The organism is Halioglobus sp. HI00S01, assembly GCF_001635445.1.
Taxonomy (GTDB): Bacteria; Pseudomonadota; Gammaproteobacteria; order Pseudomonadales; family Halieaceae; genus Halioglobus; species Halioglobus japonicus.
In genome coordinates, this window is record NZ_LWEE01000215.1 from 1 (window position 1) to 230686 (window position 230686).

217 protein-coding genes, 1 tRNA gene, 1 other RNA gene and 2 pseudogenes (1 of these 221 cut by a window edge) are annotated in these 230686 nt (G+C 58.9%); 108 read left to right on the forward strand and 113 right to left on the reverse strand.

Features of this window, described 5'->3' with window-relative positions:
- Positions 1-189: pseudogene (locus tag A3709_RS24600) on the forward strand (hypothetical protein); the annotation flags it as partial.
- 286 nt (positions 190-475) lie between these two features.
- On the opposite strand, the gene gyrB reads toward A3709_RS24600, so the two are convergent.
- Together gyrB and recF are read right to left on the reverse strand one after the other, a co-directional pair.
- The gene (gene gyrB / locus A3709_RS15900) at positions 476-2890 is read right to left on the reverse strand and encodes a DNA topoisomerase (ATP-hydrolyzing) subunit B (RefSeq protein WP_066056641.1); all 2415 of its coding nucleotides are present in this window, start codon (positions 2888-2890) and stop codon (positions 476-478) included.
- A gap of 36 nt (positions 2891-2926) precedes the next feature.
- Positions 2927-4030, reverse strand: a complete 1104-nt coding sequence (gene recF / locus A3709_RS15905) for a DNA replication/repair protein RecF (protein ID WP_066056645.1) — start codon at positions 4028-4030, stop codon at positions 2927-2929.
- Positions 4031-4277: 247 nt separating this feature from the next.
- Between recF and A3709_RS15910 the strand changes: the two genes are divergently transcribed.
- Positions 4278-5150, forward strand: a complete 873-nt coding sequence (locus A3709_RS15910) for an endonuclease/exonuclease/phosphatase family protein (protein ID WP_082850156.1) — start codon at positions 4278-4280, stop codon at positions 5148-5150.
- Positions 5147-6967 (forward strand): phosphatidylserine/phosphatidylglycerophosphate/cardiolipin synthase family protein, encoded by a 1821-nt coding sequence (locus A3709_RS15915; RefSeq protein ID WP_066056651.1) that lies wholly within the window; start codon positions 5147-5149, stop codon positions 6965-6967. Before A3709_RS15910 ends, A3709_RS15915 begins: the two co-directional genes overlap by 4 nt.
- Positions 6968-6999: 32 nt before the next feature.
- On the opposite strand, the gene dnaN is transcribed toward A3709_RS15915, so the two are convergent.
- Both dnaN and dnaA read right to left on the reverse strand, forming a co-directional pair.
- Positions 7000-8103 (reverse strand): DNA polymerase III subunit beta, encoded by a 1104-nt coding sequence (gene dnaN, locus A3709_RS15920; RefSeq protein ID WP_066056654.1) that lies wholly within the window; start codon positions 8101-8103, stop codon positions 7000-7002.
- An 81-nt stretch (positions 8104-8184) separates the two neighbouring features.
- Positions 8185-9774, reverse strand: a complete 1590-nt coding sequence (gene dnaA, locus A3709_RS15925) for a chromosomal replication initiator protein DnaA (RefSeq protein ID WP_066056657.1) — start codon at positions 9772-9774, stop codon at positions 8185-8187.
- A gap of 455 nt (positions 9775-10229) precedes the next feature.
- On the opposite strand from dnaA, the gene rpmH reads away from it, so the two are divergent.
- From rpmH to mnmE, 5 genes are read left to right on the forward strand one after another with little or no spacing between them, the layout of a single operon-like run.
- Positions 10230-10364 carry a 50S ribosomal protein L34 gene (gene rpmH, locus A3709_RS22740; RefSeq protein ID WP_082850157.1) on the forward strand — a complete coding sequence of 45 codons (135 nt, stop codon included), beginning with the start codon at positions 10230-10232 and terminating at the stop codon, positions 10362-10364.
- Positions 10365-10378: 14 nt separating this feature from the next.
- Positions 10379-10762 (forward strand): ribonuclease P protein component, encoded by a 384-nt coding sequence (gene rnpA, locus A3709_RS15930; protein WP_066056659.1) that lies wholly within the window; start codon positions 10379-10381, stop codon positions 10760-10762.
- Complete coding sequence (gene yidD, locus A3709_RS22745; RefSeq protein WP_082850158.1) at positions 10762-11010, forward strand: membrane protein insertion efficiency factor YidD; 249 nt, start codon at positions 10762-10764, stop codon at positions 11008-11010. The genes rnpA and yidD overlap by 1 nt, the downstream gene beginning before the upstream one ends.
- A gap of 13 nt (positions 11011-11023) precedes the next feature.
- A complete protein-coding gene (gene yidC, locus A3709_RS15940; RefSeq protein ID WP_066056665.1) occupies positions 11024-12721 on the forward strand; it encodes a membrane protein insertase YidC in 1698 nt (565 codons plus the stop codon).
- A gap of 43 nt (positions 12722-12764) precedes the next feature.
- Complete coding sequence (gene mnmE, locus A3709_RS15945; protein WP_066056668.1) at positions 12765-14147, forward strand: tRNA uridine-5-carboxymethylaminomethyl(34) synthesis GTPase MnmE; 1383 nt, start codon at positions 12765-12767, stop codon at positions 14145-14147.
- Positions 14148-14564: 417 nt separating this feature from the next.
- On the opposite strand, the gene A3709_RS15950 is transcribed toward mnmE, so the two are convergent.
- The gene (locus tag A3709_RS15950; protein WP_066056670.1) at positions 14565-15155 is read right to left on the reverse strand and encodes a DUF924 family protein; all 591 of its coding nucleotides are present in this window, start codon (positions 15153-15155) and stop codon (positions 14565-14567) included.
- A 3-nt stretch (positions 15156-15158) separates the two neighbouring features.
- On the reverse strand, positions 15159-15875 hold the full coding sequence (locus tag A3709_RS15955; RefSeq protein WP_066056673.1) for a TetR/AcrR family transcriptional regulator: 717 nt from the start codon (positions 15873-15875) through the stop codon (positions 15159-15161).
- A 119-nt stretch (positions 15876-15994) separates the two neighbouring features.
- Here A3709_RS15955 and A3709_RS15960 point away from each other — a divergent pair, with 119 nt between their 5' ends.
- Positions 15995-16174, forward strand: coding sequence for a hypothetical protein (locus tag A3709_RS15960; RefSeq protein WP_066056677.1), 180 nt, complete (start codon positions 15995-15997; stop codon positions 16172-16174).
- A 225-nt stretch (positions 16175-16399) separates the two neighbouring features.
- Here the strand turns inward: A3709_RS15960 and A3709_RS15965 are convergent, their stop codons facing one another.
- The 4 genes from A3709_RS15965 to A3709_RS15980 all read right to left on the reverse strand — a co-directional run bounded on the left by A3709_RS15965 (position 16400) and on the right by A3709_RS15980 (position 21233).
- The gene (locus A3709_RS15965; RefSeq protein ID WP_066056680.1) at positions 16400-18199 is read right to left on the reverse strand and encodes a M2 family metallopeptidase; all 1800 of its coding nucleotides are present in this window, start codon (positions 18197-18199) and stop codon (positions 16400-16402) included.
- Between the two features lie 215 nt (positions 18200-18414).
- Complete coding sequence (locus tag A3709_RS15970) at positions 18415-18777, reverse strand: hypothetical protein (RefSeq protein WP_066056683.1); 363 nt, start codon at positions 18775-18777, stop codon at positions 18415-18417.
- A gap of 128 nt (positions 18778-18905) precedes the next feature.
- Entirely contained in the window at positions 18906-19145 is a 240-nt protein-coding gene (locus A3709_RS15975) for a hypothetical protein (RefSeq protein ID WP_156507811.1), read from the reverse strand.
- A 93-nt stretch (positions 19146-19238) separates the two neighbouring features.
- Positions 19239-21233, reverse strand: coding sequence for a sodium-translocating pyrophosphatase (locus A3709_RS15980; protein ID WP_066056686.1), 1995 nt, complete (start codon positions 21231-21233; stop codon positions 19239-19241).
- 147 nt (positions 21234-21380) lie between these two features.
- Here A3709_RS15980 and A3709_RS15985 point away from each other — a divergent pair, with 147 nt between their 5' ends.
- From A3709_RS15985 to A3709_RS16055, 15 genes are all read left to right on the forward strand, one after another.
- Positions 21381-22439 (forward strand): alpha/beta hydrolase, encoded by a 1059-nt coding sequence (locus tag A3709_RS15985; protein ID WP_066056689.1) that lies wholly within the window; start codon positions 21381-21383, stop codon positions 22437-22439.
- Between the two features lie 11 nt (positions 22440-22450).
- Positions 22451-23284: an alpha/beta hydrolase gene (locus tag A3709_RS15990; protein WP_066056692.1), complete on the forward strand. Its 834-nt coding sequence runs from the start codon at positions 22451-22453 to the stop codon at positions 23282-23284.
- A gap of 111 nt (positions 23285-23395) precedes the next feature.
- Positions 23396-25300 (forward strand): tRNA uridine-5-carboxymethylaminomethyl(34) synthesis enzyme MnmG, encoded by a 1905-nt coding sequence (mnmG, locus tag A3709_RS15995; protein ID WP_066056695.1) that lies wholly within the window; start codon positions 23396-23398, stop codon positions 25298-25300.
- Positions 25301-25306: 6 nt separating this feature from the next.
- Positions 25307-25936 (forward strand): 16S rRNA (guanine(527)-N(7))-methyltransferase RsmG, encoded by a 630-nt coding sequence (rsmG, locus tag A3709_RS16000; protein WP_066056698.1) that lies wholly within the window; start codon positions 25307-25309, stop codon positions 25934-25936.
- 42 nt (positions 25937-25978) lie between these two features.
- Entirely contained in the window at positions 25979-26791 is an 813-nt protein-coding gene (locus A3709_RS16005; RefSeq protein ID WP_066056701.1) for a ParA family protein, read from the forward strand.
- A gap of 10 nt (positions 26792-26801) precedes the next feature.
- Positions 26802-27695, forward strand: coding sequence for a ParB/RepB/Spo0J family partition protein (locus A3709_RS16010; RefSeq protein WP_066056704.1), 894 nt, complete (start codon positions 26802-26804; stop codon positions 27693-27695).
- Between the two features lie 447 nt (positions 27696-28142).
- Positions 28143-28526 (forward strand): ATP synthase subunit I, encoded by a 384-nt coding sequence (locus A3709_RS16015; RefSeq protein ID WP_066056707.1) that lies wholly within the window; start codon positions 28143-28145, stop codon positions 28524-28526.
- Positions 28527-28555: 29 nt separating this feature from the next.
- Positions 28556-29440 carry a F0F1 ATP synthase subunit A gene (atpB, locus tag A3709_RS16020; RefSeq protein ID WP_066056709.1) on the forward strand — a complete coding sequence of 295 codons (885 nt, stop codon included), beginning with the start codon at positions 28556-28558 and terminating at the stop codon, positions 29438-29440.
- 50 nt (positions 29441-29490) lie between these two features.
- The gene (gene atpE / locus A3709_RS16025; RefSeq protein ID WP_066056712.1) at positions 29491-29730 is read left to right on the forward strand and encodes a F0F1 ATP synthase subunit C; all 240 of its coding nucleotides are present in this window, start codon (positions 29491-29493) and stop codon (positions 29728-29730) included.
- A 54-nt stretch (positions 29731-29784) separates the two neighbouring features.
- Positions 29785-30255 (forward strand): F0F1 ATP synthase subunit B, encoded by a 471-nt coding sequence (locus A3709_RS16030; protein WP_066056715.1) that lies wholly within the window; start codon positions 29785-29787, stop codon positions 30253-30255.
- Between the two features lie 13 nt (positions 30256-30268).
- Positions 30269-30805, forward strand: coding sequence for a F0F1 ATP synthase subunit delta (locus tag A3709_RS16035; RefSeq protein ID WP_066056719.1), 537 nt, complete (start codon positions 30269-30271; stop codon positions 30803-30805).
- A 38-nt stretch (positions 30806-30843) separates the two neighbouring features.
- Entirely contained in the window at positions 30844-32388 is a 1545-nt protein-coding gene (atpA, locus tag A3709_RS16040) for a F0F1 ATP synthase subunit alpha (RefSeq protein WP_066056722.1), read from the forward strand.
- A 17-nt stretch (positions 32389-32405) separates the two neighbouring features.
- Positions 32406-33269: a F0F1 ATP synthase subunit gamma gene (atpG, locus tag A3709_RS16045; RefSeq protein WP_066056725.1), complete on the forward strand. Its 864-nt coding sequence runs from the start codon at positions 32406-32408 to the stop codon at positions 33267-33269.
- Between the two features lie 96 nt (positions 33270-33365).
- Entirely contained in the window at positions 33366-34763 is a 1398-nt protein-coding gene (gene atpD / locus A3709_RS16050) for a F0F1 ATP synthase subunit beta (protein ID WP_066056728.1), read from the forward strand.
- 28 nt (positions 34764-34791) lie between these two features.
- Positions 34792-35220 (forward strand): F0F1 ATP synthase subunit epsilon, encoded by a 429-nt coding sequence (locus A3709_RS16055; protein WP_066056733.1) that lies wholly within the window; start codon positions 34792-34794, stop codon positions 35218-35220.
- 102 nt (positions 35221-35322) lie between these two features.
- Here the strand turns inward: A3709_RS16055 and A3709_RS16060 are convergent, their stop codons facing one another.
- The 4 genes from A3709_RS16060 to A3709_RS16075 all read right to left on the reverse strand — a co-directional run bounded on the left by A3709_RS16060 (position 35323) and on the right by A3709_RS16075 (position 39168).
- Entirely contained in the window at positions 35323-35619 is a 297-nt protein-coding gene (locus A3709_RS16060) for a hypothetical protein (protein ID WP_066056736.1), read from the reverse strand.
- 751 nt (positions 35620-36370) lie between these two features.
- Positions 36371-37462 (reverse strand): agmatine deiminase, encoded by a 1092-nt coding sequence (gene aguA, locus A3709_RS16065; RefSeq protein ID WP_066056738.1) that lies wholly within the window; start codon positions 37460-37462, stop codon positions 36371-36373.
- Complete coding sequence (aguB, locus tag A3709_RS16070) at positions 37459-38337, reverse strand: N-carbamoylputrescine amidase (RefSeq protein WP_066056741.1); 879 nt, start codon at positions 38335-38337, stop codon at positions 37459-37461. The genes aguA and aguB overlap by 4 nt, the downstream gene beginning before the upstream one ends.
- A 90-nt stretch (positions 38338-38427) precedes the next feature.
- On the reverse strand, positions 38428-39168 hold the full coding sequence (locus tag A3709_RS16075) for a TrmB family transcriptional regulator (RefSeq protein ID WP_066056806.1): 741 nt from the start codon (positions 39166-39168) through the stop codon (positions 38428-38430).
- A gap of 132 nt (positions 39169-39300) precedes the next feature.
- On the opposite strand from A3709_RS16075, the gene glmU reads away from it, so the two are divergent.
- Together glmU and glmS are read left to right on the forward strand one after the other, a co-directional pair.
- Positions 39301-40671, forward strand: a complete 1371-nt coding sequence (gene glmU, locus A3709_RS16080; RefSeq protein ID WP_066056809.1) for a bifunctional UDP-N-acetylglucosamine diphosphorylase/glucosamine-1-phosphate N-acetyltransferase GlmU — start codon at positions 39301-39303, stop codon at positions 40669-40671.
- A gap of 1 nt (position 40672) precedes the next feature.
- A complete protein-coding gene (glmS, locus tag A3709_RS16085; RefSeq protein WP_066056812.1) occupies positions 40673-42502 on the forward strand; it encodes a glutamine--fructose-6-phosphate transaminase (isomerizing) in 1830 nt (609 codons plus the stop codon).
- 50 nt (positions 42503-42552) lie between these two features.
- Here glmS and A3709_RS16090 read toward each other — a convergent pair whose 3' ends face one another.
- The 4 genes from A3709_RS16090 to A3709_RS16105 form a co-directional block, all read right to left on the reverse strand.
- Positions 42553-44469 (reverse strand): hypothetical protein, encoded by a 1917-nt coding sequence (locus A3709_RS16090; RefSeq protein ID WP_066056814.1) that lies wholly within the window; start codon positions 44467-44469, stop codon positions 42553-42555.
- A 202-nt stretch (positions 44470-44671) separates the two neighbouring features.
- Positions 44672-45031, reverse strand: coding sequence for a hypothetical protein (locus A3709_RS16095; RefSeq protein ID WP_066056817.1), 360 nt, complete (start codon positions 45029-45031; stop codon positions 44672-44674).
- A gap of 57 nt (positions 45032-45088) precedes the next feature.
- Positions 45089-46249, reverse strand: a complete 1161-nt coding sequence (locus A3709_RS16100) for an SPOR domain-containing protein (RefSeq protein WP_066056819.1) — start codon at positions 46247-46249, stop codon at positions 45089-45091.
- Between the two features lie 65 nt (positions 46250-46314).
- Positions 46315-47166, reverse strand: a complete 852-nt coding sequence (locus A3709_RS16105; protein ID WP_066057435.1) for an SIS domain-containing protein — start codon at positions 47164-47166, stop codon at positions 46315-46317.
- A 97-nt stretch (positions 47167-47263) separates the two neighbouring features.
- Here A3709_RS16105 and uvrD point away from each other — a divergent pair, with 97 nt between their 5' ends.
- Together uvrD and A3709_RS16115 are read left to right on the forward strand one after the other, a co-directional pair.
- Positions 47264-49417, forward strand: a complete 2154-nt coding sequence (uvrD, locus tag A3709_RS16110) for a DNA helicase II (protein WP_066056822.1) — start codon at positions 47264-47266, stop codon at positions 49415-49417.
- 53 nt (positions 49418-49470) lie between these two features.
- Complete coding sequence (locus A3709_RS16115) at positions 49471-50631, forward strand: TRAP transporter substrate-binding protein (protein WP_066056826.1); 1161 nt, start codon at positions 49471-49473, stop codon at positions 50629-50631.
- Here A3709_RS16115 and A3709_RS16120 read toward each other — a convergent pair.
- From A3709_RS16120 to A3709_RS16130, 3 genes are read right to left on the reverse strand one after another with little or no spacing between them, the layout of a single operon-like run.
- On the reverse strand, positions 50628-51023 hold the full coding sequence (locus A3709_RS16120; protein ID WP_066056828.1) for an acyl-CoA thioesterase: 396 nt from the start codon (positions 51021-51023) through the stop codon (positions 50628-50630). The two genes, A3709_RS16115 and A3709_RS16120, sit on opposite strands and share 4 nt — an antisense overlap.
- A 25-nt stretch (positions 51024-51048) precedes the next feature.
- Positions 51049-52410: a TRAP transporter large permease subunit gene (locus A3709_RS16125; RefSeq protein ID WP_066056831.1), complete on the reverse strand. Its 1362-nt coding sequence runs from the start codon at positions 52408-52410 to the stop codon at positions 51049-51051.
- A 1-nt stretch (position 52411) separates the two neighbouring features.
- Positions 52412-52918, reverse strand: coding sequence for a TRAP transporter small permease subunit (locus A3709_RS16130; protein WP_066056834.1), 507 nt, complete (start codon positions 52916-52918; stop codon positions 52412-52414).
- Between the two features lie 112 nt (positions 52919-53030).
- Between A3709_RS16130 and yaaA the strand changes: the two genes are divergently transcribed.
- On the forward strand, positions 53031-53813 hold the full coding sequence (gene yaaA / locus A3709_RS16135; RefSeq protein ID WP_066056837.1) for a peroxide stress protein YaaA: 783 nt from the start codon (positions 53031-53033) through the stop codon (positions 53811-53813).
- A 2-nt stretch (positions 53814-53815) separates the two neighbouring features.
- On the forward strand, positions 53816-54412 hold the full coding sequence (locus tag A3709_RS16140; protein WP_066056840.1) for a DUF938 domain-containing protein: 597 nt from the start codon (positions 53816-53818) through the stop codon (positions 54410-54412).
- A gap of 23 nt (positions 54413-54435) precedes the next feature.
- Here the strand turns inward: A3709_RS16140 and A3709_RS16145 are convergent, their stop codons facing one another.
- From A3709_RS16145 to A3709_RS16155, 3 genes are all read right to left on the reverse strand, one after another.
- Positions 54436-55584 carry a GNAT family N-acetyltransferase gene (locus tag A3709_RS16145; protein WP_066056842.1) on the reverse strand — a complete coding sequence of 383 codons (1149 nt, stop codon included), beginning with the start codon at positions 55582-55584 and terminating at the stop codon, positions 54436-54438.
- Between the two features lie 11 nt (positions 55585-55595).
- Positions 55596-56453, reverse strand: coding sequence for a 4-hydroxybenzoate octaprenyltransferase (ubiA, locus tag A3709_RS16150; RefSeq protein ID WP_066056845.1), 858 nt, complete (start codon positions 56451-56453; stop codon positions 55596-55598).
- Positions 56454-56483: 30 nt separating this feature from the next.
- Positions 56484-57116 (reverse strand): chorismate lyase, encoded by a 633-nt coding sequence (locus A3709_RS16155; RefSeq protein WP_066056848.1) that lies wholly within the window; start codon positions 57114-57116, stop codon positions 56484-56486.
- A gap of 146 nt (positions 57117-57262) precedes the next feature.
- Between A3709_RS16155 and A3709_RS16160 the strand changes: the two genes are divergently transcribed.
- Both A3709_RS16160 and A3709_RS16165 read left to right on the forward strand, forming a co-directional pair.
- Positions 57263-58633: an FAD-dependent oxidoreductase gene (locus tag A3709_RS16160; RefSeq protein WP_066056851.1), complete on the forward strand. Its 1371-nt coding sequence runs from the start codon at positions 57263-57265 to the stop codon at positions 58631-58633.
- Positions 58634-58637: 4 nt separating this feature from the next.
- Positions 58638-59195 carry a DUF1415 domain-containing protein gene (locus A3709_RS16165; RefSeq protein ID WP_066056854.1) on the forward strand — a complete coding sequence of 186 codons (558 nt, stop codon included), beginning with the start codon at positions 58638-58640 and terminating at the stop codon, positions 59193-59195.
- A gap of 268 nt (positions 59196-59463) precedes the next feature.
- On the opposite strand, the gene recG is transcribed toward A3709_RS16165, so the two are convergent.
- The 7 genes from recG to A3709_RS16200 form a co-directional block, all read right to left on the reverse strand.
- On the reverse strand, positions 59464-61530 hold the full coding sequence (gene recG / locus A3709_RS16170; RefSeq protein WP_066056857.1) for an ATP-dependent DNA helicase RecG: 2067 nt from the start codon (positions 61528-61530) through the stop codon (positions 59464-59466).
- On the reverse strand, positions 61527-62429 hold the full coding sequence (locus A3709_RS16175; RefSeq protein ID WP_066056860.1) for a hydrogen peroxide-inducible genes activator: 903 nt from the start codon (positions 62427-62429) through the stop codon (positions 61527-61529). Before A3709_RS16175 ends, recG begins: the two co-directional genes overlap by 4 nt.
- A 3-nt stretch (positions 62430-62432) precedes the next feature.
- Complete coding sequence (locus A3709_RS16180; protein ID WP_066056863.1) at positions 62433-62816, reverse strand: RidA family protein; 384 nt, start codon at positions 62814-62816, stop codon at positions 62433-62435.
- Positions 62817-62846: 30 nt separating this feature from the next.
- The gene (gene spoT / locus A3709_RS16185) at positions 62847-64967 is read right to left on the reverse strand and encodes a bifunctional GTP diphosphokinase/guanosine-3',5'-bis pyrophosphate 3'-pyrophosphohydrolase (RefSeq protein ID WP_066056867.1); all 2121 of its coding nucleotides are present in this window, start codon (positions 64965-64967) and stop codon (positions 62847-62849) included.
- A 36-nt stretch (positions 64968-65003) separates the two neighbouring features.
- The gene (gene rpoZ, locus A3709_RS16190; RefSeq protein WP_066056870.1) at positions 65004-65270 is read right to left on the reverse strand and encodes a DNA-directed RNA polymerase subunit omega; all 267 of its coding nucleotides are present in this window, start codon (positions 65268-65270) and stop codon (positions 65004-65006) included.
- A gap of 89 nt (positions 65271-65359) precedes the next feature.
- Positions 65360-65977, reverse strand: a complete 618-nt coding sequence (gene gmk, locus A3709_RS16195) for a guanylate kinase (RefSeq protein WP_066056873.1) — start codon at positions 65975-65977, stop codon at positions 65360-65362.
- 23 nt (positions 65978-66000) lie between these two features.
- Positions 66001-66870 carry a YicC/YloC family endoribonuclease gene (locus tag A3709_RS16200; RefSeq protein ID WP_308428335.1) on the reverse strand — a complete coding sequence of 290 codons (870 nt, stop codon included), beginning with the start codon at positions 66868-66870 and terminating at the stop codon, positions 66001-66003.
- A gap of 128 nt (positions 66871-66998) precedes the next feature.
- Between A3709_RS16200 and rph the strand changes: the two genes are divergently transcribed.
- On the forward strand, positions 66999-67718 hold the full coding sequence (gene rph, locus A3709_RS16205; protein ID WP_066056876.1) for a ribonuclease PH: 720 nt from the start codon (positions 66999-67001) through the stop codon (positions 67716-67718).
- A 391-nt stretch (positions 67719-68109) separates the two neighbouring features.
- On the opposite strand, the gene A3709_RS16210 is transcribed toward rph, so the two are convergent.
- Positions 68110-68874, reverse strand: a complete 765-nt coding sequence (locus A3709_RS16210; protein WP_066056879.1) for an exodeoxyribonuclease III — start codon at positions 68872-68874, stop codon at positions 68110-68112.
- Between the two features lie 271 nt (positions 68875-69145).
- Here A3709_RS16210 and pyrE point away from each other — a divergent pair, with 271 nt between their 5' ends.
- Together pyrE and A3709_RS16220 are read left to right on the forward strand one after the other, a co-directional pair.
- On the forward strand, positions 69146-69787 hold the full coding sequence (gene pyrE, locus A3709_RS16215) for an orotate phosphoribosyltransferase (protein WP_066056881.1): 642 nt from the start codon (positions 69146-69148) through the stop codon (positions 69785-69787).
- Between the two features lie 2 nt (positions 69788-69789).
- The gene (locus A3709_RS16220) at positions 69790-70491 is read left to right on the forward strand and encodes a hypothetical protein (RefSeq protein WP_231871215.1); all 702 of its coding nucleotides are present in this window, start codon (positions 69790-69792) and stop codon (positions 70489-70491) included.
- A 22-nt stretch (positions 70492-70513) separates the two neighbouring features.
- Here the strand turns inward: A3709_RS16220 and slmA are convergent, their stop codons facing one another.
- The 4 genes from slmA to coaBC all read right to left on the reverse strand — a co-directional run bounded on the left by slmA (position 70514) and on the right by coaBC (position 76017).
- A complete protein-coding gene (slmA, locus tag A3709_RS16225; protein WP_066056884.1) occupies positions 70514-71152 on the reverse strand; it encodes a nucleoid occlusion factor SlmA in 639 nt (212 codons plus the stop codon).
- Between the two features lie 116 nt (positions 71153-71268).
- Positions 71269-72171 (reverse strand): acetylglutamate kinase, encoded by a 903-nt coding sequence (argB, locus tag A3709_RS16230; RefSeq protein ID WP_066056887.1) that lies wholly within the window; start codon positions 72169-72171, stop codon positions 71269-71271.
- A 37-nt stretch (positions 72172-72208) separates the two neighbouring features.
- Positions 72209-74647 carry a phosphomannomutase/phosphoglucomutase gene (locus A3709_RS16235; RefSeq protein ID WP_231871216.1) on the reverse strand — a complete coding sequence of 813 codons (2439 nt, stop codon included), beginning with the start codon at positions 74645-74647 and terminating at the stop codon, positions 72209-72211.
- A gap of 173 nt (positions 74648-74820) precedes the next feature.
- On the reverse strand, positions 74821-76017 hold the full coding sequence (gene coaBC / locus A3709_RS16240) for a bifunctional phosphopantothenoylcysteine decarboxylase/phosphopantothenate--cysteine ligase CoaBC (RefSeq protein WP_066056893.1): 1197 nt from the start codon (positions 76015-76017) through the stop codon (positions 74821-74823).
- Positions 76018-76116: 99 nt separating this feature from the next.
- Here coaBC and radC point away from each other — a divergent pair, with 99 nt between their 5' ends.
- From radC to A3709_RS16265, 5 genes are all read left to right on the forward strand, one after another.
- Entirely contained in the window at positions 76117-76791 is a 675-nt protein-coding gene (gene radC, locus A3709_RS16245) for a DNA repair protein RadC (RefSeq protein ID WP_066056896.1), read from the forward strand.
- Between the two features lie 190 nt (positions 76792-76981).
- Positions 76982-77218, forward strand: coding sequence for a 50S ribosomal protein L28 (gene rpmB, locus A3709_RS16250; RefSeq protein WP_066056899.1), 237 nt, complete (start codon positions 76982-76984; stop codon positions 77216-77218).
- A 12-nt stretch (positions 77219-77230) separates the two neighbouring features.
- Positions 77231-77386 (forward strand): 50S ribosomal protein L33, encoded by a 156-nt coding sequence (rpmG, locus tag A3709_RS16255; RefSeq protein WP_066056902.1) that lies wholly within the window; start codon positions 77231-77233, stop codon positions 77384-77386.
- A 79-nt stretch (positions 77387-77465) separates the two neighbouring features.
- Entirely contained in the window at positions 77466-78278 is an 813-nt protein-coding gene (gene mutM / locus A3709_RS16260) for a bifunctional DNA-formamidopyrimidine glycosylase/DNA-(apurinic or apyrimidinic site) lyase (protein ID WP_066056905.1), read from the forward strand.
- A 56-nt stretch (positions 78279-78334) separates the two neighbouring features.
- The gene (locus tag A3709_RS16265; RefSeq protein ID WP_066056908.1) at positions 78335-78691 is read left to right on the forward strand and encodes a hypothetical protein; all 357 of its coding nucleotides are present in this window, start codon (positions 78335-78337) and stop codon (positions 78689-78691) included.
- Positions 78692-78723: 32 nt separating this feature from the next.
- Here A3709_RS16265 and coaD read toward each other — a convergent pair whose 3' ends face one another.
- Both coaD and rsmD read right to left on the reverse strand, forming a co-directional pair.
- A complete protein-coding gene (gene coaD, locus A3709_RS16270; protein ID WP_066056911.1) occupies positions 78724-79209 on the reverse strand; it encodes a pantetheine-phosphate adenylyltransferase in 486 nt (161 codons plus the stop codon).
- Positions 79210-79244: 35 nt separating this feature from the next.
- Entirely contained in the window at positions 79245-79832 is a 588-nt protein-coding gene (gene rsmD / locus A3709_RS16275; protein ID WP_066056914.1) for a 16S rRNA (guanine(966)-N(2))-methyltransferase RsmD, read from the reverse strand.
- Between the two features lie 81 nt (positions 79833-79913).
- Between rsmD and ftsY the strand changes: the two genes are divergently transcribed.
- The 6 genes from ftsY to trmB all read left to right on the forward strand — a co-directional run bounded on the left by ftsY (position 79914) and on the right by trmB (position 85014).
- On the forward strand, positions 79914-81266 hold the full coding sequence (gene ftsY, locus A3709_RS16280; protein ID WP_066056917.1) for a signal recognition particle-docking protein FtsY: 1353 nt from the start codon (positions 79914-79916) through the stop codon (positions 81264-81266).
- On the forward strand, positions 81263-81928 hold the full coding sequence (gene ftsE / locus A3709_RS16285; protein WP_066056920.1) for a cell division ATP-binding protein FtsE: 666 nt from the start codon (positions 81263-81265) through the stop codon (positions 81926-81928). Before ftsY ends, ftsE begins: the two co-directional genes overlap by 4 nt.
- Positions 81925-82881 carry a permease-like cell division protein FtsX gene (gene ftsX, locus A3709_RS16290; protein ID WP_066056923.1) on the forward strand — a complete coding sequence of 319 codons (957 nt, stop codon included), beginning with the start codon at positions 81925-81927 and terminating at the stop codon, positions 82879-82881. The genes ftsE and ftsX overlap by 4 nt, the downstream gene beginning before the upstream one ends.
- Before the next feature lie 135 nt (positions 82882-83016).
- The gene (gene rpoH, locus A3709_RS16295; RefSeq protein ID WP_066056925.1) at positions 83017-83877 is read left to right on the forward strand and encodes an RNA polymerase sigma factor RpoH; all 861 of its coding nucleotides are present in this window, start codon (positions 83017-83019) and stop codon (positions 83875-83877) included.
- A gap of 74 nt (positions 83878-83951) precedes the next feature.
- On the forward strand, positions 83952-84329 hold the full coding sequence (locus A3709_RS16300; RefSeq protein WP_066056928.1) for a DUF423 domain-containing protein: 378 nt from the start codon (positions 83952-83954) through the stop codon (positions 84327-84329).
- A gap of 1 nt (position 84330) precedes the next feature.
- Complete coding sequence (gene trmB, locus A3709_RS16305) at positions 84331-85014, forward strand: tRNA (guanosine(46)-N7)-methyltransferase TrmB (protein WP_066056931.1); 684 nt, start codon at positions 84331-84333, stop codon at positions 85012-85014.
- Here trmB and hemW read toward each other — a convergent pair.
- Genes hemW through A3709_RS16345 form a run of 8 tightly spaced genes read right to left on the reverse strand, consistent with a single transcriptional unit; the run spans position 85009 to position 91102 of the window.
- Positions 85009-86139, reverse strand: coding sequence for a radical SAM family heme chaperone HemW (hemW, locus tag A3709_RS16310; RefSeq protein WP_066056934.1), 1131 nt, complete (start codon positions 86137-86139; stop codon positions 85009-85011). The genes trmB and hemW overlap by 6 nt on opposite strands.
- Before the next feature lie 12 nt (positions 86140-86151).
- Positions 86152-86739: an RdgB/HAM1 family non-canonical purine NTP pyrophosphatase gene (gene rdgB / locus A3709_RS16315; protein WP_066056937.1), complete on the reverse strand. Its 588-nt coding sequence runs from the start codon at positions 86737-86739 to the stop codon at positions 86152-86154.
- A 7-nt stretch (positions 86740-86746) separates the two neighbouring features.
- Complete coding sequence (locus A3709_RS16320) at positions 86747-87181, reverse strand: DUF4426 domain-containing protein (protein ID WP_066056940.1); 435 nt, start codon at positions 87179-87181, stop codon at positions 86747-86749.
- Between the two features lie 7 nt (positions 87182-87188).
- On the reverse strand, positions 87189-87779 hold the full coding sequence (gene metW, locus A3709_RS16325) for a methionine biosynthesis protein MetW (RefSeq protein WP_066056943.1): 591 nt from the start codon (positions 87777-87779) through the stop codon (positions 87189-87191).
- On the reverse strand, positions 87779-88927 hold the full coding sequence (locus A3709_RS16330; protein ID WP_066056945.1) for a homoserine O-acetyltransferase: 1149 nt from the start codon (positions 88925-88927) through the stop codon (positions 87779-87781). The genes metW and A3709_RS16330 overlap by 1 nt, the downstream gene beginning before the upstream one ends.
- A gap of 12 nt (positions 88928-88939) precedes the next feature.
- Positions 88940-89527, reverse strand: coding sequence for a YggT family protein (locus A3709_RS16335; RefSeq protein WP_066056948.1), 588 nt, complete (start codon positions 89525-89527; stop codon positions 88940-88942).
- 3 nt (positions 89528-89530) lie between these two features.
- Positions 89531-90352: a pyrroline-5-carboxylate reductase gene (gene proC / locus A3709_RS16340; RefSeq protein ID WP_066056951.1), complete on the reverse strand. Its 822-nt coding sequence runs from the start codon at positions 90350-90352 to the stop codon at positions 89531-89533.
- A gap of 57 nt (positions 90353-90409) precedes the next feature.
- Positions 90410-91102: a YggS family pyridoxal phosphate-dependent enzyme gene (locus A3709_RS16345; protein ID WP_066056953.1), complete on the reverse strand. Its 693-nt coding sequence runs from the start codon at positions 91100-91102 to the stop codon at positions 90410-90412.
- Positions 91103-91154: 52 nt separating this feature from the next.
- On the opposite strand from A3709_RS16345, the gene A3709_RS16350 reads away from it, so the two are divergent.
- Both A3709_RS16350 and A3709_RS16355 read left to right on the forward strand, forming a co-directional pair.
- The gene (locus A3709_RS16350; protein WP_066057443.1) at positions 91155-92189 is read left to right on the forward strand and encodes a type IV pilus twitching motility protein PilT; all 1035 of its coding nucleotides are present in this window, start codon (positions 91155-91157) and stop codon (positions 92187-92189) included.
- A 45-nt stretch (positions 92190-92234) separates the two neighbouring features.
- Positions 92235-93380: a PilT/PilU family type 4a pilus ATPase gene (locus A3709_RS16355; RefSeq protein WP_066056956.1), complete on the forward strand. Its 1146-nt coding sequence runs from the start codon at positions 92235-92237 to the stop codon at positions 93378-93380.
- On the opposite strand, the gene ruvX is transcribed toward A3709_RS16355, so the two are convergent.
- The 4 genes from ruvX to gshB are packed head-to-tail and all read right to left on the reverse strand — an operon-like array spanning position 93381 to position 96274.
- On the reverse strand, positions 93381-93782 hold the full coding sequence (ruvX, locus tag A3709_RS16360; RefSeq protein WP_082850161.1) for a Holliday junction resolvase RuvX: 402 nt from the start codon (positions 93780-93782) through the stop codon (positions 93381-93383).
- A gap of 20 nt (positions 93783-93802) precedes the next feature.
- A complete protein-coding gene (locus tag A3709_RS16365) occupies positions 93803-94393 on the reverse strand; it encodes a YqgE/AlgH family protein (protein WP_066056962.1) in 591 nt (196 codons plus the stop codon).
- A 29-nt stretch (positions 94394-94422) separates the two neighbouring features.
- Entirely contained in the window at positions 94423-95307 is an 885-nt protein-coding gene (locus A3709_RS16370) for an energy transducer TonB (RefSeq protein WP_066056965.1), read from the reverse strand.
- Between the two features lie 10 nt (positions 95308-95317).
- Positions 95318-96274 carry a glutathione synthase gene (gshB, locus tag A3709_RS16375; RefSeq protein ID WP_066056968.1) on the reverse strand — a complete coding sequence of 319 codons (957 nt, stop codon included), beginning with the start codon at positions 96272-96274 and terminating at the stop codon, positions 95318-95320.
- 127 nt (positions 96275-96401) lie between these two features.
- On the opposite strand from gshB, the gene A3709_RS16380 reads away from it, so the two are divergent.
- Positions 96402-97646: an alpha/beta hydrolase gene (locus tag A3709_RS16380; RefSeq protein ID WP_066056971.1), complete on the forward strand. Its 1245-nt coding sequence runs from the start codon at positions 96402-96404 to the stop codon at positions 97644-97646.
- A 125-nt stretch (positions 97647-97771) separates the two neighbouring features.
- Positions 97772-98953 (forward strand): carbohydrate porin, encoded by a 1182-nt coding sequence (locus A3709_RS16385; RefSeq protein ID WP_197484255.1) that lies wholly within the window; start codon positions 97772-97774, stop codon positions 98951-98953.
- Here A3709_RS16385 and A3709_RS16390 read toward each other — a convergent pair.
- The 6 genes from A3709_RS16390 to A3709_RS16415 form a co-directional block, all read right to left on the reverse strand.
- Entirely contained in the window at positions 98859-99848 is a 990-nt protein-coding gene (locus tag A3709_RS16390) for a sugar kinase (protein ID WP_066056977.1), read from the reverse strand. The genes A3709_RS16385 and A3709_RS16390 overlap by 95 nt on opposite strands.
- A gap of 14 nt (positions 99849-99862) precedes the next feature.
- The gene (locus A3709_RS16395; protein ID WP_066056980.1) at positions 99863-100594 is read right to left on the reverse strand and encodes a 16S rRNA (uracil(1498)-N(3))-methyltransferase; all 732 of its coding nucleotides are present in this window, start codon (positions 100592-100594) and stop codon (positions 99863-99865) included.
- 98 nt (positions 100595-100692) lie between these two features.
- Positions 100693-101526 (reverse strand): methylenetetrahydrofolate reductase [NAD(P)H], encoded by an 834-nt coding sequence (gene metF, locus A3709_RS16400; protein ID WP_066056983.1) that lies wholly within the window; start codon positions 101524-101526, stop codon positions 100693-100695.
- Between the two features lie 27 nt (positions 101527-101553).
- The gene (gene ahcY, locus A3709_RS16405; protein ID WP_066056986.1) at positions 101554-102945 is read right to left on the reverse strand and encodes an adenosylhomocysteinase; all 1392 of its coding nucleotides are present in this window, start codon (positions 102943-102945) and stop codon (positions 101554-101556) included.
- A 66-nt stretch (positions 102946-103011) separates the two neighbouring features.
- The gene (gene metK / locus A3709_RS16410) at positions 103012-104172 is read right to left on the reverse strand and encodes a methionine adenosyltransferase (protein WP_066056988.1); all 1161 of its coding nucleotides are present in this window, start codon (positions 104170-104172) and stop codon (positions 103012-103014) included.
- Between the two features lie 25 nt (positions 104173-104197).
- On the reverse strand, positions 104198-105190 hold the full coding sequence (locus tag A3709_RS16415; protein WP_066056991.1) for a metalloregulator ArsR/SmtB family transcription factor: 993 nt from the start codon (positions 105188-105190) through the stop codon (positions 104198-104200).
- Positions 105191-105385: 195 nt separating this feature from the next.
- Between A3709_RS16415 and tkt the strand changes: the two genes are divergently transcribed.
- The 5 genes from tkt to A3709_RS16440 are packed head-to-tail and all read left to right on the forward strand — an operon-like array spanning position 105386 to position 111650.
- Positions 105386-107389: a transketolase gene (gene tkt, locus A3709_RS16420; RefSeq protein WP_066056994.1), complete on the forward strand. Its 2004-nt coding sequence runs from the start codon at positions 105386-105388 to the stop codon at positions 107387-107389.
- A gap of 18 nt (positions 107390-107407) precedes the next feature.
- The gene (gap, locus tag A3709_RS16425; RefSeq protein ID WP_066056997.1) at positions 107408-108418 is read left to right on the forward strand and encodes a type I glyceraldehyde-3-phosphate dehydrogenase; all 1011 of its coding nucleotides are present in this window, start codon (positions 107408-107410) and stop codon (positions 108416-108418) included.
- Between the two features lie 12 nt (positions 108419-108430).
- Positions 108431-109600 (forward strand): phosphoglycerate kinase, encoded by a 1170-nt coding sequence (locus tag A3709_RS16430; RefSeq protein ID WP_369795156.1) that lies wholly within the window; start codon positions 108431-108433, stop codon positions 109598-109600.
- 42 nt (positions 109601-109642) lie between these two features.
- Positions 109643-110707, forward strand: coding sequence for a class II fructose-bisphosphate aldolase (gene fba, locus A3709_RS16435; RefSeq protein ID WP_066057000.1), 1065 nt, complete (start codon positions 109643-109645; stop codon positions 110705-110707).
- 16 nt (positions 110708-110723) lie between these two features.
- A complete protein-coding gene (locus A3709_RS16440) occupies positions 110724-111650 on the forward strand; it encodes an alpha/beta hydrolase (protein ID WP_066057003.1) in 927 nt (308 codons plus the stop codon).
- Here A3709_RS16440 and A3709_RS16445 read toward each other — a convergent pair.
- From A3709_RS16445 to A3709_RS16455, 3 genes are all read right to left on the reverse strand, one after another.
- The gene (locus A3709_RS16445) at positions 111636-113879 is read right to left on the reverse strand and encodes a tetratricopeptide repeat protein (RefSeq protein WP_066057006.1); all 2244 of its coding nucleotides are present in this window, start codon (positions 113877-113879) and stop codon (positions 111636-111638) included. The two genes, A3709_RS16440 and A3709_RS16445, sit on opposite strands and share 15 nt — an antisense overlap.
- A gap of 79 nt (positions 113880-113958) precedes the next feature.
- Positions 113959-115032 carry an MJ1255/VC2487 family glycosyltransferase gene (locus A3709_RS16450; protein WP_066057009.1) on the reverse strand — a complete coding sequence of 358 codons (1074 nt, stop codon included), beginning with the start codon at positions 115030-115032 and terminating at the stop codon, positions 113959-113961.
- A gap of 1 nt (position 115033) precedes the next feature.
- Entirely contained in the window at positions 115034-115564 is a 531-nt protein-coding gene (locus tag A3709_RS16455) for a phosphatase PAP2 family protein (RefSeq protein WP_066057012.1), read from the reverse strand.
- A 156-nt stretch (positions 115565-115720) separates the two neighbouring features.
- Here A3709_RS16455 and A3709_RS16460 point away from each other — a divergent pair, with 156 nt between their 5' ends.
- The gene (locus tag A3709_RS16460) at positions 115721-116425 is read left to right on the forward strand and encodes a gamma-glutamyl-gamma-aminobutyrate hydrolase family protein (RefSeq protein ID WP_066057015.1); all 705 of its coding nucleotides are present in this window, start codon (positions 115721-115723) and stop codon (positions 116423-116425) included.
- A 2-nt stretch (positions 116426-116427) separates the two neighbouring features.
- Here the strand turns inward: A3709_RS16460 and A3709_RS16465 are convergent, their stop codons facing one another.
- The 6 genes from A3709_RS16465 to A3709_RS16485 all read right to left on the reverse strand — a co-directional run bounded on the left by A3709_RS16465 (position 116428) and on the right by A3709_RS16485 (position 121871).
- The gene (locus tag A3709_RS16465; RefSeq protein ID WP_066057018.1) at positions 116428-116802 is read right to left on the reverse strand and encodes an STAS domain-containing protein; all 375 of its coding nucleotides are present in this window, start codon (positions 116800-116802) and stop codon (positions 116428-116430) included.
- A complete protein-coding gene (locus tag A3709_RS16470; protein ID WP_066057021.1) occupies positions 116793-119132 on the reverse strand; it encodes a SpoIIE family protein phosphatase in 2340 nt (779 codons plus the stop codon). Before A3709_RS16470 ends, A3709_RS16465 begins: the two co-directional genes overlap by 10 nt.
- Positions 119133-119135: 3 nt before the next feature.
- Positions 119136-119585 (reverse strand): VOC family protein, encoded by a 450-nt coding sequence (locus tag A3709_RS16475; RefSeq protein WP_066057024.1) that lies wholly within the window; start codon positions 119583-119585, stop codon positions 119136-119138.
- Positions 119582-119926 (reverse strand): hypothetical protein, encoded by a 345-nt coding sequence (locus A3709_RS16480; protein ID WP_066057027.1) that lies wholly within the window; start codon positions 119924-119926, stop codon positions 119582-119584. Before A3709_RS16480 ends, A3709_RS16475 begins: the two co-directional genes overlap by 4 nt.
- A gap of 67 nt (positions 119927-119993) precedes the next feature.
- Positions 119994-120272, reverse strand: coding sequence for a hypothetical protein (locus A3709_RS23415; protein ID WP_156507812.1), 279 nt, complete (start codon positions 120270-120272; stop codon positions 119994-119996).
- A gap of 111 nt (positions 120273-120383) precedes the next feature.
- The gene (locus tag A3709_RS16485; RefSeq protein WP_066057030.1) at positions 120384-121871 is read right to left on the reverse strand and encodes an FAD-dependent oxidoreductase; all 1488 of its coding nucleotides are present in this window, start codon (positions 121869-121871) and stop codon (positions 120384-120386) included.
- Positions 121872-122033: 162 nt separating this feature from the next.
- Between A3709_RS16485 and rdgC the strand changes: the two genes are divergently transcribed.
- Genes rdgC through selD form a run of 3 tightly spaced genes read left to right on the forward strand, consistent with a single transcriptional unit; the run spans position 122034 to position 126233 of the window.
- Positions 122034-122939, forward strand: coding sequence for a recombination-associated protein RdgC (gene rdgC, locus A3709_RS16490; protein WP_066057449.1), 906 nt, complete (start codon positions 122034-122036; stop codon positions 122937-122939).
- Positions 122940-122942: 3 nt separating this feature from the next.
- Entirely contained in the window at positions 122943-124037 is a 1095-nt protein-coding gene (mnmH, locus tag A3709_RS16495; protein ID WP_066057032.1) for a tRNA 2-selenouridine(34) synthase MnmH, read from the forward strand.
- Complete coding sequence (gene selD / locus A3709_RS16500) at positions 124038-126233, forward strand: selenide, water dikinase SelD (RefSeq protein ID WP_066057035.1); 2196 nt, start codon at positions 124038-124040, stop codon at positions 126231-126233.
- On the opposite strand, the gene A3709_RS16505 is transcribed toward selD, so the two are convergent.
- The 4 genes from A3709_RS16505 to A3709_RS16520 form a co-directional block, all read right to left on the reverse strand.
- Positions 126230-127297, reverse strand: a complete 1068-nt coding sequence (locus A3709_RS16505) for an efflux RND transporter periplasmic adaptor subunit (RefSeq protein WP_066057038.1) — start codon at positions 127295-127297, stop codon at positions 126230-126232. The genes selD and A3709_RS16505 overlap by 4 nt on opposite strands.
- Positions 127298-127312: 15 nt before the next feature.
- Positions 127313-130417, reverse strand: a complete 3105-nt coding sequence (locus A3709_RS16510) for an efflux RND transporter permease subunit (RefSeq protein ID WP_066057041.1) — start codon at positions 130415-130417, stop codon at positions 127313-127315.
- Between the two features lie 117 nt (positions 130418-130534).
- Positions 130535-131020 (reverse strand): GNAT family N-acetyltransferase, encoded by a 486-nt coding sequence (locus A3709_RS16515; protein ID WP_066057044.1) that lies wholly within the window; start codon positions 131018-131020, stop codon positions 130535-130537.
- Positions 131021-131602 (reverse strand): DUF2238 domain-containing protein, encoded by a 582-nt coding sequence (locus A3709_RS16520; protein ID WP_066057047.1) that lies wholly within the window; start codon positions 131600-131602, stop codon positions 131021-131023.
- A 182-nt stretch (positions 131603-131784) separates the two neighbouring features.
- Here A3709_RS16520 and A3709_RS16525 point away from each other — a divergent pair, with 182 nt between their 5' ends.
- A complete protein-coding gene (locus A3709_RS16525; RefSeq protein ID WP_066057049.1) occupies positions 131785-132270 on the forward strand; it encodes a hypothetical protein in 486 nt (161 codons plus the stop codon).
- A 39-nt stretch (positions 132271-132309) separates the two neighbouring features.
- Here A3709_RS16525 and A3709_RS16530 read toward each other — a convergent pair whose 3' ends face one another.
- Positions 132310-133605: a M20 family metallopeptidase gene (locus A3709_RS16530; RefSeq protein WP_066057051.1), complete on the reverse strand. Its 1296-nt coding sequence runs from the start codon at positions 133603-133605 to the stop codon at positions 132310-132312.
- Between the two features lie 176 nt (positions 133606-133781).
- On the opposite strand from A3709_RS16530, the gene A3709_RS16535 reads away from it, so the two are divergent.
- The 4 genes from A3709_RS16535 to A3709_RS16555 all read left to right on the forward strand — a co-directional run bounded on the left by A3709_RS16535 (position 133782) and on the right by A3709_RS16555 (position 137474).
- Complete coding sequence (locus A3709_RS16535; RefSeq protein WP_066057053.1) at positions 133782-134642, forward strand: alpha/beta fold hydrolase; 861 nt, start codon at positions 133782-133784, stop codon at positions 134640-134642.
- Positions 134643-135026: 384 nt separating this feature from the next.
- Positions 135027-136112 (forward strand): midcut-by-XrtH protein, encoded by a 1086-nt coding sequence (locus tag A3709_RS16545; RefSeq protein ID WP_197484256.1) that lies wholly within the window; start codon positions 135027-135029, stop codon positions 136110-136112.
- Positions 136113-136486: 374 nt separating this feature from the next.
- Entirely contained in the window at positions 136487-136879 is a 393-nt protein-coding gene (locus tag A3709_RS16550; RefSeq protein ID WP_066057059.1) for an MAPEG family protein, read from the forward strand.
- 187 nt (positions 136880-137066) lie between these two features.
- Positions 137067-137474, forward strand: coding sequence for a GFA family protein (locus A3709_RS16555; protein ID WP_066057062.1), 408 nt, complete (start codon positions 137067-137069; stop codon positions 137472-137474).
- A gap of 61 nt (positions 137475-137535) precedes the next feature.
- Here A3709_RS16555 and A3709_RS16560 read toward each other — a convergent pair.
- The 3 genes from A3709_RS16560 to mutY form a co-directional block, all read right to left on the reverse strand.
- Positions 137536-137611: transfer RNA gene (locus A3709_RS16560), tRNA-Phe, on the reverse strand.
- A gap of 78 nt (positions 137612-137689) precedes the next feature.
- Positions 137690-137962: an oxidative damage protection protein gene (locus A3709_RS16565; RefSeq protein ID WP_066057065.1), complete on the reverse strand. Its 273-nt coding sequence runs from the start codon at positions 137960-137962 to the stop codon at positions 137690-137692.
- Positions 137963-137965: 3 nt separating this feature from the next.
- Positions 137966-139018 carry an A/G-specific adenine glycosylase gene (gene mutY / locus A3709_RS16570; protein ID WP_066057068.1) on the reverse strand — a complete coding sequence of 351 codons (1053 nt, stop codon included), beginning with the start codon at positions 139016-139018 and terminating at the stop codon, positions 137966-137968.
- A 118-nt stretch (positions 139019-139136) separates the two neighbouring features.
- Between mutY and hisB the strand changes: the two genes are divergently transcribed.
- Genes hisB through hisF form a run of 3 tightly spaced genes read left to right on the forward strand, consistent with a single transcriptional unit; the run spans position 139137 to position 141173 of the window.
- The gene (gene hisB, locus A3709_RS16575) at positions 139137-139730 is read left to right on the forward strand and encodes an imidazoleglycerol-phosphate dehydratase HisB (RefSeq protein WP_066057070.1); all 594 of its coding nucleotides are present in this window, start codon (positions 139137-139139) and stop codon (positions 139728-139730) included.
- A 9-nt stretch (positions 139731-139739) separates the two neighbouring features.
- Positions 139740-140390 carry an imidazole glycerol phosphate synthase subunit HisH gene (hisH, locus tag A3709_RS16580; RefSeq protein WP_066057073.1) on the forward strand — a complete coding sequence of 217 codons (651 nt, stop codon included), beginning with the start codon at positions 139740-139742 and terminating at the stop codon, positions 140388-140390.
- Positions 140391-140399: 9 nt separating this feature from the next.
- Positions 140400-141173 (forward strand): imidazole glycerol phosphate synthase subunit HisF, encoded by a 774-nt coding sequence (gene hisF, locus A3709_RS16585; RefSeq protein ID WP_066057076.1) that lies wholly within the window; start codon positions 140400-140402, stop codon positions 141171-141173.
- A 72-nt stretch (positions 141174-141245) separates the two neighbouring features.
- Here hisF and A3709_RS24605 read toward each other — a convergent pair.
- The 4 genes and pseudogenes from A3709_RS24605 to gpmI form a co-directional block, all read right to left on the reverse strand.
- A pseudogene (locus tag A3709_RS24605) lies at positions 141246-142013 on the reverse strand (divergent polysaccharide deacetylase family protein); the annotation flags it as partial.
- Positions 142003-143319 carry a S41 family peptidase gene (locus A3709_RS16595; protein WP_066057452.1) on the reverse strand — a complete coding sequence of 439 codons (1317 nt, stop codon included), beginning with the start codon at positions 143317-143319 and terminating at the stop codon, positions 142003-142005. The gene A3709_RS16595 and the pseudogene A3709_RS24605, both read right to left, overlap by 11 nt.
- A 60-nt stretch (positions 143320-143379) precedes the next feature.
- Positions 143380-144429, reverse strand: a complete 1050-nt coding sequence (locus tag A3709_RS16600; RefSeq protein ID WP_082850163.1) for a murein hydrolase activator EnvC — start codon at positions 144427-144429, stop codon at positions 143380-143382.
- Positions 144430-144536: 107 nt separating this feature from the next.
- Positions 144537-146096, reverse strand: a complete 1560-nt coding sequence (gene gpmI / locus A3709_RS16605; protein ID WP_066057084.1) for a 2,3-bisphosphoglycerate-independent phosphoglycerate mutase — start codon at positions 146094-146096, stop codon at positions 144537-144539.
- A gap of 208 nt (positions 146097-146304) precedes the next feature.
- Between gpmI and A3709_RS16610 the strand changes: the two genes are divergently transcribed.
- Genes A3709_RS16610 through secB form a run of 3 tightly spaced genes read left to right on the forward strand, consistent with a single transcriptional unit; the run spans position 146305 to position 147498 of the window.
- Positions 146305-146724 carry a rhodanese-like domain-containing protein gene (locus A3709_RS16610; protein WP_066057086.1) on the forward strand — a complete coding sequence of 140 codons (420 nt, stop codon included), beginning with the start codon at positions 146305-146307 and terminating at the stop codon, positions 146722-146724.
- Between the two features lie 5 nt (positions 146725-146729).
- The gene (gene grxC, locus A3709_RS16615) at positions 146730-146993 is read left to right on the forward strand and encodes a glutaredoxin 3 (protein WP_066057089.1); all 264 of its coding nucleotides are present in this window, start codon (positions 146730-146732) and stop codon (positions 146991-146993) included.
- Positions 146994-147030: 37 nt separating this feature from the next.
- The gene (gene secB / locus A3709_RS16620) at positions 147031-147498 is read left to right on the forward strand and encodes a protein-export chaperone SecB (RefSeq protein WP_066057092.1); all 468 of its coding nucleotides are present in this window, start codon (positions 147031-147033) and stop codon (positions 147496-147498) included.
- 56 nt (positions 147499-147554) lie between these two features.
- On the opposite strand, the gene trmL is transcribed toward secB, so the two are convergent.
- From trmL to A3709_RS16660, 8 genes are all read right to left on the reverse strand, one after another.
- A complete protein-coding gene (gene trmL / locus A3709_RS16625) occupies positions 147555-148019 on the reverse strand; it encodes a tRNA (uridine(34)/cytosine(34)/5-carboxymethylaminomethyluridine(34)-2'-O)-methyltransferase TrmL (RefSeq protein WP_066057095.1) in 465 nt (154 codons plus the stop codon).
- 32 nt (positions 148020-148051) lie between these two features.
- Positions 148052-149458, reverse strand: coding sequence for a nitrogen regulation protein NR(I) (gene ntrC / locus A3709_RS16630; RefSeq protein WP_066057098.1), 1407 nt, complete (start codon positions 149456-149458; stop codon positions 148052-148054).
- Complete coding sequence (glnL, locus tag A3709_RS16635) at positions 149451-150512, reverse strand: nitrogen regulation protein NR(II) (RefSeq protein ID WP_066057102.1); 1062 nt, start codon at positions 150510-150512, stop codon at positions 149451-149453. Before glnL ends, ntrC begins: the two co-directional genes overlap by 8 nt.
- Positions 150513-150794: 282 nt before the next feature.
- Positions 150795-151322 carry a DUF4124 domain-containing protein gene (locus A3709_RS16640; protein ID WP_156507814.1) on the reverse strand — a complete coding sequence of 176 codons (528 nt, stop codon included), beginning with the start codon at positions 151320-151322 and terminating at the stop codon, positions 150795-150797.
- A gap of 95 nt (positions 151323-151417) precedes the next feature.
- Positions 151418-152824 (reverse strand): glutamate--ammonia ligase, encoded by a 1407-nt coding sequence (gene glnA, locus A3709_RS16645; protein WP_066057109.1) that lies wholly within the window; start codon positions 152822-152824, stop codon positions 151418-151420.
- A gap of 278 nt (positions 152825-153102) precedes the next feature.
- Positions 153103-154119 (reverse strand): glutamine synthetase beta-grasp domain-containing protein, encoded by a 1017-nt coding sequence (locus A3709_RS16650; RefSeq protein WP_066057112.1) that lies wholly within the window; start codon positions 154117-154119, stop codon positions 153103-153105.
- A gap of 226 nt (positions 154120-154345) precedes the next feature.
- Positions 154346-155188 (reverse strand): PP2C family serine/threonine-protein phosphatase, encoded by an 843-nt coding sequence (locus A3709_RS16655; RefSeq protein ID WP_197484257.1) that lies wholly within the window; start codon positions 155186-155188, stop codon positions 154346-154348.
- A 4-nt stretch (positions 155189-155192) separates the two neighbouring features.
- Positions 155193-156140 carry a serine/threonine-protein kinase gene (locus A3709_RS16660; protein WP_066057115.1) on the reverse strand — a complete coding sequence of 316 codons (948 nt, stop codon included), beginning with the start codon at positions 156138-156140 and terminating at the stop codon, positions 155193-155195.
- Positions 156141-156389: 249 nt separating this feature from the next.
- Here A3709_RS16660 and thiI point away from each other — a divergent pair, with 249 nt between their 5' ends.
- The 3 genes from thiI (at position 156390) to dtd (ending at position 160225) form a co-directional block, all read left to right on the forward strand.
- The gene (thiI, locus tag A3709_RS16665; protein WP_066057117.1) at positions 156390-157838 is read left to right on the forward strand and encodes a tRNA uracil 4-sulfurtransferase ThiI; all 1449 of its coding nucleotides are present in this window, start codon (positions 156390-156392) and stop codon (positions 157836-157838) included.
- A gap of 132 nt (positions 157839-157970) precedes the next feature.
- Complete coding sequence (gene typA, locus A3709_RS16670) at positions 157971-159782, forward strand: translational GTPase TypA (RefSeq protein WP_066057120.1); 1812 nt, start codon at positions 157971-157973, stop codon at positions 159780-159782.
- Between the two features lie 5 nt (positions 159783-159787).
- Positions 159788-160225, forward strand: a complete 438-nt coding sequence (gene dtd / locus A3709_RS16675) for a D-aminoacyl-tRNA deacylase (protein ID WP_066057123.1) — start codon at positions 159788-159790, stop codon at positions 160223-160225.
- On the opposite strand, the gene A3709_RS16680 is transcribed toward dtd, so the two are convergent.
- Positions 160203-160676 carry a GNAT family N-acetyltransferase gene (locus A3709_RS16680; RefSeq protein ID WP_066057125.1) on the reverse strand — a complete coding sequence of 158 codons (474 nt, stop codon included), beginning with the start codon at positions 160674-160676 and terminating at the stop codon, positions 160203-160205. The genes dtd and A3709_RS16680 overlap by 23 nt on opposite strands.
- Before the next feature lie 140 nt (positions 160677-160816).
- On the opposite strand from A3709_RS16680, the gene A3709_RS16685 reads away from it, so the two are divergent.
- On the forward strand, positions 160817-161614 hold the full coding sequence (locus tag A3709_RS16685; RefSeq protein WP_066057128.1) for a cyclic nucleotide-binding domain-containing protein: 798 nt from the start codon (positions 160817-160819) through the stop codon (positions 161612-161614).
- Positions 161615-161660: 46 nt separating this feature from the next.
- Complete coding sequence (parC, locus tag A3709_RS16690) at positions 161661-163913, forward strand: DNA topoisomerase IV subunit A (RefSeq protein ID WP_066057131.1); 2253 nt, start codon at positions 161661-161663, stop codon at positions 163911-163913.
- Between the two features lie 423 nt (positions 163914-164336).
- Here the strand turns inward: parC and A3709_RS16695 are convergent, their stop codons facing one another.
- Complete coding sequence (locus tag A3709_RS16695; RefSeq protein ID WP_082850165.1) at positions 164337-165587, reverse strand: hypothetical protein; 1251 nt, start codon at positions 165585-165587, stop codon at positions 164337-164339.
- A 135-nt stretch (positions 165588-165722) separates the two neighbouring features.
- Here A3709_RS16695 and serB point away from each other — a divergent pair, with 135 nt between their 5' ends.
- The 3 genes from serB (at position 165723) to epmA (ending at position 170442) form a co-directional block, all read left to right on the forward strand.
- Positions 165723-166940: a phosphoserine phosphatase SerB gene (gene serB / locus A3709_RS16700; RefSeq protein ID WP_066057134.1), complete on the forward strand. Its 1218-nt coding sequence runs from the start codon at positions 165723-165725 to the stop codon at positions 166938-166940.
- Positions 166941-168908: 1968 nt separating this feature from the next.
- The gene (efp, locus tag A3709_RS16710) at positions 168909-169481 is read left to right on the forward strand and encodes an elongation factor P (protein WP_066057139.1); all 573 of its coding nucleotides are present in this window, start codon (positions 168909-168911) and stop codon (positions 169479-169481) included.
- 7 nt (positions 169482-169488) lie between these two features.
- Positions 169489-170442, forward strand: a complete 954-nt coding sequence (gene epmA / locus A3709_RS16715) for an EF-P lysine aminoacylase EpmA (RefSeq protein ID WP_156507815.1) — start codon at positions 169489-169491, stop codon at positions 170440-170442.
- A 4-nt stretch (positions 170443-170446) separates the two neighbouring features.
- Here epmA and A3709_RS16720 read toward each other — a convergent pair whose 3' ends face one another.
- A complete protein-coding gene (locus tag A3709_RS16720) occupies positions 170447-170896 on the reverse strand; it encodes a thioesterase family protein (RefSeq protein WP_066057142.1) in 450 nt (149 codons plus the stop codon).
- The gene (gene nhaC / locus A3709_RS16725; RefSeq protein WP_082850167.1) at positions 170889-172346 is read right to left on the reverse strand and encodes a Na+/H+ antiporter NhaC; all 1458 of its coding nucleotides are present in this window, start codon (positions 172344-172346) and stop codon (positions 170889-170891) included. Before nhaC ends, A3709_RS16720 begins: the two co-directional genes overlap by 8 nt.
- A 173-nt stretch (positions 172347-172519) precedes the next feature.
- On the opposite strand from nhaC, the gene A3709_RS16730 reads away from it, so the two are divergent.
- From A3709_RS16730 to A3709_RS16755, 6 genes are all read left to right on the forward strand, one after another.
- A complete protein-coding gene (locus tag A3709_RS16730; RefSeq protein WP_082850168.1) occupies positions 172520-173686 on the forward strand; it encodes a PQQ-dependent sugar dehydrogenase in 1167 nt (388 codons plus the stop codon).
- Positions 173687-173694: 8 nt separating this feature from the next.
- Positions 173695-175335, forward strand: a complete 1641-nt coding sequence (locus A3709_RS16735; protein ID WP_066057148.1) for a VRR-NUC domain-containing protein — start codon at positions 173695-173697, stop codon at positions 175333-175335.
- The gene (locus tag A3709_RS16740) at positions 175328-177601 is read left to right on the forward strand and encodes an ATP-dependent DNA helicase (protein WP_066057151.1); all 2274 of its coding nucleotides are present in this window, start codon (positions 175328-175330) and stop codon (positions 177599-177601) included. The genes A3709_RS16735 and A3709_RS16740 overlap by 8 nt, the downstream gene beginning before the upstream one ends.
- Before the next feature lie 334 nt (positions 177602-177935).
- Positions 177936-179078, forward strand: coding sequence for a Re/Si-specific NAD(P)(+) transhydrogenase subunit alpha (locus A3709_RS16745; RefSeq protein WP_066057154.1), 1143 nt, complete (start codon positions 177936-177938; stop codon positions 179076-179078).
- Positions 179079-179080: 2 nt separating this feature from the next.
- The gene (locus tag A3709_RS16750; RefSeq protein WP_066057156.1) at positions 179081-179371 is read left to right on the forward strand and encodes an NAD(P) transhydrogenase subunit alpha; all 291 of its coding nucleotides are present in this window, start codon (positions 179081-179083) and stop codon (positions 179369-179371) included.
- A 6-nt stretch (positions 179372-179377) separates the two neighbouring features.
- Complete coding sequence (locus A3709_RS16755; protein WP_066057159.1) at positions 179378-180730, forward strand: NAD(P)(+) transhydrogenase (Re/Si-specific) subunit beta; 1353 nt, start codon at positions 179378-179380, stop codon at positions 180728-180730.
- A gap of 582 nt (positions 180731-181312) precedes the next feature.
- On the opposite strand, the gene A3709_RS16760 is transcribed toward A3709_RS16755, so the two are convergent.
- The 15 genes from A3709_RS16760 to A3709_RS16830 all read right to left on the reverse strand — a co-directional run bounded on the left by A3709_RS16760 (position 181313) and on the right by A3709_RS16830 (position 196569).
- A complete protein-coding gene (locus A3709_RS16760) occupies positions 181313-183073 on the reverse strand; it encodes an ABC transporter transmembrane domain-containing protein (RefSeq protein ID WP_066057162.1) in 1761 nt (586 codons plus the stop codon).
- Entirely contained in the window at positions 183070-184716 is a 1647-nt protein-coding gene (locus A3709_RS16765) for a mechanosensitive ion channel family protein (protein WP_231871217.1), read from the reverse strand. Before A3709_RS16765 ends, A3709_RS16760 begins: the two co-directional genes overlap by 4 nt.
- 59 nt (positions 184717-184775) lie before the next feature.
- On the reverse strand, positions 184776-185528 hold the full coding sequence (gene tatC / locus A3709_RS16770) for a twin-arginine translocase subunit TatC (RefSeq protein WP_066057165.1): 753 nt from the start codon (positions 185526-185528) through the stop codon (positions 184776-184778).
- Positions 185525-185830 carry a Sec-independent protein translocase protein TatB gene (gene tatB / locus A3709_RS16775; protein WP_066057168.1) on the reverse strand — a complete coding sequence of 102 codons (306 nt, stop codon included), beginning with the start codon at positions 185828-185830 and terminating at the stop codon, positions 185525-185527. Before tatB ends, tatC begins: the two co-directional genes overlap by 4 nt.
- A gap of 6 nt (positions 185831-185836) precedes the next feature.
- Positions 185837-186037, reverse strand: coding sequence for a twin-arginine translocase TatA/TatE family subunit (gene tatA / locus A3709_RS16780; RefSeq protein ID WP_066057171.1), 201 nt, complete (start codon positions 186035-186037; stop codon positions 185837-185839).
- A gap of 22 nt (positions 186038-186059) precedes the next feature.
- The gene (locus tag A3709_RS16785) at positions 186060-186398 is read right to left on the reverse strand and encodes a phosphoribosyl-ATP diphosphatase (RefSeq protein ID WP_066057174.1); all 339 of its coding nucleotides are present in this window, start codon (positions 186396-186398) and stop codon (positions 186060-186062) included.
- Positions 186399-186535: 137 nt separating this feature from the next.
- Complete coding sequence (gene ubiB / locus A3709_RS16790; protein ID WP_066057177.1) at positions 186536-188179, reverse strand: ubiquinone biosynthesis regulatory protein kinase UbiB; 1644 nt, start codon at positions 188177-188179, stop codon at positions 186536-186538.
- A 1-nt stretch (position 188180) separates the two neighbouring features.
- The gene (locus A3709_RS16795) at positions 188181-188831 is read right to left on the reverse strand and encodes an SCP2 domain-containing protein (RefSeq protein WP_066057181.1); all 651 of its coding nucleotides are present in this window, start codon (positions 188829-188831) and stop codon (positions 188181-188183) included.
- A 1-nt stretch (position 188832) separates the two neighbouring features.
- Positions 188833-189582, reverse strand: a complete 750-nt coding sequence (gene ubiE / locus A3709_RS16800; protein ID WP_066057184.1) for a bifunctional demethylmenaquinone methyltransferase/2-methoxy-6-polyprenyl-1,4-benzoquinol methylase UbiE — start codon at positions 189580-189582, stop codon at positions 188833-188835.
- A gap of 57 nt (positions 189583-189639) precedes the next feature.
- Entirely contained in the window at positions 189640-190029 is a 390-nt protein-coding gene (locus tag A3709_RS16805) for a gamma-butyrobetaine hydroxylase-like domain-containing protein (RefSeq protein ID WP_066057186.1), read from the reverse strand.
- A gap of 2 nt (positions 190030-190031) precedes the next feature.
- Positions 190032-191354: an ATP-dependent protease ATPase subunit HslU gene (hslU, locus tag A3709_RS16810; protein ID WP_066057189.1), complete on the reverse strand. Its 1323-nt coding sequence runs from the start codon at positions 191352-191354 to the stop codon at positions 190032-190034.
- Positions 191355-191357: 3 nt separating this feature from the next.
- Entirely contained in the window at positions 191358-191915 is a 558-nt protein-coding gene (gene hslV / locus A3709_RS16815) for an ATP-dependent protease subunit HslV (protein WP_066057192.1), read from the reverse strand.
- A 93-nt stretch (positions 191916-192008) separates the two neighbouring features.
- Positions 192009-192590 (reverse strand): SPOR domain-containing protein, encoded by a 582-nt coding sequence (locus tag A3709_RS16820; RefSeq protein WP_066057195.1) that lies wholly within the window; start codon positions 192588-192590, stop codon positions 192009-192011.
- Between the two features lie 3 nt (positions 192591-192593).
- A complete protein-coding gene (gene argS, locus A3709_RS16825; protein WP_066057198.1) occupies positions 192594-194279 on the reverse strand; it encodes an arginine--tRNA ligase in 1686 nt (561 codons plus the stop codon).
- Between the two features lie 100 nt (positions 194280-194379).
- Entirely contained in the window at positions 194380-196569 is a 2190-nt protein-coding gene (locus A3709_RS16830) for a primosomal protein N' (RefSeq protein ID WP_066057202.1), read from the reverse strand.
- A gap of 205 nt (positions 196570-196774) precedes the next feature.
- On the opposite strand from A3709_RS16830, the gene rpmE reads away from it, so the two are divergent.
- The 3 genes from rpmE (at position 196775) to A3709_RS16845 (ending at position 199158) form a co-directional block, all read left to right on the forward strand.
- The gene (gene rpmE / locus A3709_RS16835) at positions 196775-196993 is read left to right on the forward strand and encodes a 50S ribosomal protein L31 (RefSeq protein WP_066057205.1); all 219 of its coding nucleotides are present in this window, start codon (positions 196775-196777) and stop codon (positions 196991-196993) included.
- 10 nt (positions 196994-197003) lie between these two features.
- Positions 197004-197837, forward strand: coding sequence for a thermonuclease family protein (locus A3709_RS16840; protein WP_197484258.1), 834 nt, complete (start codon positions 197004-197006; stop codon positions 197835-197837).
- Positions 197838-197907: 70 nt separating this feature from the next.
- Positions 197908-199158, forward strand: a complete 1251-nt coding sequence (locus A3709_RS16845) for a malic enzyme-like NAD(P)-binding protein (protein WP_066057208.1) — start codon at positions 197908-197910, stop codon at positions 199156-199158.
- Between the two features lie 13 nt (positions 199159-199171).
- On the opposite strand, the gene A3709_RS16850 is transcribed toward A3709_RS16845, so the two are convergent.
- Positions 199172-201682: a penicillin-binding protein 1A gene (locus A3709_RS16850; RefSeq protein WP_066057210.1), complete on the reverse strand. Its 2511-nt coding sequence runs from the start codon at positions 201680-201682 to the stop codon at positions 199172-199174.
- A 175-nt stretch (positions 201683-201857) separates the two neighbouring features.
- On the opposite strand from A3709_RS16850, the gene A3709_RS16855 reads away from it, so the two are divergent.
- The 10 genes from A3709_RS16855 to hemE all read left to right on the forward strand — a co-directional run bounded on the left by A3709_RS16855 (position 201858) and on the right by hemE (position 215589).
- Positions 201858-202922, forward strand: coding sequence for a pilus assembly protein PilM (locus tag A3709_RS16855; protein WP_066057213.1), 1065 nt, complete (start codon positions 201858-201860; stop codon positions 202920-202922).
- A complete protein-coding gene (locus tag A3709_RS16860) occupies positions 202922-203488 on the forward strand; it encodes a PilN domain-containing protein (protein ID WP_066057216.1) in 567 nt (188 codons plus the stop codon). Before A3709_RS16855 ends, A3709_RS16860 begins: the two co-directional genes overlap by 1 nt.
- Before the next feature lie 2 nt (positions 203489-203490).
- Positions 203491-204108, forward strand: a complete 618-nt coding sequence (locus A3709_RS16865; protein ID WP_066057218.1) for a type 4a pilus biogenesis protein PilO — start codon at positions 203491-203493, stop codon at positions 204106-204108.
- Positions 204108-204638 (forward strand): pilus assembly protein PilP, encoded by a 531-nt coding sequence (locus A3709_RS16870; protein WP_066057221.1) that lies wholly within the window; start codon positions 204108-204110, stop codon positions 204636-204638. The genes A3709_RS16865 and A3709_RS16870 overlap by 1 nt, the downstream gene beginning before the upstream one ends.
- 130 nt (positions 204639-204768) lie before the next feature.
- Positions 204769-206811: a type IV pilus secretin PilQ gene (pilQ, locus tag A3709_RS16875; RefSeq protein WP_231871220.1), complete on the forward strand. Its 2043-nt coding sequence runs from the start codon at positions 204769-204771 to the stop codon at positions 206809-206811.
- Entirely contained in the window at positions 206811-207326 is a 516-nt protein-coding gene (aroK, locus tag A3709_RS16880; protein ID WP_082850170.1) for a shikimate kinase AroK, read from the forward strand. The genes pilQ and aroK overlap by 1 nt, the downstream gene beginning before the upstream one ends.
- 68 nt (positions 207327-207394) lie before the next feature.
- Positions 207395-208483 (forward strand): 3-dehydroquinate synthase, encoded by a 1089-nt coding sequence (aroB, locus tag A3709_RS16885; RefSeq protein WP_066057476.1) that lies wholly within the window; start codon positions 207395-207397, stop codon positions 208481-208483.
- A 131-nt stretch (positions 208484-208614) separates the two neighbouring features.
- Entirely contained in the window at positions 208615-213054 is a 4440-nt protein-coding gene (gene gltB, locus A3709_RS16890) for a glutamate synthase large subunit (RefSeq protein WP_066057227.1), read from the forward strand.
- 12 nt (positions 213055-213066) lie between these two features.
- Positions 213067-214488, forward strand: coding sequence for an FAD-dependent oxidoreductase (locus A3709_RS16895; protein WP_066057230.1), 1422 nt, complete (start codon positions 213067-213069; stop codon positions 214486-214488).
- Between the two features lie 30 nt (positions 214489-214518).
- Positions 214519-215589 carry a uroporphyrinogen decarboxylase gene (gene hemE / locus A3709_RS16900; protein ID WP_066057233.1) on the forward strand — a complete coding sequence of 357 codons (1071 nt, stop codon included), beginning with the start codon at positions 214519-214521 and terminating at the stop codon, positions 215587-215589.
- A gap of 36 nt (positions 215590-215625) precedes the next feature.
- On the opposite strand, the gene cysE is transcribed toward hemE, so the two are convergent.
- A complete protein-coding gene (cysE, locus tag A3709_RS16905; protein ID WP_066057235.1) occupies positions 215626-216432 on the reverse strand; it encodes a serine O-acetyltransferase in 807 nt (268 codons plus the stop codon).
- A 36-nt stretch (positions 216433-216468) separates the two neighbouring features.
- On the reverse strand, positions 216469-217137 hold the full coding sequence (locus tag A3709_RS16910; RefSeq protein WP_066057238.1) for a tRNA (guanosine(46)-N(7))-methyltransferase TrmB: 669 nt from the start codon (positions 217135-217137) through the stop codon (positions 216469-216471).
- A gap of 87 nt (positions 217138-217224) precedes the next feature.
- On the opposite strand from A3709_RS16910, the gene A3709_RS16915 reads away from it, so the two are divergent.
- Positions 217225-217953, forward strand: a complete 729-nt coding sequence (locus A3709_RS16915) for a DapH/DapD/GlmU-related protein (protein WP_066057241.1) — start codon at positions 217225-217227, stop codon at positions 217951-217953.
- Between the two features lie 2 nt (positions 217954-217955).
- On the opposite strand, the gene rpiA is transcribed toward A3709_RS16915, so the two are convergent.
- On the reverse strand, positions 217956-218630 hold the full coding sequence (gene rpiA, locus A3709_RS16920) for a ribose-5-phosphate isomerase RpiA (protein WP_066057244.1): 675 nt from the start codon (positions 218628-218630) through the stop codon (positions 217956-217958).
- 136 nt (positions 218631-218766) lie between these two features.
- On the opposite strand from rpiA, the gene ilvA reads away from it, so the two are divergent.
- Together ilvA and A3709_RS23420 are read left to right on the forward strand one after the other, a co-directional pair.
- Positions 218767-220302 carry a threonine ammonia-lyase, biosynthetic gene (gene ilvA, locus A3709_RS16925; RefSeq protein WP_066057246.1) on the forward strand — a complete coding sequence of 512 codons (1536 nt, stop codon included), beginning with the start codon at positions 218767-218769 and terminating at the stop codon, positions 220300-220302.
- 159 nt (positions 220303-220461) lie between these two features.
- Complete coding sequence (locus A3709_RS23420) at positions 220462-220608, forward strand: hypothetical protein (RefSeq protein WP_156507818.1); 147 nt, start codon at positions 220462-220464, stop codon at positions 220606-220608.
- A gap of 24 nt (positions 220609-220632) precedes the next feature.
- Here the strand turns inward: A3709_RS23420 and A3709_RS16930 are convergent, their stop codons facing one another.
- The 4 genes from A3709_RS16930 to A3709_RS16945 all read right to left on the reverse strand — a co-directional run bounded on the left by A3709_RS16930 (position 220633) and on the right by A3709_RS16945 (position 222001).
- Positions 220633-221214, reverse strand: coding sequence for a 5-formyltetrahydrofolate cyclo-ligase (locus tag A3709_RS16930; RefSeq protein ID WP_066057250.1), 582 nt, complete (start codon positions 221212-221214; stop codon positions 220633-220635).
- A gap of 8 nt (positions 221215-221222) precedes the next feature.
- Positions 221223-221402: non-coding RNA, 6S RNA (gene ssrS / locus A3709_RS16935), on the reverse strand.
- A 67-nt stretch (positions 221403-221469) separates the two neighbouring features.
- The gene (locus A3709_RS16940; RefSeq protein WP_066057254.1) at positions 221470-221796 is read right to left on the reverse strand and encodes a cell division protein ZapA; all 327 of its coding nucleotides are present in this window, start codon (positions 221794-221796) and stop codon (positions 221470-221472) included.
- Positions 221797-221800: 4 nt separating this feature from the next.
- A complete protein-coding gene (locus tag A3709_RS16945) occupies positions 221801-222001 on the reverse strand; it encodes a TIGR02449 family protein (RefSeq protein WP_066057259.1) in 201 nt (66 codons plus the stop codon).
- A 149-nt stretch (positions 222002-222150) separates the two neighbouring features.
- Here A3709_RS16945 and A3709_RS16950 point away from each other — a divergent pair, with 149 nt between their 5' ends.
- The 6 genes from A3709_RS16950 (at position 222151) to A3709_RS16975 (ending at position 228205) form a co-directional block, all read left to right on the forward strand.
- Positions 222151-222723: a UPF0149 family protein gene (locus tag A3709_RS16950; protein WP_066057261.1), complete on the forward strand. Its 573-nt coding sequence runs from the start codon at positions 222151-222153 to the stop codon at positions 222721-222723.
- 17 nt (positions 222724-222740) lie between these two features.
- Positions 222741-224054 carry a Xaa-Pro aminopeptidase gene (gene pepP / locus A3709_RS16955; protein WP_066057263.1) on the forward strand — a complete coding sequence of 438 codons (1314 nt, stop codon included), beginning with the start codon at positions 222741-222743 and terminating at the stop codon, positions 224052-224054.
- Positions 224055-224057: 3 nt separating this feature from the next.
- Entirely contained in the window at positions 224058-225299 is a 1242-nt protein-coding gene (ubiH, locus tag A3709_RS16960; protein WP_066057269.1) for a 2-octaprenyl-6-methoxyphenyl hydroxylase, read from the forward strand.
- Position 225300: 1 nt separating this feature from the next.
- Positions 225301-226518, forward strand: coding sequence for a UbiH/UbiF/VisC/COQ6 family ubiquinone biosynthesis hydroxylase (locus tag A3709_RS16965; protein ID WP_066057274.1), 1218 nt, complete (start codon positions 225301-225303; stop codon positions 226516-226518).
- A 97-nt stretch (positions 226519-226615) separates the two neighbouring features.
- A complete protein-coding gene (gene gcvH, locus A3709_RS16970) occupies positions 226616-227008 on the forward strand; it encodes a glycine cleavage system protein GcvH (RefSeq protein ID WP_066057277.1) in 393 nt (130 codons plus the stop codon).
- A 12-nt stretch (positions 227009-227020) separates the two neighbouring features.
- Entirely contained in the window at positions 227021-228205 is a 1185-nt protein-coding gene (locus tag A3709_RS16975) for a class I SAM-dependent rRNA methyltransferase (RefSeq protein WP_066057279.1), read from the forward strand.
- 16 nt (positions 228206-228221) lie between these two features.
- Here the strand turns inward: A3709_RS16975 and A3709_RS16980 are convergent, their stop codons facing one another.
- Complete coding sequence (locus A3709_RS16980) at positions 228222-228878, reverse strand: HAD family phosphatase (RefSeq protein WP_066057282.1); 657 nt, start codon at positions 228876-228878, stop codon at positions 228222-228224.
- A 120-nt stretch (positions 228879-228998) separates the two neighbouring features.
- On the opposite strand from A3709_RS16980, the gene A3709_RS16985 reads away from it, so the two are divergent.
- Positions 228999-229502, forward strand: a complete 504-nt coding sequence (locus A3709_RS16985; protein ID WP_066057285.1) for an RNA pyrophosphohydrolase — start codon at positions 228999-229001, stop codon at positions 229500-229502.
- A gap of 1 nt (position 229503) precedes the next feature.
- Positions 229504-230686, forward strand: partial view of a phosphoenolpyruvate--protein phosphotransferase gene (gene ptsP / locus A3709_RS16990; protein WP_066057288.1) — the 5' portion only. Its footprint extends 1085 nt past the window's final position; 1183 of the gene's 2268 nt are visible here — the first part of the coding sequence; it begins with the start codon at positions 229504-229506; its stop codon lies beyond the right edge, outside the window.

A 230686-nucleotide genomic window follows, 5' to 3' on the forward strand; every position in this document is an offset into this window, starting at 1 on the left:
AGGGCTAAAGGGCATCCTGGCTACTTATCCACTTCAAAGATCGTAGCGGAGGTGGGGCTTTTTCTTGCGGAGGAGAACACACGGCCGCCTATTTCCTTCGGTGTGGTAACGCCCGCAACGGCGCTAGGACTGGAGTTTCTGCCCCGCTTGGAGCGAGCCGGCGTGAAGATGGAGATGTGCGATTACTAATACGTCAAAACCACTAGGCTGGAAGGACTATACCGTTGGCGGAGCAACAACCTCTAATCGTGACCGCTTTGTGGTTTTGCCCTAAATCCGTGAACACCTAGAATAGGGCCAGAAAGCCCCGCGGATGTGTCAAATGACAAACCCCAAGGCGTACAAACGCTATCGCACGGCGTTTACGCAAGAGGCGGTACACAGAGCAGCGGAGGAAGGCACAACCGATAAAGCGGTCATCGGCCCAAGATTCTCCCAACGACTCAAAATAGGCGAAAGCGGACAGAGCGCAACATTATACGTCCAGGTTAGCTACCGACAGGGCATTCTCTTCGATGAAATCGCGTCGGGGCTCTACCTGGTCACCCATTAGGGTGGTGAAGATCTGGTCGGCGGCAATCGCGTCCTCAATGGACACCTGCAGCATCCGGCGCACCTCTGGATCCATGGTGGTTTCCCACAGCTGCTCCGGGTTCATCTCACCCAGGCCCTTATAGCGCTGAATGCTGTAGCCGCGACGCGCCTCGTTCATCAGCCAGTCCAGGCCTTCGGCAAAGCTCTGGGTATTGAACACTTTTTCACCGCGCTGGAAGTAACCCTCTTCTTCGATCAGGTTATTCAGGGTGTTGCCCAGTTCCACCATGCTGCGATACTCGCCGGAGCCAAAGAACTCGTGGTGATACTCGGTTTCAGATTCCACGCCGTGAGCCAACAGCTTCACAACGGGGAAGAATAGGCTGCGCTCGGTGTCCTTGCGCACTACTACAGAGTAGCTACTACCCTTGGGTGCAACGGTGAGTAAACGCTCACTCAAAGTCTCTGCGAAGGCAGTGACCTTGGCTTCATCGCGCATCTCTTCCTGGGTGAGGGAATCACCGTAAACCATTTGCCACAAAACATCCGGGGCATACAGACGACTCAAACGATCAATGGTCGCAGCGACGTCACGGTATTGGTCTACCAGCGCCTGCAGGCCTTCACCGGAAATGGCCGGGGCATCGGGATTAACAAAGATCGATGCGCTCTCCAGGGCTGACTGGGTCAGGTACTGATTGAGTGCTTCGTCGTCCTTGAGATACTGGTGCTGCTTGCCACGAGCGATTTTGTACAGCGGTGGCTGGGCAATATACACGTGGCCGCGCTCAATCAATTCACGCATCTGACGGAAGAAGAAGGTCAGGAGCAGCGTACGGATGTGAGATCCGTCAACATCAGCGTCGGTCATGATGATGATACTGTGGTAACGCAGCTTGTCAGGATCAAATTCTTCCTTGCCAATACCGCAACCCAGAGCGGTCACAATCGTGCCAACTTCTGCCGAGCCCAGCATCTTGTCAAAACGGGCCTTCTCGACGTTCAGAATCTTACCTTTCAAGGGCAGAATCGCCTGGTACTTACGGTTCCGGCCCTGTTTGGCTGAACCACCCGCCGAGTCACCCTCTACCAGGTAGAGTTCCGACAGGGCAGGGTCCTTCTCCTGACAGTCAGCCAGCTTGCCCGGCAGTCCCGCAATATCCAGCGCACCCTTACGCCGGGTCATCTCGCGCGCTTTACGCGCCGCTTCACGGGCACGGGCCGCATCCAGCATCTTACCGACAACCGCTTTAGCTTCCTGGGGGTTTTCCAGCAGATACTCGGCAAAGCGGGAGTTCATCGCCTGCTCAACCGCAGTTTTAACCTCGGAAGAAACCAGTTTGTCCTTAGTCTGGCTGGAAAACTTGGGATCCGGAACTTTCACCGAGATCACAGCGGTCAGGCCTTCCCGGGCATCGTCACCGGTTGTGGATACCGTGGCTTTTTTGGCCAGGCCTTCTTTCTCGATATAAGCATTGAGGTTTCGGGTCAGCGCTGCACGGAAGCCCGCCAAATGGGTACCGCCATCACGCTGCGGAATATTGTTGGTGTAGCAGAGGATGCTTTCCTGGAACGAATCGTTCCACTGCAACGCCACCTCAACGCCAATGCCTTCATCCATATCGACCTGGAAGTAAAAGGCCTTGTTAATGGGGGTTTTGTTCTGATTCAGGTAATCGACAAAGGCGTTCAGGCCGCCTTCGTAGTTATAGGTTTCTTCATTACCACTGCGCTCGTCTTTCAGCACAATGCAAACACCGGAGTTCAGGAAAGCCAGTTCCCGCAAACGCTTGGCGAGCTGGTCAAAGTGGAACTCGATGTTGGTGAACGTCTCAGAAGAGGGGTGGAAACGAATGGCGGTACCGGATGTATCGGTGTCGCCAATCACGGCCAGAGGCTCATCGGGCACACCATGGCGGTATACCTGCTCGTAGAGCTTGCCTTCGCGACGAATTGTCAGGGTCAATTTGGAGGAGAGGGCGTTAACCACAGACACACCAACACCGTGCAGACCACCGGATACCTTATAAGTATTGTCGTCGAACTTACCCCCGGCATGCAGTACGGTCATGATAACTTCCGCCGCAGAGACGCCTTCATCGTGCATCTCGGTAGGAATACCGCGTCCATCATCGCTAACGGTCACCGATTCATCCGGGTGAATAACGATTTCAATCTTGCTGCAGTGGCCAGCAAGGGCCTCATCAATGGAGTTATCCACGATCTCAAACACCATATGGTGCAGGCCGGTACCGTCATCAGTATCACCGATGTACATTCCGGGGCGCTTGCGCACCGCATCAAGGCCTTTCAGTACCTTAATACTGGAGGAATCGTAATTTTGTTCTTCGCTCATGAATCACTCTCAAGATTGCTTCTATTTATAACGAGATCACCGCGCTTCAACGGCTGATACTCCACCATGTTCCACGTGGAACATGGTAAATTCGTCCTCGTCTGCCACGGGCCAAACCGCGGCGACATCTTCGCTGTCCACACAGGTGATAAATACCTGGGCTTTCATTCCCGCCAACTGCTCACACACGAGGCGACAATGTTGTTGATCCAGCTCTGAGGGCAGGTCGTCCACGAGGTAAGTACAACGCCCTCGTCCTTTCTCAGTTAACAACTGCCCCTGGGCAAGCTTCAGACCACAAACCACCAGCTTTTGCTGGCCCCTGGACAAGGTATCTGCAGCCAAGTGTCCACCGATCAATACTCTGATATCCGCACGCTGAGGGCCCACGTGGGTGTAGCACTGCTCACGGTCAGAGGGTTCACTGTTTTCCAGCGCCTGGATATATGACAGCTGCTTGTCCCAACCCTGTCGAAAGCGCAATTCCAGCCCTGCCAAGGAAGGGGCCAACTGCGCAATAATGGCCTGAAACCGCGGCTCAAGCAGTTCGAAATAGGCTCTGCGATAGGTCGTTATTATCTCGCCGCAGGCCGCCAGTTCACGGGTCCATACGGCGAGTTCCTCAGGCGATAGTTTACCACGGCGGAGCAGCATATTGCGCTGTTTTATACCCCGCTGAAAGCGCTGCCACTGGTCAAAGAAACGATGTTCCACGTGGAACACACCCCAGTCGAGATACTGCCGACGAGCTGAAGGTGACCCAGTTAAAAGGTCAAAGCTGTCGGCATTAATGACTTGTATGGGCAACTGCTCTGCCATAGCGGCAACAGTTCGCACCGGCCGACCACCGAGCTTAAGAGTTACATCTCCGGTCAGCTCGCGCTGTATGCCCAGAGGCAGACTGCCGGGCTGCAGTTCACCAAACACCGTCGTCTGACTCTGGCCGTGTGTAATCAGGGACTTGATGCTTCCGCGAAAGGAACGCGCCATACCCAGTAAATGTATCGCCTCCAGGATGCTGGTTTTTCCGCTGCCATTTGGCCCATAAAATACATTCACCTTGCGCAAAGTATCGATCTTCACCTGCTGAAGATTTCGCACATTATCAATGTGTATTCGCGACAGCGAAGCAATGTTCATCACAGCAATAGATTCTCCGGCAAGTGATCGAAAAAATCACCTGAAAGTTTGAATTTGTCCCTTAATATCAGTATTTTAGGTTTTATGCGTCTTGGGTTTTTTGCTTGATTTTCACCGCTTCGGCACACAAACGACCGTGCTCTAGTTTACCGTACTTTGTCACTGCCCCCGAGACCTACCATCTGGATGCTGCAAACGACTTGGCGCTCGTTTTGACGGGTTACCGATACACTGCTGTAATGATGATATGATCCGCCGCATCCACCTCTGCTGCTTAATGCTTCTGGCTTCAACAAGCGCTTACTCAGCAGAGTCCTACTGCGAGCTCGGCACCGACCCGGCTAACGTTTTCCGCGGTTCGACCCTTGATGTGGCGACACTCAACATCGCCCATGGACGCGGCACCAAATTGAACCAGCTGTTGCTCCGACAAGCCTCGATCAAGGAAAACCTGGATAGGGTCGCTGCAACCGTTAACCGAAGCCGTGCGGCCGTGGTGGCACTCCAGGAGCTGGACGTCAATTCTCGCTGGGCTGGCAACTTTGATCATGCAACTTATCTGCTCGAGTCCTCCAACGTGGCGTGCAGCACGCTGGGGCTGCACGCCCAGAATTGGCTGCACCAGTTCGGTACAGGATTGCTGACAACCATGCGCCTCTCCGAACCCGTAGCCACCGCATTTGAACCGACTCCACCGACCACAACGAAAGGACTCATTGCAGCTACCCTGCGATGGGACGATGGTCATTCGGAGCGCGCAGTACGAATCGCATCGGTCCACCTGGACTTTTCGCGCAAGAATGCCCGTCAGCGGCAAATAGAGAAAATTATCGCCGCGGTCCACGCGACGCCACTCCCGATGATTATCATGGGAGACTTCAACGAAACCTGGAACAGCAAAGATTCCGTTATCCGTCGCCTGGTCGACGAGGCAGGGCTGGTGGCCTTTAAACCTGACGCTGCCAATTTAGCGACCTACAAAACAAAACGATTGGACTGGATTCTCATCTCACCTGAGCTAGAGTTTGTGGAGTACAAGGTATCGCCCGAACTCATATCTGACCACCAGATGGTGATGGCCGCACTGCGATGGCGCCGCACTGAAGAGGACTCCAGATGACTCGCTGCCTGGCCACGGCATTATTGCTATTACTGGTTTCCGCCTGCGCCACGACCAACATTCCCGCTGATCAGTGCCCTGCGGACCGACAAGCACTGGAGAACTGCCCGCCAACCGGCGCTATCGATGACCCCAATATCAACGAGTGGTACAGGATCCGCGGCAGCCTCACCAATGAGGAGTTGGGCAAGGATCCACTCCAAATCGGTATCGATGCGAGTATCCCAGTCAAGGGCAGCCAGGTAAAACTGCTCGGCAGTCGCGAACAGGATGCCATCCGCTCGCTAGTCACCAAAGTGCACCTGATTGAAGAGGCGCTGTACAGCGTAGATGCGGTGTACTACATCTTCAAAGCTGACCTAGCCGGGTTGGCGATCATGGGCGCCATGTGCGACGCGGTCAAGCGCGGCGTCGATATCCGCCTGATGGTCGACGCGATCGGCTCAATGACTCTGAGCAAGCGCTGGCTGCGGGCGCTACACAGTTGTGAACGGGAAGCCGGCTTTATTCGCAACAAGGCGGGAGAAATGACGACCCGGCGCGCGCGCATACAGGTCTTCCTATTCAATGCGCCTTCAAAGTCACCATTTACAGTCAACCGTCGCTCCCACGACAAATTGATGGTTGTCGATGGTTTCGTACCAGAGATCGCCAAAGTCATTACTGGCGGACGCAATGTGTCGCTGTCTTACTACGGTATTAAAGAAGATGGGTCGCCCAACCCTGACACGTACAACGACGCTGAGATTTTACTACGCGCCAGGGATATGACAGAGCACCGAAAAACCGTTGGGGCGATCTCTGAAATCTACTTCAGCCTACTGTCACTCCATGAAACCAATCGGAGGATCCGCTCCCGACAGTTCATTACAGGATTAGACCTCTACACCAAACGACGCGAGCGATTTAAAGAATCACTCAATCAGCTGAAGTCACTATCGCGCATCCAACCATACTTCGCAGACATGGAAGTCTACCTATCCGAAGACTGGCGAGACGCGGACGTACAGATAGCCCACGAGTTCGCCAATCTGACCAATCGGAAAGTGATTACCGATGCCGCCAACAATCTCGCCAATAACCCGAACTCCATCATCTACCAGCTCGAACAGGTGCGTGAGCTTGATGACCGCACCCACATTCGAGTTGTCTCACCCTATCTGTTTCTCGCTAAATACTACGACAAGCAAGGCAATCTATTCCTAGACGAAGCCCAGCGGATACTTGACTGGCTTGCAGAGGCTCCAGAACACCGATACGAAATGATTACCAATTCTGTGCTCACCTCAGACAACGCGGCCGCGCAAGCCATTGTGGATATGGACATGGCACCGCGCATGCTTTTGGGAAAAGAATACAAACACGTCTGGCAGCGCGAAGTGGGCGCAGATGAAACAAGTCACGAGCTAGTGGGCAGTGACACCTGGCTGAAGCTCGTCAATCATCCCCAGCTACAGATCTATGAAACCGGCAAGCTTGATGATGTAGCGCTCGGTGGTGACAAACATTACGGAAAACTGCACGCCAAATACCTGATAGGCGACAAATACGGTTTTATCGGAACAGCCAACTTCGATCACCGGTCTCGATTATTCAACAACGAAATGGGTTTCTTGTTCGAGAGCGAAGGCCTTCGCCAGGACCTGATCGACGAGTTTGAGCGCTTGAAGAACGAATCCTACCTGTGGGGTTCACCCGAATGGCTGGAAATGCGGCGACAGGTTATAGAAGCGGGTGGTATGAAAGGCACTGCGGTGCGAAATCAGCGACGCATCTTTCGGACCCTGAGGGCCACGGGCCTTGAATATCAATTCTAGACCCGCGATGGGGCTGAATAGACTTGCGCCCACTACAGCCTCATAGGCATTACCACGTAAACTGAGTCACCTTCGTCCGATTCCTCCAGCAATGCGCTGCTATTGGCATCTGACAGTGACATTTTGATCTGCTCGCCGCTCAATACAGACAACACGTCCAGCAAATAACTGACGTTAAAGCCAATCTCCAGGGATTCACCCTGGTAATCCACGGGCACGGCCTCTTCTGCTTCTTCCTGCTCGGGGTTGTTAGCCACAATATCCAGGCTATTGTCAGTCAGTTTCAGCCTGACGCCACGATACTTTTCGTTGGACAGAATCGCTGTACGGGTAAAGGCCTGGCGCAGTTCCAGACGAGATCCGAGCACTATCTTGTTCGGGTTTCGGGGCAATACCCGCTGATAATCCGGAAATTTGCCGTCTACCAGCTTGGAGGTAAAGGTAAACTCATTGGTAGTAGCGCGAATATGATTGCTGCCAATCACGATAGCGATATCTTCATCGTCTTCCATTAACAGGCGCGCCATTTCCAACACACCCTTGCGTGGCAGAATCACCTGGGTGTCGTCATTGACCTGCACCGGCTCTGGTAGGGTGCACAGTGCCAGGCGGTGTCCATCGGTGGCCACAACACGCAGGCTCTGCTCCTTGAGCTCCCACAACATCCCGTTCAGGTAGTAGCGAACGTCCTGCTGCGCCATGGCAAAACCGGTGCGGTCGATCAGGCGCTTGAGCTGGCCCTGCTTGATCGTGAACTGGTGAGTTCCCATACTGTCTTCGACGTTCGGGAACTCCCGGGCCGGCAGGGTAGACAGAGTAAATCGGCTGCGGCCGGATTTAACAGTGACCTTGCCATCTTCAGCGGTGAAACTGATGTCACTGCCTTCCGGAAGTGATTTACAGATATCCACCAGTTTACGGGCAGGCACGGTAACTTCACCGGGTTCGCCTGCCGCCGGCAGCTGCACACGACCAACAAGCTCCACCTCCAGGTCAGTACCTGTCAGAGACAGCCGGTCACCTTCGAGCTCCAATAACACATTGGCGAGGATAGGGAGAGTTTGACGGCGTTCTACCACGCCCGCCACAAGATTCAACGGCTTGATCAATGCATCCCGTGAAATCGTGAATTTCATATGATTCGTTATTCCTTGGCCCAATCGGCGAACAATGCATCCGCGCTATTAAAAAAACAAAACTTCCCATCTCTCTCACCCTCAGGTGGTGAGAGATCTCAGCAGGTTCTTATAATCTTCGCGAATATCAGAGTTAGTTTCACGAAGTTCTTTGATTTTACGACATGCGTGAAGAACTGTCGTGTGATCTCTGCCACCAAAGCTGTCACCAATCTCAGGAAGGCTGTGATTTGTCAGCTCCTTGGCCAGCGCCATGGCGACCTGACGCGGCCGGGCAACGGAACGACTGCGGCGACGCGACATCAGATCGGCCACTTTAATCTTGTAATACTCAGCGACGGTGCGCTGAATATTATCCAGGCTCACTTGCTTGTCCTGCAGTGCGAGCAAATCCTTGAGACTGTCCTTGATAAGGTCAATATCGATGTCCCGACCTGTGAAGTGAGCACTTGCTATCACCCTTTTCAGCGCACCTTCGAGCTCCCGTACATTGGATCTGACACGCTGGGCAATGAAGAATGCGGCATCAGGCGACAGATCAACCCGCGCCTGATTGGCCTTTTTCATCAGAATCGCCACCCGCGTTTCCAGCTCCGGTGGTTCAACGGCTACCGTAAGCCCCCAACCAAAGCGCGACTTCAAACGCTCCTCAAGTCCATCGATCTCCTTGGGATAACGATCGCAGGTGAGAATCATCTGCTGGCCGCCTTCCAACAAAGCATTGAAGGTGTGGAAAAATTCTTCCTGAGAACGATCTTTCTTGGCGAAAAACTGAATGTCATCGATGAGCAAGGCATCCACCGACCGGTAATAGCGCTTGAAATCACTTATTGCATTCAACTGCAGTGCCTTGACCATATCGGCGACAAAACGCTCGGAGTGCAGATAGACAATTTTGGCATCCGGCTTTTGCTGACGCAGCGCATTGCCTACCGCGTGCATCAGGTGCGTCTTGCCGAGACCTACACCGCCATAAAGAAACAGCGGGTTGTAAGAATCGCCGGGATTTTCCGCCACCTGACGCGCCGCAGCCAATGCCAGCTGGTTTGATTTACCCTCCACAAAGTTGGTGAAAGTGTAATTTTCCACCAGACCATTTTGATGCTGCAGTGATCCGGCAATTTCGGATTGCCGTGCCGGATTCTGAGCCGGTTCGCTTACAGCCGCTTTGACGCCGTCAGGGTTACGCGAAACCGCAAAGCCAGACACCGCGGGGGCCATGTCGCTACTGGGCGGGGGCGTAAATGCTGCAGGTGTGGCTGGCGCTGGCGTCTCTTGAATCGGTTGTGGTCGACTTGCCGGCACAACTGGGTCTGCAGACATGCTCATAGACGCCCGCGCCACACGAGGCTGTTCCACTGCTACCCGTTCAGGCACTGGCCGACCCGCGCCGATCTCAAGCACCACGTCCAGCTGGTTGCTCGGCTCTAACTCACTTACCAACTCGGCGATCCGAGTTGCGAATTTATCGGATACGAAATCTTTAATAAAACGATTGGGCGCAAACAGGGTGAGACTCTGTCCGTCCGTTGAGGCCTCTAAAGGCCGAATCCAGGTATTAAACTGCTGCGAAGGCAATTCGTCTTGCAGCCGGTCGATACACTGTTGCCAAACTACTCCAGGCAAAGCTATCCCCTTAAAGCGAGGCCCAATGCCGCGCCTTTCTATCATCAGAAGTATATAAAAACGTTATTCTAGCCAAGCATCAGAGCCGCCTGGCGGTCAAAGAATAATAGCGCCACGTGCGCCACTTATCCACAACAATTTTTAGAGGATAAATTTCACACAAATGTATATATTTCAATCACTTATTAATGGTTAGATTATTTTTTAACCAAGGTGGTTGGAAATAGTTTTGATAAGTTTTTCTGTGGATAACCTGTCTATTTATTATGCAAAAAGTGTGAGCTGATGGCGCTACCCCAGTACTGGCGCGGGATTGCCAATCAATCCAGGTTTCGGCGCTCTGCAAGCTTTTTAGCGCGCTCGCGACACCCGGAAAATTACCAAGCAATAGATTGAATTAACCACGCCATTTCAATAGAATACCCCACCTTTTTTCGGCCAGACCAAAGCAAGTCGGTCCGGCCTGATCTTCTTTCATATATAGATATTGGATTGCAGTCATGAAAAGAACATTCCAGCCCAGCGTACTCAAGCGCAAGCGTACTCACGGTTTCCGCTCCCGCATGGCGACCAAAGGTGGTCGCGCGGTTTTGAACCGTCGCCGTGCCAAGGGCCGCAAGGTCCTGTCCGCTTAAGGATTTGGCCCTGAGTGGGCAGTCAAACGGCCAGCGCCAGTTTCGGCAAAGCCAAGCGCCTACTCAATGCCAGGGACTATAGCCGAGTATTTGACGGCGCTGAGGCCAGAGCCTCACACAAGCATTTACTGCTCCTGGCAAAAAGCAATAACGAACCCGGGCATCGCCTGGGTTTAGTTATAGCTAAAAAAAATGTACGTCTTGCTGTACAGCGCAATAGAATCAAGCGCATTGCCAGAGAAGTGTTCCGCCAACTCCCCGACGCTGAACAGCACCTCGATGTAGTGCTACTCGCCAGGCGAGGCCTGGATCAGTTGGATAACGCAGAGCTATCCTCTATATTGCAGCAGCAATGGCAGAAACTCATTCGCCGTACTTCCGACCGCCGAGATTCCTAATGCGCCGCCTCTTTATACAGCTCATCTCCTGTTACAAGCTGCTGCTGAGCCCGTTTCTTGGCCATCACTGTCGTTTTTACCCGACCTGTTCCAGCTATGCCCAGGAGGCAATCGCTGAATACGGGGTTCTGAAGGGCTGCTACCTGGCGCTTCGCCGACTCGGTAAATGCCACCCCTGGCACGAAGGCGGTATTGACCCGGTCCCGCCGCGAGATTCCAAACAACCCTGCTGTCACCACAGTCACTAACCCAGAGATCAACATGGATCTGCAACGCTCACTACTTATAGGCGCTATCGCCGTACTTTCTTTCATGCTTCTCACTGAGTGGGTGGCTTTCAAAGACGAGAGAGAAAGCAGCCGACTCCCAGATACCACACGCATTCTCAACAGCGATGCCTCATCTGACCAGGAAATGCCTACAGCGCCCGCACTGAGCGAGGCCGCGGGTGAAGACGATATTCCCACTGCGCCGACACTCGATCAGGCTTCGCAAGACGTCCCGGCTACGACTACTGACTCCGGTAATATCATCCAGGTTCACACCGACAGCCTGCAGGTAGCCATTGATCTCAACGGTGGCGACATCATCGAGCTGGCGCTGCCACGCCACCTAGCCAATATCGACGATCCCAACAGCGCTTTCGTCCTGCTCGAACAAAACGAGCGCCGCATTTACGTCGCCCAAAGTGGTCTGATTGGGCAGGATGGTATCGACAGCAACGGCCGCGCACTGTTTACCGCCAGTGCTGAACGCTTCGAAATGACCGACAGCGATGACAAGCTCGCTGTCGACCTGCTGTGGCAAGGCGACAATGATGTAAAAGTCACCAAACGCTTCACATTCACCCGCGGTGACTACCTCGTTAACGTGGACTACCTGATTGAAAACGGTTCCGACACGCGCTGGCAGGCTAACCTGTTCGGCCAGATCAAGCGCGACAGCACTGTCGCTCCCTCAGCCAGCGCTTCAGGTATGGGCATGCAACCGTTCCTGGGTGCAGCGCTGACCCAACCCGAAGAACGCTTTACCAAGTTCACCTTTGAGGACATGGCAGAAGAGCCCTTCAAGGCTCAGCTTCCCGCGGGTTGGATTGCCATGCTGCAGCACTATTTCCTCAGCGCCTGGGTGCCCAACCAGGAGCAGTCACATACCTACAGCACGCGTGTGACCCGTTCCGGTTTCAATATCGCCGGCTTTACCAGCCCAGCTATCACCCTGGACCCCGGCCAGAACGGTCAGGTAGGTGCGGGTTTCTGGGCCGGTCCTAAAGATCAGTACCGACTCAAGGAGATCTCTCCCTACCTTGATCTGGTGGTCGACTACGGCTGGCTGTGGTGGATTGCCCAGCCGCTGTTCTGGCTGCTGACCAAGATGTATGCACTGGTGGGCAACTGGGGCGGCGCCATTATTCTTCTGACCCTGTTGGTGAAAGCCGCCTTCTTCAAGCTGTCTGCTACCAGCTACAAGTCCATGGCACGCATGCGCAAAGTACAGCCCAAGATGCTCGAAATCCGCGAGATGTACGCCGACGACAAACAAAAGCAATCCCAGGCCATGATGGACCTGTACCGCAAGGAAAAGGTCAATCCCATGGGCGGCTGTCTGCCCATTCTGGTTCAAATGCCGGTGTTTATCGCCTTGTATTGGGTGTTAATGGAGAGCGTTGAATTGCGCCATGCGCCATTTGCCCTCTGGATTAACGACCTGTCAGTGATGGACCCATACTTTGTGCTGCCCATTCTCATGGGCGCCAGCATGTGGTTTATGCAGAAGCTGAACCCACCGCCCACGGATCCCATGCAAGCCAAGATCATGCAATGGCTGCCGATTGTTTTCACATTCTTCTTCCTGTGGTTCCCCGCAGGCCTGGTACTGTACTGGGTAGTTAACAACCTTCTGTCTATGGCACAGCAGTATGTGATTACACGCCAGATCGAAAAAGGCGACATCGCCTGATTCCTTTCGCCCCGGTCCTCGCCGGGGCGCTATACTCTGCCGAATGAACGCCAGCTCACAGCTCGACGGAGACACCATTGTTGCTATTGCCACCGCCCCCGGACGCGGAGGCGTAGGCATTATTCGGCTATCCGGCGGCAAGGCACTCGACATTGCCCAGGCGATAACGCAGCTTAAACTCACCCCTCGTCACGCCCATTTCAGTCAGTTTCGCAGCCGCGAAGGCCAAGTGCTCGATACCGGCGTTTCCCTGTATTTTCCCGGGCCGAACTCCTTTACCGGTGAGACCGTTGTGGAACTACAGGGACACGGTGGTCCGGTTATTCTCGATTTACTCGTCGGCACTTGCATAGCCCACGGGGCGAGACAGGCAAGGCCTGGGGAATTCTCTGAGCGCGCCTTCCTCAATGACAAGATGGACCTCGCCCAGGCTGAAGCCATCGCCGACCTCATCAATAGCACCACCGAACACGCAGCGCTCAATGCGACACGCTCACTGCAGGGCGAGTTCTCCGCACAGATCGACGCCATGGTGCAGAAAGTCACTGCCCTGAGAGTGTACGTGGAAGCAGCTATCGACTTTCCGGAAGAGGAGATCGATTTCATCGGCGACGGCCAGGTCCGCGAACAATTGCTTGGCATTATTGAACAATTGGACAAAGTCCGCGCTGCTGCCCGTCAGGGCACCTTGATCCAGGAAGGCATGAAGTTGGTTATTGCGGGCAAACCCAATGCCGGCAAATCCAGCCTGCTGAATGCGTTGTCAGGGCAGGACACTGCGATTGTAACGCCTATCGAGGGCACTACCCGCGACGTGCTACGCGAGCGGATTCAGGTAGATGGACTGCCGCTACACATCGTCGACACCGCAGGGCTGCGCGACAGTGGCGACGCCGTTGAGCAGGAAGGTATACGCAGGGCCTGGTCAGAAATGGAAAGCGCCGACCGGATCCTGCTGGTGGTTGACGGCGCCGACTCTGGCCACAACAACGATGACCCGGGACTCATATGGCCTGAGATCAGCGAGCACCTGACCCGCACTATCCCGGTGACGGTGATTCACAATAAGTGTGATCTCAGCAGTCGGCCGATAGGCATTAGCGAAAGCCAGGGTCGCACTGTCATCGAGCTCTCCGCCCGCACCGGCGATGGGATGTCTCTGCTGAGAGAACACCTCAAAGACTGTATGGGCTACAGCGCCGTCAACGAAGGCAGCTTCAGCGCACGCAGACGTCACCTGGCGGCCCTGGACCAAGCGGCAGACGCACTGGCCACAGGCCGCGATCAACTGGAAAACGCTGGCGCCGGAGAGTTATTGGCTGAAGACCTGCGCCTATGTCAGGACGCCCTGGGCGAAATTACCGGCAAAGTCACCTCCGACCAGTTACTCGGTGAGATTTTTTCCAGCTTCTGTATTGGCAAATAATCCAGCGTTTATCCACACATCTTCCCCTCTCTGCCCACAAGCTGTGAATGAACAGCGTTTTACCCACAAACTACGCACATATCGGCAACGCGTTCTTAAGGCGCTCGACGAGCATGAATAACGGCAGTGAATAAAACTTTGATGACTGTGGGAGGAAAGGTGAATAACAACGCGGCTTTTTCTGTTGGCGCTGTCGCGTCGTTTTTTACCCAGAACTCATCACCGGACTTTCAACGCCTGCTCACCAGTTAACACAGCGTTTATCGTTAGGCTTATCATCGCTTTAAATAATTGATTTATATGAATATAAAGGAGTTAATCACAGGTCTGGACGCCCCTAATAATTACAACAACAACAATCCTATATATATCAATACATATATATCTTTATATTCTTATCTTCAGACAGGGCACGTTTTACTCAAATTCATAACCGTGCCCGACCATCATGTATGCCTCTGCAGGCGTGCTTGCTCTTCCCAGAGCCTGGTTTCTAGCAGGTAAGTGCCCGTACAGCCTGACGATTTCCCGGCGCCGTTCTGCCAGCGCCTGAAAACTTTCAAGTAACGGTTGCTGATCGATGGGCACTCGAACGAGGTGAGTGTCGAACCAGGCGAGTCCAACATCATGCCAGTCCAAGGACTCCATATTGCTGAGACACATCACTACGGCCAACTGTTGCGCAATTGGCAGCGACTGCTCCTCTGAGTGACTTAACAGCGATCGGGCAATATGGGCGGCCGGTTCATGACCGGCATAAGCGGTGGCGCTTTTGGGGTAAATCTTGCGGGCGAACTGATCAAGCACAATGATGGTGGCCACTGTATTGGACAAGTCCCTGGCTCCACTGGGGTTCGCCAATAGTGTCTCCACCATTAGCGAGAATCGTTCGATAAACTCTGCCGAGCCACGTGAATACCACGACTTGAAACGACGGGGTGCAGGTTCAAGTGGCTGATCTATGTGCCGCGACCAGTAAGGAATAATCTCCGCTAGATACGCGGCCATTGCTCAGCTCCCGTTTTGCTCCAATTGCGCTGCCACGGCCTCCAGCCTTAAGCAGGCTTGTTCGAGGCGACTGTTGGCCGGTGGTGGGTTACTGTGTCCCTGCAGGCCCTGCCATATAGGCTCTACCATCAATTCCACATAGTGAGCGATATTGTCACGTGGCGTTTTACGCCGCAGTAGCGAACGCATCCCGTATTCCAGTCCTCCGAAAAATGTATCCCGCACCACCGGTAGTTCGATATCCGCCTTGATGTCACCCCGTTCCATACCCTCGCGAACCACGGCGTCAAAGATTTTGAGATAACGGGTATTGAGCTCGTGCAGTGGTGCGCTCTTGTCGTCCAGGTAGTAGCTTGGGTCGATGGAAAGGTACACCTGGATTAAACGCATCATCATTGCCTGCTGGTCCATTAACGCGTCCAGGTGGTTACGGGCCAGAAACAGCAGCCGCTCTCGCGTTTCCATCACATGCTCGACACCCTCTCGGGCGGCACCGATCAGTGCTGAGTAGAAACTGTCGAGAATGGCCAGCAGCAGGATGTTCTTAGTGCGGAAGTAATGGAACAGGGTGCCCTCGGAAACGCCTGCTGCAGCGGCTATCTTGCGCGTCGAGGTGCCGTGAAAGCCTTGTTCGGCGAACAACCGGGTGGCCGCGGCAAGAATATCGGCTTCGCGTTGCTCGAGCCGCTGGCGAGCGCTGTTGCGCAGAGTGTTATCCATGCTTAGATCCTCTTCTGTTCAGTTCACTGTAGCAGTGTTTGAGCAGCACTTAAGAATAACTCAGTATCGCGTCAGTTTTTGCCAGTTTGCTTTTTTGCGCGCTACAGGCGTTGTATCCCATGAGAGACATTGTCGACAGCCTGTATGCAGGTTCCCAGCATCACGAGCTCTATATCGGGGTGCTGGAAACCGTGGAGGGTTTGGTTCGCAGCTACACGGAGTGTACCTGGAAGCGCAAACTCAACCGCGATGACACCCTGGAGCGGAAGTGTTGCAGGCGGCGTACGACGCAGGGCTGATGGGCCTGGAGGTCGATGATAAATATGGCGGTGTGGNAGGCGGCCTCGATGAAGACACCGGCATGTTAAGTCTGTGGCGCACCACGCGAGCTATGCGCATTGCGTCGATTAACAATGAAATGGTGCTGAACGATATTGCACAGCACGGTTTGGGCATGCAGCGCTCGTACTAGCGCTGGGGGTCGCAGGTAAGCCACAGGATGTGGCCTACCTGAGTGAAGTGCGTTACCAGCCGCACTGGCGGTTTTTATTCTGCTCGTCCAGCCAGGTCTGCAGGGGGGCAAAGTAATTCAACATAGCGCTGGGATTCACATCGCGCTCGCCGCTGAACGCTTCCAGAGTGTCCTGCCAGGGCTGTGAGGCACCCGCCACCATCAACTCTTTCAGGGCTGCTCCCGCTTCCTTGCTGTTGTAAATCGTACAGCGGTGCAGTGGTCCTTTGTGTCCGGCAAGCTCACACATCCGCTCGTGCAGTTGGAATTGCAGGAGGTGGGCCAGGAAGTAGCGTGTGTAGGACACATTGCCCGGGATGTGGTACTTGGCGCCCGGATCAAAGTTGGATTCGTCGCGCGCTACCGGTGGCGTTACGCCCTGGTACTGCTCACGGAGCTTCCACCAGGCGGCGTTGTAGTCTTCTGGACCGACTTCACCGGCAAATACCTGCCAGCGCCACTTGTCCATGACCAGCGCAAAGGGCAGGAATGCCACTTTGTCGAGTGCCAGTTTCATCAGCCCCGCAATTTCTGTCTCCGGGTCTGCCTTTGGTGCAGCGTCCAGCAAACCGATCTGATGCAGGTAGTTGCCATTGACCGACAGTGCGATCACGTCGCCCAGCGCCTCGTGGAAGCCGGGATTGGCACTGCCCTGATGGAAATAGTTCTGCGATTTGTAGGCGCGCTGGTAGTAGTTGTGACCCAACTCGTGATGGATGACTTTAACTTCGTCTTCGGTGCGCTGGATGCACATCTTGATGCGCAGGTCGTCCTTGGAATCCACATCCCAGGCACTGGCGTGGCAGACCACCTCGCGATCGCGAGGCTTGGTGAACTGGGAGCGGGCCCAGAACGTGTCTGGCAGCGGATCGAGCCCCAGGGAGACAAAGAACATCTCTGCCATTTCGACCATGGCGATCTCGTCCATTTCCTTGTCTTCGAGGATCTGGGTGAGGTTGTAGGGTGCTTTGGCATTACTGCCCATGACCACATTTTCTATGCCAGACCAGGCCTGGGCCCACATGTTGCCCGTGAGGTGTGCGGGAATCATGCCGTTGCCAGGCATGACATCGGCACCATAGAACTCGGTTAACTTGGCTTCGACATGGCACTGCACAGATTCGTACAGCGGCTTGGCTTCATCCCAGTAGCGCTCCATGCTGGCGGAGAATTCGTCGCCCGACATGTCGTAACGGCTCCGCCAATAGTCGCCCATATCAGCAAACCCAAGGTCTCTTGCCCCCTGGTTGGACAGCTCTACCTGACGGCTATAGGGCGCGCGCATGGGTGGCGCGATCGTGCGCCAGCCCTCCCACAACTCAGCTTGCTCGCTGGCGTCCCGCGATGTACTCAGGGTCAGCTCCATGTCGCGCAGTGACAGGCAGTTGCCTTCTTCAGGGCAATATTTGCCCGTTGAATACAGGTTCTTCAGGTGGGCCCCGATCTCTACCAGCTCGGCGGTGGCGGCCTCGCTGGCGGGTGCGGGCAGGTTGACCCCTTGGCGCACCCGATTCAGGTTGCGGCGATTAACGTCACTCAAACCATCCTGGGCCAGAAGTTCATTCGCCTGGCGGGCGAGCTCGAGAAAGATCAGGCTGCGTTCCCGACCGGTTTCGATAACCAGCTGCTGGGTGTCGTAAGTGATATGCGTATTAAATATCCACTGCGCGCGGGCATCGCGCAGGGCAATTTCAGAGGCGGTGGCCCCGGCTTGTTCGAAGAATGCTTCCGCGGTCTTGTTGGGGTTAGCCAGCGTGGCTGAAGCCAGCGTGGCTGTGGCGATGGCGGGCAGCGCCAGTCGGAATAGGTTCATAGTGTTTGGCAACTCCAGGTTATGGATGAATACTCCAGTAGAACGAAATAACAGCCTGCGACCTCAGTCGTGTAATGGGGTGTAATTGAGCGGATAATAATTTTTCGCGAGAGTAGATCAGGTGCAGGAGAGCACCAGCATGCGAACACGGACGTTCACTCTTCCTGCACTCTTTTCCTCTATCGACATCCATCCACACCCCTTAACCTGAGCGGCTAGCTGGAGGCGGGGATTATTTCGACCCTGGAATCCGAAAGTGCTCTGCCGAGTGTGCAGGGCGTGTTCTCGTTTTCCTGCCAGGTCGAGATGGCCACTTTGGCTACGTGGAGCCCCTGTCGCGTCACCGCGCAGCGCGCGTAGGTGTAACGGAGCCGGCAGGCACGCAGGTAATCCAGCAAAAAGTTGATGATTTTGGGCACCACGGGTTGGTTTATAAGCGCGATGAGGAACTGGGACGCACATTGCCCCATAAATCCGCCTACGACACCGCCACGCATTGCGGGCACTATGGGATTTTCACCAGCCATGCAGACAACGTTGCGGCACTGGGTGACTGTTGAGCACTCGTCGAGGATCATCGGGCCATTTCCTCAGTGAGATCGACATCGCGCGTGATGACAAAGGAGCCGGTGGCGCGATGTTGTCCAGGCGATACCTTCCATAAAGGCGACCCGTTCCGTAACCCGATAGGCCCGGCCTGCGGCAACTAGGTCATGTCTCCCTTTGGCAACCCCATGTGATCGATACGCAAATCCAGGGTGGGCGTAATGTGCGTTCCGACCTGGTCGTGGGCGATCCCGGAAAGCCCCAGCGTCTGGTCAAGCAGCATGGTGTGCAGGGCGCCGGTATCCAGATTGCCCACCATGGAGGGGTCGTAGGGCAAACGGAGGGTGATTTCGCTTTTATCAATACTGACAACGTCGATGCCCTTTAGTTGGGAATGCACCACAAATTCGCACATCCGGCGCAACGTGGTGTACTGCTGTGCGGTAGAGAGAATTCACGGGGCCTCCTTTAGCCCCGTGATTCTGTGCCGAAATTACAGCAAGGGGGCGATGACCAGGCTGACGATAGCCATCACATTGATAAGAATATTCATCGATGGGCCAGATGTATCCTTGAAGGGGTCGCCCACAGTGTCGCCGACCACGGTCGCCGAGTGAGTCTCTGACCCTTTGCCGCCGAGGTTGCCCTTCTCGACAAACTTCTTGGCGTTGTCCCAGGCGCCACCGGCATTCGCCATCATCAGCGCCATCAGCACGCAGCCCAGAAGAGCCCCGCCGAGCATGCCGCCCAGTGCCTGGGCGCCCAGGGCAAACCCAACCAACACCGGTGTTACGACAGCGATGGCGCCAGGGCCAATCATTCTGCGCAGGGCCGCGGATGTTGCAATATCGACACAGCGCGCGGTATCCGGTTCAGCCTTGCCCTCCAGCAGCCCGGGAATCTCGCGAAACTGGCGACGGATCTCGGTAATCATATCGAAAGCGGCTTCGCCCACGGCTGTCATGGTGATCGAGGCAATCAGGAACGGTACTGCTCCGCCGATAAACATACCCACCAGAACGGTGGGGTCAGACAGTTCCAGCGAGAACCCGGGATTATTGGCTTCGACGGTTTCCACGAACGCGGCAATAATCGCCAGTGCCGCGAGCGCCGCCGCGCCAATGGCGAAGCCCTTGCCAATCGCTGCGGTGGTATTGCCGACTTCATCGAGACCATCGGTGATTTTGCGGGTTTCTTCGCCCATGCCAGCCATTTCAGCGATACCACCGGCGTTATCGGCGACAGGTCCATAAGCATCAATAGCCATGGTAATACCCACCGTGGCCAGCATGCCGACCGCCGAAATCCCTACCCCGTAGAGACCTGACAGTGAGGTCGATACCCAGATAATCGCGGCCAGAAAGAGAATCGGCAGCACAACCGACTGCATACCGACAGCCAGTCCCGTAATCATGACGGTGGCTGGCCCGGTCTCGCCGGATTTGGCAATTTTCTCGACCGGCGAAGAGCCGGTGTAGTACTCGGTGATAAGGCCAATGGCGACACCACCGACTGCGCCCGCCACCACGGACCAGAAGATGTCAGTTTCCAGCCCCAGTGCGGCAATGAGAAACCAGGCCATGGCCGCAAAAATGACTGGCGCGGCCAGGGTGCCGGTGCGCAAGGCCACTTCCGGGGCTGCTTTACTGCGCGCCCGCACAATCAGGATGCCGCACAATGAGGCGATCAGGCCAATGGTTGCCAGCGAGAGCGGTAAAAACATCATTGCCGCCATTTGTTCCGAGGAGATCGCCATGGTGGAGGCAATGGCGATACAGGCGATCATGGAACCGCAGTAAGATTCAAAAATATCCGAGCCCATACCGGCGATATCGCCGACGTTGTCACCCACGTTGTCCGCGATGACACCCGGATTGCGGGGGTCGTCCTCTGGAATCCCGGCTTCAACCTTACCGACCAGGTCGGCCCCGACATCGGCGCTTTTGGTGAAAATACCGCCGCCGACCCGTGAAAACAGTGCAACGACCGAGGCGCCCATACCAAAACCGTGAATAGCGTGGGCCGTCTCCGGATCGCCACCGAAGTACCAGTAGAGGCTGCCCAGGCCAATCAAGCCCAGTGAAGCAACACACAGGCCCATAATCGATCCCCCGTAAAAAGAGATCGAGAGCGCCGCATCCTGGCCGTGGGTGTGTGCTGCGACGGCGGTACGAACATTGGCCTTGGTCGCTGCAAACATGCCGAGGAAACCGGCGATTGCGGATGAAAGTGCGCCGACCAGGAATGAAATCGCGGTATTGGCGCCCAGAGGTGAGACAAATATCGCGACCAGCAATACCAGGCCGAACAGCCCCAGCATTTTGTATTCGCGCTGCATAAAGACCATGGCGCCCAGGTGGATCTGGTCACCGATTTTCTTAACCTGACCTTCGCCGTGATTATGGCGAACCATGATGTGATAAATGATGAAGGCGATGGCCAGACCGGCCAGACCGAGCAAGGGGGGTACCACATGATATTCAGACATAAGCTGACTCCATGTTGACTATTATTTGATCTTGCACCTGCATGCTACCTAATGTGTGACGGGGGTGACAAGATCGGACATCCGGGCTTGTATCACGGCGTTGGGGCCGCGAGAATGCAGGCATAAGTTAAAAGAATAGGTGAATACATGACCTGGTGGTGGTTTCTGGCCGTCGTGATAGCTGTGGTCTGGTTGATAGGCCGCTTGCATCTCAGCGGTGCCGATTTGCGCCAGTACGATGCCCCTGCAGGTGAGCAATTTCCCGGTACGGACTTCAGTGACGAGCGCGATCACGTGGAAGCGTCCCTCAAAGTCGGTAGCGGTGCGATCCGCGAACAGCCCAGACGCGAGCAATTGAAGCTGCTGCGGGAATACCTCGACAACATGTCGACGGGACTCGACCTGCCTGCCACATTTACCCCGGTAGACGCCCGCGGTGTGCCCGCAGAATGGGTGATTGCGCCAGAGTCAGACCCAGATCGACGATTGCTGTATATCCATGGCGGTGGATTTGTCATGGGCAGCCCCCGCAGTCACCGCAATATCACAGCCCATTTTGCCAAGCTGTGCGGAGTGTCGGTGTTGTCGGTTGATTATCGGCTAATGCCCGAGCATCCGCGGCTGGCGGGGGTAGAAGACTGTCAGCTGGCGTACCAGTGGCTCCTGGAAAATGGGCCCGAGGGCAGTTCCGCGCCCTCGCTGATACTGGTCGCAGGAGATTCCGCCGGCGGTAATTTGTCGTTAATGATTAGCGCCTGGAGTCGCGATCATGCTTTGCGCAAGCCTGATGGGGTTGTTGCACTGTCGCCGGTGACCGACCTCACGCTGGGTTCACCTAGCATGAAAGATAATATCGAAACTGACGCTATGCTCGGCCCCATGTTTGCCGGGCTCGCGAAAATACCGCGCCCGCTCCTGCTTTGGATGAGCTGGTTCCAGGGCCGGACTACGCCCGCCAATCCGGTGATATCACCGGTATTTGGTGATCTGAGCAACTTGCCGCCAACACTGGTGCATGCCAGTGAGTCGGAGATGTTGCGCGATGACGGCAGGCGTTATGTGAACCGCGCTGTATCACAGGGCTCACTGGCCAGGCTGCAAACCTGGCCTGCCGTGGTACACGTGTGGCACATGTTTTATCCCGATCTGACTGAGGCCAGGGAGGCCTGGGAAGAAATCCGCAAATTTATAGCCGAACTGGGCTAGGGGGTTTACCCATGCAACAGCGTGACGGCCGCTTCCAGGGCGCCGCAGGCCATACCATTTACTACCAGTACTGGACACCAGAGGAACCGCCCCGCGCGGTGGTTCTGCTGGTGCACGGTTCCGGTGAACACAGTAATCGCTACGTCCATGTGGCCGAGTTTCTGACTGCAAGGGGCTTTGCGGTAGCGGCAATTGACCACATTGGGCATGGCAAATCCGATGGCCAGTATGGTCATATGGAGAAATTTCAGCACTATCTGGACACCTTGGAAATTTTCCATCGCCAGGTCAGCTGGGATTTCGACAAAGTCCCCATGTTCCTGTTTGGCCATAGTATGGGCGGCTTGATTTCCGCGCTCTATCTGTTGGACTTTCAGGATGAATTTGCCGGTGCGGCTCTGTCAGGGCCGGCGATCAAGCCCGATCTTGAGCCGAGTAAGGGGCAGTTGTTATCCATTAAGCTGCTCTCGAAAACCACACCTTCCCTGGGTGTGTTGCAGCTGGATGCCGCAGGTGTCAGCCGCGATCCGGCCGTGGTCAAGGCGTACAACGAGGACCCCCTGGTTTTCCACGGCAAAATGTCTGCCCGCTATGTGGCTGAGTTGTTCGGGGCCATGACCCGGATTCAGGCTGAGGCCAATAAAATCACGCTGCCGTTGTTAATGATGCACGGTGAGGCTGACACGCTAACCTCACCCGAGGGAACCCGGATGCTCAATGGCCGGATTCGCTCTGAGGACAAGACGGTGAAGCTCTATCCCGAGCTGTATCACGAGATTCTGAACGAGCCTGAGCAGGGCGAGGTTCTCGAAGACCTCGTCAGCTGGCTGCAAGCCCGGTTATAGCAGGCGGGATGGGTGGTTTCGCAGCAATATTCACCCTGCTCGCTTTTTGAACAATGCCGGTCCTCTGCGTATAATCTCGCCCCCTGATTCAGGTGGCGGACGAGGCCAGCGGTGGAATTCAAACAGACCTACGATGTGATAGTGGTTGGCGGCGGACATGCCGGGACCGAGGCGTGCCTGGCGGCCGCCCGTATGGGCTGTCGCACCCTGTTGTTGACCCACAGTGTCGACACGCTGGGCCAGATGTCCTGCAATCCCGCGATTGGCGGTATTGGCAAGAGCCATCTGGTGAAAGAAGTGGACGCGCTGGGCGGCGCGATGGGCCGGGCTACTGATCGTGCCGGTATTCAATTCCGGATTCTCAATTCCCGCAAGGGACCCGCGGTGCGGGCTACCCGCGCCCAGGCCGACCGGGTGCTTTACCGCAACGCTATTCGCGAGATTCTCGAAGCCCAGGAAAACCTGTCAATCTTCCAGCAACCGGTGGATGACCTGCTGATCGAAAACGGTGTGGTGGCCGGTGCCATTACCCAGATGGGCGTGATCTTCCGGGCGCCTCGCGTGGTGCTCACCACCGGTACTTTTCTCGGTGGCAAGCTGCATATTGGTATGGAAAATTCCGCCGGCGGCCGGGCGGGAGATCCACCGTCGATTGCCCTGGCCAACCGGCTGCGCGAACTGCCGTTCCGGGTGGAGCGACTGAAGACCGGTACACCGCCACGTATCGATGCTCGCAGCGTGGACTTCTCCGGGCTCGAAGAGCAGTGGGGTGACGAACCCCTGCCGGTAATGTCTTTTATGGGGTCTGTCGATGAACATCCCGAGCAGCGCTGTTGCTGGATTACCCATACCAATGAACGCACCCATGACATTATCCGCGCGAGCCTCGATCGCTCGCCGATGTTTTCCGGTGTGATTGAAGGGGTGGGCCCGCGTTATTGCCCCAGTGTCGAAGACAAAATTCACCGCTTCGCTGACAAAAATTCTCACCAGGTGTTTATCGAGCCCGAGGGTTTGTCGACGCCTGAGCTGTACCCTAATGGCATTTCCACCAGCCTGCCCTTTGATGTGCAGATTGAACTGGTGCATTCGATCAAGGGCTTTGAAAACGCCCACATCACCCGGCCCGGTTATGCGATCGAGTACGATTTTTTCGATCCACGTGATCTGCAGTATTCGCTGGAAACCAAAGCGCTGCCAGGACTGTACTTCGCTGGCCAGATCAATGGCACTACCGGTTACGAAGAGGCAGCTGCCCAGGGATTGTTGGCCGGCATGAACGCGGCCCTCGCCGCGCGTAGCGAAGCGCCATGGTGCCCGCGTCGCGATGAAGCCTATCTCGGTGTGCTGGTAGATGATCTGATCACCATGGGCACAATCGAGCCCTATCGCATGTTTACCTCCCGCGCCGAGCATCGGTTGTTATTGCGCGAGGACAACGCAGATCTGCGCCTGACTCCAGCGGGCCGTAAGTTTGGTCTGGTGGATGACGCGCGCTGGCAGCGATTTGAGGCAAAACAGGAAGCCATGGAGCGCGAGAGCCAGCGCCTGGCCAGTACCTGGATCCAGCCGGGAACCGCCGAGGCCGACCAGTTGGCCGACAAGCTTTCCAGCCCACTGACCAGGGAGTATTCCCTGGCCGACCTGCTCAAACGCCCGGAACTTGAGTACGCCGACATCGCTGCGGTTAAGGGTGAGCCCACCCCAGATACCCAGGCTGCCGAGCAAGTGGCAATCCAGGCCAAGTACGCCGGTTACATCGACCGTCAGAAAGATGAGATCGAGCGACTGCGTCGCTATGAGAACACTGCGCTGCCTGAAGATCTCGATTATGAGCAGATTGATGGTTTGTCCAACGAGATGAAGCAGAAGTTGGGTGAAGCGCGGCCCGCGACCCTGGCCCGTGCCAGCCGTATTCCAGGAGTCACTCCGGCGGCGGTATCGCTGCTGCTGATTTACCTCAAGAAGCGCGGGGCCCTGGCTGCGGCGGCGGGTGACACCCGCCAGTTGGCCTGATCCAGTTTGGACAGCGCACTTACTTCACAGCTCGAAGAGGGCTGCCGGATACTCAACGTTGCCCAGCAACCACAGCACCAGCCGCAATTACTGGCTTACCTTGAACTGCTGATCAAGTGGAACAAGGCCTATAACCTGACGGCGGTTCGCGACCCAGCGCAGATGGTTACCAAGCATTTGCTCGACAGCCTGGCCATCGCGCCGCACCTGCGCGGCCAGCGGCTGATCGATGTGGGCACCGGTGGCGGATTGCCCGGCGTGCCCATGGCGATTCTATTCCCTCAACGCGAATTTCACCTGCTTGATAGCAATGGCAAGAAGACCCGCTTCCTGTTTCAGGTGAAAACTGCGCTGCGCTTGGATAATATGACAGTTCACCAGGCGCGCGTGGAATCATTTGCGCAAGAAGCCCCTTACGACACTGTGCTGTCACGGGCGTTCGCCACGATAGAGGACATGGTGGGCGGTTGCCGCCACCTGCTTGGCCCGGATGGCCACTTTCTCGCCATGAAGGGTGTCTACCCGGAGGAGGAAATCGCCGCCGTTGCCGACAGCTGCAGGCTGGAAGCAGTGCACGAGCTGCATGTTCCCGGTTTGGACGAACAACGTCACCTGGTGGATATGACACCGCGTTAGCGGCGCAAAGCAATAACAGACCAGGGGTAACAGGGGTTAATAGTGGCAAGAGTTCTCGCAATAGCGAACCAGAAAGGCGGCGTGGGCAAAACCACCACATGTGTCAATCTCGCTGCTTCCCTGGCTGCCATGAAAAAGCAGGTTCTCCTCGTTGATCTCGACCCCCAGGGCAATGCCACCATGGGCAGCGGCATCGACAAGTATTCCGCTGAAAAAACGATCTACGATGTGCTCGTACAGCGGGCACCGGTTATGCAGGTGCGCCAGTCGGCTGCTGCCGCTGGCTATGATGTGCTGCCGGCCAATGGCGATTTGACCGCAGCTGAAGTTGAGCTGCTGGAAGTGGAAAACAAAGAGGCGCGGCTGCGAGCGGCGCTGATGGAAGTTGACGCCCACTACGATTACGTACTGATCGACTGTCCACCCTCACTGAATATGCTGACGCTCAATGCGTTGATCGCCGCCGACGGTGTCGTCATTACCATGCAGTGTGAGTATTTTGCGCTCGAGGGGCTCTCTTCCCTGGTGGAAACCATTAACGGCATCGCCGGTTCGGTGAATCCGGACCTGATGATCGAAGGCATTCTGCGCACCATGTACGACCCTCGCAACAGCCTGACCACAGAGGTCTCCAGCCAGCTGCACGAGTACTTTGGCGACAAGGTGTACCGAACTGTTGTACCGCGCAATATTCGCCTCGCCGAGGCACCTAGCCACGGCGTGCCGGCCATGTACTATGACAAGTATTCCCGCGGCTCCAAGGCCTACATGGCGCTGGCCGGCGAAATGATTCGTCGCGAGGAAAAATCCGTCGCTGCCGCCGTATCTGCAATTAGCCCCAACCTGCTGACCTGAGGAGACCATAATGTCAGGTAAGAAACGACACCTCGGGCGTGGTTTGGATGCCCTGCTCGGCGCTGCTGCCCAGCAGCAGCCCGCAGCCACCGGTGATGCCTCGCCCGGCGCTGGTTCCGTTGCTGACAAAACCCTTAAAGAGCTGCCCGTCGATCTGGTGCAGCGCGGTAAATACCAGCCCCGTCGTGACATGGAGCCTGAATCGCTGCAGGAACTGGCCGACAGTATCAAGGCTCAAGGTGTGATGCAGCCGATTGTGGTGCGGCCGATCTCCGATAAGAAATACGAAATTATTGCCGGTGAGCGCCGCTGGCGCGCCACTCAGTTGGCGGGTCTGGATGTCATTCCCGCGGTTATTCGCGAAGTGCCCGACGAAGCGGCCATCGCCATGGCGCTGATTGAGAACATTCAGCGGGAAGATCTCAACCCTATAGAAGAAGCGGTTGCCCTGCAGCGCCTGCAGCAGGAATTTCAGCTGACTCAGCAGGAGGTGGCCGATGCAGTGGGTAAGTCCCGCTCTACGGTCACCAATCTATTGCGCCTGATGAGTCTGCAGGAAGACGTGCGCCGCCTGGTGGAGCACGGCGACCTGGAGATGGGCCATGCCCGTACGCTGCTGGCGCTGAATGGCGGGGACCAGTCCCACGCCGCGGCACAGGTGGTTGGCAATGGCATGAGCGTGCGTCAGACCGAAGCACTGGTGCGCAGCCTGCTGGCCGCCAAGGACAAACCCGCTGCCGAGCCCAAGGCCTTGGACCCCAACATTCGCCATTTGCAGGACGACCTGTCCCAGCGCCTGGGTACAAAAGTTCAGATACAGCACTCAGCCAAAGGCAAGGGCAAGCTGGTACTTAACTACAGTTCTCTGGATGAACTGGACGGTATCCTCGCCCATATCAAGTAGCGATTTCTAATCACTGAAACGCCCTGGCATTGAGCCCGTCGCCTTCCGGATCTGGGTATATTAATCGATGATTGGCATGGGTGCGTCTGCACTATTCGAGTTGCCACCACCGCGCCATGCCTGGCATGAGCATTCGCAATGATATTTTTGAACCATGGCAGGTCCAATGGCCACTTAGCAACGGCTTACTGGGAACTGATATAGACGCTTAAATCTACCGTATATAGTGAATAAAAAATAATCAGGCACTAAATAGGGGATTTATTGCATATCCGCTGTGAAAACCCCTATAAATTGTAGGGATCGTGCAGCTAAAAGCGGCTATTTCATGTTCAAATACCGACTATTGGCCGGTTGCTCCGGTCTTCTATAGCACCTATAATGCGCGCGCCCTTATAGAGGATGAAACCCGTGTGGCTATTGGTTTGGGGAGTAAGGTGAGGCTTCATGCCCGGTGCTAAAATTGCACGCCCTCCTGTCCATCGCATCACTCTGACTCAACTGGCGGTACTCACATTACTGTGCCTGGCTCTGCTGGCGTACAACGAGGTGGTCGCCTGGTCATTGGCCGCGGGAGGCTTGGTGGCTGTTATTCCTCAGGCATATTTTGCCCATCTCGCCTTTCGTTGGCGGGGGGCAAAATCCGCCAGGGACATGGCTCGCGCAAGCTATGCCGGTGAAATCGGCAAGTTCATGCTTAGCGTGGTGGGCTTTGCGGTAGTTTTTGCCGCAATACGGCCGATTGACGGCCTGGCAGTGTTCGCCGGATATCTGGCGATGCTTACGATACAGATTATTGGTAGCTGGCTGCTGCTCACGTGCAGCCAGTGAACAGAGAACAGACGCAAGAGTTCTTATAGATGGCAGCTTCAGGCGAAACACAGACAGTTTCCGAATATATTGTCCACCACCTGACCAACCTCACCTACGGCAAATTGCCTGGCGGTTTCGAACGCTACGATGGTTCCATCGTCCCCGACGGCGGTGTCTGGACCATGGCTCACGGCGGCGCGGAAGCCTCCGCAATGGGCTTTATGGCAATCCACATTGACTCCATGCTCTGGTCTATCGGCCTCGGCATCGTGTTCTGCCTGTTGTTCCGCTCGGTCGCCAAGAAAGCCGAAGCCGGCGTGCCCTCCGGTTTTGTGAACTTCGCCGAGATGGTTGTCGAGTTCGTCGACAACACCGTAAAAGATACCTTCCATGGTAGGAACGCCCTGGTTGCGCCCCTTGCGCTGACCATTTTTGTCTGGGTGTTCCTGATGAACCTGATGGACCTTATTCCGGTTGACCTGATCCCGCACACCCTGATGCTGCTGGGAGTTGAATACCAAAAAATCGTGCCATCCACCGATCCCAACATCACCATGGGAATGGCGTTGGGCATCTTTATCCTGATGCTCTACTACTCGATTAAGGTGAAGGGCTTCGGCTTTGTGAAAGAGCTGACGCTGAACCCCTTCAACCACCCGATCTTTATTCCGGTAAACCTCTTCATGGAAGTGGTTGGTTTCCTGGCCAAGCCCTTCTCTCTCGGGCTGCGTCTGTTCGGAAACATGTACGCCGGCGAGATGATCTTTATCCTGATTGCCGCCCTGTTCAGCGCTGGACTGTTCTGGATGGTTCCGGCGGGCTTGATGCAAATGGGTTGGGCGATTTTCCACATCCTGGTAATCACCCTGCAAGCATTCATCTTCATGGTGCTGACGATCGTGTATCTCAGCATGGCTCATGAAGATCACTGATTAACTTTAACTTTAACCTTTTGGTTATTTACACACTCTAGGAGAAACGCATGGAACTCGTAATTATTGCTGCCGCCATCATGATGGGTCTGGGTGGTCTTGGTGCCGCTATCGGTGTAGGCCTGCTGGGCGGAAAGCTGATTGAAGGCTCTGCTCGTCAGCCTGAACTGGCTCCCAAGCTGCAGACTACCTTCTTCCTGGGCGCTGGCCTGGTAGACGCGATCCCCATTATCGGTGTTGGTATCGCTATGTACCTGATCTTCGTAGTAGCCCCCGGCGTTGGTGCATAAGGCATAGTCTAACTAGGGACCTTTCGGGTCCTGACAACCGGTGAGGAAAACAGCGTGAACATTAATCTTACGCTTATCGGACAAATGATCGCCTTCGTGTGCTTCGTGTGGTTCTGCATGAAGTTCGTATGGCCGCCTATCCTGGCCGCCATGCAGGAGCGCGAGCAGAAGATCGCCGACGGCCTGGCAGCCGCAGACCGCGCCAGCCATGACCTTGAACTGGCTCAAGAGAAGGCGGTAGAACGCCTGAAAGAAGCCAAGGAAGAGGCCGCAGGTATTGTCGACGCCGCCAACAAGCGCGCCAATCAGCTGGTTGAAGAAGCCAAGGACGCCGCTGTCGTGGAGGCAGACCGCGTTAAAGCTTCTGCCCAGGCTGAGATCGAGCAGGAATCCAACCGCGCACGCGAAACACTGCGTGGCGAGGTTGCAGCTCTGTCTCTGGCCGGCGCTGAGAAGGTTCTGGGTGCAGCCATCGATCAGGAAGCTCATAAGGAGCTGGTCGACAAGCTGGCCACAGAGCTGTAATCGCGAGGGAGCTATGGCTGAACTAAGCACACTGGCACGCCCCTATGCCAAGGCAGCGTTTGAATACGCACGCGAGAAAGACGCACTTGCGCAGTGGTCAGAGCAGCTGGCCACCGCTGCAGCGGTTTCCGCGGCTGAGGGCATGGATAAGGTTCTGGACAATCCGTCCATGACTGACGCGCAGCAGGCAGCAACCCTCAACGAGGTTTGCGGTGATGCTACCGGCGCTGAAGTTAAGAACTTCGTCAACATTCTTTCCGACAACAAGCGGCTGTCGCTGCTGTCGGAAATTTCTGCCCAGTTCGAACTGTTCAAGGCAAATCTGGAGAAGTCAGTAGACGTAGAAGTTGTCTCTGCCTTTGACCTGGATGACGCCACCGCCGAAAAACTGGCGGGTGTATTGGGCAAGAAACTCGAGCGCGAAGTGAAGGTCAGCACATCTACCGATGCTGGCCTTCTGGGTGGCGTATTAATTCGGGCCGGTGATCTGGTGATCGATGGCTCCGTGCGCGGCAGGCTGAACAAGCTTGCCGAAGCAATGAATTCCTGAGCTTTTATAGATAGCAATAGGATTGAGGAACAAACAGCATGCAGCAACTGAATCCATCTGAGATTAGCGAGATTATCAAGTCGCGCATCGATTCGCTCGATGTGTCGTCTGAAGCTCGCAACGAAGGTACCGTGGTTTCCGTAACCGACGGTATTATTCGTATCCACGGTCTCGCCGAAGTTATGTACGGTGAGATGATTGAATTTGAAGGCGGCATCTACGGTATGGCGCTGAACCTTGAGCGCGACTCCGTTGGTGCGGTAGTACTGGGCGACTACAAAGGCCTGAAAGAAGGCCAGAGCTGTCGTTGCACAGGCCGTATTCTGGAAGTACCCGTTGGTCCTGAACTGCAGGGCCGCGTAGTAGACGCGCTGGGTAACCCGATTGACGGTAAAGGCCCCGTGAACGCGGCCATGACTGACGCACTTGAAAAAGTTGCTCCCGGCGTAATCGCCCGTCAGTCAGTTGATGAGCCCGTTCAAATTGGTCTGAAAGCGGTTGACGCGATGGTACCCATCGGCCGTGGCCAGCGTGAGCTGATCATTGGCGACCGCCAGATTGGCAAGACTGCGATTGCGGTTGACGCCATCATCAACCAGAAAGGCTCCGGCATTAAGTGTATCTACGTAGCGGTTGGTCAGAAGGCCTCCTCTGTTGCTGCTGTAGTGCGCAAGCTGGAAGAGCACGGCGCCATGGACCACACTATTGTGGTTGCTGCGACTGCTTCTGACCCTGCTGCTATGCAGTACCTGGCACCTTTCGCCGGTTGCACCATGGGTGAGTACTACCGCGACCGCGGTGAAGACGCCCTGATTATTTACGATGACCTGACCAAGCAGGCCTGGGCTTACCGCCAGATCTCCCTGCTGCTGCGTCGTCCTCCGGGCCGTGAAGCCTACCCCGGTGACGTGTTCTACCTCCACTCGCGTCTGCTCGAACGCGCCGCGCGCGTTAACGCCGACTACGTTGAGAAGTTCACCAACGGCGAAGTGAAAGGCCAGACCGGTTCTCTGACAGCACTGCCTGTCATTGAGACTCAGGCAGGTGACGTTTCTGCGTTCGTACCGACCAACGTGATTTCTATTACCGACGGTCAGATCTTCCTGGAAGCTGACATGTTTAACGCGGGCATCCGTCCTGCGATGAACGCCGGTATCTCTGTATCCCGTGTAGGTGGTTCGGCCCAGACAAAGATTATGAAGAAGCTGTCCGGTGGCATTCGTACCGCACTGGCACAGTATCGCGAACTGGCGGCGTTCTCGCAGTTTGCTTCTGACCTCGACGATGCTACCAAGGCCCAGCTGGACCACGGTGAGCGCGTAACCGAGCTGATGAAGCAGAAGCAGTACTCACCCCGTTCCATCGCAGAGATGGGCCTGGTGATTTACGCTGCGGACAACGGTTTCCTGAACGACGTTGAAGTTGCCAAGATCCTGGACTTTGAAGATGCACTGTTGTCCTACGCCCACGCCGAACAGGGTGAGCTGATGAACAACATCGTCGCAACCGGTGACTGGAACGACGAGATTGAAGGTGCCTTCAAGGACCTGCTCGAAAACTTCAAGTCTACCCAGACCTGGTAAACCCCGAGGACCAGTAAATGGCAGTCGGAAAAGAAATCCGGACCAAGATCTCGAGCATCCAGAGCACGCAGAAGATCACCAGCGCCATGGAAATGGTTGCTGCTTCCAAAATGCGTAAAGCTCAGGACCGCATGCAGCTGGGCAAGCCTTATGCCCGCCGCATGCGCGCTGTGGTCAGTCACATCGCTAACGCCGCCCCCGAGTACAAGCACATGTACATGGAGCAGCGTGAAGTTAAGCGTGTGGGCTACATTGTTGTCTCTACCGATCGCGGCCTTTGCGGTGGCTTGAACGTCAACCTGTTCAAGAAGACCGTCAAGGACATGAAAACCTGGAACGACCAGGGCATCGATATCGATTTGTCCCTGGTAGGTGCCAAGGCTATCGCCTTCTTTAACAGCTATGGCGGCAATGTCACTGCAGCCGTTCGCGACCTGGGCGAAGAGCCCTCGGTTGCCGACCTTATCGGTGGCGTAAAAGCCATGCTGGATGCTTATGCAGAGGGCAAGATTGATCGCCTGTTCCTGGTGAGCAACGAGTTCGTCAACACCATGACTCAGGACCCACAGGTGGAGCAGTTGCTGCCCCTGGAGCCCAAAGAGTCTGACGAGATGAAGCACCACTGGGACTACATCTACGAGCCCGACGCAAAAGAACTGCTGGAAGCACTGCTGACTCGTTACATCGAGTCTCAGGTATACCAGGCGGTTGTTGAAAACGGTGCCTGTGAGCAGGCCGCGCGTATGTTGGCGATGAAGAACGCCACCGACAACGCTGGCGAGCTGATCGAAGATCTGCAGTTGGTTTACAACAAGGCGCGCCAGGCGGCGATTACCCAGGAGCTGTCTGAGATTGTCAGCGGCGCTGCGGCGATCGGCTAAGCGATTAGAAACAATAGGGGGCAGACCACTATTTTCGCGACCAGAAAATAGGCTCTGTTCCCGGTTTGAAAGAATTTTATTAGAGAGGATCCGAACATGAGTAGCGGACGAGTCGTACAAATCATCGGCGCGGTAATCGACGTGGAATTTCCACGCGATGCTGTGCCGCAGGTATACGATGCACTGAAGATCACCGAGAAGGACACTACCCTGGAAGTTCAGCAGCAGCTGGGCGACGGTGTGGTTCGCGCGATTGCGCTGGGTTCTTCCGAAGGTCTGTCTCGTGGCCTGACCGTAGAAAACACCAATGCACCCATCTCTGTGCCTGTTGGCCCTGAGACTCTCGGTCGCATTATGGACGTACTGGGTAACCCCATCGATGAGTGTGGCCCCATCGGCGAACAGGAGCGTGCTCCCATTCACCGTGAAGCCCCCGCTTACGACGAGCTGGCTGCTGCTGAAGAGCTGCTCGAAACCGGTATTAAAGTTATCGACCTGGTCTGCCCCTTCGCCAAGGGTGGCAAGATCGGCCTGTTCGGTGGCGCCGGTGTTGGTAAGACCGTAAACATGATGGAGCTCATCAACAACATCGCACTGCAGCACTCCGGTCTGTCAGTATTTGCCGGTGTAGGTGAGCGTACTCGTGAAGGTAACGACTTCTACTACGAGATGCAGGAGTCCGGCGTTGTTAACGTTGAGAACTTCACCGAGTCCAAGGTAGCTATGGTATACGGCCAGATGAATGAGCCCCCCGGCAACCGTCTGCGCGTAGCACTGACCGGCCTGACCATGGCCGAGAAGTTCCGTGACGAAGGCCGTGACGTTCTGCTGTTCGTCGACAACATCTACCGTTACACACTGGCGGGAACCGAAGTATCGGCACTGTTGGGTCGTATGCCCTCCGCGGTAGGCTACCAGCCCACCCTGGCGGAAGAGATGGGTGTACTGCAGGAGCGTATTACCTCAACCAAGGTTGGCTCTATTACTTCTATCCAGGCGGTATACGTACCGGCGGATGACTTGACCGACCCCTCACCTGCAACCACCTTTGCTCACCTGGACGCGACCGTTGTACTGTCTCGCGACATTGCGGCGAAAGGTATTTACCCTGCGATCGACCCGCTGGATTCAAGCTCTCGTCAGCTGGATCCGCTGCTCATCGGTAGCGAGCACTACGACACTGCCCGCGGTGTACAGAACGTACTGCAGCGCTACAAAGAGCTGAAGGACATTATTGCTATTCTGGGTATGGACGAACTGTCCGAGGAAGACAAGCAGACTGTTGACCGCGCGCGTAAGATCGAGCGTTTTCTGTCTCAGCCCTTCCACGTGGCGGAAGTATTCACCGGCTCTCCCGGTAAGTACGTTTCCCTGAAGGACACCATTTCAGGCTTTAAAGGCATTCTGGCCGGTGAGTACGACCACCTGCCCGAACAGGCTTTCTACATGGTTGGCAGCATCGACGAAGCCGTCGAAAAAGCCAACAACATGTAATCCAGCTGTCATTTAGAGAGGCCATACCATGGCAATGACCATTCACTGCGATATCGCCAGCGCCGAAGAAGAAATTTTCTCCGGCTTGGTGGAGCTGCTGGTAGCCACCGGCAGCGAAGGTGAGCTCGGCGTCAGCTACGGTCACGCGCCGTTGCTGACCTCGCTGGTGCCCGGCCCGGTTCGCGTCGTTACCCAGAGCGGTGACGAAGAGGTGTACTACGTTTCTGGCGGCTTCCTGGAAGTTCAGCCTGGCGTGGTTTCTATCCTTGCCGACACTGCCCTGCGTGCCGACGACGTCGACGAAGCAGCCGCTGAAGAGGCGCGTCGCGAAGCAGAGCAGGCCCTGACCAACCAGTCCGGTGAGTTCGACTACGGTCGCGCTTCCGCACAGTTGGCCGAGGCAGCCGCCCAGCTCGCTACCCTGCGTAAGATGAAGAATCGGGCTGGCCGCGGTTAAACGCAGCTCTTGTTCCGGTTTGAAGAAACCCCGGTATTACCGGGGTTTTTTTTGTCTTTCAGTTATGGGCGGTTGTTGTGATAGAGCGTTTATCGCCTAGCTTCAGCCATCCAGGCAGAGCAGCTCCGGGCTCAGGCCTAACGAACCCAGGGTGGCACCGATCTCAACTTCATAGACAGGGTTAGCGACGATTACTGTGTCAGGCGGCGCTGCACGCAAATCAGCTGGCGCAATAACCATCTGACCTGTACCCGGCATAAATGCACCTTGCTTGTGAGGATTGATGTCGACCACCTGCTCGATGCTATCGCTACCTTCGATCCGGGTGAGAAACGATACCGCTTTCGAGCCTCCGCCCCACAGCACCACGCGTTTTCCCTGCTGTTCGCGTTCCTCCAACAGGTTTTGCCAGCGTGTGCTTTGTTGCTGCTAGTGCTGGAGATAACGCGAAGCCGCTGCCAGTTCCTCATGGGGGTCACTTATTGTCGATGACGTTCGTGCACAAGGCTTGGCTACCAACATGATGTACTGGTCATCGTACTCAAGCCGGCTATCGAGTACCTCGAAATCACAACGTTCAAAAAGTCGCTGCAGCGATGTTTCGCTGAAACTTCACGAAGAACACGTAGTACATCGGGTAGCTCAAAGAACACCAGCGTGTCTTGCGCATCATCGAGTGCGTCACGCAGTTGCTCCACAAAGTCGCCTGCGTTGGGGATAGCTCCAGGGTGTGGCGGCAGACAACGACATTTGCAGATAGGAGCTGGTCAACCCGCCTATGGGTTCACCGGGCTCTGCATACAGAGAGGGCGCCGCCCATTCGCAACCCACTGCAGGGTCTGGGTAGAAATCATAGTTGGTGACAGCAAGCGTATACACGTGCTCGTCACGCGTTCGTTCATCGGCTATTGCCAGGCCATGGAAATTAAAAGGATGATAAAAAGCGTTTTTAGTAGATCCATTTTGACTTTCCTCCATGTCACCCGGGCGAGAACTCGCCTGCAGGTTCCGCAGACTATAGTTGCTGGGTATTGGAGCGTCCTTGAATCAGTCGATCAATTTCTGATTTATTCCTGATCAGGGAAAAGCAGCGTAAATTCAGGGGTTAGTGCGCTACCGGAGGGCGCTACACACCGCGGTTTAGTATGCCTCAGCTCGCAGGAATCTGCTGGGTAATGCAGTGGATGTTGCCGCCGCCGAGCAGAATTTCGCGGCCCGGCACACCGACTAGCGTATGTGCTGGGAACACGCGTTGCAGTAGCTGCCTCGCGGCTTCGTCGGTGGCGGAATCGAGTAAGGGGAAGACGACCCGCTGGTTGGTGATGAGAAAATTGGCATAGGAGCCGGCCAGTCGTTCGCCTGGTTCGCGCACCATATTGGCCGAGGGCAGAATGCCTGCGGCCTCTTCGTCGGTCATGTACAGCGGGCCAGGTAATGGCAGCTTGTGCACCTTGAGTTTGCGGCCGCGCGCATCGGGCTTGGCCTCGAGCACAGCCAGTGCTTCGCGGCAGATGTCGTACATCGGATCCTGAGGATCGTCGCACCAGCTCAACAGGACTTCGCCGGGGCGCGCGATGTGCATAATATTGTCCACATGACCGTCGGTTTCGTCGTTAACAACCCCCCGTGGTAACCAGAAGAAAGTCTCTACGTTCAGGTATTCACACAACAGGTTTTCTATGTCGGCTTGATCGAGGTGCGGGTTGCGCCCCGGATGGAGCAGGCACTCGGCCGTGGTAATACAGGTACCATCACCGTCGACGTGAATGGAGCCACCTTCCAAAACCAGCTGTGCACTGTAGCGTGCCTCGCCCCTGACGCTGAGGAGCTCAGCTGCCAGCGCAGCGTCCAGTGACCAGTCTTCGTACAAGCCGTTGACCTCGCCGCCCCAGGCATTGAACTGCCAGTCTACACCGCGTACCTGACCCGTATCGTCGCGCACATAGGTGGGGCCGATGTCGCGCATCCAGCTATCGTTGCAGGGTATTTCGAGTACTGAAACGTCCGTGGGCAACATGGCCCGAGCGCCTGCGGCCCCCTCTGCAGAGGTACACATGATGACGGGTGTTTCAGCGGCGATGGCACTGGCGATTGCAGCAAAAGCCGCCTGGGCGGGTCCGGCATTGTTGCGCCAGTTATCACCGCGCTCCGGCCAGGCCATCACTACTGCCTGTTGCGGTTCGTGTTCGCCGGGCATCTGAAAGCCGTCGGCCCTCGGTGTAGAGGCCAGGGTATCGCTCATGTGTTGTCGCCGCAGGCCAGGTTGGCGATCGGGCTGTAGAGTTCAGGGCGACGATCCCGGAATAAGCCCCAGGCACGGCGGTATTCAGCCGCTGCCTCCAGATCGATTTCTGCGATCAGGATTTTCTCTTCGTCTCTGCCGGCTTCGGCGATCTTCTCGCCGGTGTGGTCGGTGATGAATGACGAGCCATAGAATGTGGTGCTAATGCCATCGTCTTCTTCCACGCCGGTGCGATTGGAAGCGATAACAGGCAGAACATTGGCGGCGGCATGGCCCTGCATCACGCGCTGCCAGTGAGCGCTGGAATCGAGGGTGGGGTCCTGGGGTTCGGAACCGATAGCGGTTGGGTAAAACATGGCTTCGGCGCCCATTAACGCGCAGCAGCGGGCGGTTTCCGGGAACCACTGATCCCAGCAAATGCCGGCGCCGAACGTGCCGTAGCGTGTTTTCCACACTTTGAAGCCAGTATCGCCGGGAGTGAAATAAAACTTCTCGCAATACCCTGGGCCGTCGGGAATGTGGCTCTTGCGATAGTTCTCCATGACTGTGCCGTCGGCGTCGATCATCACCAGGGAATTGAAAAACGTGTTGGTGTCTCGCTCATAGTAGCTGATGGGCAACACCACCTCGAGCTCAGCAGCCAGGTGGGAGAAACGCTCGATCAGCGGATTGCCAGCCAGGGGTTTCGCCAGGTCAAGATAGCGATACTGCTGGGTCTTACAGAAGTAGGGCGCCTCGAACAGCTCCTGCAGCAGAATAACCTGAGCGCCGCCGGCATGGGCGTCGCGAATGGCCTGCTCGGCCTTGGCCATGTTGGCATCGACATCCCAGCCAATGATCAGTTGTGTGGCGGCGAAGGTAACTGTGCGGCTCATAAAGTTTTCCAGTGAACGAAAATATCCCTACAAGCATAGAAGAAAATGGACTTGGCTGGATTACCACCAAGGGGTTAACCACTTGGTGGGTTACAGCAGGTCCCATAAAGTATTGAACAGAATTTGCTGGGTAGAGGCGATGGCGGCTGAATCGATGATGACCACCACGGGGTAATTTTTGTCCGCCAGGGTAATCATGGCCACCTTGGGTGGGTAAATAGCAATATAGGACGCGTCGGTGGTTTGCGATGCAGGCAGCCATTTGCGCTCCGCGTACTCGGCTTCGTCACCGCCTTCGCCTACAGCCAGGGCGCGCACGCGAATACCGCGGGCCTCGCGCTGGCGGGTGAAATTGGGGAAAGGCCGGTACAGGTGTTCGCGCAGGGTCTTGGTGGAGATGACCGAGTATCCGCGCTCCGGGTCACTGGCGGTACTGTCGAGAATATCGCGCAGGACAAGCTCGACGCCGTCGTCGCCCTCGTAGAAGCGCACATTGCCAGGGCTGAATTGCCCCTGGGACTGTTTGAGCTCGGGAATGACCTCGGCGCGCAGCTGTTCCATTGCAACCGTCAGTGCCTGTTGGCGGCGTTCGGCCAGTTGCAGTAGTTGCTCCGGTTCTTCCGCCTGGAATACCCGCCGCTTGCCGCGGGGCAGGTAGTTCACCACGCCTTTGGTGGCCAATTGTTTGAGGGTTTCGTAGGTGGTGCCGCGATTGACGCCGGCCTCGGCAGCAACATCGCGAATAGAGGCAGGGCCCAGTCGCAGCAGGGCTTTATAAATATTGATTTCGCGATCGTCGAGACCGATCTGGTACAGGCTATCGTTTTTCATTTGTTGTCATTTTATTTGTGACAAAAAGCGTTGTAATGAATAAAGCTTTGACTAATATGCGCTTATAAAGCGATTTATGTCAAAAAATATCTGACAGGTAATGCCTGATCAGGGCTTGCTGGACACATTTAAATGAATCTTGAAATTATTATTCTCGCCGCGGGCAAGGGCTCGCGCATGAAATCTTCGTTGCCAAAAGTACTGCACCCTGTGGCCGGTAGCCCGATGCTGCAGCGCGTGGTCGACACGGCGCAAACCCTGGCACCCCGTGCCATCCATGTGGTGGTGGGTCATGGGGCAGATGACGTCAAACAGGCCATGGGCGATGCTGCGGTGAACTGGGTCACACAGGCCGAGCAGAGAGGCACAGGTCACGCCGTGCTTCAGGCGCTGCCTGTGATTGGCGAAGACAGCGTGGTGTTGGTGCTCTACGGCGATGTGCCCCTGATTCGCACCGAAACCCTGACTGAACTTGTTGCCGCAGCGGCGTCCGCACCGGCGGTGCTGACGGCGCGTGTCTCCAACCCGGCCGGGCTGGGACGTATTTTGCGCGACAACACCGGTAAGTTGCTGGGCGTTGTTGAGCACAAGGATGCCAGCCAGGCTGAGCTGGCCATCGACGAAATCAATACCGGCGTGATGGCGGTGCCAGCCGCCGATCTGCGCTCCTACCTGCCCCGGGTCGGGAATGAAAATGCCCAGGGTGAATACTACCTGCCGGACGTTCTGTCGCTGGCGGTTGCTGACGGCAGGGCGGTCGCCAGTTGCATGGCCACCTCCGAGGTTGAAGTACTCGGGGTTAACGACCGGGTGCAGCTCAATCGGGTGGAGCGTGAGTTCCAGCGGCGCCGCGCCGAAGATCTGTTGTTGCAGGGTGTGGCCGTAGCTGACGTTAGCCGTTTGGATATTCGCGGCGAGCTGACCTGTGGCAGCGATGTATTTATCGACGTGAACGTCGTGATCGAGGGTGTCGTGCAGCTCGAAGATGGCGCCAGGATCGGCCCCAACTGCGTGCTCAAAAACGCGGTTGTCGGTGCCGGAGCCCAGATACACGCCATGAGCCATATTGAAGAAGCGACGATAGGCCCCGATGCCAATGTCGGGCCCTATGCGCGCTTGCGTCCCGGTACCGAGCTGGCGGCCGGTGCCCGCGTCGGTAATTTCGTGGAGACCAAAAAGGCGCGGATTGGTGTCGGCAGCAAGATTAACCACCTCTCCTATGTGGGCGATTGCGAGATGGGCGCAGGTGTAAATATCGGTGCCGGCACCATCACCTGTAACTACGACGGTGTGAACAAACACAAGACCACCATGGGTGACGGCGTCTTCGTGGGGTCCAACAGCACACTGGTGGCGCCTATTGAGATTGCCGACGGCGGCTTTGTCGGCGCGGGCTCCACCGTGACCAAGGCGGTGGGCGAGGATGAGCTCGCAGTCAGCCGCGCCAAGCAACGTAATATCCAGGGCTGGAATCGCCCTGGCAAACCCGACGGGGAGCAGTAATATGTGTGGCATTGTAGCCGCCGCCGCGCGGCGTGAAGTCAGTGAGATTCTGCTTGAGGGGCTGCGCCGTCTTGAGTATCGCGGCTACGATTCTGCCGGCCTGGCTGTTCTGGATGACGACGCCAGACTGCTGGTGCACAAACGCCTGGGCAAAGTCGCGGAGCTGGAGAAAGCCCAGCACGCGCAGCCCTATTACGGGCCCACGGGTATTGCGCATACTCGCTGGGCGACCCATGGCGAACCTTCCGCAGCCAACGCACACCCGCACACCTCTGGCGATCGCATTGCGTTGGTCCACAACGGCATTATCGAAAACCACAGCGTACTGCGTCAGCAGTTGGAAGCGGACGGTTATGTGTTTACCTCCGCGACTGATACCGAGGTCATTGTTCATTTGCTCCATCGGGCCATGAACGGCTGCGACGATATACTCAAAGCAATGGCTACCGTGGTTGATCAGCTTGAGGGCGCCTATGCCCTGGCAGTGATTGATCGGGAGAACCCCGCCCAGATTGTCGGTGCCCGCCAGGGTAGCCCGCTGGTGATCGGTGTGGGCATTGGCGAGAACTTTATGGCCTCTGACCAGATGGCTTTGCGCCAGGTCACGGACCGTTTCATCTACCTCGAGGAGGGTGACATGGTACGCATCACACCCGCCAGCATCGCGGTATTCGATGGCCAGGGTGATGCGGTAGAGCGCGAAACTACCCGTATCGCCGAGGCCGAAGAGACCGTAGAGCTGGGTGACTACGATCACTACATGCTCAAGGAAATCTACGAACAACCCCGCGCTCTGGCAGCGACGTTTAGTGCAGCCGGCGGCCATGAAGTTGCCGACAGCGCATTTGGCGAGTGCGCTGCCGAGATTTTCGATCAGGTAAAAGCGGTGCAGATTGTCGCCTGCGGCACCAGTTTCCATGCCGGTATGGTGGCGCGTTACTGGCTGGAGGAGCTGGCGGGTATTCCCTGTGAGGTAGAGGTAGCGTCTGAGTTTCGCTACCGCAAGCGGGTGCAGATTCCCGGCACCCTGTTGCTGACCATATCCCAGTCAGGTGAAACTGCTGACACACTGGCAGCCTTGCGCGATGCGGGCACCGATGATTTTGTCGGTAGCCTGGTGATTGCCAATGTCGACAACAGCTCATTGGTGCGCGAAAGCGATCTGGTATTCCTGACCCGTGCAGGTGCTGAAATTGGTGTGGCCTCTACCAAGGCTTTCACCACCCAGTTGGTAGGCCTGCTAATGCTCACCATCGCACTGGGGCGTCGCAACGGATTGCCGCAAGGGCGTGAGCAGGAATTGGTCAATGCTCTGCATGCACTGCCTGATTATGTGCAGCAGACCCTGGAACTCGATACCGCCATCAAGGCATTGTCCGAAGCCTTTATTCCCAAGCACCATGCATTGTTCCTCGGCCGTGGAATTCACTATCCGGTGGCGATGGAGGGTTCACTCAAGCTCAAGGAGATTTCCTATATCCATGCCGAGGCTTATCCCGCGGGAGAGCTCAAGCACGGCCCACTGGCGCTGGTCGATGACGACATGCCGGTGGTGGCAGTTGCTCCCGGTGATGAATTGCTGGAGAAGTTGAAGTCCAACCTCGAGGAAGTGCGCTCGCGCGGGGGTGAACTGTTTGTGTTTGCCGATCGCCAGGCGGGCTTTACCAGCGAGCCCCGGGTCAGGGTGTTGGCCATGCCGCACTGCCCGGAAGTGGCCAAGCCCATCATCTATACAGTGGCGTTACAGCTGCTGTCCTATCATGTCGCGGTACAGAAAGGCACTGATGTCGATAAGCCGCGTAACCTCGCCAAGTCGGTTACGGTGGAGTAACCGCTGGCTCTGGCGCCGTGCTGATGCGCGAGCGCCGGGGCATACATGTCTCAGCGAAGGCCCCTGGTAGTTTGTTTCTCACGGCGCTCGTCGACTTTGCGCATGACCGGGTGTTTATGTTCATGCGCGGGCTGCAGCGCGTGCAATCGCGGTAGAGTGCGAGTGGCCTTGGCTTGACCATTGACACTTTGAGGCGCGACTGAGAACAGCGCATCGAGGTTTTCACACAGGCTTAGCCCTGGCTGCAGTGTTCGCTGCGCGGGTAAGGCGTTGAGGTATTTAGAGACATCGGCTTCATCCAGAATGGTGCTCAGTACCAGTCGCGCGCGCTCCTTGATCTGAGGGACCGACGCACGGTTGAGGCTGCCCCACTGCAAGATGTAATCGGTACAGTCCTGGGGTTCCTGTGCGGGCTCATCCAGGAATGACTGAAGCTTGTCGACGCCGAAGAAGTACGACATCAACACTTCCTCGACCAGTGTAGCGGTGTCTTCGTAAATGGTGGAGTAGGAGTACATGCTGTTGGCTGTGTCGGAGGCAAAGGCCTGGCCGACATCGGCTGCGGTCAGGTTGAGTATGGTGTTATTGGCCTCCACTCCCCGGTACAGCACGTCGGCGACCTGGTACAGCAATTGTGAAGAGAGTGGATAGGTGTTGCCCAAGCCGGCGCTGGCTTCAAGCCCTCGTAGTCGGAAGTAAAAGTCCAGCGGCGTCAGCGTGCTGTTCGCGGGTGGCATGATGGCGGGGTGAATGAAATCGTTGGCGTGGGCCAGTTCGTGGGCAATGATATAGCCCAGCGGCAGAATGATCTCCACAAGACTTCGCGTGATGCCTTCGGGATAGTCACCGCTGAAACCCCAGGCGAGGTTGCCCCTGGACAGGTAAGTCCCTGCGGGAATAAATTGCAGCGCGTTGCCAAAGTCGGAACGGAAATCTGGGGTCCAGTCGATGCTTTCACGTTCTCTCGGGGTCAGCCACAAATCCTGCGGGTCGATATAAATGGCGCCGGTTAACGCAGTGAAGAACGCGGGGCGAATGTCTGAGCCAATGACGATGGCGGTAACACCGCGGAACATCTTGAGCATTTCCGGTGGCAGGTTCTGGAGCACCTGGGAATAACGGTTACCCATCCAGCCATGGCTGACCACGACGCGTTGCATAATGTCGCTGACCGAGGGGTTGCTGGTCACTGCGCCAATGTACGGAAGGGTCTGCATGGAGCAGACGCTGTGCGGGTTGCTGGCGGCAGCACAATTCACCAGGACATCTTTCCAGGGTGAGGATTGGCTGTATGGCTTCAACTCAGCGATCGGGTTGAGGGACTCTGCAATGCCGAAATCGTAGCTCACGGTTGCCAGCGTACCCGCTTCATCGAGGGTCGAGATCATTAGCCAATAATCATCGGGAATATAATCCGCGGTGGGCAGAGTGAATTCATAGTTCGGTCCTACCCGCGTCCCCGGGATGATTATGGGCATGCCGGGAGGGGCGACGAAGGTGCGCATGGGGGCGGCGGGGTCACTGCCTTCCAGAACGATGGAGGCGGCGGGAATAGTCAGCGTGCGCGTGCCTGCATCCCAGAAGAACTGGTAGTCGTTCAACACCATCGGGCCCTGGTAGCCGGCGGTAAATGTCGCGTCCAGCGGGATCTCGTCATCCCTGCCCCAGGCGTCTTCTGTGAGAGTCAGGGAGCACTCGAGGACCTGGCCACCACTACAGATTTTATTCCAGGCGCTGAATGAGTGCCCCGGTGCAGGTACTGGCCAGAACGTTTCCTGGAAATCCTCGTTAATCTCGAACACGTACCCGTCGCGATACACCGTGTTGGCCTGCTCCCCAAACACAAAGCCCTGGCCCTGGATGGCGACCGGCATACGGCAGGCCGACAGGAGTACCAGAAACGACAGGCCTAACAGGCGTAACTTGGTCTTATTGAGGCAGGACAGCAGGGTTGCCACAGTGAGCATGTAAGTATCTCCGGACTTAATCCCCTGCGCTTTAAGCGAGGGCATGTACTGTTACTCGATGCCGTGAGTCTATCAGCGCCAGTGCCGAACGGCACCTTGCTGCATACGAAAATATGATGAAAGCGGAAGCTTTGTAGGTGTTGTGTCCAGGCCGTGGTGGCCCGCGTCCCAGAGCGGTGCGCGGGCCAACGACCTGTGAGGTTTACTGGGGGTTGGCCGCTTTGTATTCGCGAACCTCAGTATTGAACTGGCCGGCAACCGCTTCTTCGGCAGACACCGCGGCGTTGTAGGTTTCCTCGGCGGCTTTCAGTGCGTCTGCGGCACCCTCAGCACCTTCGATAACCTGTGCCTGTGCAGCACTCAGGGCGGGTTCGAGGCACTTCATGTAATCCAGGTTGGCGGCCTGAAATGCCTTCACCGCTTTCTGGCCAGCGAGCATTTGCTCCATGGAAGCGGTGGCTCCATCGGGCAGTTCGGGGGCGGCTGGCGCAGTACAATCGGCGGCGATAGTAGAGGTGCTGCCCAGTGCCAGTGCCAGGGCGGAATACTTGATCAGTTTCATTGTTGTAGTCTCCTTTCGGGGAGGAAAACCTTAGCAGGCCTTATCGAGCCTGCCAAGTCAACTCGATTGTCCCACCCAGAGTTTGGGCAGGTCGTAGCGTGCTTCCAGTGTGCGTGCGGTCGCATCTGCCTGGGACTTGTCAGACAGATTTATCACTCGCACGCGGTAGAAGGTGCGGCCGGATTTTTCGCCGGTGACCACGACGACCTTGCCCGCGCCGGGCTGCAGGCGCTGCGCCCAACCCTGAGCGGTTTGCTCCTGGCTATAGGAGCCAAAGTTCACGAACCAGGTGCCGCTCTCCACGGCGGGGGTCGGTGTTGGTGCCGCAGGTTTCGGGCTTGGTGACGTATTGCGGGCCACGGGCTTGGGTGCAGGCTTGGTGGCCGCAACGGGTTTGGCGGGCGGGGCAGGCTCCGGTTTGGTCATCGCGTTCTGTTGCGCTGCCAATTGCTTTTCCAGGCCGGTGACAATCGCCTGCAGGCTGCGGTTTTCAGCGTTCACAAGATCCAGCTCGGCTTCGAGGTCTGCGTTAAGTGCCACCAGCGCCTCGTTGTTGGCGCGCGTTTCGGCAACTTCGTTGGGATTGGCAGCAGTGGCCAGGTTGAACTGCAGGCGGCGAATCTCTTCCTGCATTTCGGCGCGTTGCTGCATAACGCCATAGCCGCCGGCACCCAGCAGTACCAGTGCCACCAGGCCCACCAGGATCAGGCCCAGGGGCAGGGTGATTTCGCGTTCTTCCTCTTCGTAATATTCGGTGCCCTCACCCAGCTCGTCATCGCGGGGATCCCATTCGGGCTGCTCAGATTCCAACCTGGTTACAGGGGGCAGTGGTTTGTTCACGGGCTCGGCGACGGGGGGTTCTGCTGTTGTTTGCTCGACAACTCCCCGGCTATCTTCTTCATCCCAGGGGTCATCCTCTTCAGTGGGCTCGGCGTCCCATGTCTCTTCCTCGGAGGCAGCGTTCTCCCAGCTATCTTCTACCTGGGGTGCATCATGCTGATCTTCGGGCAGGTCATCGAAGTAGTCGGGTTCGTCTTCTTCGAGGTCGTCTTCGGCGGCCGCGCTGTCAAACATGGCGGTGTGGTCGGTGTCGCGATCATCGTCGGGTGCGTCGCTATCGTCGAAGTCGTCAAACAGTCGTTCGCCGGGCGTCCAGCCCTGCTCATTGCCGACGTCGAGATCCAGCTGTTCTTCCTGGCGATCCTTATCGTTATTCATGTTCAGCTCACCCCATCCCCTTTGTCGGGATAGTACCAGACCTCTACCGCCAATGCTGCCAAAACTCAGCTGCGCAAGTCCTGCAGGCCCCGACTTAATCGACCGAGATGGCGACTGACGACGGCGCCCTTGGACTTGGACACGCCCGCCGCGAGAATATCGATGACCGTGAGATGCGCGATACGCGATGGCAGTGGTGTATAGCGGGCGCCGGCCTGGTCCTGGACGTCGATGGGGATGGCGACACTGCAGCGTTCTATCACCGGCGTACCGCCCGGCGAGAGGCCGATGGTGACAGCGCCTGATTCGCTGACGCGATCGAGCGCCTCCAGCAGCGCGGTGCTACGACCTGACTGGGATATTGCCACCACGACATCGCGCGGGGTCAGGGACATGGCCACCATGGCCTGAATGTGCGGGTCTGAATGGGCGGCGCTGGGTATCTGCAGACGAAAAAACTTGTGCTGGGCATCAATGGCAACCGGAGCGGATGCGCCAAAGCCGTAAAACTCTGCCCTATTGGCGTTGGTAAGTGCCTCGACAGCGGCTTCAATCGCATCCAGGTCGAGGGAGTCGCGCACCTGGGTAAGGGTTTCCAGTGTGGCGTCAAACACCTTGTAGGTATAGTCGCGCGCGGTATCCCGCTCGTTGAGCGAGAACGGTTCGGAGGAGGTGGACATTGCATTGCGGGCCAGTGCCAATTTGAAGTTGCCAAAGCCCTCGCAGCCAATGGCGCGGCAGAAGCGCACAACGGTGGGCTCACTTACACCGGCGGCTGCAGCCAGGTCCACAACGCGCATGTGCATGACCTGGTCAGACTGGGCGAGTACCAGCTCCGCCACCTTTCGTTCCGAGCGGCGCAGGCTGTGCAGGCGAGATTCAATCTCGGGAAGTATGGGTCTGTCGGTGGCCGCCATGGCGAGAAATTCCTGTGCAGTGCCGCGTGAGTATAGCGCCAGTGGCGGATGGAAAAAATGTGAACCGCAGACCTTGGCTGTCGGGTAGAATGCGGGCATGGATGTATCAGATATTCTCTCCTCCCTTAACGAAGCCCAGCGAGAAGCCGTCGCTGCCGACAGCGGTAACCTGTTGGTGCTGGCCGGTGCCGGCAGTGGCAAAACCCGGGTGCTCGTACACCGCATTGCGTGGCTGATTCGCGCCGAAGGGCTGTCGCCCTGGTCGATTCTCGCCGTGACCTTTACCAATAAAGCGGCGCGCGAAATGCGCTCGCGTATCGAGGAAATGCTCCAAGTGCCGTCCCATGGCATGTGGGTGGGTACTTTCCACGGTCTCGCCCACCGCCTGTTGAAGGCGCATTGGAAAGAGGCGGGGCTTCCGCAGAATTTTCAGATTCTCGACAGCGATGACCAGCTGCGCCTGGTGAAGCGCGTTTGCCGCGAACTTGAACTAGACGAGGGTCGCTGGCCGCCCAAGCAGGCCATGTGGTACATCAACTCGCAAAAGGATGAGGGGCTGCGGTCGCGGCATATCGATGTGCCCCATGGCGACCTGTTTGGCCAGACTATGTTGCAGGTATACCGCGCCTATGAGGAAGCCTGTGAGCGCGGCGGCATGGTGGACTTTGCTGAGCTGCTATTGCGCGCTCATGAGCTCTGGCTCAAAGCGCCGGAAGTCCTGGCGCACTACCAGGGACGCTTCAAGCAAATTCTGGTGGACGAGTTTCAGGACACCAATACGATTCAGTACGCTTGGCTGCAGGTGCTGGCGGGGAGGCATATTCCGGTCATGGCCGTCGGCGATGACGACCAGNCTATCTACGGTTGGCGCGGCGCCAAGATCGAGAATATCCAGCGCTTTGCGGATGACTTCGAAGGCACGCGCACGGTGCGCCTGGAGCAGAACTACCGTTCCACTCAGACCATATTGCAGGCTGCCAATGGGGTGATTGGCTTTAACTTTGGCAGGCTGGGTAAAGAGCTATGGACTGCGGGTGAGTCCGGTGATCCCATTACGCTCTACGCTGGTTTCAATGAACACGACGAAGCCCGCTTCATTGTCGAACAGGCCCAGGACTGGATTGACGGTGGCCAGAACCGGTCGTCAGTGGCCGTGCTGTATCGCTCCAATGCCCAGTCCCGGGTGCTGGAAGAGGGATTGATCAGGGCTGGCTTGCCCTATCGCATTTACGGCGGCCAGCGGTTCTATGAGCGGCTTGAGATTCGCAACGCACTGGCATATCTGCGCCTGATCCAGAGTCGCGGCGACGACGCTGCTATCGAGCGTGTCATCAATACACCGCCGCGTGGCATTGGTTCGAAAACGCTCGAGGTGGTTCGCGAGGTCGCTCGCAGCCGTACCGTTTCCCTGTGGCAGGCCATTGCCGCCGCGATTGAGGAGAAACTGCTGCCCGCCCGGGCCCTTGGCGCTCTGGAGGGCTTTGCGGTGTTGATCAATGAACTCGACACTGGCACGGATGAGCTATCCCTCGAAGAGCTGGTCGAGCATGTGATTCACGCCTCTGGACTCATTGAATTTCACCAGAAAGAAAAAGGTGAGAAGGGGCAGGCGCGTATCGAAAACCTCGAGGAACTGGTCAGCGCTGCCAAGCAGTTCGTGGCAGAAGAGGGCGACGATGCGTCGCCATTGCAGCAGTTTCTGGACAACGCCGCGCTGGATGCCGGCGATGCCCAGGCGGATGAGCACGAGGACAGTGTGCAATTGATGACCCTGCACTCCGCCAAGGGGCTTGAATTCCCCCTGGTGTTTCTCGCCGGCATGGAGGAAAACCTGTTTCCCCACCGTATGTCTGCCGAGGAGCCCGGGCGCATGGAGGAAGAGCGTCGTCTCTGCTATGTGGGTATTACCCGCGCCATGGAAAAGCTGGTGCTGACTTATGCCGAGTCGCGACGCCTGCACGGCAGCGAAACTTTTAACACACCATCGCGCTTTGTGCGTGAGATCCCCGCGGAGTTGCTGCAGGAAGTGCGGCTCAATACCACCGTGGCTCGGCCAGTGAGTACGCTTTCCCAGGCAGAGGTGCCAGACACGGGCCTGAGCCTCGGCCAGCGTGTTTACCACCAGATTTTTGGTGAGGGCACCGTGTTAAACTTTGAAGGCCGAGGCAACACCGCCCGGGTTGAAGTCAACTTCGACACCGAGGGCAGCAAGTGGCTGGTATTGCAGTACGCGAACCTGCAGCTGGTCTGACCCAGGCGCCCCATCGTTCGATTGAATAACAACAATATTGAGGAAACCAAGGCATGGCCACTGGCGATATGGAAAAGCGCTTAAGCCCCCTGATTATTCTGGTACTGGTCGCCGCGTTGGTGGCTGTTATTGCCCTATGGGCAACGGATACGTCACGCAATAGCGGCCCGGTTTACGCCGGAGGTGGTGTCAGCAATGCCGAGGTGATCGAGTGGAAACTGGTCACCACCTGGCCGAAGAACTTTCCCGGCCTTGGTTCTGCCGCCGTTAACCTCAGCCGCAACGTCGAAGCGATGAGCGGTGGGCGCCTCAAGATTCACGTTTATGGCGCAGGAGAGATTGTGCCGGCCCTGGGGGTGTTTGATGCCGTGAGCCAGGGTGTGGCTGATGCCGGACACGGCGCCGCTTACTACTGGAAGGGCAAGGTGCCCTCATCGGTATTCTTTACCGCCGTGCCTTTTGGCCTTAACGCCCAGGAAACCTATGGCTGGCTGCACTATGGCGGCGGCCTCGAGTTGTGGCGCGAAGCCTATGCCCCTTTTAACCTGGTACCGTTTGCCGGCGGCAGCACAGGTGTGCAGATGGCCGGCTGGTTTAACAAAGAGCTGAACACCGCGGATGACCTGCGCGGCCTGAAAATGCGTATTCCCGGCCTGGCCGGCGAGGTGTTCGCCGCCGCCGGCGGGACCGCAGTCACCATACCGGGGGGTGAGCTTTACACCTCACTGCAAACCGGCGTTATCGATGCACTAGAATGGGTGGGGCCCTATAACGACCGTATTCTGGGTTTCCACGAGGTGGCCAGATACTACTACTACCCTGGCTGGCACGAACCCGGTTCAGTACTGGAATTTATCGTCAATGAAGATTCACTGAATGCGCTGCCGGAGGATTTGCGCGCAATTGTTGAGCACGCCGCGCGCGCGGCCAGCCAGGATATGCTCGATGAATACACCGGCCGCAACAACCAGGCTCTACAGTCTCTTGTAGATGAACATGATGTGCAGCTGCGTCGCCTGCCGGACGACGTGCTGCGGGCGCTGTGGCAGGGTACGCGTCAGGCGATGGATGAGCTCGTTGCGCGCGACCCCATGGCGGCCAAGGTGTATGCCTCTTACAGCGAATTTTACAAAGGGGTGCGCAACTACCACCACATTTCAGAGCAGGCGTACTACAATCTGCGCGATGAAGTGATGGGTGATGAGGATTATTAAGGGTTCTCTATAGCCCGGGTGCGGCCATTCTCGTCGATGGCCACGAACACGAATTCACCTTCGGTCACTTTAATGGGTTCGCCGTCGTGTTTGGAGTTGATCCACACTTCTACCACGATGCGGATTGAGCTACGGCCAATCTCGAGCACGTCGCAGTAGCAGGACACCACCGCTCCTACATGTACCGGAGTCAGGAAAACCATGCCGTTAATGGCAACGGTAGCTACGCGGCCGCCGGCCACGTCACCGGCGGTGACCATGCCGGCAATATCCATTTGCGACATTAACCAGCCACCGAAAATATCCCCGGAGGGGTTGGTGTCGGCGGGCATGGCCACGGNCTGCAGAGCCAGTTCCCCGTGAGGAACCGGGGTGGAATCGATATCGTTCATGATCAGTCTCGACTAGTTATCTTGGTCACTGCTTGAGCTGGCCCGGTAGCCAGGTGGCCATTTCCGGCCAGACCCAAAGGGCTGAAATCAGTAGCAGCTGGATAATTATAAAGGGAACCACGCCACGGTAAATAGCACTTGTGGGTAGGCTGGCCGGGGCGACCCCGCGCAGGTAGAACAGCGCAAAGCCAAAGGGCGGCGTCAGGAAGGAGGTTTGCAGGTTCAGCGCTATCACCACACCCAGCCAGATCGGGTCCAGCCCCATGGCCAGCAGAATCGGGCCGACAATGGGCACAACCACGTAGGTAATTTCGATAAAATCGAGAATAAAGCCGAGCAGGAAGATGGCGACCATCACTACCAGGGTGGCGCCCATGACACCGCCGGGGATGTCCTGGAAGAAGCCGTGGATCAATTCCTCGCCGCCAAAGCCGCGGAACACCAGCGAGAACAGGGCTGCGCCGAGCAGGATGAGGAAGACCATGCAGGTGACTTCCATGGTGCTCACCACGACTTGGCGCAGGCGCTGGCGGTCCATCTGGCCTTTTGCGTAGGCGAGGATAAGTGCGCCTACGGCACCGATGCCGGCAGCTTCGGTGGGTGTGGCGGCGCCCGCGAGAATCGAGCCAAGTACCACCACGATAAGCGCCAGCGGTGGCAATAGTCCTTTCAGCAACTGCGCCGGGCTGATGCCGGTACTTTTGGCCGCGGGCGCTGCCTCAGGCTTGAGGAACGAGTACACCAGAATGTACAGAATATAGAGGCCCACCAGTACCAGCCCCGGTATCAGGGCGCCGACAAACAAGTCGCCCACTGACACGGTTTTGGGTTGGTATACGTTCATGGACAGTTGTGCTTGTTGATAGGCATTGGCCAGCACGTCGCCCAGCAGCACCAGCGCAATCGAAGGCGGAATAATCTGGCCCAGGGTGCCGGTCGCGCAAATCGTGCCCGCCGCCAGGGAGGGACTGTAGTTATTGCGCAGCATGGTAGGCAGTGACAGCAGCCCCATGGTGACCACGGTGGCGCCGACAATACCGGTGCTGGCGGCCAGCAGCATGCCGACCACCACCACTGAGATACCCAGGCCGCCGCGCAGGCCGCCGAAGGCCTTGGCCATGCTGTCCAGTAACTCCTCGGCTATTTTGGATTTCTCGAGGATGTTGCCCATAAGAATGAACAGCGGCACCGCGATCAGCGTCATGTTGTTAATGGTGCCGAAAATGCGGCCGGGCAGAGCGTTGAGAAAACCGGCGTCAAATACACCCGTCAGTACACCGCCGGCGGCAAAGGCCAGGGCGGTGCCGGCGAGGGTGAGGGCCACAGGGTAGCCGAGCATAAGCAGCAGACATACGGCGGCAAACAGGTAGAGGGACAAGTACTCCATGTCAGTCCTCCACCAGCACCAGGGCGCTACGCAGGGTCTCTGCAATGCCCTGAAGCAGCAGATTGATCGCCATGGCGGGAATCAGGCTCTTGAGCAGGAAGACGGCGGGAATGCCCCCTGGTTCTGAGGATATCTCGCGGATCGCCCAGGATTCGGTCACAAATTGCCAGCTCACGACGATGACAAAGACGCAAAACGGCAGCAGAAACACGATACCTCCCAGGGCGTTCACCCATGCTTTGCCGCGCTCGCTGAAATCCCGATAAAAAATATCGACGCGCACATGAGCGCCGGCTTTCAGGGCATAGGCCGCACCGAGCATGAACAGGCAGCCGTGCATATAGGTGACCATTTCCTGGGCGAAAATCGAGTTGGTGTTAAAACCGTAGCGCATGACGACAATGACGGCAGTGACCAGGCCCATGGCCAGTGCCAGCCATGCCAGCAGGCGGCCGCTGAGCTCGGTAATCCGATCAATGACGTGAACGACAGCGTGAGGGCTGGGCATGAACAGAACTTATCCCGGGGGTTTTTGATTATTGGGGCGCAGAGTATCATAGCAACCGCAGCAATGGGCGCGCCTGGGCGCCGCCCGCTCAATTCATCACAAGGCAGGCATTATGCTCACAGTAATTTCCCCGGCCAAAACACTGGATTACGACACCCCACCGACCACTCGCAAGTCCACTCAGCCCCAGTTCCTGGCGCAGGCCGAGCTGCTGATTGAAGACGCACGGCAGTTGAGCCCTGACGATATTCGCAGCCTGATGGGGGTGAGCGAAAACATTGCCGAGCTGAACCACGCCCGTTTCATGAATTGGGGCACACCCTTCACGCTCGACAATGCCAAGCAGGCGGTGCTGGCGTTTAAGGGCGACGTGTATACCGGTCTCGAGGCAGAGACGTTGACCGCGTCACAGCTGACATTTGCCCAGAAGCACCTGTGCATACTGTCAGGCTTGTATGGCCTGCTCCGTCCCCTGGACCTGATGCAGCCTTACCGGCTGGAGATGGGTCTGAAGTTCGCAAATTCCGGCGGCAAAAACCTCTACGAATTCTGGGGAACAGACATTACCGGTCTGTTGCAGAAGCAATTGAAGAAGTCCGGCTCAGCGGTGCTGGTTAACCTGGCGTCCAATGAGTACTTCAAGTCCGTGAAGTCGCGAGAACTGGAGGCCGATATTGTTACGCCGGTCTTCAAGGACCTCAAAGGCGGCAAGTACAAGGTCATCAGCTTCTACGCCAAGAAGGCCCGTGGCCAGATGGCGCGCTATATCATTGACAATGAACTGAATGATCCCGAAGCGCTGAAGAAGTACAAAGTAGATGGCTACAAGTATAACCGCGCCGAATCCAGTGCCCGCGACCTGGTGTTCACTCGCGATGTGCCGCCCGGGGCCTAGCCTTGAGCGATCTGCCTTACTCTCAGGCCTGCGAAAATAATAAGGACCCGATTCTGGCGGTGTTGCGCCGGGTCTTTGCCGATAGCAGCGAGGTGCTGGAGATAGCTTCAGGTACAGGCCAACATGCGACCTGGTTTGCCGAGCACATGCCGCACCTGCGTTGGTTGCCCACCGACCAGCCCTCGCATCTGGACGCTGTAAGACCGCGCTGCCAGGCCTATGCGGGTGACAATCTTGCGGCGCCGGTGGCGCTGGATGTGAGTACACGCCCCTGGTCCGTGGAGCGGATTCCCAGTGCCTTGTTTACCGCCAATAGCCTGCACATCATGCCGTGGTCATCGGTGTGTGATTTGTTTGCTGAACTGGGTGAGCGCGCTGAGGCAGATACACGGCTGGCGATATACGGGCCGTTTAACTATGGCGGCGAGTACACGTCGCACAGTAACGCCCGGTTCGATCAGTGGCTGGCACAGCAGTCGGAGTACAGTGCGATTCGCGACTTTGAGCGGGTGAACGAACTTGCCAGCGAGGCCGGCTTTGAATTACTCGAAGACACTCCTATGCCTGCCAATAACCGGCTGATTGTCTGGTCCAGTTAGATTCGCCTGCCAATTGCCCCCGATTAATCCGGGCTGTTGGTGTTCTTGAACGGCAATAAGGTTTCAGCTTCCCGTTTGTATTCGGCGGTGTGTGGTAATTCGGAGCGGGTAAAGTCAGCTACGGCGGCGCTCAGGTTCGGATCGGCAATCCAGTGGTTGGACCAGGTATCTGTAGGCCGGAAACCGCGTTGAATTTTGTGCTCACCCTGGGCGCCGGGATCGAACCGTGCAACACCGTTTTCTATGCAGTATTCGATGCCACGGTAATAACAGGCCTCAAAGTGCAGGCAGTCGTATTCTTCCAGGCAGCCCCAATAGCGCCCGAACAGGGTGTCGGATGAGCGGAAGTAGAGCGCGGCCGCCACCGCTCGCTGTTCGCGCCGCGCGATAACCATCACCACCTGGTGACCCAGGGTTGGCAGGAGCTCCGTGAAGAACTCGCGGCTCAGATAGCCGCCGTGGCCACTGCGCTTGGCGTAGGTAATTTGGTAAAAATGGTGAAAGCGCTCCCAGTCCTCGGCGCTGATCTGTTCACCCTCCAGGGTGCTTAGTTCCAGTCCCTGTTCGTCAATGCGGCGACGCTCCCGCCTCAGGTTTTTGCGTTTGCGGCTGGAAAACTCCGCGAGAAAGGCATCGAAGTTGTCGTAGCCGTTGTTAAACCAGTGGAACTGTACCGCCGCGCGCTGGTGGCATTGGCGCGCCAGAAACCCGTCCGATACGTCCTTTTCTGGAAACAGCAAATGCCAGCTGGAAATGTCCTGGCCGGCGGCGAATTGCTGGATAGCGCTGAGCGCGGCGTCCATGGCGGCTGCGGCGTTCAGCGCCGGTGTGTGTGCCAGGCGTGGGCCGGTGGCGGGGGTAAAGGGAATCGCTGACACCAGTTTGGGGTAGTACTGCAGGCCGCTGCGTTCCCAGGCTCGCGCCCAGGACCAGTCGAACACGTATTCACCGTAGGAGTGTGACTTCAGGTATAGCGGCAGGGCCGCCACAACTACCCCGGCGTCGCGAAGCACAAGGTGGCAGGGCTGCCAGCCGGATTCGGCCGTGGTGCAGTCGGTCTGTTCCAGCCCCAGCAGAAACTTATGGCGGGTGAACGGATAATCGGTGCCGAACAGGCCATCCCAGTCTGACGCGTCAACCTGTTCCAGGCTGGTGATAAATTCTGCTTCCATGTCAGTCGTGTTTACAGGGCATAGTCCAGGGCGAGGCCGATAAATATCACGGCGCCTACCCAGTTGTTGTGCAGAAAAGCCTGGAAACAGGCTGCGGGATCGCGCTCGCGAATGAGATATTGATGGTACGCGCACAGCCCCGCAGCGGATGCCAGGCCCAGGTAGTAGAACGTACCCAGCTCAAAGGCCTGCCCCGTGGCTACCATCAGGCCCAGGAACAGCAGCTGTAACAGTCCGACGATAATTCTGTCGTAGCGACCGAACAATATGGCGGTAGATTTAATCCCCNCCNCCAGATCATCGTCTCGATCTACCATCGCGTACTTGGTGTCGTAAGCCACCGTCCAGGCGAGATTGGCGAAATACACCAGCCACAAGGGGGTGGGCAGCGCATTATTCTGTGCTGCGAATGCCATGGGTATGCCCCAGGAAAACGCCGCCCCGAGCACCACCTGGGGCAAGTGGGTATAGCGCTTCATAAATGGGTAGGTCGACGCCAATGCGACGGCCGCAAAGGAAAGCTTAATGGTGAGCGGATTGGTGAACAGCACCAGTACAAAGGCCGCCAGCAGCAGCGTGACAAACAGGATGCGCGCTTCCTTTACCGTGACCGCGCCGGTGACCAGCGGGCGTGCCTCAGTGCGCGTCACTTCGCCGTCCCAGTGCCGGTCTGCGAGGTCGTTGACCACACAGCCCGCCGAGCGCATTAAAAACGTGCCGAGCGTGAATATTATGAGCAGTTTGAGGTCGGGGAGCCCGCCTGCGGCCAGCCACAGGGCCCACAGCGTCGGCCATAGCAGCAGCGTTGTGCCTATGGGTTTGTCGAAGCGAATGAGGGCAAGCAGCGCCTGGGCTTTGGAGCGTGACATCAATGAATACTGGGCCGGAAAGCCCCCAGCTTAATGCTTCGGGCGGACAATTGCAGCGCTGACTTTGCCGCGCTGGGTGCGGTGCACTGGCAACACAGCGCGCCAGGGTTCGAACGCCTCGAGAAAGACCTCGCTGACCATGACGCTGCGGCCGCCCATATCAAAGCGCGACCGACGCGCCCAGGCCTCGTCCGGCTGCTGAACCTGGGGCGGCAAGTATTCGCTATCGCCGGTAATCCTGGCGAGCTCGAATGGGCTGCGGCGCATATTGGGGTCGCTGAACAGAATGGCCCCGAGGGGTTTGGTCTGTAATCTGCGCAGGTGGGTGAGATCACCGGTGAGGCTCGAAAGTGGCATGACGCTGCGGGCGAATACCACCCGCTGGTCGCCTTGCTTGAGCAGCACCTCGCGGATGATGGCCAGTTGGCGCTGTCCCAGCTCCAACAAGCGCTGCTCGCTTGGCAGTGGCACTTCCCAGCCCTGGAACAGGCGCTGCACCGAGAACGTCCCACGGCGCTGTTCTATCAGCCTGCCCGTGAGGGAACCGTCGTCCAGCAACCAGCGGCGGACATGCGCTGACAACTCCCCGGACGTGAAGCGCTGATGAGGGCGCCACATGGGTTCGTGCTGGACTCGATTGCGGGTTTCAGGACTGTCTTGCATGGCCCGGGGAGAATGCTTGATAGCGCCTTCCCTTGCAAGTTGCCGGTGGCTCAAATTGTCAGCTCGCGGGTTGCGAATTGCCCTTGCACATTTTTCACACAACCCTATAGTGGTGCGTCCCCGATTAACCCTTGAGCGAGTTCGAAATGAGTAGATGGGAATGTATTGTCTGTGGCCTGGTGTACGACGAGAAGGAAGGCTGGCCTGACGATGGCATCGCCCCCGGCACCAAGTGGGAAGATGTGCCTGAAGACTGGCTTTGCCCCGACTGTGGGGTCGGCAAAGAAGACTTTGAGCTGCTCGAGGAGTCGCCGATTGAGGACACCCCGCATCACGAGGAACCGGTGGTGGACAAGGTCAACGCCCCGGTCGTCATTCTGGGCACGGGCCTCGCCGGCTACGGTCTCGCTAAGGAGTTCCGCAAGCACGACGCCGAGACCCCACTGATTCTGATCACTTCAGACGATGGCCGCTCTTACTCCAAGCCGATGTTGTCCACAGGCTACACCAAGGACATGAGCACCGACGATCTGGCACAAATGGATGCCGGCTCTATGGGCCGTATGCTCAAGGCCAGTGTATGGACTATGACCAAGGTGGGCGAAATCGACACCGCCAACCAGTTGATCAAGGTCGGCGACAACGAAACCGCCGTGCACTACAGCAAGCTGGTACTGGCGCTGGGCGCCGATGTTATCCGCCCGCCCATTGAAGGCGATGGCCTGGACAAGGTGTACTCCATTAACGACCTGCTGGACTTCGACGATTTCCGCACGGCCATGAAGAAGAACGATGCCAAGAAGGTCTGCCTGATTGGTGGCGGCCTGATCGGTTGCGAGTACACCAACGACCTGATTAACGGTGGCTTTGCTACTGAGACTGTCGACCCCCTGGGTTACTGTCTGCCGACGTTGTTGCCAGAACCTGCCGGCAAGGCTGTTCAGGCCGCGCTTGAAGAGAAGGGCGCCAAGTTCCACTTCGGCCCGCTCGTGACCGCGGTTAATAATGCCGATAGCGGTGTGAAGGTCAGCCTGAACAACGGCGAGACCATTGACGCCGATCTGGTGGTTTCGGCCGTGGGCGTTCGCCCCCGTGTCGATCTGGCCCAGGCCTCTGGTATCAATACCAATCGCGGTGTCGTCACCAACCGCCTGCTGGAAACCAGTGCTCCCAACGTGTACGCCATGGGCGATTGCGCCGAGGTGAACGGCCACGTACTGGTGTACGTTGCGCCGCTGATGGCCCAGGCTCGCGCCCTGGCCAAGACCCTCACTGGCGAGCCGACCGAGGTGAGCTATCCGGCCATGCCCGTCACCATCAAGGTGCCCGCCTGCCCGGTTACCGTTGCGCCACCGGCACAGGGCGCTGAGGGTGAATGGTCCTTCGAGATCGACGGCAGTAACGTTAAGGGTGAATTCCGCAATGCCGCGGGCGACCTGCTCGGGTTTGCCCTGACTGGCGATGCTACCAAGCAGAAGATGGCGCTGCAGAAAGAACTGCCGCCCATCATGCCCTGAGGCAATGCCTGACCGGGATGCGGTAGAGCGGCAGACGCGCGCATGGCTGACAGAGTTCGTTGTCGGCCTCAACCTCTGCCCCTTCGCCCGCCCGGTCCTCGACAGCCCGGCCCTTCGGGTCGCGGTCTGTGACAAAACAGAAGGCCCAGACTTGCTCCGGGCTTTTTTGTTGGAGCTGGATCTGCTGCAGTCCACACCGGAAGAAGATGTGGCCACCACGCTGCTGGTGTTTGCCAATGCCCTGCAGTCCTTCGATGACTATCTCGATCTTCTTGCCGACGCCCAGGATCTCCTGCATGAGTCCGGCCTGGAAGGCGTGATCCAACTGGCGAGTTTTCATCCGGACTATCTGTTCGACGGCGAAGACCCTGCTGCCACCAGCCATTTCAGTAATCGCGCACCCTGGCCGACGATCCATTTCCTGCGCGAAGACATGCTGTCCCGGGTGCTCGGCGACTACCCTGATCCCGAGGCGATTCCCCAGCGCAATATGCAGACTCTGGCGTCAATTGGGTTGCTCGCACTCAAGTCGAAAACCCGGGAGCTTCGCGAGGGATCTTGATTTTTGGACGGTGCTGGCTAGCCGCACCTCCGTGGAATGATTGCTTGCTGAACGGCCACATGCTCCGCTTCGGCAGCTACGGCCGTGGGGCAACTCGGAGTGGGATTGCTGCGCAATCCTCAAGCACTCCCCGCGGAAAGCCCTTCGCTGCCTCTGGCTGCGCATAAGCGTGGCCTGATGGTTCAGCATGCAATCATTCCACGGAGGCGCTCGGTTGCGTCAGTGATGTGGGACCTGTGGTTCTACTGATCTAGCTGGAAGAGAGCGGTTAAACTTTGGCAAACTGCCGAGTACTGCCCGTCCACCGCTGAACCAGCGGTTCCACCAGTGCCGGATGATGCGCCTGAATATCCGCCGCAATCTCCTGTACCTTGTCTAGCAGGTGATTGTGGGCCGGAAGCTGCGCCACGCGAAACTCCATCAGCCCCGTCTGTCGGGTGCCCAGCACTTCGCCCGGCCCGCGCAATTCCAGATCTTTCTCGGCAATATAAAACCCGTCGCTGCTCTCGCGCATGGCGGTGAGGCGCTGTTTGCCGTTGGTGGACAACGGTGACTGGTAGAGCAGCACGCAGTGGCTGGCTGCCTCGCCGCGGCCGACCCGGCCGCGCAGCTGGTGTAGCTGTGCCAGGCCCAGTCGCTCCGGATTCTCGATAATCATCAGGCTGGCATTGGGTACGTCGACGCCCACTTCGATGACAGTGGTGGCGACCAGCAGGTCGAGGTCGCCGGCTTTGAAGGCGGCCATTACCGTGTCTTTCTCCACCGGTTTCAGGCGCCCGTGCACCAGGCCGATGCGCAGTTGTGGCAGCGCGGCCTGCAATTCGGTCGCGGTGGCTTCGGCGGCCTGGGCCTGGAGAACATCACTTTCTTCAACCAGCGTGCACACCCAGTAGGTCTGGCGTCCGTTCTCGCAGGCAGCGGCGACGCGTTCGACGATACGCTCGCGGCGGGTGTTGTCGATGAGTACCGTCTCCACCGGCTTTCTGCCCGGGGGCAGTTCGTCGATGATTGAGCAGTCCAGGTCAGCGTAGGCGACCATGGACAGCGTGCGCGGAATGGGTGTGGCAGTCATCACCAGCTGGTGCGGCCGGCCGACATCGGGCCCGGATTTCTCGGTCAGCGACAGACGCTGGTGAACCCCAAAGCGGTGTTGTTCGTCGACAACCACCAGGCCCAGGCGGTGGAACATGACGTCGTCCTGGAACAGGGCATGGGTGCCCACGACCAGGCCGGCACTGCCGCTGGCGATTTGCTCGAGGGCGGCCTTGCGCATTTTACCCTTGCTGCGACCGCTCAACCAGGCGATTTCGATATTGAGATCGGCGAACCAGGTCGCAAAATTATTGCGGTGCTGCTCGGCGAGAATTTCGGTAGGGGCCATGATGGCGACCTGATAGCCGCTGGCAATGGCCCGCAGGGCGGCCGCAGCTGCTACCAGGGTTTTACCGGAGCCGACATCGCCCTGGACCAGTCGCATCATCGGGTGGGTACGGCCAATATCGGCGTCGATCTCGGCGATAACGCGCCGCTGCGCACCGGTGGGTGTAAAGGGCAGTGCCGCGAAAAAGCGTTCCAGCAATGCGTCGCCGCCCGTGAGGGCGGGTGAACCTTCGGCCTGTTGCTGCTGGCGCAGGCCTTGCAGGGTGAGGTTGTGTGCGACCAGTTCTTCGAGTGCGAGACGCAGTTGTGCCGGGTGTTCACCTGCGACCAGTTGTGCCTGGGGGGCTTCTGGCGGCGGCGTGTGCAAAAACGCCAGTGCGGCCGCCAGATCGTAGTTCAGTTGATGCCCCGGGGGCAGTAGGTCAGCGGGAGGATCGCGGCGCAGGCGCAACAGCGCTTGCTCGCAGAGCTTGCGCCACTGGTTCTGGCCAATGCCATTGGTAGTGGGATACACCGGTGTCAGCGCTTCCTCGTCGATGGCCTCATCGTCGGCCACCTGGCGATACTCCGGGTGATACATTTCCAGGCCACTGGCGCCGCGGCGGGCCTGGCCGAAGCAGCGCAGGCGCGTGCCCGGTTTGAGATTGTTCTTCTGCGCCGCTGAAAAGTGAAAGAACCTCAGGGTAAGCGTGCCGCTGCCGTCCTGAATCCGCACCACCAGCGAACGGCGTTTGCCAAAGGCGATATCGGCGACGCGAACGTCGCCCTCGACAACGACATCGTTACCGGCCTGGAGTGCGCCTATGGGGGTTACCCGGGTGCGGTCCTGGTAGCGCAGTGGCAAGTGGAAGAGGAGGTCTTCTACCCGGTGAACACCGTAGTCTGCGAGCTTGTTGGCGAGGGCGGGGCCCACGCCGCGCAGTTCCTGTACCGGTGCGCCGGCAATGCCGCTCATGCTTCCCGCAGGGCGTCCGTTAGTGCGTCGATGGCCTGGTGGCGAGGGTAGCTGACCCGCCAGGCCAGGGCGATGGTCCGCGTGGGTGCCGGATCAGTAAAGGGCCGCACTGTCAGCGGCGTGTCGCCGTACAGGGCCAGGCTGGCGGCGGAGTCAGGCAACACGGTAATACCCATGCCGCCGGCAACCATGTGTTTCAGGGTTTCCAGGGAGCTGCCCTCTACGGTCGCTTGGTCCCGGGCGTTGTGTTCGACGATCGATTCCTGCAGCCCCGGGCAGGCCTCCAGCACCTGGTCGCGAAAGCAGTGTCCCTCGCCCATCATCAGGACTTTGTGCGCGGCGAGGGCCGCGGGGTCGATGGCTTTTTCTTTCGCCAGGGGGTGATCTTCCGGCATCAGCACCACAAAGGGCTCGTCGTAGAGTGAGCGGGTCACCACGTCCGGTTCGGTAAAGGGCAGGGCAACGAAAATGGCATCCAGGGCGCCGCGGCTCAATTTGCCGCGCAGCGACGCGGTAAAGTTTTCCTCGATATACAGTGGCATCTCCGGCACCTGCTTGCGCAGGCTGGAGACCAATCGCGGGAACAGGTAAGGGCCGACGGTATAAATGGCACCGACCGACAAGACCGTGCCCAAGGGGTCCTTGCCCTGCTCCGCCAATTGGACCAGGTTGCTGGCTTCCTGCAATACCGTGCGCGCCTGGTTGACCACTTGCTCGCCAATTGGCGTGGGGCTGACCTTGTGCCGGGCGCGCTCGAACAGGTCGATACCCAGTTCTTCTTCCAGCTTTTTGATGGCGATGCTGAGAGTCGGCTGGCTGACATTGCACGTGTCGGCAGCCTTGCGAAAATGCCCGCACTCAGCGAGTGCAACCAGGTAGCGCAGTTCGGTGAGGGTCATGACCTAAACCGACAGAATGGCCTCGACTTCGATATCAACGGCTTTGGGCAGGGCCGCCACCTGCACACAGGCTCGGGCCGGATAGGGCTCGTCGAAGTAGCTGGCCATGACCTCGTTGACCGCGGCGAAGTCGCCCAGGTCGGTGAGCGAGATATTGATTTTCACGGCGCTGTTGAGGTTGCCACCGGCGGCCTCGGCTATGGCTGCCAGGTTATCGAATACCTGTCGTGCCTGGGCGGCAATATCGCCGGTGATCAATTCCATGGAGCCGGGAACCAGCGGAATCTGGCCAGAGATCCAGACAGTGTTGCCCACTTTGACCGCCTGCGAGTAGGGGCCAATAGCTTCGGGGGCGTCGGGCGTGGAAATAACGGCGCGATTAGTCAATGGTGTGCTCCTGTGGGTGTCGCTCTGCGATCAGTTCTTCAGTCGGGTTACCTTGCGCACGGAGTTTACGCTGCGCAGGCGTTTCATGATTCTGGCGAGGTGGACGCGATTCTCGACCAGGACTTCCAGATCTACGAAGGTGAACTGGTGGTCTTTGTCTTCGGTGGAGATCTTCTCGATGTTCACGCCCATGGCATTAATGCGGGTGGCGATCACGGCAATCATACCGCGCCGATTTTCCACTTCGATCCGCAGCTCGACGGCGTACTCACCCTCGACTTTTTCGTCCCAGCGCAGCGCCACCAGGCGATCGGTATTCTCGCGCATGTCGGCGAGATTGTTGCACCGCTCACGGTGCACGACCACGCCTTTCTCCGAGCTCAGATAACCCTCGATCGGGTCGCCCGGAATTGGGTGGCAGCACTTGGCATAGGACAGCATGAAGCCTTCGGTACCGCGAATCGCCACCGGTTGGGCGTTGTCGCTGCTGGCCTCCTGTTCGGGCGCGGTCACCCCGAGAATCTGCTGGGCGGTAATCGCCGGCAGTCGATGTCCGCGGGCAATATCCTCGAGCAGGTCTTCGAGCACCGCGTAGTTGTTGCTGCCCAAAAACTCCTGCAACTCATCTTCGGGAACCGAATCCAGGCTGCTGTCCAGGGCGGCCATGGCGCGTTCCAGCAGGCGTCTTCCCAGTGACACGGAGTCTTCCCGGGTCTGGTTCTTGAGGTAGTGGCGGATATTGGTGCGCGCTTTGGCCGTTACCGCGTAGTTGAACCAGGACGGATTGGGGCTGGCTCCTGGTGCCGTCAGGATCTCCACCGTCTGGCCGCTGGCCAGCGGTTCGGACAGGGGGGCGAGGCGGCGGTTAATACGGCAGGCCACGCAGTTGTTGCCCACGTCGGTGTGCACGGCATAGGCAAAGTCGACCGCGGTGGCGCCGCGGGGCAATTCGAGAATTCTGCCTTTGGGGGTGAATACGTAGATCTCGTCCGGGAACAAATCGATTTTGACGCTCTCGATAAATTCCAGTGAGTTGCCGGCGCGCTGCTGCATTTCAAGCAGGCCCTGTACCCACTCGCGGGCCCGGGCGTGGCTGCCATTGGCGGACTGGGTGTCACTCTTGTAGAGCCAGTGGGCGGCAATCCCGTTGTTGGCCATATCTTCCATTTCGCGGGTGCGGATCTGGATCTCGATCGGCACACCGTGCATACCGATCAATACCGTGTGCAGCGACTGGTAGCCATTGGCCTTGGGGATGGCAATGTAATCCTTGAATTCACCGGGTACAGGCTTGTACAGACTGTGCACACAGCCGAGCACGCGATAGCAGGTGTCCACGGAGTCGACGATGATACGGAAGGCGTACACGTCCATGATCTCGGCGAACGACTTGCGCTTAGACTTCATCTTTTTGTAGATGCTGTACAAGTGCTTCTCGCGGCCGATCACTTCCGCCTCATGGCCCTCCTGGGTCAGGGTGGTCTCGATCTGGCTGCGAATCTTGTCGACCAGTTCTTTGCGGTTGCCTCGCGCATTGCGCAGGGCTGCATCGATACGGCTGGCCCGCATGGGGTACATGGCGGAGAAGCCCAGGTCCTCGAACTCCATACGCACGTTGTTCATCCCCAGGCGCATGGCGATGGGGGCGTAGATTTCCAGAGTCTCGCGGGAAATCCGCCGGGCCTTGGCGGGCTGGAGCACACCGAGAGTGCGCATGTTGTGCAGGCGGTCCGCCAGCTTAACCAGGATGACGCGGATATCGCGTGCCATGGCCAGGGCCATTTTCTGGAAATTCTCCGCCTGCTTCTCTTCCAGCGACTCGAACTCCATCTGGGTGAGCTTGCTCACGCCATCGACTAGCTCAGCGACGTCGTTGCCGAACTGGTCGCCAATGGCCGATTTGGGAATGCCGGTGTCCTCGATCACGTCGTGCAGCATGGCGGCCATCAGGCTTTGATGATCCATGTGCATGTCGGCGAGTATGCCGGCTACCGCCAGCGGATGGGTGACATAGGGGTCGCCACTGCGCCGCATCTGCCCGAAGTGGGCCTGTTCGGCGAAGTAGTAAGAACGTATGACGTTGTTGGTCTGCTCCGGGGTCAGGTAGGTGTGGAGCGTGTTCTCGAGGGCATCCAGTGTCTGCGTAGCCATGGGATTATGCAGGAATGCCCTCGATCAGAGGTGGGGTTACTGAGGCTCTACGGAGGCTTCCATCATCACTTCAGCCAGCTCTTCCTCGGCTTCCAGCTCGTCTTCACGAGTGAGGATGTCGGGAGTCACCAGGCCTTCAGCGATTTCGCGCAGGGCGATAACGGTGGGCTTGTCAGACTCTTCTTCCACCATGGGGTCCTTGCCGCCGGTGGCCATCTGGCGAGCTCGCTTGCTCGCAACCATAACCAGTTCAAAGCGGTTGGCGACATTGTTCAGGCAATCTTCAACGGTAACGCGTGCCATTAGTGTGTCCTGTATAAAAGGTTGATTAAAAAAAGAACCAGAAATTATACCTTGCCAGGGCCAATCCCCCAAGCGGGAATTTTGCCATCTCAGGACAGCAGTTCGTCGAGCAATGCCCCGTGAATCCTGCGCTGGCGGTCCGTCGTCAGGCGCTGGCAGGTCACGATGGCGCGCAATTCCTCCAGTGCTACCTGAAAATCGTCATTGATCACCATGAAATCGCTGGAAACGTAGTGCGACATCTCCTCCACGGCCTCCGCCATGCGTCCATCGATGACCTCGGCCTCATCCTGACCCCTGGCGTTGAGACGCTGCAACAGGGCCAGGCGCGAGGGTGGCAGGATAAAGACCGATAGGGTGTCCGGTAGCAGGCGCTTCACCTGTTGGGCCCCCTGCCAGTCGATCTCCAGGATAACGTCAATGCCCTGGTTCAACTGCTCTTCCACCCAGATCTGGGAGGTGCCATACAGGTTGCCGAACACGCGCGCATGTTCCAGGAATTCCGCGCGCTCCAGCATGCCCAGAAAGTGTTCTTCGGTGACGAAGTGATAGTTGACTCCATCGGTCTCGCCCGGGCGCTGTTCACGCGTGGTGTGCGACACCGAGACGCAAATGCCGACGGTCGCCTCGATCAGGGCCGCGACCAAGCTGGTTTTCCCCGCCCCGGAGGGGGCTGAAACGGTGTAAAGAGTGCCTTTGTGGCTCATGGATTGCGTGCTCGTCACGGTGTTTATTCGATGTTCTGGATTTGTTCGCGCATCTGCTCGATGAGCACTTTAAGCTCCACGGCATTCTGGGTAGTGGAGCTTGAGGTCGATTTTGACGACAGGGTGTTGGCCTCGCGGTTGAGTTCCTGCATGAGGAAATCGAGGCGGCGGCCACAGGGACCGGCCTTCTTCAGGGTGCGACGCACCTCGTCCACGTGGGCGTCGAGGCGATCGAGCTCTTCGTCCACATCGGATTTCTGGGCCAGATATACGAGCTCCTGTTCCAGGCGCCCCTGATCTACCTCAACACCGAGGTCCTCAATTTTCGCTAATACCTTGTCGCGCTGCGCCTGCTGCAGCTCGGGTACGAGCTTGCGGGTGGCAGTGACTTCGCTGGACACGGCGGCAATTCGCTCCTCAATCATCGCCGACAGTTTCTCGCCTTCGCGCTGGCGATTGTCGGCCAGCGTACCCAGTGCCGCCTTAAACCCATCGAGAGCCGACTTGTGCAGTGCTTCCTCGGATTGTTCCGGTGCGGTGCACACACCCGGGAACTGCAGTATTTCCAGCGCCGTGGGTGCGGCGGTATCGAGCGCGCTGGCCACTGAGCCGGCTGCCGCGACCAGGGTCTCGAGACGCTCCTGATTAATTTCCAGAGTGGCGCTTTGCTCTGCCCCTGCTTGTACGCGCATCAGCACATCCAGTTTGCCGCGGGACAGTTTTTTGCCCGCAAGCTCTCGCAGTTTGGGTTCCAGGGCGCGGAGTGTATCGGGCAGTTTGAAACTGCAATCCAGGTAGCGGTGATTCACCGTGCGCAGCTCTACAGTGACAATGCCGTGTCCGAAATCACTGCTCTCACGGGCAAAGGCCGTCATGCTGTGGATCTTGGCCAAAAGGAGTTTCCTGTTCATTGGGCGGTAAGCGGAAAGTGTAGCAGCATTGCCCGGGCCTGTTTATCAAAGAGTGCTCTGGAGGCGCTTGCAGGCGTATACTTGGCGCCTCAATTTTTAGGAGTACTCCCATGCAGCGACCCAGCGGCCGTCAGCCCAACCAGCTTCGCGACATCGAAATTACCCGCAACTTCACCTGCCACGCCGAAGGCTCGGTCCTGGTGAGCTTCGGCAACACCCGTGTCATCTGTACCGCCTCGGTCGAGCAGGGTGTGCCCCGTTTCCTGCGCGGCGAAGGCCAGGGCTGGATTACGGCCGAGTACGGCATGCTGCCGAGATCCACTGGCTCACGCATGGGACGCGAAGCGGCCCGTGGCAAGCAGGGCGGCCGCACCGTCGAAATCCAGCGCCTGATTGGCCGCTCCCTGCGCGCCGCCGTAGACCTGAAAAAGCTCGGTGAGAACACGATTACCATCGACTGCGATGTGATTCAGGCCGACGGCGGTACCCGTACAGCTTCCATTACTGGCGCTTGTGTGGCTCTGGTGGACGCCATCAACTACCTCCAGCGCGAGAAAATCATTACTACCGATCCTCTGCTGCAGATGATTGCCTCGGTGTCTGTCGGCGTATACCAGGGTGTCCCGGTCCTCGACCTCGATTATCCGGAAGATTCAGCAGCCGATACCGACATGAATGTCATCATGGGCGAGGACGGCGGTTTTATCGAAGTCCAGGGCACTGCCGAAGGTGCGCCGTTTGCCCGTGAAGAGCTTAATGCCATGTTGGATTTGGCCGCGTCTGGTATTGATGAGTTGGTGGCCAAGCAGAAGGCGGCTCTCGCTGGCTGATACTCATGGGCTCCGTGGGGTGAAGCCAGTTCGGAATCGCCGTGTCATCCTGCGGAACCGCTACGAGCCCATCCATGGGGTCGCTTCGGCGTCCAGCATCCATGCCTCCCGACGATTCCGCAGGATGACACGACGACCCCGAACCTCAGTTCCAGGGTCTACGAAGGCGATAGCTGAGAGAGGTGTAGAGGCTGAAGATTTCTTCTGAGATCGTCGAGAGCCAGGGAGGGCGCGGCCGGCGATCCGGGGCGTCGAAGCGCGCCATGGAACGCTTGGAACTGACCCTCCAACGAAATCGCGGGGAGAACGATCGAGGTGTGGAAGTTGTTAAGGGCTTCCGAGATCGTCGGGAGCCATGGATGGCGGACGCCGAAGCGCGCCACGGATGGCCTTACAGCTCGATATCGTAATCCATGATGATCGGCGCGTGATTAGAGAACTCACGGCTCTTATAGATCGCGCCGTAGTCCACCGCGTACTGCAGACCTTTGGAAATCACGTGGAAGTCTGTGCGCCAGCCGTTGGAGCTGCGGTCACCTTCCGGCCACCAGCTGAACTCGTCCTTGTCTGAGTTGATTTCGCGGAAGGCGTCGATATAGCCTTCTTCCAGCAGAGAGTTAATCCACTGGCGCTCCTCGGCGAGGAAACCCGGCACCGTGCTGTTGCGCTCCGTGTCCTGGAGGTCGCCCGGCGTGTGGACGATGTTCCAGTTGCCGCAGATGATGAATTCTCGGCGCTTGTTGCGCACTTTCTGCAGGTGATTGCCCAGCAGCTCGAAGAACTCGTTCTTGCGGGCCAGCTGGTCCGCATTGCCCGGTTCGGCATAGGGTGCCAGCAGGCAGCCCACGCTGATGTTTTCGTAGTCCGCCTGGATATAGCGGCCTTCCATGTCGAAGTCGGCGAAGCCCAGGCCCGTCATGATGGCCTTGGGCAGCTGGCGGCAGTAAATGGCCACGCCATTGGCCTTGCCGTCGACGTCGTCAAAGAAATAGGGGTTGTACTCTTCAGGGAAGTAGAGGTTGTCCTGCAGGTCGTATTCCGAGCACCGCAAATCCTGGATGCAGATAAAATCTGCGTCCTGCTCTTTCAGCCAGTCGTAAAAACCTTTGTCGGCGGCGTTTTTAATGCCGTCAGCACTGAAACTGATGATCCTCATTGCTTACGTGGTCCCTTTATATATGAGGGTGTATGATACCCAGCCGGTGCCGTCACAGCATGCTGTGATGAGCGCGAACTATTCACTATGCAATTTTCGATTGCAACAGACTATCGTTATGACCACCATTAATTATTACTATTCTGGCTCACAGGGCCGTCTCATGGTCATCACCTGAATCAGCATTTTAGCTGGGAATCAGACGAATACAAAGTGGGATGATGCCCGGACCGGGGTCGGACCCAAGCTAATCAGAGGAGTTTGTAGACCCATGGAGGCCTACCAGAAAGAATTTATCGAGCTCGCGCAGGACTACGAAGTACTGAAATTCGGCGAGTTCACCCTGAAGTCGGGCCGCATCAGCCCCTACTTTTTCAATGCTGGTGCTTTTGCCAGCGGCCGCGCTCTGGCTGCGTTGGGCCGCTGTTATGCACGGCGCATTGTTGAATCCGGTATCGAGTTTGATGTTTTGCTGGGCCCCGCTTACAAGGGGATTCCCCTGGCGGCTGTGACGGCCGTTGCGCTTGCCGATGAACACGGCATGGATGTGCCCTTTGCCTATAACCGCAAGGAGGCCAAGGATCATGGTGAAGGTGGCGTGCTCGTTGGGGCGCCCCTGGAAGGGCGGGTGCTGGTGATTGATGATGTGATTACAGCCGGCACCGCAGTGCGCGAAGTCATCACCATGATTGAGTCCGCCGGTGCCACCCTCGCGGGTGTGGCCATCGGGCTGGATCGACAGGAGCGCGGCAAGGGCGAGCAGTCTGCCATCCAGGAACTGGAGCAGGCTTACGGCATCCCGGTGATGGGCATTATTCAGATGGGCCACATCATCGATTACCTCGAGGCGCGTGGCGATCGGGCGCAAGCCCTGGCCGCTATGAAGGAATACCGCAGCCAATATGGCGTTTGAGCTTGTCGGCTGCGTTCCTTAAGCCTTATATTGGCCCCATGAAGATAACGGAATATCTCACACTTGGGGCCTTTGTGGCTGCGCTACTGTTTGGCTCTACAGCCCATGCAGCGAACCTCTATCGCTACAAGAACGACCAGGGCAACACCGTTGTGGACGATCACGTCCCACCGGAGCACGTCAAGAAAGGCTATGAGATTCTCAACTCCAAGGGTGTGGTGATTGGCGTCGTAACGCGTGAATTGACCCCCGAAGAGCAGAAAATGGCGGATTCCGAAGAGCGCCGCGCGGCCAGGGCCAAGGCGGAAGAGCAGCGCCTGCGGGAATGGGATGAGTCCCTGTTGCTGCGATACTCCACGATTGAGGACATCGAGGCCGCCCAGGAGCGCGCTCTGATGGACCTGCGCATCCGCGTATCGATTCTGAAAGGCAATAAGCGCTCACTCAAACAGCAAATTGAGAACTACCAGACCCAGGCCGCAGAGATGGAACGTCTGGGCCAGAAGGTCGATGACAAGCGTCTCCAGGCGATTGACGATCTGCAGCGTGAAGTCGCGGCCACAGACAAGGCTATTGCCGAGCGTGAGCGGGAGATTCAGTCAGTGAACGCCGGCTACGCGGCCGATATTGAACGCTTCACCATGCTGCTGGATATGGTGGAATTCCGCCGCCAGCAATCCCTCAAGAAAGACGATCCCTACTAGCCCCATTGGCGGCTGGCTGAGCTCAGGAGTGGGCGTAGCTGCTGCTCTGTCCGGGTGCTGGCTGGCTGACAGCCTCGCGGAAGAAACCATCGATCAACAGATCCCACTGGGCCTTCCAGCCTTCGGTGGGGGTGCGCTTGAAGCCGGAGCGAACGTATTGCGAGATACGCCCTTCGGCGGCGGCCATCAGCAGGTTGGCTGCGGCGGGCAGCGGAATTTGCGGGCGCAGGCCCTCGCGCATTTCAGCCTCGCGAATCACCTGACGTAGCTGCGTTTCAAACCGATCGAACAGTTGAGCTACGCGCACATGCAGGCGCTCAGTTTCACCCGCCAGTGCGTCGCCGGTGAGTATCCGAGTAATGCCCGGATTGCGTTCGGTGAACGCGAGCAGTAAGACAATCATCTTCTCGCAGCGAACCGCGGCGCTGGATTCTTCATTGAGAATAAGGTTGATACGGCTGAACAGGGTCTCTTCAATAAACTCGATGAGTCCCTCGAACATTTTTGATTTGCTCGGGAAGTGACGATAGAGCGCCGCTTCAGACACGCCCACCTCTTTTGCCAGCCCGGCTGTGGTAATGCGGTTGCCCGGATTAGCTTCCAGCATTTGGGCCAGTGCTTCCAGGATTTGCTGACGCCGTTGGGATTTCTTAGGGGGCATGGGCACTACTATTTGTCAGGTACAGTGCAATGCTAGCCGCTACCTGACCGCCCTGCAATAAGCGCAGGGCGAATTCGGCGCAAATAGCGTTTTTTTAAGGCTGAAATGACCTCTGCTCAGTCGCGGCGATTGGTAATGAGGGTGCCGATTCCTTCATTGGTGAAAATCTCAAGCAGCACAGCGTGTGGCACCCGGCCATCGATAATGTGCGAGCTGGCCACGCCGGACTTCACGGCATCGAGTGCGCAGCCAATCTTGGGGAGCATGCCACCGGATATGGTGCCATCGGCAATCAGGGCGTCGACTTCACTGGTGCTCAGGCCGGTGAGGGTGTCGCCATTCTTGTCGAGTAGTCCGGCGACATTGGTGAGCAGCATCAGTTTCTCAGCCTGCATGACTTCCGCCAGCTTGCCCGCCACCAGGTCGGCATTGATGTTGTAGCTGTTGCCATCGCGATCAACACCGATCGGGGCAATTACCGGAATAAAGTCACTGTCCAGAATCACCTTGAGCACGCCGGTATCGATTTGTTCGACCTCGCCCACGTGGCCGATATCTATGATCTCCGAGGCGTCCAGCTCCGGGCTGTGACGGGTGACCTGCAGCTTGCGGGCCCGAATCAACTGGCCGTCTTTGCCGGTGACGCCAATCGCCTTGCCGCCATTGCGGTTCAGCGACGACACAATTTCCTTGTTCACGCTGCCGCCGAGCACCATTTCCACCACGTCCATGGTCTGGCTGTCGGTGACCCGCATGCCCTCGACAAACTCGCTTTTGATATTGAGCTTGTCCAGCAATGAGCCGATCTGGGGCCCGCCGCCGTGGACCACCACCGGGTTCATGCCCACCAGCTTCATCAATACGATGTCTCTGGCAAAGCTCTCGTGGAGGGCGGGATCGACCATGGCATTGCCACCGAATTTGACCACGATGGTCTTGCCGGTAAAGCGCTGGATGTAGGGCAGGGCCTCGGTGAGTACCTGAGCGATATTAAGTGCTGCATCGCGATTGAGAGACATGCTTGAACCTTGTACAGAGAGTGAGCCCGTAACGGGCTCAGAAATTAACTTCCAGCGACGGCGCCGCCAGTGAGATTTGCTCGCGGAATTCGTTTTTGATGTTTTCCAGGGACTCGGTCGAGTCGGCTTCAAAACGCGCGGTCAGGGCGGCGGTGGTGTTGGATGCGCGCACCAGGCCCCAGCCTTCTGCAAAATCCACACGCAGGCCGTCCATGGTGTTCACCCGGCCTTCATTAAAGTCGGCGCCGGCCACAATCCGCTCCACCAGAGCGTGCTTGCCGCGGTCGTCTACCGGAATGAGAATTTCGGGTGTGTTCACCGTGGCGGGGAATCGGTCGATGACCTGATCCAGGGTCTCGCCGTGGGTACCCAGAATCTCCGCCAGGCGGCTGGCGGCATACATGCCGTCATCGAAGCCGAACCAGCGTTCGCCAAAGAACATATGGCCGGAAAATTCGCCGCCGAGCAGCGCGCCGGTCTCAGCCATCTTCTCTTTCATGAAGGCGTGACCGGTTTTCCACAGCACTGGCCGGCCGCCGTGCTGGGTAATCAGTTTAGTCAGGTTGCGGCTGCATTTGACGTCGAACACCACGTCAGCGCCTGGATTCCGCGATACCACATCCTCGGCGAAGATCATCAGCAGTACATCGGAACGCACGATGTGACCGCTGCTGGTGACCACGGCGAGGCGATCGCCGTCGCCGTCAAAGGCGACACCGAAATCGGCTTCTTCGCGCTGTACGGCGGCGATCAGGTCGGTGAGATTGTCTTCGTTACTGGTGTCGGGGGCGTGGTGCGGGAAGTTGCCGTCGACTTCACAGTACAGCGGTACGACCTCGCAGCCCAGTTCGGCCATCAGTTCCGGGGCGATATCACTGGTGGCGCCATTGCCGGCATCGACCACAATCTTAAGGGGTACCGAAACAGCCACATCGTTGGCAATTTCCTCAACGTAAGCGGGTATCACATCCTCTTTAATCATGCGGCCGCTGCCGTGGTTGAAGTCACCCTTGAGGGTGCGGTCGCGAATTTCCTCGATGCCGCCGGCAGCAATGGTCTGGCGATTGAGAACGACTTTCAGGCCATTGTCTGTCTTCGGGTTGTGGCTACCGGTTACCATGATGCCGGAGCGGCAATCGAGGTGATGGGTGGCGAAATAGAGTACCGGCGTGGGTACCAGCCCGATATCGATTACATCGCGACCCGATTCCATCAGCGCCCGAATCAGGGCGGCCTTCAGGGCCGGAGATGAGTTGCGGCCATCGCAACCCACCAGCAGCGACTGCTCGCCCAGTTCACCGGCCATGGTGCCTATCGCCCGGCCTATCTGGCTGACCAGCTCTTCGGTGAGCTCGGAGCGGGCGTCGCCACGGATATCGTAGGCGCGGAAAATATGCGCCGGGAAGCTGTCGGGAATGTCCGGTGTATCCAGGCTGAGGTCCAGCTCAAGGGAATCGGCATCCAGATCGAGTTCAGCCTCCGGCTGATCTGTCTGCGGGTCTGCAACACCGTTACCTGTGCGGATGGCGCGCAATGTGGCGCGCCTGAGCTGGCGGGCTGCCGGTACCAGTTCGGGTGTGTCCAATACCAGCTCCGATTTACGGTCAGCGGCGGCAATCATGCGATTCACGTCGTTGCCAATAGTGCGCGGTACGCGAATGGCGATTAGCGCGAATGCGCCGATCGCGGCGACAAGACACAGTGCAAACAACACCAGAATTCCGCCGCTGGAAGCGGACAACTCACTAATCATCTTGTCTGACGGGGTGAAAGCTATACGCCAGGCGGTGCCCGGGATATCGGCGCGGCGGGTGNNCTTTTTGTCGCCGGAACTGCCGGTACTGGCGATAACGTTGGTCTTCTCGACTCCAGAGGGGCTGATGTAGGCCTGCTCCACGGCGAACTCGCCGGCATTGCTGTCGAGGCTTTCCAGCAGGGTGTTGATGCTGGTGTTTGGCAGGGTGGCCAGAATGACCGCGTTATGACTGTCTACGCCAGGCTTCTCGACCAGTTGCGCCAGCGAGGTCAACCACGCGCCGTCGCTCTGGTAAGACTCCGGCAGGGTCGCTTCGCCATTGCTGGTGCGCCCCACCAGATCGACTTCAATATGGTTGCGCAGGCCCTGGTTGCCCCCTTCGAAGGCAGCCGTGCCCATTTCTCCAACGGGCAGCAGGCGCAGGCTGAGCACGTCGGGGAAGTACGCCATCAGCGCATCCTCGGCTGCTTTCAGCTGTTCCGGGTTCTGGTTGGTAATCGCTGTCTGGGCCAGGGGCGTGCTGGCGGCCTTGACCATGCGTGAGCGCAGTAAATCGATGATGCGATGGACGTTGGTTGCCTGTTGGTGGGCGTAGGTATTGGCGATGAACTCGGTCTGCTTGCTGGCCAGGCCGGGTTCACGCAGCAGCATTAAATAGGCAAACACGATTAACAGCACCAGCGCCAGGCCTCCCAGCGCCGCTGCGATTGTCTTGTACAAGGCGTTACCAGGAGACGAAATGCCCTGAGACTTCCCGGTTGTCCTGGAGCGCGCTTCCTTCCCGCCTTTATCTTTATTTTTCTTGATCAGTTTTAGCATTGCCTGAACAGTCCCTTGCTGAACTGACAATCATAGTACGGCGGCGCGGCGCCGTGAACGGGCATCTGTACTATTTACGGGCTCAGGCGCAGGGCGATCTGGGCGATGATGCCCGCCGCCACAGTGGATTTTCCGGCCCTTGGCAGGGCAATTTCGCCATCGGCCCACAGCACAGTGACTTCATTCTCTTCGCTGTTAAAGCCAATGCCCTGGTCGGACACGTCGTTGGCCACAATCATATCCAGGCCCTTGCGTTCCAGTTTGCCCCGGGCGTATTCGATCACCTGTTGGGTTTCTGCGGCGAAACCCACGGTGAATACCGGGTGATCGCTGGCGGCCACAGCGGCGACGATATCCGGATTTTTGACCAGGGCCAGGTGCATCTCATCCGGGCCCTTCTTGATCTTCTGTGTCTGGACGTCGGCCGGGCGGTAGTCTGCCACGGCGGCACAGGCAATGAAGATGTCGCATTCAGGCAGCGCTTGCTCGCAGGCCTCGAGCATGTCCCGGGCGCTGGTCACAGGCACCACGCTGACCCGCTCAGGTGCGGGCAGATTTGCGGGCCCGCTGATAACGGTGGTCTGAGCGCCTGCGGCCGCGGCAGCTTCGGCCAGCGCGTAGCCCATCTTGCCGGAGCTGTGGTTGGAGATATAGCGCACGGGATCCAGTGCCTCGCGGGTGGGGCCGGCGGTAATCACCACGCGTTTGCCCTGCAGTGCGCCTGTTTCAAACATGTCGGCCGTAGCCCGGGCGATGACCTCGGGTTGTTCCATGCGCCCCGGGCCCACATCGCCGCAGGCCTGTTCGCCGGAGGCCGGGCCCACCATCTGGATGCCGCGCGATTGCAGCTGGGCAATATTTTCCTGGGTAGCCGCATCCTTCCACATCTGCTGGTTCATGGCTGGTGCCATTAACAGCGGCGCCGGCGTGGCGAGGGCGGCGGTGGTCAGCAGGTCATCGGCTCGACCGGCGGCCAGACGCGCGATCAAGTCTGCGGTGGCAGGAGCAATGAGCAGCAGGTCTGCCCAGCGGGCCAGCTCAATATGGCCCATGCCCTGCTCCGCTTCTGCATCCAGCAGTTCGGTGTGCACCGGGTTGCCGGACAGTGCCTGCAGCGTCAGTGGCGTGATGAATTCTTGGGCGCCACGGGTCATGACGACCCGGACATTCGCGCCCATTTCCTGGATTTGGCGCACCAGTTCGGCGGATTTGTAGGCGGCGATACCACCGCTGACGCCGAGCAGAATATTGCGATTGAAAAGATGTCCCATTGCCTGGCCCGAATTGCGACAATTGTCCCTGCACTGAAAAGGAACCGAAAGATACCACTGCGGGGCCCTATTTGACACTGCAGCTCAGGGAGGAGCGACGTGACAAACCTATGCTGGCCATCGGGCGAAGGCCCCAGAGACAAGTTGTTGGGGAGGGGCGAGGCGAGCCTGTCGGACGCCGAGCTACTGGCGGTATTACTGGCGACCGGATATCGCAACCACAATGCATTGGAGCTGGCCCGGGATATCCTGCATGAATTCGGCGGCCTGGTAGGGTTGTTGCGGGCCGGCGAGGAAGAACTGCTGGCCTGCCGCGGTGTGGGGCGGGCCAAGTACGCCGTGGTGCGGGCCGCCCTGGAGCTGGCGCGGCGCCAGGCCCAGCAGCAACTGGAAGCGGGTAGTGTGCTCTCCAGCCCGGGCTGCACCCGACGATTCCTGCAGCACCACCTGGGGCGCCGGGAGCGCGAGGTGTTCTGCTGCATGTTCCTCGACAACCAGCACCGCCTGTTGCGCTGTGAGGACTTGTTCATGGGCACGCTGGACGGCGCTGCGGTCTACCCGAGGGAGGTGGCGGTGCGGGCGCTGCGCTATCGCGCTGCGGCGGTGATTTTTGCGCACAATCACCCCAGCGGTGTCGCAGAGCCAAGTTCGGCGGACCGGCGCATTACCGAGCGCCTGACTGCCGCCCTGGCGCTGCTGGATGTGCGGGTGCTGGACCATATCATTGTTGGCAGTGGCAGTGAATACTCGTTTGCAGAGGCCGGCCTGATCTAGCGGCGCTTGTTCCGCATACCGTATCCGGTCCCGGCGATGCCATTGGGTGCCTGAGTGTCGCACGCGCTTTTTCTTGCTATGGCATGTACGTTCTGGTATAAAGTCGCGCTCCGCGCGGCTGGGGTCCCTCTTTTGGGGTCTGATAGCCTCTATTTTTTATTAATTCCCGCGATTTGGGAGAGACAGGATCATGGCAAGAGTATGTCAGGTCACCGGCAAGCGCCCGGTCACCGGTAACAATGTATCGCACGCAAAGAACCGCACCCGCCGCCGTTTTTTGCCTAACCTCCACCAGCACCGTTTCTGGGTGGAATCAGAGAAACGTTTCGTCAGCCTGCGCGTTTCCAGCAAGGGCATGCGCATCATCGACAAGAAGGGTATCGAAGCTGTTCTTGAAGATCTGCGCGCTCGCGGCGAAAAGGTATAAGGGAGAGACACCATGAGAGACAAGATCCGCATGAACTCCTCAGCTGGTACAGGACACTTCTATACCACTGACAAGAACAAGCGCACTACTCCGGACAAGCTGGAGAAGAAAATGTACGATCCCGTTGTTCGCAAGCACGTGATGTACAAGGAAGGCAAAATCAAGTAATTGCCTACCTGCGTAGAAGCTTAAAAAACCCCGGCACTGCCGGGGTTTTTTGTTTCTGGGTGCAGGTTATGATGTCCGAATGCCTGAATTACCTGAAGTCGAAACCACGCGCCGGGGAGTAGAGCCCTATTCCGCCGGACAGACCATTGAACGCGTTATTGTGCGTAACCCCAGCCTGCGTTGGCCCGTACCGGCGTCGCTGCCGCGCAAGTTGCGAGGTCAGCAAGTGACGGCGGTGGAGCGGCGCGCCAAGTATCTGCTGTTTCGCACGGCCGCCGGCTCCATGATGATTCACCTTGGTATGTCGGGATCACTGCGCGTAGTTGATGCCAGAGAACCACCTGGCAAGCACGATCATATCGATATTGTATTCGAGGGTGGCCGCTGCCTGCGCTATAACGATCCGCGGCGATTTGGCTGCTGCCTTTGGCTGGGGCCCGGGGAGAGCCATGACTTGCTCGAGGGGCTGGGTCCCGAGCCGCTGGGCCCAGACTTTGATGGCGACCTGCTGTTCCGTCGATCGAGGGGCCGCAAGGTGCCCGTGAAGCAGTTTGTGATGGACGGCAAGGTGGTGGTGGGCGTTGGTAATATTTACGCTAACGAGGCCCTGTTTCAGGCGGGAATCCGCCCGGATCGACCCGCAGGGCGCATTTCCAGAGCGCGCTATGAGCGTCTGGCAGAGGAAATTAAGCGAGTACTTACTTTCGCTATAAACCAAGGTGGTACTACCTTGCGAGATTTCGTGGGGGGTGATGGCAAGCCGGGCTATTTTGCTCAGCAGTTGTTTGTTTACGGCCGCGAAGGTGAGCCCTGTAAGCGCTGCCAGCGAATGTTAAAAAAGTCTACATTGGGGCAGCGAACCACCGTGTACTGCGTGGCCTGCCAGCGGTGAAACGGCTACACTTAAAAAAACAAAGGGGACGGGAAGGGAACCCGGGGAGTAAAACAATGAAAAAAACTACTGGCGCACGACGCGCTGTCACAGCCCTGCTGATTGCATGCATGATGCTGCCTCAGGCGCTCTGGGCACAATCGGCGATTGATGAGAGCCCCAACGAGTGGGCCATGGTGGGTGATTTGCTGGTAGCGCGCCCGATCGGACTGGTTATGACTGCAGGCGGTGCAGCGGTGTGGCTGGTGAGCCTGCCCTTTACCCTGTTGGCGGGCCATGCCGGTGAAGCGGCTGAAACCCTGGTACTGGGCCCCGGTGAAGCAACCTTTATGCGCTGCCTCGGTTGCCGCGTGACCGGCTATACCGGCAAGGACGTTGAAGCGATCCGCGCTGCGCGGGAAGCCGAAGAGTAATACTCCTGCCCGCCGCGCTCGCGGTGGGCTATTTAATCTGCAAACTTATCCCTGAGTGCCTGGGCGACATTCGCCGGCACGAAGGGGGTGATGTCGCCATCCAGGCTGGCAATTTCGCGTACCAGCGATGATGAAATAAAGGACAGGTGCTCTGACGGGGTGAGGAAGATGCTCTCAAACTCCGGGTAGATGGCGCGGTTCATATTAGCCAGCTGAAATTCGTATTCGAAGTCTGCCACTGCCCGCAGGCCCCGCAGCACGCAGCGGGCGCCCTGATCCTGGACAAATTTGGTGAGCAGGTAATTGAAGCCGGTGACTTCCACATTGGGCAGGTGTGAGAGGCAGGCCTCGGCTAGGGCTACGCGCTCTTCGATGTTGAACAGCGGCCCCTTCTTCTCACTGTAGGCAATTGCCACAACCACTTTGTCGAATAGTCGGGCGGCCCGTTCAGTGAGATCCACGTGACCATTGGTAATGGGATCAAAGGTACCCGGGTAGATGACGGTTGTTTCTGGCATGGCGTGGACCTGCGATGTTGTTGTGCCGGCGGATGTTAAACGTTTTCCCCGGGAGCGACAACGAACAGCCGGTAGCTGACCTGGCCGCTGCTTTTGTCGCGGTGTAGTTCCCAGTTGGCGGGCAGTTCGGGCAGGGTTTCATCGAGCCCGGTTTCGATATAGACCAGGGCGTGCGGTGCCAGTACGCTCCCGCGAGCGAGCAGGTCGCAGGCTGGCCCAACCAGCGCCTGGCCAAAGGGGGGGTCGATAAAGACGATGTCCCAGGGAGGGTGTGGCTGTGCCAGAAAGTCCAGCGCGGAGCTGCGATGACAGTGCCCGCCGGTGGCTGCCAGTGTGCCCAGGTGTCGCTGGATATCTGCGATCCCGGCGGCCGCTGTGTCGACGAAATCGCAGTGTGCCGCACCGCGTGAGAGCGCCTCCAGGCCCAGAGCGCCACTGCCCGCGAACAGGTCCAGGCAGCTGGCCCCGGGGATGTCCGCTGCCAGCCAGTTGAACAGAGTCTCGCGAATGCGATCGCCAGTAGGGCGCAGCCCGTCGGCCGGGGTAAACCCCAGCTTGCGGCCGCGCCATTGGCCGCCGATGATACGTAACTGGCTGGTTCCCCCGCGGTGTGATCTCGACATTTCTTCAGTTCATCCTGCAGTGGTAGGATAGTTGTTTTTCCGGGCGCCCTCCCGGCGCCTGCAAACTCTAACACGACATATATGAAGTTTTTCAAACGTAAAAAGAAGGCGGAACAGGTTGCCCCCGCCGCGGACGCCCCTGCGCAGTCGCAGGATGTCGCAGCTGCACCCGATCCCGGTACCCAGGAACAAAGCACTGGCGCGCTTGCGCCGCAGGCCGAGGCTGCGACTCCCTCTGCGATAGAGCAGGTGCCTGACGCCGTCGCGAGCGTTGAGTCTCCGATCCAGCAAGAGCCATTAGCCGGTGAAGAGCCCTCAGCTGGTAAAGAGCCCTCAGCTGTCGAAGCGCCCGCAGCCCCTGAATCCTCATCCCAGGTTGAGCCCGCACAGCCCGAGACCCCTGCAAAACAGGCGGAAGCGCCGATAGCGACGCCTGAGCCTACCGAAACCGAAGCTCAGGAAAATGCGCCAGTGCCTGCCGCTGAGCAGGAGAAACCGGGTAAGCCGGGTTTCTTCGCCCGGTTGAAGGCCGGCCTGGGTCGCACCAGCGATAATCTCGCACAGGGCCTGGGCAATCTGTTCCTGGGCCGCAAGGAGATCGACGCCGACCTGCTTGAAGAGCTGGAGTCGCAGCTGTTGATGGCGGATGTGGGTGTCGATGCCACGGTGGACATTATTGGTCGTCTCACCCAGCGCGTGTCGCGCAAGGAGCTCACAGATCCTCAGGCGTTGCACAAAGCGCTGAAAGAGGAGTTGTTGAGCCTGCTCAAGCCCTGTGAGCAGCCCCTGCAGATCACCGGGCACAAACCCTATGTCATTTTGATGGTAGGCGTAAACGGGGTGGGCAAGACCACCACCATTGGCAAGTTGGCCAAGCGCTTCCAGGCAGAAGGTCGCTCGGTCATGCTGGCCGCCGGCGATACCTTCCGAGCCGCGGCAGTAGAGCAGCTACAGGTGTGGGGTGAGCGCAACCAGGTCCCCGTGGTTGCCCAGCACACCGGCGCTGATAGTGCGTCGGTGGTCTACGATGCGCTGCAGGCTGCCCAGGCGCGTAATATCGACGTGCTGATTGCCGATACCGCCGGTCGCCTGCACAACAAGGACAACCTGATGGAAGAACTCAAGAAGGTGGTCCGGGTGATGGGCAAGCTGGACGATTCCGCGCCCCATGAGGTGATGCTGGTGCTCGATGCCGGCACCGGTCAGAATGCGTTGGCGCAGGCAGATCATTTCCGGCAATGGGTTGGTGTTTCCGGGATCAGCCTGACCAAGCTGGACGGCACCGCCAAGGGCGGTGTTATTTTCGCGATCGCCAAGAAGCTGGGTCTGCCCATTCGCTTTATTGGCGTGGGCGAGGCCGCGGATGATCTACGGCCCTTTGCTGCAGAAGAATTTATCGAGGCACTATTTGCGAGGGATGACAGCGCTGCATGATCACCTTTGAGCGGGTCAGCAAACGCTACGAAGAGGGGCACGACGCACTCAAGGAAGTGAGCTTCCAGATTGAGCGCGACGACCTGATGTTTCTCACCGGCCATTCAGGCGCCGGTAAGAGCACCCTCATGCGCCTCATTATGCTCATGGATCGGGCGACGCGCGGCAAGGTGTTAATCGATGGCCGCGATCTGGCTAGTGTGCCCAGCCGCGGTGTGCCCGCCCACCGCCGCGATATTGGTGTGGTGTTCCAGAATCACCAGCTGCTGTTCGATCGGCCGGTCTTCGACAATGTTGCCCTGCCACTGGTAATCCGAGGCTATGACTACCGCGAGATTGGCCGTCGAGTGCGTGCAGCACTGGACAAGGTCGGGCTGTTAAGCCGCGAGCGGGCGATGCCGGTCACCCTGTCAGGAGGTGAGCAGCAACGCGTGGGCATTGCCCGGGCGGTGGTGTGCAAACCGAAAATTCTGCTGGCCGACGAACCCACCGGTAACCTCGACCCGGACCTGTCCGCCGAGATCATGCAGCTGTTTGAAGAATTCAACCGGGTGGGGGTGACAATTCTCATCGCCAGTCACGACCTGGCCCTGATCTCGCGTTTACGCCACCGCATTCTTACTTTGAAAGAAGGCCGTCTGGTCACCGGGGGTGTGCTGTGAGCCAGGGTGCCAGCCAGAGCCGGGTCAAATTTGCCGACCATTACAACGCCTGGTTGCGCCACCACCGCCTGTCGGCGGCCGACAGCCTGTTCCGGGTTTTGGACAATTTGGTGTCCAGTGTGCTGACCTGGCTGGTCATCGGTATTGCCCTGGCGCTGCCGGTGGCGCTCGATGTCGCCCTGGATAATGCCGGTGAGCTAAGCGCCGGCTGGGACAGTCCCAGCCAGATTTCCCTGTTCCTCGCCGACGACATTCAGGTCGAGGCCGCCAGGCAACTGGCCACCGAACTGCAAGCGCGCGAGGATGTCGCCAGCGTGCGTTTTGTCTCGAGGGAAGATGCGCTGGCTGAATTCAGTGAGCTTTCTGGCTTTGCCGATGTCTTGGCGAGCCTGGAAGAGAACCCCCTCCCAAATCTGCTGCTGGTGAGTCCGGCCGGTGACCTTGGTGGCGCCGGGGCCGGCGGGCTGCGCGCCCAGTTGGGTGCCATGCCCCAGGTGGCCGAGGCGGTGCTGGATATGGCCTGGTTGCAGCGGCTTAACAGCCTTATGGAGCTCAGTCGGCGCATGGTCATGGCTATCGGTGCGCTGCTGGTGCTGGGTGTGGTGCTGATCCTCGGGAATACCATTCGGCTGGCGATCGAGGCCCGCCGGGACGAGATCGTCATCGTCAAACTGGTGGGCGGCAGTAATCCTTTCGTGCGTCGACCCTTCCTGTATACGGGCCTCTGGTACGGTGTGGGCGGTGGTTTCTTCGCCGGTCTGCTGGTGACACTCGCACTGTGGTTTCTTCAGCAGCCGGTCTCCAGACTAGCTGCGCTGTATGAGTCTGAGTTTGAATTGGCGGGCCTGGGCTTGATGGGTTTCCTCAATCTGCTGGTATTGGGCGGCCTCCTGGGACTGGCAGGTGCCTGGTTGGCGGTGAGCCGGCATTTGGCTAAAATTGAGCCCCGCTAGCCACCCGTTCTGGCAAGTCCCTGTTATTAAAAGAAATAAACAAATAAATTTTTATTCTTACGTGGAACTTCCCGGTCGTTAGCACTCTAATACAAAGAGTGCTAATATTGCCGACCCTACTTTGGAGAACCACGCATGAGCAACAGCCTGCAACCAGTAATGCAAATGGTACCGGGAGCGAATCTCGGGGCCTACGTGCAGGCCGTCGGTGCTATCCCCGTCCTCAGCCCCGAGCGAGAGCGGGAACTGGCGGAAGATCTCTACTACAACGACAACCTCGACGCTGCCCGCGAGCTGGTTATGTCTCACCTGCGCTTCGTGGTGCACATTGCCCGTAGCTACAACGGCTATGGTCTGGCTGAGGCCGACCTGATCCAGGAAGGCAATGTGGGCCTGATGAAGGCCGTTAAGCGCTTTGACCCCGAGAAGGGTGTACGTCTGGTGTCCTTTGCCGTGCACTGGATCAAGGCAGAGATGCACGAGTACATCCTGCGCAATTGGCGTATCGTCAAAGTGGCGACCACCAAGGCCCAGCGTAAATTGTTCTTTAACCTGCGCAGCCAGAAGAAGAGCCTGTCCTGGCTCAGTGCTGACGAGGCCCAGGCCGTAGCCGATGACCTCGGTGTAGACGTTAAGGAAGTGCATCGCATGGAAGGCCGCCTGGCCAGCCGTGACGTCGCTTTCGATATGCCTTCTGACAGCAGCAGCGATGACGATGAAGGTTGGCAGGCTCCCCAGTATTACCTGGAAGACCACAGTGCCGATCCGGCGCTGGAAGTCGAAGAGGGTGACTGGAAGGCCAATACTGAGGCCCAGCTGCATGGCGCCCTGTCTGACCTGGATGAGCGCAGCCGCGATATCCTGGCAAGCCGCTGGCTGGCCGAGGAAAAAGCGACCCTGCACGAACTGGCAGATCGCTACGGCGTCTCGGCGGAGCGCATTCGCCAGCTGGAAGCCAATGCGATGAAAAAGCTGAAGGCCGCGATCGCCGCCTGATTATCAGCCTTCTTTCCCGAAGGGATCAGAGCCCATATCATGGGTGCTGATCCCTTTTTTGATTGAGCACTCCCATGGCCAAGCTTTTCATTACACTCGCCTCCCTGAGCGGCATGTTCGCAGTGATACTCGGTGCCTTCGGTGCCCACGCCTTGAAATCGCGGTTTGACACCTACGCCCTCGGTGTCTGGGAAACGGCCGTGCAATACCATTTCTACCACGCGCTGGCATTGCTGGCGGTGGGTGTGCTGGCCCTTAGCCAACCCCAGACCACGCTGCTCAAGAGCAGTGGCTGGCTGTTCCTGGTAGGTACGCTGGTGTTTTCCGGCAGCCTGTATATTCTGGCCCTAACCGGCACCAAGTGGCTCGGAGCCGTGACCCCGCTGGGTGGGCTGGCCTTTATTGGCGGCTGGGCTTGCCTGGCGACTGCCTCCTGGAAGATGTTGCCCTGATATGAGTGAGCAGAAACACCGACCCATCCGCAGTTTCGTCCTCCGCACTGGCCGCATGACGCCAGGGCAAGAGCGCGCCTATAACGAGAACTGGGAGCGCTGGGGGCTGGAATACAGTGACGGCGCCCTGGACTTTGCTGCCCGGTTCGGTCGCGATGGACCGCGCGTGCTGGAGATTGGCTTTGGCATGGGCGCCTCGCTGGTTGAGATGGCTGCAGCGGCGCCGGAGAAGAACTTTGTCGGCATTGAAGTGCACAAGCCCGGGGTCGGTAGACTGTTGCACAGCATGTCTGAGCAGGGCGTCGATAACATCCGTGTTTACTGCCATGACGCGGTAGAGGTTCTGCGCGACTGTATCGCCGACGCTTCGCTGGATACCGTGCAGATATTCTTTCCAGACCCCTGGCACAAGAAGCGCCATCACAAGCGCCGTCTGGTCCAGCCCGGATTTATTGCCGATCTGACGACCAAACTGAAACCTGGTGGCATTCTACATCTGGCTACGGACTGGGAAAACTATGCCAAGCAGATGCTGGAAGTACTCAGCGCCGCCGAAGGCCTGGAAAACACCAGTGGTGCGGGTAACTATGCACCGCGTCCGGAGCACCGGCCATTGACCAAATTCGAGGCCCGTGGCGAGCGTCTGGGGCACGGTGTCTGGGATTTACTGTTCTGGCGTTTATAGAAACTCGCCAATCACCGAATCGAGGAAGCGTCGCCCCAGGGCTGTGGGGCGAATCTGGTTGGCGTTCCGTTCCAGGAGCCCTCGTTCCATCAGGCTGTCCAGCTTGTCTGCAATGACCGCGAGCTCCTGTCCCGAGCGTGCCTCAAAGGATTCAATACTAAACCCGTTATTGAGGCGTAGAGCATAGAGCATAAACTCTGCCGTTGCCTCCGCTGCATCCAGGCGGCGTTCATTTGCCATGTAATTGCCATCGCTGTTCAGATAGTCGGCGGGACCACGGGTCTTGGCGTATCGACGAATGACACCATCTTCCCCGGATATTTTTGCGTGGGCTCCGGCGCCAATGCCCAGGTAATCACCGAAACTCCAGTAGTTGAGATTGTGTCGGCACTGCTGGCCCGGCTTTGAATAGGCCGATACTTCGTACTGCTGCATGCCGTGCTCTGCCAGTAATGCCTCGCCGTGATCCTGGATATCGGCCAGCGCATCTTCAATCGGCAGTGTTGGCGGACGCTTGTTAAACACCGTGTTGGGCTCGATGGTCAGTTGATACCACGAAAGGTGGGGCGGATTGAAACCCAGTGCCGTGGTGAGATCGCTGGAGGCGCCCGCTTCATCCTGTCCCGGAAGGCCGTGCATCAGATCAATATTGAAATTGTCGAACCCGGCCTCAGTGACGGCGGCAATCGCGGCCAGTGCCTGATTGCGATCGTGAATACGGCCCAGTGCTTTGAGCCGTGCGTCATCGAATGACTGTACGCCCAGTGACAGGCGGTTGATGCCCGCGGCCCGAAAGCCGGCAAATTTCTCCGCCTCGGCGCTACCCGGGTTGGCTTCCATAGTGGCCTCCAGATCCGGCGCGAGCGCTATGGTCTGGGCAATGCCCTGCATTAACCGGCGGATGGCGCTGGCACTGAACAGGCTCGGGGTGCCGCCGCCGATGAACAGGGTTTGCACCGCGCGCCCCTGGGCCTGCAGGGCATCAACGCGCAAATCTTCCAGCAGTGCATCGATGTACGCGGCTTCCGGTATCTCCGCCGATTCGTGTGAGTTGAAGTCACAATAGGGGCACTTGCGCTCGCACCAGGGCAGGTGAATGTACAGCCCCAGCGGCGGCAGTTGCATACGATGAGCGCCCTAGCGCAGGGCGTCCAGCAGCAACGCGCTGGCCTTGGCGCGATGGCTGATGGCGTTCTTGAGGTCGCGGGGCAGTTCCGCAGAACTGCAGTCGTGTTCCGGCACGTAGAACAAAGGATCGTAGCCAAAGCCTTCCACGCCGCGGGTTTCGGTCAGGATGCGTCCCTCCCAGCTGCCCTGGCAGACGAGGGGGGTCGGATCATTGGCGTGGCGCATATACACCAGCACACATTGGAAGCGTGCGCTGCGCTGTGCTTCGTCTACACCCTCCAGTGCCGCCAACAGTTTGGCGTTGTTGGCCTCATCGCCCTGGCCGGAATAACGCGCCGAGTGTATGCCGGGGGCGCCCTGGAGGTAATCCACTTCCAGGCCGGAATCGTCGGCGATTGCCGGTAACCCGCAGTGGGCTGCAGCGGCACGGGCTTTGATGATTGCGTTCTCGACAAAGCTCAGGCCGTCTTCCGGTACCTCGGGCATATCGAATTCACCTTGAGAGACCAACTCCATGCCAAGCGGGGCGAGAATGCGCCCCAACTCGCGAAGTTTGCCGGCGTTGCCGCTGGCCAGTACCACTTGCTGTGTTGTCATGACCGCCTCAGTCGGTATACATGCGATGACGCAGTTTGAAGGTGTAGGTTTCGGTCGCCCCGTCAGGGCGGAAAAACACCTCGAAGTGGCGCCATTCCTCGTTCAGGTATTTGAATTCGGCGATGTAGTAAATGGCCGGATTTTCGCGTACTTCCTGAAATTCGAAGTTCTGGGTGGTCTGCAGCAAGTCCCAGGTTTTGCCTTTGAGAATCATGGTGCGAGGCACGGTGGTGCCATCTTCCAGACGTTCGCGCACCGCCAGGTTGAGGATGGCCCGCTCATCACCGCGGGTAATGCCGTAGGTGGCGGCAACCTTGGGTTCGAGAAAGGTGGTGTTGACCACGCTGTAGTGCAGCTCATAGGGGCCGAACATTTCTGATTGCTGGCCAAGCGCGGGTAAGGCCAGCAAGGTCAGCACGATGGAGGTGAGTAGCTTGTTCATGGCAACCTCAACGGGTGATGTGATAAATCGCTGTGGTAGCGAACAGGTTAGGCCAGGCTCTCGCCAGGCGTGGTTCGCATTCCGACACACCCACCATATCGCGGCTGAGTATGCGAATACTGCGTTCTTCACACAGTGCTTCGAAGTCGCGCACGGTGCAGAAGTGGATATTGGGTGTGTCGTACCAGCTATAGGGCATGAATTTGGACACCGGCATGCGGCCGCGCGTTCCCAGATACAGCCGACAGCGCCAGTGGGCAAAATTGGGGAATGTGACAATGCCCTGACGGCCGATGCGCAGCATTTCTTCAAGCACCCGATCCGGGTAGTGAACGGCCTGGATAGCGTGCGCCATGACCACGGTGTCAAAGCTCTGGTCCGGGAAATTCCCCAGGCCGGCGTCGACGTTCTGCTCGATGATATTGAGCCCTTTGCCAATACAGGTGGTGATATTGGCCTCGTCAATTTCCAGGCCAATGCCTCTCACCTGGCGCTCTTCCTGGAGGTTCTTCAGAAATTCACCGTCGCCGCAGCCGAGGTCGAGTACGCGTGAGCCGGGTTTGATCCAGCGCTGAATGTGGGTGAGATCCTGACGCATTAGGCCTTGGCTCCCACGCGCTGCATATAGGCGCTAAACACGTCGAGGTAGCGGGGGATTGGCATCAGGAATGCATCGTGCCCCTCGTCGGCCTCGATCTCGGTATAGGTAACCGGACGCTCTGCGGCAATCAGCGCGTCGACGATCTCGCGTGATCGCGCTGGAGAGAAGCGCCAGTCCGTGGAGAAGGAGGCGACGAAGTAGCTGCACTTGGCTCTGCCAAAAGCTTGCACCGGGTCGTTGTCATATTCGCGAGCGAGGTCGAAATAGTCGAGCGCCCGGGTCATCAGTATGTAGGTATTGGCATCGAAGTTGCCCGAGAACTGACTACCCTGGTAGCGAAGATAGCTCTGCACCTGGAATTCGACATTGTCTTCGTCGCCCAGCTCAAAGCTGCCCGAACGCAGATCGCGGCCAAACTTGTTGGCCATGGCTTCGTCAGACAAATAGGTGATGTGACCAACCATGCGTGCCAGGGCCAGGCCCTGAGCGGGAATGGCGTCGTTATCCATATAGCGGCCATGCGCAAAGGCTGGATCGGCCACGATGGCCTGGCGAGCCAGTTCGTTAAATGCCAGATTCTGGGCACTGAGCTTCATCGCTGCAGCAATCACAATGCAGTGCTTGAGACGGTCCGGATATTCCAGCGACCAGCGCATAGCCTGCATGCCGCCGAGGCTGCCGCCGATGACAGCAGCCCAACATTCGATGCCGAGGTAATCCGCAAGCAATGCCTGGCTGTGCACCCAGTCCCGGGCCCGCAGGGGCGGAAAATCCGGGCCCCAGGCCTTGCCGGTATGCGGGTTGATACTGTTAGGGCCGGTTGAGCCATGACAGCCGCCAAGATTGTTCAGGCTGACCACAAAAAATCGATTGGTGTCGATGGGCTTGCCCGGGCCAATGCACTCTTCCCACCAACCCGGCTTGCGATCCTCCATGCTGTGGTAGCCGGCGGCGTGGTGATGTCCGCTCAGGGCATGGCAAATCAGCACGGCGTTGCTCTGCTCGGCATTGAGCGTGCCGTAGGTTTCGTACACCAGATCGAAGCCAGCCAACTCGCGTCCGCAGGAAAGTGCGAACGGTTCGCTAAAGCTCACCGTCTGGGATTCGACCAGGCCGACGGAGTTCTGGGAAATGGATTCAGGCATAGCGCTGCGCAGTTAACTCAACCAGGGCGCGACACCGAGCACACCCAGTGCAGCCGCGCTGTCGTAGAGCGCGATGCGTATCACATGCATGCCGATCAGCAGAACCAGTACGGAAAAATCCAGACCACCCATGGGTGGGATCACTTTCCTAATCGGCGCGATAAAGGGCTCGGTGATCTGGTAGATCAGATAAATGGCCGGCTGATTACTGCCGGGGGCCACCCAGCTCACGATCACCATGATGATGAGCGCGATATACAATGTGTTCAGCGCCAGTCCGAGCAGGCCGAAGAACCCGCCAACCAACAGCAGTTGAGCACCGGGCATGGTCTGGTACTTGATAATGACCAGGGTTGCGATGGCCAGCATCTGCAGCAGGAATGCCAGCAGCAACGAAGCCATATCGTAACCGCCGACCCCAGGCACAATTTTGCGCATTGGAACCACCGCGGGGTTGGTGGCCTTGACGATAAACTGACTGATCGGGTTATAGAAATCAGCCTTTACCGCCTGCAGCAGGAATCGCAAAAACACGACCAGCAGGTACAGACTGATCGCGGTCTGGACCAGGTACAAAAAGATTGAATTAAGAGTGCCCACGGTTCAGCCCATCTCCTTTGCCATTGTTTCGGCCCTGGCGGCGGCTGCCGCCATAGCGTCAGTAACCTGCTGTCGTAAGCCCTGGGCTTCGAAGCTCTCTACAGCCGCCTGGGTGGTACCCCCAGGGCTGGTGACCCGACGCCTCAGTTCAACAAGGTCGACATCATTTTCCAGGGCCATGCGCGCTGCCCCAAGGCCGGTTTGCAGGGCGAGCTCGGTAGCGGTGTCCCGGTCCAGTCCCTGGGCGACACCGGCGTCGATCATAGACTCCATAAACAGGAAGAAATAGGCCGGGCCACTTCCCGATAGTGCGGTGACCGTATCCAGGTCAGCCTCGCGCTCTACCCAGCGTACGATGCCCACCGCACCGAGAATCGTGTCGGCGAAGTCGCGCTGTTGTTGAGACACCTGTTCGTTAGCGTACAGGCCTGTGGCGCCGCACCCCAGCAGCGCGGGGGTGTTAGGCATGCAGCGCACGATGGCGGCCCGTTCACCGAGCCAGCGGCCCATGCTGGCAATGGTAATGCCTGCAGCGATAGAGATGACCAGCGCACCGCTGGCCTGCACGGCCTCGGCAATGCCTGTGCATACGTCTGCCATGACCTGCGGCTTCACTGCGAGAATAACCACATCGGCGCCGGTGACAGCGGCGGTGTTGTCATCATGGGTGTTTACTGGCGCAATCTCGCGCAGCCGCTCCAGGCTTTGCGGGAACGGATCGGCAGCGTGAATGCGATCTGCAGGCTGGCCGCTTTCAACCAGGCCGCCGATGATGCTGGACGCCATATTGCCAGCGCCGATAAATGTAATCTGGGGGTGCTCCAAGAGGTGTCCTTAAGAGGCTTTGCAAACCCCAAGTATAACGCCTCAACGAGCGCTATATCACCCGTTGCGCGGACCGAAAATCGCCGTGCCGATGCGCAGAATCGTCGAGCCCTCAGCAACCGCTGCTTCCATATCGCCAGACATACCCATCGATAGCGTGTCCAGCGAGGGATGGCATGGCTGCAGCGATTCAAAACACGATCGCAATTGTCCAAATGCGCTGCGCTGGGCGGCCTCGTTATCGCTGGCGGCAGGAATACTCATCAGCCCGCGCAGTACCAGGTGTGGCATTTGTGCAATTTCCTGCGCCAGCGCCTCGACGTCGCCCGGCAACGCGCCTGATTTGCTCGGTTCTGCCGACGTATTGACCTGGATGCAGACGTTCAGGGGTGGCAGGTGGGCGGGGCGCTGGTCATTGAGTCGGCGGGCAATTTTGGCACGTTCCACGCTGTGCACCCACTGAAAGTGTTCGGCGATCGGCCGGGTTTTGTTGGATTGAATAGGCCCGATAAAGTGCCAGTTGAGCGGCAGCTCTGCGAGGGATTCGATTTTGCTAAGCGCTTCCTGCAGATAGTTTTCACCGAAGTGATCGAGCCCACAATCGAAGGCTTCACGGACCTCTTCAGCCGATCGGGTTTTACTGACTGCGAGCACCAGAATACGGTCGTTTTCGCGATCGCACTTTTTGGCACTCAGTCCTACCCTATGCTGTACCTTTGCTATATTGTCGGTAATAGAAGATGGAATCATGGCGCGAATGGTAGCCCAAGCCTACCTGCCGGGCTACAGGGGAATGACGTATATGGACATTACAGAGCTGCTGGCGTTCAGTGCCAAGCAAGGCGCATCTGACTTACACCTTTCGGCGGGCCTGCCGCCAATGATCCGGGTGGACGGCGACATTCGCCGCATTAATCTCCCGCCCATGGAACACAAGCAGGTTCATGAGTTGATCTACGACATCATGAACGACAAGCAGCGCAAGGATTACGAAGAATTCCTGGAAACCGACTTCTCGTTCGAAGTGCCCGGTGTTGCGCGTTTCCGTGTGAATGCCTTTAACCAGAATCGCGGGGCTGGCGCTGTGTTTCGTACCATTCCTTCCAAGGTGCTCACCATGGAAGATCTCGGTATGGGGCAGGTATTTCGCGATATCAGCATGATGCCCCGCGGCCTGGTGCTGGTCACCGGACCTACCGGTTCAGGTAAGTCCACTACGCTGGCGGCGATGGTCGACTTCATCAACGACAACAAGTACGAACACATTCTCACCATTGAAGACCCCATCGAATTTGTTCACGAGTCCAAGAAGTGTCTGGTTAACCAGCGGGAAGTTCACAAGGATACGCTCGGTTTTGCCGAGGCCCTGCGCAGCGCACTGCGTGAAGACCCCGACATTGTTCTGGTCGGTGAGATGCGCGACCTGGAAACCATACGCCTGGCCCTGACCGCTGCAGAAACCGGACACCTCGTGTTCGGCACCTTGCACACCACTTCCGCGGCCAAGACGATCGACCGTGTCATTGACGTATTCCCCGCAGCGGAGAAAGACATGGTGCGTTCCATGTTGTCGGAATCACTGCAGGCGGTGATTTCCCAGACACTGCTGAAGCGTGCAACAGGCGGCCGTGTGGCGGCGCATGAAATCATGCGCGGTACGTCGGCGATTCGAAACCTGATTCGCGAAGACAAGGTGGCACAGATGTACTCCGCCATTCAGACCGGTCAGGCGATTGGCATGCAGACCATGGACCAGTGTCTCCACGAACTCGTGGACAAGCGGGTTATTACGCGGGATGTGGCCCGCGAAAAAGCGCGGATGCCGGAAAACTTTTAAGGAATTTGGTGCGCGCGTGAGCGCGAACATTAGGGAGATCTCGTTATGGAAATTATCGACATGTTGCAGCGGATTGTCGACGAGGGGGCCTCGGACGGCTTTATTTCGGCAGGCGCGCCACCCAGCATTAAAGTGGATGGCACTATTTTTCCGATGCGTGAAGAACCACTCAGTCCTTCTGAAGCACGTGAACTGGTCCTTTCCACTATGGACGAAGATCAGCAGGACGTATTCTTCAAGCACCATGAATACAACTTTGCGATCGGCGCAGAAGGTTTGGGCCGTTTCCGGGTAAGTTGCTTTACCCAGCGGGGCGAGGCCGGTCTGGTCCTGCGTCGCATCGTGTCAGAGATTCCCTCTATCGATGAGCTGGGCCTGCCGCCGATTATCAAAGAACTGGCAATGACCAAGCGCGGCCTGATCATTTTTGTGGGCGCCACTGGTACCGGTAAATCGACTTCCCTCGCGTCTATGGTGGGCTATCGCAACCAGAACAGCCGCGGGCATATCATCACCATCGAAGACCCGATTGAATTTATGCATCAGCACGCCGGTTGCATTGTGACCCAACGCGAGGTCGGCGTTGACACCGAATCATTCCAGGTAGCGCTGAAAAATACTCTGCGTCAGGCGCCGGATGTGATTTTGATTGGTGAGGTGCGTACCGCCGAAACCATGATGCAGGCGCTGACCTTCGCGGAAACCGGTCACCTGTGCCTGTGTACGCTGCACGCGAACAACGCCAACCAGGCGCTGGACCGGATCCAGAGCTTTTTCCCGCCGGAGCAGCATCGCCAGGTGTGGATGGACATGTCTCTGAACCTCAAGTCGATGGTCGCGCAGCAGTTGTTACCGCATAAGAGCGGTGAGGGCCGGGTGCCGGTGGTAGAAGTCATGCTCAATTCCCCGTTGATTGCAGATTACATTCGCAAGGGTGAGGTGCACCTGATCAAAGAGCTGATGGCCAAGTCCACCGAGCTGGGTATGCAGACGCTGGACCAGTCGCTGGTGAAGGCATACAAGGAAGGACAGATTACCAAGGACGACGCCATTCGTTTTGCCGATTCTGCCAACGATGTGCGCCTGCAGATCAAGATGCACGACCGGGGCGCCGGTACCGGCGAAGCCGAATCTCTCAGCATCTCTTTCGAAGAACAGGAAGATACCGGTCGCTTTATGGGGCGTAGTTAGCTACGCCTGTTCGTTCAGCCAGGTCTGCAGAATAAGTTCTGCGGCCAGGCTGTCGATGGGCTCGCGGTGATAATCGCCGCTGTGGCCCTGCTCTCGGCTGACGGCTTTGGCCTCAAAGCTGCTTAATCTCTCATCGACTAACACCACCGGCAGACCCAGGCGACCGTGTAGGCGGCGGCTGAATTTGCAGGCTCTGCGGGAGAGTTCGCTTTCGGTGCCGTCCATGTTGAGGGGCTCACCGATAATGAGCAGGTCGGGCTGCCATTCGCGCACTACCGCTTCCAGGGCCTGCCAGTCGGGCACCCCGTCACGGGCTTTCAGTATGGGCAGTGCCTGACTGGTACCGAGCAAGACATTACCCATGGCCACGCCGATCTGGCGCAGGCCATAGTCAAAAGCCATGACTGTGCGAACGGGCTTGTTCAGGCGTGACCGGCCTCGCCGGAAATCAGGTTCATGTCGATGCCCAGTAGTGCTGCAGCGGCGCCGAGACGATGTTCATGAGGAGTGGTGAAAATGATATCGCTGTCTGCGGGGAGGGTGAGCCAACTATTTTCGGCCAGCTCCTGTTCCAGTTGCCCCGCCGACCAGCCCGCATACCCCAGCGCGATCAGGTGCTCGTTCGGTCCGGTACCATGGGCAATGGCGCGCAGTATATCGCGCGATGTGGTCAGGGTGATTTCGTTGGTGACCTTCAGGCTAGCCTCCCACTCGTCGTGATTGTGGCGGTGCAGTACGAAACCGTGGTCAATCTGGACGGGGCCTCCGGCCATGACCGGGATTGCGGAAAAATCCCGCAGCGAGTTGATTTGCAGATGTTCAAAAATTTCCGCGACACTCAGGTCCAGGGGCTGGTTGATGACAATGCCCATGGCACCGCTTTCACCGTGCTCGCAGATATAGGTAATGCTGTGGGAAAAAATACCTTCCGTCAGGCTCGGCATGGCCAGCAGGAAGTGATCCCGCAGGCTGTCGCTGCTCCTGGCTGTGGTGACATGACTTCTTCCCGGCATGAGCTGGCCCGACCCTCCCTCGTGGTTTCTCAGCGTCGGCGCTGTTGATTTGAGCTTAGCTCGTTTTCCTGAAATTGCCATGTACGGATAATTTCGAGCTTGTCTGTAGAGGCTGCCAGCTCCGGGGGGAAAGGTGAGTAGGGTGCGGCCATGCGAACGATTTTGATGGCCGCCTCATCGAGGACGGCATAGCCCGAGGATTCCAGAATGCGAATGTCCTCTAGGGTGCCGTCCTTGCGGATGGCAACCAGCAGACGCAAGTTGCCGTAGAGACCGTAGCGAATAGATGCCTCGGGATAGTACTTGTTGCCCACTGCTTCCAGCCGCTGGCGCCAGTCGGCAAGGTAGGCCGCGTCCGCGGCCTGGCGTGCTGAGACGGCGGTGAGGCGCCGCACCCGTGGTTTCTTTGCCTGCGCCTGGGTGCGTTCATCCAGTTCAGCCTGCAGGCTGGCCAGCTGCTGATTCAGGCGCTCCATTTCCGGGCTGATACCCGGCGTGGGGTTTTTGCGTTGCGCTTCTTCCGCCTGCTCCAGCGCCACCTGGCGCTGGGTGGCAGTGGCAGTCGCGAGCAGATCGCCATTGGCGCGCGTGTCCTGCTCCATCCTGCGTGGCGCAGCCTGCTGCGGTGTCGGCGATTGCATGGGCAGCTGATTATTAATGCTGGTGACGGCGTCCAGTTCCGCTTCCTGGCCGCTGCCCTCCTGGTTGGCCTGGGCAATATGGCGAGCTTCGTCGGGCGCGTTGCTCGCTGGCTGGGTGGCAAGCGTGACTTCGATCTGTGGTTTCTGGCTGGGGGCGCTGAAATTGTATTCAAAAGACACTGCCGCAATCAGCGCCACGTGCAGGCCGAGTGCGGCCAGTACCGCGTTGCGCATGCGCTGGCTGCTCCCTGCCGACGCTTCGAGGTAATACATCGCTGGACTATCAGCCCCTTTGGTTCAGCTCTTCAGTAATACAATCCATCAGCTGGCCGGCGATGTCCAGATCGTAGCCTGCATCAATTTCGCGGATACAGGTCGGGCTGGTGACATTGATCTCGGTGAGATAGTCGCCGATCACATCCAGGCCGGCGAACAGGATGCCGCGCTTGACCAGTTCCGGCGCCACTGTTTCGGCGATTTCCCGGTCGCGCTCGGTCAGCGGTTGGGGGCGGCCGGAACCGCCGGCCGCGAGGTTGCCGCGGGTCTCACCCGCCAGGGGAATTCTCGCCAGGCAGTAGGGAACTACTTCGCCGCCAACAACCAGTATGCGCTTGTCACCGTCGACGATCTCCGGAATATACCGCTGGGCCATGATTGTTTGCGCACCGAACTGGGTGAGCGTCTCCAGGATGACATTGACGTTGGGGTCGCCGGGCTTGGCGCGAAAAATCATGCTGCCACCCATGCCGTCCAGAGGCTTGTAGATGACATCCTCGTGCTCGCCATGAAAGGCTTTCAGCCTGGCCATATCGCGGCTTACGAGCACGGGCGGGCAGAGTTCAGGAAATTGGGTGGCGAAGACCTTCTCATTGCTGTCGCGCAGGCCCTGACAGCGATTCACAATCAGCGTGCCTTTGCGTTCTGCCTCTTCCAGCATGTAGGTGGTATAGATAAATTCGTTGTCGAAGGGAGGGTCCTTGCGCATCAGGATGACATCGAGGTCGGCCAGCGGCCGGTCCTCCGCAGGGTTCATATCGAACCACGACTCGGGATCGCGAAAAACTGTGAGCGGTGACATGCTTGCACGGGCTTCACCGCCTTGCAGGTAGATGTCGCTCTGCTCCATATAGAACAGCTGCCAGTCGCGTGCCTGAGCGGCCCACAGCATGGCCATGGTGGTATCTTTTTTGTAGTTGATATCGGCGATGGGGTCCATCACCACACCCAGCTTGATCGCCATATCCTGCTCCGACAAATAAGGGGCTTGCTACGTTACGCAATGGCTTGGGCACACGCAAGTGAAGACAGTAGTGAAATCCAGATAGCTAGCCTAAACTGGACTTTGTTATAACGGATGGAGATATGCGGTGACAGGTTTGTACTTTTTCCTCGCGGTGGTGTCAGCGGTGTGTACTTTGATGGCCATTGTGCAGGCACGGCGTGTCTACTGGCTGGCACCGATTTATTTTTTGCTGGCCTGGCTCGCGGGCGAACTCGCGCTGATACATGTGATCTGGCAGGTGGGATTGACGGCCCTGCTAGCCCATATGGAATTGCTGACCAGCCCGCTGGCGCAGACCGGGCTGGGTATTTTTGCCTTGTCCTGGCTGGGCCTGATCTACCTGCATGTGCAGGCCATGGATTCACCGCGCGTACTTGGCAATGCACTGCGCCAGGGCCTGGGTGACAACTACCGGGACGATATTCCCGCCGAACGCCGCCTGGTTCTTGAAGATGGCATCCGCGCAGGTTCCTGGCTCAAACCCTTTTCGATGACCCGTCCCGGTGTGCGCCTGCACGCCAATATTTCCTATGCCGATGCGGGCAAGCGCAACCTGCTGGATATCTACCAGCCGGAAGCACCCCGCGAGGGCGGCTTTCCGGTACTGCTGCAGGTCCATGGCGGAGGCTGGATCATCGGCGAGAAAGAACAGCAGGCGAAGCCGCTGATGTACCATTTGTCCGAACGGGGCTGGTTGTGTGTGGCGATTAACTACCGGCTCAGCCCAGCGGCTGCATTCCCGGCGCACATCATCGACGTTAAGAAAGCGATCGCGTGGATTCGCGAGCATATCGCCGACTATGGCGGCAACCCCGACTACATTGCGATCACCGGCGGCTCTGCAGGCGGCCATCTCAGTTCGCTGGCGTCGTTAACGCCCAATTACGCGCCATTCCAGCCTGGCTTTGAAGAGGCCGACACGACAGTCCAGGCCGCCGTCCCCTTTTACGGCGTATACGATTTCCTCGACCGGCACGATATTCGACCGGAAATGTCGATGGATGAATTGCTGGCCGACAAAGTGCTGCAATGCAAGGCTGATGAAGAGCCCGAGCTGTGGGAAAGTGGATCGCCGATCAGCCACGTCAACGATCATGCGCCTCCCACCTTTGTGGTGCACGGCACTCACGACACCTTGGTATGGGTGGAGGAGGCTCGCGCTTTCGTTTCCGCGCTGGAAAAGACCTCGCAGCAAACTCTGGCGTACGCCGAGCTGCCGGGCGGGCAGCATGCTTTTGAAGTGTTCCACTCCGTGCGCACCGATCACACGGTGAATGCAGTAACCGAATTCCTCGAGTGGGCGCATGCTCGCTGGGTGCGCGAGCAGTGAAATGTATGGGCGGGGCGCTGCTTGCCCTGTCGATAGCGGCCGCGCCGCTTGCAGAGAATGACAACGAAACGCTTGAGGAAGTGGCCTGCACCCAGTAGGCGTTGGAGGACTGTGACTCCGAAGCAGTGAGTCGCTGGGTGCGCTGGTTTTCATTGGCCAGCCCTGATCAGGTCGAGCGGCGTATCGGCATTGATGCGGTGCCCGGCGGCACGGTGTTTCGCAGCGATACCTTTGACGACTGGCGAGCGCGGAAGCTGGATTTTGAAAAGCGCACAGGCGTCAGCTGGAGCCTCGACTATATCAATGCCTACCTGCATGCCACCGAACGTCCTGGCGAAGATAAGGGCGTTGGCGGTGCGTTGCGGTTTCTGGGCGTGTGGGAAGCCTACACCGGTGCAGGCGCAGATTCCGGGGCGTTGATCTGGAAGGTGGAGCATCGCCATGCTTATGGCAGCCGTGTTTCACCACAGGGCCTAGGTAGTGAAATAGGTTACGCGGGACTGCTGCACCTGACCCTCAGCGATCAACAGGCGAGGCTGACCAACCTGTACTGGCGCCAGCGAATGTTCGACGGCAACCTGGTGGTGTTGGGCGGCTGGCTGGACACCAGCGACTACGTGGATGTGTACACCCTGGCCAGCCCCTGGACCACTTTTTCCAACTACGCCTGTTCCACCGGCAGCACGTCCATGCCCGTTCCCAACGAAGGTCTGGGCCTTGCCGTTGGCGGTTATCTCAACGACAACCTGTACGTGGTGGGTGGCTTTGCCAATGCGAATTCAGATCCCCACGATCCCCTTGAAGGCTTCGATACGTTCTTTGATGAGCGGGAATACTTCAAACATGTAGAGATTGGCTGGAACGGCAGTCGCGAGCAGGCGTTCCCGAACAATGTTCATCTCACGTTGTGGCAGGTGGATGAGCGNGAGTATGCGGGTGTCGAAGAGGGGTGGGGTGCGAATCTGTCGTGGAGCAGGTTATTCAATCGCCACTGGACAGTATTCCTGCGCGGCGGCTATGCCGACGATGGCAGCGCAATACTGGAAGAGTCTGTGAGTACCGGGTTTGCCTGGGCGAAGGTCGCCGGCGGCAACCAGTTGGGTGTGGGCGTCAACTGGGGGGTCCCGATGGAGAGCACCTATGGGCCTGACCTGCCAGAACAGACTACTGTCGAGGCCTTTTACCGGATACAGCTCTTCGAAGAACTGGCCATTACCCCCGATGTGCAATACACCCGCAATCCGGCACTGAATTTAGAGGAAGATTCGCTCTGGGTGTTTGGTGTGCGAATGCGCCTGGCGTTTTAACGCGGCAAAATCGCCCCGCGGTGCTGGATAACCCGGGCTGACATGTTTGCCCCGCGGCGACCGCTTCTGCCAGTGATTTGCCGGCTGCCAGCTCACCCAGCAGAGTACCGCTGAAGGAATCTCCGGCGGCGGTGGTGTCCACGACATTGGCCACCGGTGCGATTACATGCTTTGCGGGTGCTAAAGGATCGCCGTACAGAATATCTGCAGGTCCATTTTTCAACACCATTGTAGCGACGCCTTTGTCATGCAGATAGGCGCCGATGCTTGCGGCATTAGTCAGGCCGTTGAGTAGCTCAAGGTCTTCCACTCCCGGTAATACCAGATCACTGTAGCTGAGCATGCGGTCGAACGCCGCCTGTGCGGCGGCTTGGCTAGACCACAGCCGCGGCCGGTAGTTGGTATCGAAAATGATCTGGGTGCCGCGGGCCTTGAGGGCGTCCAGCATTGGCCAGATCGCGCCGGGCGTTTCGGCTTCCGCCACTGCCAGCGCAATGTCCGACAGGTAGAAGCAATCCGGGGCCGGATCCGCCAGGTTTAGCTGCTGCTCATTCACGAGTTGCAGCGTGTGGCGGGCGGCAGATTCGGAGCGCCGATAAATAAAGCTGCGTTCACCTGCTGCACCGTTGTGGATAGAGTACAGCCCTACATGTCGCTCGGGGTGGCTTAGCAGCAGGCTTGTATCCACGCCCTCGTCTGCGAGCGCTATGCGCAGCGCATTGCTGAACGGGTCATCACCCAGAGCACACAACATTCGTACCAGGGTGTCGGGGTTGGCCCGGCGCAAATACACCGAAACGCTGTATACGTCGCCGGCAAAGCCCTGTTGCAACTGTCCCTGCTCATCGTAGGAGAGCTCTACCATGCATTCGCCGAAGATCACCAAGTCGCGCATGGGTATTCCGAAAACTAGAAGGGCATGTCGCCCCACTTGAATTGAAGTGCCGTCAGCGCCGCGAGGGGTGCAGTCTCAGTGCGCAGCACTCGCGGCCCCAGTCGCAGCGACAGGAAATCAGCGGCTTCGGCGGCTTTAATTTCACTCGTGCTGAGGCCACCCTCGGGACCGATCAACAGTGCCACCGACGCCGGCGCGTCGTCACTTGCGGGCAATGGATCAGCGCGATGGTGCAGTACCAGTTTCAGTTGTGCTGGCTGAGCCTCGAGCCAGGCGGCGACGGGGGCAATGTCGCTGACAACGGGCACGATATTGCGACCGCACTGTTCACACGCACTGATCGCTATCTGCTGCCAGTGCCCGATTTTTTTAGCTGCGCGATCGCCTTTCAGTTTCACTTCGGTGCGTTCGGTTTGCAGGGGTGTAATGCTGCTGACGCCTAGCTCAGTGGCTTTTTGAATCACCCAGTCCATGCGATCACCACGTGAGATGGCGATACCCAGGCTGACCCGTAGTATCGACTCCGGGTTGCAATTGTCGAAAGCGCCGGTTTGCACCGTCACCTGCTTCTTGCCGACCGAAGTAATCACCGCCGGATACTGGCCGCCGGTGCCGTCAAACAAAACCAGTTCAGCGCCCTCCTGCATACGCAGGGCGCGGGCCAGGTGCTGGCTGGGTCCGGCCTCAAGCTCGACGATACTATCGGGCTGCAACGCCTGGACAGTGTGAATTCGGGGGATGCGCATGCGGGCATCCTACTACAGAATTTGCAGTCGGTCTGAGGTTTTGAAGAAGGGGAAGCGGGAACTGCGAACCGCAGTTCCCAGAGGCTGAACAACAGGTATCAGAGGCCAAGGTTGTTGTAGATTTCCCGGGTGGGCTCTACCTGGTTCATGGTGTAGAAGTGGATGCCGGGGCAACCGGAATCCATCAGGGTCTGGCAGAGCTGGGTGACAACTTCGAGGCCGAACTTGCGCACGGATTCCAGGTCGTCGCCATAGCCTTCCATTTTCTGGCAGATCCAGCGCGGGATTTCGGCGCCACAGTTACGCGAGAAGCGCGCCAGATTTTCGAAGTTGGTAATCGGCATGATGCCCGCGTAAATCGGCTTGTCGATACCCGCCGCCATACACTGATCGAGATAGTAGAAATAGGCTTCCACATTGTAGAAGTACTGGGTGATAGCGCTGTTGGCGCCGGCATCCATTTTCTTCTTGAGGAAGTGAATGTCGCTGTCGTAGCTCTTGGACTCGGGGTGAATTTCCGGATAGGCCCCCACCTCAATATTGAAGTGGTCGCCGGTTTTTTCCCGGATAAAGGCCACCAGGTCATTGGCGTGCACCAGCTGCATGGCGGTGCCCATGCCGGAAGGCATGTCACCGCGCAGTGCAACCAGGCGTTTGATGTCGCGCGCCTTATAGGTTTGCAGCAGTTCCGCCATGGTGTCCTCGTCATCACCGCCGAAGCTGATGTGAGGGGCAACATCGACACCCGCCTCGCGCATGGTGGAAACCACACCCAGGGTTGTGTCCCGGGTGGTTCCGCCGGCGCCGTAGGTGACCGAGAAGAATTCAGGATTCAACTCGTTCAGCGCCGGGGTGGTCTCGTTCAGCAACTTGTCCTTGCCCGCGTCAGTTTTCGGCGGGAAGTACTCAAAGCTGATTCTTGGCTTGGCCACAGTGTCTCCTTTCTATTCTTGGCGTGCTTAGTACTTGTAAGCTTCGGGCTTGAAGGGGCCTTCCACGCTCACGTTGATGTACTCGGCCTGCTCGGAGGTCAGCTTGGTCAGAACCGCACCGAAGCCGCCGATCATGTGCGCAGCTACTTCTTCGTCCAGCTTCTTGGGCAGTACTTCTACCGACAGTGCCGCAGGCTTCAGCTCGGCTTCGAGGTCGGCGAACTTGCGCTCGTACAGGTAGATCTGCGCCAGTACCTGGTTGGCGAAGGAGCCGTCCATGATGCGCGAGGGGTGGCCGGTGGCGTTACCCAGGTTTACCAGACGGCCTTCAGACAGCAAGATCAGGTGATCGTTGCTGGCCTGGTCGCGGTATACCTTGTGGACCTGGGGCTTCACTTCTTCCCACTCCCAGTTGCGACGCATGTAGCCGGTGTCGATCTCGTTGTCGAAGTGGCCGATGTTGCACACCACGGCGCCGGATTTCAGTGCCTTGAGCATGTACTCGTCACACACGTTGTAGTTACCGGTGGTGGTGACGACCAGGTCGGTGTTGCCGAGCAGATCGCGGTTAACGCACTCGTCGTTACCCTGATTGTTGCCATCGATGTAAGGCGAGACGACTTCAAAGCCGTCCATACAGGCCTGCATGGCACAGATCGGGTCGATCTCGGATACTTTTACGATCATGCCTTCCTGGGCCAGTGACTGGGCAGAACCTTTGCCCACGTCGCCGTAGCCGATAACCAGCGCTTTCTTACCGGCCAGCAGGTGGTCGGTGCCGCGCTTGATAGCGTCGTTCAGGGAGTGGCGACAGCCGTACTTGTTGTCGTTCTTGGACTTGGTGACAGAGTCGTTCACGTTCACCGCAGGCACTTTCAGGGTGCCGGCTTCCAGCATTTCCTGCAGGCGATGAACGCCAGTAGTCGTCTCTTCGGTGATGCCGTGGATGCTTTCCAGCATGGCGCCGTACTTCTCGTGCAGCATGGCCGTCAGGTCGCCGCCATCGTCGAGAACCATGTTGGCATCCCAGGGCTGGCCGTCCTTGAGGATGGTCTGTTCCAGGCACCAGTCGTATTCTTCTTCGGTTTCACCTTTCCAGGCGAAGACCGGGATACCGGCGGCAGCGATCGCCGCAGCAGCGTGGTCCTGGGTGGAGAAAATGTTACAGGAAGACCAGCGCACTTCGGCGCCCAGCGCAGTCAGGGTTTCGATCAGAACGCCGGTCTGGATGGTCATGTGGATACAACCCAGAATCTTGGCGCCGGCCAGCGGCTTGCTGTCCGAGTACTTGGCGCGCAGGGCCATCAGCGCGGGCATTTCGCCTTCGGCGATGTCCAGTTCTTTGCGGCCCCATTCAGCCAGGGCGATATCAGCGACTTTGTAGTCGGCAGTGGTTTCAATGTTTTCTGCAGTGCTCATTGCTCTTTCCTCTAATTGGGGACAGACCCCATTAAAAATTGGGGTCTGTCCCCCTTTTTCGGTGGTTTACAGTGCGGCCTTGAGGGCCTCAGCTTTGTCAGTGGCTTCCCAGGTAAAGTCTGCATCTTCGCGGCCGAAGTGGCCATATGCTGCAGTTTTACGGTAAATCGGGCGTTTCAGATCCAGCATGTCGACCAGGCCCTTGGCGCGCAGGTCGAAGTGTTCTCCCACCAGCTCAGCGATTTTCTCGTCGCTGAGTTTGCCGGTACCGAAGCTGTTCACTGAGACAGATGTGGGTTCAGCAACACCGATAGCATAGGACACCTGGATCTCACAGCGGTCAGCCAGGCCCGCTGCAACGATGTTCTTGGCCACGTAACGGCCTGCGTATGCAGCTGAACGGTCTACTTTGGAGGGGTCCTTGCCGGAGAAGGCGCCGCCGCCGTGACGGGCCATGCCGCCGTAGGTGTCAACGATGATCTTGCGGCCGGTCAGGCCACAGTCGCCAACCGGGCCGCCAATGATGAACTGGCCAGTGGGGTTGATGTGGTACTTGGTGTCTGCGTGCAGCCACTCAGCGGGGAGGGTTTCCTTGACGATCATGTCCATTACAGCCTCGTGGATATCTTTCTGGCTGATATCGGGATCGTGCTGGGTAGACAGAACAACGGCATCGATGGCCACGGGCAGGCCGTTCTCATAGCGCAGGGTTACCTGGCTCTTGGCATCCGGGCGCAGCCAGGGCAGAACGCCGTCCTTGCGCAGTTGGGCCTGCTTTTCCACCATGCGGTGAGAGTAGTAGATGGGGGCAGGCATCAACACCGGTGTTTCCTTGGTGGCGTAGCCAAACATCAGACCCTGGTCGCCGGCGCCCTGTTCCTCGTGCGCGCCTTCGCCTTCATTCACACCGATGGCAATGTCGTGAGACTGCTTGCCAATCGCATTCAGTACGGCACAGGAGGCGCCGTCGAAGCCCACATCGGAGCTGTCGTAGCCAATGTCGAGAATGACCTGGCGAACCACGTCTTCAAGGTCGACATAGGTAGAGGTGGTCACCTCACCGGCGACGACGGCCATACCGGTCTTAACCATAGTTTCAACCGCCACGCGGGCGTCTTTGTCGTCGGCCAGGATGGCGTCCAGAATGGCATCAGAGATCTGGTCTGCCATTTTATCTGGATGGCCTTCTGAGACCGACTCAGAAGTGAAAATACTGTACTCACTCATTGGGTTTTTCCTTTCTTACTACGTGTTATCCGGGGTGGCCGAACAGGCGCACCTGTACTTGAAATCCATTGCGTTGGGCCAGATAGGCACTGGCCAGGTCGGTGAGGCCAGCGTCGCTGGCCCACGCGGTGAGTTGCGCCGGGTCGAAACCCAGCCACAGATCACCGCAATTCTCGCGTGCCCAGCCCTGGTCGTGTGCGCACAGGTCAGTGACCAGCACGGCGCCGCCCGGGGCGAGGCGGGCGGCCACATCCTTGAGGATCTGGCCGGGAGCAGGGGTATGGTGAAGTACCATGTTGATCACAGCACAGTCGGCCTGGAGCCCCTCGAGGGCGTCGCTCGCCGTGTCGCCGTGAATGAACTCGATGTTGTCTGCGCCCGCTGCCTGGGTTTTCTGGCGGGCCTGCTCAAGCATCATGGCTTCGATGTCGAGGGCCACTACGCGGTCAAACTGCGGTGCCAGCTCCAACAGGAAGCTGCCGTCGCCGGGGCCCACTTCCAGGGCTGTGCCGCGGTGGGTCAGGGGCGCATTGCGCAATACTTCGGCCACGGTGCCTGCGTATTGTTCGTAACTGGCAATGAGATCTTGCTGCTGGCGAAACTTGTGGGCATTGTCGCGGAAAAAATTGCGCGAGTTGGCCTCGCGCTTTACATGCAATTCACTGAGGGCAAGCTGGGTTTGCTGGGGCAGCTCGATCTGGTCTACCGATTCGAACAGAGCGGCCTGCAGTGCTTCCAGTTCGGGGCGCTGACCCAGTTGGGCGCGGCGGTAGAAGATGGCGTTGCCCTCGCGGCGGGTTGCCACCAGGCCGGCGCCCGCCAGCACTTTCAGGTGATGGCTCAGCGCGGGCTGGCGAATGTCGAAAATGCTGCATAGCTCGGAAACGCCAAAGGAATCTTCGCGCAATACGCGTAGTACCTGCAGGCGCAGCGGATCTGCGCTGGCCTTGCACAGGGCGGCGAGATCGCTGGCCAGGGCTTCGCCCGGCATGGAAATGGCTTTTTCGACTGAAGACATGGCGCAGGAGTGTAGCAGGGAAATAATTGTATATCAAAATTATTTGATATAGATCTAAAGGCGAAATCAAAATTATTTGATATGGCAGTGCTGGCGGGGCTTGTAGCGGTATTATTGTCGTTGCTGTTCGCCGCCTGTTACGCGAAAATAGCGCCCCTTTCTAACCCGGCCCCACCCGCCAACACGGAGATACCGATGTCTTCTTCTCGTATTGAACTCGCTAACGCCATCCGCGCCCTGTCCATGGACGCGGTCCAAACGGCCAATTCCGGCCACCCTGGCGCTCCCATGGGTATGGCCGATATTGCCGAAGTATTGTGGAACGATTATATGGTCCACAACCCGGCAGATCCGAGCTGGGCCAATCGCGACCGCTTTGTGCTGTCCAATGGTCACGGTTCAATGCTGATCTACTCACTGCTGCACCTGACCGGCTACGACTTGCCGATGTCTGAGATCCAGAATTTCCGTCAGCTGCACAGCAAGACCCCCGGCCACCCTGAATACGGCTACACGCCGGGCGTTGAAACCACCACAGGCCCTCTGGGCCAGGGCATCTCCAATGCAGTGGGTATGGCGGTTGCCGAGAAAGTACTGGCGGCACAATTTAACCGCGACGGTCACGACATCGTTGATCACTACACCTACGCGTTCCTCGGCGATGGCTGTCTGATGGAAGGTATCTCCCACGAAGTGTGTTCCCTGGCCGGTACCCTTGGCCTGGGCAAGTTGATCGCCTTTTACGATGACAACAACATCTCCATCGACGGTGAAGTAGAAGGCTGGTTTACCGATGACACTCCAGCGCGCTTCGCCAGCTATGGCTGGCAGGTGATTAACGATGTGAACGGCCACAGCTCCTCCGAGGTCAAGGCCGCTATCGAAGCTGCCCGCCACGAGCCGGGCAAGCCTACACTGATCTGCTGCAAGACCATTATCGGTAAGGGCTCACCCGGTAAGCAGGGCACCGAGTCCTGCCACGGCGCGCCCCTGGGTAGCGACGAAGTGGCTGCGACCCGCACCGCCATCGACTGGCCGCACGATCCGTTTGTTATTCCCGAGGAAATCTACGCCGGCTGGAATGCCCGTGAGAAGGGCGCTGCTGCCCAGGCCAAGTGGGACAGTGACTTTGCCGCATACCAGTCTGCTCACCCCGAGCTGGCCGCTGAGCTCCAGCGTCGTCTGGCGGGGGACCTGCCTGCAGATTTCTCCGCCAAAGCGGACGCCTATATTGCCCAGTGCCAGGAAGAGGGTGCCAGTGTTGCATCGCGCAAGGCTTCCCAGAACTGCCTGAACGCCTATGGCCCGCTGCTGCCTGAACTGCTTGGCGGTTCCGCCGACCTGGCAGGTTCCAACCTGACGATCTGGAGCGGTTCAAAAGGCATCAGCAAGGACGATGCAGACGGCAACTACCTCTACTACGGGGTACGTGAGTTCGGTATGGCGGCCATGATGAACGGCATCGCCCTGCACGGCGGCTTTATCAACTACGGCGCCACCTTCCTGGTATTTATGGAATACATGCGCAACGCCGTGCGTATGGCTGCGCTGATGAAGCAGCAGTCCATCTTTGTATTTACCCACGATTCTATCGGCCTGGGTGAAGATGGCCCCACTCACCAGCCCGTGGAGCAGGTCGCGTCCCTGCGCACTACACCGAACATGAACACCTGGCGTCCCTGCGACACCGTTGAATCTGCCGTTGCGTGGAAGACAGCCGTGGAACGCAGTGACGGCCCCAGCGCGCTGATCTTCTCTCGTCAGGGCCTGCCCCATCAGGATCGCAGCGCGGCCCAGGTGGCGGACATTGCCCGCGGTGGTTATATCCTCAAGGACTGTGAAGGTACGCCCGATGCGATTCTTATTGCCACCGGCTCGGAAGTACAACTGGCCATGGCCGCTGCCGAGCAGCTGGCAGGTGCCGGCAAGCAGGTGCGCGTGGTTTCCATGCCCTGTACCGAAATTTTTGAGGCCCAGGATGCGGCATACCGCGAGGCAGTGCTGCCCTCCGATGTGCTCGCCCGTGTAGCGGTGGAGGCACTGCACGCCGACTACTGGTACAAGTACGTGGGCCTGGACGGCCGTATCGTGGGTATGACCAGCTTCGGTGAGTCTGCACCTGCCGGCGAATTGTTCAAGGAATTTGGCTTCACCGCAGACAATGTCGTGGCTGCGGTAGAAGAGGTTCTAATCGACTAATATAGAGGTCCGTTCTGGATGATCCGGCTGGCGATAAACGGGTACGGCCGCATCGGTCGCTGTGTGTTGCGAGCGCTGCACCAGAGCCCACTGCGCGAGCGAATGCAGGTGGTGGCCATTAACGAGTTGGCAGATGCCGGCACGGTCGCCCACCTCACCCGCTATGATTCCACCCACGGTCGTTTCCCTGGAGATATTCAGGGTGACGACCAATCGCTGGTGGTGGACGGACAGTCCATCCAGCTGTTACGTCAGGATACGATCGACAGCCTGCCCTGGCGTGCGCTGGACGTCGACCTGGTCCTGGAATGTACCGGTGCCTTCACTGATAGGCTGACGGCGGAACAGCATCTGGAGCAGGGTGCGGGGAAAGTCCTGTTCTCTCAGCCTGCCCAAGCGGATGTTGATGCGACGATCGTCTACGGCATCAATGAATCCCTGCTGCAGGCACAGCACACCGTGGTGTCTGCCGCTTCCTGTACCACCAACGGCATTGTGCCCGTGATCCAGGCGCTGCATGACAGCCTGGGCATTGAGAGTGGCGTGATTACCACAATCCACTCGGCCATGAACGACCAACCGGTGCTGGATGCTTACCATCATACGGACTTGCGCAAGACCCGCGCCGCATCCCACTCGATAATCCCGATTGATACCGGGCTTGCCCGGGGTGTGGAGCGCATTCTGCCGGCGATGGGCGGGCGCTTCAGTGCCCAGGCACTGCGCGTACCGACCTTGAATGTCTCGGCCATGGACCTGACCGTACAGGTGGAAAGGGACACCGATATCGATGCGGTCAACGATGCCCTGCGCAGTGCCGCGCAGACCGGTTTCCAGGGCGTGCTGGGCTATACTGAAGAGCCGTTGGCGTCCTGTGATTTCAATCAGGACACTCACTCCAGTGTTGTCGATGCCAGTCAGACCCGCGTCAGCGGTCAGCGGCTGGTGAAAGTGCTTACCTGGTTTGATAACGAATGGGCCTACGCCAATCGCATGTTGGATGTAGCTGCCCACTGGACAAGTTTGTAGGAGAACAACCCCATGTCCCTGAATGTGAAACTGATGAAAGACCTCGACCTGAAAGGCAAGCGGGTACTTATCCGTGAAGACCTTAACGTGCCGGTCAAGGATGGGGCAGTGGCGTCCGATGCGCGCATCCGTGCAGCGCTGCCCACGATTCAGCAGGCCGTAGCCGCCGGGGCCAAGGTTATTCTGATGTCTCACCTGGGTCGCCCCACCGAGGGTGAGTTTGAAGCCCAGTACTCCATGGCACCGGTAGCCGAGCACCTGGCCGGCCTGTTGGGCCAGAAGGTGACGTTGGTAGAAGACTGGAAGCTGGGCGTTGAGCTCAATGAAGGTGAGGTTGCACTGCTCGAGAATGTGCGCTTCAACCCCGGCGAGAAAAAAGACGACGAAAACCTGGCGAAGGCCTATGCCGGTTTGTGCGAAGTGTTTGTGATGGACGCCTTTGGTACTGCGCACCGCGCCCAGGCATCGACTCACGGCGTTGCCAAATATGCGCCTGTCGCCTGCGCCGGACCGTTGCTAGAAGGCGAGCTCACTGCGCTTGAACAGGCACTTTCTGAGCCCGCGCGACCGATGGTAGCGATTGTGGGTGGCTCCAAAGTCTCGACCAAGCTGACGGTACTGGAGACGCTGTCGGACAAAGTGGACCAGCTCATTGTGGGTGGCGGCATTGCCAACACCTTCCTTGCTGCGGCCGGCAAGCCGGTGGGCAAGTCACTGTGCGAGGAAGACCTGATCCCCAACGCTCAGGCCCTGATGTCCAAGACCAACATCCCCGTGCCCACTGATGTGGTTACAGGCAAAGAGTTTTCCGAATCGGCCGCTGCCGAGCTGAAGGCGGCCGATGAAGTCGTCGCCGACGACATGATTTTCGATATCGGCCCGCAGGCTGCAGACGATATTGCCGAGATCCTCAAAACCGCCGGCACCATTCTCTGGAATGGTCCCGTGGGGGTCTTCGAGTTTGATCAGTTTGGCGCTGGCACTAAAGCCCTGTCACTGGCGATTGCTGAATCCAGTGCCTTCTCCCTGGCGGGCGGTGGCGATACGCTGGCGGCAATTGACAAGTACGGTATCGCCGATAAGGTTTCCTATATTTCTACCGGTGGTGGCGCATTCCTCGAATACGTGGAAGGCAAAGTGCTGCCGGCTGTTGCGATGCTCGAATCCCGGGCTAACGACTAATACAAAAGACACACTACAAAATCACCGCAGAGGTATCCCCACATGGCTTTGATTAGCTTGCGTCAATTGCTGGACCACGCCGCCGAGAACGATTACGGCGTGCCGGCATTTAATGTGAACAACCTGGAACAGACCCGCGCTATTATGGAAGCGGCCGATGCTACCAACTCACCCGTGATTATGCAGGCCTCTGCTGGTGCGCGTAAGTACGCCGGTGCACCGTTCCTGCGCGCCATGATGGATGCGGCAATGAATGAGTTTCCCCATATCCCCGTGGTGGTTCACCAGGACCACGGTACTTCGCCTGCGGTGTGTCAGCGTTCTATTCAGCTGGGTTTCTCATCCGTGATGATGGATGGCTCCCTGGGTACTGACGGCAAGACACCGATGGACTACGACTACAACGCCGTGGTAACGCGCCAGGTCGTTGAAATGGCGCACGCCTGTGGCGTATCAGTAGAAGGTGAGCTCGGTTGTCTGGGTTCGCTGGAAACCGGTGAAGCCGGTGAGGAAGACGGCGTTGGCGCGGTGGGTAAGCTGACCCACGACCAGATGCTCACCGACCCGGAAGAGGCCGCCGAGTTCGTCAAGGCCACTCAGGTGGATGCGCTGGCAATTGCCTGTGGTACCAGCCACGGCGCCTACAAGTTCACTCGCCCACCCACAGGCGACATTCTCGCCATTGATCGCATCAAAGAGATCAACGCGCGTATTCCCAACACCCACCTGGTCATGCATGGCTCATCTTCCGTGCCCCAGGAATGGCTGGCGGTCATCAATGAATTCGGCGGTGAAATCCCCGAGACCTACGGCGTGCCGGTTGAGCAGATTCAGGAAGGCATTCGTCACGGCGTACGCAAGATCAACATCGACACTGATCTGCGCCTGGCTTCCACCGGTGCCGTACGTCGCTTCCTGGCCGAAAACCCCTCCGAATTTGACCCGCGCAAATTCCTGGCCAAGAGCACCGACGCCATGCGCGATATCTGTATCGCCCGTTACGAGGCGTTCAATACCGCCGGCGCGGCGGACAAGATCAAGGTGAAGTCACTCGAAACTATTCACCTGATGTACGATGCCGGAGAGCTGACACCGCAAGTCAATTAAGCCGCGAGGGCACAGCGTGAATCGACAACAACTGGGTGAATTGCGCCGTGCCCTGCAGCCCTTCCCCGAGGGCGCTGCCGATAGCGCCCTGTTCAACGATTACCTGGCGTTTTATGGGCTCGACTTCCCCCAGGCTGCAGAATATCAATCTGGCCTGATCTCCTCAGGCGGCTTCCAGCTGATGATCCATTACTGGCAGCAGCCCGGTGCTGTGGCCACCCTGCTGCTGGTGCACGGTTATTACGACCACACCGGCATTTACGACAAGGTCATTGCCTATGGGCTTGGGCGTGGCTGTAATGTGTTGATGTTTGATCTGCCCGGCCATGGGCTCTCCAGTGGTGAACCTGCGGTCATTGATGACTTTGCCGATTATGGCGATGCCATTGCCGATGTACTCGGCGCGGTGGCTTTGCCCGAGTTGCCGCTGCTGGCCATGGGGCAGAGTACCGGTGGCGCGGCCATTACCGAGTTTGCCCGTCGCTATGAGTGGCCCTTTGATCGCGTCGCGCTGCTAGCGCCATTGGTACGCCCGGCGGGTTGGCGCGGTGTGAAGGTTGCCCACGCACTGCTCAAGCCTTTCGTGGCCACACTGGGCCGTACTTTTAATCAGAACTCAGCTGACCTGGATTTCCTCGCGTTTGTGCGCGACGACCCCCTGCAATGTCACCGGGTGTCGCTGCGGTGGTTAGGGGCGCTGAAACGCTGGCTCAAATCGCTGCCGCTGGCAGATCTGGGTGTGGGGCCTGCGCTGGTCGTTCAAGGGCGACGCGACGGCACAGTAGACTGGCGCTATAACATGGGTGCGATCGCTAAACTCTATCCAAACAGCGAGATCGTCTACCTGGAAGAGGCCGGACATCAGCTGGCCAATGAATCAACCGCTATCCGCGCCAGCTATGAGACCCACCTCGACAGGTACTTTGCGTTACAGCCCCTGTAGCAGTTGCTGGTAGGTGGGGTTGCGCGGATTCAGCCGCACCAGCTTCTGGGCATAGGCTTTGGCACGGGCTTTCTGGCCGATTTCAGCGTTGTAGTTGGTCAGGGCTAACAGCACCTGTTCATCTGAAGGCGCGGCCGACAGCAGCTTTTCCAGTTCACGTATCGCCTGTTGGGGCTGGCCCAGGTCGTGCAGGGCGATCGCGTAGACAAAGCGATGGCGGGTGCCGCCGGTTTCCAGACGTGCCGCCTGGGACAGATACTCCAGCGCTTTTTCGCTGTTGCCGCTGCGAGTTTCCAGTAGCCCCAGTGCATACAGGGCAGCGCCGCTGTCTGGATAAATTTCAATCGCTTTTTGCAGCAGGGTGCGTGCCTCGTCGTCGCGCTGCTGTGAGCGCAGCAGATCCGCCAGGTTCAGATAGGCGGGAATCAATTGGGGGTTCAGTACCAGCGCCTCGCGATAGGCCTTCTCTGCAGAGGGGCCATCACCGCGATTGGCATAAAACACACCGAGCTGTAACTGCGCGCTGGGCATGTCGGCGTGTTCACCCATAACGGCAACATATTCGCGGCACAATTTTTCCAGCGCGGTGGATTGCTCTGGGGGTATCTGGTCCAGGGGTACGCCGGCCAACTGCCGCGCCACCTCCATACGTACCGAGGTAATCGGATCGTTGAGCAGCGGCGTCAGCAGCTGAAAGCGCTGCTGCAGCGAGAGAAAGTCCAGAGAGCGCACGGTGCTGGTGCGAATAATGGCATCGTCGTCATACAGCAGTGCGGCCATGGTTTGCGTGGCCTCGCGGCCGCCTACCTGGCCCAGCGCTTCCATGGCGGTAGCTCGCCAGATAGCGGGCTGGCCCGGATCATTGGCAATTTGTGCGAGGGCGGGCAAGGCGCGCGCGTCGCCCTGGTCAGCCAGGGCAAATGAACGCGCCGGGTGGCTGCCGGTGTCGTGGAACTGAACGCCTCGCTCCCGCAGTGCGTTGAGACTCCACTCGGCGTTCTTGTCGGTGTGGCACTGGTTGCAGGCATTGGGGGTGCCCATCACCACCGACAGGTCTGGTCGGGGGACACGCATACTGTGATCGCGCCGGGGATCGACACCCATATAGGTGCTCTCTGGCATATGGCAGTTGGCACAGGAAGCGCCCGCACTGTCTGCGGCGTGGAAATGGTGGTCCGGTGAGTCATACACGGCGGGTTTATGGCACTGTGCGCAAACCCCGTTGCCAGGTGCACGTAGCTCGGCGCTGTGCGGTTCATGGCAGTTGCTGCAGACAACGCCCGCCTGATGCATTTTGCTCTGCAGGAAAGAGCCGTATACATACACCTCGTCGAGTATCTGGCCGTCGTAGTGGTACAAGGGCGACTGGGGCAGTGACAGGCGGTGGGTGTCAAGCAGGTCGGCGCCGTGGTGATAGTCACCCAGCGTGCCTCGCCGCGCGTGACAGCGGCCACAGTTATCTACCTGGGCGCGGCTGTCCAGAGGTTCGGAACGCCGGGCAATGTTCTCGCTCTCGGGAAAGGCCCACTCGCCGCGTTGTGCCAGGTCCACCGGGAAGCCACCTGCATGGACATTCGCCAGTGCATCTTTTTCCGCCAGTTGCATGTGCTTGCCGCCCGGCCCGTGGCAGGCCTCACAGGCGACATTAATCTCTTCGTAGACAGTGTTAAAGCTGCGCGTCTTCGCGTCGTAGTTTTTCTTCAGGTCGGTGCTGTGACATTCCGCGCAGCGTGTATTCCAGTTATGATAAGGGCCGGTCCAGTGCAGCGGGTCGCCGGCGAGAATAGGCTCGTCAGGATAGAGGTGGTACCAGCGTTGTCCACCTTCGTCGCCCGGGCGGGCGTCCCAGGCAATGCTCAAGGCCTGCAGGCGGCCGCGATCCAGCGGCAGCAGATACTGTTGCAGTGGATATACGCCGAAGACATAGGCGACTTCAAAGTCGGTCAGCTCACCCTGCTCGTTATCAGTGCGCACCATGAACTTGTCGCCGTCGCGGTAAAAGCGACTGGTGATGCCGTTGTACTCGAAGCTGGTATTGTCGAAGTCACCGAGCACGGTTTCGGTATTCGCAACCTGCATGGCGAGGTCGTGGTGTGAGCCGCGCCACAGCGCGTGCTCCTCGGCGTGGCAACTGCGACAGCTGTCACTGCCGACAAAATCAGTGCTGTTGGCATGCAGGTAAGGCGCGGCGGCGAGCAGTGCCGCAAAGGCCAGGATACGCGAGATCAAGATGAGCGTGCCTTGATTCAGTAAGGCATTCCACCTTAACCGAATGAGGTCTTTAACCCAAGTACGGGGGGGAGGCGATTCAGGCGACGACGCCCAGTGGCGCGCCCGGTCTTGGCGCGGGTATGCGGTTGAGCGCCCGAGCGCCCCATAGTTGCCGGCTGAGATCTTCCGGTGGGGTGTTAGCGCCAGCGGCCAGCCAGCGGGCCAGGCCTGCGGCTACATCCGGAAACTGGATGTTGGCTGTGACTTTGGGTTGCGCCAGCCACTGGGCCAGGGCCAGTGCATCGAGGCTGGCGATGGTGGTGGCATAACCTAGCTGGCTGAGTGCGAGCGCATTGGAGTGCTGCTCCATCTGGCCATCGAGGGGTTTGGTTAGCACAGGTTTGCGCCACTGCAGGCACTCGCTAATGAGTTCAAAGCCGCTGTTACAGATGACGCCGCTACAGGTGGCGAGATGCTGTTTAAAACCTGTGACATCTGCCTTGCGCAGGCTGACATTGCCTTGTTGCTCATTCTGGAGAGCGGGCGAATACTGTACAAACTTCCACCCTGGGAATTGTTGTAACACTTTTGTCACTGCTTTTTGGTCTTCAAAGGGCAGGTAGACCAGCATGTGCTCGCCCTGTTCTAGGGCCAGTGGCGGCAGGTCCAGAATGGGAGGCAGGACGTTGTCAGCGTAGGGGTGCCAGTGCAGTCCGATAGGGGTTGTCACCGGTGCGAACCGGGACATGATGGTTTCTTGCAACCAACTTGTGCCCGCTCTGGGTGTGGTGGGGCCAAATGCATACTGATGGCCGATACCAATCACATCACGACGCGCTTTTGCCGCTGCGCGGGCCACTACCGGTTCGTAATCGCAGACGATGAGATCAAAAGCGTCGAGGTCGAGCTGGCGCGCATCCTGGAGAAAGCGCGGCACATTGTTGTTGAAGGTGGTGCTCATGTAGCGCAATTTGCCGGCGCTGGTGCTGAAGGTCAGGCCGCGGCGATAAACGAAATCACCGAATAACTCCATATCAAAAAGCGCCTCGCGAGGCCGCCCCGAAAACAGCCAGGTGACGTCCACTGGCCACGCGGCGAGGGCCTGGGCCATTGCCCGTGCGCGACTGATATGACCCTGCCCCGTTCCCTGCACGCCGTATAAGATATTCACGCTAGTGCACTCCCAGTAGCGACGCGGTGAGCAGGGCCAGGCCAGTTCCCATTAACGCGCCAGCGAGGGTGTCGCCTGGAAAGTGGACCCCCAACAGCACCCGGGATAAGGCCACGGCGAACCCCCAGAGGAACAGCCCCCCTGCGACGGGGCCGTAGACCAGCAACAGGCAGGTGGCAAGCAGAAATGCGCCGGAGCTGTGTCCCGAAGGGAAGCTGAACTGATCGCTGGCGCGGATCAGGCTGCGAAATCCCGGTACTGATTCCTGGGGCCGTGGCCGACGCAGCCCGTTTTTCACACAAAAATACACGCTGCGTTCGATAACCAGTGTCAGGGCGAGCAGTGGTAGCAATGCATTGAAGCCGGCTGGGTCGAGAGACCACAACAGGAGTGGCACCAGCACATGGAGATAACCGTCGCCTGAATGCGAGACGGCTTTCGCCATGGGAATGACCATGCGGCGCTCGGTCTGGCGGAAAACACCTGCCAGCAGCCGCATCTCCAGTTTCTGCAATTTGCCGAGTATTTCCATGCCGCCAGCATGCGTCCCGGCTGTGGCAGATGCGTTACAGCTGCGTGTATTTTTAGTGACAGCCCGGCACCCTTAAGTGGTATGGACACTGGCCTTAACGCTCTCCTAAGATGAGGGATTCGGGCGTTGCCCTCCTATGATTTAGACAGGTGAACCATGAAGATTGGCATTCTCAAGACAGACGCAGTCAATCCACGCTGGGTAGGCGAATACGGCGAGTATCCCGATATGTTTGCCAAGCTGCTGAGCGACGTTGATCCTGGCCTGGAATTCGTCACATACGATGTCGAGGAAGGCCAGTCTCCTGCAGATATCGACGAGGTTGATGCCTACCTGATGACGGGCAGCAAATCTTCCGTATACGAAGACAAAGCATGGATCGCCCAATCCATGGATCTGATTCGCGAGATCGACGCTCGCAAGAAGAAACTGGTGGGTATTTGCTTCGGCCATCAATTGGTGGCCCAGGCGCTGGGCGGAAAAACCGAAAAGTCCACCAAGGGCTGGGGGCAGGGTCTGCATACCCACACCTTCAATCAGACGCCGCAATGGCACGACGGCGACAATCCTGATTTTAATATTCTGGTCAGCCATCAGGACCAGGTGGTCGAAAATGCCGACGGCGCCGAGGTGCTGGCCGGTAGTCATTTCTGTGAGAATGCGGTCGTCCAGATCGGCAATCATATCCTCACGTTCCAGGGCCACCCGGAATTCACGTCGGGCTACTCCTCAGAAATTATGAACTTCCGCCGGGAGATGATTGGCGAGGAAGTCTACGAGAAAGGAATGGCGTCGCTGGCCACGGCGGATCAGGGCGATCGCGTGGCGCGTTGGATCGTCAACTTCCTGCGCAGCGAATAGCGTTATTCGTCGCGGGCTTTGCTCTGCATGGCATCGAGATAGTCATCGAGTTCCTGCTCGTTGGCAAACACGGCCATATCCGGCAGCGCCTTGAGAATCTCGAATACTTTGTCGATGTGTGGCTTGCGATTGGCGGCCGCCAGGTTGCGCCCGTCTGAGCGGGTTTGTTTGGCCGCTTTGAAAATGACCCGCAGCCCCGCCGAGCTGATGTAATCCAGCTCTTTCATGTCGAGTACGGTGAGCTGGTAACCTGCATCGACCACTTCCTGCAGGCGCAATTCAAACGCCGGCGCAGTGTCGGTATTCAGGGCGCCGTCGAGGCTGACCCGGGCTACCGAGTTTTCTTCGTCAATGGATACAGTGGTTGTCAGGTCCATACGGGTAAGTCCTTTTCAATTGTGAGTACGTTGTACTCGCCTTCTCGCGCATAGTGCTGTCGATTGCTCAGCCCGGTGACCAAGTGTACACCAAGGCCACCGATCTCGGCAGATTCTATATCCGCGCCCAGGTCTGCTCGTTCCGCCTGTGCCAGCGGGTTGAATGCCACGCCGGGGTCGCGCACTTGCAGCGCCAGAGTCTGGCCATCCAGGCGTAAGGTCACGGCAATCTCATGCTTGGCCTGCAGCTCGCCGTATTTCTGTACATTAGTGACCAGCTCTTCGGCGATGAGCAGCATTTCCATGACCGCATCATCGGGCACCGACCAGTTATTGAGAACGGGCTCCAGCCAGCTCTGTACCCTGCGCGTGAGTCCCGGCGCGAGGTCAAAGCTCTGGCGCTGTGAGCCGTGCTTGCCTGCCGAGGGTTCCAGCAGTAGCAGGGTTATGTCGTCAGATTGGGGTTGTTCCTGGGCATGGCTCGCCACCGCCTGGAACAGTGCCGCGCCGGCAGCGGCCAGATCCAGAGCTACGGTGTTTTGCAGTTGCTTGTTGAACCGCTCCACCCCGAACATCTCACCGGCGCTGTTAAAGGCCTCGTCGATACCGTCGGTGTAAATGGCCAGCCGGTCGGCGGGGCATAGCGTCAGCAGGTTATCTGGATAGTCCTGATCCGGTATAAGGCCCAGCGCAGGTCCGGTGTCCTGATCGATGACGGTAACCTCGTTGTTCCGCAGCAGGCTGGGAGCCGTATGCCCGGCGCTGGCGAAGCGCAGTTCGCCCGTCGTCGTATTCAAGACCCCCAGAAACAGGGTGACGAACATGCAACTGGGGTTGTCCCGCTCAAGGGAATTGTTCAGCCACGTCATGGCCTCGTTGGGAGCAACAGACAGGCTCGACAGTTGTTGGATCAGGCTGATGGCACGGGCCATAAACAGTGCTGCCGGCACACCCTTGTCGCTGACATCGCCCACCGCAAGCAGCAGGTGCTTGTCGTTGAGGCTGTAGGTGTACAGATCGCCGCCCACGGTTTTGGCGGGCTCAACCCGTGCCCATAAGTCTACAGGTGGTTGTTGCAGGTGTGCCTCGCCGGCGCCGGGCAACATGGACATCTGAATTTCCCGGGCCGCGGCCAGTTCACCTTCCAGGCGGCTGCGCGAGGCGGTGACGCTTTCAAGATCAGCAATATAGGTTTTGAGATCCTTACTCATGCTTTCGAAGCTGCGCACCAATGTGGCGATCTCGTCATTGCCCTTGGCCGGCGGCAGCGGCGAATCCATATTGCCCCGGGCAATATTGGCGCTTGCGGCACTCAGGTAGGAGAGCGGCCGGGTAATACTGTGCGTTACCAGCGACACCACCAGCGCCATGCCAAGAATCGTGCACACGCTGATAATGACGGTTTTGAACTGGTAGTCGTACAGCGGTTCCAGCACTTCGTTCTGGGAGTAGACGATGCCGATTGGCCAGCCATTTGATTGCAGTGTGCCCATGCGCAGTGTGCATTGACCTTCGATCTCCGGGCACTCGACCTCGCGGCTAATGGACTGGCCGCCGCGCACATGATCGAGCAGGTCTCGCCAGGGTTCTAGGTTCTCAGGCGCAGTCGCTATCTCGGAATAATGGCGCAGTGCCTCTGGGGCCTGGCGGCTGCTCAGTAACATGCCTTCTGTGCTTAGCAGCAGGCCATTGCTGTGCTCACCCAGGTGTAACTGCTGCAATACCCGGTGTAAGTCTTCCACGAGTACGTCAGCGGTCACCACCGCATACAGGAAGCGTTGCCCCTCATCATCAATGCGGTACACGGGCACTGAGTAGGTGGTCATCAATGCTTCGCCGCCGCCATTGTCGAAGTAGGGCTCAGACCAGACTGGCTTGGCCGTTTCTATGGGCGCGCGGAACCACGGCTGCTGCTGGTAATCGGCTTCGCGACTTGCCAGGTTGGCATAGGCGATGCCGGTATCGCTATGGAAGAAGTAAGGGGCAAAACCCCCACCGGATTCAGCCTGATTGGGGCTTAGCGCAATGGCTGCGCCGTAGATCTCCTCGTTGCCCTGGACCAGGTCGCGGAGCATTTGCTTGAGGCCTTCCTCGCTGTACTCGCGCTGGGAGAGAATTTGGCCTAGAAAGCCCGTGGCTGCTTCTACGCCGCTGAGCCAGTTTTCAATGTCGACGACCACCGCCTTCACACGCTCGTTGGATTCGAGGTCGAGGCGCTCGAGAATTTCAGCGCGGGAGACGCGATAGTCGAGCAGCATGCCACCGCCCACGATCACCGCCGTGCACAGGGTGATCAGGACGATCAGGCGCGTGGATATGCTGCCGCGCACGGGTTACCAGCTACCGGTGTTTTCCATGGAAGCCCAGGGTTCGGCTGGTGCGAGAGCGTCACCCTGCTGCAGTAGTTCGATCGAGATGCCATCCGGTGAGCGCACGAAGGCCATGCTGCCATCGCGGGGCGGACGATTTATGGTGACACCGGCGTCCATCAGCTTCTGACAGGTGGCGTAAATATCTTCCACCTCATAGGCCAGGTGCCCGAAATTGCGGCCGCCGTCGTAGTTTTCGGTATCCCAGTTCCAGGTGATCTCCAGGCAGGGAGCGATACGGCCCAGCCCGCTTTCGGGGTCGACCTCATCACCCGGTGCAGCGAGAAACACCAGGGTAAAACGCCCGGCCTCGCTGTCATAGCGCTTGACTTCAACCAGGCCGAGCTTGTTGCAGTAGAAGTCCATGGTCTCGTCCAGGTCGCGGGCGCGGACCATGGTGTGCAGGTATTTCATTGAGCCTCCGTTGAAGTGATATCACTCACCAATGTCTTTAGTGCCGGCAGCATTTGCCGCGCACGCGTCGTGCTGGCAACGGCCAGCGTGGCGATACATGCGAGGCCTGCGCCAACGGGCCCCGCCCACTCGCTGTCGAAGAGCAGTGAAGTCAGGCCCGTAAACAGGCTAAACGATAGCACAAGCGCAATAACAACAACGATAACCAGGCGTCCGTTACCGTCAGCCCGATAAGTCAGGTTTCTCGCCTCGGAAACAAGTTGTGCTTTCTGTTCACCGGGGATGGCTGACCATTGGGGAATGTTCCGGGCAAAAATATACTCCTCAATCGAAGCTGGCATAACAGCCTCCCGCTAGTGAGCTCTATTCAATGGGGGTTGGTGCCTATCCAGTTATAGTAGCCGGCTTTCATTCCGCTTTGGTTGAGTCAACAACTGGCTTTCGGCCGCTGCCGGAACCGGTTGCCAGGGAATAGGCGGTACCCATTGCTAATCCTAGAGCAAAACCACCAACTCCGCCTATGGCCAGGCCTCTAAGGCCACCGGTGAGGCCACCTGAAAGTGCACCCATTGCCGTGCCTGCCCAGCCTGTGGCTAGCTCCATTGGCCCGGCGCCAGAGATACGCTCGATTTCTGACAGTGTGAGTTCTCTGGTGTGTTGGTAAGAATTATGTGTTGATGTGTTCATTAGATTCACCTTCCTTGGTTCTGTTAGGGCCCCGCCTCAACTGAGGAGAGGCCTATCAGAACATAGGTGAATCTCGGGGCTCCGGGAACATCAGAACCCCGTCAGCAGGAATCAACTGCGGGCGGCGGCCTGCTTGCCGGCCAGGCGGCCTGAGAAAGTGGCGTCGCCGACCGACATACCGGAGGAGTAGCCGTCGGCCCGGCGGACCACGCCGCAGGCGGTGCGACCGGCTGCGTACAGGCCGGGAACCACGTTGCGTTGTGGGTCTACCACTTCGCCGGTGGGCAGTGTGTCGAGGCCGCCGAGGGTGAAGTAGGGGACGAAAGCACCACGTCCTGGGGTGATATCCAGCGCCACCAGGGGCAGTTCCAGGGTCTGCAGCCACTCTGCGCCTTTGTGGAACTGGGTGTCTTCGCCTGCGGCCACATCTTCGTTGTAGATGTTGATCGTGTTTTCCAGCGTACCCTTGCGCAGGCCCAGCTCTTCTTCCAGCTCGGCGATGGTCTCGCCGGTGCCCGCAATTGAGGCGCCCATAAAGTTGAACTTCTCGTAGTCGCCGTACTGCTCCACGGTGAGAATGAAATAAAAGCGATCACCGGGCTGATCGAGCACCGCCTGGCCGAGGCGAGAATGGTAGACGTCTTCGTTGATAAAACGCTGGCCCTTATCGTTGACCACGATGCCACCGGTAATGCTGGCGGGCGGGTAGTAGGGAATACTGATAAAGCCTTCGTGCATGTTGATGGCGGCGCCACCCACAGACATGCCCATCATAATGCCGGTGCCGGTATCGCCGGGGTTGCCGATAGGCTCATTGCCGCGCAGCAGCTTGGGGGCGTATTTCTGCAGCATTTCTTCGTTCATGTTGAAGCCGCCGGCGCAGAGGATGACGCCCTTGCGAGCGCGCACGTTGAGTTCTTTCTTGCCCTGACGGATAACCAGGCCCGCTACCGCGCCTTCGTCATCCACAATCAGGCACAGCGCGCGGGTTTCGTACTCCACGGTGATGCTGTCGCGCTTTTCAACATTCTCGGTGACGATCTTCATGAACAGCGGGCCGCCGTTATCGCCTTCAATCTCGAGGTTGTGGCCACGGGGGCAGGGCTTGGCGTGGTGGCGGAACGGATAGGCCTTCTCTGACCCTGTGTAGAGCAGGCAATCGTCGGTGAGGCACATAATGGCCCGCTCCTCGTGGAAGCTGTCCTTGAAGGGCACACCCAGCCCCGTCAGCCAGTCGAAGTGGGCGGAGCTGCTTTCGCAGTAATTGCGGATCTTGGCTTCGTCAGCCTGGGGCCCGGCGGACATCATCATGTAGGTGACCATGTCTTCGGTCGAGTCATCAAAACCACAGGCTTTCTGCACCCGGGTGCCGCCACTGCCGCCCATGTAGATCTCGGCGCTGGACATGGCGGTGGAGCCACCACTGGCGCTGGCCAGTTCAAATATGGTGACATCCGCACCCGCATCAGCGGCCTCAATCGCCGCGCAGCCGCCGGCGCCGCCAAAGCCAACAATGGCTACGTCGGTTTCCTTGTCCCAGTTGCTCACGTCGCGAACGTGGCGTGGCTGGGTGGGGGTGGCCTTTTTGGTGTCACTCATGGCTCTGTCTCAGTGCAGTTGTGTCTGGGAGGCAAATTACACTGCCTGGGGGCGAAGATAACAACGGTCCAGGCGGCCGCAATGGTTAACATTTTGTACACGGTCCTCTTTTTGGCCCGCGGCTGGGGTACAATCAGCCGCTTTTGCCAGAGCAGTATAACTATGTGGTTTAAGAACATCCGGGCCTACCGCCTCACCACTCCCTTTGATTTGTCCGCCGAACAGCTGGGAGAACAACTGGCGCAGCGGGCCTTTGAGCCCTGCGCCAAGTCCCAGGCGCTGTCCCTGGGATGGGTTGCCCCCCTGGGCGAAGAATCCGGTGAGCTTGCCCATTCTGCGGGCGGTCGCCTGCTGATCAAGCTCAAGCGTGAAGAGAAGCTCCTGCCCTCCACGGTGGTGCGTGAGCAGCTCGAGGAAAAAGTGGCACACATCGAGGAAGAGCAGGCCCGCAAGGTGTATCGCAAGGAGCGCCTGACCCTCAAAGACGAGATCATCCAGGATTGCCTGCCCCGCGCATTCAGCCGCTCCAGTGCGGTTTTCGCCTACATCGACACCCGCGCCAACTGGATTTTTGTGGATGCCGCCAGCGCCGCCCGGGCCGAGGAATTGCTCAACCTGTTGCGCGAATGTATCGGCAGCTTTCCGGTGGTGCTGCCCCAGGTGAACAACGCCCCTTCGGCGACCATGACCGGTTGGCTCGCCCACCAGAACCTGCCTGACGATTTCGTTCTGGGGGAAGAGTGTGAGCTCCGTGAACTCGGCGAGGAAGGTGGCGTGGTGCGCTGTCGCGGCGTTGATTTGTTAAGTGAAGAGGTGGAAACTCACCTCAATGCCGGTAAACAGGTTTCGCGCCTGGCCCTGCAGTGGGAAGAGCGCGTAAAACTGGTGCTGGCGGAAGATCTGTGCCTCAGGCGCCTGAAGTTCTCAGAAGAGCTGATGAAAGAAAACGACGACATTCCCGAAGCCGATAACGCCGCTCGTCTCGACGCGGATTTCGCGCTGATGTCCGACGCTATTACCGGCCTGCAGGATCGCGTCATCACCATCTTCGGTGGCGAGGCGGAATAGGTTTTGAGCCAGCGCCCGGACACCCAGGATTACCGAGCGCTTTTTCTTGCCGACGCGCCCATGATGGACATGCGGGCGCCTCAGGAATTCGACAAGGGCGCCTTTCCCAGCGCCCACAGCCTGCCGCTGATGACTGACATCGAACGCGCCAAGGTGGGCACCTGTTACAAGCGCGATGGCCAGGAGGCCGCTATCGAGCTGGGCCACCGCCTGGTGAGTGGCGAGGTGCGCGCCGAGCGTCTGGCGGCATGGCGCGAATTTGCCCAGGCCCACCCCGACGGTTATCTCTATTGCTTTCGCGGCGGCCTGCGCTCGCAAACGGTGCGCCAGTGGCTGCGCGACGAGGGTATCGATTACCCGCTGGTGATAGGCGGCTACAAGGCCATGCGCCGGTTTCTCATCGACGAACTGGAGCGCTCCCTCGCTACCGCAGATATTGTCCTGATCGGCGGAAAAACCGGCACCGGTAAAACACGGGTTGTGTGGGATTTGTCCGACTGTATTGATCTCGAAGGGCTGGCCAATCACCGCGGCTCTACCTTTGGCCAGATGCCCAGCCCTCAGCCCAGCCAGATCGACTTCGAGAACCAGCTCAGCATTGCGTTTATGAAACTGCTCAATCGCGCCGGGCCGCGGGTATATCTCGAAGATGAGGGCCGCCTGATCGGCCGCCTGTACCTGCCGGAAATTCTGCGCGACAAAATGAAGCATGCACCGCTGGTGATTGTCGAGCAAAACCTGGCGGAGCGGGTGGATGTCGTTATCGACGATTACATTGTCGATCTCGGTGAGCGCTACCGCACGTTGTACGGTGACGACGGCCATGCGCGCCACGCCCAGAAGTTGCAGGACGATCTTGCCAAAATTCGCAAACGCCTCGGGGGTGAGCGCCACCAGCAGATGAGCGCGGTTATGGCCGATGCATTTGCCGCCCAGGCAGCAAGCGGAGACCTGCAGGGCCACCGGGAATGGATCGGCTTTCTGCTCGAGAAATATTACGACCCCATGTACGAATACCAGCTGGAACAACGCGAGGGTGAAGTACTGTTCAGCGGCAGCCGGGATGAAGTGGTGCGCTGGTGTGAGGGAGCGCGCTGAATGCAGGCCCAGGCCGAGTATGTGCGCGACCTGGTGCTGGTTGGCGGCGGCCATGCCCATGTGCTCGCACTGCGGATGCTGGCCATGCAGCCACTGGCCGGATTGCGTATCACCCTGATTTCACCGGCCAGCCATACGCCCTACTCAGGTATGTTGCCGGGCCTGGTGGCGGGGCACTATCAGTTTGAAGACNCCCACATCGNCCTTGCCCGCCTGTGTCAGTGGGCAGGAGCGCAGTTCGTCGCTGCTGAAGTGACTGGTTTGGACCCGCATGCGAAGNCCCTGCAACTGGCCGGGCGCCCGCCTGTGGAATATGACGTGGTCAGCCTGGATATTGGCTCTCAACCTGAGCTTGATTCCGTGCCCGGCGCCCGCGCGCATTCTGTACCTGTGAAACCGGTTGCCGGCCTGTGGCAGCGCTGGCGTGAACTCGAGGGTCGCCTGGCGGAATCGACCGCTGACCATCGCGTGGTCGTCGTGGGCGGCGGCGCCGGCAGCGTAGAACTGGTGTTGGCGATGGCCCACGCCCAGGCGCATAACCATTTGAAGTTCGACCTGATTTGTGGGGCGACGGAAATCCTGCAGGGTTATAACCGGGGTGCCAGAGCAGCAACCGAGCGCGCCCTGAAAGCCCTCGGCATTAACCTGCACCTCGACAGCCGCGTCGCCGAAGTGGAGGACGCCGCGCTGGTGTTAACCGACGGCACGCGCCACCTCTACGACGATTTGTTCTGGTGTACCGGCGCCGCTGCCGCAGCCTGGGTGGCAGACAGCGGCCTGGCCTGTGACGACCGGGGCTTCCTCCGAATTACCAACACCTTGCAGTCCGTAGATCACCCCGATGTATTTGGCGCTGGCGATATCGCTTCGCAAGACGAATACCCGCGGCCCAAGGCCGGCGTATATGCGGTGCGCCAGGGCCCCGTGTTGGCGGCCAACCTGCGCGCCTATTTGTTGGGCAAGCCATTGCGCGAGCACCGGCCGCAGCAGCGTTTTCTGTCACTGGTGTCGCTGGGGGATCGCAACGCCGCTGCCGATCGCGGGCCACTGTATGCCTCCGGTGGCTGGGTCTGGCGCTGGAAAGATCGCATCGACCGCGAATTTATGGGCCGTTTCGAAAACCTGCCGCCAATGCCTGCGACGACAACCGGCGAGGCGATACCCGGTGCCCTGGACCCACATCGCCAGGCCCACTGTGGCGGCTGTGGCGCCAAGGTAGGGGCTCGCGGTCTGGCCGCCACTCTGGCGAGGCTGGCGATGGCATTTCCTGACCATTGCCCGGTACCAGGTGATGGTGACGATGCAGCGACAATCCCGGGTGAGGCCGGCCAGCCCACCTTGCAAAGCGTTGATGTGCTGCGCCAGCTGGTGGCCGATCCCTGGCTGATGGGGCGCATTGCGGCCAACCATGCCCTGAGTGATCTTTACGCCTGCGGTGTGCGCCCGGTCTCTGCGCTGGCAGCGGTGACATTGCCCTTTGCCAGCGGCTCACTGCTGCAGCGCGAGTTGGAGCAGTTGCTCGCCGGGGCCCTGCACGAGTTCAGCCAAGTGGATTGCCAGCTGGCTGGCGGCCACAGTATGCAGGGCCCGGAATTACAGCTTGGGTTTACCGTTAACGGCCAGCCCATGGACAGCGACCGGGGCGTGATGACAAAACGCGGTATGCAGGCCGGGGATATGCTGGTGCTGACCAAACCACTGGGCACAGGCGTGTTGTTCGCAGCGCACATGGCGCTGCACGCCGATGGCCGCGATGTTCAGGCGGCTATCGACATGATGCTGCAGGGCAATGCGCGGGCAGCGGAACTGGCGCTTGGCCACGGTGCCCGGGCCTGTACCGATATCACCGGCTTTGGTCTGCTCGGCCATCTGCTGGAAATGCTCGACGAGCAGGTCAGTGTGCAGTTGATTGCTGAAGTGATTCCGGCACTGTCGGGTGCCAGGGAGCAGCTTGCTGCGGGCGTGCGCAGTTCCATGCACGAAGCCAATGCGCAGGCGCTTGCGGCACTGGATGTAGGCGCGGAGACAGGGTTTGAGATTCTGGTCGATCCCCAGACCAGTGGTGGCTTGTTGGTGGCACTGCCCGCCGGCAAAGCCGACGCCTACTGCCAGGCCCTGCATGATGCCGGGTATGCCGAGGCGAGCATTATTGGCCGTGCCGAGCCCCGCGGAGTTGCTCCGGTCCGGCTCAGCTAGGGCCAGACGCCTGCCAGGTTGCCCTGAGTAATCCGCACTTGCTGACCTTCCTGCAAGCGTTCAGCACCGCGCACTACAACCTGATCGTCACGATTCAATTCGCCATCCACCGCAATCATACTGCCGCGGCCAGCCAGCGGTTGTACCGGTACTTTCACCGCTGTGCCTTCGGCAGAGACGGTGTAGACATAGGCCTCCTTGTCGCGCAGCACCAGTGCATCGCGCGGAACGCTGAGGGCGCTACCGGTTTCGCCGTCGGGGATTTCGACAGTCACCGCCTCGCCGATCAGCCAGTTACCGGCGGGGATCGCCAGGCGNAGTTCCATCATGCGCGAGCGACTGTCACCGACCGGCACCATGCCGCGGATGGGCGCCATGGCGCGGCGGTCGCCGGCCTCTACCTGCACCTCGGCATTGAGCTCATTAAAGTGTGCAGCGCGCAGCGGCGCATTAACAGACACTTCCAGCGCCTGGGTATCGACCAGGCGCACAATGGCGGCGCCGATATTGGTGTACTCACCGGTCATCATTTCGCGGCTGGCCACCACGCCAGGGAAGGGTGCGCGGACGTGGGCGAGTTCCAGGTCGTAGCGGGTCCGGTCTCGGGCCACCTCGGCAATACGTTGTTGCTGCAATAACATTTCCAGCTGGGAGCGCACCTGATCCAGCTCCGATTGGGCCATGTTGTTGGTGATGGCGAGCTTTTCCAGGCGCCCGATCTGGCGCTGGTTGTACTGAATATCTGCTTCCAGCCGGGCAATTTCCGCTTCGTTGTCGCGCAGCTGTAGTTGCAGGCGATGGTCGTCGATGCGGGCCACGGCGTCGCCGGCGGCTACTTGTTGGCCCACCTGGGCGACCCAGGTCAGACGGCCGCTGATCTCGGTGGCAATCATGGCGTCGCGGGTACTGATGACGGTGCCGGGCAGGCGCACAACCGCACTGGTCACGCCTTCGCTGACATCGGCTACCTCAACGGCGACCGCGGTGCCCTCCGCAAGCGTTGGGCTGGCCAGCAGGGCCAGTGCGAGCAGTGGGGAGGCTAGGGCGCGTTTGTTGAAGTTCATAATAGGTTCCTCATCTCAGGCGACGGACTGCAGGGCGGGGGTGGGTTTACGGCCACCATCGCCGGTAATCACGCCGCTGTGACTTTCACCCATGCGCAGGAAACATGGGAGTAATAACAGGGTGAATAAGGTACTCACGCACATACCGCCGACAATCACCGCCGCGAGGCCGCGGTAAATTACGCTGCCTTCAGCGGGCATGAGCAGCAGCGGCAGCATGCCGAAGATGCTGGTGAGAGTGCTCATAAAGATGGGCCGCAGCCGGGTAAGCAGGGCCTGTTCCACGGCCTGGTGGCGGCTGACGCCTTCGCGCTCGGCGCTGCGGGTCTGGTGCACCAGCAAGATGGCATTGTTCACCACCAGCCCCAGCAGAATCACAAAGCCGATCATGGTCAGCAGGTCCAGGGGCTGGAAGGTCACCAGGTTGAGCAGACGAATGGCGAAGATACCGCCAGCCATGGCCAGCGGCATGGCCAGTACGACCAGCAGGCTATCTTTCATGGAGCGGAACAGGGCGGCCATGAGCAGGAACAACACCACCAGCGCCAGCCCGAAGTTGCTGGCCATGGATGCGATGGCCCGGTTCAGTGCGCTGGCACTGCCGCCGTAGAGAATGCTGCCCTCTTCGCCGAGAGCGGCGACGATCTGTGGTTCGGCCTGGGTCTCGATGGTGCTCAGTACGTGCTCGAGCGACATGTCCTCGGGCGGACGCACGCTGAGGGTAATGGTGCGGCGGCTGTCGATACGGCGCAGCTGGCTGGGGCCAACGGTGCGATCAATCTCCACTAGCTCGGCCAGCGGTACCAGGGTGCCCGCTGGCGTGGCCAACGGCACCGACCCGAGTTCCTCTGGCGAATCCCACTTGGCGGAACGCAGGATGATATTCATGCGTTTTTCGCCGTCGAAATGTTCGCCCACATAGAGACCGTTGCCGAGGGCGCGTACCAGGGTACCCATATCGCGACGGGCCCAGCCGGCTTCGGCGATCTGCCGGTCACGGGGAGTGAGCTTGAGTTCCGGTTCCGATTGTTCCAGGTTGGGCCCCACGCGGATGCTGGCCTCCGGGAGAGCCTCGCGCAGCAACGTTTCACCCAGGGCCGCAGCCTCGGTGAGCACTTCGCGATCACGGGCCTGCAGGTGCAGGTCGATAACCCGGTCTCCGCCAAAGCCGCCGAACAAATTGCCCTGGGAAGCAAAGTGCTGCAGGTCGGGCAGGTCGGCGAAGATCTCCTCGTTGATGATTTTTTCAAGTTCCTTCACTCGCGACTGGTCTTTAACCCGGGCACCCATGCCGCCGCCGTCACCCCAGGTGAGGATGTAGTAGTTCTTCAGGGCGGGCTCGCGTTCACCGCTCATCAGCGGCGCCATCCGCTCATCCAGTACCCGCACATATTCTTCAGCCACGGTGCGTTCGCTAATCCCGGGGGGGAATTGGAAATAGGCGTCGACTGCATCGCGCTTCACCGGTGGCAGGTAGTCCATCTCCGGCATCAGGGTGTAGCTGCCTAGCAGCGGTACACTGATGAGTGCTGCGCTTAGCATCCAGCGCTTGGTGGGGGTGGAGGTGGCGCGCATGATGACATTGGCAATGCTGCGCCAGCGGGCTTTGTTGTGATCTTCCAGGGTGCTATCGCGCAGCCAGGTATTGGCGGCGAGCGGCAATATGGTGACCGCCACTATGAGTGAAACCACCACGGCAATGGCAATCGTGATGGCGAGGTCGCCGAACAATTGCCCCTCAACCTCGCGCATGAAAATGACCGGCAGGAAGATGGCCACCGTGGTGGCGGTGGAGGCGAGGAGCGCCCCCCAGACCTGGCGGGCGCCCTGCAGCGATGCATCGTAAGTACTCAGCCCTTTCTCGCGCAGGCGGACAATGTTCTCCAGTACGACGATGGCCGCATCGAGCACCATGCCCACCGCGAACGCCAGGCCGGCGAGGGAAATAATATTCAACGTACGGCCCGTGAGCTTGAGAACGATGAACGTGGCCAATAGCGACACGGGTATAGCGATGGCAACGATGAGCGTGGCCCGGAAGCGGCGCAGAAACCACCATAGAATGCCAACGGCGAGCAGAATACCCAGCAGGATATTGCCGCCGACCATGCCAATGGCGCGGTTGATAAACACTGATGCATCGAAGGACTGGACCATGACCAGGCCGCGATCTTTCACCGGCCCCTCGTTGAGTTCTTCCACCACGGCCTTTACGGCGTTGAGTGTTTGCAATGCGTTGGCACTGCTCTCCTTGTCGATGCGCAGCGAGATGGCCGGGTTGCCATTCTGGGTGCGGCCTACCCATTGCTCCCCGCGAGAGACTTTCACTTCGGCGATATCACCCAGGCGTACCGGGCGGCCATCGCGCCATTCGAGTACAAACTCGCTCAGTTCTTCGGGCTCATAGCGGCCGGCAAACCGCAGGGTGTACTGGCGCCGACCCACTTCGACAAAGCCGCCGCTGACATCGTTGGCGCGACCGAGCACCGCTGCAGTGTTGGTAAGGGTAATGCCCAGCTGTGCGGCGCGCTCCGGATCAAACAGGATTTCCAATTCCTGCTCGCCGGCGCCGTTGTCCATGGTGTTGACGCGGGCCACACCCGGCACAGCCTCAATGGCCGGGCGCAGTACATCCTCGGCAAACTGAATGTAATCGGTAATCTGCCCGGGCGTGCCCGGCAGTAATTGTAAGAAAAAGAAGGTCAGGGCCGGGGTGTCACCATTGCCACCACCAAGCATGATGACCGGCTGGGTGGCATCCCGCGGCAGTGGATCGAGCCTGTTCATGCGGGAGATCACTTCAATGAGCGTGCGCTGCATGTCGGTTTCCAGGCCGAACTCGAGGTTAATCCAGGCGTTGCCCGCATTGGCATAGGCCGCCATTTCCTGCAGCCCCGGAATGCCGCGCAACACTGATTCGATGGGCTCAACAATTTCCGACTCGATCTCGCGCGGTGAGGCCGCGCGCCAGCCCGTCTGGATAGAGATGGTTGGATTCTCGATATTGGGAAACAGCTGGATCGACAGCTGGCTCAGGCTGTAGGCGCCAAAAAATAGAATGACAGCCACGGCCACCGCAACGCCGGCGGGATTTTTGAGTGATTTCTCAGTCAGGTTCACGTTACACCCCTGCATGCCAACCTGGTTTATGTCAGGCTGAATTTAGCAAGGGTGCGGGTGAATCGCCCGCGGATTGCGGTGAGTGGTTAGCGGGCTGCGGTGAGTTGCAGCTGAGACCTAGTCAGCATTGGCAAAGTCCTGCAAGGCCTGCCCGCTCAAGCGGTATCCAACCCATTCACTCATGGCCACAGCGCCACAGGCTTCATAGAAACGAATGGAGGGCTCATTCCAGTCCAGCACGTTCCATTCGAATCGGCCGCAGCCTTCCGCCACAGCCTGCCTGGCCAGGTATTGCAGAAGTGCCTTGCCGGCGCCGTGGCCGCGATAATCCGGGGAGACATACAGATCTTCTAGAAAGATGCCGTACTTTCCCAGCCAGGTGGAGAAATTGTAAAAATAGATGGCAAAGCCCACGGGCGTGTCGTCGAGGCTGCAGATCAGGCCGTGGGCAAGAGGCTTGTCTCCAAACAGGGCCTCCCGCAGCCCCGCTTCATCGGTGACCACATCATCGAGGGCTTTTTCATAAATCGCCAGCTCCCGCACAAAGTGGAAGATGAGGCCGCTGTCTTCGGGCACAGCGGCACGGATGTGTATGTCAGCCATTTACAGTTTCTCCAGCTGTTTGTGGTGAACCCGGCCCAGTGTTACCAGAGCAATGATACTGCCCAATAGCGCCAGCGCCATGTCGGTCTGGGTATCCCATTCGTAGCCCTGGGTGCCAAGGAACGCGTCTGCGGAACTGCCCATGGCCACGGCAGCCAGCCATTCGAGCAGTTCATAAAAGGCGGAAAAGGCGAGGCAGAAACAAACGATGATGAAGTTGCGCCAGAAGACGCCGTTAATCACCTGCTGCCTGATAAGTAATTCCCGCGCAATCATGGCAGGCACAAAGCCCTGCACAAAGTGAGCTACCTTGTCATAGTTGTTGCGCTCGGCGCTAAACAGGCCGTCGAACAGGGGCACCTCGGCATAGGTATAGTGGGCGCCAACCATGAGTACAATGCAGTGCAGTAGAATCAGGCCGTAGAGTAGAGGGGTAAGCACAAAGCGCTGGCGCGTGATGACTAGCACCATCAGCCCGACGAGGGCTGGCGCAACCTCCAGCCACCAGGTCACCCGATCTTTGGGTTCAATGGCTGACCAGACCAGTACCGCTGCAAAAATACCCAGCCACAAAAATCGCATATGTCGAGCTTCCTGAATCGTATTTTTTAATGAAGTATGGTTTGCTTCAAGACGCCTGTAAATCTGTAGGCTTTACAGACCGTGGGTACAGTTATAGGCTCAGTCAATCCTGTGCCTTGGGCGCAGGTGGCCAATATCAATAAACAAGTGCTCAACCTGGCGCTAACGATTTAGGGATTCTTATGATTATTAATAAACTATTTGCCGCGAGTTGTGCGGCCCTTCTCGCCATGTCGATTACTGCTTGCAGCAAGGAAGACATGGATTCCGCGAAAGCTTCTGCGCAATCAACTGTCGATTCAGTGTCTGAGGCTGCGTCTGACGCTGTGGATGCCGCCGAGGAAGCCGCCAATGATGCCGCGAAGGCCACCGGCGAGGCCATGGCAGATGCTGGCGACGCTATTGAAGATGCAGCTGATGCGGCCGGCGATGCCATTGACGATGCGGCGGACAGCGCCCAGGCTATGGCGGAAGACGCTGTTGATGCAGCTGGTGAAATGGCCAGTGATGCGGCAGATGCAGCGTCTGATGTGGCCAGTGATGCGGCAGATGCAGCGTCTGATATGGCTAGCGACGCTGCTGATGCGGCTGCCGATGCAGCTGACGATGCTGAAAAAGCCGCTTCTGATGCAGCCGATGAGGCCAGCAAGGCGCTCGGCCAGGGCTGAGCCGATTGACGCGGGGCGCCTGTCGAGCCCCGCTCTCCATCAGGGCTTGAACAGCCCCAGTAGTGTGTCAGTGACTGCCTGTACGCCCGTGTCGATAGCCGGTGCAGCATCCGGAGCAAACTTTGCTGAATGCAGGCTGGGGAGCGACAGCTCCCCGCGCTCCGAAGCGGCATAGTCGGCAGGTTTCACCGCACCCAACCACATCAGGCTACCCGGAATGGCGTGTTCGGTGCGCCCGTAGCGGGCAAAGTCTTCACCGCCCATGACCGGGCTTGTCTTGATGACCGCGTCTGCCCCCAGACTCTGCTCCAGTAGCGGCACAACCTGTGCTACCAGCTCCGGGTTGTTGTATACCGCCGGGGTGTATTCATCCTTGACCTCCACCAGTGGCAGCCTGTCTTCGGGCATGCCCGCGGTGCGCGCGACGCCCTGGCTGATTTCCTCAATCCGCTTGAGCAGGTAAGCGCGGGATTCATCGGAATAGCTGCGCACCGTGAGTTGCAGCTTCACCTCGTCAGAGATGATGTTGTGCTTGGTACCGCCGTGAATTGATCCGACCGTAATAACAGCCGAGTCCAGCGGCGAGATCTCGCGGCTGATAATGGTTTGTAGGGTGGTGACGATTTGCGCCGCCATGACTACCGGATCTTTGGTTTTATGCGGGTAGGCGCCATGACCGCCCTGGCCATAAACACTCACATCCACGGAGTCGACGTTGGCCATGGCGTAGCCGCTTACCCAGGCAATTTTTCCGGCGGGTAGACCGGCGCTGACGTGCAGGGCGAGGTTGACCTCCGGTAGTGGGAAGCGCTCGAACAGACCGTCTTCGAGCATGGCTTTGGCGCCCTTGCCCACTTCTTCGGCAGGCTGGCCCACCAGCATAAGCGTGCCCTGCCATTCGTCGCGGCGTTCGGCCAGTTGGCTGGCAACGCCGAGCAGCACCGTCATGTGAACGTCGTGGCCGCAGCCGTGCATGACCCGCACTTCATCACCGGAGGGGATAACGCCGGTTGCCTGGCTCGCATAGGGCAGGCCGGTGGCCTCGGGTATCGGCAGGCCATCCATATCGGCGCGAAACATCAGCGTGGGGCCCTCGCCGTTCTCCAGTAGGGCGACGATACCGTGGCCGCCAATGCCGGTGCTGATGGCATAGCCCATACGCTTGAGTTCTGCGGCAAGATAGGCGGCGGTTTGTTCTTCCTGCAGCGATAGTTCGGGATTGCGGTGCAGGTGTTGGTAGTGCGCTACGAGTGCCGCGTTGTCCAGTGGCGCTGCCTGGAGGGGCAATGCGCTGCCCAGCACCAGTGCTCCCAGGAGCTTGTAGATATTCTGCATAGTCTTCCCTCTGGCGTTGGGTGAATAGCTGTGGACTGAGCCGCAAACCTCTGCTTGAGTGAACGCGCTCCTCGTAGCGAAGTTTTATTGGTATGCTGCTGCAGCTGAACGCGCTGTCAGTGACGGCAAAGTACTGACACCCAGAATAAAACAACAGACTTGGCAGGTATAGCTACATGAACCTTCACCAGTGGCGCGACAGCGGCCAGTATTTTGAGCACGCAGGGCACCAGATCTTCTATCGAGTCGAAGGTGAGGGTGAACCCTTACTGCTGATTCATGGCTACCCCACCGCCAGCTGGGACTGGATCAAGATCTGGCCTGAGCTCACCTCACGGTTTCGCTGCATTACCCTGGACATGCTCGGCTTTGGCTACAGTGATAAGCCGCAACAGCCTTACAGCATATTCACCCAGGCCGATATCTACTGCACTTTGCTGGCCCAACTTGAGGTAAGCAGCTGCCACGTACTGGCCCACGACTACGGTGACACGGTGGCGCAGGAACTGTTGGCGCGTCAGAACGAGGGCTCACTGGCGTTCCAGATGAAAACACTCAATCTCCTTAACGGTGGTTTGTTTCCCGAGACCCATCATGCGGTGTTCATGCAAAAGGTATTGGTAAGCCCGCTGGGTGGGCTGCTGGTCAAGTTCATGAAGCGCGGCACACTTGCCAAGAATCTCACCAAAGTGTTTGGTCCGAACACACCACCCAGCGAGCAGGAGATCGACGAATTCTGGGAGATGATGCAGCACAAGGACGGCCACAAGGTTATGCACCGGTTAATTCACTATATGACCGAGCGCCGCGCCAATCGCGGGCGTTGGGTAGGGGCACTGCAGCAGGCAACTATCCCGATACGGTTGACCGACGGCGTGCTGGATCCCGTCTCCGGCGGGCATCTTGTGGACCGTTACGAGGCGCTGATTCCCAACCCCGACACGGTGCGTCTCCCCAATGTGGGCCACTACCCCCAGGTTGAGGCGCCTGAGGAGGTGCTGCAGGCAGTGCTGGAGATGATTGACGCTAATCGATAACGATATTTGTCGTGATCTACGGAGCACGCTAGTGTCTGCCACTACATCAGCGTGAATAGCTATTGCCTGACTTTGGGTAAGAGGACACAACCTGTGAAGGTCCGCTTTCGTCCACAAAGCGGACGCGAATTGTGCACCAGACAAACATCCTCACCGCTCAAAAAATAGCGCCCAGTGCTTCTTAAATTCGTGTGTAATGATCATAATGCAGAGACCTTTATTATGGTTCGTATTTTTGAACCGGATGCCAGCTCATTTCTGTCGCGTGATCAGGTAGCCTGAGAGGGTCAGCGAAGTGAAAGTAGATCTAGCAGTTACTCGACAACCAAGCGCTGGTAAGTCAGAATTTCTATACAAAACAAGATGGCAAACAGGGGCGATAGCATGAGCATCAAGCACGCATGGGCGGCGATTTCATCGCTGACCCTCTCTTCGGTCGCATTCGCGCAAACAAGCGGTACCCTGACATATGGGCCTGCGTCAGTGACCGCTGCTCCGACTCCCGTTGATTCGGTCGCACCGGCAGTGCCCGTGTCGATTCCTTCGCTACTGTTGGTACCGCTTGGCGTTTTCATGGCGGTGATAGGTTATCGCGCATTGCGCGGCCCGCAGGGGCGTAAATTATTGAGTGTGATGTTATTGGGGGCGGGTCTAACCCTGAGCGCACTGGGCAGCCTGAACATTCCCCAGGCATTGGCGAGTATGCTTGAGCTGGACAACCCTGAAGGCGGGGAAATTGATCTACCTGTCGGCCAGGTAGAAATAAGTAATACCTCAGGTGTGGCACTGAAGCTAGATGTCATAAGCATTGAATCCAGTTGTCTTTCGCAGGACCCAGCTAATGAGTGCGCGTCCGGCCAGATACTTGAAGCTGGTGATAGCTGCATGATCGACAACGCCTGTGCCTCGGAAACGCAAAAAGTCCTTTTTGTGACCAGCCAGACTTACACGGGCGACTTGCGGGAGAATGGTCAGGGCTCAGGTATCGAAGGAGCGGACGCGAAGTGCAACGCCCTTGCCACCGAGGCCAATTTACCAGGCGAGTTCTTCGCTTATTTATCCTCGGAGGGGCTCACGTTCAATGACAGGTACGGTAGCTTGGATGCTGTAGGCGTACCGTTTTACAGGACTAACGGGGACATTGTAGCGTCGACGGGAGGCGCTTTGATACGCGGCCCCGCCTTCTGGGAGCTATTCCCTACTGTCATTTACGACGAACGCGGCACCATACTCCCCGACGATAGCAGATTATTTTTTTGGTCGAACAGTCTTGGACCCGATACTTATGCGCCATCCCTTGATCCCTTTTTCAGTGATTGCAGCAACTACACTAGCAATGACCCCGCTCTAACCTTCCCGTCATCGTCAGAAGCCAACTCACAATTCTACGGCAATTTTTTCACCGGTCTTTCCCGCGGATTTATTAGCGACTGTTCAAGCAACTCGCGCCTGCTTTGTATAGAGCAATGATCTAACACCCGCTCTTCCGCACGCGCTGGGGGATCTTGAATCGCCCATTGAGCCTGTGAGTGTTCTCTGTTGGACCAGCACTTGTGTCCTTGGCTGGCTTCGCGCCAGCACGGGTGTGGTGGTAGCTCAAAAACGCGAAGTCCCGGTTTTATCACCCTGCGCCGGAGCGATATGATCTATAAGACCAAAGCCGGCAACGAGGGAGTTTGCCCGACGTCCGCTATTGGCCCCTTAGCTGCCCCTGGGGAATGACGTAAGTTTGAGGGCAGATAACGTTCACAAAGCTGCCCTTCACATTGAAAAGGATATTTAAAGCACACTGACTTTCTCATATACCTAGCTGTTAGGCTCAAAATTTACTATTTGAGGGATTTATGACTACTGATCTATGGATGCTTATCTTTACAGCTTTCATTGGCTTATTTATGCCTTTCATTTATGGAGCAGGCAGATCATTACAGCCAGGCGGTTTTAGTTGGAGTGCAGGAAACCGCGATACTGAGTTGGCTGTTCCAGCTTGGACGCAACGTGCAGTTCAGGCTCACTCCAATCTCATGGAAAGCCTCACAGCATTTGCTATTTTAGTGATCGTGGCTCATATCTCAGGTAAAGCCAATGAGATGACCGCTCTTGGTTCGACTATTTTCTTTTGGAGCAGGGTTGTCTATGTAGCCGTCTACACTGCGGGTATCACCTATCTACGTACACTCGTTTGGTTTACATCTTGGGCGGGTGGCATCCTTATACTTATGCAACTTTTCAAATGAATGGGCAGCTCAGCCTACATCATGCCGATCCGGTGATGGAGAACGGTAATCAACACAAGGACTCGCTGAGGTTCTCGCTGGACCTGTGAATAGCTGACACAATTACACAGGCGAGTAGTAGTAATTAGTAGATGAGGCCCGCCATCGGTCGTAGCCGCTGAGACTCTAGCAACAAAAGGAGTGATATATGCCTCTTAACTTCAAAGAAGTCGATGGTGTCGAAATTAAGGCCAGGCACACAGCAAGTTGTCACTGCGGCGCTGTTGAAATTGAGCTGAGCCTGCCTGACGGCCTGGTGGATGTGCGCCGCTGCGACTGCTCCCTGTGCCGCCGCCGGGGCGCTATCGCAGCCTCGGTGCCACTGTCGGGCATTAATATTCTTCGTGGCGAAGATGCGCTCATCCTGTATCAGTTCAATACCTGCACGGCGAAACATTATTTTTGCAGTCAGTGTGGCATCTACACCCACCACCAACGCAGATCAAACCCTGAGCAGTACGGGTTTAATGTGGCGTGCCTGGAAGGAATCAACCCTTTAAAGATCGAGGGAATCCCGACTTATGATGGTGTAAACCATCCGGCTGATCGGGAGTAGGGGCTTCTGGCTGGGATAAACAAAAAAGCCCCGTCATGACTGACGAGGCTTTTTCAAAGTATGGTGCCCGGAGACAGAATCGAACTGCCGACACGGGGATTTTCAATCCCCTGCTCTACCAACTGAGCTATCCGGGCCAAGTCGCTATTCGCGAGAGGCGCGTATTAAACCTGTATGAATCCCCGGAGTCAAGGGTATTTCCAGGGCTTCTGGGCCTACTCTGAGGGGGGTACGTAACCCTCGGCCTTGTCGTAGTCCTCACCGGCAAAAAACTTGTCCATTTCCTGCTGCAGGTATTTGCGCGCTTCGGGGTCGACCAGTGACAAGTGCTTCTCATTAATCAGCATGGTCTGGTGTTCCTGCCAGTCCTGCCAGGCTTTCTTGGAGACGTTTTCGAAGATCTCCTGACCCTTGGGGCCGGGGTAGGGCGGCGCATTCAGGCCTTCCAGCTCTTCCTGGTACTTCTTGCAGAATACGGTGCGGGACATCGCTTACTCCTGGGCGGTCAATTGTTGCAGCAGCCCGACCACGGGTGCCGCGAGCCCGATCTGGGGCGGTTGGCGCACGTTATACCAGAGCTGCCGGTCTGCTTCCATGATTGCAGCCGGGCTGGTATCGAGTTGGACCAGTAGCGGCTCGATATCCAGGTGGTAGTGGCTGAAGGTATGCCGGAACACGGGCCACGGCTCGATAGATGCCGGTGCCAGGCCAGTGAGATCGAGCACGCTGGCTTCTGGCGTGAGGTCGGGGGATTCAGGGAAGCACCACAAGCCGCCCCATATCCCGGGTGAGGGCCTTTTTTCCAGCCACAGATCGCCGCTGGCATTGCGCAGCATGAGAAAGCGGGTGGTGCGCACCGGGATGGCTTTCCTGGGTTTCTTGCCCGGAAAATCTGTCTCACGGCCCAGGGCATGGGCCTCACATTCGGTCTGTAGCGGGCATTGCGGGCAGCTTGGCCGGGTGCGAGTGCAGAGCGTGGCGCCCAGGTCCATCATCGCCTGGGTGTAGTCGGCGCAGCGTTCGTGCGGTGTGTAGCGGTCGGCAATACGCCAGAGCTCATCGTGCACCGCCGTTTTGCCGGGCCAGCCGGCCACGGCCGCGTAGCGCGCCAGCACCCGTTTAACGTTGCCATCGAGAATAGTGGCCCGCTGGCCACTTGAAATGCTTAGAATCGCGCCGGCGGTGGAGCGGCCGATGCCGGGCAGGGCTTCCAGGCCCTCTACTGAATCCGGGAACACGCCGTCCAGTTCCTGCGCCACCTGACGCGCGGCCTTGTGCAGATTGCGCGCCCTCGCGTAATAGCCCAGCCCGGTCCACAGGTGCAGGACTTCATCTTCTTCCGCGGCCGCCAGGTCCTCCACCGTGGGGAAGGCGCTCATAAAGCGGTGAAAGTAGGGGATGACGGTTTTCACCTGGGTTTGCTGCAGCATGATTTCCGACACCCACACCCGGTAAGGGGTGGTGTCTTCCTGCCAGGGCAGGTCATGACGGCCGTGCTGGTCGAACCAGGTGAGGACTTTTTGCGCGAATTCGGGTGTCGACATGGTGCCCGCAAGGGTACCGGTGGAGGGGTATTTCTGCCAGTGAATTCAAGCACTTGTTCCCTTATAATGGCCGCCCGATGCGGGGGTTGGCCCCGTTAATTCTGCTTGGGAGAGCACCATGGCTGAGCGCAAGGCCGCTGTAGAACGTAACACACTGGAAACTCAGATCACCGCTGCGGTGAACCTGGACGGTACCGGTGTGGCTAATCTGGACACGGGAATTCCGTTCCTCGAGCACATGCTCGACCAGATTGCGCGCCACGGTCTCATGGATCTCGATATCAAAGCGGTGGGCGATCTGCACATCGATGACCACCACACGGTGGAAGACATCGGTATCACGCTGGGCCAGGCCTTTGCTCAGGCGGTGGGCGACAAGAAAGGCATCATGCGCTACGGCCACGCCTATTGCCCGCTGGATGAAGCGCTGTCACGGGTGGTGATCGACTTTTCCGGCCGCCCCGGGCTGACGTTTAACGTGGAGTTCACCCGCGCCACCGTAGGCGGGTTTGACGTGGATCTGTTCATGGAGTTCTTCCAGGGCTTTGTGAACCACGCCGCAGTCACCCTGCACGTGGACAACCTGCGTGGTGACAATACCCATCACCAGGCCGAGACGATCTTCAAAGCCTTCGGTCGCGCCATGCGCATGGCCCTGTCCGAAGATCCGCGGATGGCCGGTGTCACCCCATCCACCAAAGGCGTACTCTGAGGTAATTCCATGAGTGGTGTCGTTGCCGTTATCGATTACGGCATGGGTAATCTGCACTCGGTAGCGAGCGCACTCGAGCACGTGGGCGCTGATAAAGTCGTGGTCACCCACGATGCCGAGCAGATTCGCCAGGCCGACCGGGTAGTTTTTCCCGGTGTGGGTGCCATGCGCGATTGCATGGCGGAAATCCGCCGCCTCGAATGCGACAAACTGCTGGCAGATGCGCTGCTGGAACAGCACAAGCCGGTGCTGGCTATCTGCGTGGGTATGCAGGCGCTTCTGGGTCATTCCGAGGAAAACAACGGCGTTGACTGCCTGAACCTGGTCGACGGCCAGGTGCGTTACTTTGGCAACCCGCTGACCTCTGCCGATGGCGAGCGCCTGAAAGTGCCGCACATGGGCTGGAACGAGGTGCGCCAAACCCGCGATCACCCGCTCTGGCAGGGCATTGAAGACGGCACCCGGTTTTACTTCGTCCACAGCTACTATGTACTAGCCAATGACCGCGAGCTGGTGGTTGGGGCGCTGGACTATGGCGTCGCCGCCGATGCCGCGCTGGCCCGCGACAACCTGTTCGCCACCCAGTTCCATCCCGAGAAGAGCCACACTGCGGGCCTCAAATTGCTGAAAAACTTTCTGGCCTGGGACGGCCAGCGCTGAGGAGTCGTTATGGGTCTGGCGAAACGAATTATTCCCTGTCTCGATGTCGAGAACGGGCGTGTGGTGAAAGGCGTCAATTTTGTCGATATCCGTGACGCTGGCGACCCCGTGGAAGTGGCGATTCGCTACAACGAACAAGGCGCCGACGAGATCACCTTCCTCGACATTACCGCCAGCCACGAGGGCCGCGACACCACTGTCCATACGGTAGAGCAGATTGCGGAGAACGTATTTATCCCGCTGACCGTGGGCGGTGGTATTCGCACCGTGGACGATATCCGCACCATGCTCAATGCCGGGGCCGACAAGGTCAGCATTAACACCGCCGCCATTCACAACCCGGAACTGGTGCGTGAATCAGCCCTGCGGTTTGGGTCGCAGTGCATTGTGGTGGCGATTGATGCCAAGCGCGTGGACGACGTTGACGGCGAGCCGCGCTACGAGATTTTCACGCACGGCGGGCGCAAGCCCACGGGTATCGATGCTGTCGCCTGGGCGCGCAAGATGGCGGATCTCGGGGCCGGGGAGATTCTGCTGACCAGCATGGATCGCGACGGGACCAAAAACGGTTTTGAGCTGGGCGTGACTCGCGCCATTACCGACGCTGTCGAGATTCCAGTGATTGCCTCAGGTGGCGTCGGGAATCTCGATCACCTCGTGGAGGGCATCACGCTCGGCGGTGCCGACGCCGTGCTCGCCGCCAGCATCTTCCACTTCGGTGAGCACACTGTGCCCGAAGCCAAGGCCTATATGGCCGAGCGCGGGATCGAAGTCCGCCTCTGATGGCAGCGTCGCCGGCTTCGCATCGGCGGCCAGCGCAGTGCGCGAACCTTGTTCTTCCAATACCTCAGACACCAGTGCCAGCGCTATGCCCCGGCATGCCAGCGCCGGTATCGCCTGTTGCAGGAAGTCCGCTGTTTCACGGTAGGGGTGACCAATGCCCACCGCCAGGCCACGCTGCTCTGCCAGGGCGACCAGTTCCTCAAAGTGCTGGCCGATCGCCTCGGCACTGCGCTCGTTATCCAGAAAAACTGTGCGCGATAAGTGTGGCACGTTGTAGGCGGCCGCAGTGCGCGCGGCCACACTGTCACTGGTGGTGCGCGAGTCGACAAAGTACAGCTCACGCCGGAGAAGTGTCTGCATGACCCAGCCCATTTGCAGGGGCATTTCAGTGAGCTCTGACCCCATATGGTTATTCACACCGCGCAGGTGCGGAATGTCTTCGATGGCCGCACTGAGGGCGCGATCAAAGTCGTCCCGGGCCAGGGTTGGGGTCAGACCCCCGTGGCCGAGTGCCATGCCGCGATGGTTGCTCATGGGGGCGTGCAACAGGATTTCCTTGCCAGCGGCAAAGCCGGCCTCGGCCAGATCCCGGCCGTGGGGGGTGTGCGGCAATACCGCCAGGTTCACCTTGCCGGGGAGCTCAACCATGGCCATGCCGTTTCGCCACTGATGGCCGATGTCGTCGATAATCAACACCACGGTGGCCCGCGGCTGTGGTGCGGCAAAGGCGGTGGGCGGTGGACTCTGGCAGGCGTCAGCCCAGTGCGGCGCTGCCTGGCCGGGGAGGGCCAGCAGCGCAATTAGCAGGGCGAGTAGGGTTGTCAGGCGTTCAGGATTCACCCTGCTCCGCCGTGTCAGTGGCGGAGGGCTGTGCCCGCATGCCCAAAATATTAATGCCTTTGAGCAGGGTCAGCGCTTCGTAAAGCTGGTTGTCCCGGGCCAGCAGTTCACTGGCAGGTTTCTTCGCAGCTTTCTTCTTGCTGTTGCCGTTGGCGTTATCCAGATGGCCGGACAAATCGGCCTCGGATACCCGACGGGAGCTTTCATACGCGGTGACGCGGGCGCGTTCCACCTCGATGTCCGGTTCAATCCCCTCAGCCTGGATTGAACGGCCGTTGGGGGTGAAATAGAGCGCCGTGGTCAGTTTGACGGCCCGCGATTCGGAGATCGGCAGCACGGTTTGCACCGAGCCCTTGCCGAAACTGCGGGTGCCCATAATGACCGCGCGGCTGTGATCCTGCAGGGCGCCGGCGACAATTTCCGAGGCTGATGCAGAGCCTGCGTTAATCAGTACGACCAGCGGTGCGCCGGCGGTGGTGTCGGTGGCCTTGGCGTCGAAGTGATGATCGGAGTTGGGCAGCCTGCCCTCGGTGTACACCACGGTGCCACCGTCCATAAACAAGCCGGCCACGTCGACGCTGGAGCGCAACACGCCGCCAGGGTTGTTGCGCAGGTCGAGTACCAGGCCCTTGAGATCCTGCTCGTTCATCAGCTTGTCCAGGGCCTCTGCCACGTCGTCGCCGGTAGCGCTCTGGAACTGGGCAATGCGGATATACCCGTAGCCGGGTTCAAGCCAGCGCTGGCGTACGCTGGCGACCTTGATGACATCACGGGTCAGGGTTACTTCGAAGGGCTGGCTTTCTCCGGGGCGGCCAATGCTCAATTCGATGGAGGTGCCCGCGGGGCCGCGCATGAGTTCGATAGCTTCCTGCAGGCTCATGCCTTTCACCGGCGCATTGCCCAGCTTGAGGATGACATCGCCGCTTTGCAGGCCGGCCTCGGAGGCGGGTGAACCGTCGATCGGCGAGATGATTTTCACGTAGCCGTCTTCCATGCCCACTTCGAGACCCAGCCCGGTGAACTCGCCGCTGGTGGCGTCTTGTAAATCCTGGAAGGCGTCCTTGGTTAGGTACACAGAGTGAGGGTCCAGCCCCATGAGCATGCCCTGAATGGCGTATTCGAGCAGGGTGCTGTCGTCGATGTCCTCGACGTAACCCACCCGAATCTGGTTGTAGACGTCAGCGAAGGTGCGCAGGTCGTCCAGGGGTAGCGCCGCATTCTCTTCTACAGCGGCGTGCGCGGGAAGCGTCAAAAAAAGTGCACAACAGGCGCTCGCGAGTAATCTTGGAGTGTTCTTAAAGGCCATCGTAACTGCCAGGTGGCGCAGGGCCACATATCCCTATGGCCCGGTAGTGTAACCCATTGCCTAACGGCGGCACCATTTGGCCGGATTGGTCGGTTTGCCGTTGTGGCGGATCTCAAAATACAGCGCCGGACGTTCCAGGCCACCGCTATCGCCCAGAGTGCTGATGGCCGTGCCGGCGGTCACCCATTCGCCCACCTCGCGCAATAGCGTCTGGTTGTGGGCGTAGAGGCTCATATAGCCGTCGCCATGATCGATAATCAGCAGCAGTCCCATGCCCCGTAACCAGTCGGCGTAGACCACCCGGCCGTGGTGAATGGCCTTGACCTCTGTCCCGGCCTTGCCCGGAATTTTTACCCCCTGCCACTTCATCTTGCCCTGGTTGCGGGCGTTGCCAAAGCGGTGGCTGGCGCGCCCTGATACGGGCCAGGGCATCTTGCCCCGGGCCGCTTTAAAGGCCTGGTAGTTCTCAGGCACTTCCAGATTGACCACTGCCTTTTCAATGGCGTCGATCAGTTGTTGCAGTTCCTGTTGGTCCTGCTCCAGCTTTTTCAGCTGAGTGCCCTTGTCGGCAATGCTGGTATTGAGCTGGGTGACCGCCTGCTGTCGGGTTGCCTGCGCTGCCACCAGCCGTTCCTGCTGGCGGGTCAGTTCGCTGGAGCGCTGCTCCAGGGTGGCAATGGTGGTGTCGATCTTGGCCTCATTGGCGGCGAGTTGCTCCAGAGTCTGGCGGTACTCTTCGAGCAATTCGTTACGGGCGCGGAAGAAATAGCGGTAGTAGCCCATGACCCGTGCCACGGTGTCGGGGCTCTCCTGATTGAGCAACACTTTCAGCTGCCCCTGCTGGCCCATTTGCCAGGCAGTTCGCAACTCCACCGCAATGCGCGACTGTTGCTCGCCCAGCGCGGATCGCAGCGTCTGTTGTTCGGCCCGCAATGCGTCCAGCTGTGCTTCCTGTTTTCGAATGTCGGCCTGGGTCCCATCAAGGGCCTTCTGGATTCTGGCCTGCTCGAGTTCTGCTTCGCGCAGCTGGCTCTGCAGTTTGTTGCGGCGGGAGTTGGCGGAGATGATCTCGCGATTAATACGCGAGATGTCGGCCTTGAGCTCCTTCATCTGGGCCTTGGCGCGCTCCTCGTCGGATTGTGCCCAGGCAACTGGCGATAGAGCTATCGCCAGCCCCAGCAGGAGGCCGGTGAGCCACCGGCTTGCGGGTCGGTGATTCAGTGTGCGTCACCTGTCACCAGGCTGCGCCCGGTCATTTCGGCGGGCTGCGGCTGGCCCATCAGGTCGAGCAGGGTGGGGGCAATGTCGGCGAGAATGCCGCCTTTGCCGTCCAGCTCGAGGTCGCGCGGCCCCATGTAAACCAGCGGTACCATCTCGGTGGTGTGCTGGGTGTGGTTCTGGCCCGAGTCGTAGTCGATCATCTGCTCGCAGTTGCCGTGGTCGGCGGTTACCAGTGCCTGGCCACCGACTTCCTGCAGGGCGGCTTCCACCTGGCCGAGGCAGTGGTCCAGTGCCTCAACGGCCTTGACGGCGGCGGAGTACACGCCGGTGTGGCCGACCATATCGCCGTTGGCATAGTTGCACACGATCAGGTCGTACTTGCCGGAGCGGATGGCAGCAGTGAGTTTGTCGGTCAGCTCCGGGGCACTCATTTCGGGTTGCAGGTCGTAGGTGGCCACGTCCGGCGAGGGAATCAATTCGCGGTCTTCACCTGGGAACAGCTCTTCACGGCCGCCGCTGAAGAAAAACGTGACGTGTGCGTACTTCTCGGTTTCAGCGATCCGCAATTGGGTCATGTCGCGCTGGGCGAGGTAGTCGCCCAGCACATTGCTGAGGGCCTCCGGTGGAAAGGCCACGGGGGCGTCGATGTCGGCGGCGTATTCAGTCGTGGTCACAAACGCGGTCAGCTTGGGAATGCTGGCACGGGCAAAGCCATCGAAATCCGCCTCGGTGAAGGCGCGGGTCATCTGCCGGGCGCGGTCTGCGCGGAAATTCATAAAGAGTACACAGTCGCCGTCGGCAATGGCGGCAGATGCCTCACCCTCTGCCTGGATGACGGTGGGCAATACGAATTCGTCGGTCTCATCGCGCTCATAGGCGGCTGCCAATCCCTCGGCGGTGCTTGCTGCGCTGTGGTTGGCACTGCCTTCAGTCAGCAGGCGATAGGCATCTTCCATGCGCTCCCAGCGGTTGTCGCGGTCCATGGCGTAGTAGCGTCCGCACACGCTGGCGACCCGGCCACAGCCGAGCTCGGCAAACAGGGCATCGGCTTTTTCCAGCGAGGGTCCGGCACTGCGCGGGGGCGTGTCGCGGCCATCCAGGAAGGCGTGCAGGTACACCCGGGTGGCGCCGCGTTTGGCCGCCAGGCGCACGGCGGCAAATATCTGGTCTTCATGGCTGTGGACACCGCCCGGTGATAGGAGACCGAACAGGTGCACGGCACCGCCGCCTTCGACAGTTTTGTCGATAGCCGTGGTGAAGGCTGGGTTGGTATCGAAGCTGCCGTCGCTAATGGCCTGGTCGATGCGGGTAATGTTCTGGTAAATCACCCGGCCCGAGCCGAGGCTCATATGGCCCACCTCGGAGTTGCCCATCTGGCCTGCTGGCAGACCAACATCGAGCCCGGACCCAGACACCAGGGTATGCGGCGCATCGCGCCACAGGCGGTCCCACACAGGGGTGTTGCCGTTGGCGATGGCGTTGTCCTGAATCTCTTCGCGATGGCCCCAGCCATCGAGAATGATCAGTACGGTGGGCTGTTTCTGGCTATTGCTCATGGGTGGTCCGGCTGTGGGGGATCAAAGGCCGGCATTTTACCCTGTCCGCTCGCTGTGCGCACCGCCGGGAGCCCCACAGTTGCTGGTTTTGCCAAGGATTACCGGGGCTGGTTGCGGGGGGGATGAAGCTGTATACTTGCGGCCTTTTGGCATTCCCCCGCAGGCCTGGTCCGGCGCGGGTTCACAGCGCACTTATTGAAGTAAAGCCATGGCTCTATTTTTCGAATTTCTGGCCCAGCAGTGGTTGCTGGTGGCGGCCTTGCTGGCTGTCGTGATCATGTTGTTCATGCACGAAACCCGCAAATCAGGCACCTCACTGACACCACAGCAGGCAATTAACCTGGTCAACGCCGAAGACGGCGTGTTCGTGGATTTGCGCGATACCGCGGAATTTCGCGCGGGACATATCGTCGATGCGATGCATGTGCCCACGACCAAGCTCATGAATAACACCGGCCTCCTTGAAAACTACCGAGACAAACCCATTGTACTGGTATGCAAGATGGGACAATCCGCTGGCGCGGTGGGCAAAAAGCTCAATGCTGAGGGCTATGCCAAGGTGAATATCATGACCGGCGGCATGATGGAGTGGAAGAATCTCCAGTTGCCTGTGGTTAATAACGGATAAAGCGCATGAGTAATGCAGTTACGCTGTATACCACCCGGTTCTGCCCCTACTGCATCCGGGCCCGATTCCTGCTCGACAGCAAGAACGTGGAATACACCGACATCGGTGTCGACGCGAACCCGGAGCTGCGCAGGGAAATGATGGAAAAGAGCGGCCGCCGCACGGTGCCGCAAATATGGATCGGTGATCGCCATGTAGGCGGCTACGACGATCTGGCTCTGCTCGAACGGCAGGGCAAACTCGATGAATTACTTCAACTGGTGTCATAAGCGCCGTTAACAGATAAAACCGAAGGAGGACGGCAACATGGCCGACGAACAGGTTCAACCCCAATTCCAGATGCAGCGCATCTACACCAAGGATATCTCTTTTGAGTCTCCGTCCACGCCGGAAGTGTTCCGCAAGCCCTGGCAGCCCAAGGTCAATGTTGACCTGAACACCAAGAGCGACAAGGTAGACGATGAAGGCAACTTCGAAGTGGTACTGTCTATCACCGTGACCACTAAAATCGAGGAAGAGACAGCGTTCCTGGTGGAAGTACAGCAGGCAGGTATCTTCAACATCCAGGGCTTTGAAGGCGAAGAACTGCGCCGTGTTCTGGGTACCGCGTCGCCGAACATTCTGTTCCCCTACGCGCGTGAAGCCATCGACACGCTGTGTGTGAAAGGCGGTTTCCCGCCCGTCATGCTGGCACCGGTTAACTTCGATGCTCTGTACCAGCAAGCGCTGGCTCAGGCAGCACAAGCCGGTGAAGCGGAAGCGCCTGCTCACTAAGAGCAACGCACTTTCGCTGATGAAAAGGGGCCTTTTGGCCCCTTTTTTGTGGCCGCTTAGCCCAGCTCGTCAAACCCCAGCTGGCGCAAGGCCTCATAAGTGACGATGGCCGCAGCATTGCTCAGGTTGAGGCTGCGGCTGTTCTCGCGCATCGGTATGCGAATCCGCTGTCCGGCGGGCAGCGCATCGCGGATCTCAGCGGGCAGGCCGCGGGTTTCTGGCCCAAACAGCAGCGCATCCCCCGATTGGTATGTCACCTGGTGATAGGCGGTGGAGCCTTTGGTGGTCATGCCCATGAGCCGGGCTTCCGGATAGGCCGCTACAAAATCGTCGAGCTGAGGATAGGTTTTAACCTCGGCAAATTCGCGATAGTCCAGCCCCGCCCGGCGCAGCTTTTTTTCATCGAGATCAAAACCCAGTGGTTCGATCAGGTGCAGGGCGCAGCCTGTGTTGGCACACAGGCGCATGATATTGCCTGTATTGGGCGGGATTTCAGGTTGGTACAGGACAATGTGCAGCATGGCCGCATACTACCGGCGGCCGGTCGCACAGGCTACATCTGCAGATCTTTCATTTTTCGGGTCAGGGTATTGCGCCCCCAGCCGAGCAACTCCGCGGCATCGCGTTTACGCCCCTGTGAATGCTGCAGGGCGACTTCGATCATGACTCTTTCGAAGGCGGGGGTGGCCTGTTGCAGGATGTGGTCCTTGCCCTGAATCAGCTCGTTGCGGGCCCAGCGCTGCAGCAGATCCTTCCAGTCGGTGTCACCGCGTTCGGTGACCTGTTCGGCCACATCTTTACTCAGCTCGGGGGGCAGGTCTGCCAGGTGCACCTCGCGGCCGGAGGCCATGACGGTAATCCAGCGGCAGGTATTTTCCAGCTGCCGCACATTGCCCGGCCACTCCAGTGAGCTCAGGTAATCCTGGGTCTCCGGCAGCAGAATCTTTGGCTCGCCACCGAGTTCCTCTGCGGCCCGGTTAAAGAAGTGCTGCATCAGGCGCGGAATATCCTCGCGGCGTTCCGCGAGTTTCGGAATGTGGATTCGAATGACGTTCAGGCGGTGAAACAAGTCTTCCCGGAAGTCGCCTTTGCGCACCAGTGCCTCGAGGTCCTGGTGGGTGGCGGCGATGATGCGTACGTCGACTTTGACCGGGGTGTGGCCACCGACGCGATAGAACTCACCATCGGCCAGTACCCGCAGCAGGCGGGTCTGGGTTTCCGCCGGCATGTCGCCGATCTCGTCGAGGAACAAGGTGCCACCGTTGGCCTGTTCGAAGCGGCCCTCGCGCTTGTTATTGGCACCGGTAAACGCGCCTTTCTCGTGGCCGAATAATTCAGACTCCATCAGTTCGCGAGGGATTGCCGCCATATTCAGGGCAATGAATGGGTTGGCTGCCCGGGGGCTGTGCCGGTGCAGGGCATGGGCCACCAGTTCTTTACCGGTGCCTGATTCGCCGTTGATCAGTACGGTGATATTGCTGTGGGCGAGACGGCCGATGGCGCGGAAGACTTCTTGCATGGCCGGCGCTTCGCCAATGATTTCGGTCTGGGGCAGCTCAGCCAGTGGCGCGGGGTCGTGGCGGGTTTCGCGGGCGTGCGCCAGGGCGCGCTCGGTAATCGCGACGACTTCATCCAGGTCGAATGGCTTGGGCAGGTATTCGAAGGCCCCCTGCTGGTAGGAAGCCACGGCGCTGTCCAGGTCGGAGTGGGCCGTGGTAATGATGACAGGCAGCTCCGGGTGAGAGCTGTTGATGCGGCCCAGCAGGTCGAGGCCGTCAATGCCCGGCATGCGGATATCGCTGATAATCACCTCGGGTTGGTCGTTGGCGAGACGTTGGAGTAGCTGATCGCCGTCGGCGAAACTCTCGTTGTCGATACCGGCCTGGTTCAGGGCCCGCTCCAGAACCCAGCGAATCGAGCTGTCGTCGTCCACGATCCAGACTTTGGCCTGCTTATACATGTTGGGTTTCCATTGGTAGGTAAATGCTGAATAGGGTTTTGCCCGGCTCGCTGCTGCACTCGAGCAGGCCGCCGTGGCGGGTAATGATCGATTGGGCAATCGTCAGGCCCAGGCCTGTGCCCTCGGCGCGACCGGTCACCATAGGCATGAAGATGGTCTGTAGCATATCGGCCGGTATGCCCGGGCCGTTGTCTTCTATGTCCATACGGCACAACAGTCGATGGCGGGTGGTGCCGATCGTGAACTGGCGTTGCGGGCGTGTGCGCAGGGTAATTTTCGCCTGCACTGTTTCGTCGCAGGCCTGCAGCGCATTGCGAACGATGTTGAGAACCGCCTGCACGAGCTGGGCGCGGTCGCCAAAAATTTCCGGCAGGCTTGGGTCGTAGTCCCTGGCCAGTGTCAGCTGGTTGTTGGACTCGGCGACAATCAGGTTGCGCACGTACTCGAGCACCTCGTGCACATTGAGCGGCTTGTTCTTCAGCTGTTGATTGGGTCCCAGTAGTCGATCGACCAGGTCGCGCAGGCGGTCGGCCTCGCGGATGATAATGTTGGTGTACTCCGCCAGTCCTTCATCGGGGAGTTCGCGGGCGAGTAACTGGGCCGCGCCACGGACGCCGCCAAGCGGGTTCTTAATCTCGTGTGCCAGGCCGCGAATCATTTCCTGGGTAATGGCCTGGGCATTGACCAGGCTCTCTTCGCGACTGATCTTAAGCAGCCGGTCTACCGGTTGCAACTCCAGCAGCAGGTTCACGTCGCCTCTGCCGTCACCCACCGGCGTCATGATCAGGTCGGTCTGGATTTCCTTGCCGCTGAGCAGCAATAGCGGCATNCCCCGCCGTGACGTGGGGCTGCGTTCGTTGCGCACCCGCTCCAGGGCTTCGACGAGCGCCCCGGCGTTGGCCACCAACTTGGCGACGGGCTGTCCGAGCGCTCGGCCCTCCGATGACTCAAGCAAGTCCTGGCATGAGCTGTTGAGCGAGACCACCTTCAGCTCGCCATCGAGGGCGATAATTGAGGTGCTGAGGTTGTCCAGTATGTCCCGCGTAATCTGCATTTGCTGTCCTGAAGCGGCACGTCCGTGTTGTTGCCGACTGTATTCGATATACCGAAAGCAAAAATAGCGCCACTTTGGCCCTTAAGCAGTAATTTATTGCTCGGATGCATGAAATTAGTGCATCGCAGGTATGTGACCGCTCACTCTCGGCGGATTTTCAGTGGTTTTGGGTTTACGCAGTGATCAAACGGTGTCGGTGGGGGTGGGGCTTAATGACTGCGAGCACCAATATGGTGCACGCTTTGATGGGGTATGTCCACTTCAGGGCGAAGGAAGCATCGATCAGTTTATGGATGGGCGCATGACATAGACACGCAAGGGCTCGGAGGTGGACAGCGTCTCGCCGTCGGGGCTGACTACGGTGACTTCCAGATCGTGGGCGCCGCGGAATGTATTGGTGAGATCCCAGAAACCGGCAGCCTGTGGCTCGCCCTGTGGCTCGCCGTCCATGAGTAGTTGCATGGCCTGGCCTTTACTCAGTGCTGGGCTGACCGTGGCACTGACACTGAAATTCCCAGGCCCCATGGGTATCGTGGTTTCCTGTTCTGGTGCGGTGATTCTCGCCACGGGTACTGCCGATTCATCAGCTCCGGTATCAGCGGCGGTGGCAGAGGTGCCGTAAGCCGGAATATCGGGTGGCGGGGCAGTGCTGTTGGTCTGCTGCAATTGCACCTGCTCGGTGTTGGAATCCGGCGGCGGGGTGTCGGTAAAGCTGACGTTGCCGTTCTCGTCGACGGTTTTATAGATTTGCGACCAGGCCTGGGCAGACGCCAGTGCCAGAATCATGAGCGTAAGGGCGGATCTCTTCACAGGGTTACCCCGCGGGTGATTGCGATCTATTAACCCTAGCAGAAAGGTAAAAAAAAGGCCCACGAAAGCGGGCCTTTTCAGTGCTTGTCGGGTACTTACACGGAGTAGTACATCTCGAATTCCACCGGGTGGGTGGTCATGTCGAGCTTCTCGATCTCCTCAGACTTGAGCGCGATGTAGCCGTCGATCATGTCGTCAGTGAACACGCCGCCGGCGGTCAGGAATTCACGGTCGGCATCCAGTGCTTCCAGAGCCTGGTTCAGGCTGGAGGCCACAGTGGGGATGGCCAGTGCCTCTTCGGCAGGCAGGTCATACAAATCCTTGTCGGCGGCATCACCGGGGTGAATCTTGTTCTGGATGCCGTCGATACCAGCCATCAACATGGCGGCAAACGCCAGGTAGGGGTTGCCAGTGGGGTCGGGGAAGCGCACTTCAATGCGCTTGCCGCGGGGGCTGGGCTCGTAGGGAATCCGAATCGAGGCAGAGCGGTTGCGGGCCGAGTAGGCCAGCATGACCGGAGCCTCAAAGCCCGGTACCAGGCGCTTGTAGGAGTTGGTTGAGGCGTTGGTGAAGGCGTTCAGCGCCCGGGCGTGTTTGATGATGCCGCCGATGTAGTACAGGGCGGTGTCTGATAAGCCCGCGTAGCCGTCACCTGCGAAGGTATTCTCGCCGTTCTTGGCGATGGACTGGTGTACATGCATGCCGGAGCCGTTATCGCCTACCAGGGGCTTGGGCATGAACGTGGCGGTTTTGCCGTAGGCGTGAGCCACATTGTGCACGCAGTACTTGAGGATCTGGGTGTCGTCGGCTTTGTTGACCAGGGTGTTGAAGCGAATGCCGATCTCACATTGGCCGGCAGTGCCCACTTCGTGGTGATGCACTTCGACTTCAAGGCCCATTTGCTCCATGGCGCCGCACATGGCTGCGCGGATGTCGTGCAGTGAGTCGACGGGCGGTACCGGGAAATAGCCGCCTTTCACACCGGGGCGATGGCCAATGTTGCCGTCGTCGTAGTGTTCGGCAGAAGACCAGGCGGCCTCTTCGGAAGAGATCGCGTAGTGGGCGCCGGACATATCGACCTTCCACTTCACATCGTCAAATACGAAGAACTCGGGCTCATTGCCGAAGAACGCGGTGTCACCGATGCCGGTGGACTTGAGGAATTCCTCGGCGCGCTTGGCCACGGAGCGGGGGTCGCGCTCATAGCCCTGCATGGTAGAGGGCTCAACGATGTCACAGCGGACAATCAGGGTCACGTCGTCGGTGAAAGGGTCGAGCACCGACGCATCGTCGTCAGGCATCAGAATCATGTCGGACTCGTTAATGCCTTTCCAGCCGGAGATCGACGAGCCGTCGAACATTTTGCCGCCTTCGAAGAAATCTTCGTCGACTTCAGTGGCGGGGATGGTGACGTGCTGTTCTTTGCCGCGGGTATCAGTGAAGCGCAGGTCGATCCAGCGTACTTCGTTGTCTCGGATCAGGTTCAGAGTGTTCTCTGACATCGGTTTTCCTCCATGGGATTGTCGGCTAGCCATTGACGGTCTGCCTTAGAAGAGCTGCAGCAAGCGAATTTTGGCGGCAACTAATTGAAACTAAAGAGTTGTATGGCTTAGGGCATGATACTGCCCGCGAGCGGCACTATTGTGGACGGACGTGTTATCGCCTCTCTGGGATGCGATGTCAAGTTAGCGTGGTGGGTGCGTCGGGGAGGAAATATCGGTAAGAGGGGTGAAAAAATCAGGCCCGGCGAGTGCCGGGCCCGATTGAAGGTGGCGTGCGATTAAGCTTCCGCTTCCTTGCAGGTCTTAACGATGGCAGCGGCCACCTTGTAGGGATCCGCGTTAGACGCAGGTCGACGGTCTTCCAGGCGACCTTTCCAACCGTCTTCTACAGTACCCACAGGGATACGGATAGACGCGCCGCGGTCGGATACGCCGTAGCTGAACTCGTCGATAGACTGGGTTTCGTGCTTACCGGTCAGGCGCTGGTGGTTGTCGGCACCGTAAACGCTGATGTGGCGCTCGATGTTCTTGCCGAACTCGTCACAGATCTTGTTGAACACAGCTTCGTCGCCGCTCTCACGCATGGCAGCGTTGGAGAAGTTGGCATGCATGCCGGAACCGTTCCAGTCAGTGTCGCCCAGGGGCTTTGGATGCCACTCGATAGCGTAGCCGTATTTTTCGGCGGTGCGCTCGAGCAGGTAGCGGCCCAGCCAGATTTCGTCGCCGGCACGCTTGGCGCCCTTGGCGAAGATCTGGAATTCCCACTGGCCAGCGGCTACTTCAGCGTTGATGCCTTCAACGTTCAGGCCGGCTTCCAGGCACAGGTCCAGGTGCTCTTCGATGATGGCGCGACCAAAAGCGTTTTTGCCGCCCACGGAGCAGTAGTAGGGGCCCTGAGGGTCAGGGAAACCGCCGGCGGGGAAGCCGGGGGGGCGGTTGGTTTCGGTGTCCCACAGGAAGTATTCCTGCTCGAAGCCGAACCAGTACTCGTCGTCGTCATCTGCTTCATCAATGGTGGCGCGGCCGTTGGATACGTGGGCAGAGCCATCAGCGTTCAGTACTTCGGTCATAACCAGGAAGGAGTTGTTGCGATCCGGATCGGGGATGATGGCAACCGGCTTCAGCAGGCAATCGGAGTCGCTGCCGTCGGCCTGTTCAGTGGAGCTGCCGTCGAAAGACCACATGGGGCATTCTTCCAAGGTGCCACCAAAGTTTTCGCGAACCATGGTCTTGCTGCGCAGGCTCTGAGTGGGGGTGTAGCCATCGAGCCAAATGTATTCCAACTTACTTTTCATCTTGCGTATCTCTTGTACTAAGGATTGATCTTTGAAGAGCGCCTTAGCGGCTGCTCGACTCTAGCAGCCCCTGAGAAAGCAAATTCCATTCCAACTTTTGTCGGCCTGCACCAATCGGAAGAAATGCCCCTAAAAAGAGCGGCTTACGATGGGTGTTGCTTCTTTGTGGGGAAGAGGCAGGGCAGTTCTATGGCATATGCGCACCGCTTAAGTGCATTAAGGACCGCTATTGCACCATTTTAGTGCGTTGGTCTGATTCAGAGGCTTGCGCGTCAATGACAATCACCGTGATATTGTCGGGCCCGCCGCCTGCCAGGGCCAGGTCGACAAGGGAGATACAGGCCGCCTCCGGCGACCCTTGGCCCAGCTGACCGCCCAGTTGTTCGGCATCGATGGGGTTGTACAGACCGTCGCTACATAGCAAATAGCGATCCCCTGGTTCGACCGCGGTGAAGAGCATATCCAGTGACAGCGTTTTGTGGGCGCCAACGGTGCGGGTCAGCACGTGGGCAGACTTGTCGGTGGCCAGTTCTTCCTCGGTGAGTTCGCCGCGGCTGAATTTTTCCTGGGCCAGGCTGTGATCGCACGTCAATTGTTCAAGTTCGTTATTGCGCAGGCGATAGGCTCTGCTGTCACCTGCCCACAGGAAAAAGCAGTGATTGCCATGAGCGAGCATTGCCGCCACCGTGGTACCGGGGCGGTGCTGGCGGAAGGCGGTGCGGCACTTTTCGTGGGCAGATTGCAGGCGTGTTTCCAAATCCTGGAGATTGGCAAGTGCGGCGTGCTGGTGTGGGAAAGCACGTAGTTCTGCGACTACCTTGCTGCTGGCATAGTCGCCGCGGCTCTGCCCGCCGATGCCGTCGGCTACGACCCACAGGCGCTGCTCCGGCGAATCGAGAAAGGCGTCCTCGTTCACCGGGCGGACGCGGCCAATATCCGTGTGGCTGGCACTCTCCCAGCGCAGAGAGGCTGCGGCTGCTCCCCCGGCTCTGGCTTTGGCTTCCTCGAGGTCGGCGAGTTGGGCAATGTCTTGTAATTGGGTATCGGTCACGTCAGAGGCAATCCGCAAGCGTTCAATCCTTGAGCCAATCGTCGCGCAGCACCCTGACCATTCGGTCGGCGGATTCGGGGCGATCATTGGGGTCTTTTTGCAGGCATTGCATGGCCAGCTCGGCGAGCACGTCGGGGATGGGGTGCTTACAGACACTGCGCGGGTCGGGGGGAATATCGTCGCGAATCTGGTCCAGGAGCTTGTGGACGACATCGCCCTGAAAAGGCGTTGTGCCCGTCAAGGTTTCGTACAGCAGGGCGCCAAGACTGTATACGTCGGAGCTGAAGCCAATGCCCGGGTCGCGCGCTATTTGTTCCGGTGACATATACATCACGGTACCCTGGAGTTTGCCTTCGCCGGTCATGCCGGGGTCGCCTTCAGCCTCCTCGTTATCCTGGTCATCGGCCCGGAGCGCGCCCTGGTGCCAGACCTTGGCCAGCCCCCAGTCGAGCAATAGCACTTCGCCGTAGGGCCCGATAAGAATATTGTCGGGCTTGATATCGCGGTGCAGAACGCCCATGGAATGGGCGTAACCCAGTGCCTGTGCTACCTGAACGAGTACATCCATCAGCTGAGTGAGGTCGTAGCGTTCGCGGTACTCCAGCACCTCGCGCAGGGTATACCCGTGAACGAGCTTCATGGTGAAGTAGAGGTTGCCCCGGTTGTCTCGACCCAGTTCGTAAGTCGGCATCGTATTGGGGTGCTGCAGGGCGGCGGATATTCGCGCCTCACGCAGTAGACGTTTATTCTCGATGGGATCGTCGATGAACTCCGGCCGCAGGGTCTTGTAGCAGACGGTGCGCCGCAGGTGCAGGTCGCGACAGGACTTGATCAGCGACTTACCGCCCTTGGCAATAGTCGAGAAATAGGCGTAGCGGGTCTTGGGGTTGAGTGTGGTCGGCAGAGGAGCATCCATCTCCTCCGCATAAAGCGCGTGCTCAGCATTCCTCTGCTGCTGAAATTCAGGCATTAGTCACTCCGTGTAACAGCGTGTTTTACTCTGGCCGGTTCATGGCTTTCGCAGTATACCCATATCCCGGCGGATCAAGCATCGCGATCACGAGGAATTTAGCCCGGTTCCGACTGTGCAAAAAATCGGCAATTGTTGGCGTTTACACTGGCTGCAGCGGGTACCCTTTGGCGCTATAATCGCCGCGCCTTTTGCTCGCCCCATAGGGGTTGGCCCGACCCAGCAGTGCCATATGGCCATACCGATCCCATGAAATTCGTCGTCAAATTCTTCTCTGAAATTACGATCAAGAGCAGGCCCGTGCGCAAGCGCCTGGTGGCCAAGCTTCATTACAATCTGAATGCGGTCGTGCGCGAATATGATCCGGATGTGGTTATCAAGCACGACTGGGACAAGCTGCAGGTTCACACCGAGCTACAGGACCCCCAGCAGATTGCGGCAATGGTCGGTGCCATGCGCAATGTAGCAGGCATCTCCTACATTCTCGAAGTGGCTGAATTCCCCTTGCCGGAGCTCGATAACATCGTCGAGTACGTGCTGCCCATTTATGCAGGCCGGCTGAAAGGCAAAAACTTTGCCGTGCGCTGCAAACGCAATGGCGACCACCCCTTCAAATCCGTGGAGGTAGAGCGCAAGGTCGGTGGGGCGCTTTTGGCCCGCACCGAGGCCGCGGGGGTGAAGCTCAAACAGCCTGAGGTGCCGGTTGAGCTTGAGATCAGCCGCAAGACCTTATTTGTGATTAAAGAGCGGCATCGTGGGCTTGGCGGCTTCCCGGTGGGCAGTACCGACCCGGTGATCTCACTGATTTCCGGTGGCTTTGACTCCCCCGTGGCGACCTACCTGACCATGAAGCGCGGCATGCGCAGTCATTTCCTGTTCTTTAACCTGGGTGGGCGCGATCACGAGATCGGCGTGAAGGAAGTGGCCCTGTACCTGTGGCAGAAGTTCGGGTGCAACCAGCGCGTGTTGTTCATCAGTGTGCCCTTTGAAGAGGTGGTTGCAGAACTGTTGACCCGTGTCGAAGACAGCCAGATGGGCGTGATTCTCAAACGCATGATGCTGCGTGTGGCTAACCAGATTGCCGAAGAGCTGGAAATTGATGCGCTGGTGACAGGTGAGGCTGTGGCACAGGTGAGCAGCCAGACCCTGCGCAACTTGTCGGTGATCGACGAGGTGAGTGAGCGCCTGGTCCTGCGACCGCTGGTGGCTACGGACAAGGGAGATATTGTGCGCACGGCGAATGACATTGGCACCGGCGAGTTCGCTGCCAGTATGCCGGAGTACTGTGGCGTTATTTCGGTGAATCCGACCACGCGTGCACGCCTGGAGCGGGTTCGCGCGGAAGAGGAGTGCTTCGACATGTCGATTCTCGAGCGGGCGGTGACGAATGCCAGCCGCACGCGCATCGATCGGCTCGCCGAGGAAGAACTGGAGCGCACCGAGGTTGAGGTGTTGTCCGTACCGTTGGCTGAAAGCGTCATCATCGATATTCGCCACCCGGACGAGGAAGAGCTCGCGCCGCTGGCTGTCCATGTACCGGTGGAGAAGATCCCGTTTTACGAGCTGCACAGCAAGGGCGATAGCCTTCATCCGGACAAGACCTACATGCTGTACTGTGGCAAGGGCGTCATGAGTCGCCTGCATGCCAGCCATCTGGTGGAATCAGGGTGTTTGAACGTCAAGGTTTACGCCCCGTAAAACTACCAGCATTTATTGGCGGCGCTGGTGTATAATCCGCCGCCGATTTCCTAGCTGATTCCCCCTCTGCAGGGCCAAGCGACACAAACACGTGCGCTGTGGTCGCTGAAGTGCGGGCTAAAGGTGAGACCCTTGAGAGATAAACTACGTAATATCGCGATCATTGCCCACGTTGACCACGGTAAAACCACCCTGGTGGATTGCCTATTGCAGCAATCAGGTACCCTGGACCGCCGCAATGAAGGCGCTGAGCGCATCATGGACTCCAATGACCAGGAGAGAGAGCGCGGTATTACCATTCTGGCCAAAAATACGGCCATTGAGTGGAACGATTACCACATCAATATTGTGGACACTCCCGGGCACGCCGACTTTGGCGGCGAAGTTGAGCGGGTGCTGTCTATGGTGGACTCCGTTTTGCTTCTCGTGGACGCCGTTGATGGCCCCATGCCGCAGACCCGCTTTGTGACATCCAAAGCATTTGAGCAGGGCCTGAACCCGATTGTGGTCGTCAACAAGGTTGACCGCCCCGGCGCGCGCCCCGACTGGGTGATCGATCAGGTGTTCGACCTGTTTGACCGCCTCGGTGCCACCGAAGAGCAGCTCGACTTCCCAGTGATCTATGCCTCTGCCATCGAAGGTATTGCGGGCCTGGATCACGAGGACATGTCGGTTGATATGCAGCCTCTGTTCGAGACCATTGTTGAAAAGGTACCTTCACCGGAAGTCGATACCAAGGGCCCCCTGCAGATGCAGATCAGTGCCCTGGACTACTCCAGCTACGTCGGCGTTATCGGCGTGGGCCGCATTACCCGCGGCAAGCTGACCCCCAACACCCAGGNGGTAATCGCCGGTGCTGACGGTGAGTATCGCAAGGGCAAGGTGCTGCAGGTGATGGGTTACCTGGGCCTGGAGCGGGTCGATGTCGACAGCGCTGAAGCGGGCGATATCGTCTGTATTACCGGTATCGATGGCCTCAATATCTCTGACACCCTGTGTGATCAGGACGCGGTTGAGGCTCTGCCTGCGCTGACCGTGGATGAGCCCACTGTGAGCATGACCTTCCAGGTGAACGATTCACCTTTCGCCGGCAAGGAAGGCAAGTACGTCACTTCGCGCAACATCAAGGAACGCCTTGATCGCGAGTTGATTCACAACGTTGCCCTGCGTGTCGAGCAGGGTGACAGCCCCGACAAGTTCAAGGTATCTGGCCGCGGCGAACTGCACCTGTCGGTACTGATTGAATCCATGCGCCGCGAAGGCTTTGAGATGGGCGTATCCCGCCCTGAAGTGATTCAGAAAGAAATCGACGGCGAGTTGCAGGAGCCCTACGAGCAGTTGGTCATCGACTGTGAAGAGGAGCACCAGGGCTCACTGATGGAAGAGCTGGGCCTGCGCCGCGCGGAGCTCGAAAACATGGTTCCGGACGGCAAGGGTCGGGTGCGGCTGGAATTTATAATCCCGGCGCGCGGCCTGATTGGCTTCCGCTCCCAGTTCCTGACTATGACCTCCGGCAGCGGCATCATGACCCACGTGTTCGATCACTATGGGCCGGTGAAGAATGCCGAGATCATACACCGCACCAATGGTGTTCTCGTGTCCATGGTGAAGGGCAAGACCTTGGCCTATGGCCTGTTCAACCTGCAGGACCGCGGTCGCCTGTTCATCGATCCCAATATCGAGGTGTACGAAGGCCAGATTGTTGGCTTGCACAGCCGCAGCAATGACCTGGTGGTTAACCCCACCAAGGCCAAGCAGCTGACCAATGTGCGCGCATCCGGTTCTGACGAAGCCCTTACCCTTACCCCGCCTGTTAAACACACCCTCGAGCAGGCGCTGGAATTCATCGAAGACGATGAGCTGGTGGAAGTGACGCCTGAGAGTATTCGCCTGCGCAAGAAGCTGTTGCAGGAGCACGAGCGCAAGCGCGCATCTCGCGGCTGATCCGCTTGAAAGCCCTGCTACAGCGTGTGTCTGCGGCCAAGGTCGAGGTCGGCGGTGAGACAGTAGGCGAAATCGGGGCCGGGCTACTGGTGTTGCTCGGCCTCGACAAAGACGACGACGAGGCCAAGGCCCAGCGTCTCTTGGATAAGCTGCTCGGCTATCGGGTGTTTGCAGACGATGAAGGTCGTATGAACCGCTCGGTGGCAGATACCGGTGGAGGGGTATTACTCGTCTCCCAGTTCACACTCTCCGCCGATACCCGCAAGGGCACCCGCCCGAGCTTTTCCTCGGCCATGCCGCCGGCAGAGGCTGAGCGCCTCTATAACCTGACGCTGCAGATGCTGCGGGACAAGCATGCCGACGTGGCGGCCGGTTCCTTCGGCGCCGATATGCAGGTGAGCCTCACCAACGACGGACCGGTCACGTTCCTGCTGGAACTTTGAACACCATTTCCAGGTGCGGGATACCGTCGAGGATGTACTCCTCTCCCTCGGTGTAAAACTCAAAGGCGTTATAAAACTTCTCCAGGTGGGCCTGGGCGTGCATGCGGATATTGTGACCGGGCCAGCGGGCCACATTGTGCTCGACCCCGCGGCGTACCAGCTCACGCCCGAAATTCCGCCCCCGGGCGGCCGGGGCCACCACAATCCGACCGATGGTGCTCTCGGTTTCCTGCAGGCCAGGGGGCAGGCAGCGCTCGTAGGCCAGCAGCTCATCCCCCTCCCACAAGCTGATATGCATGGCCTCCTGGTCCAGGCCGTCGACATCCAGGTAAATACTAGTCTGCTCCACGGCAAACACTTCCTGCCGCAGTTTCAGAATCTCGTAGAGTTGCCGGGTATTGAGCTCGTCAAAGCCCACAGTCTGCCATTCGGGGGTCACGTTCGTATCCATTGCAATAGTCGCCCGGTGAAGTTCTCGCCGCGCTGAGAAGTTGCTACTATAGGCCTCATCGCGTGGCAGGCATAGCCCGGTCACCTTAGAACAACACAATATCCGGGGTATACCACGCCCCCTCCGCAAGAGGTTATTAGATGCTGGCGAAAGCAGAGCTCTCCCAGGATTTCACCATTCTTGGCCGTCAGTACAAGCAGTTGGTCGCCGCCTTACTCGAAGCGGTGAATATGCCGGGCATTCCTATGGAAGTGGGCCCGACTGACCGCGGCAACTTCCGCGGATTCGACGGCAACCAGTTCTATGTCATCGAGCGCGGTTCGCTCACCGCCCGCTATCAGGGCAAGCTGATTTACGTGATGGAACAGGGCGAAATTCTCCTCCCGGATATCGCCGGTAACCAGGAAGAAGAGGCCGCGGTGTACTTTGGCAGTGACGCCGGTGCCCGTCTGACGGCCTACTCCGCCCTCGAGTTCATGCGCCAGGTGTTTGAAGACCCGGCGGCCATCCGGCTGTGGACACGCCTGTTGATTACCTACTCTGGATTGATGCTGAGAATCACCTCAGGCAGCGTCGAAGCCGACGCCGGTGCGACACCGGGTTTCGAGATTTATGAGCCGGGTGAAATCATTATTCGCCAGGGCGATCGCGCCGATTACGTATTCAACATGTCTGTCGGTACGGCAGAAGTCATCGTCGACGATGTACCGGTAGGGCGGATTGTTGACGGTGAAATATTTGGCGCCATGGCGGCGCTGACTCAAGCAGACCGCAGTGCCACCGTGCGGGCCAAAACGACCTGTTCAGTGGTGAAAGTACCCAAAGAGCAATTCACGGAGCTGATTCAGCGCAACCCGGCCACTATTCACAGCCTCCTGATTGATATGGCCAACTCCATCGTTAATCTCAACGAGCAGTTGGTCGGATTACGGGGCTGACCCATCGCCCGCAGCGCGGGCGAACCCAAGCAACAAACGGAACATCATGTCAGACATAATAGAAATCGACGACGACGGCATCGAACAGGTGTCGCTCAAGAGCTATACCGAGAAGGCCTACCTGGATTACTCCATGTATGTGATTCTCGACCGGGCCTTGCCCCATGTGGGCGATGGCCTGAAACCGGTACAGCGGCGCATCGTCTACGCCATGAGCGAGCTGGGCCTGAAGGCCTCGGCGAAATTCAAGAAGTCAGCCCGCACCGTGGGCGACGTTATCGGTAAATTCCATCCCCACGGAGACAGCGCTGCCTATGAGGCCATGGTGCTCATGGCGCAGGACTTCAGTTACCGCTACCCGCTGGTAGATGGCCAGGGTAACTGGGGCTCGCCGGACGATCCCAAGTCCTTTGCGGCCATGCGCTATACCGAATCGCGCCTCACCGCCTATGCCGATGTTCTGCTGGGCGAACTGGGCCAGGGCACCGTCGACTGGGTTCCCAACTTTGACGGCACCCTCGAGGAACCCTCGGTGTTGCCGGCCCAGGTACCGAATGTGCTGCTCAATGGCACCACCGGCATCGCTGTAGGTATGGCGACCGATGTGCCTCCGCACAACCTCAATGAGGTGGTCTCTGCCACCGTACACCTGCTGGAAAATCCCAAGGCCACTGTCAGTGAGCTGTGCGAATTCGTGCAGGCACCGGATTTCCCCACCGAAGCGGAAATCATCACGCCTCGTGAAGATATTCTGGCCATGTACGAGAGCGGCCGTGGTGCGCTAAAAATGCGTGCTCGCTGGGAGAAGGAAGACGGCGATATTGTCGTCAGTGCCCTGCCGCATCAGGTGTCCGGTTCCAAGGTGCTGGAGCAGATTGCCCAGCAAATGCAGGCCAAGAAGCTGCCCATGGTGGCCGACCTGCGCGATGAGTCCGACCACGAGAACCCCACGCGCCTGGTGATTGTGCCGCGCTCTAATCGGGTGGACATTGAAGGGGTGATGAATCACCTGTTTGCCACCACGGATCTGGAGCGCAGCTACCGGGTCAATCTGAATGTGATTGGCATCGATGGTCGTCCCGGGGTAAAAGGCCTGGACCGTATCCTCAAGGAGTGGCTGTCGTTCCGCACCGACACGGTTCGCCGCCGGCTCGAATTCCGCCTCGAGAAAGTGCTGCGTCGCCTGCACATTCTGGAAGGCTATCTGGTGGCCTTCCTAAACATTGACGAAGTCATCCACATTATTCGCACCGAGGAAAAGCCCAAGCAGGCCCTGATGGATCGCTTTGGCATCAGCGACATCCAGGCAGAAGCCATCCTCGAACTGAAGCTGCGCAACCTCGCCAAGCTCGAGGAAATGAAAATTCGCGGCGAGCAGGATGAGCTCGAAAAAGAGCGCGATAACCTCGAGAAGATTCTCAGCAGCGCGGCGCGCCTCAAGACGCTGATTAAGAAAGAACTGCTGGCCGTGGCAGAACAATACGGTGATGACCGTCGCTCGCCGCTGGTAACCCGCGACGAAGCCAAGGCCTTCAGCGAACTGGAGCTGATGAGCTCCGACCCGATTACCGTGGTTATGTCGCAAATGGGCTGGATTCGTGCGGCGAAGGGTCATGAAATCGACCCGACCACACTCTCCTACAAGTCTGGCGACGGCTACAAGATGTCGGTGCGAGGCCGCAGTAACCAGCCCACCGTCATACTGGATTCCACCGGCCGGGCCTATACTGTCCCGTCCCACAATCTACCCTCGGCCCGAGGCCAGGGCGAACCGGTGACCGGGCGCATTAATCCACCGTCCGGTGCCACCTTCGAGGGCATGATGACCGGCGGTGACGAACAGCTGTATCTGCTCGCTTCCGACGCGGGCTATGGCTTTGTCGGCAAGCTCAGCGATCTTCAGACCAAGAACAAGGCCGGTAAAGCCGCCCTGTCTCTGCCCAAAGGCGGCAAGGTCATGCAACCGGCTGCCATTGGTGAAACTGAGGGTGCCTGGGTGGCCGCAGTGTCCAATGAGGGCCGCCTGCTGGTGTTCCCGTTGGCCGATCTGCCGCAGATGGCACGCGGCAAGGGCAACAAGATCATTGGTATTCCGCCGGCCCGGGTACAGGCCCGTGAAGAATGGGTGGTCTCGGTCCAGGTGCTGAGGGAAGGCGATACGCTGGTGGTTCACGCCGGCAAACGTCACCACAAGCTGAAGTTCTCTGACCTCGAGCACTACCGAGGTGAGCGCGGGCGGCGCGGTAACAAGCTGCCGCGTGGGTTCCAGAAGGTGGATGCCATGGTGGTTGAGGGCTGACCCCCCCAATTGCGGGTAGGCTTTGGCTACCCGCGCCGTGGCTGGGCTGAAAGCCTTTTCGCACGATCGTATGATTTGCTCCGACGGCTGCGGCCGCGGGGCAACTCAGAGTGGGATTGCTGCGCAATCCTCAAGCACTCTTCAAACACTCCCCGCGGAAAGCCCTCCGCCGTCTCCACAAATCATAAGCACGACCTGATGGTGCGAAAACCCTTTCAGCCCAGCCCCGGCGCTCGATTCCGTTATCACCAGGAGTGACAGTTTTGGATATCCCAGTTGAGAACTGAGTCGAGGTTTGGAAGTCGGTTGAAGCTTCCTGAAATCGTCGGGAGGCATGGATGCCGCACGCCGAAGCGCGCCATGGATGGCCTTGCAGCGGTTTCAGGAAGCTTCAACCGACTTCCAGACCGGATTGCAGGAGCACTACAACAAGGCAGGATTGAGCAGTCGCTTCAGAATGAGTTGTAGCTGCCGCTCGAGCAGATCGTCATAAGGCCCAGCAAACCCTTCCACCATGGTGTAGTCCATGACCTCAGTCGCCTGCTGCTGAATGCGGCCCGCGACGTCAGTATCTTCACGCACCGCCGGTGACAGCAGAATTTTTGGGGGCTTGTTGGCGCAGACCTGCTGCAGTTCATCCAGGGTCGATTGCATATACAGCCCCGGGTAGATGTCCTTGTGGTCGCCCACGCCCAGCTCGCTGAGGGATGCGGAGATGGAAATATTCAGGGACAGTGGCATGTGTTTTTCGAGCTCCGCGGCCACCGCGTGTATCAGCCAGGCGCAGGACGCGGCGCGGAAAGGAGCGCTGCCCGCATTGCCCCGGCCCGAGAAATACACTGCCAGGGCAAACTGGCGGGTGACCTGGATTTCGCCGCCGTAAAAGCCTGCCGAGGCATAGACGACCTGATGGAGGCGATCCGTATAGCGGTGCAGAGATTGTTCGTCGAGGGTATCCACATAGGCCATCAGGCTGTCCAGCTGCAGATACAACACCGCCGTAGTGCGGTAGTTCTCGTCGCTGGCCACCGGCTCGCTGTTGGTGCGCAGCAATTCCATAGGCAGGTCGTCCACGCGGCGCGCGAGGAGGTCCAGCTCATTGGTGTTGGGTGGAGTGGGGCCCTGGCCTTCCAGGGCAATCTGTTTTGACAGTGACGATACCCGGGCGCCGACACGCTTGCCCAGGTGCAGGCCAACGCCGTATAGGGTCAGGCTCAGCAGAATGGCGAGCCCCAGCAGGCTCAGCACGAAGCGCAGGTGGGCGGCGCTGGCGGAGTCGGTGTTAACCGTAATGACTACTTCACCGGCAATGTCGGATTCGATGCGCAGAGGTGCGCGATACTCGAACAGGTTCTGGCCGGCAGCATCACCTGCCTGCCCGAGGGCTTTGCCATCCACGTCGAAGATAGCGACCCGTGCGGCAGACGAGGTCTCTACGAATCGCTGCAGTGAGGCGGAGACGCTGAGCAGGTCGCCGGTTTCCAGGGAGGTGCTGATTCGGCGCGCAATCTGGTGAGCCAGGGCATTGCCGAACTCTGCCTGCTGCTGTCTCTGCAGGTGTTTGCTGGAAATGCTCCCCAGGGCGACGAGGGCAAGGCTGACTGCCAGACAGAGGCCAGCGGTAAAGGTGGCGAGCTGTTGGCCGAGGGGTGCGTTCTTGAGGCGTTCTATCACGGCGTCGCTGTCTGCTAATGGTCGCGGGCCAGTATAAACCAGCCCGCCCAGATGTGTCCGGGTTGTCGTGGAAGTTTTCAGTGCTGCGGGCAAACGGTTAGAATAGCGGCGCTTTCACAGACCCTGGGCAGTCCCTTGAGCGAAATCCTGCTGATTACCATCTCCGGCGAAGATCACCCCGGCGTCACGGCTGGCGTTACTGCCATTCTGGCGCAACACCGGGTCAATATTCTGGATATTGGCCAGGCAGTGATTCACGCCACCTTGTCCATGGGCATATTGATTGAACTTCCCGCTGGCGTTGATCGCGAGGCGGTTACCGCTGCCGTGGATGCCCAGGCTGAAGCCCAGGGCATGCGGGTGAAAGTAAGCCCGGTGGCGAGCGTGGCCTACGACGAGTGGATCCAGGCCCAGGGTAGAGCGCGCTATATCATTACGCTGCTGGCGCGCAAGATTACCGCGGATCAATTGGCCCGAGTGACCGAGGTTGTATCGCGGCACAACCTGAATATAGACAGCATTAACCGCCTGTCCGGGCGTATTCCGCTGGGTGAGTTGCCCGCCCTGAGTAAGGCCTGTGTGGAATTCTCGGTGCGTGGTCCGCTCGCTGATTCCAGTGCTTTCCGGCGCGATTTGTTGGAGGTCGCCGGGGCGCTGGATGTCGACCTGGCGTTCCAGGAAGACAATATGTTCCGTCGCAATCGGCGCCTGGTCGCGTTTGATATGGACTCAACCCTGATCGAGGCCGAAGTGATTGACGAGCTGGCTGTTCACGCCGGTGTGGGTGATCAGGTCAGTGAAATCACTGAACGGGCGATGCGCGGTGAGCTGGATTTCTCTGAGAGTTTCCGGGCCCGGGTTGCCTTGCTCGAGGGTTTAGGCGAAGAGGCCCTCGAGCGGATTGCGGGAGAGCTGCGCATTACCGAGGGTGCCGAACACCTGATCAGCACACTGCGCAAGCTGGGCTATAAGACCGCCATTCTTTCAGGCGGCTTCACGTATTTTGCCCGTTACCTGCAGCAACGCCTCGGCATTGACTATGTGCATGCCAATGAACTGGATATCGAGAATGGTCAGGTCACCGGCAAGGTCACCGGCACAATTGTCGATGGCGAGCGCAAAGCGTTTTTATTGCGTCAGCTGGCGGAACAGGAAGGCCTGGATTTGCAGCAGGTTATCGCGGTCGGTGATGGCGCCAACGATTTGCCCATGCTCAGTGCTGCGGGCCTGGGCATCGCATTCAGGGCCAAGCCACTGGTGAAGCAATCGGCCGAGCAATCCATTTCCACGCTTGGCCTTGACGCCATTCTCTATTTGCTGGGCTTTAGCGATCGCTACCAGAGCGATCACTGAGTCGCTCAGATATTACTCCACACAGAGTCGTAGGCTGAGTCCACCAGGCCGCTGGTGTCATCGGCGATGACGTCACCAAGCATGCGCATGTAGCGAAAATCAAATTGCGAGAAACTGCCTGTGGCGGCCAATTGCCGGTTGAGCTGCAGGTGCAGTTCCTCACCGGGGCGCTGCAGAGTGATCTTCTGGTTTTCCCGAAAGCTCGTGCGCGGCGTGATCAGGGTTTGCGGTTGCCCGACCAGGTTGATTTCAGGCAATAGCAGGGCGCGTTGAGGCTCAGTTTCTTCGCCAGTTTTGCTGCGGGTCACTGCGCCATAGGCTTTGACCTGTGGGCTCAGCAACTCGATGCCCATGAGGGTGCGCTTATTTTCAAGCTGGCTGATCCAGCGTATGACCGCGAGCACCCACTGGTCATGCTGACCTTCCTGGGCGGAGACCAGATCGCCCACTTTCAGCTCCGCGGGAAGTTCCTCCTGCCAATCGAGGCAATAGCCGCCGGGGCTGGCGTTGACCATCATGGGCATATACATCGGGTAGTTGCGCTCCAGCTGCGGGTCGTCGTCGCCACTGAGGATGGCGGCGGCAGAGCGGGCGTCCAATTGCACCTGGTGGTCGAGATAGGCCTCGGCTTCGGAGTCGCTATGTTGTCGCTCGAAAGCAGTCTCCGGGTTGGCCCTGCTCCAGACATCACTACCACTTTGCTCGCCAAAGGGCGTGGTCTCCCGGCGCTCGGTGGGATGGTTTAGATACTCGCTTCCATACACCGCTTCGGGAAAACTGCGATCGCCTGCGGCGTGATAGTGGGCCGCGCTCAGCCCAATGCTGACGGCCAGTGGCCCCTTGGCCGGTTTGCGGACGAAATTGCGCACACTGACTGAGCCCAGTGCGTCGATCATGTGCGAGATTAGACCTTGGGTAAGGTTGGTGCCGTCATCGAGGGTGACGCCTGAGCGTTGACTGGATGCCTGCAGGTTTTTCATGTGCGCCACCAGCGGCGCAGTGTTGACCTTGCGCGCTGTGGCGGGGATGGCGTCGCGAAACAGNGAGGCGTAGAGCGGNGGCTGGNCGTGGTCCAGATCGACCAGGAACAGGCCGTCCTCACCGCCAATCTCGACCAGGTCCGACCACTGCAATAGTGCCTGGTGCACAATCGCCAGATCGGCCTGGCGCAATTGATTGGGTTTGCAGCAGCCGGTAAGCATGGCCACCAGATAACACTGGCGAATACTGATCTGGGTGTCACCCGGGCCCGGCAGTGCAATCTCCGCCAGCTCCTGGCGCTCGCCGAGGGCGTACAGCTGGTGCATGGTTAGCCAGCCATGGGGCTCCATAGGTTTGTGCAGCTGGAACTCCAGCAATCTTTTCCTGCCGCAGTACTGCAGGGCTCGTAGCAGGGCTTCGCAGACCAGCCGCGCCGGGTTGATGCCGCGGACGCTGTCGCGCTGCTGCAGTGCCTCTACAGCGGTGCAGTTATAGGCGGTAATCGAGAGGGCGTATAAGCGGTCGATCAAGTCCGCCACGCGTCTCGGTTCTTCGGGCATGACCAGCGGCTGGTTGAGAAAGCGGCGGGAGAGGCTGGTACAGGCGATTTGCAAATTGGATTGCAGTGCTTCCAGCAGGCTGAAGCGCAGCTCCGGTTGCAGCCGACAGCGGCACAGTTGTTCCAGTGCACTGGCGAGTCTGTTGGCAACTACTTCCGGGTTGGCCACGGGCAGTTGTGCTGCCCATTGGCGTGCGCTTTCCTCCCGGGCGGCGAACACAGATAATTCTGCCAGGTCCTGCGCAGGCAGTTGCAGACGAATTGGTGTCTCGCTGGCCATAGGCCCTCCTTGCCCACTGCAGATTGCCACCTGAGTAACCATTATGGTCGTAAACCCCGGTCCTCGCCAGCTGACCGGGGATGCTCCCCAAGGGGCGCCCGTTGCGGTATTATTAGCGCCCTTTTTTTAACCGTAATGGACAAGCACCATGGGGAACTATTCCACCAACGAATTCCGCTCGGGTCTGAAGGTCATGCTCGATGGCGAACCTTGCTCTATCCTCGATAACGAGTTTGTAAAGCCCGGTAAGGGTCAGGCATTCAACCGGGTCAAGCTGCGTAACCTGAACACGGGTCGTGTCTGGGAGCGGACGTTTAAATCCGGTGAATCCCTCGAAGGCGCCGACGTGGTGGATCGCACGATGGAGTATCTCTACACCGACGGCGAATTCTGGCACTTCATGGAGCCCGACACTTTTGAGCAGTTCCAGGCCGATGCCAAAGCCGTGGGTGATTCACACCTGTGGCTGAAGGAACAGGACAAGTGTGAGGTCACCTTGTACAACGGCGCGCCCCTGTCTGTTGCTCCGCCCAACTTTGTCGAGCTGGAAATTGTTGAAACCGATCCCGGTCTCAAGGGCGACACCGCCCAGGGCGGCAATAAGCCCGCCAAACTCAGCACGGGTGCGGTGGTGAAGGTACCGCTGTTCCTCAGCGAAGGTGAGGTTGTTCGCGTGGACACCCGCACCGGTGAATACCAGGGCCGGGCTAGCAAGTCCTGATCTGCGCTTGGGCGAATCTGATGCAGCCCTGACGGAGGTCCTGCGCGCCCGGGCAGGGTTGTACCGTCAGATTCGCGAATTTTTCGAGCACCGCCAGGTACTCGAAGTGGAGACACCGCTGCTCTGTTCCAGCGGTGTGACCGACCCCTCGATAGAACCCCTTATGGTTGAGCGTGGCCAGTCGCTGAGCACGCCGCGCTACCTGCAGACCTCACCTGAATACGCCATGAAACGCCTGCTGGCGGCGGGGAGCGGTGCGATCTTCCAGATTGCCCGGGCCTTTCGCGACGGCGAGGCGGGCGCGCGCCACAATCCCGAGTTCTCAATGTTGGAGTGGTACCGTCCCGGCATGGATCACCACCAGCTTATGGCTGAGGTGGAGGCGTTCCTGCATCACTGCCTGCCGGGTCGTGCAGCTCACTACTTCAGTTACCGGGCGTTGTTCCTGAAAACGCTGTCGCTCGACCCCTTTACCGCGACCGATGCCGAACTTGAGAGCATGGCCAGGGAGACGCTCGACCTCGGCGATCTCAGTGGTGACCGGGATATGTGGCTGGACGTGTTAATGAGTCACCTGGTTGAACCTGAGCTCGCCGATCGCGGAATGTGTTTCGTCTATGACTATCCCGCCAGCCAGGCCGCGCTGGCACGGATTGGCCGTGTCGACGGCGTCGATGTGGGCCATCGCTTCGAAGCCTATGTCGATGGTGTAGAGCTGGCCAATGGTTACTGGGAACTGACCGACCCTGCAGAACAGCGGCGGCGTTTTCAGGCTGACAATGCCCGGCGCAGGGGGCTGGGGCTGACTGAGCGGCCCCTCGATGAATACCTGCTGCAGGCATTGGAGCGGGGAATGCCGGCGTGTGCCGGTGTGGCTCTGGGATTGGATCGGTTGTTAATGCTCGCCACCGGCATCGATGATATTCGCCAGGTCCTGTGTTTCGACTGGCAGCGCAGTTAGGCGTTCAGGGAGTACGCTCGATTACCGCCGGTCCGTAGCCCTCGATGAATTCGCGGGGCAGGCGTCGCGGTCGGCCGGTGCTGAGCTCAATGCACGCGAAGCGCACAACGCCTCGCAGCAACGTTTGTGCGTCGCCCTTGCGCAGGATTTGAAAGTTGCGCTCAATACTCAAGCGCCCGTCCCAGGACACAATCCAGGTGCCTACCACCAGTTCATCGCCCTCCCTTGAGGCCTGTAGGTAGTCGTATTCGCCGCGGATGACGGCCATGGCACGATCCAGCTGTTGATAGCAGGCCAGATCCAGCCCCAGCGCGGCGGAGTGTGACCAGGCCGTCTGTTCACACCACTGCACGTAGACCGCATTGTTGGTGTGCTTTAGTCCGTCTATATGTTCCGGGCCGACGGTGAGTTCCAGCGTATGGGGATTGGGGTGATCCCAGGGAAAATCAGCCATGGGCACCTTCAGGCTCGCGGATCTCCTCATCGTAGCTTGCAGGTTTCAGGGCGAAGTGCAGGTAGCCGTAGATGATGGCGATGATGGGGCAGGCGAGATTGAAGAACGCGTAGGGTGCGTAGGTAAATGTGGCGACCCCCAAGGTGGCAGACATATAGGCGCCACAGGTATTCCAGGGGATCAGGGCCGATGTCAGCGTGGCCGAGTCTTCCAGGGTGCGGGACAGGTTCAATCGGGACAGGTTTTTGTTGGCGAACTCATCCTTGTACATGCGTCCCGGCAGGGCGACAGCGATGAACTGGTCTGCCGCGAGGATGTTGGTGCCAATACAGGTCAGCACAGTGGTGGTAATGAGCGAGCCCACACTCTTGACGCCGCGCAGGGCCAGGTCGAGCAGATAGGCGAGAATGCCGGTGCGTTCGAGAACGCCGCCGAATCCGAGGGCACTGATGATCAGCCACACCGTGTTGAGCATGCTGCTCATGCCGCCCTTGCTGAGTAGCGCGTCGAGAAACTCATTGCCGCTGGCGGACTCATACCCCTGGAAGAGCGCGATCCAGACTCCTTTGAACTGGACAAAAAATGCTGAGAGGCCCGCGGTATCGCCCGCCAGGCGCGCGACCTGCTCCGGTTGGAATACGATGGCAAACAGCGCGCCAACCAGCGCACTGATGACCACCGCGGGGTAGGCGGGGAAGCGTTTGAACACCAGCGCCAGCATCAGCACCAGCGGCAGGAGCAGGTGCAGGCCAATCGAAAACTGTTCGCTCAGCGCCAATTGCAGCGCGGCGATTTCTTCCGGCGTGGCGCCGCCGCTGCCACTGCCGATTAACGCGAATAGCACCAGTGCCAGTGTGAAGGCGGGCACTGTGGTCCAAAGCATATGGCGGATATGGTCGAACAGGTCCACCCCGGTTGCCGCCGCCGCTAGGTTGGTGGTGTCCGACATGGGCGACAGTTTATCGCCGAAGTAGGCACCGGAAATAATTGCACCGGCGGTAATGGCGGGGGAGAGATCGAAGCTGCCGGCAATGCCCATCAGGCCAATGCCCAGGGTGCCGGCGACGGTCCAGGAACTGCCGATGCTGATCGCCACGATAGCGCAGATGGCCGCACTGGCGGCGTAGAACACCGACGGGTTAAGAATCTGCACGCCGTAGTAAATCATCGCCGGCACAGTGCCAGACAGAATCCAGGTGCCGATCAGCATGCCTACCGACAGCAAAATCAGGGTCGGACCCAGGCCTACCCCAATGCCGTTAACAATGCCCTCCTGGGCTTCCTTCCAGCCCTGGCCGTTAAATTTGGCGACCAGCGCGGCGACGCAGGTCGCCAGCACCAGGGCGATCTGGTTGGCGCCATAGGACGAATCCGCGCCGAACAGGTAGACCGAACAGGCCAGTAATACCACCAGGAAAACAATGGGCGTGAGGGCCATCCATGCCTTCATTTGTATGCGATCGGGGCTGCTGTCTGTCAATGTGTTGTACCTGAACGGGTGAAGTAGCGCAGAATGCCCTAATTGAGCCGGTTGGTACAGTTTGCTGACAGGGTTCTGACATTGGCGATGTGATCACGTAACATTGGCGGCTGCACCAAATGTACCGCCTTTGGAAGTCAACTATGAGTTATTTGCGCCGCGTTTTTGTTGTCCTGGCAACGTTCTCGTGTCTGTTCTTCATTTCTGCATGCACTGCCACCGAAGGCGGTGCGGGCGAGTCCGAGCCCCTGTTGGAGGGGGCGGCGGAGCAATCCGGGCCGGGACAGCCGACCGGGTTGCGGGCCAAGACGTTGCTCACCTGGCTGCGTGAGCCCTGGGGTATGGATTTCCTGCCCGACGGCCGGCTGCTACTCACAGAAAAAGAGGGGGTGTTGAAGATCGTCACCCCCGCTGACTGGAGCACCGTTGACGTCGGCGGTCTGCCCGAGGTCTTCTCTGAGGGCCAGGGGGGGCTGCTGGATGTCCTCGTACACCCTGATTTCAGTGACAACGGCCTGATCTACCTGAGCTACAGCATTGCCCTGGACGGCGGCTCCACCACCCGGGTTGCCCGCGCCCGCCTGGCCGGCGAGCAGTTGGAAGGACTTGAGGTGCTGTTCACTGCGCTGCCCGCATACAACGAACGCCGCCACTACGGCTCTCGGTTACTGCTAGATGACGGCTACCTCTATATCACCGTTGGCGATCGCGGCAATCGCAAATTGGCCCAGGACCTGTCTACCCACAACGGCAAGGTCATGCGGCTTACCGAGAGTGGCGGAACCCCTGAGGATAACCCCTTCGTCGGCCAGGCAGGTGCTCGTCAGGAAATATACAGCTACGGTCATCGCAACCCCCAGGGTGTAGCCAAGAACCCTGTCACCGGTGCGATCTGGGTGGCCGAGCACGGCCCCCAGGGTGGCGACGAAATCAATATCCTCAAGGCCGGCGCCAATTATGGTTGGCCGGTGATCACCTATGGCGAGGAATATGGCGGCGGCAAAATTGGTGAGGGCACCCACAAAGAAGGCATGGAGCAGCCACTGGTCTACTACACGCCGTCCCTTGGTGTAGGTGGCATAGACTTCTACGTCGGCGACCACTACCCCCAGTGGCAGCCTTCACTGCTGGTTTCAGGCCTGCGCCTGAAGCGCCTCAATCGTCTCGAACTTGACGGCGAGGGGGTGGGGCGTGAGACCCGCTTGCTGGGCAATTCCGACATGCGGATTCGCGATGTACAGGTGGGCCCCGACGGCCTGATTTACCTGTTGGCAGACCGCAGCCGCCTGATCCGAGTGGAGATCGACTAGCAGCGGGTATGGACGCTACTGCCCCGGTTGAACTGGCGCCACATTACTATCGGGACAACTTCCTGCGCCTGCTGGATACGGTTGAGCGCAACTACGAGGACCTGCTCGCGCCCGCCGAGCAGGCATTTGTCAGCGCCTACCGGGCATTGGCCTTCGATGCCCAATGCCTCTATGTGCGGCTGATCTCGCGAGTTGGTCCCTGGTTCCGCGAGGAACAGCTCGATTACCCAGAGCTGAATGCGCTGCCGGCGGCAGTGGAAGCATTGCTCCGTGCAGGCCTGTTGGTCGAGACAAACGTGTTGTCGGTTGCGGAAACGGGCTCGCTGTTCTCGCGCCAGTCGCTGGCGCAAGCAATGGGGCTGGACCACAAACTGCGCAAAGCAGAATTGCTGGCGGCGCTGCCTGAAGATGAGCCTATACCGGTGGCGTTGTTCACCGCGGGTCGGGTGATTGGCCCGGTCGGGGCCGACATCGTTGAGGTGCTCTCGCTACTGTTCTTTGGCAATCGCCATCAGGGCCTGACGGATTTTGTGCTCAGTGATCTTGGGGTTGCGCGCCACTACCCGTATACCGTCGATCGCAGCCAGCGTCTGTTCTGTGACCGCGGTGCACTGGATGAATACCTCGGCTGTGCTGCCATTGCCGACGCCTGGTGGGCGTTGCGCGAGGGCGCGATCGACGCGATCGACCTGCCGTCCCTGGCCGCGCTTGCGCTGGATTTTTCACCGAGCTACTCGAGTTCGTTAAGGCGATATGCCCGGCTGTGTAACAGCCTGGCGCGCGACCTGGAACGGGCCGGCGAGGGCGAGGCGGCGCTGGCCCTATACGCACGTAGCGATCTGCATCCTGCCAGAGAACGCAGTGCCCGTATTCACGAGCGCGCAGAGCGCTATGGGCAGGCCGCAGAAATCTGCGAGACGATTATTGAACAACCCTGGGGTGAGGAGGAGCGCGATGCAGCGCAGCGCATTATGCCGCGTTTGCAGCGTGCCCTGACCGGGGCGAGTCAGCGCCGACCCCGCGACAATTTCGCCCGTATTGAGCTGGCGCTGACGCGCGACAACCAGAGCGTCGAGTTGCTGGCAGCCAATGCGCTGGCGGCGGATTGGCCCGATGTGTACTACGTGGAAAACCAGCTGATGAACAGCCTGTTCGGGCTCGCATTCTGGGAGCAGATTTTCGCGCCATTACCCGGCGCATTTCATCATCCGTTCCAATCCGTGCCGGCGGATATGTATGAGCAGGGATTTGCCGAGCGTCGCGAGGCGTTATTGGCGGCACGACTCGATGATCTGGCCACCACGGATCTCTCGGCTGAATTGTCCGCGGCCTGGTGCCGCTATCAGGGTTATCAGTGTCGCTGGGTGAATTGGCGCTATGTCGACGAGCAGCTGGTAACCCGGGCAGCAAGTATTATCCCGCGAGAGCACTTGCTGGCGATCTGGCGGCGGATGCTGTTCGATCCCGGCGAAAACCGCCGGGGCTTCCCTGATTTACTGGCATTAGGTGAGAGTCCGGGCCAGTACTGCATGATTGAGGTAAAGGCGCCGGGGGATACGCTGCAGGATAGCCAGAAGCGTTGGCTGCGCTTTTTTGCGAGCCACGATATTCCGGCACAGGTGGCCTGGGTGACCTGGAACCATGATTGAAATCGCAGTCAGCGTGCGTGACCTGGCGGCGTTTTGCCATCGGCGGGGTGATATCGATCATCGCTTTACCCCTTCACCTACAGCAGCCCAGGGTATCGAGGGTCATCAGCGAATTTACCGGCGTCGCCCGGCGTCTTATCAACCTGAATACGCCGTGGAAATGCGCGAGGCTTTCCCTGGATTCAATCTGTTGGTGCGAGGGCGTGCCGATGGTTTTGACGCCCAAGCGGCGCAGGTGGAGGAGATCAAAACCTGCCGGGTGGATCCGGCGGACATTCCGGAGGCGGTCACCCGGTTGCATATCGCCCAGGCTACAATCTATGCGGCGTTGATTGCCCGCAGTGAGGGGCACGACAGCCTGCAGGTGCGCCTGACCTGGCTGAATATAGAGCGCGACGAGGAGACGTATGTCGATCGGGAATACAGCGCCCCCGAACTGGCGAGTTTTCTGGAAGAAACCCTGGCGGCCTTCGGCGGCTGGTTGGCAACCCTGGCCGATATTCGCCGGCAACGCGACGCCTCACTGACCAACCTGCCATTTCCCCACGGTGACTTTCGCCCCGGCCAGCGCGATATCGCCGAATTGGTCTACAAGTGCATCGACCGCGGTGGTGAGTTAATGGTTGAGGCTCCCACGGGCATTGGCAAAACAGCGGCGGTGCTCTATCCCGCCCTGCGCGCGCTGGAGCGGGGTAAGCATGACGGCCTTATTTTTGCGACGGCACGCACGGTGGGGCGCCGCGCGGCTGAGGAGTGTCTGACTTTGATGGCAGGTGCGGGCCTGAGCATGCCGTGGCTGAGCCTGACGGCCAAGGACAGCATTTGTTTCTCGCCGGGTAAGGCATGTCATGCACAGGATTGCCCCTATGCGGAGGGGTATTACGATCGTCTGTCCGGCGCGCTCCAGGCCGCAATAGTGCGCGGCGCGCTGTCCCGGGCGGCGATTGAGGAAGTGGCCCGGGAGCACAGGGTCTGCCCCTACCAGTTGGCGGACGATCTGTTGCCCTGGGTAGATGCAGTGATTGCCGACCTTCATTATCTCTACAGCCTCTATCCGCGCCTCGGACACCTCGCTGAGCACAGTGGCAGGCGATTCACAGTGTTGTTGGACGAGGCTCACAATTTGCCCGAGCGAGCTCGCGGTATGTATAGTGCGACGCTCTCCAAGCCCCAGCTGATGCGCGTTAAGCGTGGCGTGCCAAAGTCGCTGAAGCGTCCCTTGGAGCGGATTAATCGGCAGTTGCTCGCGCTGCAAAAAGAACCCTGGCCAGAGCCGGATTACTACTGCCGGCCGGAGCTGTCAGACAAGTTGCAATTCGCGCTGCTGAATTTCACCGCCGCCGTGAGTGAGCAGCTCGCCGAGCAGCCGACCTTGTTTCAGCGCGAATCAGCCCTTGGTGACTTCTACTTCAATGTGCTGCATTGGCTGCGCGTGGCAGATTACTGGGGAGAGGACTTTGTGTTAGAGCTGCAGTGTGATGCCGATGGCCGCAACCTGGCGCTGGCGCTGAATTGTCTGGATGCGTCGCGCATACTCAGTGCCGGCCACGCCCGCACTCACGCGTCGGTGGCTTTCTCCGCCACCCTCTCGCCGGCCCACTGGATGCGCCAGACTCTGGGTCTTCCCGAGAATGCGGTGTGCCGGCGACTGGACTCCCCCTTTGCCAGTGAACAACTGGAGGTGCGGCTGGAGACAGCGGTGGATACCCGCTTCCGGGCCCGGGCTGACAGCCTCGATCGGCTGGTGCAGGTTCTGCAGGAATGGCTGGCCAATACCGAAGGGAACTGCATGATCTACTTTCCCTCCTATGCCTATATGCGCGATGCACTGGGCCACATCGACCTGGGTGAGCGAACTCTGTGGCAACAGGAGCCCGGACAGGACCTCACGGCCAGGGAGGAATTACTTGCAGCCTTTGTCGCCCGGCGCAATCTCGCTGCTTTCTGTATTCTCGGGGGTGCGTTCGGTGAAGGCATCGACCTGCCCGGTGACCAACTGCGGGGCGTGGCTATTGTCGGGGTAGGGTTGCCTCAGGTGGGACGTGAGCGGGAGCTGTTGCGGTCCTGGTATGAGGCCCACTATGGCAGCGGCTTTGAGTACGCCTATCTCTACCCCGGCATGCAGAAGGTGGATCAGGCCCTTGGCCGGGTCGTGCGCACCGCCGACGACCGCGGTCACGCCCTGTTAATTGATACCCGCTATGCCTGGTCGCAGTACCGCGAGCTGTTGCCACCCTGGTGGGAGTACCGTCACCAGCCCAGCTGATTGGCGCCGTTAGCCTCTCTCCAAGTATTTCTCCGGTCTATTAATTTGGGCCCCGAGGTCATTGTTTGAGCGAATAGCTCGGGTAGATTGGCCACTCCCTGCGTGGCTGCGATAGGGTGCGTCTCGCCAATGGTTTAGGGTAAGTCAATTCAGGTCGTGAATAATGGTCATTATTCCGGCGGTATTTGCCCTGTGCTAGAGTGGTCGCCCCCTCTTGATTGAGGGTGATTAAGTTGTAGGGACAAGGGCTCAAAGAGGCTCGCTCCGAAAGTGCCGTCGGCCAGATCAGGCCGCGGTGCATAAACAGAAACAGGCAACGGGGGTAAACACCGTTATGCGCATCGCGATACCCAGGGAAACTCAACCGGGCGAAAACCGGGTTCCCATCACGCCAGACGTGGCCAAGAAATTGGTCCGTATGGGGGCAGACCTGCACGTGGAGTCCGGAATGGGCACCACTTCAGGATTCACCGACGAGCAGTACACCGAGGTAGGGGCAAGCATTGCCGCTGACCGCAGTGAATTGTTTGCTAATGCAGACATGTTGCTGCGATTGAACAAACCCACCGCAGAAGAAATCGCGCTGATGAAGCGCGGTGCCATTCACATCAGCTACCTGGACCCCTTCAACGAGCACGCGCTTGTGAATGCGTTCAAGGACGCGGGAATAACCGCCATCTCCATGGAGATGATCCCCCGTACCACGCGCAGCCAGAAAATGGATGCCCTCAGTTCCCAGGCCAACCTGGCCGGCTATGTGATGGTCATGAAAGCCGCGGCTGCCCTGCCGCGCATTTTCCCGATGATGATGACGCCGGCAGGCACCTTGAAGCCTGCCAATGTTTTTGTCATTGGCGCCGGCGTGGCGGGCCTGCAGGCCATTGCAACCGCCAAACGTCTGGGCGCCAAGGTTACTGCCTTCGACACCCGTCCCGTGGTGGCCGAGCAGGTGCAGTCCCTGGGCGCAAAATTCCTGGAGATCGACCTGGGCGAGACCGGCGAGACCGCCGGTGGCTATGCCAAGGAACTGACCCCAGAGCAGGTGGAAATGCAGCGCCAGGCGCAGAAAGACGTGATCGCCAAGTCCGACGTGGTGATTACCACGGCCCAGGTCTTCGGTCGCAAGCCTCCGGTACTGGTTACCAAAGATATGGTCGATGGCATGATGCCCGGCTCCGTGATTGTCGATATGGCGGCGGAAACCGGCGGTAATGTCGAGGGCTCCGTGCCAGGCGAAACCGTGGATTGCGATGGCGTCATCCTTATCGGCACCGGTAACTGGGCCAGCGACGTCGCCCGGGATGCCAGCCAGATGTACTCCTCCAACCTGTTTAACCTCGTCGAGGACAACTGGAGCGAAGAGCAGAAAGCGTTCGAGGTCGATTTCGAAGACGACATTCTGCCCGGTTGTATCATCACCCATGGTGGTGAGATCACTAACGAGACCATTAAGAACATCATTGAAGGGGAGGGCTGAGCATGGTTCCCGCAGAAGTATTCCTGACGTTCATCCTGTTGCTGTCTATTTTCCTGGGCTTTGAACTGATCAACAAAGTGCCGGCCACCCTGCACACACCACTCATGTCCGGCGCGAACGCTATCTCCGGCATTACCCTGGTGGGCGCGGTTGGCCTGGTAGGCGCGGTCGACGATCCTGACCTGTCCAAATGGCTTGGCGTTGCCGCCGTGGCCTTTGCCTCCATTAACGTGGTGGGCGGTTACCTGGTAACCGACCGAATGCTCGCCATGTTTAAGAAAAAGGAGGGCTAAGCGGTCATGGAAAATGCAATCCAATTTGCCTACGTGGTATCGGCAGCGCTGTTCATCTTTGGCCTGAAGCAACTCGGCTCACCGGACNCCGCCCGCCGCGGCAACATGATCTCCTCCATCGGTATGCTGGTGGCGGTTGTCGCCGCGCTGCTGTCCCAGGGCATCGACTACACCTGGATCCTGATCGGCGTTGCCATCGGTGGTGTGGTTGGCGCGCTCGCCGCACGCCTGGTTGAGATGACCTCCATGCCGGAAATGGTCGCCCTGTTCAACGGCTCAGGCGGCATCGCCAGCCTGTTGGTCGGCGCCGCTGCGCTGGATCCCGAGAACAACGGTACCTTCACTCTGGTGACCATTGTTCTGTCCATCCTGATTGGTGGCCTGACCTTTACTGGCTCACTGGTGGCCTACGGCAAGCTGAGTGAGAAAATCTCCTCGGCCCCGCTGATGTTTGTTGGCCAGCAGGTCGTGAACGGCGCTATCGTGGTCGGCATTCTGGGCAGTGCAGTGATGTTCTGCATGAACCCAGCCGATCCTACCTGGCTGTATGTGGTTATCGGTCTGTCGCTGCTGTTCGGCATTATGGCGGTTATCCCCNTTGGTGGNGCCGACATGCCTGTTGTGATTTCTCTGCTGAACTCCTACTCCGGCCTCGCGGCCTGTGCGGCGGGNTTCGCGGTGAACAACAACATCCTGATCGTAGCCGGCTCCCTAGTGGGCGCGGCGGGTATCATCCTGACCCAGATCATGTGTAAGGCGATGAACCGCTCCCTCTCGAACGTGCTGTTCTCCGGCTTCGGCTCTGGCAAGCAGGACACCACCGAGGTGGAAGGTGAGATCAAGCCGATCTCTGTCGAAGACGCTTACTACGTGCTCGAGGCTGCCTCCAGCGTGGCCATCATCCCCGGCTACGGCATGGCGGTTGCCCAGGCACAACACGTGGTGAAAGAACTGACTGAGATCATGGAAGCCAATGGCGCAGAAGTGAACTTCGGTATTCACCCTGTGGCCGGCCGTATGCCAGGACACATGAACGTGTTGCTGGCGGAAGCCGACGTTCCCTACGATCAACTGCTGGAGATGGACGACATCAACCCGCGGATGGAATCGGTCGACGTCGCCATTGTGATCGGCGCCAACGACGTGGTGAACCCGGCGGCACGCGAGAGCGAAGGCAGCCCGATTTATGGCATGCCGGTGATCAACGTGGACCAGGCCCGCACGGTCTTCGTCCTCAAGCGCTCCATGGCCTCTGGTTTTGCCGGCATCGAGAACCCGCTGTTCTACAAGGACAATACGCGGATGCTGTTTGGCGATGCGAAAGAGTCTATCGGAGGGCTGGTTCGCGAGTTTGGTTAAGTTGCGAATCGCTACTCTTTGATGAAAACGCCGGCCTGTTGGTCGGCGTTTTTTTTGGTGGTGTTCTTTACGCGCCGGCATGGAGACTGTTTAAGCCTTTTGAAACCGCTACGAGCCCATCCATGGGGTCGCTTCGGCGTCCGGCATCCATGCCTCCCGACGATTTCAAAAGGCTAAACAGCCTCCAAACCTCGATAGGTCGTAATCTCAGTATTGGGCATCTCAGTGATTTGAGTTGCGTTAGCGCTTGGCGAGCGATCTATGACCGTACTGTCGGCGGTTAATTCGCAAATTTGGTGTAGTAGACCAGAGCCATTGTCTTTGGCTACTCCCTTCATACCTCCTGCCCAAAAAAGCTCTTGAGATGGTGAAGTGAATCGAGCTCTGAGGACTGATAGTTTGGTTTGAAATCGTCGGGAGCCAGGGATGGCGGACGCCGAAGCGCGCCATGGATGGCCTTGCAGCGGTTTCAAACCAAACTATCAGTCCTCAGACCGCCCCGCACCTGAATCAACTCAAAACGAGTAAGCTGCTCTCAGGCCGCCCGGCAGCGGACCTCACCCAACCTACAGCGAATCACAATTACTCCGTCGCCTCCCGAAACTGCAAGCTGGCCAACCGTGCATACAGCTCACTGGATTCCAACAACTCCTCATGTCGCCCAGTAGCGACAATCCTGCCCTGATCCAGCACAGCAATCCGATCCGCATGGAGGATGGTGGATAGCCGGTGGGCGATGATGACCGTAGTGCGGTTCTGCATCAGCTCTTCAAGGGCCTTCTGCACCTGGTACTCGCTTTCCGTGTCGAGAGCACTGGTGGCCTCGTCCAGCAGCAGGATTTGCGGGTCATTGAGAATGGCGCGGGCGATGGCGATACGCTGGCGCTGGCCGCCCGAGAGGCGCACGCCCTGTTCGCCAAGGTGACTTTGGTAGCCTTCGGGTAACTGGCTGATAAATTCGTGGGCGTGAGCGGCGCGGGCTGCGGCATAAATGTCTTCGTCACTGGCGTCGGGGCGGCCGTAGGAAATGTTGTAGCGGACATCGCCCGTAAACAGGGCCGGTTGCTGGGGCACCAGGGCTATATGGGACCGCAATTGCTGCAGGCCCAGTTCACGGATGTCTCTGCCGTCCAGGCTGATCTGACCCTGCTGTGGGTCGTAGAAGCGTTGCAGTAAGTCAATGACCGTCGATTTACCGGCGCCGGATGGCCCCACCAGCGCCAGGCTTTGGCCGGCGCGAATGTCGAGGCTGAAGTCCGTGAGGGCCAACACTTCCGGGCGGGTCGGGTAGCTGAAAGAGACATTATTTAGCGTCAGCGCAGGCCGACGATTGTTGTCCGGGACGGCTTGCTCGCCCGGGTCGGCAATCAGGCTGCGGGTGTTGAGTAGTTCTACCAGCCGCTCTGCGGCGCCTGCGGCGCGCTGCAGTTCACCCCATACTTCCGAGAGGGTGCCAAAGCCCGAGCCGACCATTACCGCGTAGAATACGAAGGCGCCAAGTTCACCGCCGGTCATGCGGCCGCTGATCACATCCTGGCCGCCCTCCCACATCATCGCGGACATGCTCGCAAACAGCATGAAGATGGCGCCGCCAATGAGCAGGGCGCGCTGGCGGATGCGTCGCCGGGCAACCTTGAAAGCGTCTTCGACCTCACCGGCAAAGGCATCGCTTTCGAACTGCTCGCGTGTGTAGCTCTGTACCACGCGAATGTGCTGAATGACTTCGCCCGCGTAGCTGCCCACGTTGGCGATACTGTCCTGACTCTGGTTTGACAGGCGTCGCACCCGCCGGCCAAAGAAAATAATGGGCAGGAGTACCAGCGGCACGCCCAGGGCAATGTATAGGCTGAGCTTGAGATTGGTGATGAACATCATCACCAGCGCACCCGAGGTGGTGAGGGCACTGCGCAGCGCCATGCTGAAGGAGGAACCGATAATGGTCTGCAGCAGCGTGGTGTCCGTGGTGAGGCGCGACATGATTTCGCCGGAGCGATTGGTTTCGAAGTAGCCCGGGTGCAGGCGCACAATATTATTGAAAACCCCCTTGCGCAGGTCGGCACTGACACGCTCGCCAAGCCATGACACCAGGTAGAAACGTACGAAGGTGCCCGCGGCAATGGCGACGGCAATCGTGAGTATGAGGGTAATCGCCGCTCGCAGGTCCTCGCTGGTGCCGCCACCTATGCCCTCGTCGATGAGTACCTGCAGGCCGCGACCCAGCGCGAGTGTCGCGCCGGCGGTGAACAACAGCGCTAAGCTGGCGGCCACCAGGCGAATTTTATAGGGCCACAGCAGTCGGAATACGGGGAACAGCGAGCTCAAGGCTCCCTTGGGTCGATTCATGAGGCGCTGGCTTGCTCTTCGGGATGTTCGAACTCGATCAACTGGCGCGGCCCGTTGAAGCGGGCGCCGGATGCGTCGCCGATTTCGACGATGCCGAGGTTGAGCTCTTCGGCCACGGCGAGAAACTCTTGGAAGTTTACCGTGTCTACGCCGGCGTCGAGGCGCAGTATGGCTGTGCCTGCCTGGATATTCTCAAAGCGCACGCTGACCGTGTCTGCCAGCACCTTTTCGTGTTTGCTCATCATCTCCCGCACGGCCTCGAGCACGTGCTCCAACTGTTCCCGCGAGGGCAGAATCATCTGGTAGCGGCGGAAGAAGCGGATGCGATCACGCTGGGTGAAGTTCTCGATTTCGACCGAGGAGAATACCGAGTTGGGGATGACCACCATGGAGCGATCCAGGGTGCGGATGAGGGTAGAGCGCAAACCGATTTCCTCTACCGTGCCAGTGACATCGCCGAAACGGCAGAAATCTCCTGCGCTCACCGGGCGGGCGGTATAGAGGGTGATTGCGCCAATCACATTCTCGAGAGTCTTCTGGGCTGCCAGGGCCACTGCCAGTGAGCCCACGCCGAGGCCGGCGAGAATCGTCGACATGTCATAGCCGGCCTGCTTGGCCCAGTACAGGGCAATAATGGTGACCACCATAACTTTGACGATGGTCGTGAAGGGCTTGAGCAGGGCGACGTAGTGGGTATTGCCGGCATACTGCATTTTGCGGATCTGGTAGTCGCGCAAGAGGGACAGCAGCCCCATGATGAGCACGGTCCAGGCGATGTAGTCGAAGCCGGCGGATTCGATCAGAATGCGTGCGGTGAGCGACAGGCCCAGTTCGCCGATGAAATAGCGCACCAGGTGCAGAAACAGGAAGAACCGGAAGGAGCCCTTGAAGAAGCGCTTGATGCCCAGGGGGAACCGGTTGGGAATGAGCAGTGCGATGCGCATCAGTACATAGCTGATGATGGCGGCGGCCGGCCAGGCGAGTATAAAGGCGATCACCGCGCCCAGGACCTGCCAGTTCTGCATTCCCATGAAAGTGAACTCGGGCAGGAAGTTGGACACTTTGATGGCCGCTTCGTTAAAGCCCAGTTCGTCCCACATCAAGGGTATCTTGGCGACGGTCGCGTTTGACAGCTTCCAGATGCGACCACCTTTGCCGTCCGGTACCCGTTGGAGATAAATCGGTACCTCCTCATCGCTAAGGGTCACCAGGCCAATCTGGTCGCGGTAGTTGGGCAGGCCGTCGTTGAGCTTGCCTTCCGGCGCGTCGCTAATGGCGGTGATGTCGAGAATATTCTGGCGGTTCCAGACGTAGCTGAGTGCCCTCAGGAGTTGCTCGTCCGTGAAATCGCCAATTTCGTCCTCGATATAGCGGCGGTCCAGGAATTTACCCGCGGCTTCGTAATCGTGTTTACGCATGGCCTCGCGCAGGCCCAGCATAGCGGCGAGGGGTGAGGCCTGATCTTCCAGGGCGTTTGGGTCGGTAGAGGAGATCTCTTCTATCAGTTGTTCAGACTTCTGCGCGGTCTCGATCAGCTCGCGAGCAGAGACATCCGGCGCTGGCTCGTCGCCCTGCGCCCAGCTGAGTGTGGCGGGGAAAATGAGTATAGCGAGCATCGCCATACACTTACTGATATTCCACATGAGGTTTGGTCCTGTTCCCTGAGGCCCCATGTTAGCGCAAAGCGCGAGCTTGTGTTGTGTCAGGTCGGGTCCGGCTGTTGATTGCGCTGTTGGATAAAGCGTCCAAAGAACACACCGAACTCAAACAGAATCCACATGGGGATTGCCAGCAGTGACTGGGAGATCACATCTGGCGGTGTCAGCAGCATGCCGAAAATAAAGCAGCCGACGATGATATAGGGCCGTTTGCGGGCCAGGCTATCGGCGTCGGTAATGCCCGCCCAGATCAGGATGACGGCGGCGATGGGAATCTCAAAGGCAATACCGAAGGCGAAAAACAGCTTGAGCACGAAGTTCAGGTAGCTATTGATGTCGGTCATGATGGTAATGCCCTCGGGCCCCACGCTGGTAAAAAACGCGAAGATCAGGGGGAACACGACGAAATAGGCAAAGGCCGCGCCTGCATAGAAGAGCAGAATGCTCGACACCAACATGGGAATGGCGAAACGCTTTTCATGTTTGTACATGCCCGGCGCAACAAAGCTCCAGATCTGGTAGAGCACGTAGGGGATGGCGATAAAGACGGCGGTGACCAGAGTGAGCTTGAACGGCGTCAAAAAAGGCGATGCCACTTCGGTAGCAATCATGGTTGCGCCTTCCGGCAGCAGCGCGCGCAGCGGCTCCGACACGAAGGCATAGATCTCGTTGGCAAAGGGGAACAAGCAGATAAACACTATGAGTACCGCCAGCAGCGCGCGAAGAATACGGTCGCGCAGTTCGGTAAGGTGGGCTACCAGCGGCAGGGGCTGGTCGTCGATATCCGCTTCGCTCATTCGGCTTTGTCTGTTGGTTTTTCGCTGCCCAGTGGGTTCAGGTCGTGATTTGCCCGCTGCACGTCAGCGTTGATGTTGGCCGCCTCGTCGCTCAGTTGCTGCTGGGTTTTCTTGAGCTCCTGCATGACGGCGTCGTTGTGCAGTTCCTGTTCGACTTCACGCTTGATGTCGGTGAAGCCGCGTTTAATCCGTGCCAGCCAGGCACTGCCGGTGCGGATAGCCCCCGGCAACCGCTCGGGGCCGATCACCAGCAGGCCGACAACGGCCACGATGACCAGCTCGATAAAACCGATGTCGAACATCGGGGCTTACTTGTCCTTGGCTTCTTCTTCGGTCGCGGCCTGCTCCTGCGGGTCCGCCTTGTCGTCCTCAGACATGCTGCTGCGGAAGCCTTTGACGGCACTGCCCAGGTCTGAACCCAGCGTCCGCAGGCGCTTGGTGCCAAACAACATCACCACAATGGCGAGGATAATGAGCAACTGCCATACACTGATACCACCTATACCCATGACTAACTCCCGTTATCTTGCGTCAATCTTGTTGCTCGGATCTGCCGGCCTTTTCGTCCAGGCCTGAGATACCGAATCGTTGTGCCAGGCAATCCATAACTTCGCTGTGATCAACGTCCAGCTGGGCCATGGCGACCATGCTGTGAAACCACAGGTCGGCCACTTCTCCGACAAATTCGCTGCGGCTGCCACCCGCTTCCAGGTCCTTGGCCGCGAGAATGACTTCGGTGGCCTCTTCGCCCACCTTTTCGAGAATCTTGTTCAGGCCTTTGTGGTACAGGCTGGAAACGTATGATTCATCCGGTGCGGCATTCTTGCGTTGCTCCAGGGTGGTGGCTAATTCAGCCAGTACATCGCTCATGCCTGCTTTCCTACCTTTGCTGCCGCTGGTGTTTGCCGTTAGCAGCGGTCCATGTTTCTCGTATCACGTCGAATTTCCGGAGGCTGATGTCACCCCTTCCGGAGACGGTGCAACATTATGGCACAGGGTGCGCGTTGTCACGACTCCTGCGGCCACAGCAGAGCCAGGCCCAGGGCCGCCAGTAACCAGGTGGCCAGCGGGGCCTGCAGAAGCTGATCCCAGGCGCTTGGCACAGCCATTAATGCGGCGGCGCCAACGGCAAGGCCAGCAACGATGTAGCGGCGTTGGCGCTGGACGGATTTGTGGGCGGCCTGCTGAATTTGCTGAACGTGTTGCTGCTGTGCGTCGAAGCGTTGCTCGAGTTCCCGGGTGTGCTGCAGGTTGTCCATGACGACATCGGGTAACTGCGGGAGTTGTTCCAGCCAGGAGGGTGCGTGGCGCTGCAGCCGGCGGATGACCGACTGGGGGGAATAGCGCTGTGCCACCCATTCCTCGAGGAATGGCATGGCGGTATCCCACAGATTGAGTTCGGGGTAGAGCTGGCGGCCCAGGCCCTCGATATTCAGCAATGTCTTCTGCAGCAGTACCAGTGAAGGTTGCACTTCCATGTCGAAGCGACGCGCGGTGCGGAACAGGTAAATCAGTAGTTCCCCGAAGGAAATTTCGCTGATCGGGCGCTCAAAGATGGGTTCACATACCGCGCGCATGGCGGATTCGAAATCCTGTACCCGGGTGTGTGGCGGTACCCAACCGCACTCCACGTGCAACTGGGCCACTTCGTGGTAATCGCGGCGGAAAATGGCCAGTAGATTGCGAGCGAGGTAGTACTGATCTGACTCCGACAGCGCACCGATAATGGCACAGTCCACGGCGATGTAGCTGGGATCGGCCGGGTCGGTAGCGTCAACGAAAATGTTGCCCGGGTGCATGTCGGCGTGGAAAAAGCTGTCGCGCAGCACCTGGGTGAAGAATATCTCGACGCCGCGCTCGGCCAGCACTTTCAGGTCGACGCCGCGCTCGCGCAGTGCGGCCATGTCAGTGACAGGAATGCCCGAGATGCGCTCCATGGTGAAGACGTCACGACAGCTGTAATCCCAGTAAACCTTCGGCACATAAACCAGGTTGCTGCCCTCGAAATTGCGCCTGAGCTGGGAGGCATTGGCGGCCTCGCGTCCGAGGTCGAGTTCGTCGAGAATGACCAGTTCATAGTCGTTGACCACCTCTACCGGCCGAAGCCTGCGACCATCCGGGACATGGCGTTCAACGAGCCGGGCCAGGGTATACAGCAGCGCAATGTCCTGGCGAATCACCGGCTCAATATCGGGGCGGACCACCTTGACCACTACCTCTTCGCCGCGGTGTAAGGTGGCCGCGTGTACCTGGGCGACGGAGGCGGATGCCATTGGGGCCGCTTCGAAGCTTGCGTACAGCGTATCGATGGAGCTCCCCAGTGCGGATTCGATAATGGCCAGGGACTGCTCCTGGGGGAAGGGCGGCACATTGTCCTGAAGGCGCGCCAGTTCATCGGCAATATCTTCCGGGAGTAAATCCCGACGGGTCGATAGCATCTGGCCGAACTTGATAAATACCGGGCCGAGTTCTTCCAGGGCCTTGCGCAGGCGTTCTCCCCGCGACATGGCCGGGCTGGGGGTCAATCGCCAGGGTGATAGTTTCAGGCCCCAGCGCAGCGCCCGGGGCAGGCGCTCGGTATCGATGAGTTCGTCGAGCCGATAGCGTCCGACCGTGCGGATAATTTTGGTCAGACGCAGGACGCGGGACATGTCAGTTGCGCTCCCTGGCCGCCGTTGCCAGTTTGCGCTTAGCACGCGCGATGCGAGATTCCAGACGCTCTACCTGGAGCGCGAGCTCCTGTACATCGCCATAAAAATCTTCCAGCTCAAGTCGTGGTGGTGCCAGCCGTGCTTCCTCGTGAATAAATTCGCCTAGCTGGCGTTCGAAGCTCGTGCCGGCCTGTTTTCCCCAGGTAAATCCGGCGCGCAGCAGCTCGGCTAACTGGTGACCGGCGACATCGCCCATAGCATCTACCAGGGGCGCTTCCCAGTCCAGGTCGAGGCTGGCGAGTGCGGTTTGCAGCGCAATGAGCGGAGCGCTGTCGCCGTGCAGTTCGAGCTTGCTGTTGATCAGCGTGGCTGCCGGGTCGGCGGAGGTGGCCAGTTCGGCAAAGTCACTGGCCTCGCCGGTGATGCTGGTGGTGACCGGGCCATCGTAGATGCCCATAAACTGCAGTTCGCCGGCGCGCGGCTGCAGGTAGATGTCGACCAGTGGCGCCGTGCAGTGCAAGGCAAAGACAGCGTCTTCCAGTGGCGCAAGCGTCGCCGCCGCCTCCGGTGCGAGCGCGAGCGCCCGATTGGCTGCGGCTTCCAGCGCGGCCATGCCCGCTGTGTGAATCGTGGGATTAATCTCCCCGGTCATCTCAGGCCTTAATACCCTTGTGCAGGGCGACGATGCCCCCCGTCATATTGTGGTATTCGACCTTGGCGAAACCGGCGTCTTCCATCATGTCCTTGAGTGTGTCCTGGTCTGGGTGCATGCGGATTGATTCGGCCAGGTACTGGTAGCTCTCGGAATCTCCGGCGACCAGTTTGCCCATGAGCGGCAGTACCCGGAATGAATAGGTGTCATAGGCCTTGCTGAGCAGTTCGTTGTCCGGCTTGGAGAATTCCAGTACCAGCAGGCGTCCGCCGGGCTTTAGGACTCGCAGCATGGAGCGCAGGGCGGTTTCCTTGGCGGTCACGTTGCGCAGGCCAAAGGCAATGGTAATGCAGTCGAAGCTGTCGTCCGGGAAGGGTAGGAACTGTGCGTCTGCCTGGACAAATTCGATATTGCCCTGGTGGCCGGTATCCAGCAGTTTGTCGCGACCTACTTTGAGCATGGAGTCGTTGATGTCGGCCAGTACCACGCGGCCTTCGTCGCCAACAATGCGGGAAAATTTCGCCGCCAGGTCGCCGGTACCGCCAGCAATGTCCAGCACGCTGTGGCCTTTGCGCACCCCGGATAACTCGATGGTGAAGCGTTTCCAGATACGGTGAATGCCACCTGACATCAGGTCGTTCATCAGATCGTAGCGCGACGCCACGGAGTGGAATACGTCTGCCACCATGCCGGCCTTGGCATCGGTGTCGACTTCGCGGTAGCCGAAGTGGGTTTTCTGTTTCTCGCTCATGAATCCTCCTGAGTGCCGGGCATTGTACCTCGATAGCACCGGCGCCGTCAGTGGTCACTAGAGTTCGAGCTTGACCACCTGTACATCGGGATCGCGGCTGGCGCCGGCCTCACTCAACTCGTCCAGGTAGGTCTGCCATAAGTGGTCGCGATCGCGGCACAGTGTGTGCAGGTAATCCCAGGAGTAGAGACCGCTGTCGTGACCGTCATCGAAGACCAGTTGGAGCGCGTAGTTGCCGACCGGGCGGATAGCCGTAATGGCCACATTGAGCTTGCCGACCTGCAACACTTCCTGGCCGGGGCCGTGGCCTTTTACTTCGGCAGAGGGCGACATTACCCGCAGGAACTCACAACTCAGGCGAAAGCTTTCACCCCCGGGGTAGGAAAGTTCCAGTTCCCGGGAGCGGGTGTGTAGTTGAATGCCCTCAGGGCGCGTCGCGTCGTCCATGCTTAGAGGATAAAGCGCGACAAATCTTCGTCGGCGCTCAGAACTTCGAGTTTGTCGCTGACGTACTGCGCGTCGATGATCAGCGGTTCGCCTGACAAGCCGGCATCCGCCGCGCCAAACGATGCTTCGTCGAGTAGGCGCTCCATAACGGTATGCAGGCGTCTTGCGCCGATGTTTTCGGTCTTCTCATTGACATGCCAGGCTGTCTCGGCAATCTGGCGCAGGCCGTCCGCGGTGAACTCAATGTGCATGCCTTCAGTTTGCAGGAGTGCCTGATACTGCTCGGTCAGCGAGGCGCTGGGTTCGGTGAGGATGCGTTCGAAGTCCTCAGGTGTCAGTGCGTTCAGTTCCACGCGTATTGGCAGGCGACCCTGAAGTTCGGGAATCAGGTCCGATGGTTTGGCCAGATGGAAAGCGCCCGAGGCAATGAACAGGATGTGATCTGTTTTAATCATGCCGTGCTTGGTGCTGACGGTTGAGCCTTCGATCAGCGGCAGCAGATCGCGCTGGACGCCCTCGCGAGAGACATCTGCGCCGGCGCCTTCGCTGCGCTTGGCGACCTTGTCGAGCTCATCGATGAATACGATGCCGTTCTGTTCGGCTGCATCAACAGCCTTTTGCTTGAGCTCGTCCTCGTTAACCATTTTGGCCGCTTCCTCGTCGCACAGGGCGGCAAAGGCGGCTTTCACCGGCATCCTCTGGGTTTTGCTCTGGCCCTTGGACATATTGGAGAACATGCTCTGCAGCTGGTTGGTCATCTCTTCCATGCCGGGAGGCGCCATGATTTCCATGCCCATGGACGGAGTATTGACGTTTACTTCGATTTCTTTCTCATCCAGATCGCCCTCGCGCAGCTTTTTACGCAGTAACTGCCGGGCATTTTCCCCGGTGCTGCCTTCCTTGTCCCTGGCGGGTGGCAGGAGGATATCGAGAATGCGTTCCTCGGCGGCTTCTTCGGCGCGAAACCGTACCCTGGTCATTTCCTGCTCCCGCAGCATCTTGATGGAGACGTCCACCAGGTCGCGAACGATGGATTCCACGTCGCGGCCCACGTAGCCTACCTCGGTAAACTTGGTGGCTTCGACTTTGACAAAGGGCGCGTTGGCCAGCTTGGCCAGGCGGCGAGCGATTTCGGTTTTGCCAACACCGGTGGGGCCGATCATCAGAATATTCTTGGGGGTGATTTCTGCCCGCAGCTCTTCCGGCAGCTGCATGCGGCGCCAGCGGTTGCGCAGGGCAATGGCCACTGCCCGTTTGGCCTCGTCCTGGCCGATAATGTGTTGGTCGAGTTCCGAGACAATTTCCCGGGGGGTCATATTGGACATGGGTTACGCCTGGTTGGAATCGCCGCAGTCGAGCTCTTCGACGGTGCGGTTGTGATTGGTGTAAATACAGATGTCGCCGGCAATCGCCAGCGCTGTTTCCACGATTTCCCGGGCCTCGAGCTCGGTGTTGTCGAGTAGCGCACGGGCGGCTGACTGGGCGAACGGACCGCCCGAGCCGATGGCAATGAGGTTGTCCTCGGGTTCGATGACGTCGCCATTGCCGGTAATAATGAGCGATGTTTCCTTGTCGGCGACTGCCAGCAGTGCTTCCAGTTGGCGCAGAGAGCGCTCTGTGCGCCAGGCCTTAGCCAGTTCGACAGCCGCCCGTACCAGGTGGCCCTGGTGTTTCTCGAGCTGCGCTTCAAACAACTCAAACAGGGTGAATGCGTCGGCGGTGCCGCCGGCGAATCCGGCGATAACCTGGTCTTTATAGAGTCGGCGCACTTTGCGGGCATTGCCCTTCATCACGGTATTGCCAAGGGTAACCTGGCCATCGCCGCCAATGACGACTTTACCGCCGCGGCGTACCGAAAGAATAGTTGTGCCGTCTGGTTGTTTCACGGTGAATCTCCTGCTGTGGTCAGCTGGATATGGGGGTGAACTGTACCCAGTTCAAGGCGCTAGAGTCATTTGAATGGCGGGATACGCCTGGGCTCAGCTGCTGCGCTTGAGCACCAGGGTGTCGATGTTTTGTGCAGCGGTGAGGCTGCGAGCCTTGGACATCTTGGAGCGTGTGTCGAAGGGGCCGAGATAAACCCGGAACCAGCGCCCATTGTCGCCGTTGCTCTCGCGGACATTGGGCTCGAGGCCGAGTAATAGCAGCTCTGCCCGGCGCCGGTCGGCGTCTTCACGCTGGCGGAAGGAGCCGGCCTGGAGCAGGTAGTATTCGGAGGGGCTGGTTGTCTCGGTCACCGGCTTGGCAGGCTCTGGTGCCGGCAGGTCCTCTTCCATGCTCTGCTCGGGCAACATGGTGTAAAAGTCGAAACGCGGCTTGGGCGGCTCCTGGCTGTCGGTGCCAGCGGTGGGTTCCGCAGCGGACGCCGGCCCGGTTGACCCAGTTGGTGGCAAGGTGCCCAGGTAGAACAGCAGGCTCAGGAACATGCCAGAGAGCAGGCCTGCGCCATACCACTTGAGGCCGCTGACCAACCCGCCCCCGGATTTCTGGGCGGGTTGCTTCTTGCGCGCGGGGGCCTTTTTGCGGGTGCTGCCTTTTTTCTTGGCGAAATCCTGGGCCATGTTTTACATGCTCTCCGGTGCCGATACGCCCAGCAGATCCAGGCCATTGGCAATCACCTGACGCACTGCTTCGCTCAGGGCCAGGCGAGCGTTGCGCACCTGGGTATCTTCAACCAGGGTCTTGTGGGCGTTGTACCAGGCGTGGAAATCGCCCGCCAGGTCCTTGAGATAATTGGCTACGGTATGTGGTTCGCTGTCACGGGCCGCGTTGGCGACCACTTCCGGGTAGCGGTCGAGGCGCCGCAGCAGGGCCGTTTCGTGTTCTTCCTGTAACTGGTCGAGGTCGGCGAGTGCCGCTTCCCGGTCCCAGCTGCCGCCTTCTTCGGCGAGCTTGCGCATGATGGAGCAGACACGGGCGTGGGCGTACTGGATGTAGTACACCGGGTTGTCGTTGCTCTGTGACAGTGCCAGGTCAATATCGAACGTGAGTTGTGAGCTGGGCCCGCGGGCCACCAGGAAATAGCGTGTGGCGTCGCGGCCCACTTCGTCGATCAGGTCGTGCAGGGTGACATAACTGCCGGCCCGTTTGGAAATTTTGACTTCCTCGCCGTCGCGCATCACGGTCACCATCTGGTGCAGTACGTAGTCGGGCCACCCGGCCGGAATGCCCTTGTCCAGGGCCTGCAGGCCGGCGCGCACGCGGGTTACGGTGCTGTGATGGTCGGCGCCCTGTTCATTGATGACCCGTTCGAAACCGCGCTGCCACTTGTTCAGGTGGTAGGCAACGTCCGGCAGGAAGTAGGTATAGCCGCCATCGGTTTTGCGCATCACCCGATCTTTGTCGTCGCCAAAATCCGTTGTGCGTAGCCACAGCGCGCCACCGTCTTCGTAGGTGTGGCCCTGGTCGATAAGGCGGGCGACGGTCTCTTCCACTGCGCCGGATTCGTACAGTGAGGACTCGAGGAAATACAGGTCAAAATTGACGGCGAATGCCTTGAGGTCGAGATCCTGTTCGCGGCGCAAATAAGCCACAGCAAACTGGCGGATTGCTTCCGTATCGGCGGGGTCGGTCGCGCTGGTGACATGTTTGTCGGCCGCATCAACGGTTTCGCCCGCAAGATATGCCTTGGCCACGTCAGCAATATAGTCGCCGCGATATCCGTCTTCGGGCCATTCGGGGCTCTCCGGGCTCAGGCCCTGGCAGCGCGCCTGGACCGAGCGGGCCAGGTTGTCGATCTGGGCGCCGGCGTCGTTGTAGTAAAACTCGCTGGCTACGTCCCAGCCCGTGGCGGCCAGTAGTCGGCAAATACTGTCGCCGACTGCTGCGCCACGGCCGTGACCGACGTGCAGAGGGCCGGTGGGATTGGCGGACACAAATTCCACCTGTACCCTGCGGCCCTCGCCGGTGTTATTGCGGCCAAAGGCCTCGCCCTGTTCGAGCACCTGGCGGACGACCGCGCGGCTGCTGCCCTGGGACAGGAAAAAATTGATAAAGCCGGGGCCGGCAATCTCAGTGCGATCGAGAATATCGGAGACAGGCAGTGCCTCACAGATCAGCGTGGCCAGGTCCCTGGGCTTCATGCCGGCGGCCTTGGCTAGAGTCAGCGCAATATTACTGGCCAGGTCACCGTGGCTTTTGTCTTTGGTGCGATCAATCTGGATGCGAGGGGTGGTGTCGGCCGGGAGCTGTTGCTGCTCGACCAGTACCGCCAGCGCCTGTTCAATCAGCTGGGAGATTTTTTCCTTCATTGCGGGGGAGATTACCTGCGTGTATTGGTTCTGGCGCCGCGATTGGCGCAATGGGCGTATTATCGCCGCTCGCGGCGCCGAAGGCCAGACACAGGTGGTCTTAGAACATGTCCTGGGGGTCGATGTCGACCGACCAACTGAGATTGCGGGCCACTTTCTGGCGCTGGGCGATACTGACCAGTAGCCGCGCGGCCCGGTGAACCTGGGCTCGCTCGCCGCCGTGAATCAGCAACTGGGCCCGGAACCGACCGGCACGGCGCTGCATGGGGGCGGGTAGCGGGCCAATCAGGGCTACGCCGGCGGGCATCTGACGCTGGGCGCTGTGACGCAGTGTCTGCAGGAAATGTTCGCCCTGGCGGGCGTCGGTGCAGTCGCTGCGCAGCAGGGCGAGGTTGCCCGTCGGTGGCAGGTTGCGCTCTAAGCGCTCCGCCAGCATGGCCAGTGCTTGCTCGTGATAGGTCTGGCTCAGGGTGCCCTGCAGGCACGGATGCTCAGGGTGGTGGGTCTGGATCAGTACCTGGCCACCGGTGTCAGCGCGGCCGGCGCGTCCGGCCACCTGGGTCAGCAGTTGGGCAGCGCGTTCTTCACCGCGAAAATCGCCGCTGAATAACAGCGCATCCATGTCGATGACGCCCACCAGGGAGACCGCGGGGAAATGGTGGCCCTTGGTAAGCATCTGGGTGCCCAGCAATATGCAAGGCTGGCCTTCATTAACCTGATCGACCAGCGCCTGCATGGCCTCCCGGCCCTGCATGGAATCGCTGTCGACGCGATACAGGGCGGTGTCCGGGAATCGTTGCCTTAGAAACTCTTCTGCTTGCTCTGTGCCCACTCCCTGGGTAAGTAATTGCTCACTGCGGCACTGTGGGCAGCTACCCGGCAGTGGCTCGCTGTGACCGCAGTGATGGCAGCGCAGACGGCGCTGGCGGCGATGCAGCGTCAGGCGTGCGTCGCAGTGGTTGCAGTCGGCGATCCAGCCGCAGTCGTGGCACTGCACGGTCGGAGCAAAGCCGCGCCGATTGAGAAACAGAAGGGACTGTTCGCCCCGGGCCAGTGTGTCCCCCACGGCCTTGACCAGGGCTTCCGACAGGCCGGCCTGGAGCGGCTGACGGCGTACATCCAGAACGGTGAGTTGGGGGAGCTCGCCGCTACCGGCTCGCTTGGTGAGGCGGTGGNGNTGATAGCGGCCCTGCAGCGCATTGTGCAGGGTCTCCAATGAGGGCGTGGCACTGCCCAGCAAGACCTGGCAGCGCTCGAGCTGGCCGCGCTTTACCGCCACATCCCTGGCAGAATAGCGGAAACCGTCCTGTTGCTTGAAAGAGCTGTCGTGTTCCTCGTCGACCACGATCAGGCCGGGATCGACCAGGGGGGTCAACACCGCAGAGCGCGTGCCAATGACTATCCGTGCGATACCGGTGCGCGCGGCCTCCCAGGCCCGCTCGCGCTGGACCTCGCCGAGGCCCGAGTGCAATACGGCGATATCGGTATCAAAGCGCTGCTCAAACCGCGCCAGGGTCTGAGGCGTGAGCCCAATTTCCGGAATCAGGACCAGGGCTTGCTTGCCCTGGGCCAGGCAGTGGGCAATCAGCTGCAGATAAACCTCGGTTTTGCCCGACCCGGTGACCCCCTCGAGCAGATGGCAGCTGAACCCCTCTGAGGTTGCTATCAGTGCCTGTAGCGCCTGCGCCTGTTCGTTGTTGAGCGCCAGGCCCGGTCGAGCGCTGGCGTGGCAGTGGGCGGGAGATATCTCGCAGGGTTCTACCAGCCCTTTGTCCTGCAGGGATTTCAGCGCCGGGCGTTTGATGCCTGCGACGGCCAATTGCTGGCTGCTGGTGGGGCCTTGCTGGCGCAGGGCCGCAAGCGCCTCTGCCTGACGCGGCGAGCGCCCCAGTGCGCCCTCGCCCAGGCCCTTGCCCTGGGTGGTTAATTGCCAGCCGGGAATAGTCAGGCCGCGGTGCGGGTTGCCTTTGCGCAGGCGGGTGGGGAACGCCGCCGCCAGGACTTCGCCGATCGGGTGCTGATAGTAGTCGGCGGCCCACTGGCAGAGTTTCTGGAGGGTCTTCGGTAGCAGTGGTTCCGGATCCAGCAGCTCGCTGGCTTGCTTGAGCTCGAAATCGGTGGATTGAGGATCTGCCATGACTTCCACCAGCACGCCGCAGAGCTCGCGGTGGCCAAAGGGAACGCTGAGCCGTTGCCCCGGGCGCAGCTGCGCCGATTGGCTGCCTGCCGGCGGCAGGTAGTCGAACAGCGCGCGCAGGGGCGTTGGCAGGGCCAGACGCAGTATGGTCACGGTTGGGGGTCGTCCTGGGGTCAAAACGCCAGTGTAACAACCGGTTGCGTACCCCGCCAAAGGCGACCGCAGTGGCGTGAAAACGGCCAATATTGAGTACTTGCTAATCGGGCAGGGTCTGGTAATATGCGCGCCTCTTTTTCTCCAGCAACCGGATGCGGTGCCCGACAGGGATCGGGTGGCGGCATCATTAAGGAGCTATACAATGCAAGCTGAAATACATCCCAAGTACGAAACCGTGACTGCTACCTGCAGCTGCGGTAACAAGATCGAAACTCGCTCTACCCTGTGCCAGGACCTGCACATCGACGTGTGCTCCAAGTGCCACCCGTTCTTCACAGGTAAGCAGAAGATTGTTGATTCCGGCGGCCGTGTAGACCGCTTCAAGAAGCGTTTTGGCAGCCGCGGCACCAAGAAAAGCTAAGCGTCAAAACGTGCTGCGCTTCGTCGCAGAGCAGAAAAAGCGCCGACTCCCCGCGAGTCTGGCGCTTTTTTTATGTCTGGCCGTCAGTGCTTGCGATGGCGCCGGGAGCCCCGCAGGCAGCGCCTCGACAGCGGTCGCGCAGTGCGCTGCAGATCCCGCGACCCTGCGCAAAGCCGCGGTAGAACATGTCTACGATGGCGACACGCTACGGTTGCGCGGTGGTGAGCGTGTTCGGCTGGTGGGGGTGAACACGCCTGAGCGGGGTCGAGATGGCGCTGCCGATGAGCCATTCGCTGAAGAAGCCCGGCGTACCTTGCAGGACCTGACCCGTAACGGCGAGGTTTGGTTGGCCGATGCTGCCCAAGCACGGGACCGCCATGGGCGGCTGCTCGCCTATACCTTCGATGCCCAGGGCAATAGCCTGTCGGCCCAGTTGCTTGCCCAGGGCATGGGCTTTCACGTTGCCATCGCTCCCAATACTGCCTACGCCGATTGTCTGGCAGTTGCGGAGTCAGGGGCGCGCGCTGCCCGGCGGGGTGTGTGGGGTGAGCCTTTCTATGCGCCGGTGCGCATGGCCGATCTCGGCCCTGGCGACGGTGGATTCAAGCGGGTCCGCGATGTGGTGACCCGGGTGTCCTTCAAGGATAACGGCTGGTGGGTGCAGCTGGGGGGCAAGTTGGGGGTCAAGATAGCTGAACCGAACCAGGCGGCGTTTAAGCGGTCTGAGCTGAGGCGCCTGGAGGGTCGGGAAGTCGAAGTGCGCGGCTGGCTGGTGCCCAGGGACGGTGGTTGGTGGATGCTCACCCTCGGTCATCCCGCGATGCTGGAAATGAATCCTTCGTAGCGTAAATTATCACCTTGTGGCAGTAGCCGCTTTTCATTATTCTCTCACTCCTTTTTTTCGGGGATACTCCATGTCAGAAGAGCTGATGCAAGATGCGTTGGATTACCATGCGCTGCCAACGCCCGGCAAAATCAGTGTGGAATTGACCACCCCCGCCGAAACCCAGCGAGACCTCTCACTTGCGTATTCACCCGGTGTCGCTGAGCCCTGCCGTGAAATCGCCGCCGATGTCGAGAACGCCTATCGCTATACCGGCAAGGGCAATCTTGTGGCGGTGATCAGCAACGGTACCGCTGTATTGGGCCTGGGCAATCTGGGCGCACTGGCCAGCAAGCCGGTGATGGAAGGCAAGGCGCTGCTGTTCAAACGTTTTGCGGGCATTAACTCCATCGATATTGAAGTTGAAACCGAAGATGCGGGCGAATTTATCGATACGGTTGCCCGTATTGCCACGACCTTTGGCGGCATTAACCTGGAAGACATCAAGGCGCCCGAGTGTTTTGAGATTGAGTCTGCGCTGATTGAGCGCTGCGATATTCCGGTATTTCACGATGATCAGCACGGTACCGCGATTGTGACCGCGGCCGGGCTCGTGAGCGCGCTGGAAATTCAAGGCAAGCGGATTGAAGACGCCGTAGTAACCTGCCTCGGTGCCGGTGCCGCAGCGATTGCCTGCATGCGCTTGCTGATCAGCCTCGGTGCGCGCCGGGAAAACATTTACATGCTGGACCGCCGCGGTGTGATTTATGAAGGCCGCGAAGGGGTGAACACCTACAAGCAGGAGTTCGCCAATCGCACCGACAAGCGCAGCCTGTCAGATGCCATCAGTGGTGCAGACGTCTTTATCGGCCTGTCCGGCGCTGATCTGCTCAGCCCGGAAATGCTGCTGTCCATGGCGGACCGCCCGGTGGTCTTTGCCTGTTCCAACCCCGACCCGGAGATTAAGCCGGAGCTGGCACTGGCGACCCGGGATGATCTGATTATAGCCACCGGCCGGTCGGACTACCCAAACCAGGTCAACAATGTGCTGGGCTTCCCCTTTATTTTCCGCGGCGCGCTGGATGTGCGTGCCAGCGCCATTAATGAAGAAATGAAGGTGGCGGCGGTACATGCGCTGTGCGACCTGGCCAGGGAACCTGTTGAGCAGGTTGTGCTCGATGCCTGTGGCGTGGAATCACTGGCGTTCGGGCCTGAGTACATCATACCCAAGCCCATGGACAGTCGTTTGCTGGGGCGCCTTGCGCCGGCGGTGGCGCGGGCAGCGGTTGAGTCGGGCGTCGCCCGGGTGGCGCTGCCGGAGGACTACGCGCCCACGCTCTGATTCAGGTTCGGGGTCAGAAAATATCCTGTACCAGATCGTCCGTGCCCTGACTCCCGGGGTTCAGGCTGTCGCCGTCCTTGCCGCTGGCAGGGACATGCTCCTGACGGAAGTACTCAAAGATTGCTGTGGGGTTTCGCGACCCTGCCAGCAGGCCCGTTTCCGGGTCGATTTTCACGTTGACGATACCCGGCGGTAGTGGGCGCTCCCGGTCTTCACTGTTTGCCAGCGCCAGGCGCATATAATCAATCCAGATGGGCAGCGCGGCGGTACCGCCAAATTCTCGGCGTCCGAGGGGGGTGTAGTTGTCGAAACCTACCCATGTCGTCGTGGCCACATCCTGGTTGTAGCCTGAGAACCAGGCGTCCATGGGACCATTGGTTGTGCCGGTCTTACCGGCGATGTTGCCCCGTTTCAGCACCAGGGCCCTGCGGCCGGTGCCCCGGGTAATCACGTCCTCGAGAATGCTGTTGAGGATGAAATTGGCCCTCTTTTCCATCACCCGCGGGGCGATCGGCGCCCGGTCAGCCGGCGCGGATTCCTGTGCCAGGATTTGCTCCATGCTCAGTTCCTCCAAGGACGCTTCCGTTGATTCAGGCTGGTCGCAGTCCCGGCACACCGTTAGCGGCTGTGCCTTGAAGACGGTTTCGCCGTGGAAATCATCGATGCGATCAATCAGGAAGGGTTCTACCTGATAACCGCCATTGGCAAGCATGGCATAGCCAGTGGCCACCTCTAGCGGGCTCATGGCGTGGGTGCCCAGCGCCAGCGACAGGTCGGGGGAAAAATCGGAGGTATCGAACCCGTAGCGATCGACCGCCGCAATCAGCTCGCGCACGCCCAGTTGTTGCAGCAGGCGAATCGACACCAGATTGCGGGATTTGGTCAGGGCCCAGCGCAAGCGGGTCGGTCCGTGAAAAACGCCGCTATCGTTTTCCGGGCGCCAGATATCTTCCAGTGAGCTGTCTTCCAGAACCACCGGTGCGTCGTTGATGATGCTGGCAGCGGTAAAGCCTGCTTCCATTGCGGCACCGTAGAGGAAGGGCTTGAAGTTGGAGCCTGGCTGACGCTGGGCCTGGGTGGCACGGTTGAATTTGCTCAGCTCAAAGCCCATACCGCCAACAATACTCAGGATGGCGCCGTTATCTGGTGCCAGGGCGACGAGCGCAGCCTGGGCGGCGGGCACCTGGGTCAGTTGCCAGGGTGGCTGGAGTGGTGCTGGGGGTGTGTCTGTGTCGCCGGCTTCAGGGTCTGCTTCCTCTGTCGGCGGCTCGGGCAATTCGCCCGCTACAACTCGAATCAGGTCGCCGGGGGTAAACAGTTCTGCGGGATTCTCGGGTTTGGAGCCGCGCCGATCTTCGGTGAGATAGGGGCGCGCGTCTGACATGCCGTTTTCCCAGAACAGCTCGCCCAGGGAGCCATCCCGGAATAGCAGGCTCACTTTGTCATCGAGGACCTCGGTGATAATGGCCGGTGTCTGCCAGGCGATGACAGGGATATCTGCCAGCGCATTGAGCCAGTATTCAGTGGCATCGACCTCCGCCTCCTCGGCAAGTGGGAAGCGCTGTTCCGGGCCGCGATAACCGTGGCGTTCATCGTAGGTGACCAGGCCGTTAATCAGGGCGCTGCGTGCCGTCTGCTGCAGCTCGCTGCTGATGGTGGTGTAAACATGGTAGCCATCGTTGTAGGCGTCCATACCATAGCGGTCGAGCATCTCCTGGCGGGCCATCTCGGCGGCGTAGTGGGCAGTAAAGCTCAACTGCGCGCCGTGCAGCGTGGCGCTGTCGATCTCGCTGCTGGCGGTATCGAACTGGGACTGGTCGATGTAGCCGAGGGTGAGCATGCGCCCCAGAATCCAGTCGCGCCGCTCTTTGCCCGCGGTGGGGCCGCTCACGGGGTTGTTCCGCGACGGCGCCTTGGGAATGCCCGCCAGCATGGCATGTTGGGCCAGACTCAGTTCGTCGATGCCCTTGCCGTAGTAAACCCTGGAGGCCGCCTCGAAACCGTAGGCCCGATGCCCCAGGAAGACCCGGTTGAAGTAAAGCTCGAATATCTCTTCTTTATCCAGGGCTCGCTCAATCTCGATTGCCAGCAGGATTTCGTTGAATTTGCGCATAAACGTCCTTTCCAGGGAGAGGAAGTAGTTGCGCGCGACCTGCATGGTCAGGGTACTGCCGCCTGAGCCCTTCTGGCCGGTGAGCACCAGTTCCGATACTGCGCGCCCCAGACCCATGAGATCGATGCCCTGGTGGCGGAAGAAGTTGTCGTCTTCCGCAGCGAGAAGTGCCTTGACGAACTGGTCGGGAATGTCGTCAAAAGGTAGCGGACTGCGCTTTTGTTCGCCGAACTGGCCGATCAGGTCGCCTTCGCGGGTGTAAACCCGCATCGGGGTCTGCAGTTTGACATCGCGCAGCGTTTCAACGTCAGGCAGGTTGGGGCTCAGGTATAAATAGATGCCGGCAAGCCCCCAGAGCCCGCCAAAGGCGCCGAGAAGGGTCATTCTCAGAAGAAAGTGGAGAAAGCTCATTTAATCTCTTTACAAAACAGGGGCTTGTTATATTTTTGTACGCAGGGGAGGGCATTCATTTGGTAATTATAGGCCTTTTTTTGGTTTGGATATAATTCCGACGATGTTATAACTACCAATTAATGTATCGGTGTATAAAAACATCCTAAGTTAGTGATACTGATAGGGAAAAAAGTTGCTTGGTCTAATAGGGAAAAGAAAGGCGACGCCGGTTCTGGGGCTTGATATCAGCTCGACAACGGTCAAGTTGCTTGAGTTGAGCTACTCAGGGAATCGCTACCGTGTAGAAAGCTACGCGGTAAGTTCGCTACCGCAGGACGCGGTCATCGAGAAGAATGTCAATGACGTTGACGGCGTAGCCAACGCCGTCCGCAACGTTGTTGCCCAGTCCAGAACCAAACTCAAAATTGCGGCTGCCGCCGTCTCCGGGTCGTCGGTCATCACCAAGATGATCGATATGCCCCAGGGGCTTAGTGAGGATGACATGGAGACCCAGCTGACGCTGGAGGCCGATCAGTATATCCCCTACCCCCTGGAAGAGGTGGCGATCGACTTCGAGGTGCAGGGCGATTCGCCCGAGCACCCCGGTCAGGTGGAAGTCTTGCTGGCGGCCTGTCGTCGCGAGACGATCGATGCCAGAGTAGACGCCCTTGACGGCGCGGATGTCACCGCCAAAATTGTCGATGTGGAAGCCTATGCGATGGAGCGGGCTTACTCGTTAATCAGCAGCCAGCTCGATCTGGATGGCGACGCCACGGTGGCGGTGGTCGATATCGGTGCCACCATGACCACGCTCAGTGTCTTGCACGGTGGCCAGACCATCTACACCCGCGAACAGCTTTTTGGCGGCAAGCAGCTGACTGATGAAATCATGCGCCGCTACGGCCTGCCCCTTGAAGAAGCGGGTCTTGCTAAGAAGCAGGGCGGTTTGCCCGACGATTACGAGCCTGAAGTACTCGAGCCTTTCAAAGACGCGGTCGTTCAGCAGGTGGCCCGATCCCTGCAGTTTTTCTTCTCGTCCAGTCAGTACAACGACGTGGACTACATTATCCTCGCCGGCGGGGTCTCCTCCATGGAGGGGCTGCCCGAATTGGTCCAGGAAAAACTCGGCACGCCCACCCAGGTGGCGAATCCTTTCGCTGACATGTCAATTTCGTCCAAGGTAAACGCCGTGGCCCTGAGCAGCGATGCGCCGGCCATGATGATTGCCTGCGGCCTTGCCCTGCGGAGTTTTGACTGATGGCGAAGATTAACTTACTCCCGTGGCGCGACGAGCGCCGCGCTGAACTCAAGCGCGATTTTCTGGTGACGTTGGCATTGGTGGCCCTGTTTGGAGCCAGTGTGGTGTTGCTGGCTGATCGGGTGGTGAATAACCAGATCGATAACCAGAAAGCGCGTAACTCGTATCTGACCCAGAACATTAAAGAGCTGGATAAACAGGTGCGCGAGATACGTGAGTTGCAGAAACGTCGCAACCAATTGATCGATAGAATGCGGGTCATTCAAGAGCTGCAGGGTACTCGCCCACTGATTGTTCGTGTGCTTGATCAGATAGTGCGTACAGTTCCTGATGGCGTTTTCTATACACGGCTGACGTCACAAGGGAAGAAGATATCGATTAATGGTATTGCAGAGTCTAACAATCGGGTGTCTAGCCTGATGAGGCGGTTGGATAACTCTGATTGGCTTACTCGCCCCAATCTCGACAAGGTGAAGGCGGCAACCAAATATGGTGATCAGGCGAACACGTTTAATCTGACCGTCAGGGTTCAGCCACCTAAAACCGAAAAAGAAGGGGAGTCCTAATCATGGCATTTGAAGATTCCATGCGCTCCCTGCGCGAATTCGATGTCAATGATCTAGATTTTGAGAACATTGGCAGTTGGCCATTTGCGATAAAATTCATCGTTTGGGTGCTTGTTTTAGCCGCGGTTATTGCTGGCGGTTACTACTACCACATCGAAGATCTACAAAAACGCTTGGCCAAAGAAGAGCAGCGAGAGCAGAAACTAAAGAAGGATTTTGAAAAGAAAGCGTTTCAAGCGGCGAACCTCGATGCTTACCGTAAGCAATTGGCCGAGATGGAGGAGACTTTCGGAGCGCTGGTAAGCCAGTTGCCCAGCGATACAGAGGTGCCTGGCCTGCTGGAAGATATCACCAACAAGGGCCTGCTAAATGGCCTAGCAATTTCCAGCATCGATTTAAAATCAGAGCGTGCGCGTGAATTTTATGTTGAGTTGCCCATCGCTATCCAGGCGTCCGGCTCTTACCATGATTTGGGCGCCTTTGTGAGTGGTTTGGCGGCGCTGCCCCGGATCGTGACCTTGCATGATTTCAATATCTCTAGCACTGGAGGCAATGCGAACAACCTCAAGATGAGCATTACTGCCAAGACTTATCGCTACCGTGATGGGGGTGCAAATTAATGAAATCCCTCAAAAAAATAAGTTTTGTGGCTTTGTTGCCTGTGTTGCTCGCGGGCTGTAGTGGACCTGATTTTGCTGATCTCGATGCATTTATGGACCAAAAGCGGGCGCGCCCAGGCGGAGTTATTGAGCCGATACCGACCTTTAAGGCTTACGAGGCTTTTGGCTATAGCGCGACAACGTTACGTAGCCCCTTTGAGCGACCAATCGAAGTTCGAGATATTGCTCAGCTGCAAGCCGTCAGCGCAATTAAGCCTGATGAGAACAGAGCCAAAGAATTCCTGGAGCAATTTACCTTCGACTCCCTGCGTATGGTGGGCACCCTGGATGGGCGCGAAGCCAACTGGGTTTTGATTCGCGACCCGCAGGGCGGGGTGCATCGCGTGTCTATTGGTAATTATCTGGGACGTCATCACGGCAAGATCGTGGAAACCACCGACACCTATGTGGCCGTGGTCGAGATCGTGAGTGACGGCAGTGCAGACGGCTGGGTAGAACGGCCGCGATCAATTAAGTTATCCGGCATTTAAGCCGGGGCCATGGGTGATTGCCATGTCAATTAAAAAACAAATTCTGGGGACAAAGGCCGTGGGCAAAGGAAGAATGACAACAGGGAAATGGTTGCGACCGGTCGCAGGCGTCGTATTAGGCGCGTTTGCGATGGCCGTCCAGGCGGAGCCGATTATTCAGGACATCGAGTTCAGCTCGCGCCCGGGCAGCAAATTTGAGGTGCGACTGGATTTCAATGAGCCGCCCCCCGAGGCCAAGGCTTATACCATTGAGAAGCCGGCGCGTATCGCCATGGATTTCCCCGGCGCGAGCTCTAAGCTGGAGCGCAAGCGCTACTCCCTGCCCTATGGTAATGCCACGGGTGTGGTGGTGCTGGAGTCCGGCGATCGCACCCGGATGGTGGTGAACCTGGTCAAGCTGGTGCCCTACGAGACGCGTGTTGAGGGCAACAGCATGTACCTGGTGGTTGGCCAGGATGGCGACGATTATCTCAAGCCTGCCTCCGATCCGAATCGATTGCCCACTGAGGTGACCCCGGTGGCTGATGTGGACTCAGAAATCAGCGATTTGCAATTTCAGCGCACAGCTGAAGGCGAGGGCCGTCTGACCCTGGCGCTGACCGACCCTTCGGTGGACGTGAACGTGTTCAGCGAGGCGGGAGATATCAAGCTGCAGTTTGTCGACACCAATGTGCCCGAACGACTGATGCGCCGCTTTGATGTGACCGACTTTGCCACACCGGTGCAGAGTGTGGACGTCAATACCACTGAGCGCGGCGCGACGCTGACACTGAAGACGGCCGGTGATTTCGATTACCTGGCCTACCAGACGAATAACGAGTATGTGCTGAGTGTGAAGCCCCTGACCCCGAAAGAGGTTGAGGAGCGTCGCAACGAGTTCGCCTATGTGGGCGATCGGATCTCCCTGAACTTCCAGGATATTGAAGTGCGCGCGGTACTGCAGCTGATTGCCGACTTCACCGAAATGAACCTGGTGGCCAGTGACACGGTTCGCGGTCGGATTACCCTGCGTCTGCAAAACGTACCCTGGGACCAGGCACTGGAGCTGGTGCTAAAAACCAAAGGCCTGGACAAGCGTATGGTCGGTAACGTTCTCATGGTAGCCCCGGCTGCCGAAATTGCGGAGCGCGAGCGCCAGGAAATCGAAGCGAACAAGCAGATTGCGGAACTGGCGCCGTTGGTCTCTGAGTTTGTCCGCATTCGTTATGCGAAAGCAGCAGATATTACGAAATTGTTCAAGGCCGGCTCTGAAGAGGGCGGCAGTCTGCTGTCATCTCGCGGCTCCGTGGTTGTGGATGGTCGCACCAACTCTCTCATCATTACTGACACCGCGAATAAGATGCAGGAAATTCGCAATCTCATCGAGTTGGTGGATATTCCCGTGCGCCAGGTGATGATCGAGTCACGCATTGTCATTGCCCAGTCTGACCTGACTCAGAACCTTGGTATTGAGTGGGGCGGCGGCTACATCGAGCCTGACCTGAATGGCAATATTGGCTCGATCTCCGGTGATACGGCCAACGTGGCTGCGCTTAACCAGTCCATCATCAACGGTACGACGCCTAGTGTGTCCTATCCGGGTGCCCTGCTGGTTGACCTGGGTGTGGCCAGTACCAGTGGCTTTGCGGTGGGCTTCACCAGTGACGACCTGTTCCTGACAGCGGAGCTGTCAGCCCTGGAAGCGGCCGGTGAAGGTGAAGTGGTCTCCCAGCCGAAGGTTATTACCGGCGACAAGCAGCAGGCCAATATCAAGTCGGGTACCGAGATTCCCTACCAGGAAGCTTCTGCCTCCGGTGCGACATCGACTTCCTTTAAGGAAGCGGTACTGGAGCTGGATGTGACCCCAAGTATTACCCCGGACGATCGCATCATGCTCGACCTGGTGATCAAGCAGGATTCCGTGGGCGAACTCGTGCCCTCCGGTCGCGGCGGTTTTATACCCTCGATTGATACAACGGAACTGAACAGCCAGGTGCTGGTAGGCAATGGCGAGACGGTTGTGCTCGGCGGTGTCTTCAAGACCGAAGATCTGGAATCCGTGAACAAGGTGCCGTTCTTTGGAGACATTCCCTACGTGGGCGCGTTCTTCCGCAGCACCTCGATTTCCAAGACCAAGACAGAGACCCTGATCTTCATCACGCCGAAGATTCTCGCGGACACTCTGCTCGACTAATGCCCCTCAATCGCGTTTTCCTTGTCGGCCCCATGGGGGCCGGCAAGTCCACCATTGGCAAGTACCTCGCCGACCACCTCAAGCTCCAGTTTGCCGACACCGATACCGAGATTGAAGCGCGTACCGGCGCTGATATCCCGTGGATTTTTGACGTGGAAGGTGAGGAAGGCTTTCGCGATCGCGAGCAGCAGGTGGTGGAGGAAATGACTCTTTGGGACGATGTGGTGTTGGCCACTGGCGGTGGCGTGGTCATGCGGCCTGAAAACCGTCGGGCGCTGGGTGCCCGCGGCTATGTCATCTATCTCTATGCCTCACTCGATGAGCAGGTGCGCAGGACGCGCAAGGACCGCAAGCGCCCGTTGCTGCAAACCGGTGACCCGGAGCAGGTACTGCGCGACCTGTTTGCCATTCGCGATCCGTTTTACCGGGAAATCGCCGATCATGTCATTGAAACCGACGGTTGCAGTCCTCGCACGGTTGCCCAGCGCCTGGTCAAGCAGCTGGCTGGCAACTAGGCAGTGGCGCTCCGGGGGCTTATCATGCTTCCCCGATTTTCAATTGAGGTTTTGCCGTGTCCCTGATTATGCACACGCTTCACGTCGACCTGGGTGAGCGTAGCTACCCTGTTTATATTGGTCGTGACCTGCTGTCCGACCCGGCACTGATGGGTCCGCATATCCATGGCTACCAGGTGGTGGTGGTGAGTAACGACACCGTGGCGCCGCTATTCATGGACAAGCTGCGCACTGCCGTGGGTGAGCGCAGCCTGGTGACCGAGGTTATTCTGCCCGATGGTGAGGCGTTCAAGACGCTGGAGACCTTGAACGGGATCTTCGATCACATCATGGCAGACCGCCACAGTCGCACCACGACATTGATCGCCCTCGGCGGCGGTGTGGTGGGTGATATTACCGGCTTTGCCGCAGCCTGCTATCAGCGGGGCGTGAACTTTATTCAGGTGCCCACCACTCTGCTGGCCCAGGTAGATTCCTCGGTGGGGGGCAAAACCGCCGTTAATCATCCCCAGGGCAAGAACATGATTGGCGCGTTCTACCAGCCCCAGGCGGTGCTGATCGATACCAATACGCTGCAGTCGCTGCCGCCGCGGGAGTTTGCTGCCGGGCTAGCGGAAGTGGTGAAGTACGGCCTGATTTGTGATGAGCCTTTTTATCGCTGGATTCAGGCCAATGCCGCCAAGTTGCTCGCGCGTGAAGAGGCGGCTCTGGCCGAGGCGATCGAGCGCAGCTGTGCATGCAAGGCGGCGGTGGTCGCCGCCGATGAGCGCGAAGGGGGTATTCGCGCTATTCTCAACCTTGGTCACACGTTTGGCCACGCGATAGAAACGGCTCAGGGTTACGGCAACTGGTTGCACGGCGAAGCCGTTGCCACGGGTATGCTGCTGGCGCTGGAAATGTCGGCCCGGCGCGGGTCAATCGCAGCTGCGGAGGTGGATGCGTTTCGCGAGCTGCTTGTGCAGATGAACCTGCCGGTAGCGCAGCCGGCAGATATGAGCCCGGCGCAATTTCTGGATTTGATGGGCCGCGACAAGAAAGTCGTCGACGGCAGGCTGCGGCTGGTGTTGTTGACTGCCATCGGCGAGGCACAGATTGTCGACGATGCCGCAGAAGCTGAAATTCTCGCCCTGCTGGAGTCATTCCCGCGGGGAACCTGACGGTCAGTGGTGGAAGTTTGTCCACCACAGGCCATCTGTGTAAAATAACCACCCCCTTTTGCCCCGAGCTGAGTTTCATGGCTGGGGTTTCGGTGTAACTTGTTGTTTTCAATAGATATTCTGGACTTACTATGAACGCAGGCCTGTATAGACCTGAAGAGTTCCGCGACAACTGCGGCTTTGGTTTGATCGCCCACACCTCTGGCGAAGCCAGCCACCGCCTGCTGCAGACCGCTATTGAATCTCTGACCTGCATGACTCACCGCGGCGGTATTGCCGCAGATGGCAAGACAGGTGACGGTTGTGGCCTGTTGTTGCAAATGCCGCGTCAGTTCATGGCCACCCTGGCGCAGGAGTTGTTCGGCGCCACCCTCTCTGACATGTTTGCCGTGGGCCAGATCTTCCTGAGCCGCGACGCCGAGGCCGCCCAGGCCGCAAGGGCTGCCACAGAAGTCGCCCTGACTGATCAGGGCCTGACGGTGATTGGTTGGCGCGAAGTGCCCACCGATGACTCTGTGTGCGGTGAAATCGCGCTGGAGACCCTGCCCCGGATTGAGCAGGTGTTTATCGATGCGGCGGGCCTGACCGATGTCGAGCTGTCCACCAAGTTGTTTGTCGCCCGACGCAAGGCGGAAATGGCCTGCGAGCAGGACGAGGATTATTACATTGCCAGCCTGTCCGGGCGGGTGATTTCCTACAAAGGCCTGGTCATGCCGGTGGATCTGCCGAAGTTCTACCAGGACCTGGCGGACGAACGGCTCGAAACCGCCATCTGTGTGTTCCACCAGCGTTTTTCTACCAACACCATGCCCAAGTGGCCGTTGGCCCAGCCCTTCCGCCTGTTGGCGCATAACGGTGAAATCAACACCATTGAGGGTAACCGCAACTGGGCCGAGGCCCGCACCGCGTGTTTCGAGACCGAGCGTCTGCCCAATATCAAGGACATTGCGCCGCTGGTGAATCGCACCGGCTCCGACTCATCCAGTATGGATAACATGCTCGATGTGCTGCTCACCGGCGGTGTCGACATGGCCCGGGCCCTGCGCATGCTGATTCCGCCCGCGTGGCAGAACATGGAGTTGATGGATCCCGACCTCAAGGCATTCTACGAATACCACTCCATGCACATGGAGCCCTGGGATGGCCCCGCCGGACTGGTACTGACCGATGGTCGCTACGCCGTCTGTATGCTCGATCGCAACGGCCTGCGCCCGGCGCGCTGGGTCAAAACCAAAGACGGGTTTATTACTCTGGCTTCAGAGATCGGCACCTACGATTACAAGCCTGAAGACGTTGTCGCCAAGGGCCGGGTTGGCCCCGGGCAGATGATGATGGTCGACACCCAGACCGGTGAGCTGCTGCAGACTGAGGACATTGATAATCGCCTCAAGAATGCCCAGCCCTACAAGCGCTGGTTGAAAGAAAAGGCCCAGCGCATTGAGGGGACCTTCGGCAGCGAGATGATTTCCGGGATTGAGCGCGCGCAGCTCGATGCCTATATGAAAATGTTCCAGGTGAGCTTTGAAGAGCGCGACCAGGTGCTGCGGCCGCTGGCGGAGTCCGGTAACGAGGCCGTGGGCTCCATGGGCGATGACACGCCCATGGCGGTACTGTCCCGCAAAGAGCGCTCACTGTACGACTACTTCCGCCAGAAATTTGCCCAGGTGACCAACCCGCCGATCGATCCGCTGCGCGAAACGATTGTGATGTCACTGGAGACGGACCTGGGTGGCGAGAAAAACCTGTTCCACGAGGGGCCGGAGCACGCGGATCGGGTGATCCTGACCTCACCGGTGCTGTCCCAGGGTAAATTCACCACCCTGCTAAATCTCGACCGGCCCGGCTTCCAGCCGCGCAAAATCGACTGCACCTACAATCCCGACGAGATGAGTCTGGAGCAGGGTGTACGCCAGGTGATTGCCGAGGCAGAGAGCGCAGTGAATAGCGGTAGCACGATTCTGGTGTTGTCCGATCGCGAGATCGAAAAAGGTCGCCTGCCCATTCATAGCATGCTGACCACCGGCGCGGTGCACCATGCGCTAATCAAGCTGGGGCTGCGCGCGGAATGCAACATCGTGGTGGAGACTGCCAGTGCGCGGGATTCACATCAGATTGCGTGTCTGCTCGGCTTTGGCGCCACTGCTGTGTACCCATACCTCGCCTATAGTGTTCTCGAAGAGTTGATTCGCTGCGGTGAAGTGCTGGGCGAGCCCAGCATTTGCTACAAGAACTACCGCAAGGGCATTAACAAAGGTCTGCTGAAGATTATGTCCAAAATGGGCATTTCAGCGGTCAGCTCTTACCGGGGCGCCCAGCTGTTTGAGGCGGTTGGTCTCGCCCGCGAAGTGGTTGACCTGTCATTCTGTGGTGTGGCCTCGCGTATTGAAGGCTCGGGTTTTTCCGAGTTGGAGGCGGAGCAACAGCTCCTCGCCAAGCGCGCCTGGACGCCGCGCAAGACGATCGAACAGGGCGGTCTGCTCAAGTATGTGCACGGCCAGGAATACCACGCCTACAACCCCGACGTGGTGATGTCCCTGCAGCAGGCGGTCGCCAGTGGCGACTATGCGGACTACCAGCGCTACGCCGCGCTGGTTAATGAGCGCCCCGTTGCCACGTTGCGCGATCTGCTGCGTCCGGTAGAGGGTGCAGGCATTGATATCAACGAGGTTGAGCCGGTGGAGAACATTCTGCCGCGCTTTGACTCGGCCGGCATGAGCCTGGGGGCGTTGAGCCCGGAGGCCCACGAGGCGCTGGCAGCGGCCATGAACCGCATGGGTGCGCGCTCCAACTCCGGTGAAGGCGGCGAAGATCCGATCCGCTATGGCACCGAGCGCATGTCCAAGATCAAGCAGATCGCCTCGGGCCGTTTTGGTGTGACCCCACACTACCTTGTGAATGCCGAAGTACTGCAGATCAAGGTGGCCCAGGGCGCGAAGCCAGGCGAGGGCGGTCAGCTCCCCGGCGGCAAGGTGAACGACCTGATTGCACGCCTGCGCTACTCCGTGCCCGGCGTTACCCTGATTTCTCCGCCGCCGCATCACGATATTTATTCGATTGAGGATCTGGCCCAGCTGATCTTTGACCTCAAGCAGGTTAACCCGGACGCGCTGGTGTCAGTGAAGCTGGTCTCCGAGCCCGGGGTGGGCACGATTGCCGCAGGCGTGGCCAAGGCCTACGCCGACCTCATTACCATTTCCGGATACGATGGCGGCACGGCAGCAAGCCCGTTGACGTCGATCCGCTATGCAGGCTCGCCCTTCGAGCTCGGCCTTGCCGAAGTGCAGCAAACCCTGCGCGGCAACAACCTGCGCGGCGCAATCCGCCTGCAGGCAGACGGTGGCCTCAAGACCGGCCTGGATGTGATCAAGGCCGCTATCCTGGGCGCCGAGAGCTTTGGTTTCGGCACCGGTCCCATGGTTGCCCTGGGTTGTAAGTACCTGCGTATCTGTCACCTGAACAACTGCGCCACCGGTGTCGCCACCCAGCACCAGAAGCTGCGTGACGACCACTTCAACGGCACGGTTGAAATGGTGATGAATTTCTTCACCTTTATTGCCATGGAGACCCGCGAGTGGTTGGCGCGCCTGGGTGTGCGCTCGCTCGAGGAGTTGATCGGACGCACTGATCTGCTCGAGGCCCTGCCGGGTGACACCGACAAACAGACCCGCCTCGACCTGGCGCCTATTCTGCACAAAGACGATGACGCTGCTGGACAGCCTGAGTTCTGCCAGGTGTCCTCTAACGATCCCTTCGACAAGGGTGAGAAGGCCGAGGAGATGGTCGCCGCGACGCTGGCAAACATTGAAGCCAACCAGGGCGGCGAGTTTGCGTTCGAGGTATGTAACTGCGACCGCTCCATTGGTGCGCGACTCTCCGGCGAAATTGCCAAGCGCTATGGCAATGAAGGTATGGAAACCAATCCACTGGTGCTGCGCCTGACTGGTACCGCGGGCCAGAGCTTTGGCGTCTGGAACGCCGGCGGCCTGCACATGTACCTCGAAGGTGATTCCAACGACTATGTGGGCAAAGGTATGGCCGGCGGTAAGCTAGTGATCTACCCGCCCCGCGTCAGTGAATTCAAGTCACAGGAAACGTCGATTATCGGCAACACCTGCCTGTATGGCGCCACTGGCGGCCGCCTGTTCGCTGCCGGCATTGCCGGCGAGCGCTTTGCGGTGCGCAACTCCGGTGCCCACGCCGTCGTCGAAGGCGCGGGCGACCACTGCTGTGAATACATGACTGGCGGTAACGTCACCGTACTGGGCCCCACCGGGGTCAACTTCGGCGCTGGCATGACAGGCGGATTCGCCTACGTGCTGGATATGGATCGCACCTTTATCGACAAATACAACAGCGAGCTGGTGGAGATTCACCGGGTCAGCGCTGAGTATATGGAGCCCTATCGCAACCACCTGCGTGGCAATATTCGCGAGTTTGTTGAAGAAACAGGTTCGGAGTGGGGCACTCATTTGTTGGACAACTTTGAAGATTATGTTGGCAAGTTCTGGCTGGTTAAGCCCAAGGCGGCGGAGTTTGATGCTCTGCTGTCGCGCCTGCGTAACACCGACTAGTGGTAACGGATTATGAGTAATCGCCTGGCAAACAATTTCCAGTTTATCGATGTCGGTCGTAACGACCCCGACAAAAAAGCGCTGCAGTCGCGCAAGTCAGAGTACGTCGAAATCTACAACCCTTACTCCAAGGATCAGGTTGCCGAGCAATCGCATCGCTGCCTGGAGTGCGGTAACCCCTACTGTGAATGGAAGTGTCCGGTGCACAATTTCATTCCCAACTGGCTCAAGCTGGTATCCGAAGGCAACTTGTTTGAGGCGGCAGAGCTGTCCCACCAGACCAACACCCTCCCTGAGGTATGTGGTCGGGTATGCCCGCAGGATCGTCTGTGCGAAGGGGCATGCACACTTAACGACGGCTTTGGCGCTGTCACCATTGGTGCCTCTGAGAAATACATTACCGATACCGCACTCGCCATGGGCTGGCGTCCCGATCTTTCCGATGTGGTCGACACCGGAAAAAAGGTGGCCATTATCGGTGCTGGTCCGGCGGGACTGGGCTGTGCCGATATTCTGGCTCGCAATGGCGTGAAAGCGGTGGTGTTTGATCGCTATCCAGAAATTGGCGGTCTGCTGACCTTTGGTATTCCCGAGTTCAAGCTTGAGAAAGAAGTGATGGTGCGCCGTCGTGAGGTATTCGAGGGCATGGGTATTGAGTTCCGCCTCAATACCGAGATCGGTACCGACGTGCAGATCAGCGAGCTGCTCGAGCAGTATGACGCTGTGTTTATGGGCATGGGCACTTACACCTACATGAAAGGCGGCTTCCCCGGAGAAGATTTGCCCGGTGTCTATGAAGCACTGCCCTACCTGGTGGGCAACGTGAACCACAATTTGGGCTTCGAACAGGACTCCGACGCCTATATCAATCTGCGCGGCAAGCGTGTCATCGTACTCGGTGGTGGTGATACGGCCATGGACTGTGTGCGCACCGCGGTTCGCCAGGGCGCCGACAAAGTCATCTGCGCCTATCGTCGTGACGAAGAGAATATGCCCGGCTCGCGCCGCGAGGTGAAGAATGCCTGTGAAGAGGGCGTTGAGTTCCTGTACAACCGTCAACCGATTGAGGTGGTTGAGTACTTCGGCCAGGCCTGTGGCATTAAAGTGGTGACCACAGAGCTGGGTGAGGCAGATGCCGATGGCCGCCGTCGCCCGCAGCCCATTGCCGGCTCTGAGGAAGTGCTCGAAGCGGATACGGTCATTGTCGCCTTCGGCTTCCAGCCCAGCCCGCCTGAATGGTTGGGTGATGTGAGTGTTGAACTCAACCACTGGCAGGGCGTGGTCGCTGAGGAAGAGCAGACCTTTAAGTTCCAGACTAGCAACCCGAAAATTTTTGCCGGTGGCGATATGGTTCGCGGCTCCGACCTGGTGGTGACTGCCATCTGGGAAGGTCGTCAGGCAGCTGAAGGCATTCTCGACTACCTGGACGTTTAAGGCGCCTATTCGCGCCAGCAGGACGCACTGATGACTGAACTTAAAAACGACCGTTTTCTGCGCGCACTGCTGCGCCAGCCGGTAGATCGCACCCCCATCTGGATGATGCGTCAGGCCGGTCGTTATCTGCCTGAATACCGCGCGACCCGCCAGCAGGCGGGCTCGTTTCTGGATTTGTGCAAAAACGCAGAGCTGGCATGTGAAGTGACCATGCAGCCCCTGCGCCGCTATCCCATGGATGCGGCCATTCTATTTTCCGACATCCTCACCGTCCCCGATGCACTGGGCCTGGGCCTTTATTTTGAAGAGGGCGAAGGGCCGAAGTTTCACAAGACTGTGCGCAGCGAAGCCGATCTCAATGGCCTGAATGCGATTATCGCCGAAGATGATCTCGGCTATGTCATGAATGCCGTGAGCACCATTCGGCAAGAGCTAAACGGCAAGGTCCCCTTGATCGGTTTTTCAGGCAGTCCCTGGACACTCGCGACTTACATGGTTGAAGGCGGCTCCTCCAAGGACTTCGCCAATGTGAAAGCCATGGCTTACGACAAGCCGGAGTTAATGCACGCGTTATTGTCGCTGCTGGCCGATGCCGTGGCCGACTATCTTGCAGCCCAGATTCGCGCGGGTGCACAGGCGGTGCAAATTTTCGATACCTGGGGTGGTAGCCTCAGTGCCGCTGCCTACAAAGAGTTCTCGCTCAAGTACATGCAGCGGGTGATTTCCCGCCTGCCCCGGGAGGCAGACGGCCGCAAGGTGCCGGTGATTGTATTTACCAAAGGCGGTGGTCAGTGGTTGAACACCATTGCTGAGTGCGGCGCCGACGGTGTCGGCATTGATTGGACAACGGATATCGCCACTGCCCGGGTGCTGGTGGGTGGCAGAGTCGCACTGCAGGGCAATATGGACCCTGCCATGCTGCACGCATCTCCTGCGCGCATCCGTGAAGAAGTCGCGTCTATTCTGGCAGGTTTCGGCCATGGCACAGGCCATGTCTTCAACCTGGGGCACGGTATTACCCCGGGGATTAACCCTGACCACGTCACGGCGTTTGTCGACGCCGTGGTGGAGTTATCACCGCAGTACCACCTGGCGGATTAGCGCCGCTCTGATCCTGCGCTAGCGTGCCGCTGCTTGCTAGCAGTCGGCATTTTCGTCGTAGCAGAAGTCGTGGTTCATATCCAGAGCCGGTGCATCGGTTGCCGGCCGTCCCACAATTTTGGCGGGCACACCGGCGACTGTGGTGTGCGGGGGCACTTCTTCCAACACCACGCTCCCCGCGCCGACCTTGGCGCCTTCACCGACCCTGATATTGCCCAGAATCTTGGCTCCAGCGCTAATCAGTACGCCGTTGCCAATCTTGGGGTGGCGATCGCCTTCATCCTTGCCGGTGCCGCCCAGGGTCACTGACTGCAGAATCGATACATCGTCGCCGACCACCGCTGTTTCACCGATGACCAGGCCGGTGGCATGGTCGAGCATAATGCCCCGTCCCAGCTTTGCGGCGGGGTGGATATCCACGCCGAACTTGACTGAAACCCGGTTCTGGAAGAACAGCGCCATCGACTCCCGACCGTTATTCCACAGCCAGTGGGCGATGCGCTGACTCTGCAGCGCGTGAAAGCCCTTGAAGTACAGAAAGGGCACATAGAGTTCCTGGCTGGCGGAATCGCGGTCGACCACAGCAACGAGGTCGGCGCGCATGGCATCGCGAATACTCGCGTCGCGCTGCATCGCCTGCAGAATCACTTCCCGCAGCATCAGTGAAGACACCGTGGGGCTGTCCAGTTGATTGGCGAGGTGGAAGCTGAGCGCACACTCAAGCGTGTTGTGATTGAGAATAGTGGAATGCAGAAAACTCGCCAGCAGCGGCTCTTCCTGGGCGTGTTTCTCAGTCTCGGTGCGGATGCGATTCCAGACCGGATCGGCTTGTGTCGCAGTCATTGCGTTACCTCCAAGTGGACCGGGGACTTTAGCCCATTACGCGGGATTCGTCACGGCGGCAGTGTAGCGCCACAAGTTGTGCTGACTATCCCGGTACTTCCTCTCAAACAGGGTGAGCGCCGGTGCTTCCGGCACCTGCGCGATGCGGCCGTGCACGCCCGCCAAATGCATGGCGACGCCGAATTCCTCGACATAGTTCTGCCAGTTGGAGCGTAGCTCGATATGCCCCCCAAGCGCCAATAGCCAGGGGAAGCTGGCGTGGCCGTGAACGCGTCGCTGCAGGTGTTTGCTTTTGGGCCAGGGGTTGGGATAGAGCAGGTAGTGGAAATCTGCACTACGGCCGTCCGCCAGCAGCAATTGCCAGATGTCCTCGGCTTCCGCATGCAGAAAAATATAGTTGTCGCTGGTCCCTGGCATATGCTTCTGCAGTCGATGGCTCGACTGATCTATACCGACGATGAGGTGATCGGGGTGTTTGGCAGCGAGTTGTGCCGTGCTCATACCGGTGCCGCAGAAGGAATCAATCACCAGCGGCTGTGGCGTGGTGATGAGTCGCTCAGTCAGTGTTTGGTATGCATTGTGTGAATGGGGCGCGACCGGTCGCTGGAACGCGTGCTGCAAGTGCCGTGTCACGGTTTGTGCGAGACGCGGGTGCAGGCCGCTCTGGTTGCTGGTGACCGGGCGCGAATATTCAGACTGAGGCACGATTAGTGGTTCCAAGATTGCTGTCAGCTGCTGGTGCTGCCATCATACCGGCCCACAATGAATGCTTCACTCTGATCCTTTCGTCCTATGCGTCAAGACCTGCGGCCGTGGTGGCTGAAAAAGCTCTATCTCCGATACCGTAACTGGTACGTCGATTATTTCCTGCGCCCCGAATGTGAGGCGCTCGGGCCTTACCATACGATTATGAAGCCATGGTATGTGAGGATTTCGGGCGACAACATCCGCATTGGCCGGTCCTTTACTGCGATAGGTGAACCGATGCACCAGGTGGAAATTGGCGTCTGGGGCCGGGCCCCGGGCGAGGGCCGGGTTGAGATCGGCGATTGCGTGCTGATGAGTCCGGGCTCGCGCATCAGTGCTTCGGACGAAATTACTGTCGGCGATGGCACCATGTTCGCCAATGGGGTCTACGTGACTGATTCCGACTGGCACCAGATTTACGACCGGATGGAGCGCGATCCTCTGCCCACGCCTGTGCATATTGGCAGGAATGTCTGGCTGGGTGATCACGCCACAGTGCTCAAGGGCGTCACTATCGGCGAAAATTCCGTGGTGGCGGCACGGGCGGTGGTTACTCGGGATGTGCCGGCCAATGTGGTGGTCGCCGGCAACCCTGCCAAAGTGGTCAAGGAGCTGGATCCTGAACGCGGGTTTACCACCCGCATGGATTACTTTGCCAATCCGGCAGAGCTGGAGCGCTTCTTCGAGGGCGTCAATGCCCAGGTGCTGGCGGGGAACAGCTTCTGGCGCTGGCTGTGGTCGGTGGTATACCCCGCCTCCAAGCGGTTGCGCTGAACTTATTCGGCGCGCAGGGTTTTAACGCCCACGCTAGTGCCGAGCAGGAGCACATCTGCGGGCTTGAGCGCAAACAGGCCATTGGTGACCACGCCGGTAATACCGTTGATCTTCTCTTCGATCGTCAGCGGTTGTGGAATCGGGAAGTTGTAAACATCGAGGATGATGTTGCCGTTATCGGTCACAGCCCCTTCGCGATACACCGGATCGCCGCCCAGCTTGACCAGTTCCCGGGCCACGTGGCTGCGCGCCATGGGTATTACCTCCACCGGCAGTGGAAAATCGCCCAGGGTGTGCACCAGTTTGGACTCATCGGCAATACAGATAAATTCCCTGGCGACTGCGGTGACAATCTTCTCGCGGGTCAGGGCGGCGCCGCCACCCTTGATGAGTTGCAGGGCAGCGTTGCTCTCGTCGGCGCCATCGATATAAAAATCGACCTGGTCCACCGCATTGAGGTCGTACACCGGAATACCGTGACTCTTGAGGCGTTCGGCGGAGGCCTCTGAGCTGGCCACGGTCGCGTTTACCAGGCCTTTAATGCCCGCCAGTGCATCGATGAACATGTTGGCGGTTGAGCCGGTGCCGATGCCGATGACCGTGTCATCTTCCAGTTTCGGCTGGATATAGGCCAGGGCAGCTGCCGCTACCGCTTGTTTGAGTTCGTCCTGGGTCATGCCGATTCTCTCCTGCTAGGGCGGGCATTATAGGTCAGGCGTTCGTCGTGATCATCAATAATACCAAGCGCTGGGGCTGAAAATGGCTTGCCGCTCCATTAACATTCCTTGTTCTTTCATTTGCAGGCAACTGACCATGCCCCAGTCCTATATCAAGCGGATCCTAGATGCGAGGGTTTACGATGTGGCTCGCGAAACGCCGGTAGACCAGGCGCCGTTGCTGTCGCGTCGCACTGGTAATCAGGTGTGGCTCAAGCGTGAGGACTTGCAGCCGGTGTTCTCCTTCAAGCTGCGCGGTGCCTATAACAAGATGCAGCGCCTGACGGACGCCCAGCGAGCCGCCGGTGTGGTCGCGGCCTCCGCGGGTAATCACGCCCAGGGCCTGGCCATGGCCGCCCAGAAGATGGGGGTGAAAGCGACCATTGTCATGCCCAGGACCACGCCGCAGATTAAAGTGGACGCTGTGCGTGGCCGCGGAGCGCGGGTGGTGCTGCACGGTGATTCCTTTGACGAGGCGGCGGCGCATGCCGAGCACCTGGTGGCGGAGAAGGGCATGACGTATGTGCATCCGTTTGACGACCCCGATGTCATCGCCGGCCAGGGCACCGTGGGCATGGAGATTGTGCGCCAGCATCAGGCGCCGCTGGATGTGCTGTTTGTGCCGGTGGGCGGCGGCGGCCTGCTCGCCGGTGTGGCAGCGTACGTGAAATATGTGTGGCCCCAGACCCGGATTGTCGGCGTTGAGCCCGAAGATGCCGCCTGCCTCAAACTCGCGCTGGACAAGGGCCGCCGGGCGACACTGCCGGAAGTGGGCCTGTTTGCCGATGGTTGTGCTGTGGCACAGGTCGGCAAGGAGACGTTCCGAGTCATTCGCGACACGGTCGATGAGGTTATTACCGCCTCTACAGACGAAATGTGTGCGGCCATCAAGGACATATTTGAAGACACCCGCAGCATCGCCGAGCCCGCCGGTGCGCTGGCGCTGGCCGGCCTGAAAAAGTACGTTGAACGGGAAGGTTGTGAAGGCAAGGACCTGCTGGCGATTGTGTCCGGGGCCAATACCAACTTCGATCGGTTGCGCTATATCTCGGAGCGCACGGAAATCGGTGAGCAGCGCGAAGCCGTGCTCAGTGTCACTATTCCTGAGCGCCCGGGGAGTTTCAAGGTGTTCTGCACCGCGCTGGGGCGGCGCAATATCACCGAGTTCAACTACCGTTATTCGGACGCCGGTTCCGCCCAGGTGTTTGTGGGTATCTCCGTGGCGCCCGGTGGCGATGATCTGCAGAGCCTGCTGAGCGACCTGCGCGGCAAGGGGTACGAGGTTGAGGATCTCACTGAGAACGAGGTCGCCAAGCTGCACGTGCGTTACATGGTGGGCGGTCATGCGCCGGGCAGTATGGCTGACGAGCGCGTTTATCGGGTGGAGTTTCCTGAGCGCCCGGGGGCGCTGGCCAAGTTTCTGACGGGCCTGGGTCCTGCCTGGAATATCTCCATGTTCCACTACCGTAATCATGGGGCGGCCTATGGGCGCATCCTGGTGGGCGTGCAGGTGGCCGCGCGGGAGCGCAAGGCGTTCCGCAACCTGATGGATGAGATCGGCTATCGCTATTGGGATGAAACCAACAATCGCGCCTACCAGCTCTACCTGGGGCAGCGTCCCGGCAGTGAATAAAAAATGATAAAAAATCTGTGGTTTAGGGGGTTCATACCCTAGACATTCGCTCTCTTTGTGAAATAATAACAAAAGTTAGTCATTGCTCCGGCTGGCAATAAGAACAGTGCAGGCCTCTTAGAAGAGCCGCACAGTGGGATATAAGAGAGTGATTCAAGCGTGAAAACAAAACCTGACCTGATGCTGGTACTGATGGCTGTATTCGGTATGGGCGTGGTGGTAACCATGATGTTACCCATGGCCGCCAGTAATACCGTTGCAGCTCCTGCGTCTGAACTCCAGGCTGGCGTCATTATCCGGGAGTAATTTTCTTCCGGTGTGTAGTGGCTGCTAAGTTCGGCAGCGGTACAGTGCCGCCTCGGTGGCGACAAAATCCAGATCGACGTCCCAGGCATCCCCTGGTAGCGCATCCTCGCGCTGCATTTCGTACCCCAATCCTACCCGCAATGGCCCTGACAAATCCGCCAGGGTCCTGTCGTAGTAGCCGCCACCCATGCCCAGCCGCTTGCCCGTTTCACTCCAGGCCACCAGGGGCAGGCAAATACAGTCCAGTGTTACCGTTGCGGCCCGGGTGCTCTCCGGGCGTGGTTCTGAAATGCCGTATCGATTGGCAATCAGCTCATCGGCACTGCCCTGCCAGCGACCAAACTGCAGCGTCTTGTCGTCCTGGATGACGGGAAGATACACCTGCTTTCCCTCTGTCAGCAGTTGCTCCGCCAGTAGCGAAGGGTCAATTTCACCGTCTGCGGCGAGATAAAGACCAATGCGTTGCAGTAAATGCCAGTCGGGCAACTGTGTCACCGTGTGGGTGAGTCGATCGCGGGCATGGTGTTGTGTTGCGGGAGGGAGGGCTCGCCGTGCCGCCCGTAGCTGGCGACGTAGTTCTGACTTGGTGGCAGTAATGTCTGACATGATGAAGAGAGATTCCCGGCGTACCGCTGACAGCGCTGCCCTTGAACCCGATGGTTCAAGGTGGAGGCCCCCGCACTGAATCAGGCTTTCCGGTCATGCCAGACTTGCACACCAACAGTGGCTGGAAGCCCCCGGATACAAATTTATCGGCTCGAGGACTGTCTGCCTGGCGCATACGCCAGGGATCTGTCGGGGATTATAACGAGTCAGGCCGGCTTACGCGCCCTTGAAATTCGGGCAAAAATAGTACTGTAATCAACCGATTTCCAGCTGGCGGAGCTGGTAAAGTGCATCATCGAGCTTGCGATTGAGGCTGTCGACCGCGCCCGGCGCGGGTTCTGGAGCAATGGCCAGCTTGCCTTCGCCACCCTCGGAGGCCTGCAGCAGCTCATAGCTGATATTCAGCGCCGCCATGACGGCAATGCGCTCAAGGCCGATGACCTTGCCGGTCTCGCGGATACTGCGCATTTGCTTGTCGAGGTATTTGGCAGAGACTACCAGTTCCGCTTCCTGCTCTTCCGGGCAGGCGACCTGGTAATCTTTATCAAGAATTTTCACCGTGACGGTGTGCGGTTGGTTCACAGGCTTACTCCATAGTCCGCAGACGATTGATCATGGCTTCTACCTTGGAGCGAGCGAGCTCGTTCTTGTCGATCAGGTCCTGGCGTTCCGCCTGCCAGCCGGCATTCTCTGCCTTGAGCACCTGATTTTCATGGTTCAGCTCCTTGCACAGCTCGATCAACTGGTCGATTTTCTGTTCCAGAGCCTGCAGTTGCTTGTCCGCCATGGAGTTATACTGGTGTTACCTTGATTGGGACTTTACTATAAGGGCGCTTCGCACAGCCGTCAACGAAGTAAAAGCAATGAAAATCAATGGCCTGCCTGACATTGTTACGAACGGCTGTAACTCCTGGCAGCGCCGCGAGAGAACCTGACATGTTCGACGATCACGACTCCGCCAATTTTGTCTTCGATTTCGACGAAGTGGCCAACCATCTACTTGAACAGGGCCTCGACAGCTCTCCGTCGCAATTGCACGGTTGCCTGTGCGGCGTGCTGGCCGCCGGTGCGCCGGCTCAGGCGGAGGCAGGTCTGGCGCTGCTGCAGCAGGCGCTTGATATCAATTTGCACGGTGAACTGGCCGGGCAGATTATGCAGCTGTACATGGTCAGTGCCGCTGCGCTGGAGGACGAGGAATTCGATTTTCACCCCTTGCTGCCCGATGATGAAGTGGAAATCGACTCACGCACCGGTGAGCTGGCGCGTTGGTGCCAGGGCTTTCTCGCAGGCTTCGCTCAGGTCAATCAACGCCAGGTGAGCCAGGACAGCAGCGAGATCCTCAGTGACATGGGCGCCATCGCCGAAGCCTCGGTGGATGAAGATGCCGATGAAGAAGAGAGTGAGGGCAGTTACACGGAGATCGTTGAGTATCTGCGATTTGCGGTGCTCAACCTATTTATGGACAGTCGTGCCGACGGCACCAGGGCTGACGAACCCCAGGTGCACTGAGCAGACGAATTCCGCGCATGAAAATTACCAACAGTGAGTATCGGCGCCGGCGCCGCAAACTCATGGATTTGATGGAGCCCAACAGCATTGCCATCATTCCATCGGCCCGCCAGCAACTGCGTAGCCGCGACACCGAATTTCACTTTCGCCAGGACAGCGACTTCTACTACTTGTCGGGTTTTCGGGAGCCGGAATCCGTGCTGGTACTGATTCCCGGGCGCGAGCACGGCGAGTACGTGATGTTCTGCCCCGAGCGCGACCCCCAGGCGGAACTGTGGCACGGCCAGCGCGCCGGGCCGGATGGGTTGTGCAGCCGCTTCGGCGCCGATGATGCGTTTCCCATCGGCGATATCGATGACATTCTGCCGGGCCTGATTGAGGGCCGCGAGCGAGTTTACTACTCCATGGGCCGCAGCTCGCGCTTCGATCAGCACATAATGGACTGGGTAAATACCATCCGCTCCAAGGAATCCAGCGGCGCGGTACCGCCGGGGGAGTTCACCGATCTGGACCACATGCTGCACGACTTGCGCTTGATCAAGAGCGCGGCGGAACAGCGCATTATGCGGCGCGCCGGTGAGATTACTGCGGCGGCTCATTGCCGCGTTATGCAGTTTTGCCAGCCTGGCCAGTACGAATATGAGCTCGAGGGCGAGCTCCACCATGAATTTGTTCGCGGCGGCGCGCGCTATCCCGCCTACCTCAGCATCGTTGGCAGCGGTCGCAATGCCTGCACGCTACACTACGTGGACAACAGCGCGAAAATGCGCGACGGGGATCTGGTGCTGGTGGATGCCGGCTGCGAGCTGGAGTCCTACGCCGCCGATGTCAGTCGCACTTTCCCGGTGGGCGGCACCTTCTCATCGGAGCAGCGCGCCCTGTATGAGGTGGTGCTCGCCGGTCACGCCGCGGCCATTGCCCAGGTGCGCGCGGGCAATCACTTCAATCAATCCCACGACGCCAGCGTGCTCGCAATAACGGAGGGGCTGGTGCAGCTGGGTTTGCTCGAGGGCGAAGTGGATGCCCTGATCGAGTCACAGGCCTACCGGGCCTTTTACATGCACAAGGTGGGTCACTGGCTTGGCCTTGATGTACACGATGTCGGCGACTACCGCGTCGGTGAAGAGTGGCGGGTGCTTGAGCCCGGCATGGTTATGACCATTGAGCCCGGCATTTATGTGGCGCCGGACAACACTGCCGTCGCGAAAAAATGGCGCGGAATCGGTATTCGTATCGAGGATAATGTCCTGGTGACCACAGACGGTTGTGACATTCTCACCGACGCGGTACCCCGTACCGTCGACGACATTGAAGCCCTGATGGTGGCCTGAGCGATGACCGAACGACGCGACATTGTGATTGCCGGTGGCGGTATGGTCGGTATCAGTCTGGCCCTGCATCTGGCGCACTCACTGCCGCCGGCGATCCGCATCTGCCTTGTCGAGGGGTTCCCGTTTCCAGAGCCCCGACCCGACCATCGGCCGGCTTATCATCTGTCATTCGATGCTCGCTCCACGGCCTTAAGCTACAGTTCGCGGCTGATCTACGAGCAAATGGGTGTGTGGTCCGGTCTGACCGAATATCTGTGCCCCATAGACACCATCCATGTCTCCAGCAAGGGGCGTTTTGGCAGTGCTGTCATGGACGCTACGGAGCACGGCTGGGAAGCCTTGGGCTACGTGGTGGAAAATGCCTGGCTGGGCAATGCGCTGATCCAGGCTCTCTATGCACAGGGGCGGGTGGAAGTTCTTAGTCCCTGCAAAGTAACCGAAGCGCAATCCTCTGCAGCGGGCGTGACACTGACCCTGGAGGGTGGTCTGCAAGAGACGCTGGAGACGGCGCTGTTGGTGGTGGCCGATGGCGCCGCGTCGGGCCTGCGTGAATCGCTGGGAGTGTGGGCCAGTGAAAAGTCCTATGGCCAGCAGGCGCTGGTGGCGAATGTCGCCACGGCGCAGCCTCACGGTGGCCGCGCGTTTGAACGGTTTACCTCGCTGGGCCCGTTGGCGTTGTTGCCACTGCCGCCCATCCCGGACGCGGCTAACCGCAGTGCCCTGGTATGGACCGTCACGCCCGAGGAAGGTGAAACGTTACTGGCCTGCAGTGACGAGGCTTTCCTGGCCAGCCTGCAGGAGCGATTTGGTTATCGACTTGGGCGCTTGACCCGGGTGGGCGAACGCCATAGTTATCCCTTATCGCTGGTGCATTGCCGCGAGCAGGTGCGTCAGGGCGTTGTGGTGATGGGTAACGCTGCCCACGCCTTGCATCCAGTGGCCGGCCAGGGATACAACCTGGCCCTGCGCGATGTCGCCGAGCTGACCCGGGTGCTCAACGGCGCGGTAGAGGCGGGTGAGAGTCCCGGCTCACTGGCGGTGCTGCAGGCCTATGAACGGCGCCAGCAGCGTGACCAGCAGCGCACCATGGAGTTCAGCGATCGTTTGCCCTCCCTGTTTATGGAGGGCGATCCCTTGCTGGGTCTGGTGCGCGATCTGGGCCTGTCGGGCCTGGATGTGTTGCCCGCGCTAAAGCGTGCCTTCGTTAATCAGGCGGCGGGCGTCGCTGCGATGGGTGAGGTCTGATATGAACGCCCAGCATTATGACGTGGTGATTGTCGGCGCAGGTATCGCCGGGTCCGCCATGGCCCTGGCCCTGTCCGGCAGTGGCTATCGAATTGCGCTGATCGAGCCGCAGCCTTTGGCTCGCCGCGATCTGCCCGTGGACGCAGGCGTTCACAATTTCGATGCGCGGGTCAGTGCGTTGACGCCCCACTCGGCCCGGTTTCTGGAAAGTCTCGACGCCTGGGCGGGTGTCGTCGGGTATCGCAGCTGCGCCTATCGGCACATGACAGTGTGGGATGCGGAGGGCACGGGTCGTATCGAGTTTGATGCGGCGGAGCTGGACGTCCCGGCGCTGGGGCATATTGTCGAGAATCGCGCCATTGTCGACGCACTCCTGGCAAAGCTGCACGAGGCGCCGGATATTCACTGTTTAAGCCCCGAGCGGGTCGAGGCCTGCGAGCGGCTGGACGACGGCCGCATGTCGGTGCGGCTGGAGAGCGGTGCTGAGTTGGAGGCGGAACTGGTAGTGGGGGCCGATGGGGCGATGTCGCGGATTCGCGAACTCATGGCCTATACCACGCGCGAATGGGATTACGGTCACCGCGCCATTGTCGCGACAGTGGCGCTTGCCGAGAGTCATCAGGATACGGCCTGGCAGCGTTTCCTGCCGACCGGGCCACTGGCGCTGCTGCCTCTGCCCGATAGGGACGATCAGCACCTGTGCTCTATTGTCTGGTCGCTTGAAGAAGATCTGGTCGATCCGCTGCTGGCGTTGGACGACGACGCCTTCTGTCAGGAATTGAGCGCGGCGTTTGAGCAACAGCTCGGTGGCATTACCGCCGTGTCGGCTCGCTTCGCCTTCCCGCTGCGCCAGCGTCACGCTGTCGACTATGTGCAGCCGGGTGTCGCGCTGGTGGCGGATGCAGCGCACACGATACATCCGCTGGCAGGGCAGGGCATTAATCTCGGATTACTGGACGTCGAAGCACTGGCCAAAGAGTTGCTGCGCGCCCGTGCTGCAGGCCTCTCTCCCGGCGCCCAGGTGGTGCTGGCCCGCTATCAGCGCCAGCGCAAAGGCGAAAACCTGCTGATGATGAGCGCCATGGATGGTTTTAAGCGTTTATTTGGCGAACGCGCCCTGCCGGTGCGCTGGTTGCGCAACGCGGGCATGCGGTCGGTGGGGGCAATGGCTCCGCTCAAGCGTCGCCTGATGCGCCACGCCATGGGCATCGGGCCCTGAGTCACCCAAGCTTCGCTTGTGTTTCCTCTTCGCCCCGCTAGAATTAGCCGCGTGAACGCCCCTGTGGCAAAGCTTTGATGATGACCGAGGACTCCCCATGAGCCAGACTCCCGCCGAATTGAAATACGCCGCCAGCCACGAGTGGGCCCGGCTTGAAGAAGACGGCACAGTGACCGTTGGTGTATCCGATCATGCCCAGGAAGCACTGGGTGACGTGGTTTTCGTCGAATTGCCCGAAGTGGGCGTTACCCTGGCTGCCGGCGATGAGGCCGGTGTGGTGGAATCCGTAAAGGCCGCCTCCGACATTTATGCGCCTGTCGCCGGTGAGGTGATCGCTGTGAACGAGCAGCTGGAAGACGAGCCTGAAACCGTTAACGGCGATCCCTACAACGATGGCTGGTTTTTCAAGCTGCAACCTGCTGATACCAGCGAGCTGGAGGCACTGCTAAGTGCCGATGACTATCAGGCCAAGTGCGACGAGGAAGACTGATACCTCTGCCCCATGACCGTTGATCTGTATTTGCGCAAAGGCGCCGATCGACGCCTGCGCGGCGGTCACCTCTGGGTTTACTCCAACGAAATTGATACCGCGGTTAACGGCCTGGGGCAGTTCCAGGCCGGCGATCTGGTGAGTGTGCGCGCCACTGACGGTAAGCTGCTTGGCAGTGCGTATATGGAGCCCCAATCGCTGATTTGCGCCCGCCTCTATGCGCCGGGTGAACAGCTACCCCTGAATGCTGAATTTTTTCAGCGTCGCCTTTACGAAGCGCTTGCCATTCGTGAGGCCGCCTTTGATAAACCCTATTACCGCCTGGTCTATGGCGACAGTGATTTGCTGCCGGGGCTGGTCATTGACCGCTTTGGTGACTACCTGGTGGTGCAGCTCAACAACAGCGGCATCGAGCGCTACGGTGAGGCGGTGGTTGAGGCGCTGAAAAACACCCTCAATCCGACGGGCATTCTGTTGCGTGGTGACAGCCGCAGTCGACGTGAAAGTGGCCTGGACGAAGAGATTGAGGTGGTGTTCGGCGAGGTGCCGGAGAGCGTCGAACTCGAGGAAAATGGCGTGCGCTTTCTCGCTCCGGTGCACGGCGGCCAGAAGACCGGGTGGTTTTATGATCACCGTATGGCTCGTGCGCGCCTGGCCCCCTGGGTGGCTGGCAAGTCGGTGCTGGATGTGTACAGCTATATCGGTGGCTGGGGTATCCAGGCGGCGGCGTTTGGCGCGGCGGAGGTTTGTTGCCTGGATAGCTCGGTGCTTGCGCTGGAGGGTGCGCAGGCCAATGCAGCCCTCAATGGCGTGGCAGACCGCTTCAATACCAGGCAGGGCTCTGCCCCCGAGACCATGAAGCACATGATCGACGAGGGTCTTGGCTACGACGTCGTGATTCTCGATCCGCCGGCGTTTATTCAGCGGCGCAAGGACATCAAGAAAGGCATTACCGCGTACCGCCGGATTAATGAGTTGGGCCTGCGCCTGTTGCGCCCGGGTGGCTTACTCGTGGCAGGTTCCTGTTCCATGCACCTGGCGCGGGCAGATCTGATCAGCGCCATGCAGCAGGCAGCGGTGCGCGCCGGTTGCCGGCTGCGGGTGGTGGAGCAGGGCGCTCAGGGGCCGGATCATCCGGTCCATCCGGCCATTCCCGAAACCGAGTATCTCAAGGCGGTGTTTGCGGTGCGCAGCTGAGAGCGCGCGTAAACGCCTAGTCCCGCAGCGAAATCACCGGCCAGTCTGCGTCCCGCGCAACGCTCAGCAGGGTTGCGTCAGGGTCAACGGCCACTGGTTTGTCCACCTCGCGCAGCAGCGGCAGGTCATTCATTGAATCACTGTAGAAATAAGCGCCTTCCAGAGTGATGTCCTGATTCTCCAGCCATGCCTGCAGGCGTTCCACCTTGCCCTCCCGGTAGGTGGGGACACCGCTGGGTTCGCCCGTATAGGCCCCGTCGACAATCTCCGCCTCGCAGGCCAGTAGCTCTTCAATGCCCAGTGCCTGCGCAATGGGTGCAGTGATAAAGCGATTGGTGGCAGTAATGATCAGGAGCTGGTCGCCGCGCTCGCGGTGACGTTCAATCAGGGTTGCTGCTTTGGGCAGCATGATAGGCTCGATTTTTTCGGCCATAAACTGACGGTGCCAGGCGGCAAGCGTCTCCTCGGTCTGCCCTTTGAGTGGGCCCAGTGCAAAGCGCAAATAGGCGTCGATATCCAGTTCGCCGGCTTCATAGTCGGCGTAGAACTGCTCGTTGCGCGCGGCAAATGTGTCCGCATCCACAATGCCCTGTTCGCAGACAAACTGCCCCCAGAGATAGTCACTGTCGCCGCCAATCAGGGTGTTGTCGAGGTCGAAGATGGCCAGAGGCATTGCGCGGGGCTCCAAAAAACGGGGCGCCAATATAGCGCGGCGGCGCAGGGGAGTAAATTTCTCTGAGGCTGCAAAGTGTGGAAGAATAGCCGGTTCATGATAAAGAATTGAATTGGCAGCGTGATTGATAAAGAGGGCTATCGGGCCAACGTAGGGATAGTACTGGCGAATGACCAGGGCCAGGTGCTGTGGGCGCGCCGGGTAGGCGGTCGCGATGCGTGGCAATTCCCCCAGGGCGGCATTAACCGCGGTGAATCCCCCGAGCAAGCCCTGTACCGGGAGCTCGAAGAAGAGATTGGCTTGTCGCCAGAGTCGGTCGAGATTCTCGCGGTTACCCGCGGCTGGCTGCGCTATCGCCTGCCCAAACGGTTTATTCGCAAGGGGCAGAAGCCGCTGTGTATCGGCCAGAAGCAAAAGTGGTTTCTGCTGCGCATGCTCGATAATGACGAAGCGGTCAAACTCGATCTCAATGCCAAACCGGAGTTTGACCACTGGCAGTGGGTGAGTTACTGGTACCCCCTCAATCAGGTGATTTCCTTTAAGCGCGAAGTCTACCGGCGCGCCATGAAAGAACTGGCCCCCCCGCTGGGGCGGCATACCGAACGTCTGGCTGGAGAGGCCTGAGATGCTCGAGACCCTGCGCCATGTCGTCCAGGAAGTGAATGCTGCCCCGAACCTCGCAGCGGCCCTCGAGATTATTGTCAGCAGGGTTCGCGATGCCATGGATACCGAGGTGTGCAGTGTGTATCTGCGCGACCCGGCGGAAGAACGCTTTGTTTTTCGGGCCACAGAGGGTCTCAACAAAGACCAGATAGGCGTGGCCAGTCTGGCGCCCGGTGAGGGCCTTGTCGGCACGGTTGCCCAGCGTGAAGAGCCGCTGAATCTGGAGAACGCGGAAAACCATCCGGCCTTCCGCTTCTTCCCCGACCTTGGCGAAGAGGCGTACCACTCGTTTCTGGGGGTGCCGATTATTCACCAGCGGCAGGTGCTGGGCGTCTTGGTCGTCCAGCAGGCCGAGCGACGTCGATTCGACGAAAGTGACGAAGCGTTTTTGGTTACCATGTCCGCCCAGTTGGCGGCGATTATCGCCCACGCGAGGGTCACCGGGGCGGTAGATGCCGACGCAGCGGCGGGCTCTGGCGCCCCGGCGAAAATTACCGGCGTGCCCGGCGCCCCCGGCATTGCCATCGGTACCGTCTGTGTGGTGTCACCGGTGGCGGATCTGTATGCCGTACCCCAGAAAACAGTGACCAATCGGCGTGGCGAGGTGCAGGCCTTTCGCGAGGCGCTGGCCAAGGTGCGCGACGATATCGAAGAGGTGGCGGACAATCTCGGCGGCGAACTCAGCCCAGAAGATCACGCCCTTTTCGATGTTTATCTGGGCATTCTCGATGATTCTGCCATTGGCCTGGAGGTCGTGGCATTGATCAAGGGCGGTGAGTGGGCCCAGGGTGCTCTCAGTCAGGTGATGATCGAACACATCCGCCACTTTGAGCGCATGGAGCACAGCTACCTCAAGGAGCGGGCTGTCGACATCAAGGATCTCGGGACCCGGGTGCTGGCCTATCTACAGGCGGAAGACCGCGAGGTACGCGTATATCCGGAAAACGCGATTCTGGTGGGCGAGGAGCTGACTGCCTCGTCACTGGGGGAGATCCCCCGGGACAAGCTGGCAGGTCTTATCTCGGTGCGCGGTTCAGGTAACTCCCATGTGGCCATTCTGGCGCGCGCTATGGGCATACCCACGGTGATGGGGACGCTGGATCTGCCCTACCGGCGCCTGCAGGGGCGGGAACTGGTGGTCGATG

Bases quoted from the DNA above. Each gene is read 5' to 3' on its own strand.
- A3709_RS16805 (WP_066057186.1), bottom strand. From the start codon at position 190,029: ATGGACGACGCGACGCGCCCTGAGGGCATTCAACTACACACCCGCTCC.
- rpmE (WP_066057205.1), top strand. From the start codon at position 196,775: ATGCAAGCTGAAATACATCCCAAGTACGAAACCGTGACTGCTACCTGC.
- A3709_RS16550 (WP_066057059.1), top strand. From the start codon at position 136,487: ATGACTACTGATCTATGGATGCTTATCTTTACAGCTTTCATTGGCTTA.
- A3709_RS16915 (WP_066057241.1), top strand. From the start codon at position 217,225: ATGCGTCAAGACCTGCGGCCGTGGTGGCTGAAAAAGCTCTATCTCCGA.
- A3709_RS16730 (WP_082850168.1), top strand. From the start codon at position 172,520: ATGAGTTATTTGCGCCGCGTTTTTGTTGTCCTGGCAACGTTCTCGTGT.
- recG (WP_066056857.1), bottom strand. From the start codon at position 61,530: ATGAGCGGCATTGCCGGCGCACCGGTACAGGAACTGCGCGGCGTGGGC.
- A3709_RS16125 (WP_066056831.1), bottom strand. From the start codon at position 52,410: ATGGAGTACTTGTCCCTCTACCTGTTTGCCGCCGTATGTCTGCTGCTT.
- A3709_RS16465 (WP_066057018.1), bottom strand. From the start codon at position 116,802: ATGGACCTGACAACCACTGTATCCATTGACGAAGAAAACTCGGTAGCC.
- rpmH (WP_082850157.1), top strand. From the start codon at position 10,230: ATGAAAAGAACATTCCAGCCCAGCGTACTCAAGCGCAAGCGTACTCAC.
- aguB (WP_066056741.1), bottom strand. From the start codon at position 38,337: ATGAGCCGCACAGTTACCTTCGCCGCCACACAACTGATCATTGGCTGG.
- atpA (WP_066056722.1), top strand. From the start codon at position 30,844: ATGCAGCAACTGAATCCATCTGAGATTAGCGAGATTATCAAGTCGCGC.
- mutY (WP_066057068.1), bottom strand. From the start codon at position 139,018: ATGTCGACACCCGAATTCGCGCAAAAAGTCCTCACCTGGTTCGACCAG.
- A3709_RS16865 (WP_066057218.1), top strand. From the start codon at position 203,491: ATGGCATTTGAAGATTCCATGCGCTCCCTGCGCGAATTCGATGTCAAT.
- A3709_RS16895 (WP_066057230.1), top strand. From the start codon at position 213,067: ATGAGTAATCGCCTGGCAAACAATTTCCAGTTTATCGATGTCGGTCGT.
- A3709_RS16155 (WP_066056848.1), bottom strand. From the start codon at position 57,116: ATGCAAGACAGTCCTGAAACCCGCAATCGAGTCCAGCACGAACCCATG.
- A3709_RS16475 (WP_066057024.1), bottom strand. From the start codon at position 119,585: ATGAAATACCTGCACACCATGGTCCGCGCCCGCGACCTGGACGAGACC.
- ntrC (WP_066057098.1), bottom strand. From the start codon at position 149,458: ATGTATAAGCAGGCCAAAGTCTGGATCGTGGACGACGACAGCTCGATT.
- aroB (WP_066057476.1), top strand. From the start codon at position 207,395: ATGCACACGCTTCACGTCGACCTGGGTGAGCGTAGCTACCCTGTTTAT.
- ubiH (WP_066057269.1), top strand. From the start codon at position 224,058: ATGACCGAACGACGCGACATTGTGATTGCCGGTGGCGGTATGGTCGGT.
- A3709_RS16370 (WP_066056965.1), bottom strand. From the start codon at position 95,307: ATGTATTACCTCGAAGCGTCGGCAGGGAGCAGCCAGCGCATGCGCAAC.
- A3709_RS16055 (WP_066056733.1), top strand. From the start codon at position 34,792: ATGGCAATGACCATTCACTGCGATATCGCCAGCGCCGAAGAAGAAATT.
- A3709_RS16300 (WP_066056928.1), top strand. From the start codon at position 83,952: ATGGCCAAGCTTTTCATTACACTCGCCTCCCTGAGCGGCATGTTCGCA.
- A3709_RS16100 (WP_066056819.1), bottom strand. From the start codon at position 46,249: ATGAATAACGATAAGGATCGCCAGGAAGAACAGCTGGATCTCGACGTC.
- A3709_RS16760 (WP_066057162.1), bottom strand. From the start codon at position 183,073: ATGAATCGACCCAAGGGAGCCTTGAGCTCGCTGTTCCCCGTATTCCGA.
- hisH (WP_066057073.1), top strand. From the start codon at position 139,740: ATGAGTGGTGTCGTTGCCGTTATCGATTACGGCATGGGTAATCTGCAC.
- hisB (WP_066057070.1), top strand. From the start codon at position 139,137: ATGGCTGAGCGCAAGGCCGCTGTAGAACGTAACACACTGGAAACTCAG.
- A3709_RS16455 (WP_066057012.1), bottom strand. From the start codon at position 115,564: ATGGAAATACTCGGCAAATTGCAGAAACTGGAGATGCGGCTGCTGGCA.
- gpmI (WP_066057084.1), bottom strand. From the start codon at position 146,096: ATGAGCAATAGCCAGAAACAGCCCACCGTACTGATCATTCTCGATGGC.
- gyrB (WP_066056641.1), bottom strand. From the start codon at position 2,890: ATGAGCGAAGAACAAAATTACGATTCCTCCAGTATTAAGGTACTGAAA.
- tatC (WP_066057165.1), bottom strand. From the start codon at position 185,528: ATGAGCGAAGCGGATATCGACGACCAGCCCCTGCCGCTGGTAGCCCAC.
- A3709_RS16930 (WP_066057250.1), bottom strand. From the start codon at position 221,214: ATGTCAGACATTACTGCCACCAAGTCAGAACTACGTCGCCAGCTACGG.
- A3709_RS16785 (WP_066057174.1), bottom strand. From the start codon at position 186,398: ATGAGCGATGTACTGGCTGAATTAGCCACCACCCTGGAGCAACGCAAG.
- rpiA (WP_066057244.1), bottom strand. From the start codon at position 218,630: ATGACCCAGGACGAACTCAAACAAGCGGTAGCGGCAGCTGCCCTGGCC.
- A3709_RS15990 (WP_066056692.1), top strand. From the start codon at position 22,451: ATGCAACAGCGTGACGGCCGCTTCCAGGGCGCCGCAGGCCATACCATT.
- A3709_RS16165 (WP_066056854.1), top strand. From the start codon at position 58,638: ATGCCTGACCGGGATGCGGTAGAGCGGCAGACGCGCGCATGGCTGACA.
- A3709_RS16720 (WP_066057142.1), bottom strand. From the start codon at position 170,896: ATGGCTGATTTTCCCTGGGATCACCCCAATCCCCATACGCTGGAACTC.
- A3709_RS16945 (WP_066057259.1), bottom strand. From the start codon at position 222,001: ATGGCGGACAAGCAACTGCAGGCTCTGGAACAGAAAATCGACCAGTTG.
- A3709_RS16850 (WP_066057210.1), bottom strand. From the start codon at position 201,682: ATGAGCTTTCTCCACTTTCTTCTGAGAATGACCCTTCTCGGCGCCTTT.
- A3709_RS15915 (WP_066056651.1), top strand. From the start codon at position 5,147: ATGACTCGCTGCCTGGCCACGGCATTATTGCTATTACTGGTTTCCGCC.
- A3709_RS16355 (WP_066056956.1), top strand. From the start codon at position 92,235: ATGGAAATTATCGACATGTTGCAGCGGATTGTCGACGAGGGGGCCTCG.
- mnmE (WP_066056668.1), top strand. From the start codon at position 12,765: ATGAACGCCAGCTCACAGCTCGACGGAGACACCATTGTTGCTATTGCC.
- gmk (WP_066056873.1), bottom strand. From the start codon at position 65,977: ATGAGCCACAAAGGCACTCTTTACACCGTTTCAGCCCCCTCCGGGGCG.
- tatB (WP_066057168.1), bottom strand. From the start codon at position 185,830: ATGTTCGACATCGGTTTTATCGAGCTGGTCATCGTGGCCGTTGTCGGC.
- ahcY (WP_066056986.1), bottom strand. From the start codon at position 102,945: ATGAGCACTGCAGAAAACATTGAAACCACTGCCGACTACAAAGTCGCT.
- atpG (WP_066056725.1), top strand. From the start codon at position 32,406: ATGGCAGTCGGAAAAGAAATCCGGACCAAGATCTCGAGCATCCAGAGC.
- A3709_RS16860 (WP_066057216.1), top strand. From the start codon at position 202,922: ATGGCGAAGATTAACTTACTCCCGTGGCGCGACGAGCGCCGCGCTGAA.
- fba (WP_066057000.1), top strand. From the start codon at position 109,643: ATGGCTTTGATTAGCTTGCGTCAATTGCTGGACCACGCCGCCGAGAAC.
- coaBC (WP_066056893.1), bottom strand. From the start codon at position 76,017: ATGGGACATCTTTTCAATCGCAATATTCTGCTCGGCGTCAGCGGTGGT.
- spoT (WP_066056867.1), bottom strand. From the start codon at position 64,967: ATGGCTACGCAGACACTGGATGCCCTCGAGAACACGCTCCACACCTAC.
- hemE (WP_066057233.1), top strand. From the start codon at position 214,519: ATGACTGAACTTAAAAACGACCGTTTTCTGCGCGCACTGCTGCGCCAG.
- A3709_RS16480 (WP_066057027.1), bottom strand. From the start codon at position 119,926: ATGCCAGCTTCGATTGAGGAGTATATTTTTGCCCGGAACATTCCCCAA.
- hslU (WP_066057189.1), bottom strand. From the start codon at position 191,354: ATGTCCAATATGACCCCCCGGGAAATTGTCTCGGAACTCGACCAACAC.
- A3709_RS15950 (WP_066056670.1), bottom strand. From the start codon at position 15,155: ATGGCCGCGTATCTAGCGGAGATTATTCCTTACTGGTCGCGGCACATA.
- ruvX (WP_082850161.1), bottom strand. From the start codon at position 93,782: ATGGCTTTTGACTATGGCCTGCGCCAGATCGGCGTGGCCATGGGTAAT.
- rpoH (WP_066056925.1), top strand. From the start codon at position 83,017: ATGAGCAACAGCCTGCAACCAGTAATGCAAATGGTACCGGGAGCGAAT.
- rpoZ (WP_066056870.1), bottom strand. From the start codon at position 65,270: ATGGCACGCGTTACCGTTGAAGATTGCCTGAACAATGTCGCCAACCGC.
- ubiE (WP_066057184.1), bottom strand. From the start codon at position 189,582: ATGAGCGAGAAACAGAAAACCCACTTCGGCTACCGCGAAGTCGACACC.
- A3709_RS16415 (WP_066056991.1), bottom strand. From the start codon at position 105,190: ATGTCTTCAGTCGAAAAAGCCATTTCCATGCCGGGCGAAGCCCTGGCC.
- gcvH (WP_066057277.1), top strand. From the start codon at position 226,616: ATGAGCCAGACTCCCGCCGAATTGAAATACGCCGCCAGCCACGAGTGG.
- A3709_RS16745 (WP_066057154.1), top strand. From the start codon at position 177,936: ATGCGCATCGCGATACCCAGGGAAACTCAACCGGGCGAAAACCGGGTT.
- A3709_RS16535 (WP_066057053.1), top strand. From the start codon at position 133,782: ATGAACCTTCACCAGTGGCGCGACAGCGGCCAGTATTTTGAGCACGCA.
- A3709_RS16015 (WP_066056707.1), top strand. From the start codon at position 28,143: ATGCCCGGTGCTAAAATTGCACGCCCTCCTGTCCATCGCATCACTCTG.
- A3709_RS16345 (WP_066056953.1), bottom strand. From the start codon at position 91,102: ATGATTCCATCTTCTATTACCGACAATATAGCAAAGGTACAGCATAGG.
- A3709_RS16430 (WP_369795156.1), top strand. From the start codon at position 108,431: ATGTCCCTGAATGTGAAACTGATGAAAGACCTCGACCTGAAAGGCAAG.
- A3709_RS16845 (WP_066057208.1), top strand. From the start codon at position 197,908: ATGTCAGAAGAGCTGATGCAAGATGCGTTGGATTACCATGCGCTGCCA.
- dnaA (WP_066056657.1), bottom strand. From the start codon at position 9,774: ATGATAGAAAGGCGCGGCATTGGGCCTCGCTTTAAGGGGATAGCTTTG.
- gap (WP_066056997.1), top strand. From the start codon at position 107,408: ATGATCCGGCTGGCGATAAACGGGTACGGCCGCATCGGTCGCTGTGTG.
- parC (WP_066057131.1), top strand. From the start codon at position 161,661: ATGTCAGACATAATAGAAATCGACGACGACGGCATCGAACAGGTGTCG.
- A3709_RS16525 (WP_066057049.1), top strand. From the start codon at position 131,785: ATGATTATTAATAAACTATTTGCCGCGAGTTGTGCGGCCCTTCTCGCC.
- glmS (WP_066056812.1), top strand. From the start codon at position 40,673: ATGTGTGGCATTGTAGCCGCCGCCGCGCGGCGTGAAGTCAGTGAGATT.
- secB (WP_066057092.1), top strand. From the start codon at position 147,031: ATGGCCGACGAACAGGTTCAACCCCAATTCCAGATGCAGCGCATCTAC.
- A3709_RS16035 (WP_066056719.1), top strand. From the start codon at position 30,269: ATGGCTGAACTAAGCACACTGGCACGCCCCTATGCCAAGGCAGCGTTT.
- A3709_RS16600 (WP_082850163.1), bottom strand. From the start codon at position 144,429: ATGAAGGAGCTCAAGGCCGACATCTCGCGTATTAATCGCGAGATCATC.
- A3709_RS16515 (WP_066057044.1), bottom strand. From the start codon at position 131,020: ATGGCTGACATACACATCCGTGCCGCTGTGCCCGAAGACAGCGGCCTC.
- A3709_RS16160 (WP_066056851.1), top strand. From the start codon at position 57,263: ATGAGTAGATGGGAATGTATTGTCTGTGGCCTGGTGTACGACGAGAAG.
- A3709_RS16610 (WP_066057086.1), top strand. From the start codon at position 146,305: ATGGCTCTATTTTTCGAATTTCTGGCCCAGCAGTGGTTGCTGGTGGCG.
- recF (WP_066056645.1), bottom strand. From the start codon at position 4,030: ATGAACATTGCTTCGCTGTCGCGAATACACATTGATAATGTGCGAAAT.
- hemW (WP_066056934.1), bottom strand. From the start codon at position 86,139: ATGCAACTGCCGCCGCTGGGGCTGTACATTCACCTGCCCTGGTGCGAG.
- trmL (WP_066057095.1), bottom strand. From the start codon at position 148,019: ATGCTGCACATTGTCCTGTACCAACCTGAAATCCCGCCCAATACAGGC.
- ftsE (WP_066056920.1), top strand. From the start codon at position 81,263: ATGATCACCTTTGAGCGGGTCAGCAAACGCTACGAAGAGGGGCACGAC.
- efp (WP_066057139.1), top strand. From the start codon at position 168,909: ATGGGGAACTATTCCACCAACGAATTCCGCTCGGGTCTGAAGGTCATG.
- hisF (WP_066057076.1), top strand. From the start codon at position 140,400: ATGGGTCTGGCGAAACGAATTATTCCCTGTCTCGATGTCGAGAACGGG.
- yidD (WP_082850158.1), top strand. From the start codon at position 10,762: ATGCGCCGCCTCTTTATACAGCTCATCTCCTGTTACAAGCTGCTGCTG.
- A3709_RS16010 (WP_066056704.1), top strand. From the start codon at position 26,802: ATGTCAGGTAAGAAACGACACCTCGGGCGTGGTTTGGATGCCCTGCTC.
- A3709_RS16980 (WP_066057282.1), bottom strand. From the start codon at position 228,878: ATGCCTCTGGCCATCTTCGACCTCGACAACACCCTGATTGGCGGCGAC.
- coaD (WP_066056911.1), bottom strand. From the start codon at position 79,209: ATGCCAGAAACAACCGTCATCTACCCGGGTACCTTTGATCCCATTACC.
- tkt (WP_066056994.1), top strand. From the start codon at position 105,386: ATGTCTTCTTCTCGTATTGAACTCGCTAACGCCATCCGCGCCCTGTCC.
- atpE (WP_066056712.1), top strand. From the start codon at position 29,491: ATGGAACTCGTAATTATTGCTGCCGCCATCATGATGGGTCTGGGTGGT.
- A3709_RS16765 (WP_231871217.1), bottom strand. From the start codon at position 184,716: ATGTGGAATATCAGTAAGTGTATGGCGATGCTCGCTATACTCATTTTC.
- A3709_RS16350 (WP_066057443.1), top strand. From the start codon at position 91,155: ATGGACATTACAGAGCTGCTGGCGTTCAGTGCCAAGCAAGGCGCATCT.
- ftsY (WP_066056917.1), top strand. From the start codon at position 79,914: ATGAAGTTTTTCAAACGTAAAAAGAAGGCGGAACAGGTTGCCCCCGCC.
- slmA (WP_066056884.1), bottom strand. From the start codon at position 71,152: ATGCCCCCTAAGAAATCCCAACGGCGTCAGCAAATCCTGGAAGCACTG.
- pilQ (WP_231871220.1), top strand. From the start codon at position 204,769: ATGGCCGTCCAGGCGGAGCCGATTATTCAGGACATCGAGTTCAGCTCG.
- tatA (WP_066057171.1), bottom strand. From the start codon at position 186,037: ATGGGTATAGGTGGTATCAGTGTATGGCAGTTGCTCATTATCCTCGCC.
- A3709_RS15965 (WP_066056680.1), bottom strand. From the start codon at position 18,199: ATGAACCTATTCCGACTGGCGCTGCCCGCCATCGCCACAGCCACGCTG.
- rsmD (WP_066056914.1), bottom strand. From the start codon at position 79,832: ATGTCGAGATCACACCGCGGGGGAACCAGCCAGTTACGTATCATCGGC.
- thiI (WP_066057117.1), top strand. From the start codon at position 156,390: ATGAAATTCGTCGTCAAATTCTTCTCTGAAATTACGATCAAGAGCAGG.
- A3709_RS16130 (WP_066056834.1), bottom strand. From the start codon at position 52,918: ATGCCCAGCCCTCACGCTGTCGTTCACGTCATTGATCGGATTACCGAG.
- A3709_RS16735 (WP_066057148.1), top strand. From the start codon at position 173,695: ATGGACGCTACTGCCCCGGTTGAACTGGCGCCACATTACTATCGGGAC.
- A3709_RS16750 (WP_066057156.1), top strand. From the start codon at position 179,081: ATGGTTCCCGCAGAAGTATTCCTGACGTTCATCCTGTTGCTGTCTATT.
- A3709_RS16265 (WP_066056908.1), top strand. From the start codon at position 78,335: ATGAAAAAAACTACTGGCGCACGACGCGCTGTCACAGCCCTGCTGATT.
- A3709_RS16595 (WP_066057452.1), bottom strand. From the start codon at position 143,319: ATGGCCTTTAAGAACACTCCAAGATTACTCGCGAGCGCCTGTTGTGCA.
- A3709_RS16365 (WP_066056962.1), bottom strand. From the start codon at position 94,393: ATGCCGGGAAGAAGTCATGTCACCACAGCCAGGAGCAGCGACAGCCTG.
- metK (WP_066056988.1), bottom strand. From the start codon at position 104,172: ATGAGTGAGTACAGTATTTTCACTTCTGAGTCGGTCTCAGAAGGCCAT.
- pyrE (WP_066056881.1), top strand. From the start codon at position 69,146: ATGGAGGCCTACCAGAAAGAATTTATCGAGCTCGCGCAGGACTACGAA.
- A3709_RS16740 (WP_066057151.1), top strand. From the start codon at position 175,328: ATGATTGAAATCGCAGTCAGCGTGCGTGACCTGGCGGCGTTTTGCCAT.
- A3709_RS15910 (WP_082850156.1), top strand. From the start codon at position 4,278: ATGATCCGCCGCATCCACCTCTGCTGCTTAATGCTTCTGGCTTCAACA.
- A3709_RS16390 (WP_066056977.1), bottom strand. From the start codon at position 99,848: ATGCGCGACTTGGTGATCTTCGGCGAATGCATGGTAGAGCTCTCCTAC.
- A3709_RS16530 (WP_066057051.1), bottom strand. From the start codon at position 133,605: ATGCAGAATATCTACAAGCTCCTGGGAGCACTGGTGCTGGGCAGCGCA.
- A3709_RS16090 (WP_066056814.1), bottom strand. From the start codon at position 44,469: ATGCTCACTGTGGCAACCCTGCTGTCCTGCCTCAATAAGACCAAGTTA.
- A3709_RS16975 (WP_066057279.1), top strand. From the start codon at position 227,021: ATGACCGTTGATCTGTATTTGCGCAAAGGCGCCGATCGACGCCTGCGC.
- A3709_RS16650 (WP_066057112.1), bottom strand. From the start codon at position 154,119: ATGAAAAGTAAGTTGGAATACATTTGGCTCGATGGCTACACCCCCACT.
- grxC (WP_066057089.1), top strand. From the start codon at position 146,730: ATGAGTAATGCAGTTACGCTGTATACCACCCGGTTCTGCCCCTACTGC.
- A3709_RS16175 (WP_066056860.1), bottom strand. From the start codon at position 62,429: ATGACCCTCACCGAACTGCGCTACCTGGTTGCACTCGCTGAGTGCGGG.
- A3709_RS16820 (WP_066057195.1), bottom strand. From the start codon at position 192,590: ATGGCCCAGGATTTCGCCAAGAAAAAAGGCAGCACCCGCAAAAAGGCC.
- rpmB (WP_066056899.1), top strand. From the start codon at position 76,982: ATGGCAAGAGTATGTCAGGTCACCGGCAAGCGCCCGGTCACCGGTAAC.
- ubiB (WP_066057177.1), bottom strand. From the start codon at position 188,179: ATGTCCCGCGTCCTGCGTCTGACCAAAATTATCCGCACGGTCGGACGC.
- ilvA (WP_066057246.1), top strand. From the start codon at position 218,767: ATGCCCCAGTCCTATATCAAGCGGATCCTAGATGCGAGGGTTTACGAT.
- argB (WP_066056887.1), bottom strand. From the start codon at position 72,171: ATGTCTCTCAATCGCGATGCAGCACTTAATATCGCTCAGGTACTCACC.
- A3709_RS15980 (WP_066056686.1), bottom strand. From the start codon at position 21,233: ATGTCTGAATATCATGTGGTACCCCCCTTGCTCGGTCTGGCCGGTCTG.
- A3709_RS15970 (WP_066056683.1), bottom strand. From the start codon at position 18,777: ATGATCCTCGACGAGTGCTCAACAGTCACCCAGTGCCGCAACGTTGTC.
- aroK (WP_082850170.1), top strand. From the start codon at position 206,811: ATGCCCCTCAATCGCGTTTTCCTTGTCGGCCCCATGGGGGCCGGCAAG.
- pepP (WP_066057263.1), top strand. From the start codon at position 222,741: ATGAAAATTACCAACAGTGAGTATCGGCGCCGGCGCCGCAAACTCATG.
- A3709_RS16395 (WP_066056980.1), bottom strand. From the start codon at position 100,594: ATGCGCATCCCCCGAATTCACACTGTCCAGGCGTTGCAGCCCGATAGT.
- A3709_RS16555 (WP_066057062.1), top strand. From the start codon at position 137,067: ATGCCTCTTAACTTCAAAGAAGTCGATGGTGTCGAAATTAAGGCCAGG.
- A3709_RS16950 (WP_066057261.1), top strand. From the start codon at position 222,151: ATGTTCGACGATCACGACTCCGCCAATTTTGTCTTCGATTTCGACGAA.
- rdgB (WP_066056937.1), bottom strand. From the start codon at position 86,739: ATGACAACACAGCAAGTGGTACTGGCCAGCGGCAACGCCGGCAAACTT.
- A3709_RS16520 (WP_066057047.1), bottom strand. From the start codon at position 131,602: ATGCGATTTTTGTGGCTGGGTATTTTTGCAGCGGTACTGGTCTGGTCA.
- A3709_RS15960 (WP_066056677.1), top strand. From the start codon at position 15,995: ATGAGAGACATTGTCGACAGCCTGTATGCAGGTTCCCAGCATCACGAG.
- A3709_RS16660 (WP_066057115.1), bottom strand. From the start codon at position 156,140: ATGCCTGAATTTCAGCAGCAGAGGAATGCTGAGCACGCGCTTTATGCG.
- A3709_RS16145 (WP_066056842.1), bottom strand. From the start codon at position 55,584: ATGGAAGCAGAATTTATCACCAGCCTGGAACAGGTTGACGCGTCAGAC.
- A3709_RS16685 (WP_066057128.1), top strand. From the start codon at position 160,817: ATGCTGGCGAAAGCAGAGCTCTCCCAGGATTTCACCATTCTTGGCCGT.
- rph (WP_066056876.1), top strand. From the start codon at position 66,999: ATGCAGCGACCCAGCGGCCGTCAGCCCAACCAGCTTCGCGACATCGAA.
- A3709_RS16565 (WP_066057065.1), bottom strand. From the start codon at position 137,962: ATGTCCCGCACCGTATTCTGCAAGAAGTACCAGGAAGAGCTGGAAGGC.
- nhaC (WP_082850167.1), bottom strand. From the start codon at position 172,346: ATGAAGGCATGGATGGCCCTCACGCCCATTGTTTTCCTGGTGGTATTA.
- A3709_RS16095 (WP_066056817.1), bottom strand. From the start codon at position 45,031: ATGAAACTGATCAAGTATTCCGCCCTGGCACTGGCACTGGGCAGCACC.
- A3709_RS16460 (WP_066057015.1), top strand. From the start codon at position 115,721: ATGAAGATTGGCATTCTCAAGACAGACGCAGTCAATCCACGCTGGGTA.
- A3709_RS15955 (WP_066056673.1), bottom strand. From the start codon at position 15,875: ATGGATAACACTCTGCGCAACAGCGCTCGCCAGCGGCTCGAGCAACGC.
- A3709_RS16485 (WP_066057030.1), bottom strand. From the start codon at position 121,871: ATGAGTGACACCAAAAAGGCCACCCCCACCCAGCCACGCCACGTTCGC.
- atpD (WP_066056728.1), top strand. From the start codon at position 33,366: ATGAGTAGCGGACGAGTCGTACAAATCATCGGCGCGGTAATCGACGTG.
- cysE (WP_066057235.1), bottom strand. From the start codon at position 216,432: ATGACTGCGACACAAGCCGATCCGGTCTGGAATCGCATCCGCACCGAG.
- aguA (WP_066056738.1), bottom strand. From the start codon at position 37,462: ATGAGCGATACCCTGGCCTCTACACCGAGGGCCGACGGCTTTCAGATG.
- rpmG (WP_066056902.1), top strand. From the start codon at position 77,231: ATGAGAGACAAGATCCGCATGAACTCCTCAGCTGGTACAGGACACTTC.
- gltB (WP_066057227.1), top strand. From the start codon at position 208,615: ATGAACGCAGGCCTGTATAGACCTGAAGAGTTCCGCGACAACTGCGGC.
- argS (WP_066057198.1), bottom strand. From the start codon at position 194,279: ATGAAGGAAAAAATCTCCCAGCTGATTGAACAGGCGCTGGCGGTACTG.
- metW (WP_066056943.1), bottom strand. From the start codon at position 87,779: ATGCGTCAGGATCTCACCCACATTCAGCGCTGGATCAAACCCGGCTCA.
- A3709_RS16075 (WP_066056806.1), bottom strand. From the start codon at position 39,168: ATGAAAAACGATAGCCTGTACCAGATCGGTCTCGACGATCGCGAAATC.
- A3709_RS16105 (WP_066057435.1), bottom strand. From the start codon at position 47,166: ATGGCGGCCACCGACAGACCCATACTTCCCGAGATTGAATCTCGCCTG.
- gshB (WP_066056968.1), bottom strand. From the start codon at position 96,274: ATGGCGATCAAGCTGGGTGTGGTGATGGACCCCATCGCCGATATCAAC.
- atpB (WP_066056709.1), top strand. From the start codon at position 28,556: ATGGCAGCTTCAGGCGAAACACAGACAGTTTCCGAATATATTGTCCAC.
- yaaA (WP_066056837.1), top strand. From the start codon at position 53,031: ATGCTCACAGTAATTTCCCCGGCCAAAACACTGGATTACGACACCCCA.
- glmU (WP_066056809.1), top strand. From the start codon at position 39,301: ATGAATCTTGAAATTATTATTCTCGCCGCGGGCAAGGGCTCGCGCATG.
- rdgC (WP_066057449.1), top strand. From the start codon at position 122,034: ATGTGGTTTAAGAACATCCGGGCCTACCGCCTCACCACTCCCTTTGAT.
- A3709_RS16545 (WP_197484256.1), top strand. From the start codon at position 135,027: ATGAGCATCAAGCACGCATGGGCGGCGATTTCATCGCTGACCCTCTCT.
- trmB (WP_066056931.1), top strand. From the start codon at position 84,331: ATGAGTGAGCAGAAACACCGACCCATCCGCAGTTTCGTCCTCCGCACT.
- A3709_RS16115 (WP_066056826.1), top strand. From the start codon at position 49,471: ATGGCCACTGGCGATATGGAAAAGCGCTTAAGCCCCCTGATTATTCTG.
- A3709_RS23415 (WP_156507812.1), bottom strand. From the start codon at position 120,272: ATGAACACATCAACACATAATTCTTACCAACACACCAGAGAACTCACA.
- A3709_RS16210 (WP_066056879.1), bottom strand. From the start codon at position 68,874: ATGAGGATCATCAGTTTCAGTGCTGACGGCATTAAAAACGCCGCCGAC.
- mutM (WP_066056905.1), top strand. From the start codon at position 77,466: ATGCCTGAATTACCTGAAGTCGAAACCACGCGCCGGGGAGTAGAGCCC.
- A3709_RS16965 (WP_066057274.1), top strand. From the start codon at position 225,301: ATGAACGCCCAGCATTATGACGTGGTGATTGTCGGCGCAGGTATCGCC.
- A3709_RS16680 (WP_066057125.1), bottom strand. From the start codon at position 160,676: ATGGATACGAACGTGACCCCCGAATGGCAGACTGTGGGCTTTGACGAG.
- dnaN (WP_066056654.1), bottom strand. From the start codon at position 8,103: ATGAAATTCACGATTTCACGGGATGCATTGATCAAGCCGTTGAATCTT.
- A3709_RS16870 (WP_066057221.1), top strand. From the start codon at position 204,108: ATGAAATCCCTCAAAAAAATAAGTTTTGTGGCTTTGTTGCCTGTGTTG.
- A3709_RS16795 (WP_066057181.1), bottom strand. From the start codon at position 188,831: ATGACCGGGGAGATTAATCCCACGATTCACACAGCGGGCATGGCCGCG.
- yidC (WP_066056665.1), top strand. From the start codon at position 11,024: ATGGATCTGCAACGCTCACTACTTATAGGCGCTATCGCCGTACTTTCT.
- glnA (WP_066057109.1), bottom strand. From the start codon at position 152,824: ATGTCAGAGAACACTCTGAACCTGATCCGAGACAACGAAGTACGCTGG.
- A3709_RS15985 (WP_066056689.1), top strand. From the start codon at position 21,381: ATGACCTGGTGGTGGTTTCTGGCCGTCGTGATAGCTGTGGTCTGGTTG.
- A3709_RS16320 (WP_066056940.1), bottom strand. From the start codon at position 87,181: ATGAACAAGCTACTCACCTCCATCGTGCTGACCTTGCTGGCCTTACCC.
- A3709_RS16330 (WP_066056945.1), bottom strand. From the start codon at position 88,927: ATGCCTGAATCCATTTCCCAGAACTCCGTCGGCCTGGTCGAATCCCAG.